The organism is Herbaspirillum sp. GW821-FHT09A12, assembly GCF_059418325.1.
Map to the genome: position 1 here is coordinate 172,129 of NZ_JBWKPR010000001.1, position 230,686 is coordinate 402,814.

The 230,686-nt window shown below is 64.4% G+C and carries 200 protein-coding genes, 1 tRNA gene, 1 other RNA gene, 3 pseudogenes and 1 riboswitch (1 of these 206 cut by a window edge); of the genes and pseudogenes, 124 read left to right on the forward strand and 81 right to left on the reverse strand.

Annotation, left to right across the window (positions count from 1 at the left end; genetic code table 11):
• Positions 1-125: 125 nt before the first annotated feature.
• The gene (locus tag AC07N6_RS00765) at positions 126-1,526 is read right to left on the reverse strand and encodes an aminotransferase-like domain-containing protein (RefSeq protein WP_494780426.1); all 1,401 of its coding nucleotides are present in this window, start codon (positions 1,524-1,526) and stop codon (positions 126-128) included.
• A 265-nt stretch (positions 1,527-1,791) separates the two neighbouring features.
• Here AC07N6_RS00765 and AC07N6_RS00770 point away from each other — a divergent pair, with 265 nt between their 5' ends.
• A complete protein-coding gene (locus AC07N6_RS00770; RefSeq protein ID WP_494780427.1) occupies positions 1,792-3,432 on the forward strand; it encodes a methyl-accepting chemotaxis protein in 1,641 nt (546 codons plus the stop codon).
• Between the two features lie 345 nt (positions 3,433-3,777).
• On the opposite strand, the gene AC07N6_RS00775 is transcribed toward AC07N6_RS00770, so the two are convergent.
• The 4 genes from AC07N6_RS00775 to AC07N6_RS00790 form a co-directional block, all read right to left on the reverse strand.
• Positions 3,778-4,575 (reverse strand): transporter substrate-binding domain-containing protein, encoded by a 798-nt coding sequence (locus tag AC07N6_RS00775; protein ID WP_494780428.1) that lies wholly within the window; start codon positions 4,573-4,575, stop codon positions 3,778-3,780.
• 153 nt (positions 4,576-4,728) lie between these two features.
• A complete protein-coding gene (locus AC07N6_RS00780; protein WP_494780429.1) occupies positions 4,729-5,712 on the reverse strand; it encodes a M14 family metallopeptidase in 984 nt (327 codons plus the stop codon).
• 280 nt (positions 5,713-5,992) lie between these two features.
• A complete protein-coding gene (locus AC07N6_RS00785; RefSeq protein WP_494780430.1) occupies positions 5,993-6,898 on the reverse strand; it encodes a LysR family transcriptional regulator in 906 nt (301 codons plus the stop codon).
• A gap of 141 nt (positions 6,899-7,039) precedes the next feature.
• Positions 7,040-8,248, reverse strand: a complete 1,209-nt coding sequence (locus AC07N6_RS00790; protein ID WP_494780431.1) for an MFS transporter — start codon at positions 8,246-8,248, stop codon at positions 7,040-7,042.
• 326 nt (positions 8,249-8,574) lie between these two features.
• Between AC07N6_RS00790 and AC07N6_RS00795 the strand changes: the two genes are divergently transcribed.
• Together AC07N6_RS00795 and AC07N6_RS00800 are read left to right on the forward strand one after the other, a co-directional pair.
• Positions 8,575-11,424 carry an MHYT domain-containing protein gene (locus AC07N6_RS00795; protein WP_494780432.1) on the forward strand — a complete coding sequence of 950 codons (2,850 nt, stop codon included), beginning with the start codon at positions 8,575-8,577 and terminating at the stop codon, positions 11,422-11,424.
• 118 nt (positions 11,425-11,542) lie between these two features.
• Positions 11,543-12,547, forward strand: coding sequence for an HD domain-containing phosphohydrolase (locus AC07N6_RS00800; RefSeq protein WP_494780433.1), 1,005 nt, complete (start codon positions 11,543-11,545; stop codon positions 12,545-12,547).
• Positions 12,548-12,590: 43 nt separating this feature from the next.
• Here the strand turns inward: AC07N6_RS00800 and AC07N6_RS00805 are convergent, their stop codons facing one another.
• From AC07N6_RS00805 to AC07N6_RS00855, 11 genes and pseudogenes are all read right to left on the reverse strand, one after another.
• Positions 12,591-14,207, reverse strand: coding sequence for a hypothetical protein (locus AC07N6_RS00805; RefSeq protein WP_494780434.1), 1,617 nt, complete (start codon positions 14,205-14,207; stop codon positions 12,591-12,593).
• Between the two features lie 312 nt (positions 14,208-14,519).
• Positions 14,520-15,311 carry a MetQ/NlpA family ABC transporter substrate-binding protein gene (locus AC07N6_RS00810; protein ID WP_494780435.1) on the reverse strand — a complete coding sequence of 264 codons (792 nt, stop codon included), beginning with the start codon at positions 15,309-15,311 and terminating at the stop codon, positions 14,520-14,522.
• Positions 15,312-15,347: 36 nt separating this feature from the next.
• On the reverse strand, positions 15,348-16,034 hold the full coding sequence (locus AC07N6_RS00815) for a methionine ABC transporter permease (RefSeq protein ID WP_494780436.1): 687 nt from the start codon (positions 16,032-16,034) through the stop codon (positions 15,348-15,350).
• Entirely contained in the window at positions 16,031-17,041 is a 1,011-nt protein-coding gene (locus AC07N6_RS00820) for a methionine ABC transporter ATP-binding protein (RefSeq protein WP_494780437.1), read from the reverse strand. Before AC07N6_RS00820 ends, AC07N6_RS00815 begins: the two co-directional genes overlap by 4 nt.
• Positions 17,042-17,279: 238 nt before the next feature.
• Positions 17,280-17,522: pseudogene (locus tag AC07N6_RS00825) on the reverse strand (energy transducer TonB); the annotation flags it as partial.
• Between the two features lie 45 nt (positions 17,523-17,567).
• Entirely contained in the window at positions 17,568-18,548 is a 981-nt protein-coding gene (locus tag AC07N6_RS00830) for a sulfonate ABC transporter substrate-binding protein (protein WP_494780438.1), read from the reverse strand.
• A gap of 67 nt (positions 18,549-18,615) precedes the next feature.
• On the reverse strand, positions 18,616-19,497 hold the full coding sequence (locus AC07N6_RS00835) for a Crp/Fnr family transcriptional regulator (protein WP_494780439.1): 882 nt from the start codon (positions 19,495-19,497) through the stop codon (positions 18,616-18,618).
• Positions 19,498-20,289: an alpha/beta fold hydrolase gene (locus tag AC07N6_RS00840; protein ID WP_494780440.1), complete on the reverse strand. Its 792-nt coding sequence runs from the start codon at positions 20,287-20,289 to the stop codon at positions 19,498-19,500.
• 161 nt (positions 20,290-20,450) lie between these two features.
• Positions 20,451-21,491 (reverse strand): annotated as a pseudogene (gene ssuD, locus AC07N6_RS00845) (FMNH2-dependent alkanesulfonate monooxygenase); the annotation flags it as partial.
• Positions 21,492-21,501: 10 nt separating this feature from the next.
• Complete coding sequence (locus tag AC07N6_RS00850; RefSeq protein ID WP_494780441.1) at positions 21,502-23,934, reverse strand: TonB-dependent receptor; 2,433 nt, start codon at positions 23,932-23,934, stop codon at positions 21,502-21,504.
• A gap of 262 nt (positions 23,935-24,196) precedes the next feature.
• Positions 24,197-25,387 (reverse strand): aminotransferase class V-fold PLP-dependent enzyme, encoded by a 1,191-nt coding sequence (locus AC07N6_RS00855; protein WP_494780442.1) that lies wholly within the window; start codon positions 25,385-25,387, stop codon positions 24,197-24,199.
• A gap of 222 nt (positions 25,388-25,609) precedes the next feature.
• Between AC07N6_RS00855 and AC07N6_RS00860 the strand changes: the two genes are divergently transcribed.
• The 11 genes from AC07N6_RS00860 to gcvH all read left to right on the forward strand — a co-directional run bounded on the left by AC07N6_RS00860 (position 25,610) and on the right by gcvH (position 36,574).
• Entirely contained in the window at positions 25,610-26,545 is a 936-nt protein-coding gene (locus AC07N6_RS00860; RefSeq protein WP_494780443.1) for a LysR substrate-binding domain-containing protein, read from the forward strand.
• 73 nt (positions 26,546-26,618) lie between these two features.
• Complete coding sequence (locus AC07N6_RS00865) at positions 26,619-28,085, forward strand: NAD(P)-binding domain-containing protein (RefSeq protein WP_494780444.1); 1,467 nt, start codon at positions 26,619-26,621, stop codon at positions 28,083-28,085.
• Positions 28,082-29,056, forward strand: coding sequence for an ABC transporter permease (locus tag AC07N6_RS00870; RefSeq protein WP_494780445.1), 975 nt, complete (start codon positions 28,082-28,084; stop codon positions 29,054-29,056). Before AC07N6_RS00865 ends, AC07N6_RS00870 begins: the two co-directional genes overlap by 4 nt.
• Positions 29,057-29,082: 26 nt before the next feature.
• Positions 29,083-30,018 carry an ABC transporter permease gene (locus tag AC07N6_RS00875; RefSeq protein ID WP_494780446.1) on the forward strand — a complete coding sequence of 312 codons (936 nt, stop codon included), beginning with the start codon at positions 29,083-29,085 and terminating at the stop codon, positions 30,016-30,018.
• Positions 30,015-31,025: an ABC transporter ATP-binding protein gene (locus AC07N6_RS00880; RefSeq protein WP_494780447.1), complete on the forward strand. Its 1,011-nt coding sequence runs from the start codon at positions 30,015-30,017 to the stop codon at positions 31,023-31,025. The genes AC07N6_RS00875 and AC07N6_RS00880 overlap by 4 nt, the downstream gene beginning before the upstream one ends.
• Complete coding sequence (locus tag AC07N6_RS00885; RefSeq protein WP_494780448.1) at positions 31,018-32,034, forward strand: ABC transporter ATP-binding protein; 1,017 nt, start codon at positions 31,018-31,020, stop codon at positions 32,032-32,034. Before AC07N6_RS00880 ends, AC07N6_RS00885 begins: the two co-directional genes overlap by 8 nt.
• A gap of 85 nt (positions 32,035-32,119) precedes the next feature.
• On the forward strand, positions 32,120-33,706 hold the full coding sequence (locus AC07N6_RS00890) for an ABC transporter substrate-binding protein (protein WP_494780449.1): 1,587 nt from the start codon (positions 32,120-32,122) through the stop codon (positions 33,704-33,706).
• Between the two features lie 4 nt (positions 33,707-33,710).
• Positions 33,711-35,021, forward strand: coding sequence for an acyl-CoA thioesterase/bile acid-CoA:amino acid N-acyltransferase family protein (locus AC07N6_RS00895; RefSeq protein ID WP_494780450.1), 1,311 nt, complete (start codon positions 33,711-33,713; stop codon positions 35,019-35,021).
• The gene (locus AC07N6_RS00900) at positions 35,018-35,551 is read left to right on the forward strand and encodes a CMD domain protein (protein ID WP_494780451.1); all 534 of its coding nucleotides are present in this window, start codon (positions 35,018-35,020) and stop codon (positions 35,549-35,551) included. The genes AC07N6_RS00895 and AC07N6_RS00900 overlap by 4 nt, the downstream gene beginning before the upstream one ends.
• Positions 35,552-35,562: 11 nt before the next feature.
• The gene (locus AC07N6_RS00905) at positions 35,563-36,168 is read left to right on the forward strand and encodes a peroxidase-related enzyme (RefSeq protein ID WP_494780452.1); all 606 of its coding nucleotides are present in this window, start codon (positions 35,563-35,565) and stop codon (positions 36,166-36,168) included.
• Between the two features lie 28 nt (positions 36,169-36,196).
• Positions 36,197-36,574 carry a glycine cleavage system protein GcvH gene (gene gcvH / locus AC07N6_RS00910; RefSeq protein WP_494780453.1) on the forward strand — a complete coding sequence of 126 codons (378 nt, stop codon included), beginning with the start codon at positions 36,197-36,199 and terminating at the stop codon, positions 36,572-36,574.
• 7 nt (positions 36,575-36,581) lie between these two features.
• On the opposite strand, the gene ssuD (AC07N6_RS00915) is transcribed toward gcvH, so the two are convergent.
• A complete protein-coding gene (gene ssuD, locus AC07N6_RS00915) occupies positions 36,582-37,709 on the reverse strand; it encodes an FMNH2-dependent alkanesulfonate monooxygenase (RefSeq protein ID WP_494780454.1) in 1,128 nt (375 codons plus the stop codon).
• A gap of 1,016 nt (positions 37,710-38,725) precedes the next feature.
• On the opposite strand from ssuD (AC07N6_RS00915), the gene AC07N6_RS00920 reads away from it, so the two are divergent.
• The 5 genes from AC07N6_RS00920 to AC07N6_RS00940 all read left to right on the forward strand — a co-directional run bounded on the left by AC07N6_RS00920 (position 38,726) and on the right by AC07N6_RS00940 (position 44,525).
• Positions 38,726-40,219 carry a SulP family inorganic anion transporter gene (locus AC07N6_RS00920; RefSeq protein ID WP_494781257.1) on the forward strand — a complete coding sequence of 498 codons (1,494 nt, stop codon included), beginning with the start codon at positions 38,726-38,728 and terminating at the stop codon, positions 40,217-40,219.
• Positions 40,220-40,348: 129 nt separating this feature from the next.
• Positions 40,349-41,413 carry a fimbrial protein gene (locus tag AC07N6_RS00925; RefSeq protein WP_494786238.1) on the forward strand — a complete coding sequence of 355 codons (1,065 nt, stop codon included), beginning with the start codon at positions 40,349-40,351 and terminating at the stop codon, positions 41,411-41,413.
• A gap of 310 nt (positions 41,414-41,723) precedes the next feature.
• On the forward strand, positions 41,724-42,701 hold the full coding sequence (locus tag AC07N6_RS00930; protein WP_494780456.1) for a fimbrial protein: 978 nt from the start codon (positions 41,724-41,726) through the stop codon (positions 42,699-42,701).
• 377 nt (positions 42,702-43,078) lie between these two features.
• Positions 43,079-43,750, forward strand: a complete 672-nt coding sequence (locus AC07N6_RS00935) for a DUF1120 domain-containing protein (protein ID WP_494780457.1) — start codon at positions 43,079-43,081, stop codon at positions 43,748-43,750.
• A gap of 112 nt (positions 43,751-43,862) precedes the next feature.
• Positions 43,863-44,525 carry a DUF1120 domain-containing protein gene (locus tag AC07N6_RS00940; protein ID WP_494780458.1) on the forward strand — a complete coding sequence of 221 codons (663 nt, stop codon included), beginning with the start codon at positions 43,863-43,865 and terminating at the stop codon, positions 44,523-44,525.
• Between the two features lie 115 nt (positions 44,526-44,640).
• Here AC07N6_RS00940 and AC07N6_RS00945 read toward each other — a convergent pair whose 3' ends face one another.
• The 5 genes from AC07N6_RS00945 to AC07N6_RS00965 form a co-directional block, all read right to left on the reverse strand.
• On the reverse strand, positions 44,641-45,144 hold the full coding sequence (locus AC07N6_RS00945) for a DUF1993 domain-containing protein (RefSeq protein WP_494780459.1): 504 nt from the start codon (positions 45,142-45,144) through the stop codon (positions 44,641-44,643).
• A 52-nt stretch (positions 45,145-45,196) separates the two neighbouring features.
• Positions 45,197-46,726: an efflux transporter outer membrane subunit gene (locus AC07N6_RS00950; RefSeq protein ID WP_494780460.1), complete on the reverse strand. Its 1,530-nt coding sequence runs from the start codon at positions 46,724-46,726 to the stop codon at positions 45,197-45,199.
• A gap of 18 nt (positions 46,727-46,744) precedes the next feature.
• A complete protein-coding gene (locus AC07N6_RS00955) occupies positions 46,745-49,969 on the reverse strand; it encodes an efflux RND transporter permease subunit (RefSeq protein ID WP_494780461.1) in 3,225 nt (1,074 codons plus the stop codon).
• An 80-nt stretch (positions 49,970-50,049) separates the two neighbouring features.
• Positions 50,050-51,261 carry an efflux RND transporter periplasmic adaptor subunit gene (locus AC07N6_RS00960; protein WP_494780462.1) on the reverse strand — a complete coding sequence of 404 codons (1,212 nt, stop codon included), beginning with the start codon at positions 51,259-51,261 and terminating at the stop codon, positions 50,050-50,052.
• Between the two features lie 10 nt (positions 51,262-51,271).
• Positions 51,272-52,144 carry an alpha/beta hydrolase fold domain-containing protein gene (locus AC07N6_RS00965; protein ID WP_494780463.1) on the reverse strand — a complete coding sequence of 291 codons (873 nt, stop codon included), beginning with the start codon at positions 52,142-52,144 and terminating at the stop codon, positions 51,272-51,274.
• A gap of 306 nt (positions 52,145-52,450) precedes the next feature.
• Between AC07N6_RS00965 and AC07N6_RS00970 the strand changes: the two genes are divergently transcribed.
• From AC07N6_RS00970 to AC07N6_RS00980, 3 genes are all read left to right on the forward strand, one after another.
• Positions 52,451-53,470 (forward strand): LysR family transcriptional regulator, encoded by a 1,020-nt coding sequence (locus AC07N6_RS00970; protein ID WP_494780464.1) that lies wholly within the window; start codon positions 52,451-52,453, stop codon positions 53,468-53,470.
• A 632-nt stretch (positions 53,471-54,102) separates the two neighbouring features.
• On the forward strand, positions 54,103-55,119 hold the full coding sequence (locus tag AC07N6_RS00975) for an AraC family transcriptional regulator (RefSeq protein WP_494780465.1): 1,017 nt from the start codon (positions 54,103-54,105) through the stop codon (positions 55,117-55,119).
• Between the two features lie 99 nt (positions 55,120-55,218).
• Positions 55,219-56,226: an aldo/keto reductase gene (locus tag AC07N6_RS00980; protein ID WP_494780466.1), complete on the forward strand. Its 1,008-nt coding sequence runs from the start codon at positions 55,219-55,221 to the stop codon at positions 56,224-56,226.
• A 153-nt stretch (positions 56,227-56,379) separates the two neighbouring features.
• On the opposite strand, the gene AC07N6_RS00985 is transcribed toward AC07N6_RS00980, so the two are convergent.
• The 3 genes from AC07N6_RS00985 to AC07N6_RS00995 all read right to left on the reverse strand — a co-directional run bounded on the left by AC07N6_RS00985 (position 56,380) and on the right by AC07N6_RS00995 (position 59,115).
• A complete protein-coding gene (locus tag AC07N6_RS00985) occupies positions 56,380-56,790 on the reverse strand; it encodes a hypothetical protein (protein ID WP_494780467.1) in 411 nt (136 codons plus the stop codon).
• A gap of 203 nt (positions 56,791-56,993) precedes the next feature.
• Positions 56,994-57,746: an HpcH/HpaI aldolase family protein gene (locus AC07N6_RS00990; RefSeq protein ID WP_494780468.1), complete on the reverse strand. Its 753-nt coding sequence runs from the start codon at positions 57,744-57,746 to the stop codon at positions 56,994-56,996.
• 103 nt (positions 57,747-57,849) lie between these two features.
• On the reverse strand, positions 57,850-59,115 hold the full coding sequence (locus tag AC07N6_RS00995; RefSeq protein WP_494780469.1) for a D-amino acid dehydrogenase: 1,266 nt from the start codon (positions 59,113-59,115) through the stop codon (positions 57,850-57,852).
• Positions 59,116-59,374: 259 nt separating this feature from the next.
• On the opposite strand from AC07N6_RS00995, the gene rnpB reads away from it, so the two are divergent.
• Positions 59,375-59,708: RNase P RNA component class A (gene rnpB, locus AC07N6_RS01000), an RNA gene on the forward strand.
• 103 nt (positions 59,709-59,811) lie between these two features.
• Complete coding sequence (locus tag AC07N6_RS01005; RefSeq protein ID WP_494780470.1) at positions 59,812-60,963, forward strand: enoyl-CoA hydratase/isomerase family protein; 1,152 nt, start codon at positions 59,812-59,814, stop codon at positions 60,961-60,963.
• Positions 60,964-61,055: 92 nt separating this feature from the next.
• Here the strand turns inward: AC07N6_RS01005 and AC07N6_RS01010 are convergent, their stop codons facing one another.
• Positions 61,056-61,535, reverse strand: a complete 480-nt coding sequence (locus tag AC07N6_RS01010) for a nuclear transport factor 2 family protein (protein WP_494780471.1) — start codon at positions 61,533-61,535, stop codon at positions 61,056-61,058.
• Positions 61,536-61,860: 325 nt separating this feature from the next.
• Positions 61,861-62,145, reverse strand: a complete 285-nt coding sequence (locus AC07N6_RS01015; RefSeq protein ID WP_006465510.1) for an HU family DNA-binding protein — start codon at positions 62,143-62,145, stop codon at positions 61,861-61,863.
• 700 nt (positions 62,146-62,845) lie between these two features.
• Between AC07N6_RS01015 and mraZ the strand changes: the two genes are divergently transcribed.
• From mraZ to lpxC, 17 genes are all read left to right on the forward strand, one after another.
• The gene (gene mraZ / locus AC07N6_RS01020) at positions 62,846-63,274 is read left to right on the forward strand and encodes a division/cell wall cluster transcriptional repressor MraZ (protein WP_494780472.1); all 429 of its coding nucleotides are present in this window, start codon (positions 62,846-62,848) and stop codon (positions 63,272-63,274) included.
• Between the two features lie 11 nt (positions 63,275-63,285).
• Positions 63,286-64,251: a 16S rRNA (cytosine(1402)-N(4))-methyltransferase RsmH gene (gene rsmH, locus AC07N6_RS01025; protein ID WP_494780473.1), complete on the forward strand. Its 966-nt coding sequence runs from the start codon at positions 63,286-63,288 to the stop codon at positions 64,249-64,251.
• Positions 64,248-64,520: a cell division protein FtsL gene (ftsL, locus tag AC07N6_RS01030; RefSeq protein ID WP_494780474.1), complete on the forward strand. Its 273-nt coding sequence runs from the start codon at positions 64,248-64,250 to the stop codon at positions 64,518-64,520. The genes rsmH and ftsL overlap by 4 nt, the downstream gene beginning before the upstream one ends.
• The gene (locus tag AC07N6_RS01035) at positions 64,517-66,295 is read left to right on the forward strand and encodes a peptidoglycan D,D-transpeptidase FtsI family protein (protein ID WP_494780475.1); all 1,779 of its coding nucleotides are present in this window, start codon (positions 64,517-64,519) and stop codon (positions 66,293-66,295) included. The genes ftsL and AC07N6_RS01035 overlap by 4 nt, the downstream gene beginning before the upstream one ends.
• Complete coding sequence (locus AC07N6_RS01040; RefSeq protein ID WP_494780476.1) at positions 66,295-67,830, forward strand: UDP-N-acetylmuramoyl-L-alanyl-D-glutamate--2,6-diaminopimelate ligase; 1,536 nt, start codon at positions 66,295-66,297, stop codon at positions 67,828-67,830. The genes AC07N6_RS01035 and AC07N6_RS01040 overlap by 1 nt, the downstream gene beginning before the upstream one ends.
• Positions 67,827-69,308, forward strand: coding sequence for a UDP-N-acetylmuramoyl-tripeptide--D-alanyl-D-alanine ligase (locus tag AC07N6_RS01045; RefSeq protein ID WP_494780477.1), 1,482 nt, complete (start codon positions 67,827-67,829; stop codon positions 69,306-69,308). Before AC07N6_RS01040 ends, AC07N6_RS01045 begins: the two co-directional genes overlap by 4 nt.
• Before the next feature lies 1 nt (position 69,309).
• Complete coding sequence (gene mraY, locus AC07N6_RS01050) at positions 69,310-70,479, forward strand: phospho-N-acetylmuramoyl-pentapeptide-transferase (RefSeq protein ID WP_494780478.1); 1,170 nt, start codon at positions 69,310-69,312, stop codon at positions 70,477-70,479.
• An 86-nt stretch (positions 70,480-70,565) separates the two neighbouring features.
• Positions 70,566-72,605 (forward strand): UDP-N-acetylmuramoyl-L-alanine--D-glutamate ligase, encoded by a 2,040-nt coding sequence (gene murD, locus AC07N6_RS01055; RefSeq protein WP_494780479.1) that lies wholly within the window; start codon positions 70,566-70,568, stop codon positions 72,603-72,605.
• Positions 72,602-73,876 (forward strand): putative lipid II flippase FtsW, encoded by a 1,275-nt coding sequence (gene ftsW / locus AC07N6_RS01060; protein WP_494780480.1) that lies wholly within the window; start codon positions 72,602-72,604, stop codon positions 73,874-73,876. The genes murD and ftsW overlap by 4 nt, the downstream gene beginning before the upstream one ends.
• The gene (murG, locus tag AC07N6_RS01065; RefSeq protein WP_494780481.1) at positions 73,873-74,955 is read left to right on the forward strand and encodes an undecaprenyldiphospho-muramoylpentapeptide beta-N-acetylglucosaminyltransferase; all 1,083 of its coding nucleotides are present in this window, start codon (positions 73,873-73,875) and stop codon (positions 74,953-74,955) included. Before ftsW ends, murG begins: the two co-directional genes overlap by 4 nt.
• Complete coding sequence (gene murC / locus AC07N6_RS01070; RefSeq protein ID WP_494780482.1) at positions 74,952-76,376, forward strand: UDP-N-acetylmuramate--L-alanine ligase; 1,425 nt, start codon at positions 74,952-74,954, stop codon at positions 76,374-76,376. The genes murG and murC overlap by 4 nt, the downstream gene beginning before the upstream one ends.
• Positions 76,373-77,374: a D-alanine--D-alanine ligase gene (locus AC07N6_RS01075; protein ID WP_494780483.1), complete on the forward strand. Its 1,002-nt coding sequence runs from the start codon at positions 76,373-76,375 to the stop codon at positions 77,372-77,374. Before murC ends, AC07N6_RS01075 begins: the two co-directional genes overlap by 4 nt.
• A gap of 19 nt (positions 77,375-77,393) precedes the next feature.
• On the forward strand, positions 77,394-78,164 hold the full coding sequence (locus AC07N6_RS01080; RefSeq protein WP_494780484.1) for a cell division protein FtsQ/DivIB: 771 nt from the start codon (positions 77,394-77,396) through the stop codon (positions 78,162-78,164).
• Between the two features lie 10 nt (positions 78,165-78,174).
• Positions 78,175-79,407 carry a cell division protein FtsA gene (gene ftsA / locus AC07N6_RS01085; RefSeq protein WP_050468997.1) on the forward strand — a complete coding sequence of 411 codons (1,233 nt, stop codon included), beginning with the start codon at positions 78,175-78,177 and terminating at the stop codon, positions 79,405-79,407.
• A gap of 251 nt (positions 79,408-79,658) precedes the next feature.
• Positions 79,659-80,843 carry a cell division protein FtsZ gene (gene ftsZ / locus AC07N6_RS01090; protein WP_144769434.1) on the forward strand — a complete coding sequence of 395 codons (1,185 nt, stop codon included), beginning with the start codon at positions 79,659-79,661 and terminating at the stop codon, positions 80,841-80,843.
• A gap of 269 nt (positions 80,844-81,112) precedes the next feature.
• The gene (locus AC07N6_RS01095; RefSeq protein WP_494780485.1) at positions 81,113-81,616 is read left to right on the forward strand and encodes a peroxiredoxin; all 504 of its coding nucleotides are present in this window, start codon (positions 81,113-81,115) and stop codon (positions 81,614-81,616) included.
• Positions 81,617-81,751: 135 nt separating this feature from the next.
• Positions 81,752-82,687, forward strand: a complete 936-nt coding sequence (gene lpxC / locus AC07N6_RS01100; RefSeq protein WP_494780486.1) for a UDP-3-O-acyl-N-acetylglucosamine deacetylase — start codon at positions 81,752-81,754, stop codon at positions 82,685-82,687.
• A gap of 128 nt (positions 82,688-82,815) precedes the next feature.
• Here lpxC and AC07N6_RS01105 read toward each other — a convergent pair whose 3' ends face one another.
• Positions 82,816-83,325 (reverse strand): DciA family protein, encoded by a 510-nt coding sequence (locus tag AC07N6_RS01105; RefSeq protein WP_494780487.1) that lies wholly within the window; start codon positions 83,323-83,325, stop codon positions 82,816-82,818.
• Between the two features lie 53 nt (positions 83,326-83,378).
• Here AC07N6_RS01105 and AC07N6_RS01110 point away from each other — a divergent pair, with 53 nt between their 5' ends.
• The 6 genes from AC07N6_RS01110 (at position 83,379) to mutT (ending at position 91,299) form a co-directional block, all read left to right on the forward strand.
• Positions 83,379-84,356, forward strand: coding sequence for a M23 family metallopeptidase (locus tag AC07N6_RS01110; protein ID WP_494780488.1), 978 nt, complete (start codon positions 83,379-83,381; stop codon positions 84,354-84,356).
• 254 nt (positions 84,357-84,610) lie between these two features.
• Positions 84,611-87,367: a preprotein translocase subunit SecA gene (gene secA / locus AC07N6_RS01115; protein ID WP_494780489.1), complete on the forward strand. Its 2,757-nt coding sequence runs from the start codon at positions 84,611-84,613 to the stop codon at positions 87,365-87,367.
• A gap of 101 nt (positions 87,368-87,468) precedes the next feature.
• On the forward strand, positions 87,469-88,284 hold the full coding sequence (locus AC07N6_RS01120) for a DUF2272 domain-containing protein (RefSeq protein WP_494780490.1): 816 nt from the start codon (positions 87,469-87,471) through the stop codon (positions 88,282-88,284).
• 190 nt (positions 88,285-88,474) lie between these two features.
• On the forward strand, positions 88,475-89,710 hold the full coding sequence (gene argJ, locus AC07N6_RS01125; protein WP_494780491.1) for a bifunctional glutamate N-acetyltransferase/amino-acid acetyltransferase ArgJ: 1,236 nt from the start codon (positions 88,475-88,477) through the stop codon (positions 89,708-89,710).
• A 267-nt stretch (positions 89,711-89,977) separates the two neighbouring features.
• The gene (locus AC07N6_RS01130; protein WP_494780492.1) at positions 89,978-90,850 is read left to right on the forward strand and encodes an ATP-binding protein; all 873 of its coding nucleotides are present in this window, start codon (positions 89,978-89,980) and stop codon (positions 90,848-90,850) included.
• The gene (mutT, locus tag AC07N6_RS01135; protein WP_494780493.1) at positions 90,850-91,299 is read left to right on the forward strand and encodes an 8-oxo-dGTP diphosphatase MutT; all 450 of its coding nucleotides are present in this window, start codon (positions 90,850-90,852) and stop codon (positions 91,297-91,299) included. The genes AC07N6_RS01130 and mutT overlap by 1 nt, the downstream gene beginning before the upstream one ends.
• A gap of 93 nt (positions 91,300-91,392) precedes the next feature.
• Here mutT and yacG read toward each other — a convergent pair whose 3' ends face one another.
• From yacG to AC07N6_RS01180, 9 genes are all read right to left on the reverse strand, one after another.
• Entirely contained in the window at positions 91,393-91,578 is a 186-nt protein-coding gene (gene yacG / locus AC07N6_RS01140) for a DNA gyrase inhibitor YacG (RefSeq protein WP_141914656.1), read from the reverse strand.
• Positions 91,579-91,588: 10 nt separating this feature from the next.
• Complete coding sequence (gene zapD, locus AC07N6_RS01145) at positions 91,589-92,344, reverse strand: cell division protein ZapD (protein WP_494780494.1); 756 nt, start codon at positions 92,342-92,344, stop codon at positions 91,589-91,591.
• 220 nt (positions 92,345-92,564) lie between these two features.
• Positions 92,565-93,185, reverse strand: a complete 621-nt coding sequence (gene coaE / locus AC07N6_RS01150) for a dephospho-CoA kinase (protein WP_494780495.1) — start codon at positions 93,183-93,185, stop codon at positions 92,565-92,567.
• Positions 93,186-93,187: 2 nt separating this feature from the next.
• Entirely contained in the window at positions 93,188-94,051 is an 864-nt protein-coding gene (locus AC07N6_RS01155; RefSeq protein ID WP_494780496.1) for a prepilin peptidase, read from the reverse strand.
• 38 nt (positions 94,052-94,089) lie between these two features.
• Positions 94,090-95,367: a type II secretion system F family protein gene (locus tag AC07N6_RS01160; protein WP_494780497.1), complete on the reverse strand. Its 1,278-nt coding sequence runs from the start codon at positions 95,365-95,367 to the stop codon at positions 94,090-94,092.
• Complete coding sequence (locus AC07N6_RS01165; RefSeq protein ID WP_494780498.1) at positions 95,354-96,550, reverse strand: GspE/PulE family protein; 1,197 nt, start codon at positions 96,548-96,550, stop codon at positions 95,354-95,356. Before AC07N6_RS01165 ends, AC07N6_RS01160 begins: the two co-directional genes overlap by 14 nt.
• Before the next feature lie 216 nt (positions 96,551-96,766).
• Entirely contained in the window at positions 96,767-98,056 is a 1,290-nt protein-coding gene (locus AC07N6_RS01170) for an HlyC/CorC family transporter (RefSeq protein ID WP_494780499.1), read from the reverse strand.
• A 147-nt stretch (positions 98,057-98,203) separates the two neighbouring features.
• Entirely contained in the window at positions 98,204-99,247 is a 1,044-nt protein-coding gene (locus tag AC07N6_RS01175) for a 2-hydroxyacid dehydrogenase (RefSeq protein WP_494780500.1), read from the reverse strand.
• A gap of 5 nt (positions 99,248-99,252) precedes the next feature.
• Complete coding sequence (locus tag AC07N6_RS01180) at positions 99,253-100,107, reverse strand: IclR family transcriptional regulator (RefSeq protein ID WP_494780501.1); 855 nt, start codon at positions 100,105-100,107, stop codon at positions 99,253-99,255.
• Between the two features lie 221 nt (positions 100,108-100,328).
• Between AC07N6_RS01180 and AC07N6_RS01185 the strand changes: the two genes are divergently transcribed.
• From AC07N6_RS01185 to AC07N6_RS01215, 7 genes are read left to right on the forward strand one after another with little or no spacing between them, the layout of a single operon-like run.
• Positions 100,329-101,417: an ABC transporter ATP-binding protein gene (locus AC07N6_RS01185; protein WP_494780502.1), complete on the forward strand. Its 1,089-nt coding sequence runs from the start codon at positions 100,329-100,331 to the stop codon at positions 101,415-101,417.
• A gap of 50 nt (positions 101,418-101,467) precedes the next feature.
• A complete protein-coding gene (locus AC07N6_RS01190; RefSeq protein WP_494781258.1) occupies positions 101,468-102,319 on the forward strand; it encodes an ABC transporter permease in 852 nt (283 codons plus the stop codon).
• A gap of 3 nt (positions 102,320-102,322) precedes the next feature.
• Positions 102,323-103,117: an ABC transporter permease gene (locus AC07N6_RS01195; RefSeq protein WP_494780503.1), complete on the forward strand. Its 795-nt coding sequence runs from the start codon at positions 102,323-102,325 to the stop codon at positions 103,115-103,117.
• Positions 103,114-103,413 (forward strand): (2Fe-2S)-binding protein, encoded by a 300-nt coding sequence (locus AC07N6_RS01200; RefSeq protein WP_494780504.1) that lies wholly within the window; start codon positions 103,114-103,116, stop codon positions 103,411-103,413. The genes AC07N6_RS01195 and AC07N6_RS01200 overlap by 4 nt, the downstream gene beginning before the upstream one ends.
• Positions 103,410-104,864: an FAD/NAD(P)-dependent oxidoreductase gene (locus AC07N6_RS01205; RefSeq protein WP_494780505.1), complete on the forward strand. Its 1,455-nt coding sequence runs from the start codon at positions 103,410-103,412 to the stop codon at positions 104,862-104,864. Before AC07N6_RS01200 ends, AC07N6_RS01205 begins: the two co-directional genes overlap by 4 nt.
• Positions 104,861-106,033: an NAD(P)/FAD-dependent oxidoreductase gene (locus AC07N6_RS01210; RefSeq protein WP_494780506.1), complete on the forward strand. Its 1,173-nt coding sequence runs from the start codon at positions 104,861-104,863 to the stop codon at positions 106,031-106,033. Before AC07N6_RS01205 ends, AC07N6_RS01210 begins: the two co-directional genes overlap by 4 nt.
• Positions 106,030-107,082 (forward strand): ABC transporter substrate-binding protein, encoded by a 1,053-nt coding sequence (locus tag AC07N6_RS01215; protein WP_494780507.1) that lies wholly within the window; start codon positions 106,030-106,032, stop codon positions 107,080-107,082. Before AC07N6_RS01210 ends, AC07N6_RS01215 begins: the two co-directional genes overlap by 4 nt.
• Positions 107,083-107,192: 110 nt before the next feature.
• On the opposite strand, the gene AC07N6_RS01220 is transcribed toward AC07N6_RS01215, so the two are convergent.
• The 8 genes from AC07N6_RS01220 to ispB all read right to left on the reverse strand — a co-directional run bounded on the left by AC07N6_RS01220 (position 107,193) and on the right by ispB (position 114,225).
• Positions 107,193-107,996: an alpha/beta fold hydrolase gene (locus AC07N6_RS01220; RefSeq protein WP_494780508.1), complete on the reverse strand. Its 804-nt coding sequence runs from the start codon at positions 107,994-107,996 to the stop codon at positions 107,193-107,195.
• Positions 107,997-108,000: 4 nt separating this feature from the next.
• Complete coding sequence (locus AC07N6_RS01225) at positions 108,001-108,561, reverse strand: nuclear transport factor 2 family protein (RefSeq protein WP_494780509.1); 561 nt, start codon at positions 108,559-108,561, stop codon at positions 108,001-108,003.
• Positions 108,562-108,658: 97 nt separating this feature from the next.
• Entirely contained in the window at positions 108,659-109,495 is an 837-nt protein-coding gene (locus AC07N6_RS01230; protein ID WP_494780510.1) for an ABC transporter permease, read from the reverse strand.
• Positions 109,492-110,298 carry an ABC transporter ATP-binding protein gene (locus tag AC07N6_RS01235; RefSeq protein WP_494780511.1) on the reverse strand — a complete coding sequence of 269 codons (807 nt, stop codon included), beginning with the start codon at positions 110,296-110,298 and terminating at the stop codon, positions 109,492-109,494. Before AC07N6_RS01235 ends, AC07N6_RS01230 begins: the two co-directional genes overlap by 4 nt.
• A 3-nt stretch (positions 110,299-110,301) precedes the next feature.
• Positions 110,302-111,258 carry an ABC transporter substrate-binding protein gene (locus tag AC07N6_RS01240; protein WP_494780512.1) on the reverse strand — a complete coding sequence of 319 codons (957 nt, stop codon included), beginning with the start codon at positions 111,256-111,258 and terminating at the stop codon, positions 110,302-110,304.
• 155 nt (positions 111,259-111,413) lie between these two features.
• A complete protein-coding gene (locus tag AC07N6_RS01245) occupies positions 111,414-112,622 on the reverse strand; it encodes an acyl-CoA dehydrogenase family protein (protein ID WP_494780513.1) in 1,209 nt (402 codons plus the stop codon).
• Positions 112,623-113,143: 521 nt separating this feature from the next.
• Positions 113,144-113,220 (reverse strand) — tRNA-Pro (locus AC07N6_RS01250).
• Positions 113,221-113,235: 15 nt separating this feature from the next.
• Entirely contained in the window at positions 113,236-114,225 is a 990-nt protein-coding gene (gene ispB / locus AC07N6_RS01255) for an octaprenyl diphosphate synthase (protein WP_494780515.1), read from the reverse strand.
• Positions 114,226-114,512: 287 nt separating this feature from the next.
• Here ispB and rplU point away from each other — a divergent pair, with 287 nt between their 5' ends.
• From rplU to proB, 4 genes are all read left to right on the forward strand, one after another.
• Positions 114,513-114,824: a 50S ribosomal protein L21 gene (rplU, locus tag AC07N6_RS01260; protein ID WP_007878066.1), complete on the forward strand. Its 312-nt coding sequence runs from the start codon at positions 114,513-114,515 to the stop codon at positions 114,822-114,824.
• A 58-nt stretch (positions 114,825-114,882) separates the two neighbouring features.
• Positions 114,883-115,140: a 50S ribosomal protein L27 gene (gene rpmA, locus AC07N6_RS01265; RefSeq protein WP_494780516.1), complete on the forward strand. Its 258-nt coding sequence runs from the start codon at positions 114,883-114,885 to the stop codon at positions 115,138-115,140.
• Between the two features lie 160 nt (positions 115,141-115,300).
• The gene (gene obgE / locus AC07N6_RS01270; RefSeq protein ID WP_494780517.1) at positions 115,301-116,410 is read left to right on the forward strand and encodes a GTPase ObgE; all 1,110 of its coding nucleotides are present in this window, start codon (positions 115,301-115,303) and stop codon (positions 116,408-116,410) included.
• A gap of 82 nt (positions 116,411-116,492) precedes the next feature.
• On the forward strand, positions 116,493-117,611 hold the full coding sequence (proB, locus tag AC07N6_RS01275; protein ID WP_494780518.1) for a glutamate 5-kinase: 1,119 nt from the start codon (positions 116,493-116,495) through the stop codon (positions 117,609-117,611).
• Positions 117,612-117,692: 81 nt separating this feature from the next.
• On the opposite strand, the gene AC07N6_RS01280 is transcribed toward proB, so the two are convergent.
• The gene (locus AC07N6_RS01280; protein WP_494780519.1) at positions 117,693-118,253 is read right to left on the reverse strand and encodes a CNP1-like family protein; all 561 of its coding nucleotides are present in this window, start codon (positions 118,251-118,253) and stop codon (positions 117,693-117,695) included.
• Positions 118,254-118,258: 5 nt separating this feature from the next.
• Positions 118,259-118,846, reverse strand: a complete 588-nt coding sequence (locus tag AC07N6_RS01285) for an RNA pyrophosphohydrolase (RefSeq protein ID WP_494780520.1) — start codon at positions 118,844-118,846, stop codon at positions 118,259-118,261.
• Between the two features lie 228 nt (positions 118,847-119,074).
• On the opposite strand from AC07N6_RS01285, the gene AC07N6_RS01290 reads away from it, so the two are divergent.
• Positions 119,075-120,802, forward strand: a complete 1,728-nt coding sequence (locus AC07N6_RS01290) for a proline--tRNA ligase (RefSeq protein WP_494786239.1) — start codon at positions 119,075-119,077, stop codon at positions 120,800-120,802.
• A 121-nt stretch (positions 120,803-120,923) separates the two neighbouring features.
• On the opposite strand, the gene AC07N6_RS01295 is transcribed toward AC07N6_RS01290, so the two are convergent.
• Positions 120,924-121,364 carry a hypothetical protein gene (locus tag AC07N6_RS01295; protein WP_494780522.1) on the reverse strand — a complete coding sequence of 147 codons (441 nt, stop codon included), beginning with the start codon at positions 121,362-121,364 and terminating at the stop codon, positions 120,924-120,926.
• A gap of 307 nt (positions 121,365-121,671) precedes the next feature.
• On the opposite strand from AC07N6_RS01295, the gene AC07N6_RS01300 reads away from it, so the two are divergent.
• The 3 genes from AC07N6_RS01300 to AC07N6_RS01310 all read left to right on the forward strand — a co-directional run bounded on the left by AC07N6_RS01300 (position 121,672) and on the right by AC07N6_RS01310 (position 125,318).
• A complete protein-coding gene (locus tag AC07N6_RS01300) occupies positions 121,672-123,087 on the forward strand; it encodes an alkaline phosphatase (RefSeq protein WP_494780523.1) in 1,416 nt (471 codons plus the stop codon).
• Positions 123,088-123,175: 88 nt separating this feature from the next.
• A complete protein-coding gene (locus AC07N6_RS01305; RefSeq protein ID WP_494781259.1) occupies positions 123,176-124,570 on the forward strand; it encodes an alkaline phosphatase in 1,395 nt (464 codons plus the stop codon).
• Positions 124,554-125,318 carry a hypothetical protein gene (locus tag AC07N6_RS01310; RefSeq protein WP_494780524.1) on the forward strand — a complete coding sequence of 255 codons (765 nt, stop codon included), beginning with the start codon at positions 124,554-124,556 and terminating at the stop codon, positions 125,316-125,318. The genes AC07N6_RS01305 and AC07N6_RS01310 overlap by 17 nt, the downstream gene beginning before the upstream one ends.
• A gap of 93 nt (positions 125,319-125,411) precedes the next feature.
• Here the strand turns inward: AC07N6_RS01310 and AC07N6_RS01315 are convergent, their stop codons facing one another.
• Together AC07N6_RS01315 and ffh are read right to left on the reverse strand one after the other, a co-directional pair.
• Positions 125,412-125,882: an SWIB/MDM2 domain-containing protein gene (locus AC07N6_RS01315; protein ID WP_082221507.1), complete on the reverse strand. Its 471-nt coding sequence runs from the start codon at positions 125,880-125,882 to the stop codon at positions 125,412-125,414.
• A gap of 382 nt (positions 125,883-126,264) precedes the next feature.
• Positions 126,265-127,632 (reverse strand): signal recognition particle protein, encoded by a 1,368-nt coding sequence (gene ffh, locus AC07N6_RS01320; RefSeq protein ID WP_494780525.1) that lies wholly within the window; start codon positions 127,630-127,632, stop codon positions 126,265-126,267.
• A 325-nt stretch (positions 127,633-127,957) separates the two neighbouring features.
• Between ffh and AC07N6_RS01325 the strand changes: the two genes are divergently transcribed.
• The 10 genes from AC07N6_RS01325 (at position 127,958) to AC07N6_RS01370 (ending at position 139,308) form a co-directional block, all read left to right on the forward strand.
• The gene (locus tag AC07N6_RS01325; RefSeq protein WP_494780526.1) at positions 127,958-128,917 is read left to right on the forward strand and encodes an ABC transporter substrate-binding protein; all 960 of its coding nucleotides are present in this window, start codon (positions 127,958-127,960) and stop codon (positions 128,915-128,917) included.
• A 10-nt stretch (positions 128,918-128,927) separates the two neighbouring features.
• A complete protein-coding gene (locus tag AC07N6_RS01330; RefSeq protein WP_494780527.1) occupies positions 128,928-129,749 on the forward strand; it encodes an ABC transporter permease in 822 nt (273 codons plus the stop codon).
• 9 nt (positions 129,750-129,758) lie between these two features.
• Entirely contained in the window at positions 129,759-130,562 is an 804-nt protein-coding gene (locus tag AC07N6_RS01335; protein ID WP_494781260.1) for an ABC transporter ATP-binding protein, read from the forward strand.
• A gap of 190 nt (positions 130,563-130,752) precedes the next feature.
• Positions 130,753-131,565, forward strand: a complete 813-nt coding sequence (locus tag AC07N6_RS01340; protein WP_494780528.1) for a cytochrome C assembly family protein — start codon at positions 130,753-130,755, stop codon at positions 131,563-131,565.
• On the forward strand, positions 131,562-131,846 hold the full coding sequence (locus tag AC07N6_RS01345) for a PP0621 family protein (RefSeq protein ID WP_494780529.1): 285 nt from the start codon (positions 131,562-131,564) through the stop codon (positions 131,844-131,846). The genes AC07N6_RS01340 and AC07N6_RS01345 overlap by 4 nt, the downstream gene beginning before the upstream one ends.
• A gap of 3 nt (positions 131,847-131,849) precedes the next feature.
• A complete protein-coding gene (gene ampD, locus AC07N6_RS01350) occupies positions 131,850-132,497 on the forward strand; it encodes a 1,6-anhydro-N-acetylmuramyl-L-alanine amidase AmpD (protein ID WP_494780530.1) in 648 nt (215 codons plus the stop codon).
• A 364-nt stretch (positions 132,498-132,861) separates the two neighbouring features.
• Entirely contained in the window at positions 132,862-135,864 is a 3,003-nt protein-coding gene (locus AC07N6_RS01355; protein WP_494780531.1) for a ribonucleoside-diphosphate reductase subunit alpha, read from the forward strand.
• A gap of 220 nt (positions 135,865-136,084) precedes the next feature.
• On the forward strand, positions 136,085-137,266 hold the full coding sequence (locus AC07N6_RS01360) for a ribonucleotide-diphosphate reductase subunit beta (RefSeq protein WP_494780532.1): 1,182 nt from the start codon (positions 136,085-136,087) through the stop codon (positions 137,264-137,266).
• 502 nt (positions 137,267-137,768) lie between these two features.
• The gene (locus AC07N6_RS01365; RefSeq protein ID WP_494780533.1) at positions 137,769-138,479 is read left to right on the forward strand and encodes a histone; all 711 of its coding nucleotides are present in this window, start codon (positions 137,769-137,771) and stop codon (positions 138,477-138,479) included.
• A gap of 289 nt (positions 138,480-138,768) precedes the next feature.
• On the forward strand, positions 138,769-139,308 hold the full coding sequence (locus tag AC07N6_RS01370; protein WP_494780534.1) for a YggT family protein: 540 nt from the start codon (positions 138,769-138,771) through the stop codon (positions 139,306-139,308).
• Between the two features lie 101 nt (positions 139,309-139,409).
• Here AC07N6_RS01370 and AC07N6_RS01375 read toward each other — a convergent pair whose 3' ends face one another.
• The 9 genes from AC07N6_RS01375 to AC07N6_RS01415 all read right to left on the reverse strand — a co-directional run bounded on the left by AC07N6_RS01375 (position 139,410) and on the right by AC07N6_RS01415 (position 147,146).
• Positions 139,410-140,000 carry a peroxiredoxin gene (locus AC07N6_RS01375; RefSeq protein WP_494780535.1) on the reverse strand — a complete coding sequence of 197 codons (591 nt, stop codon included), beginning with the start codon at positions 139,998-140,000 and terminating at the stop codon, positions 139,410-139,412.
• 65 nt (positions 140,001-140,065) lie between these two features.
• Positions 140,066-141,001: a carbohydrate kinase family protein gene (locus AC07N6_RS01380; RefSeq protein ID WP_494780536.1), complete on the reverse strand. Its 936-nt coding sequence runs from the start codon at positions 140,999-141,001 to the stop codon at positions 140,066-140,068.
• 105 nt (positions 141,002-141,106) lie between these two features.
• On the reverse strand, positions 141,107-142,378 hold the full coding sequence (locus tag AC07N6_RS01385; RefSeq protein WP_494780537.1) for a DUF3426 domain-containing protein: 1,272 nt from the start codon (positions 142,376-142,378) through the stop codon (positions 141,107-141,109).
• Between the two features lie 4 nt (positions 142,379-142,382).
• Positions 142,383-143,297 carry a 50S ribosomal protein L11 methyltransferase gene (gene prmA, locus AC07N6_RS01390; RefSeq protein ID WP_494780538.1) on the reverse strand — a complete coding sequence of 305 codons (915 nt, stop codon included), beginning with the start codon at positions 143,295-143,297 and terminating at the stop codon, positions 142,383-142,385.
• Between the two features lie 14 nt (positions 143,298-143,311).
• Positions 143,312-144,688 (reverse strand): acetyl-CoA carboxylase biotin carboxylase subunit, encoded by a 1,377-nt coding sequence (gene accC / locus AC07N6_RS01395; protein ID WP_494780539.1) that lies wholly within the window; start codon positions 144,686-144,688, stop codon positions 143,312-143,314.
• Between the two features lie 175 nt (positions 144,689-144,863).
• Positions 144,864-145,325, reverse strand: coding sequence for an acetyl-CoA carboxylase biotin carboxyl carrier protein (gene accB / locus AC07N6_RS01400; protein WP_494780540.1), 462 nt, complete (start codon positions 145,323-145,325; stop codon positions 144,864-144,866).
• A 138-nt stretch (positions 145,326-145,463) separates the two neighbouring features.
• Positions 145,464-145,901, reverse strand: a complete 438-nt coding sequence (gene aroQ, locus AC07N6_RS01405; protein WP_050469764.1) for a type II 3-dehydroquinate dehydratase — start codon at positions 145,899-145,901, stop codon at positions 145,464-145,466.
• 85 nt (positions 145,902-145,986) lie between these two features.
• Positions 145,987-146,508, reverse strand: a complete 522-nt coding sequence (locus AC07N6_RS01410) for a TlpA family protein disulfide reductase (RefSeq protein WP_494780541.1) — start codon at positions 146,506-146,508, stop codon at positions 145,987-145,989.
• Positions 146,505-147,146 (reverse strand): hypothetical protein, encoded by a 642-nt coding sequence (locus tag AC07N6_RS01415; RefSeq protein WP_494780542.1) that lies wholly within the window; start codon positions 147,144-147,146, stop codon positions 146,505-146,507. The genes AC07N6_RS01410 and AC07N6_RS01415 overlap by 4 nt, the downstream gene beginning before the upstream one ends.
• Before the next feature lie 121 nt (positions 147,147-147,267).
• On the opposite strand from AC07N6_RS01415, the gene mpl reads away from it, so the two are divergent.
• The 8 genes from mpl to corA all read left to right on the forward strand — a co-directional run bounded on the left by mpl (position 147,268) and on the right by corA (position 155,659).
• Positions 147,268-148,656 (forward strand): UDP-N-acetylmuramate:L-alanyl-gamma-D-glutamyl-meso-diaminopimelate ligase, encoded by a 1,389-nt coding sequence (gene mpl / locus AC07N6_RS01420; RefSeq protein WP_494780543.1) that lies wholly within the window; start codon positions 147,268-147,270, stop codon positions 148,654-148,656.
• Positions 148,653-149,261: a YqiA/YcfP family alpha/beta fold hydrolase gene (locus AC07N6_RS01425; protein ID WP_494780544.1), complete on the forward strand. Its 609-nt coding sequence runs from the start codon at positions 148,653-148,655 to the stop codon at positions 149,259-149,261. Before mpl ends, AC07N6_RS01425 begins: the two co-directional genes overlap by 4 nt.
• Entirely contained in the window at positions 149,261-149,860 is a 600-nt protein-coding gene (locus AC07N6_RS01430; protein WP_494780545.1) for a chorismate--pyruvate lyase family protein, read from the forward strand. The genes AC07N6_RS01425 and AC07N6_RS01430 overlap by 1 nt, the downstream gene beginning before the upstream one ends.
• An 11-nt stretch (positions 149,861-149,871) precedes the next feature.
• Positions 149,872-151,941, forward strand: coding sequence for a ribonuclease catalytic domain-containing protein (locus tag AC07N6_RS01435; RefSeq protein WP_494780546.1), 2,070 nt, complete (start codon positions 149,872-149,874; stop codon positions 151,939-151,941).
• A gap of 55 nt (positions 151,942-151,996) precedes the next feature.
• Positions 151,997-152,878, forward strand: a complete 882-nt coding sequence (locus AC07N6_RS01440; RefSeq protein ID WP_494780547.1) for a TonB C-terminal domain-containing protein — start codon at positions 151,997-151,999, stop codon at positions 152,876-152,878.
• Between the two features lie 55 nt (positions 152,879-152,933).
• Positions 152,934-153,749: a shikimate dehydrogenase gene (gene aroE, locus AC07N6_RS01445; RefSeq protein WP_494780548.1), complete on the forward strand. Its 816-nt coding sequence runs from the start codon at positions 152,934-152,936 to the stop codon at positions 153,747-153,749.
• Between the two features lie 45 nt (positions 153,750-153,794).
• A complete protein-coding gene (mtgA, locus tag AC07N6_RS01450) occupies positions 153,795-154,505 on the forward strand; it encodes a monofunctional biosynthetic peptidoglycan transglycosylase (RefSeq protein ID WP_494780549.1) in 711 nt (236 codons plus the stop codon).
• Positions 154,506-154,693: 188 nt separating this feature from the next.
• Positions 154,694-155,659, forward strand: a complete 966-nt coding sequence (corA, locus tag AC07N6_RS01455; RefSeq protein WP_494780550.1) for a magnesium/cobalt transporter CorA — start codon at positions 154,694-154,696, stop codon at positions 155,657-155,659.
• Positions 155,660-156,105: 446 nt separating this feature from the next.
• Here the strand turns inward: corA and AC07N6_RS01460 are convergent, their stop codons facing one another.
• From AC07N6_RS01460 to AC07N6_RS01470, 3 genes are all read right to left on the reverse strand, one after another.
• Positions 156,106-157,260: a branched-chain amino acid ABC transporter substrate-binding protein gene (locus tag AC07N6_RS01460; protein ID WP_494780551.1), complete on the reverse strand. Its 1,155-nt coding sequence runs from the start codon at positions 157,258-157,260 to the stop codon at positions 156,106-156,108.
• 50 nt (positions 157,261-157,310) lie between these two features.
• Positions 157,311-158,444, reverse strand: coding sequence for an anhydro-N-acetylmuramic acid kinase (locus AC07N6_RS01465; RefSeq protein ID WP_494780552.1), 1,134 nt, complete (start codon positions 158,442-158,444; stop codon positions 157,311-157,313).
• Between the two features lie 85 nt (positions 158,445-158,529).
• Complete coding sequence (locus AC07N6_RS01470) at positions 158,530-159,924, reverse strand: peptidoglycan DD-metalloendopeptidase family protein (RefSeq protein WP_494780553.1); 1,395 nt, start codon at positions 159,922-159,924, stop codon at positions 158,530-158,532.
• Between the two features lie 248 nt (positions 159,925-160,172).
• Here AC07N6_RS01470 and tyrS point away from each other — a divergent pair, with 248 nt between their 5' ends.
• From tyrS to AC07N6_RS01490, 4 genes are all read left to right on the forward strand, one after another.
• Entirely contained in the window at positions 160,173-161,432 is a 1,260-nt protein-coding gene (gene tyrS, locus AC07N6_RS01475) for a tyrosine--tRNA ligase (RefSeq protein ID WP_494780554.1), read from the forward strand.
• Between the two features lie 22 nt (positions 161,433-161,454).
• Positions 161,455-161,913, forward strand: coding sequence for a D-aminoacyl-tRNA deacylase (gene dtd, locus AC07N6_RS01480; protein ID WP_494780555.1), 459 nt, complete (start codon positions 161,455-161,457; stop codon positions 161,911-161,913).
• A 78-nt stretch (positions 161,914-161,991) separates the two neighbouring features.
• Positions 161,992-162,633: a YbhB/YbcL family Raf kinase inhibitor-like protein gene (locus tag AC07N6_RS01485; RefSeq protein ID WP_494780556.1), complete on the forward strand. Its 642-nt coding sequence runs from the start codon at positions 161,992-161,994 to the stop codon at positions 162,631-162,633.
• Between the two features lie 37 nt (positions 162,634-162,670).
• Complete coding sequence (locus tag AC07N6_RS01490) at positions 162,671-163,315, forward strand: histidine phosphatase family protein (RefSeq protein WP_494780557.1); 645 nt, start codon at positions 162,671-162,673, stop codon at positions 163,313-163,315.
• Here AC07N6_RS01490 and AC07N6_RS01495 read toward each other — a convergent pair.
• Positions 163,281-163,712 carry a hypothetical protein gene (locus tag AC07N6_RS01495; protein ID WP_494781290.1) on the reverse strand — a complete coding sequence of 144 codons (432 nt, stop codon included), beginning with the start codon at positions 163,710-163,712 and terminating at the stop codon, positions 163,281-163,283. The two genes, AC07N6_RS01490 and AC07N6_RS01495, sit on opposite strands and share 35 nt — an antisense overlap.
• On the opposite strand from AC07N6_RS01495, the gene dusB reads away from it, so the two are divergent.
• From dusB to ruvC, 6 genes are all read left to right on the forward strand, one after another.
• Complete coding sequence (dusB, locus tag AC07N6_RS01500; RefSeq protein WP_494780558.1) at positions 163,663-164,679, forward strand: tRNA dihydrouridine synthase DusB; 1,017 nt, start codon at positions 163,663-163,665, stop codon at positions 164,677-164,679. The two genes, AC07N6_RS01495 and dusB, sit on opposite strands and share 50 nt — an antisense overlap.
• Positions 164,680-164,856: 177 nt before the next feature.
• Complete coding sequence (locus AC07N6_RS01505; protein WP_008117471.1) at positions 164,857-165,090, forward strand: Fis family transcriptional regulator; 234 nt, start codon at positions 164,857-164,859, stop codon at positions 165,088-165,090.
• Between the two features lie 100 nt (positions 165,091-165,190).
• A complete protein-coding gene (gene purH, locus AC07N6_RS01510) occupies positions 165,191-166,771 on the forward strand; it encodes a bifunctional phosphoribosylaminoimidazolecarboxamide formyltransferase/IMP cyclohydrolase (protein WP_494780559.1) in 1,581 nt (526 codons plus the stop codon).
• A 113-nt stretch (positions 166,772-166,884) separates the two neighbouring features.
• The gene (gene yfcF / locus AC07N6_RS01515) at positions 166,885-167,535 is read left to right on the forward strand and encodes a glutathione transferase (RefSeq protein WP_494780560.1); all 651 of its coding nucleotides are present in this window, start codon (positions 166,885-166,887) and stop codon (positions 167,533-167,535) included.
• A 52-nt stretch (positions 167,536-167,587) separates the two neighbouring features.
• A complete protein-coding gene (locus AC07N6_RS01520) occupies positions 167,588-168,880 on the forward strand; it encodes a branched-chain amino acid ABC transporter substrate-binding protein (protein WP_494780561.1) in 1,293 nt (430 codons plus the stop codon).
• A 75-nt stretch (positions 168,881-168,955) separates the two neighbouring features.
• A complete protein-coding gene (ruvC, locus tag AC07N6_RS01525; RefSeq protein WP_141914600.1) occupies positions 168,956-169,498 on the forward strand; it encodes a crossover junction endodeoxyribonuclease RuvC in 543 nt (180 codons plus the stop codon).
• A 56-nt stretch (positions 169,499-169,554) separates the two neighbouring features.
• Here the strand turns inward: ruvC and AC07N6_RS01530 are convergent, their stop codons facing one another.
• The gene (locus tag AC07N6_RS01530) at positions 169,555-170,502 is read right to left on the reverse strand and encodes a DUF808 domain-containing protein (protein ID WP_494780562.1); all 948 of its coding nucleotides are present in this window, start codon (positions 170,500-170,502) and stop codon (positions 169,555-169,557) included.
• A gap of 120 nt (positions 170,503-170,622) precedes the next feature.
• On the opposite strand from AC07N6_RS01530, the gene ruvA reads away from it, so the two are divergent.
• From ruvA to AC07N6_RS01550, 4 genes are all read left to right on the forward strand, one after another.
• Positions 170,623-171,201, forward strand: a complete 579-nt coding sequence (gene ruvA / locus AC07N6_RS01535) for a Holliday junction branch migration protein RuvA (RefSeq protein WP_494780563.1) — start codon at positions 170,623-170,625, stop codon at positions 171,199-171,201.
• A 22-nt stretch (positions 171,202-171,223) separates the two neighbouring features.
• On the forward strand, positions 171,224-172,279 hold the full coding sequence (gene ruvB, locus AC07N6_RS01540; protein ID WP_494780564.1) for a Holliday junction branch migration DNA helicase RuvB: 1,056 nt from the start codon (positions 171,224-171,226) through the stop codon (positions 172,277-172,279).
• Between the two features lie 205 nt (positions 172,280-172,484).
• Positions 172,485-173,327, forward strand: coding sequence for a 2-keto-4-pentenoate hydratase (locus tag AC07N6_RS01545; protein ID WP_494780565.1), 843 nt, complete (start codon positions 172,485-172,487; stop codon positions 173,325-173,327).
• Positions 173,328-173,375: 48 nt separating this feature from the next.
• Entirely contained in the window at positions 173,376-173,831 is a 456-nt protein-coding gene (locus tag AC07N6_RS01550; RefSeq protein ID WP_494780566.1) for a YaiI/YqxD family protein, read from the forward strand.
• 99 nt (positions 173,832-173,930) lie between these two features.
• On the opposite strand, the gene AC07N6_RS01555 is transcribed toward AC07N6_RS01550, so the two are convergent.
• The 5 genes from AC07N6_RS01555 to AC07N6_RS01575 all read right to left on the reverse strand — a co-directional run bounded on the left by AC07N6_RS01555 (position 173,931) and on the right by AC07N6_RS01575 (position 184,316).
• Positions 173,931-174,404, reverse strand: a complete 474-nt coding sequence (locus tag AC07N6_RS01555) for a DUF2147 domain-containing protein (RefSeq protein ID WP_494780567.1) — start codon at positions 174,402-174,404, stop codon at positions 173,931-173,933.
• Between the two features lie 146 nt (positions 174,405-174,550).
• Positions 174,551-177,361, reverse strand: a complete 2,811-nt coding sequence (locus AC07N6_RS01560; RefSeq protein ID WP_494780568.1) for a valine--tRNA ligase — start codon at positions 177,359-177,361, stop codon at positions 174,551-174,553.
• 297 nt (positions 177,362-177,658) lie between these two features.
• Positions 177,659-178,129 (reverse strand): DUF4019 domain-containing protein, encoded by a 471-nt coding sequence (locus AC07N6_RS01565; protein ID WP_494780569.1) that lies wholly within the window; start codon positions 178,127-178,129, stop codon positions 177,659-177,661.
• Positions 178,130-178,276: 147 nt separating this feature from the next.
• Positions 178,277-183,004 carry a YadA-like family protein gene (locus AC07N6_RS01570; RefSeq protein ID WP_494780570.1) on the reverse strand — a complete coding sequence of 1,576 codons (4,728 nt, stop codon included), beginning with the start codon at positions 183,002-183,004 and terminating at the stop codon, positions 178,277-178,279.
• A 403-nt stretch (positions 183,005-183,407) separates the two neighbouring features.
• Entirely contained in the window at positions 183,408-184,316 is a 909-nt protein-coding gene (locus AC07N6_RS01575; protein WP_494780571.1) for a LysR substrate-binding domain-containing protein, read from the reverse strand.
• 182 nt (positions 184,317-184,498) lie between these two features.
• On the opposite strand from AC07N6_RS01575, the gene AC07N6_RS01580 reads away from it, so the two are divergent.
• The 11 genes from AC07N6_RS01580 to thiE all read left to right on the forward strand — a co-directional run bounded on the left by AC07N6_RS01580 (position 184,499) and on the right by thiE (position 195,305).
• On the forward strand, positions 184,499-185,248 hold the full coding sequence (locus tag AC07N6_RS01580; protein WP_494780572.1) for an SDR family NAD(P)-dependent oxidoreductase: 750 nt from the start codon (positions 184,499-184,501) through the stop codon (positions 185,246-185,248).
• 9 nt (positions 185,249-185,257) lie between these two features.
• Positions 185,258-186,097, forward strand: a complete 840-nt coding sequence (locus AC07N6_RS01585; protein WP_494780573.1) for a transketolase — start codon at positions 185,258-185,260, stop codon at positions 186,095-186,097.
• Positions 186,094-187,134: a transketolase family protein gene (locus tag AC07N6_RS01590; protein ID WP_494780574.1), complete on the forward strand. Its 1,041-nt coding sequence runs from the start codon at positions 186,094-186,096 to the stop codon at positions 187,132-187,134. The genes AC07N6_RS01585 and AC07N6_RS01590 overlap by 4 nt, the downstream gene beginning before the upstream one ends.
• A gap of 145 nt (positions 187,135-187,279) precedes the next feature.
• Positions 187,280-188,269 carry a TRAP transporter substrate-binding protein gene (locus AC07N6_RS01595; protein ID WP_494780575.1) on the forward strand — a complete coding sequence of 330 codons (990 nt, stop codon included), beginning with the start codon at positions 187,280-187,282 and terminating at the stop codon, positions 188,267-188,269.
• Between the two features lie 84 nt (positions 188,270-188,353).
• Positions 188,354-188,821, forward strand: coding sequence for a TRAP transporter small permease (locus AC07N6_RS01600; protein ID WP_494780576.1), 468 nt, complete (start codon positions 188,354-188,356; stop codon positions 188,819-188,821).
• Complete coding sequence (locus AC07N6_RS01605) at positions 188,818-190,080, forward strand: TRAP transporter large permease (protein WP_494780577.1); 1,263 nt, start codon at positions 188,818-188,820, stop codon at positions 190,078-190,080. Before AC07N6_RS01600 ends, AC07N6_RS01605 begins: the two co-directional genes overlap by 4 nt.
• A gap of 167 nt (positions 190,081-190,247) precedes the next feature.
• A riboswitch (TPP riboswitch) is annotated at positions 190,248-190,352 on the forward strand.
• A gap of 77 nt (positions 190,353-190,429) precedes the next feature.
• On the forward strand, positions 190,430-192,355 hold the full coding sequence (gene thiC / locus AC07N6_RS01610; protein ID WP_494780578.1) for a phosphomethylpyrimidine synthase ThiC: 1,926 nt from the start codon (positions 190,430-190,432) through the stop codon (positions 192,353-192,355).
• Positions 192,356-192,363: 8 nt separating this feature from the next.
• Positions 192,364-192,564, forward strand: a complete 201-nt coding sequence (gene thiS, locus AC07N6_RS01615) for a sulfur carrier protein ThiS (protein WP_494780579.1) — start codon at positions 192,364-192,366, stop codon at positions 192,562-192,564.
• Positions 192,565-192,993: 429 nt separating this feature from the next.
• Positions 192,994-193,803, forward strand: coding sequence for a thiazole synthase (locus AC07N6_RS01620; protein WP_494780580.1), 810 nt, complete (start codon positions 192,994-192,996; stop codon positions 193,801-193,803).
• Positions 193,800-194,645, forward strand: a complete 846-nt coding sequence (gene thiD / locus AC07N6_RS01625; protein WP_494780581.1) for a bifunctional hydroxymethylpyrimidine kinase/phosphomethylpyrimidine kinase — start codon at positions 193,800-193,802, stop codon at positions 194,643-194,645. The genes AC07N6_RS01620 and thiD overlap by 4 nt, the downstream gene beginning before the upstream one ends.
• A 24-nt stretch (positions 194,646-194,669) precedes the next feature.
• The gene (gene thiE / locus AC07N6_RS01630; RefSeq protein WP_494780582.1) at positions 194,670-195,305 is read left to right on the forward strand and encodes a thiamine phosphate synthase; all 636 of its coding nucleotides are present in this window, start codon (positions 194,670-194,672) and stop codon (positions 195,303-195,305) included.
• A 43-nt stretch (positions 195,306-195,348) separates the two neighbouring features.
• Here thiE and AC07N6_RS01635 read toward each other — a convergent pair whose 3' ends face one another.
• From AC07N6_RS01635 to aroQ (AC07N6_RS01650), 4 genes are all read right to left on the reverse strand, one after another.
• On the reverse strand, positions 195,349-195,861 hold the full coding sequence (locus AC07N6_RS01635; RefSeq protein WP_494780583.1) for a DUF4822 domain-containing protein: 513 nt from the start codon (positions 195,859-195,861) through the stop codon (positions 195,349-195,351).
• A gap of 119 nt (positions 195,862-195,980) precedes the next feature.
• A complete protein-coding gene (locus tag AC07N6_RS01640) occupies positions 195,981-196,487 on the reverse strand; it encodes a Dps family protein (RefSeq protein WP_494780584.1) in 507 nt (168 codons plus the stop codon).
• A 242-nt stretch (positions 196,488-196,729) separates the two neighbouring features.
• A complete protein-coding gene (locus AC07N6_RS01645; RefSeq protein WP_494781261.1) occupies positions 196,730-197,950 on the reverse strand; it encodes an MFS transporter in 1,221 nt (406 codons plus the stop codon).
• A 179-nt stretch (positions 197,951-198,129) separates the two neighbouring features.
• Entirely contained in the window at positions 198,130-198,690 is a 561-nt protein-coding gene (gene aroQ, locus AC07N6_RS01650) for a gamma subclass chorismate mutase AroQ (RefSeq protein ID WP_494780585.1), read from the reverse strand.
• A gap of 93 nt (positions 198,691-198,783) precedes the next feature.
• Between aroQ (AC07N6_RS01650) and AC07N6_RS01655 the strand changes: the two genes are divergently transcribed.
• Positions 198,784-201,060 (forward strand): UvrD-helicase domain-containing protein, encoded by a 2,277-nt coding sequence (locus tag AC07N6_RS01655; RefSeq protein ID WP_494780586.1) that lies wholly within the window; start codon positions 198,784-198,786, stop codon positions 201,058-201,060.
• Between the two features lie 27 nt (positions 201,061-201,087).
• Here the strand turns inward: AC07N6_RS01655 and AC07N6_RS01660 are convergent, their stop codons facing one another.
• Together AC07N6_RS01660 and AC07N6_RS01665 are read right to left on the reverse strand one after the other, a co-directional pair.
• Positions 201,088-201,993, reverse strand: a complete 906-nt coding sequence (locus tag AC07N6_RS01660) for a carbohydrate kinase family protein (protein ID WP_494780587.1) — start codon at positions 201,991-201,993, stop codon at positions 201,088-201,090.
• Between the two features lie 36 nt (positions 201,994-202,029).
• Positions 202,030-202,995 carry a sugar-binding transcriptional regulator gene (locus tag AC07N6_RS01665; RefSeq protein WP_494780588.1) on the reverse strand — a complete coding sequence of 322 codons (966 nt, stop codon included), beginning with the start codon at positions 202,993-202,995 and terminating at the stop codon, positions 202,030-202,032.
• Between the two features lie 285 nt (positions 202,996-203,280).
• Here AC07N6_RS01665 and AC07N6_RS01670 point away from each other — a divergent pair, with 285 nt between their 5' ends.
• The 7 genes and pseudogenes from AC07N6_RS01670 (at position 203,281) to xylB (ending at position 211,562) form a co-directional block, all read left to right on the forward strand.
• Complete coding sequence (locus AC07N6_RS01670; RefSeq protein WP_494780589.1) at positions 203,281-204,642, forward strand: ABC transporter substrate-binding protein; 1,362 nt, start codon at positions 203,281-203,283, stop codon at positions 204,640-204,642.
• 171 nt (positions 204,643-204,813) lie between these two features.
• Positions 204,814-205,794: a carbohydrate ABC transporter permease gene (locus AC07N6_RS01675; RefSeq protein ID WP_494780590.1), complete on the forward strand. Its 981-nt coding sequence runs from the start codon at positions 204,814-204,816 to the stop codon at positions 205,792-205,794.
• Positions 205,795-205,823: 29 nt separating this feature from the next.
• Positions 205,824-206,606: pseudogene (locus tag AC07N6_RS01680) on the forward strand (carbohydrate ABC transporter permease); the annotation flags it as partial.
• Positions 206,606-207,337 carry an HAD-IA family hydrolase gene (locus AC07N6_RS01685; RefSeq protein ID WP_494780591.1) on the forward strand — a complete coding sequence of 244 codons (732 nt, stop codon included), beginning with the start codon at positions 206,606-206,608 and terminating at the stop codon, positions 207,335-207,337. The pseudogene AC07N6_RS01680 and the gene AC07N6_RS01685, both read left to right, overlap by 1 nt.
• Positions 207,338-207,438: 101 nt before the next feature.
• Entirely contained in the window at positions 207,439-208,569 is a 1,131-nt protein-coding gene (locus AC07N6_RS01690; RefSeq protein WP_494780592.1) for an ABC transporter ATP-binding protein, read from the forward strand.
• 29 nt (positions 208,570-208,598) lie between these two features.
• Positions 208,599-210,038 (forward strand): D-arabinitol 4-dehydrogenase, encoded by a 1,440-nt coding sequence (dalD, locus tag AC07N6_RS01695; RefSeq protein ID WP_494780593.1) that lies wholly within the window; start codon positions 208,599-208,601, stop codon positions 210,036-210,038.
• Positions 210,039-210,086: 48 nt separating this feature from the next.
• Positions 210,087-211,562 carry a xylulokinase gene (gene xylB / locus AC07N6_RS01700; protein WP_494780594.1) on the forward strand — a complete coding sequence of 492 codons (1,476 nt, stop codon included), beginning with the start codon at positions 210,087-210,089 and terminating at the stop codon, positions 211,560-211,562.
• Positions 211,563-211,599: 37 nt separating this feature from the next.
• Here the strand turns inward: xylB and AC07N6_RS01705 are convergent, their stop codons facing one another.
• The 6 genes from AC07N6_RS01705 to AC07N6_RS01730 all read right to left on the reverse strand — a co-directional run bounded on the left by AC07N6_RS01705 (position 211,600) and on the right by AC07N6_RS01730 (position 216,612).
• Positions 211,600-213,162, reverse strand: a complete 1,563-nt coding sequence (locus AC07N6_RS01705) for a methyl-accepting chemotaxis protein (protein ID WP_494780595.1) — start codon at positions 213,160-213,162, stop codon at positions 211,600-211,602.
• A 130-nt stretch (positions 213,163-213,292) separates the two neighbouring features.
• Positions 213,293-214,096, reverse strand: coding sequence for a BPSS1780 family membrane protein (locus AC07N6_RS01710; RefSeq protein WP_494780596.1), 804 nt, complete (start codon positions 214,094-214,096; stop codon positions 213,293-213,295).
• A 24-nt stretch (positions 214,097-214,120) separates the two neighbouring features.
• Entirely contained in the window at positions 214,121-215,083 is a 963-nt protein-coding gene (locus tag AC07N6_RS01715; RefSeq protein ID WP_494780597.1) for a homoserine kinase, read from the reverse strand.
• Between the two features lie 169 nt (positions 215,084-215,252).
• Positions 215,253-215,696 (reverse strand): hypothetical protein, encoded by a 444-nt coding sequence (locus tag AC07N6_RS01720; RefSeq protein ID WP_494780598.1) that lies wholly within the window; start codon positions 215,694-215,696, stop codon positions 215,253-215,255.
• On the reverse strand, positions 215,693-215,827 hold the full coding sequence (locus AC07N6_RS01725; RefSeq protein WP_494780599.1) for a hypothetical protein: 135 nt from the start codon (positions 215,825-215,827) through the stop codon (positions 215,693-215,695). The genes AC07N6_RS01720 and AC07N6_RS01725 overlap by 4 nt, the downstream gene beginning before the upstream one ends.
• Positions 215,828-215,865: 38 nt before the next feature.
• On the reverse strand, positions 215,866-216,612 hold the full coding sequence (locus AC07N6_RS01730) for an LOG family protein (RefSeq protein WP_494780600.1): 747 nt from the start codon (positions 216,610-216,612) through the stop codon (positions 215,866-215,868).
• On the opposite strand from AC07N6_RS01730, the gene polA reads away from it, so the two are divergent.
• The 11 genes from polA to AC07N6_RS01785 form a co-directional block, all read left to right on the forward strand.
• A complete protein-coding gene (polA, locus tag AC07N6_RS01735; RefSeq protein ID WP_494780601.1) occupies positions 216,613-219,378 on the forward strand; it encodes a DNA polymerase I in 2,766 nt (921 codons plus the stop codon).
• A gap of 364 nt (positions 219,379-219,742) precedes the next feature.
• The gene (locus AC07N6_RS01740; RefSeq protein ID WP_494780602.1) at positions 219,743-221,419 is read left to right on the forward strand and encodes a methyl-accepting chemotaxis protein; all 1,677 of its coding nucleotides are present in this window, start codon (positions 219,743-219,745) and stop codon (positions 221,417-221,419) included.
• Positions 221,420-221,686: 267 nt separating this feature from the next.
• Positions 221,687-222,571, forward strand: a complete 885-nt coding sequence (locus tag AC07N6_RS01745) for a dienelactone hydrolase family protein (protein ID WP_494780603.1) — start codon at positions 221,687-221,689, stop codon at positions 222,569-222,571.
• Between the two features lie 415 nt (positions 222,572-222,986).
• Positions 222,987-224,012, forward strand: a complete 1,026-nt coding sequence (locus tag AC07N6_RS01750) for a PDR/VanB family oxidoreductase (RefSeq protein ID WP_494780604.1) — start codon at positions 222,987-222,989, stop codon at positions 224,010-224,012.
• A 66-nt stretch (positions 224,013-224,078) separates the two neighbouring features.
• Positions 224,079-225,083, forward strand: a complete 1,005-nt coding sequence (locus AC07N6_RS01755; protein ID WP_494780605.1) for an ABC transporter substrate-binding protein — start codon at positions 224,079-224,081, stop codon at positions 225,081-225,083.
• A gap of 56 nt (positions 225,084-225,139) precedes the next feature.
• Positions 225,140-226,129: an isopenicillin N synthase family dioxygenase gene (locus AC07N6_RS01760; RefSeq protein WP_494780606.1), complete on the forward strand. Its 990-nt coding sequence runs from the start codon at positions 225,140-225,142 to the stop codon at positions 226,127-226,129.
• A gap of 106 nt (positions 226,130-226,235) precedes the next feature.
• Positions 226,236-227,261 carry an aromatic ring-hydroxylating dioxygenase subunit alpha gene (locus AC07N6_RS01765; protein WP_494780607.1) on the forward strand — a complete coding sequence of 342 codons (1,026 nt, stop codon included), beginning with the start codon at positions 226,236-226,238 and terminating at the stop codon, positions 227,259-227,261.
• 31 nt (positions 227,262-227,292) lie between these two features.
• Positions 227,293-228,162: an ABC transporter ATP-binding protein gene (locus tag AC07N6_RS01770; protein ID WP_494780608.1), complete on the forward strand. Its 870-nt coding sequence runs from the start codon at positions 227,293-227,295 to the stop codon at positions 228,160-228,162.
• Complete coding sequence (locus AC07N6_RS01775) at positions 228,134-228,949, forward strand: ABC transporter permease (protein ID WP_494780609.1); 816 nt, start codon at positions 228,134-228,136, stop codon at positions 228,947-228,949. The genes AC07N6_RS01770 and AC07N6_RS01775 overlap by 29 nt, the downstream gene beginning before the upstream one ends.
• A gap of 177 nt (positions 228,950-229,126) precedes the next feature.
• On the forward strand, positions 229,127-230,545 hold the full coding sequence (locus AC07N6_RS01780) for an amidohydrolase family protein (protein WP_494780610.1): 1,419 nt from the start codon (positions 229,127-229,129) through the stop codon (positions 230,543-230,545).
• 67 nt (positions 230,546-230,612) lie between these two features.
• Positions 230,613-230,686 carry the 5' portion of a YqgE/AlgH family protein gene (locus tag AC07N6_RS01785; RefSeq protein WP_494780611.1) on the forward strand. It continues 712 nt past the right edge of the window, so only the first 74 of its 786 coding nucleotides appear in the window; the start codon lies at positions 230,613-230,615; the stop codon falls past the right edge of the window.

Sequence of the window (230,686 nt, forward strand, 5' to 3'; positions counted from 1 at the left end):
CGCGTCGGCCTTACTGCGATGCCTGTGGAGTATAGAAGTGGGGAGGCACGTGGAATTGCGTTTTCGGCACAGGCAGGTGCCGATTACATCAAGCGCTTGCCACGGTAGCGGGAATCGCCCATGCTTCAGGCCCGTAGGTCACGCAGGAAATTGAGCAGCGCAGGTTCCGTGCAATAGGCGACATTGAGGCGGAACCAGGGGGTGGCCTGGAGATGGTTGCGGAACACCTTGCCCGGTGCGATCAGGATGCCGGCGGCGGCGGCGCGGCACCAGATTTCTTCCGAATCGGCGATGGCGGGATGGCGCGCCCACACGAACTTGCCGCCCAGCGGCCGGCAGAACAGCTGGTAGCCTTCCGACTCCAGCATCTCGCAAGCCAGTTGCTGGCTGCTGGCCAAGCGGTAGCGCAGGCGCTCCACGCTGCGCCGGTACTGGCCTTCGGTCAATGCGTGGTAGACCAGGCGTTCGTCGATCTGGCTGCCGGTGATGCTGGCCACCATCTTCAGGCTGGACAATTCGCGCACGAGGTCGGCGGCGCCGGCGACGAAGCCCACGCGCGTGGCCGAGGACAGCGTCTTGGAAAAGCTGCCGACGTACAGCACCCGCGTCAGTTGGTCGAGCGTGGCGATGCGCGGCAGCTGCACGCCCAGCATGTCGCAGTAGACATCGTTCTCGACGATGCGGAAATCGAATTGCTCGGCCAGCTTGAGCAGGCGGTGCGCATTGGCGGGAGCGATGCAGGAGCCGGTGGGCGCATGCAGCATCGATTGCGTAAACATCATCACCGGCCGATGCTCGCGTGCCAGCGCCTCCAGGTGATTGAGATCGGGGCCGTCGGGCAGGCGCGGCAACGGCACGGGACGGATGCCGTATTGATGCAGGTTGCTGAACAGGTTGAAGTAGCCGGGATCGTCCACCAGCACGCGGTCGCCGCGCTTGAGGCAGAGCCGCATGATCAGGTCGGCCGCCTGCGAGGCGCCGGTGGTCAGCAGGATCTGGTCGGCTTGCGAATGAATGCCCAGCCCTAGCAGGCGCGCCTGCAGCAGGCCGCGCAGCGGACTGTAGCCATACGGCTCGCCATACTGGCTCAGGTTCGAGTCGGCCCTGGCCGCCAGCGACTTCAGGCCGCTCCTGATCAGTTCGCTGTCGATCCAGTCGGGCGGCATGCGTCCGCTGCTGGCGCATAGCCGGTCTTGCGGCGTGGTGAGGTGCGAGCGCAGTTGCCACAGGTGGTCGGGCTCGCTGCCTTGGTCCTCGTGCGGGGCCGGCGTCGCGCCGAAATGCTGCGGCCGCGAGATGAAGAAGCCGCTGCGCGGGCGCGACTGGAAATAACCCTGCGCCACCAGCCGCTCGTACGCCTCGGCCACGGTATGCGCGCTGATGTGGTGGTCGCGCGCGAAGGTGCGAATCGAGGTGGCGCGGCTGCCCTGGCGCACCACTTCGCTGTCGATCAGTTTTTTCATCTGCTCGACGATCTGTTCTACCAATGAGAGTCCCGAACTCCCTGAAATCCTGACCAGAGCCATGGAATCACCTTATGTGCTTGTTATTGTCGCGCACGGCCAATGCCGGGCTGCAAGGCGACTGTACTGCCGCGACGGGAGTACAGATGGTGGCGCGCCGGATGTATGCCGGGACGCCCGTTCAAGTTGTCAGCTATTTGCAAGCATTGTGCCATGTCTTGCTGCAAGGGCCGTTGCGCGGTGCAACCCGCGGCGAGCGGGTATGGTTCTTGCAGAAATATGCAAGACGGCGACATCTGAGTTGTCGATACAAACAGGGGGAAACAAGATGAAGTTTTTTGGCAACATGAAAATAGGCAGTCGCCTGGCGATCGGTTTTTCCATCGTGCTGGCGCTGTCGGTGCTGGTGATGGCCATCGGCATCTGGCGGCTGCAGGCGGTGTCCGACGTCACCCATGAAATGGTCAGCCAATCGGTGCGCAAGGAGCGGCTGATCTCGGCCTGGTACGGCAACCTGCGTGCGGCCATCCTGCGCACCATCGCCATGTCGCGCAGCACCGACCCGACATTGAATAACTATTTCCTCAACGAGGAACTGGCCTCCAACAAGGAAACCGCCGACCTGCAGAAAGAACTGAACCAGATGCTCGGCAGCGACCAGGAGAAAAGCCTGTACCAGGAGATCGAGGGTTACCAGAAGGATTACAAGCGCATCTACCTGAGCATGATGGACATGAAATCCACCGGCGACCAGGACGGCGCCAACCGCGTGTTGATCCAGGAATTCATGCCGCTGGCGCGCAAGTACCAGGGCGCCATGCAGAAGCTGCAGAAGGCCGAGCAGGAAGAGATCGATGTCGCCTCGGCCAATGTCGACAGCGTCACCCGGCAAAGCCGCATCCTGCTGCTGGCGCTGGAAGGCGTGGCCCTGCTGCTGGGCGTGCTGTGCGCCGGGCTGCTCACGCGCGGCATCGTGCGTCCGCTGAAGCTGGCCGTGGGCTTGTCGAAGCGGGTGGCGGCCGGTGACCTGTCGGCGCGCATCGAGGTTGGATCGCGCGATGAAATCGGCCAGTTGCTGACTTCGCTGCAGGAGATGAACGGCAATCTGCGCAGCATCGTCACCAATGTGCGCCAGGGCACCGACGCCATCGCCACCGCCTCGGGTGAAATCGCCGAGGGCAACCAGGACCTGTCGGCGCGTACCGAGCAGCAGGCCGGCGCGCTGGAAGAGACCGCATCGGCCATGGAGGAACTTATCTCGACCGTGCGCAAGAACGACGACAACGCGCATGAAGCCAGCCGCCTGGCGGCCTCGGCCTCGGACATCGCCACCGAGGGCGGCGCCGTGGTGGATCGCGTGGTGGATACGATGGGATCGATCAATGAGTCGTCCAGGAAGATCGTCGACATCATCAGCGTGATCGACGGCATCGCCTTCCAGACCAATATCCTGGCGTTGAACGCCGCGGTGGAAGCGGCGCGCGCCGGCGAGCAGGGGCGCGGCTTCGCGGTGGTGGCCTCAGAAGTGCGTTCGCTGGCCCAGCGTTCGGCGGCGGCGGCCAAGGAGATCAAGTTGCTGATCGACGATTCTGTCGACAAGGTCAATGCCGGCAGCGCGCTGGTGGGGCAGGCCGGCGCCACCATGGGCCGGGTGGTGGAGAGCGTGCGGCACGTCAGCGCGATCGTCAACGAGATCAGCATCGCCAGCGCCGAGCAGAGCGAAGGTATCCGGCAGGTCAACGAGGCCATTACCCAGCTTGACGATGTGACCCAGCAGAATGCCGCGCTGGTGGAGCAGGCGGCCGCCGCGGCCGCTTCGATGCGCAGCCAGGCCGGGACCTTGACTCAGTTGGTGAGCGTGTTCGCCACCGAGGATCGGGGAACGGATTCGGATATCGTGATGGATGCGCCGGCCGGGAAGCGACGCTTGCCTTTGCCAGGGCGCAGGAGAGCGTTGACGCAGACTTGAGCATCAGTTTTTTGTGGCGAGGAAAAAGGGAACTACGGTTCTAATGCCGTTCAGTTAAGCACTGAACGGCATTTTTGTTTGTGCAGTCCAGACTCCGTTCGCCCTGAGTAGCTGCGCAGCAGCGTATCGAAGGGCAGACAAGAGATCGGTAAGGTCTGACACGCTGGCTTCGATACGGCCCTCTCGGGCCTACTCAGCCCGAACGGCTCTGTGATGAGTACTTCAGAATTAGCCTTAACTGAACGGTATTAGAACCGCGGTTTCTTTTTTGTGTGCCCATGCCGGGCGCATAAAAAAACGGCGGAGTGTTCCGCCGTTCCTGTTGCTGCGAGCAAGCCGCCGGTATTACTGGAACGTGGTCGCCATCTTTTGCGGCAGCGGCACGTTGAGCCACTTCTTGACGATGGCGTTGAGTTCGCCGCTCTTCTTGGCGGCGGTGATGGTCTCGTTGACCTTGGCCAGCAGGGCCTGCTCGCCCTTGTTCAGGCCGACGCTGCAGCTCGACTCGTTGATGATGTACTTCAGCACCGGCTTGTTGTCCGGCGCCTTCTCGCCCAGCGCATAGGCCACGAAGTCGCCGGTGCCCACCAGTTGCACCTGGCCCGAGACGTAGGCCGAGATCATGGCGTTGTTGTCTTCATAGCGCTTGATGGTGGTGCTCTTGGGGGCGCTATCGGTCAACTGGATATCCTGGAAGGTGCCGCGGGCCACGCCCACGGTCTTGCCGGCCAGGTCGGCGGCGTTGGCGACCTGGATGGCGGCCACGCCGAACACGCTGTTGTTATAGGGCGCATAGGCTTGCGAGAAGTCGATCACCTTTTCGCGCTCGGCGTTCTTGCCCAGGGTGGAAATCATCAGGTCGGCTTTATGCGTTTGCAGGTAGGCGATGCGGTTGGCGCTGGCCACCGGCACCAGTTGCACCTTCACCCCCATCTTTTGCGCGATCAGCTTGGCGACGTCGATGTCCAGGCCCTGCAATTGCAGCTCGCTGTTGACCGAGCCGAACGGCGCAAAGTCCTGCGGCACGCCGATGCGCACCACGCCGGATTTCTGGATGTCGGCCAAGGCGTCGGCGCGGGCGTGGATGGAGAGGATCGACAGCAGGCCGAAAGAAGCGGCCAGTACCGGTTTTGCAAACTTCATAGTTATCCCTTGAAATGATGTGGTATCCACGGCGTCGGCGTGCTTGCCGGCGTCGTCCATTGTTGCGGATGCCGACCGGATGCGTCCGGCCCATCCGCGCTGCGGCCGGATGATGAACGGCGCGCAGGATGCAGCGGCGTCTTTGCGCCTGCTTCAACGCATGATTTCTTTCCCGAGCCGCATGACGGTGACGTTCGGTCCGATATGCCGTAATGACGGCATGACCAGCGTGCAGTCGTCGTAGGGCGTGACGATATCGCGTCCGTTTTCATTCGCAATTACCGTGCCAGCCTTGGCGATGACTTCCATGCCGCGGTAGTCGTCCGCAAATTCCAGATCCATCCCTTGCGCCACCACCGGTTCGGTGACGCCGATGAAGCGCTGCTTCGGCAAGGGCCGGTCGATTCGCAGTTGCGCCATGTCTTCCGGCGCTGCCACGCCGGTGGCCACCAGGAAGCGCGCCGCCACGTCTTGCGCCACGCGTTCGCTGGCGGCGGAGAAGTGCTGGCCGCATTCCACCAGCAGTGCGTTCTTGGGGCTGGCCGGATCGCCGAAGCCGGCGTAGTCGCGCATGCGCACGCCGTTGGGGTGGCCTTGGTCGACCACTACGTGCTGCGGCGTGCCCAGTTGCGCGGCAAAGTCCATGCCCTTGTCCAGCGGGCCGCTGACGATCAGCGGCGGCGCCGCTTCATGCATGGAATGCAGGTCCAGCATGTAGTCGACGCTGTCGATGATGGGCCGCAGCTGGCGCGCGCGGCGCAGTTCGGATGAGTCCGCGTCGCTATCCAGGCGCGCCGCGCTCCAGACGCGGTTCATGTCTTCGTCGATGTAGCGTGAGGCGTCGGCGTTGCGCGGGTCGAAGCGCTGGTAGGCCGCGACGTTGGCGAAGCCCAGCGTGACGCGCCCGCGGCGCGGGCGCAGACCTTGCCTGAGCAGGCGATCGACGGCGATGGCGCCGCCCACTTCATTGCCGTGCATGAGCGCCAGGATCATCACATGCGGCCCTTCGACATGGCTGTCGACGGTGTGGATGAAATCGACGCCGGTATTGCCGATGCGCCAGCGCTCGATGTCGGGGAATTCAACTTCTACAGGGTAGTTCGGCAATGCCGCACGAACTTGCTCCAGGGTCTTCATATGCTTGTTTCCAAGAGGGCGAGGCACGTTGGCGGGGAACGTGGCGGAATCGAAAATCGGTGGCGCGGCAGGCAGTCAAGCCACGCTGGCCGCAGCTGTTTCGCGAGCGAGTATAGGCAGGCGCAAGGGAAGATTTGTGCCGATTCGGCACAGGCCTGTGCTTTCTGCCGCGCCTCGTGTGCGGATGGTTGAATGCGGGGCACGCGGGCGCGAACTTGGGGCGCATCTTCACCAATTGCGTGCCTGATCGCAAGCGCTCCCGGCGCATGGGAGCGCGGGGTCAATCGGCGCCGTGGCTGGCGCGCGCGTATTGCCAGATGGTGTTGACCAGTTCATTGCCGCTGCCGCGCACGCGGTACAGCGAGATGTCGAAACGTATGCGCAGCGCGGCGTCGCCCACCACCAGCAGGCGTGCGGCGGCGATGTCCTGCTGCACCAGGCGCTGCGGCAGCCAGGCCAGGCCGATGCCGCGCACGGCCATCTCCTGGATCGCTTCATACGAATCGGCCTGGTACACCATCTTCAGCGCCGGCTTGTGCTCCAGCTCGGCCAAATGTTTGGCCAGCACGCCGCGCAGCGTCAGCGTCTGCGAGAAGGCCAGCCAGGGGATGGCGGCTTCCCTGGCGTCGAGCCGGTACAGCGGCTTGCCGTGCTTGTCCGGCGCCGACACCGGCAGCAGCAGCTCGTGCGCCAGCGTCAGCGATTCATAGCGCCGATGGTCCACCAGCATGCGCGTGGCCGGGCTGGAATAGATCAGCAGCATGTCGGTCTCGCCGGCGGCCAGCTTCATGATCACGTCCTGCGCGCCGCCGGTGCTGATCGATACCGGAAACGCCCCGCAGTGCTGGCGCACTTGTTCATACCAGTCGGGGAAGAAGGTCTGCGACAGCGTGCGCCCGGTGGACAGGCGCAGCAGGTTATCGCTCTCGGCGGGCGACTCCTGCAATTGCGCGCGGGCGGCATACAGCACATCCACCGAGTTGTGCGCGGCGTCGAGGAACAGCTTGCCGGCGCGCGTCAGGCTCACCGGTTGCGTGCGGGTGACCAGTTCGGCGCCGACCCATTGCTCCAGCGCCTTGATGCGGCGCCCGAAGGCAGGATGGGTAACGAAGCGGTTCTCCGCCGCGCGCGAAAAGCTGCGCGTGCGCGCCAGTTCGATGAAGTCTTCCAGCCAGACGAGATGCACTTGCGTTTCCTTTGCCTGATGCCGTGCGCATGCCGGCGCGGCGTGTTGATCTGAAACCCGTGAGCAGGGCGATGCACGGCGAAAAATACGAACCCAATGCCGGCAGGTTCACGAGCGGGCCGGCCCGCTCCGGCCTTCCCATCAGCCGGCGAGGCCTTGCCGAACCTTCCATGACAATGGCAGGGTGAGCAGCAAAATTGCCGCCAGCGCCATGACCGCGGCCGACACGCCCGCCAGGTCGCCGAGCCGTCCGAACAGCAGCGGCGCCAGCGCGCCGCCGCCGATGGTGCCGGTATAGAACAAGGCGAAGGCCCGGTCGCGCTTGCCCGGCGCGGCCAGGTCCGGCACGGCGCCATACAGCACCGAGGAGGTGCCGTTCAGGGCCAGCCCCAGCAGCGGCATCATCGCCATCAGTCCGAACAGCGGCAGCCACACCGCCAGCAGGATGCACAATGAAGTTGCCGATTCGGTTATCCACACCGTTTTCATCATGCCGATGCGGGCGCCAAGATAGCCGCAAAACAGTTTGCCGAATGCGCCGCCGACAAACAATAGCGACAGCGCCATACCGATGCCGGCGGTGCCGGCGCCTTTGCCTTGCAGCAGGAAGGGCAGGAAGGTGAGAAACCCCATCCTGACGGCGCTGTCGATGGCGCCGGTCATCAGCAAGGCCCGCATGCCGCCGGCAGAGCCTGTCCCGGCGCCCGGCTTGACGGATTTCGCCTGTGCCGGAGGGCGGTCGACCTGGGCCGGAATCAGCCACCAGAGCAGGCCGGCGAACCCCAGGCCGATGAGGCCCAGCAGCGTGGCGCCGGTCTGCCAATGGACTGCCGCCAGCAGCAAGCCAATGAGGCCGGGGATCAGGGTCTTGCCGATATCGCCGGCAAAGTTGTATTGGGAGAGCGCCTCCTTGACGCCGCCGCCGGCCTCATGCGTATCGGTGACGATGGACGAGGCCAGCGGATGCTGGGTGCTGGCGCCCAGGCCGCCTATCATCAACGCGACCAGCAGCATGGCGACGCCGCCGGCCTGACCGGCGATCAGGTAGGCGATGCCGGCCAATGCGGTGCCGGCCATCAGCACGCGCTTTCGCCCCCAGCGGGTTGCGAAGCGGCTGGCCAACAGCTGGAGCCCGGCCATCACGCCTGAATAAGACCCGCGCAACAGGCCCACCAACGCATAGCTGATCGAAAACTGCGCCTGCCATATCGGCAGCAGGACATAGATGACGTCGGTCAAGCCATCGTGTAGCGCATGGGCGCCACAGGCGGCCAGCAGGGAACGCCGGCGGATCGGCGTATCGCTTGCGCGCGGGGGCAGGGAGGCGGGAGCGGCGTTGAGTTTGTTCATTGTTTTGGGGGCGCAAGGCCGAAGGCAGCCTGGATTTTAATCCAGGGCCGGAGCGGCGCCATGTTATTGCCAACATCGCCTGGCCGCCGCTGCGCATTAAGGCAAGGAAATGGCCCAGCACGCAAGCGATGCGATATCGATACAGAAACGCGATGTGGGCAATAGATGTCGGCAATTTATGGATAGAATGTCACAAAATATGTGAACTTTTGATGTGTCGGGGAAGATGGCGGATGGGAAATTTCTTTATTAGTGCCTTGGATGGCGGGGATGTTTTGCGAGGCACTTACAGTTCCGGCTTGGTACTGCTGTCATTGTTCGTTTCCATGTTTTCCGCCACCATGGCCTTGCAAACCGCCTATGTGGCAAGGCATAGCACCCAGCGGCTGCACCGGCACGTCGCCATCGCCACGGGCGCCATCGCATTGGGGGGCGGCATCTGGACGATGCATTTCATCGGCATGCTGGCATTCGATCTGTGCCTGTCGGTGGATTACAGCCTGGGGATTACTGCGTTGTCGATCATCCCGGCGCTGGCCGCCTCATGGGTGGCGTTGAGCATGTTGTCGCGGGACAATGTGTCCATGTTGCAACTGTTGGCCGGCGGCGTGCTGATGGGCGCCGGCATCGGCACCATGCATTACACCGGCATGGCGGCCATGCGGATGTCGGCCGTGTTGCGTTACGACCCCCTGTATTTTGCCCTGTCCATCCTGGTCGCCGTGGTCCTGGCGACGATCTCCTTGGGGGTGCGCTTCAAGCTGCAAGGCATCGGGATGCAGCGCATCACGCGCCTGGTCATCAGCGGTTGCATCATGGGCCTGGCGATTTGCGGCATGCATTACACCGGCATGAGCGCAGCCCGTTTCATCGGCTCGCCCGACACCCAGCATGGCGGGATCCTCATCAGCACGACGTTTGCCTCGCTGGCGCTTTCCATGTTCACCATTACCGTGACGGTATTGGTGACGGCGGCCAACGGGATGATGCGCTACAAGCAGACATTCCAGATGGTCAAGGAAAGCGAGTCGCGCATCCGGGCCATCGTCGAGACGGCGGTCGACGGGATCATCACTATCGACAGCAAGGGCACGGTGCAAGCGATGAACCGTTCGGCCGAACGCTTGTTCGGATGGTCGGCCGATGAGGTGCTGGGCAAGAACATCAAGATGCTGATGCCGGAGCCGGACCAGTCGCGCCACGACGGTTACCTGAAGAATTTCCTGGCCACCGGGTTTGCCAAGGTGATCGGCCAGGGGCGCGAGGTGATCGCGCTGAACAAGAGCGGGAAACTGATTCCGGTGCGCCTGGCCGTGGGGCAGGTCGACATGCCGGGAGCGCCCCTGTTCGTCGGTTTCGTGACCGACATCAGCGAACGCCGGGCGCTGGAGGCGTCCTTGCGCGAAGTGGCGGAGAAGGCGGAACAGGCCGCCGCGGCCAAGACCACCTTCCTGGCCAACATGAGCCATGAGATCCGCACGCCGATGAATGCCGTCATCGGTTTTTCGGAGTTGCTTCTCAAGAGCGATTTGAGCGCCACGCAACGCGCCCATTTGACGACGGTGCACCAGTCGGCGCGTTCGTTGCTGGGCCTGCTCAACGATATCCTGGATACGACCAAGCTGGAAAAGGGCAACGTGACGCTGGAGAGCATCGACTTTTCCCTGCAGGAAGTGGCGCAGCAAATCATCACCTCGCTGCGGCTGAGCGCCGAAAAGAAGAGGCTGGAGCTGGTGCTCGATTACGCCAGCGGGATGCCGGAGTATTTCAAGGGAGACCCGCTGCGCATCCAGCAGGTATTGACCAACCTGCTCGGCAACGCCATCAAATTTACCCAGCAAGGCAGCGTGCGCCTGTGCATTTCCCAGGTCGGCGACCGGGTTGGCATCGAAGTGTGGGATACCGGCATCGGGATGACGCCGGAACAGTTGAACCGCATTTTCGATCCCTTCGCCCAAGCCGACGCCTCCATCAGCCGCCGCTTTGGCGGGACCGGCCTGGGCACCACGATCGCACGCCAGCTGATCGAATTGATGGACGGGACAATTTCCGCGGAAAGCCAGTTGGGGGCGGGGAGCGTCTTCAGGGTGGCGCTTCCGTTGCAGCCCGGCGTCAAGCCGGCGTTTCAGGCGAATGCCCTGGGCATCGGCAGGCTGCCGGCCTTGAAGGTGCTGATTGCCGACGACGTTGCGCAGAACGTGGAGCTGCTCACGCTGTTGCTGGAGGAAGCCGGCCATGCGGTAACGGCCGCCAGTGACGGCACGCAGGTGATCGAGCTGTTTTTTGCGGACCGCTACGATCTGGTCCTGATGGATGTCCACATGCCCAATGTGGACGGCCTCGAAGCCACCCGCCGCATTCGCGTGGAAGAAGCCAGGCAGGGGCGCGACAAGACCCCGATCATTGCGCTGACCGCCAGCGTGATGGAGTCGGACCGCAAGGCCGCGCAAGCGGCAGGGATGGATGGCTTCGCCAGCAAGCCTTTCGATATCCCCAAGCTCCGGGCTGAAATTGCACGCGTGTTGAAAGTGGCGCCCGGCGAGTACATCGCGGTCGAGCATCAGGATGGCCAGGACAAGGTCATCGATTGGGTCCGGGGAGAACTGCTGTGGCGCACCAGGGAACGCATGGCCGAGGCCATTTTCCGCTTCCTGGCCGATATGCAGGCGCGTCATCCGCTGCCGGCCCCGGGCGCTGCCGTGGAGTCGGTGGACTGGGCGCTGGCGGCCAAAAGTCTGCATGGCATCCGTGGCGCCGCGGCCAACCTGGGGCTGCTCTCCGTGGCCAGGCTGAGCGGGATTCTCGAACAGGGAACCGCCGCACCGTCGTCGGCGTGGCTCCGGCAATTGCAAGAGTTAAGGATTCAATTGGACCTGGTCAAGACCATGTTGCAAGAAGAGGAGTGGTCTTCTTCGCAGATGACGGCGGCCGCAAGCAGCCCGGTGGATCCGGCCGATATCGTGTCGTCGCTGGAAAAACTGAGCGGACGGCTGCAGCATGGCGAGCTGGATGAAGACAACTTCGACAAGATAAGCAACTGGCTCCTTGAAAATGGCGAAACGCAACTGCGCAATGAGATCCATGACGCCATCGAGTCGTTTGATTTCGAGAGCGCCGGCGAGCAGATCAGGAAATTGATGGAAGCACTCAAGGCGGAACAGAAGTCTTCCGCATAAGACGGACAGGTTGGCGCCGCAGGCGTGGAATCGGCGCCTCCCGGTCCGGTTGATGAATGAGTTCTCCCCTGGCGATTGGAGCGGTTGCAGGGGAGATGATGTCGAAGAGCGCAAGGCGATGAAAAACGAAGAACGCAAATGTATCTTGCTGGTAGATGATGAGCCGACCAACCTGCAGGTATTGAAGCATACGTTGCAGGACGAATATCGGCTCCTGTTTTCCAAGGATGGGGAAAAGGCGCTGCAATTGGCGCAGACCGAAAAGGTCGACCTGATCCTGCTGGACGTGATGATGCCGGGCATGTCCGGATACGACGTTTGCAAGGCGCTCAAGGCGGCGCCGGCGACCCAGCCGATCCCGGTCATCTTTGTGACGGCATTGAGCCAGGTATCCGATGAACAGTTGGGGTTCGACCTCGGCGCGGTGGACTACATCACCAAACCGTTCAGCCCGGTGATCGTCAAGGCGCGCGTCAAGAGCCAACTGTCGCTGGTACAGCTGGATGTATTGCGGGAGACCCGGCTGCAGGTTGTGCAATGCCTGGGGATGGCCGCCGAATACAAGGATAACGAGACCGGCATGCATGTCATCCGCATGAGCCATTATGCGAAAACCCTGGCGCTGCGCGCCGGATATGGCGAGGCCGAAGCGGAGGAACTGCTGCATGCGGCGCCGATGCATGATGTGGGGAAGATCGGCATTCCCGACGCGATCCTGCAGAAACCCGGCAAGCTTGAGCCCGAAGAGTGGTTCATCATGCAGCAGCATGCGCGCATCGGCGCGGACATTATCGGCGAGCATGCCTCCGGCCTGTTGAAGACGGCCAAACTCATCGCCCTGTACCATCATGAAAAATGGGACGGCAGCGGATACCCGCATGGCTTGTCCGGCCACGACATCCCGCAGGCGGCGCGCATCATCGCCATCGCCGATGTGTTCGATGCCCTGACCAGCGCAAGGCCGTACAAATCCGCCTGGTCGGTCGACGATGCGCTGGCCTTGATCCGACGTGAAAGCGGCAAGCACTTCGATCCGGAGCTGGTGCCGCTATTCATCGAATGCTTGCCGGAGGTGCTGGAGATCAAAGCGCGCTGGAGCGATCCGATGGATGTCCCCGTCTGAGCGCGGCTTGCATCTCGCAGATCGCGTATCGAGCCTGTATTTTCTATGGGGCGCTGGGGAAGAACGTGATCTTGCTCAGCAGCGGATCCTTGGCGGTTGCCGCCGCCGAGAAATTTCCATTGAACTCGAACTCCATGGTGGTGGCGCGATCGCCATCGTTTGAATAGAAGCAGAAGCTCCGGAATCGGGAGTTGGGCATTTTGTCGATTGAAAAGCAGGAGTCGTCGATAATGCCGTCCTTGAGCGCCTTGTCCTTGTTGTTGGTCAGCTTTGCGGTACGCAGGGCTTTGGTCAGGTCGGGGGTGGAAAAAGAGGTGGGGACGCCGGCTTTCAATATGATGGAATCGCTCAGTTGGAAGTCGTATTTGACGGAAAGCAAAGTGACCTCGTCTGTCGCGAACGCGTTCATGAATTCCACAGTCGGGGCCGGCAGCCGGGATGGAAGGACTTTTTTCCACAGGCCATTCTCGGCGTTGAATTTATTGACGATCCCTTTGCGTTCATCATCTATCTTGACGACCAGGTCGTTTGGCTGCGCCAGTTTGAATGCCGGATCGTCGATTTTCCCGAGTCCGTCCGCGATCTTCGCGAAGCAGGAATCGTCATCGTCCCGCATGGCCAGATTCTTGTTCCAGGTGGAGTCCTTGAGATACGCATAAAGAATGGCGGCGCTATCGATATAGTTGTAGCCTTTGTTGGCCAGCAGGGTTGCCGCATTTTCGCAAAATTGCGCGTAGCCTTGCGCCGTATTCTTGTTGATCAATTTCATCAGATCGCTCTGATCGTCATTGCCCTGGATTAAGGTCTTCAACATGCTTCCGTCCGGCTGCCGCCAACCTTTGATGGCTTCGGGGCGAGGTGAAATTGCGCTGGCCTTGCCCTCGGGCGATGCGGATAGGAGCGACTCCCGATAATCAAACTCGACGTTGATGGCCGGCGATTTTTCCCCATTGAAATAGACGCCAAAGCCCTTGACCTTGGTTGGGTCGATGGCTTGATTGCCATCGCTGTGGGTATCCGCGTCGCTGAACACCCGGCCGAGCTTGGTGTCGACGTCTTTGATTTTCTGGTGAAGGTCGGTGGTGTTGGCCATGGCCTGGAAGATGACCCCATTGGAGGCATACATGCCGGTGAGCGCCTTGAGCGCAATGACGGCCGCAGAGAATGCATGGGTGTCGACGGATTGGCTCCATGACCTGTCCCACTGCATGACGAGCGCATTCGATGTCCTGAAATAGGGCGTCAGGTAATAGTCTCCGTATGCGGGTTCGTTCTTGTCATGCATGTTGAGCATGACGACGGAGCGCTTCCCGAAGTCTTTGCCATCGATACTGCCGTTCAATGTGACGGCAAGGGTCTGCACATCGTTGTACAGGTACGCCCCGATCTTTTTCTTCAATAACTGGGAGAAGCTTTTTTCCTCGAAACTGACGCTTTCCGGCATGTCGGGCGGCGAAGCCTTGAGACGGATATACAGGTCGTTCAATTGCCTGGAATTTGCGTCGGCGGGGTGCAATACCTGCTTGACGGCGATGGAGAAGTTCTTCTTGTCATCCGGGTTTGCCGATGCCGTGCCGCCCGCGCCGCTCGCGCATCCGGTGAGAAACGTTGCCGAAAACAAGAATGCAACGGCAGATTCATATTTGTAGCTTTTTTTCATGTTACCCCCGCGCTGTTGTAAAAATTCTTATGCAGCCCATTGGAAATAAATAATAGGGAGGGCGCCGGGAGGAGGCAACATCTAAATGAAGTTACCTCTAAATGAAATTGCATCCCAATGAAGCCACATCTCAATGAATGATGTTTTTAGGCAATGTTTTTTGTCGATCCCGGTCACGAAAAAAGGCCACGGATCGCTCCGTGGCCTTGCAGTGAACTCGCCGGCATGGCGCGTCGATGCGCTTCTGCTGTCGCCGTGGCGTCCGGCGCTCTGGCCGGCAGGTTTAGGACGTTGCCGGAATGGGGGGCTTTCTCAGAACGCCGGCACCACCGCACCCTGGTATTTCTCTTCGATGAACTTCTTGACCTCAGGCGAGTTCAGCGCGGCGGCCAGTTTCTTGATGGCGGGGCTGTCCTTGTTGTCTTCGCGCGCCACCAGCAGGTTGGCGTAGGGCGAGTTGGCGTCTTCGATGAACAGCGAATCCTTGACCGGGTTCAGCTTGGCTTCCAGCGCGTAGTTGGTGTTGATCAGCGCCACGTCCACCTGGTTCAGCACGCGCGGCAGCGTGGCCGCTTCCAGCGCGCGGAATTTCAGCTTCTTCGGGTTGTCGACGATGTCCTTCTGGGTGGCCGAGATGTTGGCGCTGTCCTTGAGCTTGATCAGGCCGTTGCGGGCCAGCAGCAACAGGGCGCGGCCCGAGTTGGACGGGTCGTTGGGGATGGCGATGGTGGCGCCGTCGGGGATGTCGGCGATCTTCTTGTACTTTTGCGAATAGGCGGCGAAGGGCTCGACGTGGACCTTGGCGACCGATACTTCGATGTCGTTCTTGTGCGCCTTCTTGAACTGGTCGATATACGGCTGGTGCGCGAAGAAATTGCCGTCGACCTGCTTTTCGTTGGTCTGCGTGGGCGGCTGCACGTAGTCGGTGAATACCTTCACCTGCAGGTCGACGCCTTCCTTGGCCAGCACCGGCTTGATGTGTTCCAGGATCTCGGCATGCGGCACCGGGGTGGCGGCGATCACCAGCTTGTCGGCGGCGTGGGCGCCGATGGAAAGCGCCAATGCGGCGCCGGCGAACAGGTGGGGGATCAGTTTGCGGGACATGTATTCGCTCCAGTCTTGTCGTGAAAGTTCAAAAGGTCATTTACGGGTAAAGCGCAGCACCAGGCGGTCGCCGAAGAATTGCAGCAACTGCACCAGCACCACCAGGATGGCCACGGTCACCACCATCACTTCGGTCTGGAAGCGCTGGTAGCCGTAGCGGATCGCCAGGTCGCCCAGGCCGCCGCCGCCGATCACGCCCGACATCGCGGCATACGACATGAGCGTGATGGCGGTGATCGTGACCGCCGCCAGCAAGCCCGGCAGGGCCTCGGGCAGCAGCGCGCCGAAGATGATCTGGCGGCGCCGCGCGCCCATGGCGGTACAGGCCTCGATCACGCCGCGGTCGATCTCGCGCAGCACGCTTTCGGTCAGCCGTGCGAAGAACGGGGCGGTGCCGATCACCAGGGGCGGAATGGCGCCGGTCACGCCCAGCGAGGTGCCTACCAGCCACAGCGTGAACGGGATCAATACGATCAGCAGGATCAGGAAGGGCACCGAGCGCAGCACGTTGACCAGCAGCGACAGCGCCAGGTACACGCCGCGTTGCGCCAGCAGTTGCCTGCGGTTGGTGAGGAACAGCAGGATCCCCAGCGGCAGGCCCAGCAGTATCGTGAACAATAGCGAGCCGCCGGTCATGGCCAGGGTTTCCAGGGTGGCGTCCCACACCTCGCTCCAGTCGATCTGCGACAGCGAGGCTTGCAGCAAATCGGTCAGCGCGCTCATGCCAGCACCTCATGCTCGATGCCTGAGGTGTTCAGGCGTTCCAGCACCTGGGCCACGGCGTCTTCGCCGCCGGAAAACTCCACCAGCAATTGCCCGTAGGGCGTTTCCTTGATGCGCGACACGGTGCCTTGCACGATGGTGGCCAGCGCCGCGGTGGCCGCGGTCAGTTGCGACAGGATCGGTTGCGCCGCCAGTTCGCCGGCATAGGTCAGGCGCACCAGCTTGCCGTCGGCGCGGCGCGCATACGGCGCCAGCGTTTGGTCGAAGGCGAGGCTTTCCGCCAGCAGCGCGCGCGTGACCGCATGGCGCGGGCGCAGGAAGGTATCGACCACGGCGCCGCGTTCGACCACGATGCCGGCGTCGAGCACCGCCACCCGGTCGCAGATGTTGCGGATCACTTGCATCTCATGCGTGATGAGTACGATGGTCAGGCCCAGCTTGCGGTTGATTTCCAGCAGCAGGCGCAGGATGGACTGGGTGGTTTCCGGATCGAGCGAGGAAGTCGCCTCGTCGCACAGCAGCAGGCGCGGCGAATTGGCCAGCGCGCGGGCAATGCCGACACGCTGCTTTTGCCCGCCCGACAGTTGCGCCGGATACTGGTCGCGGTGCGCCTCCAGGCCGACCAGCTGCAGCAGTTCGCCGACACGGCGGTCGCGCTGCTCGCGGCTGTAGCGTCCGGTGATCTTCAGCGGCCAGTCGATGTTCTGGGCCACGGTCTTGGCGTTCAACAGGTTGAAGTGCTGGAACACCATGCCGATGCGCTGGCGCAGCGCCAGCAAGCCATCGTGGCCGAGTCCGGTGATGTCTTCGCCATCGATCAGGACGCGGCCGCTGTCGGGGCGTTCCAGCAAATTGAGCGTGCGGATCAGCGTGCTTTTGCCGGCGCCGGAGCGGCCGATGATGCCGAAGATTTCTCCTTGGGCGATCTCCAGGTTGATGTCTTGCAGGGCGACGATGTCGCGCTTGCCGGCCTGGTAGTTTTTATGGAGGTGCTCGATGCGAATCACGGTGATCAGTATGGATGGGACTGATCGAGTCTAACTTTGGGTTATTGGGGCGGGAAGTTCTTATTAGTTTTTTGCTTATGAGAAAAAACAATTAAGCGCCTGTTCATGATCTCGCCGATAAGCGCTTGCTCGTCATGCAACTTCTCTCCGTATCGAAGATGGCCAGGTTGCAGGCCATCCCCGACTGTAGTGCTTGCTTCTGCGCTTACTTCTTGTCGGGTTCAGTGACGAAACCGATCTTGGGCGGCGTCGGCTCGGCCTTGGGCGGGGCCGGCTCCGGCGCTTTTTCCGGGACGATGAAGGTGGCGATCACCTCTTTGGGAATGGCGCTGGCGACTTGATGGATCAGGCCGCTTTGCAGGGCCCAGAAAAAGGCGAGGTGCAAAAGGATGATCAGCCCGAGAGGGCCGATTTTGCGTGCCTGGCGCATCAACGCGCCGGGGGAGCTGCTGCTCATGACAGGGGATGATATTGCGTTCATGGAATGAGATGCATGGCCGGCGGCGTCAAGCGCCGCCGGTAAGCCTTATACCGTTAGCCAGGGCGGCGCCGCATCGCGAACATCGATTTTTTTAGGAATCAGTTTCAGCTCGAAAAAGGTATCGGCGATGACTTGCTGCTCGGCCAGAATGGATGTCGTGATGGGGCCGGTGCCGAACGAGGAGCGGGCGACCATGACATCGACGATGGGTTTGGGCAGCCCCATGAGGGAGGAGAATTCCGCCGACAGGTCGTTTGGATTGTTTTTGCCCCAGAGATCGATCCGGTTCACTTCTTCGATTGCGATCTTCAGCACATCGGCATTTTCCCGGGCATATCCCCTGGACGAAAAGTAATACGCGCGGTTTTGGACAACCCCGCTGGCATCGGCCAGGATATGCGCCGACAAGGTTTTTTCGGCGGCGGCCAGGTAGGGTTCCCAGATCGCCCAGGCATCGACCGCGCCTTTTTCAAAGGCGGCGCGGGCGTCGGCCGGCGACAGCCAGACGGGGTTGACGTCGGCATAGCGCAAGCCGGCTTTTTCCAGCAGCTTGACCAGGAAGTAATGCACATTGGAGCCTTTGTTCAAGGCGATCTTTTTCCCTTTGAGGTCGGCCACGGCCTTGATCGGCGATCCGTTGGGCACCAATACGCCTTCGGTTGCGGGGCGCGGCACGGTCGCCGCCACATACACCAGCGGCGAACCTGCCGCCTGCGAAAAGATGGGCGGCGCTTCGCCGACATCGCCGAAGTCGATGGAGCCGACATTGAGCGCTTCAAGCTGCACCGGCCCGGCGGTGAATTCTATCCATTTGATGGAGACGCCCAGCGGCGCCAGGCGCTTTTCCAGCGTGCCGCGGGCTTTGAGCAGGCTCAACGCGCCTTTTTGGTGGCCGATACGCAATTCGCGTTGCGCGGCGAACGTTGCTAGCGGCGACAAGGTTGCCGCTGCGGCCGTGCCCAAGCCAAGCGCCAGGAAACGGCGGCGGCTGGCGGCGCTGGACTTTTTCATTTTCAATATGCTCATGCAGGTGTTCCTCGTTGCTGGTTTGTGTGGTACCCGATGAAAACAGGGCATGCGGGAAAAACGGACATCAAACTTCGCTCAGGCGCTTGAGCGCCGGCAAGTCGAATACGGTGACCTTGCTGTATTCGATCGCCACGATATTTTTTTCGACCAGCCAGCGCAGCTCCCGGTTGATGCTCTGCCGCGAGGTGACCAGCAGCGATGCCAGGTTCTCCTGCGAGAGCTTGATGTCGATCTCGATGCCGTCCTGCGTACTGCGTCCGTACTTGTCGGCGAGATAGAGCAGGCGCGCGGCAAGCTTGCTGCGAAATGTCGCCAGCGCCAGGTAGCCGGCATAATCCTGGAGCTGCCTGTTGCGTTGGCAAAGCATCGCGATGATGCTCGACATCAGCTGCGGCCGGTGTTCCAGTTGCCGCAGGAAAACCGATTTCGGTAGGTAGGCCAGGACCGTCTTGCCATGCGCCCGATAGTCATGCGTGACCAGCCCGCCGTCGAGCACCGGGATGAAATTGCTGATCTCGGCCGGCGAGATGTAATTCATGATCACCCGCTTGCCTTCCGCATTGCCGATCGATAGCTCCAGGGAGCCGGCAATCACCAGCAGCAGATGGTCGCCGATCTCGCCTTCGGCATAAATCGGCGCCGCATCGAAATGCGTTTCGACCCGGGCCGCCTTGCACAGTGTGTCCAGCACGGCATCCGGCCAATCCGGGAAATTCCTTTTCAAGGCCTGCGCGATGAACAGCGGCCATGTCCTGGGATGGGCCTGCTGCCGGGATTTTCCATCCGCCGTTGCTCCCGCATGAACGTGCTGTGTATTGCGTTCCAGTTTCTCTGGCAGTGCCGCGACAAGCGCCATGTTTGCTCCCAACCGACTTGACCGGCCAGTATAGGGATAGCCGTTCGGTTGAAAAAATAAGCATAAGCTGATTGCATATGTGGTTTTCAACTATGCGGCGCCGGCGCCAAGAAAGTCCCTGACCGCGTCGACCTGATCCCGCTGCAACAAGCTGGGCGCATGGCCGGCCCCGGCTACTTCGAGCAGTGTGGCGCGCGGCCCGCGCCGGGTCATTGCCTCGGCGGCATCCCGGCTCAGTAATGCAGACATTTGTCCGCGTATCAGCAAGACCCGCAGCGATTCGCGTTCGGCCAGCCGGTCGTAAAGCTGCGATAAGGCTTGCTCGCCCTGCCGGGCGCTTTGTTCCGTGACGGCCAGCAGGGGGACGGACAGGGCGGGGTCATAGTGGAAGCGCCAGTGTCCGGCCGCCTGTTGGCGCAAGGCGTTGCGCGCCAGCGCGCGCCATTGATCATCGCGATGGGGGCCAAGTCCCGCGGAGCTTTCCTTGACATAGGCAGCGCCTTCTTCGAATGAGGCGAACCGCAAATCCCGGGCGATATGCCGGCCCAATGCCTGCATGCCGCCGGCGTCCAGTTGCAGGCTGACATCGTTGAGGATCAGGCGCGGAACGGCGAGGTCAGGCAACGAGGCCAGCACCATGCCGAGTACGCCGCCCAGCGAGGTGCCCAGTATCGCGACGCGTTTTAATTGCAGATGCTCGAGCAATCCGCGCAGGTCCCTTGCATATTGCTCGACCTGGTAGTGGCGAGGGTCGGCCAGCCGGTCGGAATGCCCCCGTCCGGGGAGGTCGGGGCAGATGACGCGGTAATCCCGGCTCAGTTCCCGCGCCAGGAAATCGAAATCGTCGGCGCAGCGGATCAGGCCGTGAATGCACAACAGCACGCGGGGATTGGATGCATCGCCCCAGTCCTTGTAGCGCAGCGTATGAAAGCCGGCCGGCGAAGACGAACGGAAGGCGTGCAGCTGGGATGGTTTTATCGGCATGGTGAAATGGCGGTGGCGTCGGTCGGCTTGCGCAATCAGGCTTGCAACAGATGCGGCCGCAGCAAGGGGAACACCAGCCTGGCAAAGCGTTCGGCTTCTTCCAGGTGCGGATAGCCGGAAAAAATGAAGCTGTCGATGCCCAGGTCGGCGTATTCATGGATGCGCTCGGCCACCGTTTGCGGATCTCCCACCAGGGCGGTGCCGGCGCCGTTTCTGACCAGGCCGATGCCGGCCCACAGGTTGGGCGACACTTCCAGCCGGTCGCGCTTGCCGCCGTGCAGTGCATTCATGCGCTGCTGCCCGACCGAATCCAGGCGGGCGAAAGCGCGTTGCATGGTGGCGATGGTGTCGTCCGAGAGATGGGCGATCAGCGCATTGGCATCGGCCCAGGCCTGTTCGCCGGTTTCACGCACGATCGTATGCAGGCGGATGCCGAAGCGCAGCGTGCGGCCCTTGCGGGCCGCCTTTTCGCGGACTTGCCGGATTTTTTCACGGACCGCCGCGGGCGGTTCGCCCCAGGTCAGGTAGACATCGACGTGGTCGGCGGCGACATCCTGCGCCGCCGGCGAGGAGCCGCCAAAATACACGGGCGGATGGGGCCGTTGCAGCGGCGGGTAGACCAGCCTGGCATTTTCCACATGCAGATGCTTGCCTTGATGGCTGACCGTCTCGCCACCGAGCGTGTTTTTCCAGATGTGCAGGAATTCGTCGGTGACCTCATAGCGCTGGTCGTGATCGAGGAACACGCCATCGCCATGCGCCTCGTCGGGATCGGCGCCGGTCACGAAATTGATCAGCAGGCGTCCCTCGGAATAACGGTCCAGCGTCGCCGTCATGCGCGCCGCAAACGTCGGCGAAATGACGCCGGGCCGGATCGCGATCAGATAGCGCAGCTTTTCCGTGAACGGCGCCAGCGCCGATGCAACCACCCAGGAGTCTTCGCAGAACCTGCCGGTCGGAACCAGCACGCCGTAATATCCCAGGCGGTCGACGCTTTGGGCGATCTCCTTCATGTAGGCCAGGCTGGCGGGCCGCGCGCCGCCGGCGCCGGCGAGATCGTGCCCGTCGCCGTGGGTCGGCAAGAACCAGAAAATGCTCATGTCCGCGACCTCAGAAGTTGTAGCGCAAGGTGGCGCCGACGGTACGCGACTCGCCCGCCGCGGCGTTGTAATACAGGCCGCTGGCCTGGGTGCCGGCGCCGGCCGAATACACCGACAGGTAATAGCGCTTGTCGAACACGTTGCGGGCCCACAGCGACAGTTCCCAGGACTTGCTGTCGCCTTGGTAGATGCGCAATCCGGTGGCCAGGTTGAGCAGGCCGTAGGCGGGGATTTCCGAATAGACCGAATTGTCCGCCGCGCCGCGCGCCGACGAGCGCCAGGCGTAGCTGCCGGCCACGTAATGGTCGACGTTGTCGCTCACATGGTGCTGGTATTGCGCCGACAGGTTGGCGCTCCAGCGCGGTACGCCGGCCACGCGTTCCCCGCTCAGGTTGCAGCTGGCCGGCGCGCCGGCCACGTTGGCGACTTCGGCCGGGCATGGCGCCTTGTCGTAAGACAGGTAGGTGGCGTCCGTGAACGAGGTATTGAATCCGAGCGTCAAGCCTTTGAGCGGCTGGGCCTGGATGTCCAGTTCCGCGCCGCGGCTGCGTACCTTGCCGACGTTGATCAGCGTCGGCAGGCTGAGGCCGCTCGGGCTGGGCAGGAAGGTCGTGGCCTGGTAATTGTTGATGCCGGTCCAGAACAGGTTGGCGTTGATTCGCAGGCGCTTGTCGAACAGCGTGCTCTTGATGCCCAGCTCGGCGGCATTGGCGCGCTCGGGGCCGATCAGCAGCGAGTCGCTGCCCAGCGTGGGCGCATTGGAAACGCCGACGATGCTCAGGCCGCCGGATTTTTCGCCATGCGACAGCGTGGCGTAGCCCAGGACGTTTTCATCGATCTTGTAAGCCAGGTTCAGCAGGGCGGACGGGCTGAAATTGCTGGTCTTCAGATTGCCGGAATCGTAGGGGCTCAGGCCGAAGGCGCTCCAGAACGGCGCCGTGCCGGGATTGGCATTTTGCGGCGTGTCGCGGCGTACCCAGCCGCGCTTTTCTTCATAGGTGCCGCGCACGCCGGCGGTCACGTCCAGGCGCTGGTTGACATGCCAGGTGCCCTGGCCGAACAAGGCGTAGCTATCGGTGTCGATCTGGCCGGGAGAGGTCGATGTGACATTGTTCAACACGCCGAAATTGGCGCCGACAATGCCCAGGTCGCCCTTGGGCCCGTAGTTGAGGAAGGTCCGGTTGGAGAGGCGCTGGTTGAAGTAATAGGCGCCCGCCACATAATCGAACGCGCCGCCGATGGGCGAGGCCAGCCTGATTTCTTGCGAGAACTGGCTGTCGTTGACCTGGGTGCCGTAATTGTTGAGCGTCGGCGTGAAGACGCCGTTGTCGGGCTTGAAGTCCCAGAAGCGCCAGGCGCTGATCGAGGTCAGCTTGAAACCGCTGTCGAGTTTCCAGTTGGCTTCCGCCGAGGCGCCGCCCTGGCGCACGCTGACATGCTGGTAGGCATCGAAATTGACCTGGTACAGGTTGGGATCGGTGACCGGACGGGTACCCAGCCGCGCGCTGGAAGCCAGGTATTTGTTCACGCCGTTGACGGTCGGTCCGACGCTGTAGAGCAGCGGGACGCCATTGCTGGAATTTTCTTCGCTGTAGTCGCCGATCAGGCGCAGGCTGAAGCGCTCGTCCGGCTGATACAGCAATTGGCCGCGGATGCCGCGGCGCGTGCCGCCGTTGAGTTTTTCGCCATTGGCGAGGTTGTCGACATTGCCGTCCTGATGCGTTTGCGAGACGGTCAGGCGGCCGGCCCAGCTATCGCTGATCGGGCCGGACAAGGTCGCCTTGGTCTGGTAATAGCCGTTCGAGCCGGCCGACGCTTCCACGCTGTTGTCGCGTTCGAACGAGGGCTGCCGCGTATTGATGTTGAGTACGCCGGCGGTGGTGTTCTTGCCGAACAGCGTTCCTTGCGGGCCGCGCAGCAATTCGACCTGGTCGATATCCAGCAGGTCGGTCACCGCCATGCTGGCGCGGCCCAGGTAGACGTTGTCCAGATAGATGCCGACGCTGCTGTCGATGCCGTCGCTGTTGCCGGAGTTGGAGCCGATGCCGCGTACGCTGATGCTGGCCTGGCGCGGCTGCGCCAGCGATATGCTGGTGGAGGGCAGCAGTTGCTGCAAGTCCTGCAATTTGTAGACGCGCTGGTTTTCCAGCGTTTCGCCGTTGAGGACGGTCATCGGCACGGGCACTTTTTGCGGATCCTCATCGCGCCGGCGGGCGTTGACGGTAATCGTTTGCAAGGCGCCCAAATCGACATCGCCCGGGGCCGATGCCTGCGCGGTTCCGGCCGGAGCCTTGGCATCGGCGCTATTGGCGCCCTGATCGTCCGCCGTTTGCGCGCATGCCGGATAGGCGGCTGCGATGGCAGCCAGCACCAGGCTCAGGCGCCAGCCGGGCAGGCCCGCCGAGCGATGTTTGGCCGGCCAGGTATTGTTGGCGATGTTCAATTCTTGTTCCCCTCATGCGATTTGTTTGAGCACCGGCATCAATGGCGGTGGCGCATTTCTTCATATCGGCGCGACCGCACGGTAGAAATGCGGCGCACTGAAGATGGAGAGGATTGTCGTCGAAGGGGAAATTTAAATTTGGAATGGATGCGACATTTCTACATAACCAATCAGCATATTTTTATGTGGAATTGATGCTGATGTATGCGGAATTGATGCCGGTACATCCGGATGGGGAGCGATCAGGGCAAAGGGACGGCGCTCAAGCGCCGTCGCCGACCACATCCAGCGCCATCACCTGGGCAATCGCCGCGACCACATAATCGATCTCGGCTTCGGTGGTGCCGCGGCCGAGCGAAAAGCGGATCGCGTTGCGCGCCGCTTCGGGCGAGCGGCCGATCGCCAGCAGCACGAAGGAGGGCGCGGCGGCGGCCGAGTTGCAGGCCGAGCCGGCCGACACCGCGATGCCGAGCAATTGGCTGGCCAGGGGGCCATAGCGGGTCGGGGGGAAGCTGACATTGAGGTTGTGCGGCACGCGGTTGGCGGCGCAGCCGTTCAATTGCACGCCGGGCAGATGGCCGATGCCGGCCCACAGCCGATCGCGCAGGGCACGGATGCGCGCGCCTTCTTCAGCCAGCAGCCGGCCGGCCAGTTCGAATGCCTCGCCCATGCCGACGATCTGGTGCGTGGCTAGCGTGCCGGAGCGCATGCCGTTCTCATGGCCGCCGCCGTCGATCTGGGCTTCCAGCTTCAAGTCGGGATTGCTGCGCACATACAGCGCGCCGATGCCCTTGGGGCCGTAGACCTTGTGTGCGGAGACCGACATCAGGTCCACTTTCAGCTGCGCCAGGTCGACCGGGATCTTGCCGGCCGCCTGCACCGCGTCGACATGGAACACGATGCCGCGCTCGGCGCAGATCTCGCCCAGTTCGGCGATCGGCTGGATCACGCCGATCTCGTTGTTCACATACATCACCGAGGCCAGGATGGTGTCCGGGCGCAGCGCCGCGCGGAACTGTTGCGGCGTGACCAGGCCATCTTCGCCCGGTTGCAGGAAGGTGACTTCGAAGCCGGCGCGTTCCAGCGTGTGCATGGTGTCCAGCACCGCCTTATGCTCGGTGGCCACGGTGACCAGGTGGCGGCCCCTGCCGGCCAGCGCCTGGGCCGTGCCCTTGATGGCCAGGTTGTTCGATTCGGTCGCACCCGAGGTCCAGACGATCTCGCCGGGCTGTGCGCCCAGCAGGCCGGCCACCTGGGCGCGCGCCTTTTCCACCGCGCGCCTGGCTTCCCAGCCGAAGGGGTGGGAGCTGCTGGCGGCGTTGCCGAATTTGTCGGTGAGGAAGTCGCACATGATCCTGGCGACCTGGGGATCGACCGGCGTGGTGGCGCCGTAGTCCAGGTAAATCGGGAAAGTCAGGCCGGCAGGCGGGCGACAGGGAGCGGAGGCGTTCATGACGGCGGATTCAGGAAGTCCAGGAAAAGCGGCATTGGGATTCGGCATTGGCCATTTATTGCCAAAAAGCAATGTTAAGTGGCGAGCCAGGCAGAAGTATGGTCATTTCTACCCGGCCTTGAGCCTCTTACATTAGCTTATACAAAATTATTATACTGAAATAGAATAAATACAAACCTATAATCCGAAAATCATATGCATGGATCTTGATTTGGGACTTTGATGGATCTCAACCAGTTGGAAGCTTTCGCGGCGGTAATGACGATCGGCAGCGTGACTGGCGCCGGGCGCAGCCTCGGCCGTTCGCAGCCGGCCGTGAGCAAGGCCATCGGCGACCTGGAAGCGGAACTGGGCTATGCGTTGTTCGACCGCAACGGGCCGCGCGTGACGCCGACCGGCAAGGCCTTCCTGCTGTATGAGGAGGTCGAGCGTTCGCTGGTCGGCCTGCGCAGCATCCGCGAGCGCGCCGCCGAGATCGGCCGCGAAGAGGCGCAGCCGGTGCACCTGGTGGCGACCCCGGCGCTGGCTTCGACCATCGCGCCGGCGGCCTTGCAACTGGTGGCGCAGGGCAGTTCGGCGTTTCCGGAGCATATCCACTTGCGCAGCGCCTCGGCCGAGCAGGTGGTGCATTCCGTATTGCACCGTACCGTCAGCCTGGGCCTGACCAGCCTGCCGGTGGCGCACCGCGGGCTCGACCTGCACTGGATCGGCGAGGCGCCCTGCGTGGCGGTGATGCGCGCCGACCATCCGCTGGCCAGGAAAGACAAGATCACGCGCGCCGCCCTGCGCGGTGAACGCGTGATCACCATGTCCAACCGCTACCGCCTGCGCCAGCGCATCGAAACTGCGCTGGGCGAGGACAGTCTGCTGGACGTGGCGATCGACACCAATACCTCCTTCAACGCCATCATGGCTGCGCGCGCCGGCCTGGGGGTGGCGCTGGTGGAGCCGATCACGGCGCTGGGCATGCCCATCGAGGGGTTGGTGGCCAGGCCGCTGGCGGTGGATATCCCGTTTTATTTCGGCGTGGTGACGCCGTTCGGCAAACCGGTCGAAGGCCTCACCCTGGCGCTGATCGGGGCGGTCGAAACCGCCGCGCGAAACATCCTGCACGGCTTCGTCAAGCGCGATGCGGCCGAGCATGACGAATTGTTATAACTGATGCAGACGCTGGCGGGCGGCCCGACGGGTGGGCCCGCCGCGTCCATTTTTCGCTTTTGAAGGGGGCCACATGCCGAATATGGAATCGACCGCCGCTACTGCGCCGCAAGGCCTGGCCGCGCTGGAAGCGCGCTTGCGCCAGGATCTCGAATGGCTGGCATTGCCCGGCAAGGCGTGGACGCCGCAAACCGGGCGCGATGGCGCGGCGGTACTCGACGTGGCCATCATCGGCGGCGGCCAGGCCGGCATGGCCGCTTCGGTGGCCTTGAGCCACCTGGGCATCCCCAATGTCATCTACGACCAGTCGCCAAAAGATTTCGAAGGCCCCTGGGCCACCACCGCGCGCATGGAAACGCTGCGCTCGCCCAAGACCCTGACCGGCCCCGCGCTGGGCTTTCCGGCGCTGACCTTCCGCGCCTGGTTCGAGGCGCAGTTCGGCGCGCAGGCCTGGGAAGAACTGGACAAGATCCCGCGTCTGCAGTGGATGGATTACCTGCGCTGGTTCCGCCGCGTCATGCACCTGGATATCCGCAACGAACACCGCGTGCTGGCCGTGTTGCCGCGCGCCGACGGCGTGGTGGAACTGAAGCTGGCGTCGCCGCAGGGCGAGTCGTCGGTGCTGGCGCGCCGCGTGGTGCTGGCCACCGGCCGCGACGGCCTGGGCGGGGCTTACCTGCCGCCGCTGGTGGACCAGCTGCCGCGCGCGCGCTGGGCGCATTCCTCCGATGTGTTCGATTACGCCACGCTCAAGGGCAAGCGCGTGGGTGTGGTGGGCGGCGGTTCGTCGGCCATGGACAGTGCGGCTACCGCGCTGGAGCAGGGCGCGGCACGGGTGGATCTGCTGATCCGCCGCAAGGAACTGCCGCGCGTCAACAAGGGCAAGGGCTCGGGCAACCCGGGCCTGGTCAACGGCCACCAGCATCTGCCGGACGAGTGGAAATGGCGCATCCGCCACTACGTCAACCTGCAGCAGGTGCCGCCGCCATCGGGCAGCACCCGCCGCGTATCGCGCTTTGGCAATGCCCGCTTCCTGCTCGGCACCTCGATCGAGGATGTGGCCGTCCAGCCGGACGGCACGCTGCGGCTGGACACCAACCGCGGCCCGCTGGAGCTGGACTTCCTGTTCTTCTCCACCGGTTTTCGCGTCGACTGGAGCGCGCGTCCCGAATTCGCCGCCATCGGCCCGCACATCCTGACCTGGCGCGAGCGCTATACGCCGCCGGCCGGCGACGAGGATGCCGAGCTGGCCGATTCGCCTTACCTCGGCCCGGTGTTCCAATTCCAGGAAAAGACCCCCGGCGCGCTGCCCGGGCTGGACCGCGTGCATTGCTTCTGTTATCCGGCCACCGCCAGCCACGGCACCGTTTCCGGCGACATTCCCGCCATCAGCGACGGCGCTTACCGCCTGGCGCAGGGCATCGCTTCCCTGCTGTACGGCGAGGATGTGGAATACCATTACCGCAATATCGAGGCCTACGAAGAACCCGAACTGGTCGGCGACGAGTGGACCCCGTCCGAATGGGAGCTGCCGGGATGACCATGGCCATCGCAAAGAGCGTGTTGCAGGCGCTGATGGTGGTGCTGCTGATGACGGTGATCGTCTTCTTCGGCCTGCACCTGATCGGCAACCCGGTCGATATCCTGATCGGCCAGGACGTCGACCAGGTCGACCGCCTGCGCATCATCCGGGAGCTCGGCCTGGACCAGCCGGTGTGGCGCCAGTACCTGTCCTTCCTGGGCGGCGCGCTGCACGGCAACCTGGGCAACAGCTTCGTGTACAACTCGCCGGCCATCCTGCTGATCTTCCAGCGCCTGCCGGCCACGCTGGAGCTGGCCTTCGCCGCGCTGATCCTGGCCGTGCTGGTGGGCATGCCGCTGGGCCTGCTGGCCGGCATGAAGCCCGACCATCCCTTTTCGAAGCTGGTGATGACCGGCAGCATCTTCGGCTTTTCGTTGCCGACCTTCTGGATCGGCCTGATGCTGATCATGGCCTTTTCGGTCTCGCTGGGCTGGCTGCCCTCCGGCGGGCGCGGCCAGACGGCGGAACTGTTCGGCATCCAGTGGTCATGGCTGACCGCCGATGGCTGGCGCCACATGATCCTGCCGGCGCTCAACCTGTCGCTGTTCAAGATCTCGCTGGTGATCCGCCTGACCCGCGCCAACGTGCGCGAGGTGCTGCCGATGGATTACGTCAAGTTCGCCCGCGCCAAGGGCTTGAGCCCGGCGCGCGTGGTGCTGATGTATGTGCTGCGCAATACGCTGATCCCGCTGGTGACGGTGCTGGGGCTGGAGTTCGGTTCCACCATCGCGTTCGCGGTGGTGACCGAGAGCATCTTCGCCTGGCCCGGCGCCGGCAAGCTGATCCTGGACAGCATCAACGCGCTGGACCGTCCGGTGATCGTGGCCTACCTGATGGTGATCGTGTGCATGTTCGTCACCATCAACCTGGTGGTGGACGTGCTCTACAAGATTCTTGACCCGCGCGTGCGGGTGGAGGCCAAGGCATGAGCGCGCCGGATCAAAATATGCCGATCATGACGCAAGAAGAAGTGCGGGCGCGCATCGCCGAACTGTCCGCCTTCGTCGCGCCGCGCCGCGAGTCGCCCTGGCGCCGCGTGGTGCGCCATTTCATCGCCTCGAAGTCGGCCATGCTGGGCCTGGCCATCGTGCTGCTGCTGATCGCGGCCGCGCTGGTCGCGCCCTGGATCACGCCGCAGAACCCGTACGACCTGATGCAGCTGGACGTGATGGATGCGCGCCTGCATCCCGGCACGCCCAACGGCGCCGGCACGTTCACCTATTGGCTGGGCACCGACGGCCAGGGCCGCGACCTGGTCTCGGCCATCCTGTACGGCCTGCGCATCAGCGTGGGCATCGGCGTCGGCTCGGCGCTGATCGCCGGCATCATCGGCACGCTGGTCGGGCTGCTGGCGGCCTATGCCGGCGGCAAGGTCGATACGCTGCTGATGCGCCTGGCCGACCTGGTGCTGTCGTTCCCGTCGATCCTGGTGGCGATGCTGATCCTGGCCTATGTCGGCAAGGGCATCATGAACGTGATGATCACGCTGGTGGTGCTGGAATGGGCCTACTACGCCCGCACCGCGCGCGGCCAGGCGCTGGTCGAGCGCCAGAAGGAATATGTGGAAGCGGCGCGCGGGCTGAACCTGTCGGCGTGGCGCATCATGGTGCGCCACATCCTGCCCAACTGCCTGCCGCCGCTGATCGTGATCGGCACGCTGCAGGTAGCGCGCGCCATCACGCTGGAGGCGACCCTGTCCTTCCTCGGCCTGGGCGTGCCCATTACCGAACCGTCGCTGGGCCTGCTCATTTCCAACGGCTACCAGTACATGCTCTCGGGCGAATACTGGATCAGCTTCTACCCCGGCATCACGCTGCTGGTGGTGATCGTGGCCATCAACCTGGTGGGCGACCGCCTGCGCGACATCCTGAACCCGAGGTGGCAGAAGTGAGCGCGCCCAACAATATTCCTACATTGGAAGTGCGCAACTTGCGCACCCATTTCTTCACCCCCGACGGCGTGCTGCCGGCGGTGGACGATGTTTCGCTGTCGGTTGCACGCGGCCGCATCCTCGGCCTGGTGGGAGAATCCGGCTCGGGCAAGAGCGTGACCGGCTTCTCCATCCTTGGCATGGTCGACGCGCCGGGCCGCATCGTCGGCGGCGAGATCCTGTTCCAGGGGCGCGACCTGGTGAAGATGAACCGCACCGAATTGCGCGAGCTGCAGGGCAACCGCATCGCCATGATCTTCCAGGATCCGATGATGACGCTCAACCCGGTGTTGAAGGTCGAGGCGCAGATGGTGGATGCCGTGCTGGCGCACAGCAAGCTCAGTCGCCAGGCCGCGCGCGAACTGGCGCGCGACACCTTGGGCATGATGGGCATCGCCAGCCCGGAAGAACGCTTGCAGGCCTATCCGCACCAGCTCTCTGGCGGCATGCGCCAGCGCGTGGCGATCGCCATCGCGCTGTTGCACAAGCCCGACCTGATCATCGCCGACGAGCCGACCACCGCGCTGGACGTGACCATCCAGGCGCAGATCCTGTCGGAAGTGCAGAAGCTGGCGCGCCAGCACGGCACCGCGCTGATCTGGATCACCCACGACCTGTCGGTAGTGGCCGGCCTGGCCGATGAAGTGGCGGTGATGTATGCCGGACGCATCGTCGAGCAGGGCGCGGTCGACGCCGTGCTGGACGCGCCGCTGCACCCCTACACGCAAGGCCTGATCGGCAGCCTGCCCAGCAATAACCGCAAGGGTGGCAGCAGCCGCCTGCGCCAGATTCCCGGCATGACGCCCAACCTGCTGCACTTGCCGCCGACCTGCGCCTTCGCCGCGCGCTGCGAGTGGGTCAGCCAGCAATGCCTCGTAGCGCCCGCCTTGAGCGAGCCGCTGGCCGGCCGCCTGGTGCGCTGCTTCCATCCGGCGCAATATGAATCGAAGGTGCCACACCATGCATGACGTGCAACATCAGGCCGTCCCCATCATCGAAACGCGCGGCGTCAGCAAGCGCTTCGGCGAACGTCGCGCCGGCTGGCTGGCGCGCCAGTTGCAGCAGCGCGGCTGGACGCGCGCGCCGGCCGTCACGCGGGCACTCGACCAGGTCGACCTCAAGGTCATGCCCGGCGAAGTGGTGGGGCTGGTGGGCGAGTCCGGCTGCGGCAAGTCGACGCTGGGCCGCATCGCCTGCGGCCTGCTCGAGCCGTCGGACGGCCAGGCGCTGGTGGGCGGGCGCGACCGCGCCGCGCTCACCGGCGCCGAGCGCGAGGCGGCCCGGCTGGACGTGCAGATGATCTTCCAGAATCCCTACGCCAGCCTCAACCCGCGCCTGCGCATCGACCAGATCGTGGGCGAGGCGGCCCAGGTCAACGGCAAGGTCGAAGGCGACCTGGACGACTACGTTTGCCGCCAGCTGCTGCGCGCCGGGCTCGATCCGGCGCTGCGCGACCGCTATCCGCACCAGTTCTCCGGCGGCCAGCGCCAGCGCATCGGCATCGCTCGCGCGCTGGCGGTGCAGCCGCGCATGCTGGTCTGCGACGAGGCGGTGGCGGCGCTGGACGTGTCGATCCAGGCGCAGATCCTGAACCTGTTCGCCGACCTGCGCGAGCAGCTCGGCCTGACCTACCTGTTCATCAGCCATGACCTGGGCGTGGTGGAGCATGTCTCCGACCGCGTGGTGATCATGTACCTGGGGCGGGTGGTGGAGAGCGCGCCGGTGCAGGAGCTGTTCGGCCACGCCAACCATCCCTACACCCAGGCGCTGCTGGCCGAGGTGCCGCGCCTGTCGGCGCGCAAGAAGGAGTTCACGGCGATCACCGGCGAGATCCCCAGCCCGCTGCACCCGCCTTCCGGCTGCCACTTCAACCCGCGCTGCCCGTACGCCACGCAGCGCTGCCGCGAGGAGGCGCCGGCGCTGAAGGAAATCGCGCCCGGCCACATGAGCGCCTGCCATCTCAACGACGGTGGCTGAAATACATGACACGCTCTAAACGCATGACCGCAGTACCGATGATCCGATTGCTTTCAACCTGACACACAACAGAGGAAACAAGCTCATGAAAAAGACGCTCCTGACCCGCCTGCTGGCAGTCGCCCTGACCGGCGTGGCACTGGCCTCGGCCGCCGATGCGGTTCGCGCGCAGAACCTGAATATCGCCTTCGCCGACCCGTTGTCCTCGCTGGACCCGCAGCTGAACAACCACGCCGGCGACCGCTCGGTGGACCTGCATTTCTGGGACCTGCTGGTGGAGAACAACTACAACAAGCTGCAGCCCGGCCTGGCCGTGTCGTGGAAGAACATCGACCCCAAGACCTGGGAGTTCAAGCTGCGCCCCAACGTCAAGTGGCAGGACGGCAAGCCGTTCACCGCCGACGACGTGATCTTCTCCTACCAGCGCGCGCGTAGCGTGCCGGGCAGCGTGGCGACCTTCGCCGGCTACCTGCGCACGGTGGAGTCCGTCAGCGCCAAGGACCCGCTGACGCTGGTGATCAAGACCAACATCCCCAACCCCGACCTGCCGCTGAACCTGGCCTCGGTGCATATCGTCAGCAAGCATGTGGGTGAGAAGTCCGCCACCGAGAACTACAACAGCGGCGCCGCCGTGGTCGGCACCGGCCCTTACAAGTTCGTTTCCTACACCCCGGGCGACCGCGTGGTGATGCAGCGCAACGACGGCTACTGGGGCGGCAAGGCATTGTGGGACAAGGTCAACTACCGCTACATCAACAACGCCGCCGCGCGCACCGCGGCGCTGCTGTCGGGCGACGTGGACGTGATCGACAAGGTATCGGTGTCCGACATCGCCAAGCTCAAGCAGTCGCCCAACGTCGAGGTCTATCCGTACAACGGCCTGCGCGTGCTGCTGATCCAGCCGAGCTTCCATGAAGGCCCGAGCCCGTACATCACCGACAACGCCGGCAAGCAGCTGGACAAGAATCCGCTCTTGGACGTGCGCGTGCGCCGCGCCATGTCGCTGGCGATCAACCGCAAGGCGGTGATCGACCGCATCCTGCAAGGCGCCGCCACCGAGGCCAACCAGTGGATGCCGTCGGAGACCTTCGGCTACAACCCGGAGATCAAGAACATCCCGTTCGACGCCGCCCAGGCCAAGAAGCTGCTGGCCGAAGCCGGCTTCCCGGACGGCTTCAAGCTGACCATTCACGTGCCTAACGACCGTTACCCGCAAGCGCCGGAAACCATGCAGGCAGTGGCCCAGTTCTGGACCCGCATCGGCATCAAGACCCAGGTCGAGGTGCTGCCGTGGGCGTCCTACTCCTCGCGCGCCAACAAGAACGAGTTCGCAGTGTCGGTACTGGCATGGGGCAACGGCACCGGCGAAGCCAGCTACGCGCTGGTCAACGTGCTGGGCACGGTCGACGCCAAGAAGGGCATCGGCGCTTCCAACTGGAACCACTACAGCAACCCGGCCGTGGACAAGGCGCTGGCCGACTCCACCGCCGAATTCGATCCGGCCAAGCGTGAAGCCATCCTGCGCGCTTCGGCCAAGGTGGTGTCGGACGACGTCGGCGTGATCCCGCTGTACCACTACCAGAACATCTGGGCCGCCAAGAAGGGCCTGAAGGTGACGCCGGTCAGCAGCGACCGCACCACCGCCATGATGGTCACCCAGGAAAAGAAGTAAGGCCATGCCCGACTTCTCGATCGCCGTCACCCCGGCCGACGACCTGATCGACGTGCCGCGCCGCATCGTGGTGCGCGGCGCGGCGCCGGGCGAAACGGTGCGGGTCTCGACCGCGACCGTGCGCAACGGCGCCGAGTGGGCCAGCAGCGCCCGCTTCATCGCCGACGCGCAGGGCGAGGTCGACCTTGCGATGAGCCCAGCCCTAGATGGCGATTACCGCGGCATCGACGCGATGGGTTTGCTGTGGTCGCAACAGCCGCTGCAGGCCGGCAAGCGCGACAACTTCCACGCCGATGTCATGGCGCCACTGGTGACTGTTGTCACGGCCCACGGCGCACAGGGGACGGCCAGCGCCGAGCTGGTGCAGCGCCTGGCATCGGCAGGCGTGACGCGGCGCGAAGTGCGCGAGCAGGGGCTGGTCGGCACGCTGTTTTTACCGGCCACGCCCGGCCCGCATCCGGCGGTGATGATCGTCAACGGTTCCGGCGGCGGCATCAATGAGCCGCGCGCGGCGCTGTATGCCTCGCGCGGTTATGCGGCGTTCGCGCTGGCCTACTTCAAGGCGCCGGGGCTGTCGGACTACATCTCCAACACGCCGTTGGAATATTTCGAGCGCGTCCTCGACTGGTTGCGCGCCGAGGTGCAGCCGCAGGACGATTTCGTCGCCATCAGCGGCCAGTCGCGCGGCGGTGAACTGGTGCTGCTGCTGGGCGCGACCTTCCCGCAGAAGGTGTCGGCGGTGCTGGCCTATGTGCCCAGCGCGCTGGTGCACAGCGGCCAGAACGCGGCCGATCCGGCAGTGGGGCGGGAAGGGCCGACCTGGCTCCTGCGCGGCCAGCCGCTGCCGCACCAGTGGGAAGGCAACCGCCGCGCCAGCTGGAAACCCTTCGACGAAGGCCCGTCGCCGCACCGCCACGAACTGGCCATGCTGACCGCGCTGCAGGATGAGGAAGCGGTGGCACGCGCCCGCATCCCGGTGGAGCGCATCCAGGGGCCGGTGCTGCTGCTGTCGGCCACCGATGACGGCTCCTGGCCTTCCAGCGTGTATTGCCGCATGGTCAGCGACAAGCTGGCCGAGGTGAGGCATGCCTGGCCGGTGGTGTGGCGCGACTATGCCAATGCCGGGCATTCGATCCTGTTCCCGTTCGTGCCGACCACCCAGACGACCTACGCGCACCCGGTCTCGGGCCGCATCAGCACCGGCGGCGGCGAGCCGGCGGCCAATGCCCGCGCCGACCTCGATTCCTGGCAGCATGCGCAGCAGTTCCTGCGCGATGCCGTCTCCCAACACAAGCTCCGAAAGGAAACACCATGAGCACTCCCGTCTACGACATCAACCACGATGTCATCGACCAACTGGCCGGCCTCGAACCCGGCAGCCCGCTGCACGCATTGCGCCATCAGCGCGACAAGGTCGCCGCCGCCACCCAGGGCAGCTATGACACCTTGTTCGATCCCGTATTGGCAGGCATCGGCCTGGACGAGCGCCTGCTGGTGGCGCTGTACGCCTGCCGCCTGGCCGGCGCCGCCGACCTGGCCGCGCACTACCGCGCACGCCTGCAGGCCTTGCCGGCCGACGCGGCGCAACTGGCCGCGGCCGACAGCGGCGCGCCGGAGCAATTGCCGGAAGGCCGCCTGCGCGCCATGCTGGTGTTCACCCGCGCACTGACCCAGCGCCCGGTGGAAGGCGACCAGGCCGCCATCGAGAAACTGCCCGCCGCCGGCATCAGCACGCCGGCCGTGGTGGCGCTGTCGCAACTGATCGCGTTCATCTCCTACCAGCTGCGCGTGATCGCCGGCCTGAAGGCGATGAAGGCCGCTGCTGCCGTAGCGGCAGCCAACTGAAGGAGACTGGCATGAGCAACGTCATCAAATCGAACGGCTTCACCAACGAATCGCTGGAATGGGATGCCTGGCTGGACGTGATCGCATTGGAAAACGCGACCGAAGACCAGATCAAGGTGCTGGAAGAGAGCAACCCCAAGGCCAAGACCTCGGACTACTACCTGTTCCTGGCGCACCAGCCGGATATCCTGCGCCAGCGTTCGGCCGCCTTCAACGCCATCATGTATGCGCCGGGCGGCATGTCGCGCGCCGAGCGCGAGCTGGGTTCGCTGGTGGTGTCGCGCATCAACGGCTGCGTGTACTGCGCCTCGGTGCACGCGCAGCGCTTCGAGCAACTGGCCAAGCGCAACGACACGGTGCAGCAGGTGTTCGACAATCCCTACGGTTCGGGCATCGACGCGCGCGAGCAAGCCATCGCCAAGTTCTCGGCCGAGCTGACCGAACAGCCGGATGCGATCGACCCGGCCAAGATCCAGGCCTTGAAGGATGTCGGCCTGAACGAGCTGGAAGTGCTGGATCTGATCCACTCGATCGCCATCTTCGCCTGGGCCAACCGCCTGATGCTGAACCTGGGCGAGCCGGTGTTCCCGGACGGCAGCAAGGCCGAAGCGCAGTGATCTTTGTCAAACCAGAAAAGGAGACCCCATGCTGATCCCCGACCATCTCGTTTATGCCGAGACCCATGAATGGGTCAAGGTAGAGGAAGACGGCACGCTGGCCGTCGGTATCACCGATTTCGGCCAGGAGCAACTGGGGCCGCTGGTGTATGTGGAGATGCCGGCCGTCGGCGCGCAAGTCAGGCGCAGCGGCGAATGCGGCATCGTGGAGTCGAACAAGACCGCATCCGACCTGCATGCGCCGGTCGATGGTGAGGTGGTTGCCATCAACCAGGCGCTGGTGGAAACGCCGGACGCCGTCAATGGCGCGCCTTACGATCAGTGGATCTTCAAGATCAAGCCGGCGGCGCCGTTCTCGAACGAGGGCTTTCTCGACGCGGCCGGATATCTCAAGCTGATTTCCTGACGCCGTTTCAGGAGGCCGACCGGGCGGCGCGGATGTCGAAAGCGCCGCCGGTCTGCGCGCGGTCGCGCAAGGTGACCGCCTGCTTGCCGAGCAACGGGAACACCAGCTCGGCGAAGCGTATCGATTCTTCCAGGTGCGGATAGCCGGACAGCACGAAGGTGTCCACGCCCAGGTCCGCGTATTCCTGCAGCCGCTCGGCCACCGTGGCGGCATCCCCCACCAACGAAGTGCCGGCGCCGCCGCGCACCAGCCCCACGCCGGCCCACAGGTTGGGCGCTATCTCCAGCTTGTCGCGCCGGCCGCCGTGCAGCGCGGCCATGCGCTGCTGTCCCACCGAATCCATGCGGGTGTAATTTTTCTGGGCGCGGGCGATATCCTCGTCGGTCAGCTTGCTGATCAGGCGTTCGGCATCGGCCCAGGCTTCTTCATTGGTCTCGCGCACGATCACGTGCAGGCGCACGCCGAAGCGCACGGTGCGCCCTTGTGTTGCGGCGCGCGCACGTACGTCGGCGATTTTTTGCGCGACTGCGGCGGGCGGTTCGCCCCAGGTCAGGTAGGCGTCCACATGCTTGGCGGCCAGGTCGTGGGCGGCGTCGGAGGAGCCGCCGAAATACAGCGGCGGATAGGGTTTTTGCAGCGCGGGGTGGAATACCTGGCCCTGGCGGATACGGAAGTGCTTGCCTTCATAGTCCACCGTTTCGCCTTGCAGCAGGCGGCGCCAGATGGTGAGGTATTCATCGGCGGCCTCGTAGCGCTCGTCGTGTTTCAGGAACACGCCATCGGCTTCCAGTTCGGTGGCGTCGCCGCCCGGCACCACGTTCAACAGCAGGCGGCCGTTCAGGGCCTGGTCCAGCGTGGCGGCTTGGCGCGCCGAAGGGCCGGGGCCGCCTAATGACGTGCGTAGCGCCACCAGCAGCTTGATCCTGTGCGTCACCGGCACCAGGCTGGCGGCCACCACCCACGGGTCTAGGCAGGAGGCGCCGGTGGGGATCAGCAGGCCGTCATAGCCGAGGTTTTCGCTGGTGACGGCGATCTGGCGCATGTAGTCGATGGTCGGCGCGCGGCCGAAGTCGGACGTGCCCAGGTAGCGGGTGTCGCCTGAGGTGGGGAGGAACCAGAAGATGTTGAGGGACATGGGGTGTTTCTTTGTTTGTTCGGTTTTGTTATTAGAGCGCTGTGGGTTTTTGGTGGCTAAGAATGTTTTTGCATTTGCTTAGTTGGGAAATGTGTTTTGTTGTTTTGGGGAGTGAGTTTGGGTAGTCTGGTCTTGCTGCTGGTCGATGTACTGGCTTAATGTTTTTCTTTCTCCGGTCGAAGGGGAGCGCCGGGGGCGGCCCGGCAGCCGCTCACTTTCTTTGGCCCGCCAAAGAAAGTAAGCAAAGAAAGGCGGCCCCTAAGTGCCAGCCCCTTCGGGGTACCCGTTGGAGCGCGGTAAAAAATGGGCGAGGCAGAGTCGCTACGCTCCGACTGCCCCGCTGATCCATTTTTTACCGCCCTCCAACGGCTGGCCCACAAGGGGAGGCAAACCTGAACGCCTCGCCTGCGGCATCGGGATTGGTACAGAGAGGCGCTGGCGCCTCCAGAGCAATGGCCGGTTCCCGGTTCCCTCGATTTTCCGCAAGTACCGCGATGCCGAAGGCGAGCCGTTTCCGAAGTCCGCATCTAACCAGCCGGCGGAGTGGGCAAAAAAATGGATCAGCAAGGCAGTCGGAGCGAAGCGACTCTGCATTGCCCATTTTTTTGCCCGCTCCGCCGGGGACCCCGAAGGGGCTGGGTAGTTGCGGTCGCCTTCTTTGGCTTACTTTTCTTGGCGAGACAAGAAAAGTGAGCGGCTGCCGGGCCGCCCCCGGCGCTCCGCTCCGACCGGAGAAAGAAAAGCATAAAGCCAGTACATCGACCAGTAGCAAGACCAGACTACCCAAACAAATAAACAATCCGGCTCCTACACACTAGAGACCCTCTTTCGATGTGCATCAACGGCCATGGCGCATACGCTCCATAGCCGTTGATGCACAATAAAAGCCGCTGGTTCTCTTATTGCGTTGCAGTAAAATGACGCCTTCATCGCATGCCAGCGACCGCTGGCAATGCCTTCCCGCAGACCAGACCTATAATCCGGCCCGCCATCCGCGGCAGGCCTTCGCCGCCGCCATGACCGATGCCGCCGTTTCATCCTCGCCCACTCCCTCACGCCTGCGCGACTTCCGCCAGAACACGCTGGCCGGCCTGACCACCGCCTTCGCCCTGGTGCCCGAATGCATCGCGTTCGCCCTGGTGGCCCAGTTGAATCCATTGATGGGACTGTACGGCGCCTTCTTCATCTGCACCATCACCGCGCTGTTCGGCGGCCGGCCAGGCATGATTTCCGGCGCCGCCGGTTCGATGGCGGTGGTGATCGTGGCGCTGGTGGCGCAGCATGGGGCGCAATACTTCCTGGCCACGGTGCTGCTGTCGGGCCTGGTGATGGTGTTGTTCGGCGCGCTGCGCCTGGGCAAGCTGGTGCGCATGGTGCCGCATCCGGTGATGCTGGGCTTCGTCAACGGCCTGGCCATCGTGATCGCGCTGGCGCAACTCGAACACTTCCGCCATCCCACGCCGTCCGGCCCGGTATGGCTGCAAGGTACGCCGCTGGCCATCATGCTAGGCCTGACCTTGCTCACCATGCTGATCACCTGGCTGTTGCCGCGCGTGACCCGCGCGGTGCCGCCGGCGCTGGCGGCGATCCTTGGCGTCGGCTTGCTGGTGCAGCTGACGGGACTGCACACGCCGACGCTGGGCGACATGGCCAGGATCGCCGGCGGCTTGCCGCTGTGGCATTTCCCCGAGGTGCCGATGAACCTGGAGACCCTGCGCATCATCGCCCCGTATGCGGTGCTGATGGCCATCGTCGGCCTGCTGGAAACCCTGCTCACCTTCAACCTCACCGACGAGATCACCGCCAGCCGCGGCCAGCCCAACCGCGAATGCCTGGCGCTGGGGGCGGCCAATGTGGTGTCGGGCCTGTTCGGCGGCATGGGCGGCTGCGCCATGATCGGCCAGACCATGATCAACCTCGGTTCGGGCGGCCGTTCGCGCCTGTCCGGCGTGGTGGCCGGGGTGATGATCCTGATGTTCATCCTGTTCCTGGCGCCGGCCATCGAACGCATCCCGCTGGCCGCGCTGGCCGGGGTGATGTTCGTGGTGGCGCAGGAAACCTTCGCCTGGGGTTCGCTGCGCGTGCTGGGCAAGGTGCCCAGGAACGACGCCATCGTGATCGTCGCCGTGACCGTCATTACCGTCTTCACCGACCTGGCCGTGGCGGTGCTGTGCGGCATCGTGATCGCCGCGCTCAACTTCGCCTGGGAACATGCGCGCGAGATCCGCGCCGATGTAGCCGACAACGCCGACGGTTCGCGCACCTACCTGCCGCACGGCACGCTGTTCTTCGCTTCGTCGGCCCACTTCCTCGAACTGTTCGACCCGCAGCGCGATCCGCAGCGGGTGGTGCTGGATTGCCGCCATCTGCGGCTGGCGGACCATTCGGCGATCGCGGCGCTGCAAACGCTGAGCGAACGCTATGCCAGGGCCGGCAAGAATTTGCGGCTGGAATCCTTGTCCAGGCGCTGCCAGGCGCTGTTGCAGCGGGCCGGAGTAGAACTGACATAAAAAATGCCGGTGCGAAGTCTGCACGTACCGGCGTTTTATCTTGCAGAGCGCATTGGGTTTGAGACTATTCTCATGGTGGGATGCGCAGGATATTTGGACAATCTAGGCTTTCCCAAGGAGCGAGTCGTGTTGTCCAAACCTAATCGCTTATCGGCCGCCATGCTGCTTCTGTTGACCGCCGGTTCCGCTTACGGCGCTTGCAATGTCGTGCGAGTGCCTGCCGATCAAGAATTTCAAGGCCAGGAAGTGATTTATTCATTTCCGAGTGACCGTGTTTCGATTCCGCGCAATTTACCGGTCGGAAGCATTATTGCGCGTGCGCGGATTCGCAGTATCACTCAAACTGGCCAGGCTTTGCAATGTCAACCGGGAGATCGCGTACGAGAGACTGTTAATGCGGCCACGGATACTCGTAATGATGGAATCAACGGCTATCTGAGAAGGGGAGACGGTTCCATGAGCGATGCCGGAGTCGTTTATCGTATCCTTCAATCCGATGGCAATCCTACGCAGTTGACCAGCGTTTCAGTGCGGACGACACCAAGTAATGGGGGGGCTTGGGGGATACCGTCTGCGCATGTCAGAAGAGATGCTGCGGAAATCGTACTGGTGAAAACTTCGGATGTCGTCCATTCCGGGACGGTATTTTCGGCGGGACTCAAGCGGCGCATCAATGCTGTCGATTTTTACAATGCTCCCGGCGGCCGCTTGATCGCGGCCACGATGACAACTACCAACAGCGTGACAATCGTGCCGCAGACCTGCGAGATGACATCCCCGGCAACGGTGTCGCTGGGCAATCACCGCAGAACGGCATTCACTGGCGTAGGCAGCACCACGCCGACCACTTCCTTCAGGATCAGCATTGACTGCACCGGCGTACAAACCGCCGTTCACATGACCATGAGCGATCCGAGCAATGTCGCCAATCGCAGCAGCACCTTGCCGCTGACGAGCACGTCGACCGCCTCGGGCGTCGGCGTGCAAATATTGCGCGGTTCGACCGATACGCTGGTCAGTTTCGGCCCGGATTCCGCAGCCGCAGGCAACCCGAACCAATTCAAACTGTTTGATGCGACTGCGGCTACTCCTACCCATATCGAGACTTTCAGGGCGCGTTACGTGCAGACTGCGGAGACGGTAGCGCCGGGTACGGCTAATAGCGTGGTCACCATGACCATGTCTTATCAGTAGCATTGGGTGCAACAGCCGGCAGGGTGAATGCCGGTGCCGAGGCCAATTTCCCCTTTTTATTCATCACGCCATTTATTCAATCAATACCGATCTCAGTGATGGTCGGCTTGTATCGGGATGATACAAGCCGGGGTTTATTGTTTTTTTTTGAAAAAAAGACAAATATTATTTGAGATTATTTTGCGTCGTCCGTCGGCGTGACCTTTGTCAGTGCCCGCCGCGCATTTGAGACTATTCCTATCGTGCCGCGCGGGCGTCTGGCCTAGACTGCGATCCTGTTATTGATTTTCGCCGGGATCGGGACTTCGCAATGTTCATTTCATCTTCGGGGCGCCTGTTGCTGGTCGCGGCGGTGCTGTGTCTGTGTTCTTTCACCGCGCGGGCGGAGTGTCGGCAGGCGAATATTAATAATGTGATGGTGAATATTCCAGGCGAGGCCATATCGATACCGCCCAGTACCAAGGCGGGCGATGTCCTTTACGACCGGATCGTGCCGTTCCAGATTGTCTTCGGGCAAGCTCCGCTCTACCTGCAATGCTCCGGTCCCACGCCTAACTACCTGTTTTTATTCAACGATTGCACGACCAGGATATGCAGGACGGGGATTCCCTCGCTGGGGATCACTGTCGATCTGGGCCTGCCCAATTATGAGCCCGTTTTGCAGCGGTACAGGCTGCCGGATGGCGACTTGTCAGAGCCGATCAATGTCAAGGCGCGGGTGCGGGTCCACGCGTTGAGGGATTTCTGGAACATCAACAACGGCCACTTGTTCTACGGTGGTAATGGCCCTACGGCCATATCGGCGTGGCCCTCGACGGGCATGGGAGCGACCGGTTGGTACTTTAGCGCAGGCGGTCTTCGTGCGGTCGGAACGACCTGTGCGATGACGGCGCCCGACGTGGTTGCCCTGCCGACAGTGGCGAGCAAGGAGCTGACGGGAATAGGTTCGACCGCCAAACCACGGGACTTCAATATCACCCTCAATTGCTCCAGGGAGCGGGAAGTATCCCAAATTGGCGTTGCCTTCAGTCCGACATATAGGCATCCTTCCGGCGCGCCGGGGGTGATCGCCACGGATATCGGGAGCGGCAACGCCAACAACGTCGCCTTCCAGATCATCAACAAAACGACGCAAAGGCCGATCGAATTCGGCCAGCTTGAGCGGGGTACCCCAATGGTCAATGGCAGCGCCCAGTACCCCTTCACCGTGCGGTACTACCAGACCGGCGCGACCATCGCGCCAGGGCCGGTACGCGGGCGGGTGGTGGTGACGATCCAGATGCAATAGCGGATCAGCGCGCGGTCGGGCCTCCCGGCCCTTTGGCGAACGGCCCGTATTGCAAGATGCGGGCCGTTTCCTTTGCTGACGCCCCAATGGCGCAGGAAACCTTCGCCGGGGGCTGTTGCAGCGGGCCGGAATGGTTTGTGAAGAGCCGATAGGCACAATCTGCAAGAGGGTTATCCACTAGAAGGCGGAGCCGGTAGACGATCAGGCCAGCATGCCGTCGCGCGGATGGGGGAGAGGTTTGGAGGCGTTTTTAAGACTTTTCTCATATAAGTACGAGGAACGAATTGGCAAACTGACGTCACTGCATCAAGCAAACGAAGTCGGCAAACAGCGCGATGCATATGAATCCCATTCGACACAGAACCGAGGAAACCATCATGCCAAAGATCACCGCCCGCTCCGCCTTCGTCGCCATCGCCGCTGCCCTGGCATCGGCCGCCGCCTTCGCCGGCCCCAGCGCCGAACTCAAGGTCACCGGCGTCATCAAGCCGGTCGCCTGCACGCCCACCATCGGCAGCGCCGGTGTGGTCGACTACGGCACCATCGCCGCCGGCTCGCTGGCCGCAGGCCGCTACACGTTGCTCGAGACCAAGGAAGTGCCCTTCTCGATCACTTGCGAAGCGCCGGTCAGGATGGCCGTGACCGCGCTCGACAACAAGGCGTCCACCAAGGTCACCGGCCTGGCGCCGCAGATCTCGGCAACTGCCGGCGAAGCCAGCATGTTCGGCCTGGGCGCGGCTGCCGGCAAGAACATCGGCGCTTTCCATTTCAACATGAAGCAAGGCTCGTTCACCGGCGACGGCACGACGGTCGATATCATCGGCGCCACCGTTTCCGCTACCCCGAGCTGGACCAGGGCCGCCGCCGGCGGCATGTCGACCAACCGCATGTTGTCCTGGGCGCCGGCCGGCAGCACCGCTCCAGGTTCCTACCAAACCGTCTCCGGCACCTTGTCTGTCACCGCGGTCCTGAACCGGCCCGAAAACCTGGACCTGACCCAGGAGATCAACCTGGACGGTTCGGCCACGATCGAAGTGAAATATTTGTGAGGGATTGGTATCCTCGGCAGGAATGAGGTTGAAGATTTTCTTATCCGGGTATGGCTTGCCGCAGACGGCAGGGTCTTCAACGGACTGCATAATAAAGACAAGGAGGGCAATCATGAACAAGCTGGCAGCATTTCTTGCGGGCGCGGCCATGGCGTGGTCCGGCAGCGCCATGGCCGCGCCGACCACGGAATTGACGGTCAATGGCCAGATCAAGCCGCGCGCATGCACCTTTACCATCGGCAATAACGGCTATGTCGACTATGGCCTGATTTCCAGCAACCAATTGCAAAGCGGGAGATTCACCCCGTTGGATGAGAAAACCGTTTCCTTTTCCATCAATTGCGATCAGCCGACCTATCTGGCGGTCGGGGCGACCGATAACCGGGCTTCTTCAAGGATTTATTCCCGCGAGATGGACGCGGCCTACGGTCCCTTGACCACCGAGACGTATTTCACGACATATGGACTGGGCAGCGTGGCAGGCAAGAACATCGGGGCATTCCGCTTGCGAATGGTGTCGGTCACCGCGGATGGCGCCAATAGCACGGTCTTTTATGGCGTCGAGGCGGGCTACCACGTGGCGTATATGGGGGCAGTACTGCAGTATCAATATAGAACCTATTTTTCCGGCGGAATCAACGGCGGCGGCCGGCCCCACAAGGACATTTCGGGCGAGCTGGCCGTCAAGCCGGTGCTGGCGAAGCGGGAGAATCTGCCGCTGACGGAAGAAATCAACCTGGATGGCAGCGTCACCCTGGAGTTGTATTACCGCTGAGCGCGACTGGCGTTCGCCATAAAAAAGCTCGCCAACGGCGGGCAAGTACCACGGGAAACGCTTGAATCCATCACGGTCCGCATCGCAAGATGCGGGCCGTTTCTTTTTGCGCGGCCTACAGGCCGAGATAATCCTGTTTGCCCAGCTTGACGCCCCGGTGGCGCAGGATGCCGTAGGCGGTGACGACGTGGAACATGAAGTTGGGCAAGCCGAACTGCGTCAGGTAAGCCAGGCCGCTCATGGCGTGTTCTTCGCCGCGCAGCATCATCTTGATCTTGCGTTCTTCCTGGCCGTCGATGGCGTCGGCCGGGATGCCTTCGAGGAACACGATGGTCTTGTTGATGCGCGCCTGCAGTTCGTCGAAACTGGTTTCGTCGTCCGGGAAGTTGGGCGCGGCCAGGCCGGACAGGCGGCTGGCGGTGGCCTTGGCGGTGTCGCTGGCGCGCTGGATCTGGGCCGACAGCGGATACATGTCGTCGAACAGGCGGGCGCCGGTCAGCTCGGCCGGTTCCAGCTTGTGTTCGTCGGCGTGCTGCTCGGCCTTGTCGAGCAGGGTGGACAGGGTTTGCAGGCCGCGGATCAGAGACGGGATGCTGGCTTGATGCAGGGTGATGGGCATGGCGTTTTTCCTTTCTGTGCCGCGATCCCCGTTGTTACGGGGACGGCGGCGTTCATTTTGCGGATGACAACTGGGTGGCCGCGGGCAACTCGCCCCAGCCGCCGCCCAGGGCGCGGATCAGGTTGACGGTCGAACGCGCGCGTTCGCCATCCAGTTGCACCGAGACGCGTTGCTGCTGCAGTACGGTGCGGTCGGCGTCGATCACGTCGAAATAGCTGACCGCGCCTTCCCGGTATTGCGTGTGCGACAGCTTGGCGGCGCGCGACGAGGCGGCCACGGCTTCGTCCTGCGCCCGGTTCTGGTCGCCCAGGATGCGCAGGTTGGCCAGGTTGTCTTCCACTTCGCGGAAGGCGTTCAAGACCGTGCCGCGATAAGTGGCGACTTGCTCCTCATAACTGGCGCGGGCGCGGTCGACCCCGGCCTGGCGGCGGCCGCCGTCGAACAGCGGCACGCTCAACGCGGTGCCCACCAGCGGGCCCAGCAGGAAGGTGCGGCTGGACCAGTTGAACAGGTCGCCCAGCTGCGACGACTCGTAGCCGAGGCCGCCGGTCAGGTTCAGGCTGGGGAAGAAGGCCGACTTGGCCACGCCGACGCGGGCGTTGGCGGCGGCCATCGCGCGTTCGGCGGCGGCGATGTCGGGCCGGCGTTCCAGCAGCGCCGACGGCAGGCCGGCCGGGATGCCGATCGAGATGCGCGCGAGCGGACGGGCCGGCAGCGAGAACTCGGCCGGCGTGCTGCCCAACAGGATCGCCAGCGCGTGTTCGGCGGTGGCGCGCTGGCGCATGATGCCGAGCGCTTCCGATTGCGCCGAGGCCAGTTCCGACCTGGCGCGCGCGACGTCGACCTCGCTGATGTCGCCCTCGTCGAAGCGGCGTTGCACCAGTTTCAGCGACTGGCCGCGCAGCTCCACGGTGCCGCGGTACAGCTCCAGCGCCGCATCCAGTTCGCGCACCTGGAAGTATTGCTGGGCGACGTCGGCCTGCAGCGCCAGCAGCACCGAATGGAACAGCGCTTCGCTGCGCTGGGCATCGGCGGTGGCGGCATCGACGTTGGACGAGACGCGGCCGAACAGGTCGACCTCATACGACACGCCGACCTGGGCGCGGTACAGCGTGAACGGCTGCGTATTGGCGTCGGCCGGCAAGCCTTGCGAGGCCGGCGAGGTGCGCTGGCGGGTGGCGCCGATGCCGGCGTCCACCTGCGGGAAGTAGCCCGAGCGCGCATCGCGGGTCAGGGCGCGCGCCTGGCCCAGGCGGGCGGCGGCCGCCTTGAGGTCCTGGTTGGCTTGCTGGGCGCGCGTTTCCAGCGTGTCCAGGCTGTCGTCGTTGAAGATCTTCCACCATTCGCCGCGGGCGATGTCTTCGGCCGGCTGGGCAGCCTTCCATTGGCTGCCGTTTTCGCCGGCGGCTTCCTTGAAGGCGGTCGGGGTATCGACCGAGGGGCGTTCGTAGGTCGGCGCCACCGAGCAGCCGGCCAGCACCAGCAGTGCGGCCAGCAGCGCGGAGCCGATCCGCGCCGGGCGCAGCAGGCGGCCGGCCAGGCCGAGGCCTGTGGCGGGGGAGTTCATGTTGATTGCATTCATTTTTCTACTCCAGAGAAATCAGCGGTCTTCCTGCGAACCGGGGGCGGCATGCGCGGCCTGCGGCACATGCGAGCCGGCGGTCATCGGCGCCTCATGGTGCGAGGCCGAGTGCAGCTTGCGACGGTTCAGGGTGCGCAGCAGCACGTAGAACACCGGGGTCAGGAACAGCCCGAACAAGGTCACGCCCAGCATCCCGAAGAACACCGCGATACCCATCGCATAGCGCATTTCCGAACCGGCGCCGGTGGAGGTCACCAGCGGCACCACGCCCATGATGAAAGCGATCGAGGTCATCAGGATCGGGCGCAGGCGCAGGCGGCTGGATTCGATCGCGGCTTGCACCGCGGTGCGGCCCTGCATTTCCAGTTCGCGGGCGAACTCGACGATCAGGATCGCGTTCTTGGCCGACAGCCCCACCAGCACCATCAGGCCGATCTGGGTGAAGATGTTGTTGTCGCCACGGGTCAGCCAGACGCCGGTCAGGGCCGCCAGGATGCTCATGGGCACGATCAGGATCACCGCCAGCGGCAGGGTCAGGCTCTCATACAGCGCGGCCAGCACCAGGAACACCAGCAGCACGCTGATCGGGAACACCCACACGCCGGCATTGCCCGCCAGGATCTTCTGGTAAGTCAGGTCGGTCCATTCGAACTTGATGCCGCGCGGCAGGGTCGCCGCCGCTACGCGTTCGGCCGCGGCCTGGGCCTGGTCGCTCGAATAGCCGGGCGCCGGGCCGCCGTTGATGTCGGCGGCGGTATAGCCGTTGTAGCGCACCACCATTTCCGGGCCGAAGGTCTGCTTGACCTTGACTACCGACGACAGCGGCACCATCTCGCCGGCTTCGTTGCGGGTCTTCAGCTGCAGGATGTCGTCGGCCTTGGCGCGGAACGGCGCGTCAGCCTGAGCCCGCACCTGGTAGACGCGGCCGAAGCGGTTGAAGTCGTTCACATACAGCGAGCCGAGGTAGATCTGCATGGTGTTGAACACGTCGGTCACCGGGATGCCCAGTTGCTTGGCCTTGACGCGGTCGAGGTCGACGTCCAGTTGCGGCACGTTGATCTGGTAGCTGGAGAACATCGGGCCCAGCGCCGGTTCCTTGGCGGCGGCCTTCATGAACTCCTGCGCGGCTTTGTCCAGCTCGGCATAGCCCAGCGCATCGCGGTCCTCGATCTGCATCTTGAAACCGCCCAGCGTGCCCAGGCCCATCACCGGCGGCGGCGGGAACACGGCGGTGAAGGCTTCCTTGATGCCGCCGAACTTCTTGTTGAGCGAGGCGGCGATGGCGTTGCCCGACAGTTCCTTGGACTTGCGTTCCTCGAACGGCTTCAGGCCCACGAACACGATGCCGGCCGACGAGCTGTTGGTGAAGCCGTTGATCGACAGGCCGGGGAAGGCGATGGCGCTGTCCACGCCGGGTTCCTTGAGCATGATCTCGCTCATCTTGCGCATCACGTCTTCGCTGCGGTCGATCGAGGCGCCGTTGGGCAATTGCGCGAAGGCCACCAGGTATTGCTTGTCCTGGCCCGGCACGAAGCCGCCCGGCACGATGTTGGCGATGCCCACGGTAGCCGCCAGCAGCACCGCGTACACCACCATGGTGGCGCCCTTGCGCTTGATCACGCCGGTCACGCCGCGGCCGTAGCTGTCCGAGGCGCGGTTGAAGAAGCGGTTGAAGCGGACGAAGAAGCCGCCCAGGAAACGGTCCATCACGCGGGTCAGCCAGTCCGGCTTCTCGCCGTGGCCCTTCAACAGCATGGCGGCCAGCGCTGGCGACAGGGTCAGCGAGTTGAAGGCCGAGATCACCGTCGAGATGGCGATGGTCATGGCGAACTGCTTGTAGAACTGGCCGGTCAGGCCGGTCATGAAGGCCAGCGGCACGAACACCGCCACCAGCGTCAGGGCGATGGCGATGATCGGGCCCGAGACTTCCTGCATGGCGCGATAGGTCGCTTCGCGCGGCGTCAGGCCGGCGCCGATGTTGCGCTCGACGTTTTCCACCACCACGATGGCGTCATCGACCACGATGCCGATGGCCAGCACCATGCCGAACAGCGACAGCGCGTTGATGGTGTAGCCGAAGCCCAGCATCAGCGAGAAGGTGCCGATGATGGAAACCGGCACTGCCAAGAGCGGAATGATCGAGGCGCGCCAGGTTTGCAGGAAGATGATCACCACGATCACCACCAGCAGGATCGCTTCCAAGAGCGTATGCACCACCGCTTCGATCGAGGCGCGCACGAACTGGGTCGGGTCATACACGATGCGGTACTGGACCGAGCTGGGGAAGTCGGCCGAGAGTTCCTTCATCGCCGCGCGCACCTGGGTGGACACGTCCAGCGCATTGGCGCCGGGCGCCTGGAAGATCGGGATGGCCACCGCCGGCTTGTTGTCCAGCAGCGAACGCAGGCCGTATTCGGAGGCGGCCAGTTCCACCCGGGCGACGTCGCCCAGCTTGGTCACGGCGCCGTCGGGCGAGCCCTTGAGGATGATGTCGCGGAACTCGGCTTCGGTCTTCAGGCGGCCTTGCGCGTTCACGGACAGCTGCACCGGCACGTCGGGCGAACTCGGCGAGGCGCCGATCACGCCGGCGGCGACCTGCACGTTCTGCTCGCGGATGGAGCGGATCACGTCGGAGGCGGTCAGGCCGCGCTGCGCCACCTTGTTCGGGTCCAGCCACACGCGCATGGCGTAGTTGCCGGAACCGAACAGGCCTACTTCACCCACGCCCTGGATGCGCGCCAGGCGGTCCTTGACGTTCAGGACCGCGTAGTTGCGCAGGTAAGTGGTGTCGTAGCGGTTGTCGGGCGAGATCAGGTGCACCACCATGGTCAGGGTCGGTGACGACTTGATGGTCGTCACGCCCAGCCGCTGCACGTCTTCCGGCAGGCGCGGCAGCGCTTGCGCGACGCGGTTCTGCACCAGCTGCTGGGCCTTGTCGGGGTCGACGCCCAGGCGGAAGTTGACGGTGATGGTCAGGTTGCCGTCGCTATTGGCCTGCGACTGCATGTACAGCATGTTTTCCACGCCGTTGATCTGCTCTTCCAGCGGCGAGGCCACGGTTTCGGCGATCACCTTGGGGTTGGCGCCGGGGTACTGCGCGCGCACCACCACCGAGGGCGGCACCACTTCGGGATATTCCGAAATGGGCAGCTGGAACATGGCCAGCACGCCGCCCAGCAATAGCAGTACCGACAGCACGCCCGCGAAGATCGGGCGGTCGATAAAGAATTTTGAGATATTCATGTTCAGGTTCCTTCAGCTTTTCTGGATGTCAAAGCTGTTGTTTTTCTTGAAAGCGATGGCACGGATGGTCCGGACTGGCCTCAGGCCTTGCCGCCGGCCGGCTGGGCCTGCGCGTCGGCGCTCTTGGCTTGCGGCTGCATCGGCACCACGGTCGGCGCGATGGCGTCGCCCGGACGGATGCGCTGCAGGCCGTTGACCACGATGCGCTCGCCGCTCTTGAGGCCGTTTTCCACTACCACCAGGCCGTCCTGGCTGGCGCCGACGCGCACCTGGCGATAGATGGCGTGGTTGTCCTTGTCGGCCACCATGACGAAACGCTTGTCCTGGTCGGTGCCGAGCGCCTTTTCATCGACCAGCACGGCCTCGTGCGGGGCGCCGCCGCCCAGGCGTACGCGGGCGTACAGGCCGGGGATCAGCTGACCGTCGCCGTTATCGAACACGGCGCGCACGCGGATGGTGCCGGAGGCGGGGTCGAGGCGGTTGTCCACCGAGCCGACCTTGCCCTGGCGCGAGTAGCCATCCTCATTGGCCAGGCCGAGGTAGACCGGCACCGTGGCGCCGGCGGCGCGCGCCGGGTTGACGTACTTGAGGAAGCTTTGCTCATCGACGTCGAACGAGGCGTAGACCTTGGCGACCGAGACCAGCGTGGTCAGCGGCGCGTTGGCCGAACCGGGGTTGACCACGTTGCCGACCGTGACTTCGGCGCGCGAGATGCGGCCCGAGACCGGCGCGGTGATCTGCGTGTATTCCAGGTTCAGGCGGGCCGCGCGCACGGCGGCCTTGGCGGCTTGCACGTTGGCGGCGGCTTCGCGCGCGGCGTTCTGCTTTTCTTCAAAGTCGCGCTTGGCGATGGCGTTGTCGCCCAGCAGGCGCTGGCCGCGCGCCACGTCCGACGAGGTATAGCCGGCGCGCGCTTCGGCGCCGGCCAGTTGCGCTTCAGTGCGGGCCACTTCGGCGGCGTAGGGGCGCGGGTCGATGGTGAACAGCACATCGCCCTTCTTGACCAGGGCGCCATCCTTGAAGTGCACCTGGGTCAGCGTGCCGCCGACCAATGGCCGCACCTCGACCCGGTCGACCGCCTCGATGCGGCCGGAGTAGGCTTGCCAGTCGATGATCTGCTTGCTGACCACTTCGGCCACATCGACCGGGGCGGCCGGCGGCGCGGCCGGGGCGGTGCTGGCATTGGCCGACAGGCCGACGGCGGAAATGGCGCCGCCGACCGTCAGGGCGATGACGGCCAGCACGGTGGCGGTGAGGGCGAAACGGCGGCGTAGCGTAGTAGGAGTGTTCATGTTCTTGTCCTCAGAGAGTGGGAGATGGTTGAAGGTTGAACGGCGTGTAGTCGGTGTTGTTGTCATCGTCGCGATGCGCGCGGGCAAAGCGGCAGCGCAGGAAATTCACGATTTCTTTGAGCAGCGGGATATGGGTGCGCAGCGCGCCATGCGTGATGCCGGAAAAGCGCGACACCTGCGTATGCACGCCGGCGCGGATCAGGCCGGAGGCGTATTTCTCGGCTTCCGGGCACAGCACGTCGCGCTCGGCGGTGGCGATGAAGGCCGCCGGCAGTCCCGCCAGCCGGCTCACTTCCAGCGGCGCCGCATACGGGTGCAGGCGCTGCATGGTCTGCGGCAGGTATTGGCGGTAGGAGGCGGCGCAGCGCTCGACGGTCAGGTCCGACTGCAGCCGCGCGGCGTCGCCCACCAGGCGCATGCTGGGGTCGAGCATCGGGCTGATCAGCACTTGCGCGGCCAGCGGCTTGGCGCAGCGGTCGCGCACCATCAGTGTCAGGCTGACGGCCAGGCTGCCGCCGGCGTCGTCGCCGGCCACGACCATGCGGTCGACGTCGGCGTTGAGTTCATCGGCATGCTTGCAGGCCCATACCGCGGCGGCGTAGGCGTCTTCCGGCGCGGCCGGGAACGGCTTGGCCGGCGCCAGCGAATAACCTACCGACAGCACCACGCTGCCGCTGTAGCGGGCGATGAAGCTGGCCGGCGCATCGGCGTCGTCGAGCGAACCGCCGACGAAGCCGCCGCCGTGGAAGTACATCACCAGCGGCAAGGGTTGGCGCTGGCCGGCGCCGGCTTTCTGCACCGGCTGGTACAGGCGCACCGGAATGCGCCCGAGCGGGCCGGGAACGAAAAAATTGCGGATGTCGAGGGAATGCGAGCCGTCCATGATGTGCGCCTGGGCCTGAGCCCTTTGTCGGAGAGTGAGGCGGATTGTGCGCCACAGCACGGTCTCAAATAAACTCATATAATCCAACAACACTGTTCGCCAAGTTCGAACAATCGATGCGTCGATGTTCGTTATCATTCGGCCCAGGATGGCGCTGGCGCCAAAGTCGAGCATGCCTGCCAAGGCGCAGGAAAGCCGCATCCGGACTGGGATGCAAGTTGTTGCCTTATCAATTTTTCGGTGAATTTTCTGGTTTTTTAGTCGGTTTTCGCGGCGATCCGGCTGCGTGGCCGAAAGGAGAGAGCGATGGATCGTTTCCAGGCCATGCAGGTATTTACCGCCGTGGTGGATGCCAACAGTTTCACGCGAGCAGCCGATAACCTGAACCTGCCGCGCACCACCGTCACCACCATCATCCAGGGGCTGGAGAGCCTGCTGCAGGTGCGCCTGCTGAACCGCACCACGCGCCGCATCAGCCTGACGCCCGACGGCGCCGCCTACTACGAGCGCTGCGTGCGCATCCTGGGCGATGTCGAGGAAACCGAACAATCCTTCCGCAACGTCACGCGCGGGCCGCAGGGCCGGCTGCGCATCGACGTGCCGGCCTCGGTCGGCCGCCTGTTGCTGCTGCCCAACCTGTGTGACTTCTATACCAAGTACCCGGACATCGAACTGGCCATGGGCATGGGCGACCGCCCGGTGGACATGGTGCAGGAGGCGGTCGACTGCGTGATTCGCATCGGCGAGCTGCAGGACTCGTCGATGGTGGCGCGCCGCATCGGCACTTTCCAGACCGTGACCTGCGCCGCGCCGGACTACCTCGAGCGCCACGGCGTGCCGCACACCATCGAAGACCTGCAGCAGCACAAGTCGGTGCACTACTTTTCCAGCCGCACCGGCCGCACCATCGACTGGGATTTCGTGGTCGACGGCGTCACGCGCGAGGTCAAGATGGATGGCAAGCTTTCCGTCAATGACGGCGACGCTTATGTGGAGTGCGCGCTGCAGGGCTTCGGCATGGTGCAGGCGCCGCTGTACATGGTGATGCCGCACATCGAGAACGGCCGCCTGGTCGAGGTGCTGTCGCAATGGAAGCCCGCGCCGCTGCCGATCTCGGTGGTCTACCTGCACAACCGCCATCTCTCGCCCAAGGTGCGCGCCTTCGTCGACTGGGTCGCCGAACTGTTCTCCACCTGTCCGCTGCACCGCGCCTGCAGCATGGGCATGGAAATGGTCGAGGGCGAATGCCGCTTCGTCAGCAAGGACGAGGCGACCACCGTGCGCAACGTGGTCGAGCAGCACAATATCGCCGAAAGCGTGTTCTGATGCAGGTGCGCACGCCAGCGGCGTGCGGTGAATTTCGCTGGGACTGGTGTTGTTCATCGCTGGCCTTTCTCTGTTTTTTCCATCCTGCAGTTGTTCGCGCCGGCACTGCTCCCCGCAGGCCGCGCGAGGCGGTCCGCGTAAATCGGAAAGCGTCATCCCCGCCGGCGCGATGTCGGTGAGGATCCTGGGAAACGGGGTTGATCAAGAAGGCGCGCTGGTCTGCGCCGGGTTTGCGGGTGCTGCTGGCGGCCTTGGGGCCGGGTCATTACGTGGTTGCGGCGCTCGCCTCGGTGGCGGGCCGGCACGGTTCACATCGTGAATAAAGGTGTTCTTGGCGTCGGGAGGATTATGCTGGATCGCAGCAAATCTTTCGTGCCGAAAGCTGCTGATTTTTTGCCCGATCCTGCAAAGTGAGCGATGATTGGGCAGTTTTCCGGAAAAGCCGCATATTGAGCCTGGCCATGTCCGGTATATCAAATAAAGGCATTGGCAAGCATATTCCCCCTTGCCGCAGATCGCGAGCATACCTAATCCTGCTGATTTTTTGCCTATTCCTGCAATCTATATGCTGGAGAATCAGGCAAATCGCTGAATTGCGCTAAGCTGGATCCTCATCTGACACCGGAGCCGCCATGGACCTGAACGAACACGCAGTCTTCGAACCTGCCGCCGGTGCGGCGAGTGCGGCGGCGAGTACCGAGCATGCCGCCGTGCCGGCGCCGCCGGACGATGGCGCGCGCTTCGAGGCCATGCAGCGCGAACTGCTGCAACTGATCGGGCGCTACACCGAAGGCATCGAAGGCTCCCTGGAAACCGCCATCGATGGCCTGGACATCCACCGCATCACCTGCCCGAGCGGCCCCAAGCACACGGTGCAAAAGCCGGTATTCGCGGTGATCGCGCAGGGTTCCAAGCGCTTGCTCATCGGCGACGAGGTCTATGAATACGACCCCATGCATTACCTGGTGGCTTCGGTCGACCTGCCGGTGGTGGGCAAGGTGATGATCGCCAGCCCTGATGAGCCGTATCTCGGCCTGCGGCTGGAGCTGGATACGCGCGAGATCGGCGCGCTGATCGGCGACGAGGCGCTGCCCCAGGCCATCGCCGTCGATACCGCCGCGCGCGGCATGTACGTCAACCGTCTCGATGCCGCGCTGCTGGACGCGGTGCTGCGTTTGCTGCGGCTGCATGAGACGCCGCGCGACATTCCCATCCTGGCGCCGATGATACGGCGCGAGATCCTGTACCGCCTGCTGATGAACGGCCAGGGCGCGCTGCTGCGCCAGACCGTGCTGCAGGACAGCCAGATGAACCGCATCGCCAAGGCCATCCGCCTGATGCGGGACGGCTACGCGCAGCCGTTGCGGGTGGAAGACATCGCGCGCGACGTGCACATGAGCGTGTCTTCGCTGCACCACCATTTCAAGCTGGTGACGGCGATGAGCCCGCTGCAATACCAGAAGAACCTGCGGCTGCAGGAGGCGCGCAAGCTGATCCTGACCGCCGACATGAGCGTGGCGCTGGCCGCGCATACGGTGGGTTACGAGAGTTCCTCGCAGTTCAGCCGCGAATACAGCCGCCTGTTCGGCGCGCCGCCGCTGCGCGACAAGCGCCGCTGGCAGGAAGAGGAAGCGGCGCTGCCCCAGTAGCCCCTGGCGGCCGCCAGCAGGTTCGGCCGCGCGGCGCTAGAATCGCTCCATGCGCCGGCCCGGCGTTCCTTATTCTTATTCCACCTGATTGGAGACAGTATGCAATATCGGCGACTCGGCAAGAGCAACCTCAAAGTCTCGGCGCTGTGCCTGGGATCGATGATGTTCGGCGACCAGACCGACATCGAAGAATCCGGCCGCATCGTCGCCTCGGCGCGCGAGCATGGCGTCAACTTCATCGACACGGCCGACGTCTACACCAAGGGCCGCTCGGAAGAACTCGTCGGCAAGCTGCTGATGGGGCAGCGCCAGCACTGGGTGCTGGCCAGCAAGCTGGGCAACCCGATGAGCGAGGCGCCCAACGAGTCGCATTATTCGCGCAGCTGGATCGTGCGCGAGACCGACAACATCCTGCGCCGGCTGGATACCGATTACCTCGACATCCTCTATATGCACCGCGATTACCAGGATGAGAACCTGGAAGAGGCGGTGCAGTCGCTGGGCGACCTGATCCGCGCCGGCAAGATCCGCGGTTTCGGCGTGTCCAACTTCCGCGGCTGGCGCATCGCCGAGATCGTGCGCCTGTGCGAGAAGCACAACGTGCCGCAGCCGCTGGTATGCCAGCCCTATTACAACCTGCTGAACCGCCAGCCGGAAGTGGAGATCCTGCCGGCCTGCGCCAACTACGGCCTGGGCGTGGTGCCCTACAGCCCGATCGCGCGCGGCGTGTTGACCGGCAAGTACGCGCCGGGGCAGAAACCGGGCGAAGATACGCGCGCCGGGCGCGGCGACAAGCGCATCCTGGAGACCGAGTTCCGCGAAGAGTCGCTGCTCATCGCGCAGAAGCTGCAGCAGCATTGCGCGGCGCGCGGCGTCAAGCTGGGGCAGTTCGCCACCGCCTGGGTGCTGGCCAATGCGACGGTCAGCAGCGTCATCGCCGGGCCGCGCACGCTGGCGCAGATGGAAGACTATTACGATGCGGTCGACCTGAAGATCAGCGCCGAGGAAGAAGCGCTGGTGGACAGCCTGGTGACGCCGGGCCATGCCTCCACGCATGGCTACAACGATCCCAACTATCCATTTTTCGGGCGTATCGCGCGGGGATAAGGATGCGGGCGTGAGGATGCGGGAGTGAGGATGCCGCGCCTGCGGCGTCCGGATGCGAAAAAGCCGCTGCAAGAAATGCAGCGGCTTTTTTACGCGTGTTTCAGGGGTTTCAGGAGCTGTTTTGAGCTGTTTTGAGCCGTTTTCAGGGCGGCTTCAAGTCATGCGCCGCCGGATGGCGCGTTCCGTCCTTTTGGGGGGCTCCGCCTGCATGTCGTCGCGCTCCGGGCGTTCGACGCTGCACAGGTGCAGCAGCATGAAATGGCTTTGCAGCGCCGTGTCGCGCTGCGGGTTGCAGGATGGCGCTGCGACGGTGTCGGCCAATGGCGGCGCCTCATCGGCGGCGACTTCCAGCTGATAGCTGCGCTCAGGCGCCATGTCGGCGATGGGTTTGTTCTCGACGCGGGCCGTGTTGCCGATGCCGGAGAAGTGCAGGCACAGCACCACGAGCATGATGCAAGCCGCCAGCCAGGTGAAATCCGTGTCCATGGCGTGCGAGATGCGTGCGGCGCGTTGGCGCCAGGCGGCGCTTGAGGCGGTATTGGAATGAGTGTGTGATGTCGGCATGGTTTGTCCCCTGGCGGGAACGGATGCGCATCACCCATCCCCCGCTTCCGAAAAATTATCCGGCGGCGGGGGGAGGTTTCATATAGGACTATTCTCAAATTAAATTTGTGAGGAAGTCGTCATTCCCGTGGATATCGTCTCTCATCGTCGGATGGCCTTGCCTGCCGGCATTGTCCATGTCGAGTCTGAATAAATTCTGGATCTCAGCGCAGCGCCGCGATCCGGCGGGCGGCTTCCGCCTTGAGTTGCTGGATATCGGTGCCCGGCGCCACCAGGTCCATGCCGAACTCCTTCATGCGCTGGGCCATGTCCATGGTGCCGGCGAAGATCCCCACATACTTGCCCAGTCGCCTGGCCAGCGCCACCAGCGAGCGGATGGCGTCGTTGAGTTGCGGGGCATCGTAGGCGTCGGGCGCCAGGCCCATCTCGATGTTGAGGTCGGCCGGGCCGATGAAGATGCCGTCCAGGTCGGGCACGCGCAGGATCGCCTCGGCGTTGGCGAAGCCCTGGTTGGTCTCGATCATGGCCAGCGTGAGAATGGTGCGGTTGGCATGCGTGAAGTAGTCGCTGCCGCCGTACATGAAGCCGCGCGCCGGGCCGTAGCTGCGGCCGCCGCGCGGCGAGTAGTGGCAGGCGCGCACGAAGCGCTCGGCGTCTTCGGCGGTATTGATCAGCGGGCAGATCACGCCGTAGGCGCCGGCGTCGAGCAGCTTGTTGATTTCGCCCAGGCCGTTTTCGGAGCAGCGCACCAGCGGCACGGCAGCGGTGGTGGAGATCGCCTGCAGCATGGGCACCGCCGACTCGACCGAGAACAGGCCGTGCTGCAGGTCCACCGTCACCGCATCGTAGCCGCTGTTGGCCACCACTTCGGCCAGCAGCGAATTGCCCATCGATACCCAGCCGCTCAAGGCCATGGTCTGTTGCGCGAACAGGGTGCGCAGCCGGTTTTCCCGCATCTTCAGTCTCCGTTGGTGATTGGTTCTGCCTATGGTAGACGCAACCGGCGGCGCTTGCGGAGCGGGTGACGGTGAAAGCTTCTCAGGCGGGCGTGAAACTTCTTCAGCCTGCGTAGCGGAACGGCGCGGCGTCGATCGCCGGCTTGCGTCCGGCGATCTGGTCGGCCAGCAGCGCGGCGCTGCCGCAGGCCAGCGTCCAGCCCAGCGCGCCCTGGCCGATGTTGAGATAGAGGTTCTTGACCGGCGAGGGGCCGACCACCGGCACGCCGCTGGGGGTGGCGGGGCGAAAGCCGGTCCACGGCGACAGCGCGGCGTCTTCACCCAGCGCGCAGGCGGGGAACAGTTCGCGCACGCCTTGCTTGAGTTCGTCGATGGCGCGCTGGGGGATGGAACGCTCCATGCCCACCAGCTCGACCCGGCCGGCCACGCGCAGGCGGTCGCCCAGGCGCGCGTAGACGATCTTGCGCGAGATGTCGGTGATCGAGACCTGGGGCGCGGCTGCGCGGCTGGCGGCATCCTGCAGCGGCACGGTGATGCTGTAGCCCTTGAGCGGGTAAAGCGGCAGCGACAGGCCGACGCGGCGCGCGAAGGTCGGGCTTTCGGGGCCGAAGCACAGTACGAAGCTGTCGGCCTCGATCCATTCGTCGCCGGCCTGCACCGCGCGCAAGGCGCCGGCGCTGGTGCGCACATTGGCGACGCTGGCGCTGCCGATGAAGCGGAAATTGGCGTTGGCCTGCATCGAGGCCACCAGGGCGCGGCAAAATTGCGGGCAGTCGCCGGCTTCTTCGCTGGGGGTATAGACGCCGCCGGCCCAGTCGCGCGCGGACTTGCCCAGCGCCGGTTCGATGGCGATGCAGCGCGCCGCGTCCAGCACTTCCTGGCTGCAGCCGAATTCCGACTGGAATTGAACTTGTTTGCGGGCGCTGTCCAGGCCGGCCTGGTCGGTGTACATCACCAGCTTGCCGGAAGTCTGGTAGTCGAATTGCAGATCCAGCTGCGCATTCCATTGCTTGAGCTGGTCGCGGCTGAAGAAGGCCAGTTGCAGCAGTTCGATGGTGGTGCGGCGTACGCGCTCGGCGTTGCAATGGCGCAGGAATTCGAACAGCCAGCGGTACTGGGCCGGATCGAGCGTGGGTTTGAAGGTCAGCGGGGAGTCGCTGCTGAACATGTAGTAGGCCCACTTGGACCAGACCGAGGGATCGGCCAGCGGCGCTACGTAGGAATAGCTCAGTTGCGCGCCGTTGCCCAGGCTGGTGCCGTCGCCGGGGTGTGCGCGGCCATCGATCAGGGTGACCTGGTGGCCATCCTGCAGCAGGCGGTAGGCGGTGGTGACGCCGATTACGCCGGCGCCCAATACGCAGATATGCATGGTGTTTTTATATTGTTCAGGGTTGGTTGCGGGTATCCCCTGCGCAGGGGAGGCGCGTCTGTCGTTACCCGGCATCATAGTGGGCAACTATACGAAGATTCGATGGCAGTGTCATATGCATAATCGGCATGAACGTCATGAGTACCGACGCGGGCGCGGGCGCGGGCCGGCCAGCCGGGCCGATCTTGTGCGCGCGTGCAAAACCGTTTTGCGGGCAGTGCCCGCAGTCCGCGGCCCGTGCTGCGTTACAATAGCGCCCGATGCAGACCAGACAGCCGCTGGCCGCGTCCGCAAGGGCGCGGCGGGAGGAAGGTCCGGACTCCACAGAGCAGGGTGACGGTTAACGGCCGTCCGCCGAACCCCGGTGCAAGCCGGCATAAGGCGAGGAACAGGGCCACAGAGACGAGCGTATTAAGTTACGGTGAAACGCGGTAACCTCCACTCGGAGCAATTTCAAATAGGCACGCGGTGATGCGGCTCGCGGAGCGTGCGGGTAGAAAGCTTGAGCGCCGGAGCAATCCGGCGCCTAGAGGAATGGCTGTCATAGCGGGCAACCGCCGTAACAGAATCCGGCCTACCGGTCTGCTTCATTGATTTTCGGATACTCCCGGCGCCATGCCGGGAGGCATCCCAACGATAACAATACTGCGGCCCGTGAAGAGACTGCGGGTCCCGCGAGACACGTCAGGATCCCTCATGACCCAACCGGTTTTGTTTGAAGAATTGATTGCCAGGAACGGCCGCCGCATCGGCGTGGCTACGCTGGCTTCCGAAAAGACCTTGCACGCCATTTCGCTGGAGATGGTGAACCTGCTCACGCCGCAACTGCGCCAATGGCAGGCCGACCCCGAGGTGGCGCTGGTGATCCTGCAGGCGCAGGGCGAAAAAGCCTTCTGCGCCGGCGGCGACCTGCAGCAGCTGTACCGCACCATGCGCGAGCATCATGCCTCGCCCGAGCGCGGCGACATCCGCGGCAACCGCTATGCCGCCGAATTCTTCGAACATGAATACCGCCTGGATTACCTGATCCACACGTTCGGCAAGCCCATCCTGTGCTGGGGCCACGGTATCGTCATGGGCGGCGGCATTGGCCTGATGGCCGGCTGCAGCCACCGGGTGGCGACCGAGAAGTCGCGCCTGGCGATGCCGGAGATCACCATCGGCCTGTATCCGGACGTGGGCGGAAGCTGGTTCCTGTCGCGCATGCCGGGCAAGATCGGCGTGTTCCTGGCGCTGACCGGCGCCTTGCTCAATGCCAGCGACGCGGTGTTCGCCGGCCTGGCCGATTACCGTATCGCGCAGGCCGGCAAGCAGTCGGTGTTCGATGCGCTGCTGGCGCAGCCGTGGGGCAGCGGCGACGACGCCGAGCTGCTGGAGCGGACGCTGGCCGAGGCGCAGGCCGCCTCATTGCGCGACGCTGCCGTCACCTTCGCGCCGTCCAACCTGCGCAGTCATTTCGACCAGATCGAAGCGCTGTGCCGCAAGCCGGCGTTGCCCGAGATCGTCGATGCCATCCTGGCGATCCAGACCGACGACGCCTGGCTGCAAAAGGCCGTCGCCACCCTGCGCGCCGGCGCGCCCGGTTCGGCCTGGCTGGGCTATGCGCTGCAAAAGCGGGTGCGCCACCTGTCGCTGGCCGAGGTATTCCGGCTGGAGTTCGTGGTCTCGCTGCATTGCGCGGCGCGGCCGGATTTCGTCGAAGGCGTGCGCGCGCTGATCATCGAGAAGGACCAGAAGCCGGCATGGCAGCCGGCCACGCTGGCCGAGGCGACGCCGGCCTGGGTCGAGGGCTTTTTCGACGATCCGTGGAGCAAGGAAGAACATCCGCTGGCCGACCTTGGCGCCTGAGCCGTTCGGGCGGAGAGAGCGGAAAGCAGAACGCCGTTGCGCCGGGTCCGGTGCAACGGCGTTTTTGCTTTGGAAAGGCGCTGCCGCCGCCTTCAGAGACCCAGCTCGGACAGGCCCGGATGGTCGGCCGGGCGCGGGGCGGAGCGATCCCAGTGGAACTTGCGCTCGGCGGCGGCGATCGGCAGGTCGTTGATCGAGGCATGGCGGATGCGCATCAGGCCGTTCTCGTCGAATTCCCAGTTCTCGTTGCCATAGGAGCGGAACCAGTTGCCCGAGTCGTCATGCCATTCGTAGGCGAAGCGCACGGCGATGCGCTTGTCTTCATGGGCCCAGACTTCCTTGATCAGCCGGTATTGCTGTTCACGCGTCCATTTCTTGGTGAGGAAGGCGACGATCTCGGCCCGGCCGGTGACGAACTCGGCGCGGTTGCGCCAGCGGCTGTCTTCGGTATAGGCCAGCGACACCCGTTGCGGGTCGCAGGAATTCCAGGCGTCTTCGGCCGCGCGCGCTTTCTGGATGGCGGTGTCGCGCGTGAAAGGCGGTAGCGGAGGGCGTTGTGCAGGTGTGGTCATGGCTGAACTTCCTGTGGATTTTCCGGCCGCGTCGGCGGATGGCTTGCCTGGATTGGCGGTGCGAATCGATTGTAGGGACGATGGCGGGAGAAAGGCAACCGCAAGATCGGTCTGTTGCCGGATGGATGCGCTGTGCTTGGCGCCGGGAGTGGCGGCTGTGCCTTGTCAGGCAACTGGCACAATGGTTTTTCGGCGCTGGTCGCGCTGCGGGCCGTGCCGGGGAACTTCGGTGATGGAGGGGGATGGCGGGAGGGGTAACGGCGGGGGTGCTGCGGCATGCCATTTGAATGCCATGAACCAGGTTCATGGCATTCAAATTCGGGAATTATTTCTTCTTCTTGTTCACGGCTTCTTTGAAAGCCTTGCCAGCCGAGAACTTGACCGTGGTCGCTGCGGCGATCTTGATCTCTTCGCCGGTTTGCGGGTTACGGCCGGTGCGAGCTGCGCGCTTGCCAGTCGAGAAAGAACCAAAACCAACCAATTGCACTGTATCGCCCTTGGTAACGGCCTTGATGATGTTCTCGATGACGGAGTCCAGCGCGCGCTGGGCAGCAGCCTTGGAGATTTCGGTGTCGGCGGCGATAACGTCAACCAATTCAGATTTGTTCACTTTAAAATTCCTTTCACTGTTAAGGTGCCGAGATTTTAGCACTGTAATACGGCGAATCAGCAAGCCCTATCTGCGTTTGAGCCGATTTGACTTGCGTGGATCGCCCTCGATTGAAAAATATCGATGCATCCAAACCGCTTTGTGAAAAACTGTCTTCGCTCGATATCTCCAAAACCGTGGATAGTAAAAGTAGCGCAGCGCTTTAGTCAAAATAAAAAATGCCGCTGATGAAATTTCGAGAACTAAAGTTGCGGCGCAAAATCAATTCCGATTTCTTTCACCACTCGCAAAATCCATCCCGGCATCCGTTCACCGAAGTGGTGAGGTTCAGGTTGCTCCAACGCGCCGCCGGCGGCCCGGTCATCGCGCGCAAATCCGCGTCGTTACGCAATCTTGTCGATAAACACATGTGTATATCTCAGGTTGCACATTCAATGTAAATCCTAAGTCCTTCATTTTTCTCGGAAAACTTCTTTAAACGGCATTTTAAGGAAGTGCGCTAAGTCTTTGACTTTATTAGCAAAATCCCGGTTTTTTACCTTGTATACCGCTTGACCTGTATTAGTGCATCCTCTAAAGTGGGCGGCAGTGTCAAAAAGTGTTTTTTTGTGGGTGATTTTGCGAATTTATTTGCATTCGACTCCCATCCCAAAACACCCGATCAGCCATTTCACTCGCCGCGGCGAACAGGACCAACACAGTGTTTCAGGGCGCGTCAGCACTCAATCTCGATGCCAAAGGACGGATGACCATTCCGGCCAGGCATCGTGACGCCCTGATGGTGCAGTGCGAAGGGCGCGTCACGCTGACCCGCCACCCGCACGGCTGCCTGCTGTTCTTCCCGCGCCCGACCTGGGAATCGCATCGCGAGCAGATCGCCGCCTGGCCGATGTCGGCCCGCGCATGGCAGCGCATCTTCCTCGGCAACGCTTCCGATGTCGAGTTCGACAGCGCCGGCCGCATCCTGGTCGCGCCGGAGTTGCGCGCCGCGGTCGGCCTGCAGCGCGACGTGATGCTGCTGGGCATGGGCAGCCATTTTGAAATCTGGGATGCCGCCAAGCTGGCCGAGAGCGAATCGGCCGCGGTCGCGGCGGGCATGCCCGATGTGTTGAACGATTTTTCTTTCTGACGGCCGGCGCGATGACATTGCAACCGGTGCCCGAGCTGCAGCACCGCACCGTGCTGTTGGAAGAAGCGGTCGACGCGCTGGCGATCGCAGGCGATCGCGCCGACGGCGTGTATCTGGACGGCACGTTCGGGCGCGGCGGTCATAGCCGCGCCATCCTGGCCAGGCTGGGCGCGCGCGGCAGGCTGATCGCATTTGACAAGGACCCGTTGGCCATCGCCACGGCGCAGCAGATTGCCGATCCGCGGTTCGAGATCGTGCACGACAGCTTCGCCACGCTGGACGAGGCGCTTGCCGCACGCGGCATCGCGCAGGTCGACGGGGTATTGATGGATTTGGGCATTTCGTCGCCGCAGGTGGATGACGCCGCGCGCGGCTTCAGTTTTCGCTTGGATGGCCCGCTGGACATGCGCATGGATACCACGCGCGGCGTGTCGGCAGCGGATTGGCTGGCAACGGCGGACGAACAGACGATTGCAAAGGTGATACGAGATTATGGGGAAGAACGGTTTGCTCTTCAGATTGCAAAGAAGATTGTTGCTCGCCGGGCAGTCGAGCCAATTTCAGGCACACGACAGCTTGCCGCGCTCGTGGCACAAGCCGTCAAAACCCGCGAGAAAGGCAAAGACCCGGCCACTCGTACCTTTCAGGCTGTACGGATTTTCGTCAATCAAGAGCTTGAAGAACTCGAAATAGGGCTGGAAAAGGCATTTCAGCAGATGGCGCAGCACGGGAGATTGGTTGTGATCAGCTTTCACTCGCTGGAAGATCGCATCGTCAAGCAGTTCATGGCATCCAAAGCCCATGCGCCGCAGCCTGACCGACGCCTGCCGATCCGCGCGGTCGACCTGCCGCGCCCGGCCGGACGCCTCCTGGGGCGCGTCAAGCCGAGCGACGCCGAAATCGCCGCCAATCCGCGCGCCCGTTCGGCCGTGATGCGCAGCGTCGAGCGCCTTGAAGCCGCGGGAGCCCAGCCATGACCGGGCGCCTGTGCATCCTCCTGACCATCATGCTGGTGGGGTGCGCCCTGTCGGTGGTCAGCACCCAATACAAGGCGCGCAGCCTGTTCATCGAACTGGAACGCGCGCAAACGGCGTCGCGCCAGCTCGACGTCGATTGGGCGCAACTGCAGCTGGACCAGTCCACGCTGGGCAAGAGCGCCCGCATTGAAGAGCTGGCCCGGCGCGACCTCGGCATGGTGCCGCTGACGGCGGCCCGCACCCAATATCTCACCGTGGGGGGCAAATGACCCGCATGCCCCCGCGCACCACGCTCTCCGGCGGCCGCGTCGCCGCCTCCAAGGGCGTGGCGTTTTCTTCCAACCCGATCCTGCAGGTGAAACTGCCGGCCTGGCGTTCGCGCTTCGTGCTGTTCGTGCTGTTCGTGGCCTTCGTGGCGCTGATCCTGCGCGCGCTGTGGCTGCAGGGCGTATCGACCGATTTCCTGCAGAAGCAGGGCGCGTCGCGCTATGCGCGCACGCTGGAGTTGCCGGCCACGCGCGGCAAGATCACCGACCGCAACGGCCAGGTGCTGGCCTCGTCGGTGCCGGTCAAGGCGATCTGGGCCATCCCTGAAGACGTGCAGGCCGCGCCCAAGGACAAGCTTCGCGAACTGGCCAGGCTGCTGGAGATGAGCGACGCCGACCTGCGCAAGAAGCTCGATTCCGACCGCAGCTTCGTCTACCTCAAACGCCAGGTGGAGCAGGAGGCGTCCGACAAGATCGTCAAGCTCGGCATTCCCGGCATCGAAACCCGCAAGGAATACAAGCGCTTCTACCCCGAGGGCGAGGTGACGGCGCACGTGGTCGGCTTCACCAACATCGAAGACGCCGGCCAGGACGGCATGGAGCTGGCCGCGCAGAAGACGCTGGCCGGCATGACCGGCAGCCGCCGCGTCATCAAGGACCGCCTGGGCCGCATCGTCGAGGACATCGAGTCCATCCGCGATCCGCACGACGGGCGCGACCTGACCTTGTCCATCGACAGCAAGATCCAGTACATCGCCTTCACCCAGTTGAAGGAAGTGGTTGAGAAGTTCAAGGCCAAGGCCGGCGGCATCATCGTGGTCGATGCCAAGACCGGCGAAGTGCTGGCATTGGCCAACATGCCGACCTACAATCCAAATGACCGTTCGGTGCTGACCGGCGCGCAGCTGCGCAACCGCGTCGTCACCGATACCTTCGAACCGGGCTCGACCCTCAAGCCGTTCACCGTGGCGCTGGCGCTGGATACCAAGCGCGTCACGCCCTCCACGGTGTTCCAGACCGCGCCCGGCAAGATGACCATCGGCACTGCGACCATCGGCGACTCGCATGCCCACGGTCCGCTGACGGTGGCGCAGATCATCGAGAAATCGTCCAATATCGGCACCGCCAAGATCGCGCTGGAAATGCCGCCGGAAGAGATGTGGGAAATGTTCACCACGGTCGGTTTCGGCCAGCAGCCCAAGTTCGGCTTCCCCGGCGCGGTGGCCGGCCGCGTGCGTCCTTATAAATCCTGGCGCCCGATCGAGCAGGCCACGATGAGCTACGGCCACGGCATTTCGGTGTCGCTGATCCAGCTGGCGCACGCCTACCTGATCTTCGCCCGCAACGGCGACATCATCCCGCTGTCGTTCACCAAGGTGAACGATTCGCCGATCGGCCAGCGCGTGATCTCCGAAAACACCGCGCTGCAGATGCGCCGCATGCTGGAAACCGTGGTCGCCCCCGGCGGCACCGCGCCGCAGGCCCAGGTGCCCGGTTACCGCGTCGGCGGCAAGACCGGCACCGCCTACAAGATCGAAGGCGGCAAGTACGTGCGCAAGTACGTGGCCTCGTTCACCGGCATCGCGCCCATGTCGGATCCGCGCCTGATCATCTCGGTCATGGTCGACGAACCCCAGGGCCAGCACTACGGCGGCCCGGTGGCCGGCCCGGTGTTCGCCAACGTGGCCGCCAATGCGTTGCGCGCGCTCAATGTGGCGCCGGACTCCAGCGTGACCAACATCATCATCCCCAAAGAACCGCTTGAGGAGAGCATGTAATGGCTCAGCGAGCGCTCAACAGCAAAGACATCGCCAACTGGCTGCGTTCGAACGCGGCCATTGCCGCTGCTGCGCAACTGAGCGCGGACTCGCGCCGGGTGGCGCCGGGCGACGTGTTCTTCGCCTACGTGGGCGACGCCGACGGCCGTTCTTATATAGAAGATGCGGTCGAGCGCGGCGCCGCCGCCGTGGTCTATGAAGCGGCCGGCTTCGCCTGGCCGGAGCATCTCGGCGTGGCGAGCCTGGCGGTCGAGGATCTCAAGACCTTGGCCGGCGACATCGCCGCCGACTGGTACGGCCAGCCGGACCGGGGCATGTTCACCGTGGCCGTCACCGGCACCAACGGCAAGACTTCCTGCGCCTGGTGGCTGGGCTCCGCGTTGTCGCGCCTGCCTGGCGCGGGCCTGGCGGGCGTGGTCGGCACCCTGGGCGTGGGCACCTTCCTCGGCGGCCGCGCCCAGGCGTTCGACGTCACCGGCTACACCACGCCGGACGCGGTGCTGTTGCAACGCAATTTGGCGATCCTGGCCAAGGCCAAGGTCGGCGCCCTGGCCATCGAGGCTTCCTCGATCGGGCTGGCGCAGGGCCGCATGAACGGCATGCATGTGGACGTGGCGCTGTTTACCAATTTCACGCGCGACCATCTCGACTACCACGGCGACATGGCGTCTTATGAAGACGCCAAGCGCAAGCTGTTCGAATGGGATGGCCTCAAGCACGCGGTGATCAACCTCGACGATCCGATGGGCCTGCGCCTGGTGCCGCTGGTGCAGGCGCGCCAGGTTGCGCTGATCGGCTACGCGCTGGAAGACGACATCTCCGGACAAGCCGCCGGCGTTGCCACGCTGCGCGCCAGCGGCATCCGCGGCAGCCATGCCGGCACCGTGTTCCAGGTCGATTCGCCATTCGGCAGCGGCCAGGTCAAGACCCAGTTGGTCGGGCGATTCAATGTCAGCAATGTGCTGGGCATCATGGGCGTGTTGCTGGCCAAGGGCCTGGCCTGGGATGCCGTGGTCGCGGCCGCCGGCGCGCTGAGCGCCGCGCCCGGCCGCATGCAGCAGTTCGGCGGGCCGGATGTGCCGTTGATCGTGATCGATTATGCGCATACCCCCGACGCGCTCGACAAGACCCTGGCCACGTTGCGCCAGGTCGCGGCCCAGCGCGGCGGCCAGCTGTGGTGCGTGTTCGGCTGCGGCGGCGACCGCGATCCGGGCAAGCGCCCGCAGATGGGCCAGATATCCGAGCAGGCCGACCATGTGGTGCTGACCAGCGACAATCCGCGCAGCGAAGATCCCAAGGCCATCATCGCCCAGATCCGCGCCGGCATGAGCCGCATCGAGCCGACGATTCTGGAAGACCGCGCCGGCGCCATCCTGTGGGCGATCCGCCATGCCACCAAGGCCGACGTGGTGCTGCTGGCCGGCAAGGGCCACGAGGCTTACCAGGAAATCGCCGGCAAGAAGCTGCCCTTCCTCGATGCCGATCATGTCGCGCTGGCATTGGCCGCGCGCTCGACCATGATGGGGGGCGCGTGATGCGGTTCGCATTCAATCAGATGCTGGAATGGATCCGCGCCGCCGAGGCGGCCGCTTCCGCGCATCATGTGCCGATCGTGGCCAATGCCCCGGCCGGCGCGCTGGAACTCAACGACGTGGTTACCGACAGCCGCGCGGTCAAGCCCGGCAACGTGTTCGTCGCGCTGCGCGGCGAGCGTTTCGACGCCCATGACTTCCTCGAGGCCGTGGCCGCGCAGGGCGCCGCCGCCGTGGTGGTCGAGCGCGTGCCGCCGGGTTTGTCGGTGCCCGCCATCGTGGTTCCGGATACGCGCGCGGCGCTGGGCCAGATCGCCCACGGCTGGCGTTCCCTATATAAGGTGCCGGTGATCGGCGTGACCGGCAGCAACGGCAAGACCACGGTCAAGGAAATGATCGCCGCCATCCTGGCCGCCGCCTTTGGCGAGGACGGCTACCTGGCCACGCGCGGCAATTTCAACAACGAGGTCGGCGTGCCGCTGACGCTGTTCCGCCTGGCGCCGGCGCATCGCGCGGCCGTCATCGAGATGGGGATGAACCATCCGGGCGAGATCGCCGTCTTGTCGCGCATCGCGCAACCGACGCTGGGCCTGGTCAACAACGCCCAGCGTGAGCACCAGGAATTCATGGCCACGGTCGAGGCCGTGGCGCGCGAGAACGGCGCGGTGATCCGCCACTTGCCGGCCGATGGCGTGGCGGTGTTCCCGGCCGATGACGATTTCACGCCGCTGTGGCGCGAAGAAGCCGGCGCCCGTCGCGTGCTGAGCTTCGGCTTGAGCGAGACCGCCGATGTCGGCGCCACCTACCAGCCCAGCGCCTTCGGCAGCACGCTGCAGGTGACGGTCAAGGGCATTGCGGCGGCGCCGGCGCGCTTCAAGGTGGAACTGGCCGCGGTCGGCCAACACAATGTGCGCAACGCGCTGGCGGCGGCGGCTTGCGCGCTGGGCGCGGGCATCCCGGTGGATGCCGTGGTGCGCGGGCTGGAAAGCTTCGCTCCCGTCAACGGCCGCCTGCAGCGCAAGACCGCCAAAAGCGGCGCGCTGGTGATCGACGACACCTACAACGCCAATCCGGATTCGGTGCGCGCCGCCATCGACGTGCTGGCCGGCATCGACGGGCCGCGCGTGCTGGTGCTGGGCGACATGGGCGAGGTCGGCGACCAGGGGCCGCAATTCCACCGCGAGATCGGCGCCTATGCCCGCCAGCGCGGCATCGCCCGCCTGTTCGGCCTGGGCGAGCTGATGCGCCATGCGGTGCTGGCGTATGAAGAAACGCCGGGCGAAGCGACGGCGCAGGCCGTGCACTACGCCGACATCGATGCGCTCAATGCGGCAGTTGAGGCAGCGGTCGATCAGGCCGCGCTGCAAGGGCTGGGCGCGAGCATTTTGGTAAAAGGTTCACGCTTCATGAAGATGGAGCGAGTTGTACAGCATCTGGTCAACGTTGAATCCAACACGCAACATCAACAGGAGACCCATTAGCATGCTGGTCTGGCTCGCTCAGAATTTTCAACAGGACTTCGGCTTCTTGCGCCTGTTCAGCTTCATCACCTTCCGCGCGGTGTTCGCCACGCTGACCGCCTTGCTGATCGGCATGATCGCCGGTCCGGCGGTGATCCGCATGCTGACGCGCATGAAGGTCGGCCAGGCGGTGCGCACCGACGGCCCGCAGACCCACCTGATCAAGTCCGGCACCCCGACCATGGGCGGCGTGCTGATCCTGATCGGCATCGGCGTCTCGACCTTGCTGTGGGCCGACCTGTCCAACCGTTTCGTCTGGATCGTGCTGATCGTCACGCTCGGCTTCGGCGCCGTCGGCTGGGTCGACGACTACCGCAAGGTGGTGTACCGCGACCCGCAAGGCATGCGCTCGCGCGAAAAGTATTTCTGGCAATCGCTGATCGGCCTGGTGGCCGCGTTCTACCTGGCGTTCTCGGTGTCCGAAGTGAGCAACATGAAGGTGCTCGAACTGTTCGTGGCCTGGGTGCAGTCCGGCTTCAGCCTGGACCTGCCGCCCAAGGCCGACCTGATCGTGCCCTTCTTCAAGAGCGTGAGCTATCCGCTGGGCGTGTGGGGTTTCATCGCGCTGACCTATTTCGTCATCGTCGGCACCAGCAACGCGGTCAACCTGACCGACGGCCTGGACGGCCTGGCCATCATGCCGACCGTGCTGGTGGGCGCCGCGCTGGGCCTGTTCGCCTACCTGACCGGCAGCGCCAACTACGCCAAATACCTGTTCATCCCGCACATCCCCGGGGCCGGCGAACTGCTGATCTTCTGCGGCGCCATGGGCGGCGCCGGCCTGGCTTTCCTCTGGTACAACGCCTATCCGGCGCAGGTGTTCATGGGCGACGTCGGCGCGCTGGCGCTGGGCGGCGCGCTGGGCACCATCGCCGTGATCGTGCGCCAGGAGATCGTGCTGTTCATCATGGGCGGCATCTTCGTGGTGGAGACGCTGTCGGTGATGATCCAGGTGGCCTATTTCAAGTACACCAAGAAACGTTTCGGCGCCGGCCGCCGCGTACTGCTGATGGCGCCGTTGCACCATCACTACGAACAGAAGGGCTGGAAGGAAACCCAGGTGGTGGTGCGGTTCTGGATCATCACCATGATGCTGGTGCTGGTGGGCCTGTCGACGCTGAAGTTGCGTTGAGCGGAGTGCAGACGGGGCGCCCGGCGCCCTTGGCGGTTCAATGAAGTGATCGATGAGATCGAAGTGAAAGAAGTGGGCAGCAAACGATGAATTACTCGGGCAAACACGTACTGGTGCTCGGACTCGGCGAGTCCGGCCTGGCCATGGCGCGGTGGCTGGTCTACTGCGGCGCCGGCGTGCGCGTGGCCGACACGCGCGACGAGGCGGCATTGGCCGAGCGCCTGGCCGCCCTGCGCGCCGACGCGCCGGATGCCCAGGCGATGCTGGGCCGCCCGTTGTCGCCCGAACTGCTGGAGAACGTGGACTTCGTGGCCGTCAGTCCCGGCCTGGCGCCGAACGGCGAGCTGGCGCCGCTGATGCCGGCCATCGCCGAGCGCGGCTTGCCGCTGTGGGGCGAGATCGAACTGTTCGCCCAGGCGCTGGCCGCCTTGCGCGAAGAGACGCTTTACCGGCCCAAGGTGCTGGCCATCACCGGCACCAACGGCAAGACCACCGTGACCAGCCTGACCGGCATGCTGTGCCAGCGCGCCGGCCTGTCGGTGCGGGTGGCGGGCAACATCAGCCCGGCCGCGCTGGACGTGCTGCGCGAAGCGGTGATCAAGGACAAGGTATTCCTGGCCGAACTGGCCGAGCAGGATGCCATCGCGGCCGCCGAGGCGGCTGCTGAAGCCGAGGCCGAAGCGGCACGGCAGGCCGAGTTGGCCGCGCAGGAAGCTGCCGAAGCTGCCCGGCACAAGCAGGCCGAGGCGCGCATCGAAGGCGCTGCCGCCAGCGCAGTCCCGGCCTCGGCAGCGGCGCCGGAAGCGGAATCGCCGGCCGCCAACGATGCGCAAATGGACATGCTGCCGCAGGAGGGGCAGGCGGATGCGCCTGAACCGGCCGCCGCGCAAGCGCTGCACGCGGAACAGGACACGCTCGCCACCGAAATCGGCGCAGGCGTGGAGCATCTGTCGTCGGAAGCCGCCAATGCCGAAAAATCCGCAGACGCCGGCCTGCAAGCCGATGCCGGCGGCAATGCGGCCGAGGCGATGAACCTGGACGATTTCATGGCGGTCTCGCGCACCGCCGAGGAACATGCGTTGGCCGAAGTGCCGCCGCCCCCGCCGCCGGAACCGACCTACCGCGGCTCGATGCCGCAAGCCTGGGTGCTGGAGCTGTCCAGCTTCCAGCTGCATACCACGCACAGCTTGCAGGCCGATGCCGCCACCGTGCTCAACCTCACGCAAGACCACCTCGACTGGCACGGCGGCATGCAAGCCTATGCCGCCGACAAGGCGCGCATCTTCGGCGAACGCACCGTGCGCGTGCTCAACCGCGACGATGCGCTGGTGATGCAGATGGCCGAGGCCGGCGCGCCGGTTTCTTCATTCGGGCTGGATGAGCCGTTAGCGCCGGACAGCTTCGGGCTGATCAACGACAACGGCATGCTGTGGCTGGCCAACGCCTTCGTGCATGAAGACGACGAGCAGCCGGAAGGCAAGCGCCGCCGCAAGCAAAAGGAACTGGCGCCGCCGCCGGTGACGGTGAAGCGCCTGATGCCGGCCGACGCGCTCAAGATCCGCGGTGCGCACAATGCGATGAACGCGCTGGCCGCCCTGGCGCTATGCCGCGCCATCGATTTGCCGATGGCGCCGCTGTTGCACGGCTTGCGCGACTACACGGGCGAACCGCATCGGGTGGAACTGGTGGCGGTGGTGCAGGAGGTCGAGTATTACGACGACAGCAAGGGCACCAACGTTGGCGCCACGGTGGCGGCCTTGAACGGGCTGGGCCTGGGCGGCCGTCCCAACCGTATCCTGCTGATCGCCGGCGGCGACGGCAAGGGGCAGGATTTCTCGCCGCTGGCGTTGCCGGTGGAGAAATACGGACGTGCGGTATTCCTGATCGGGCGCGACGGCCCGGCCGTGCGCGCGGCGCTGGCCGATACCGGCGTCGAACTGGTCGATTGCGCGAGCCTGGAAGAGGCCGTGCAGAAGGCGGGCGACCTGGCGCGCGCGGGCGAGATCGTCCTGCTCTCGCCGGCTTGCGCCAGCCTGGATATGTTCCGCAACTACGCGCACCGGGCCGAAGTCTTCGTGGACTCGGTGCGTGAACTGGCGCTGTCGCGCGGCGAGGTGATCGCATGAAGCTCGGACTGTCGTCACTGCGTGGATTGCTGGGCAGCGTGAAGGAAGCTGCGCCGGCCGCCGCCGGTCGCCTCAAGGGCGGCGCGGGCGGCATCGGCGTACGTGGCGGCAGTATCGGCTTCGAGCAGCGCTCGCGCATGATGGAGTACGACCAGCCGCTGATCTGGGTGGTGCTGCTGCTGATGCTGTTCGGCATGGTGATGGTGTATTCGGCCTCGGTGGCGCTGCCCGATTCGCCCAAGTACGCCGCCTATTCGAATTACCACTTCCTGCTGCGCCAGGCGATCTTCATCGTGATCTCGCTGGTGGCCGGCACGCTGGCGTTTCGCGTGCGCATCGAGACCTGGCAGAAATGGGCGCCGTACCTGTTCGCCGGCACCCTGATCCTGCTGGTGCTGGTGCTGGTCCCGGGCGTGGGCAAGGGCGTCAACGGCGCCAAGCGCTGGCTGTCGTTCAAGGTGTTCAACCTGCAGCCATCCGAACTGATGAAGCTGTTCATCGTGCTGTACGCGGCCGACTACACGGTGCGCAAGCAGGCGGTGATGCACAAGCTGGTCAAGGGTTTCGTGCCGATGGCCGCGGCCGTCGGTTTCGTCGGCCTGCTGCTGCTGCTGGAACCCGACCTGGGCGCCTTCGGCGTGATCGTCTGCATCGCCATGGGCATCCTGTTTTTGGGCGGCATCAACGGCGTCTGGTTCGGCGGCATCAGCGCCATGCTGGGCGGCTTGTTTACCCTGGTGATCGTGATGTCGCCGTGGCGGCGCGAACGCATCTTCGCCTACCTCAATCCGTGGGAAGAAGAAAACGCGCTGGGCAAGGCTTACCAGTTGTCGCACTCGCTGATCGCCTTCGGCCGCGGCGAGCTGTTCGGCGTGGGCCTGGGCAGCAGCGTGGAGAAATTGCATTACCTGCCGGAAGCGCATACCGACTTCCTGCTGGCGGTGATCGGCGAGGAGCTGGGTTTCGCCGGCGTGCTGGTGGTGGTGCTGCTGTTCTACTGGCTGATCAAGCATGCCTTCGAGATCGGCCGCCAGGCCATCGCGCTGGACCTGACTTTCGCCGGCCTGGTGGCCAAGGGCATCGGCATCTGGCTGGGGGTGCAGGCCTTCATCAACATGGGCGTGAACCTGGGCCTCTTGCCGACCAAGGGCCTGACATTGCCGCTGATGAGTTATGGCGGTTCGGGCGTGCTGCTGAATTGCGTGGGCCTGGCGATCCTGCTGCGCATCGATTACGAGAACCGGGTGCTGATGCGGGGAGGGCGCTTATGAGCACGCCCCGCAGATTGCTGATCATGGCGGCCGGCACCGGCGGCCATATCTTCCCGGGACTGGCGATCGCCGACACCATGCGCGCGCGCGGCTGGCAGGTGAGCTGGCTGGGCACCTCGCACGGCATGGAGCGCGACCTGGTGCCGCGCCACGGCGTCGAGATGGACACCATCGTGTTCGCCGGCCTGCGCGGCAAGGGGCTGATGCATACGGTCAAGGGCGTGTGGCGCATGGCGGCCAGCTTCTTCAGCTGCTTCGCCATTCTCGGCCGCCGCCGTCCGGACGTGGTGCTGGGCATGGGCGGTTATGTGACGGTGCCGGGCGGCGCCATGGCGCGCCTGCGCGGCAAGCCGCTGGTGCTGGTCAATGCCGATGCGGCGCTGCTGCTGTCGAACAAGACGCTCACGCCCTTGGCTGACCGCGTGCTGTTCGGCTTCCCGGCCGACTTCGGCCGCGCCGCCGGCAAGGCCGAGGTCACCGGCAACCCGGTGCGCCAGGAAATCATCGCGCTGCCGCGGCCGGCCGAGCGTTACGCCGGCCACAGCGGCCCGCTGAAGATTCTGGTGGTGGGCGGCAGCCTGGGCGCCAAGGTGTTGAACGACAACGTGCCGGCCGCGCTGGCCAAGTTGCCTCTGGAGCAGCGCCCGCAGGTCACGCACCAGTCCGGCAAGCAGCATATCGAGGCCTTGCGCGCCGCCTATGAGCAGGCCGGGGTGCAGGCCGAAGTGGTCGACTTCATCGACGACATGCCGCGCCGCTATGCCGAGGCCGACCTGGTGATCTGCCGCGCCGGCGCCATCACCGTGTCGGAACTGACGGCGGCCGGCGTGGCGAGCGTGCTGGTGCCGCTGGCGGTGTCGACCACCTCGCACCAGATCGACAACGCCAAATGGATGGCACAGAACCGCGCGGCGATACACCTGCCGCAAGGCGAACTCACGGCCGATGCGCTGGCGGGTTTGCTGCAGAAACTGGACCGCGCTGCATGCCATGAAATGGCGCAGGCGGCGTACGAACAAGGCCGGCGCGACGCCAACGAGGCGATCGCGCGCGTGCTGGAAGGGCTGGTAACACCATGAAGCATCGCGTTAAAAACCTCCACTTTGTCGGCATCGGCGGCTCTGGCATGAGCGGCATTGCCGAAGTCATGCTCAACCTCGGCTACGGCGTGTCCGGCTCGGATCTGGGCAGCAATGCCGCGACCCAGCGCCTGGCGCAACTGGGCGCCAGCATCCGCTACGGCCATGCGGCCGAAAACATCGACGGCGCCGACGCCATCGTCACCTCCACCGCCGTCAAGGGCGACAACCCGGAAGTGCTGGCCGCGCGCAAGAAGCACATTCCCATCGTCCCGCGCGCGGTGATGCTGGGCGAACTGATGCGCCTGAAGAAGGGCATCGCCATCGCCGGCACCCACGGCAAGACCACCACCACCAGTCTGGTGGCCAGCGTGCTGGCGCAGGGCGGGCTGGACCCGACCTTCGTCATCGGCGGCCGGCTGACTTCGGCCGGCGCCAACGCCAAGCTGGGCACCGGCGAATTCATCGTGGCCGAGGCCGACGAGTCGGATGCCTCGTTCCTGAACCTGACGCCGGTGATCGAGGTGATCACCAACATCGACGCCGACCACATGGAGACCTACAACCATGACTTCGCGCGCCTGAAACAGGCCTTCGTCGAATTCACCCAGCGCCTGCCGTTCTACGGCGTCGCCGTGCTGTGCCTGGACGATGCGCACGTGCGCGAGATCATGCCGATGGTGTCCAAGCCGATCCTGACTTACGGCTTCCATGAAGACGCCGACGTGCGCGCCATCGATGCCCGCGCGGTCGAAGGCCATATGGAATTCACGGTGATCCAGGACGGCTACGCGCCGATGCAGGTGAGCCTGAACCAGCCCGGCATGCACAACGTGCAGAACGCCTGCGCGGCCATCGCCATCGCGCGCGAGCTGGATGTGGACGACGCCGCCACGCAAAAGGCGCTGATCGAATTCAACGGCGTCGGGCGCCGCTTCACCCGCTACGGCGAGGTGCCGCTGTTCGATGCCGAGGGCAAGCCGGCCGGCCATTTCACCCTGGTCGACGATTACGGCCACCACCCGGTCGAGACTGCCGCCACCATCGCCGCCGCGCGCGGCGCGTATCCCGGCCGCCGGCTGGTGCTGGCGTTCCAGCCGCACCGCTACACCCGCACGCGCGACCTGTTCGAAGATTTCGTCAAGGTGCTGTCGCAGCCCGACGTGCTGGTATTGGCCGAGGTCTATGCGGCCGGCGAAGCGCCCATCGTGGCGGCCGACGGCCGTTCGCTGGCGCATGCCTTGCGCGCGGCCGGCAAGGTCGAGCCGGTATTCGTCGACGACATCGCCGACATGCCCGACACCATCAGGAATGTGGTGCGCGACGGCGACGTGGTGATGACCATGGGCGCCGGTTCGATTTCCGCAGTACCCGGCCGCCTGACGGCAACGGCAACTGAAAAGAGCGAGGCAAGCGCATGATCGACCAGGCCACCATCAAAAGCTTCGGCCGCGTCGGCGTACTGTTCGGCGGCCGTTCAGCCGAACGTGAAGTGTCGAAGATGTCCGGCAGCGGCGTGCTGCAGGCGCTGCGCAGCAAGGGCGTGGACGCCCATCCGTTCGACCCGGCCGAGCGCAGCTTGGGCGCGCTGGAGGCGGAGCAGTTCGACCGCGTCTTCATCGCGCTGCACGGCCGCTATGGCGAGGACGGCACGATCCAGGGCGCGCTGGAGCAGATCGGCCTGCCTTACACCGGCCCCGGCGTGATGGCCTCTTCGATCGCCATGGACAAGGTGATGACCAAGCGCATCTGGCTGGGGCATGGTTTGCCGACGCCGCGCTTCGCCGTGCTGGACAAGGACACGCCGCGTGAAGTGCTGCGCACCGTGCCCGATGAGCTGGGTTTGCCGCTGATGCTGAAGGCGCCGCATGAGGGCTCGACCATCGGCATCGCCAAGGTGAATGGCTATTCCGACATGCAGTCGGGGTTCGAGATGTGCGCCAGATACGATGAGGTAGTGTTGGCCGAGGAATTCATCCGCGGCCGCGAGCTGACGGTGCCGGTGATCGGCACCGGCCGCAATGCGCGCGCCTTGCCGGTGATCGAGATCCGGGCGCCGGACGGCAATTACGACTACCAGCACAAATACTTCACCGACGACACCAAGTACCTGTGCCCGGCGCCGCTGGACGAAGCGCTGACCCGCCGCCTGCAGGAGCTGGCGGTGCAGGCCTTCCACGCGCTGGGTTGCCGCGGCTGGAGCCGGGTCGACTTCATGTTGCGCGAGAAGGACGGCCAGGCCGAACCGTACCTGCTGGAAATCAATACTTCGCCTGGCATGACCGGCCATTCGCTGGTGCCGATGGCGGCCAAGGCGGTCGGCTTGAGCTATGAGGATTTGTGCTGCGAGATCTTGCAGCTGGCGGCGCTCGACATGACGCCTTCGAAAGACTGGACGCCGCAGGCGGACCAGTCCTGATGGCGGAGCGCACGCGGTAATGTGGCAAGACGTCAAGATGCTCAATGCGGTCAGCAGCGCGCTGCTGGCGCTGGTGGTGCTGGCCCTGCTGGCGTCGGGCCTGTGGTGGGTGGCGCAGCGGCCGATGTTTACGCTGCACACCATCCGCATCGAGAGCGCCAGCGAGTTGCCGCTGGAGAAGGTGAATGCGTTGACGGTACGGGCCACGGCGCTGCCGCGGATCCACGGCAACTTCTTCACCACCGACTTGTCGGCGGTGCGCGCGGCGTTCGAGGCGGTGCCCTGGGTGCGCCGCGCGATGGTCCGGCGCGAATGGCCGGACCGGCTGGTGGTGAAGATCGAGGAGCACAAGGTACTGGGCACCTGGGGCGAAGATGGCAAGTTGCTGTCGCAGAAGGGCGATGTCTTTACCGCTAACCTGGCGGAAGCCGAGGATGACGGCGACTTGATGGAATTCGACGGGCCGGACGGCAGCGAGAAGCAAGTGGTGGCGCGGCTGGCGCAGTTCCGCCAGTGGTTCGCGCCGATCAAGCTGGAACCGGAGGCGTTGCGACTGTCCAACCGCTATGCGTGGACGGTGCGGATGGACAACGGCATGACGGTGGAGCTGGGGCGCGACCAGGGCGAGGCCGTGCTGAAGGAACGCATCGACCGGCTGGTGGCGGTGTATCCGCAGTTGATGGACAGGTTGCAGGGCAAGATCGAAAGCGTCGACATGCGTTATCCCAACGGGATGGCGCTCAAGGCGGATGGAATGGTGCTGGCGGCATTGAACGGAAAGAAAAAATAAGCGGAACGATATGACAAAAGACGCAAAGAACTTGATCGTCGGCCTCGACATCGGCACCTCGAAAGTGGTGGCGGTGGTGGCCGAGGTGCTGGCCGACGGCCGGCATGAGGTGATCGGCCTGGGCCAGTCCGAATCCAAGGGGCTGAAGAAGGGCGTGGTCGTCAATATCGAAGCCACGGTCGAGTCGATCCAGCGCGCGCTCGAAGAGGCCGAACTAATGGCCGACTGCAAGATCAGAAATGTTTATACCGGCATTGCCGGCAGCCACATCCGCAGCTTCAATTCGAGCGGCATGGTGGCGATCAAGGACAAGGAGGTGACGGCGGCCGATGTCTCGCGCGTGATCGAAACCGCCAAGGCCGTCAACATCCCGACCGACCAGCAACTGCTGCACACGGTGCCGCAGGAGTTCATCGTCGACAACCAGGAAGACGTGCGCGAGCCGATCGGCATGAGCGGCATCCGCCTGGAGGTGAAGGTGCACATCGTGACCGGCGCGGTCTCGGCGGTGCAAAACATCGTCAAGTGCGTGCGCCGCTGCGGCCTGGAAGTGTCGGACCTGATCCTGCAGCCGATGGCCTCGGCCGACGCCGTGCTGACCACCGACGAGCGCGAACTGGGCGTGGTGCTGGTCGACATCGGCGGCGGCACCACCGACGTGGCGGTGTTTACCGAAGGCGCGATCCGCCATACCGCCGTGATTCCGATCGCCGGCGACCAGATCACCAACGACATCGCGATGGCGCTGCGCACGCCGACGCTGGAAGCCGAGGAAATCAAGCTGCGCTACGGCGTGGCCAAGCAGATCCTGGTCGATCCGACCAATACGCTGGAAGTGCCCGGCCTGGGCGACCGCAATCCGCGCACGCTGTCGCACCAGGCGCTGGCGGCGGTGATCGAACCGCGCGTCGAAGAGTTGTTCGCGCTGGTGCACCAGGTGGTGCGCGAGTCGGGCTACGAGGAAGTGCTGTCCTCGGGCATCGTGCTCACCGGCGGTTCGGCGATGATGCCGGGCATGACCGAGCTGGCCGAAGACATCTTCCTCAAGCCGGCGCGCCTGGGTACGCCGGAATACAGCGGCCAACTGGCCGACGTGGTGCGCAGCCCGCGCTACTCGACCGTGCTGGGCCTGCTGCAGGAAGCCAAGAAGCAATACCTGCGCGGCTACATCGTGACGCGCCAGGAGGGGTCGGTGAAAGCGGTTTGGCAGCGCATGAAGGAATGGTTCCTCGGCAATTTCTGAGGCGGCATTCCCAAGGTGATTCAGGATGTAAAAGGTTTGGCGGCAAATGGGTTTTGACAGCAAAGTCAACGGCAGTACGGTTCAGGGAGTTTAAGTTTTCATCGCAGTAGCAAGGGTCGGAAACAAACATTGCAGTATCGGTATTTTGGTTTTGGATTTTGGACGGACGCGCAGTTTTCAGTTGCTAGTCGTCACACCGCGTGATGCCTATCAACTGCCAGCTGCAGACACATATATTTAAAGGAGTCATCATGGAAATCGATATGGTCGACAATGCGACGCTCGGTACGATCATCAAGGTCGTCGGCGTCGGCGGCGCCGGCGGCAACGCTGTGCAGCATATGATCAACAAGGGGGTGTCGGGCGTGGAGTTCATCGCGGCCAACACCGATGCGCAAGCGCTCAAGCAGTCCAAGGCGCATAACGTGATCCAGATCGGCGAAACCGGCCTGGGCGCCGGCATGCAGCCGGACGTCGGCCGCCGCCTGGCCGAAGACACCCGTTCGCGCATCGAAGATGCGCTGCGCGGTGCGCACATGGTCTTCATCGCCGCCGGCATGGGCGGCGGCACCGGCACCGGCGCCGCTCCCGTAGTGGCGCAGGTGGCCAAGCAGCAGGGCGCGCTGACGGTGGCCGTGGTCTCCAAGCCGTTCTCGTACGAAGGCCAGAAGTGCATGGACATCGCCGATGCCGGTCTGGAAGAGCTGTCCCAGCATGTCGACTCGCTGATCATCATCCTCAATGAAAAGCTGGAAGAGATCTACGAGGACGACAGCATGATCGAATGGCTGTCCCACGCCGACGACGTGTTGAACAACGCGGTGGCCGGGATTGCCGAAATCATCAATGTGCCGGGCCACATCAACGTCGACTTCAACGACGTCAAGACCATCATGGGCGAGCAGGGCAAGGCCATGATGGGCACCGCGACCGCTGCCGGCGTCGACCGTGCGCGCGTGGCGGCCGAGCAGGCGGTGGCGTCGCCGCTGCTGGACGGCATCGACCTGTCGGGCGCACGCGGCGTGCTGGTCAATGTGACCGCAAGCCGTAGCCTGAAGGGCAAGGAAATCAAGGAAGTGATGGCGACCGTGCGCGCTTTCGCCGCTCCTGACGCATCGATCGCCCAGGGCATCGCCTATGACGACACGATGGGCGACGAGATCCGCGTGACCGTGGTGGCGACCGGCCTGGGCCGTGCCCGCAAGACGGTGCAACTGGTGCAGACCCCGGTGATGCGTACCGGTACCCACAATGAGCCGATGATGGCCGCCACCGGCATGATGCAAGGCGCCGCGCAACCCGCGGCGACCTTCGGCGGCCTGAAGGCGCCGGCGGTATGGCGTCGCGAGTCGGCTTCCGACACCGTGCGCGCGCTGGAGAAGAACGGCATGGAAACCTACGACATTCCGGCGTTCCTGCGCAAGCAAGCGGACTGATCGCAGGTTGTCCGGCCGGTAAGAACCTGTTCAAGGTGACGGCGAGAGTTGGGCAGATGTCATTTCAGGATGGCATGCAAGGCGCAAAACGCAGCCGGGCTGGTGTCCCGGCGAGGCTTTGCAACGCCGCAGGCCGCCTGAAAGGGCATTTGGACAAGCTCGTCGCCACCTTGAACAGGTTCTATAGGGCATACTAGCGCCGCGCCCCGAGCGCGGCGTTTTTTTGCCCGTGCGGGCCATCCAGACACACAACCAGACAAGGAAATATCATGACCATCAAGATCGGCGACCGCCTGCCGGAAGGCAACCTGGCTGAATTCATCGAGACCGAAACCGAGGGCTGTTCGCTCGGCCCCAATACCTTCAAGGTGTCGGACCTGGTCAAGGGCAAGAAGATCGCGCTGTTCGCGCTGCCCGGCGCCTTTACCCCGACCTGTTCGGCCAAGCACGTGCCGGGCTATATCGCCCACGCCGCGCAGTTCAAGGCCAAGGGCGTCGACGAAATCTGGTGCCTGTCGGTCAACGACCCGTTCGTCATGGGCGCCTGGGGCCGCGAGCAAAAGGCGACCGGCATCGTGCGCATGCTGGGCGACGGTAGCGCCATCTTCACCAAGGCGCTGGACATGGTGTTCGACCTGACCGAAAAGGGCATGGGCATCCGTTCGCAGCGCTACTCGATGCTGATCGACGATGGCGTGGTCAAGCAACTGAACCTGGAAGCGCCGGGCAAGTTCGAGGTTTCCAACGCCGAAACCCTGCTGGGCCAACTGTAAGCATCAAGGCAACTGGCCGTTCCTGCTTCGCGGGAACGGCCGAATTGGTTGCCTGGAACAACAAGTCACTTCCCGCTGACCCCGATTTGCAACACCCCGCGGCCTCGGCCCCGTCGCCTTGGCTATAATGCAGGGATGTTGAAACAGCGCACAATCAAGAATCTGGTCCAGACCGTCGGCGTCGGACTCCACTCGGGCACCAAGGTCGAGCTGACCCTGCGCCCGGCCGCGCCGGATACCGGCATCATCTTCCGCCGCATCGACCTCGATCCGGTGGTCGAGCTGCCGATGAGCGCAACCGGGGTGGGCGATACGCGCATGGCGTCGACCCTGACCAAGGACGGCGCCAAGGTGTCCACCGTCGAACATCTGCTGTCGGCCTGCGCCGGCCTGGGCATCGACAACCTTTACATCGACCTGACCGCGGAAGAAATCCCGATCATGGACGGCTCGGCCTCTTCCTTCGTGTTCCTGCTGCAGCAGGCCGGCTTGCAGGAGCAGGGCGCGGCCAAGAAATTCATCCGCGTGAAGAAGCCTGTCGAAGTGCGCGAAGGCACGGGCGACAAGGAAAAATGGGCGCGCCTTGAGCCCTACAACGGTTTCCGCCTGAAGTTCTTCATCGAGTTCAACCACCCCGCGGTGGACGGCACCGGCCAGATGGCCGAAGTCGATTTCGGCATCGATTCCTATGTGAAGGAAATCGCCCGCGCGCGCACCTTCGGTTTCATGCAGGATGTCGAAACCTTGCGCGGCATGGGCCTGGCCCGTGGCGGCTCGTTCGAGAACGCGATCGTGATGGACGAATACCGCATCCTCAACGCCGATGGTTTGCGTTATGACAACGAATTCGTGCGCCACAAGATCCTGGACGCCATCGGCGACCTCTACCTCATCGGCCATCCGCTCCTGGCCAGCTACGATGCGCACAAATCGGGCCACGGCCTGAACAACCAGTTGCTGCGCGAGCTGCTCAGGCACCCCGACGCCTATGAAGTGGTGACCTTCGATTCGCTCGACGATGCGCCGCAAACCTATGTGATGCAGGCCCGGCAGGAGTGGGCGCTGAACTGATTGGGCCGGCGCCGCGGAACCGCAGGATGCTCCGCGGCGCCTGCCAAAAGGCGTAAATTTTTTACAAGAAAAAGCGCCAGGCGGGTTTTCTAGCCGGAAACAACCCCGTTTTCCCTTCCTTGTTTCTCTTATGCGCGCGCCTTGCGGCGGCGTACCATGGCGTCGATGGCATCCTTGAGCCCTTGGCTGCGCGGGTCGTTGGACAGCGCATTGCTGAGTTCGGCGAAGGACGACAGCGCGCCGTCAGTCAGTTCGAGTACCCGCTTGGGAGCGGGCGGCGGGGCGATCCTGCCAACTTGCACTTTGATTCGGATTGAATTAACCTGCCATCCGTCTTTTTGCAAGCGGTCTTGCAGCGTGGGGAGCTGTTGTTTGAGCCGGGCCGCCAATGCTGCGTTGGGCGCGCTCATCACCAGCGCGCCTGCTTCGAAATTCAATATCTCGCACGCGGCAAACATCGTGGGCAGGGTAGCGGCGCATGCCTTTTGCAGCGTGTTCATGCGCGAGAGGGCCGGCAACAGTGCCGCCATCGCCGAATTCGACCGCAAGAAATCTGAAGCGTCTTTCGTGCTCTTCGCCATGCGTTGAGCGCTCGAGAGGCTTGGCCGATAAGGGGTGAACGTGGATGGATACTTCATCTTTAAACCTTATCACATCCGGTTGCTAGCCGGCCGGAGTCCAAGGAGCAAAGATGCAAATTATCCTGTTGCACCCCCGTTTCACCAGGGCCCGCTCCGTCACGCTGGGGTCGAAACACCTGTTCATCATGCTGGTCCTGCTGATGGGCGTGATCGCAGGGGGCTCGGTGCTGGTCTCCTACCTCTTGCTGCGCCATGCGGCCGACGCCGATGCCTCGCCCATGTTCCACAATCTGGCCATCTCGATGAACCGCCAGGAAGACGACCGCAAGGAAAAATACCTCAAGGAAAACCTGGCCATGATGGCCGTCAAGGTCGGCGAGATGCAGGCCCAGATGATGCGCCTGGATGCGCTGGGCGAGCGGGTGCAGGGCCTGGCCGGCATCCGCCCCGAGGAATTCAATTTCAAGGAATTGCCCGGTCGCGGCGGCGCCGAGACTTCCAGCATCGCCGGCCCGGGCCGCGACGTCGGCATGGATGAGCTGCTCCGGATGCTCGATTCGCTGGTGGTCGATGCCGGCCACCGCACCGACTACCTCAATGCGGTCGAGTCGACGCTGATGAGCGACAAGATCAAGTCGCGCCTGCTGCCGACCAACCAGCCGGTCAATGTGGCCTACAACTCGTCGAGCTTCGGCTGGCGCCTGGATCCTTTCACCGGCCATAACGCTTTCCATGAAGGCCTGGACTTTCCCGCGCCGGTCGGCACCCGGATCGTGGCGGCGGCGGCCGGGGTGGTGATTGCCTCCGAGTATCATTACCAGTTCGGCAACATGCTGGAAATCGACCACGGCAACAACATCATCACGCGCTATGCCCATGCCTCGCAGCTGTATGTGAAGGTCGGCGACATCGTCAAGCGCGGCCAGCATGTGGCCGATGTCGGTTCGACCGGCCGCTCGACCGGGGCCCACCTGCATTTCGAGGTGCGCATCCGCGGCATCGCCCAGGACCCGCGCAAGTTCCTGGCGCTGGGCGCGGCCGGCGGCACCCAGCCCAAGCCGGCGCCGGTGTTCGTCGCGGGCCGCTGAACCGGCCCGGATTGCCTGCCGATGGCCGGATTGGCGGCCAAAATGCCCGCAAAACCCGCCCGTTGGCGGGTTTTTCTATTGAATCTTTGCAATCGGGCCCGATCTACAGGCGATGCAGCCGGCCGGCGGCCCGGGAAAGCCATCGCCATGGGCCTGCGTGCTAAAATCCACGGTTTATTATTGGGCGTTCTTTCGGCCGGGTGCCAAACGTCTGCCTGCCGGATCTTTCATCGGCGCTTTTATAGAATCCAAGCATGTCATTACTGACCAAGATTTTCGGTAGCCGTAACCAGCGGTTGCTCAAACAATATCAAAAAATCGTCCGCCAGATTAATGCGCTGGAACCGTCGGTCGAGAAGCTGGCGGATGCCGAACTTCAAGCCAAGACGCCCGAATTCAGGCAACGCATCGCCAACGGCGAGACGCTCGACGCGGTCCTGCCGGAAGCCTTCGCGGTGTGCCGCGAGGCCAGCCGCCGGGTACTCAAGATGCGCCACTTCGACGTCCAGCTGATGGGCGGCATGGCGCTGCATTTCGGCAAGATCGCCGAAATGCGCACCGGCGAGGGCAAGACCCTGATGGCGACCCTGCCGGCCTACCTGAATGCGCTGGGCGGCCGCGGCGTGCACGTGGTGACCGTCAACGATTACCTGGCGCAGCGCGACGCCGACGACATGGGCCGCCTGTACGGCTGGCTCGGCCTTTCCACCGGCGTGAACCTGTCGCAGATGGAACACGACGTCAAGCAGCAGGCCTACGCCTCCGACATCACCTACGGCACCAACAACGAGTTCGGTTTCGATTACCTGCGCGACAACATGGTGTTCGACGCCGAAGACCGCGTGCAGCGCAGCCTCAATTTCGCCATCGTCGATGAAGTCGACTCGATCCTGATCGACGAGGCGCGCACCCCGCTGATCATCTCCGGCCAGGCCGAGAACCACACCGAGCTGTACCACAAGATGAACGCGGTGCCGCCGCTCCTGACGCAGCAGATCGGCGAAGAGACGCCGGACGGCAAGGGCAAGGTCGAAGTCCCGGGCGACTACACCAAGGACGAGAAGAGCCACCAGGTGCTGCTGACCGAGGCCGGCCACGACAAGGCCGAAGAGATCCTGACCCAGATGGGCCTGCTGCCGGAAGGCGCCTCGCTGTACGACGCCGCCAACATCACGCTGATCCACCACCTGTACGCCGCCCTGCGCGCGCACACGCTGTACCACAAGGACCAGCACTACGTGGTGCAGAACGGCGAGGTCACCATCGTCGACGAATTCACCGGCCGCCTGATGACCGGCCGTCGCTGGTCCGACGGCCTGCACCAGGCGGTCGAAGCCAAGGAAGGCGTGAAGATCCAGAACGAGAACCAGACCCTGGCCTCGATCACCTTCCAGAACTACTTCCGCATGTACGCCAAGCTGTCCGGCATGACCGGCACGGCCGACACCGAAGCCTACGAATTCCAGGAAATCTACAAGCTGGAAACCGTGGTGATCCCGCCCAACCGCCCGAACGCGCGCAAGGACCGCCAGGACCAGGTCTACAAGACCGCGCAAGAGAAGTACCAGGCGATGCTCAAGGATATCCAGGATTGCTACGAGCGCGGCCAGCCGGTGCTGGTGGGCACCACCTCGATCGAGAATTCCGAGCTGCTGTCGGGCATCCTGAACAAGGCCAAGCTGCCGCACAACGTGTTGAACGCCAAGCAGCACGCGCGTGAAGCGGAGATCGTGGCCCAGGCCGGCCGGCCCAAGATGATCACCATCGCCACCAACATGGCCGGCCGCGGCACCGACATCGTGCTGGGCGGCAATGTGGGCAAGCAGATCCAGCTGATCGAAGCCGACGCCGCGCTGCCGGACGCCGACAAGGCGGCCCGCGCCAAGCAACTGGGCGACGAATGGCAGTCGCTGCACGACCACGTGGTCAACGCCGGCGGCCTGCACATCATCGGCACCGAGCGCCACGAGTCGCGCCGCGTCGACAACCAGTTGCGCGGCCGTTCGGCGCGCCAGGGCGACCCGGGTTCCTCGCGCTTCTACCTTTCCCTGGATGACGCGCTGTTGCGCATCTTCGCCGGCGACCGCGTGCGCGCCATCATGGAGCGCCTGAAGATGCCGGAAGGCGAGCCGATCGAAGCGGGCATCGTTACGCGCTCGATCGAATCGGCCCAGCGCAAGGTCGAAGCGCGCAACTTCGACATCCGCAAGCAACTGCTCGAATACGACGACGTCGCCAACGACCAGCGCAAGGTGATCTACCAGCAACGCAACGAACTGCTGGAGTCGGCCGAGATGGCCGAGATGATCGCCTCGCTGCGCGAAGGCGTGTTCACCGACCTGTTCCGCCAATACGTGCCGGCCGAGTCGATGGAAGAGCAGTGGGACATTCCCGGCCTGCAAGCCGTGCTGAAGAGCGAATGGCAGCTCGACGTGCCGCTCGACGCCATCCTGGAAGCCGAACCCGACCTGTCGGACGAGGACCTGCTGGAGCGCGTGCTCACGATCGCCCGCGAAACCTACGACGCCAAGGTCGCCGTGGTCGGCACCGAATCCTTCGCCGGTTTCGAGCGCAGCGTCATGCTGCAGAGCATCGACAACCACTGGCGCGAACACCTGGCCGCGCTGGACCACCTGCGCCAGGGCATCCACCTGCGCGGTTACGCGCAGAAGAACCCGAAGCAGGAATACAAGCGCGAAGCCTTCGAACTGTTCGCCCAGATGCTGGACCTGATCAAGAACGAAGTGATCAAGGTCGTGATGACGGTGCGCATCCAGAGCCGCGAAGAAATCGAAGCCGCCGAGGAAAGCCTGGCCGAAGGCGTGGCGCTGGAGAACGTGCATTACCAGCACGCCGACTTCGACGCCAACGCCGCGCCGGAAGAGTTGCTGGCGCCGACCGCGGCCAGCGAAGCGCCGGATACGGCGGACCTGCCCAAGGTCGGCCGCAACGACCCTTGCCCTTGCGGCAGCGGCAAGAAGTACAAGCAGTGCCACGGCAAGCTGGCCTGATCCAGCGCGCCAGCCCGCGAATCTGTTCTGAAGAAAGAAGCCGTTCACCATCGATGTGGTGAACGGTTTTTTTTCGACCTCGTTGATGGGAGAACAACAAAATGCAAACCGCCAAGCTTTCCCCGATAGCGTCCGCAATCCTTGCCGCCCTTGCCGCCCTTGCCGCCGGGCTGCTGGCCGGCTGTGCCTCCATCCCGATGCCGGAATGGAAGGGCGCCGCCGATCCCGGCTATGTGCCGGTGCGCCCGGTCCAGGTTGAACCGGTTGTGACCGCGGTGCCCGCCGTGGCCATCAGCACCGCGCCGCCCACCCGCGCGGCGCTGGTGGAGGCGGCCAAGACCGAATGGGACTTCTTCGGCAACCAGCAGATCGACATGCGCCACGAGCCCTTCAGCGCGCCGCGCCTGGGTTTGCTGGAAGATGAGGGCGAGGCGGTGCAGCGCGTCGCCGAATATTGGCATGCGGTCGGCAAGAACCTTACCGGCGCCGATTGCCAGCAAGCCTGGTCGGCCGCCTTCATTTCCTGGCTGATGGTCAGTTCCAACGTGGCGCCGCAGGATTTCGCGCCCAGCGAAACCCATTTCAACTACCTGAGCTTCCTCCGGCAGCGCGAATCGCGTCCGTCGCCGCAGTTCGTGCTGCGCCCGGCCGCCAGCGAGCCCATTGCGCCGGGCGACTTGCTCTGCGCGCCGCGCGGCAGCAACGCGGCCACCACGCTCGACGAGATCCAGCCCGGCCTGGCAGGGCATTGCGACATGGTGGTGGAGGTGCACGCGGACGAAGGCTGGGCCGGGGTGATCGGCGGCAACGTGTTCAACTCGGTGTCCGAATCGCTGATCCCGGTGGATGCGCAGGGCCGCGCGCTCCCGATTTCCCAGCGGCCGTGGCTGGCGGTGGTGAAGAATCTGCTGCCATGAGGAGCGGCGCTTGCTGACCTTGGCGGAAATCCTGCTCGGGCCGGTGTTGCCGGCCCAGGCCAAATGGCTGCGCATGACCGCCGAGATCATCGAGGACGGCCTGGCTGGCGCCTGATTTCACGCCGCTGTCATCGGCCGGCCGGTGAAAGTGTTTAAAATAGGCGCTTTGATTTTTCGCTGAAAGCACGCCATGGCCGTCAATTCCCCGATTCCCGTCTCTTCCGACCTGCAAGCCGTCGCCGGCATCGAACTCGGCCATGCCGAGGCCGGCGTGCGCAAGGCCAACCGCAAGGACTTGCTGGTGCTGAAACTGGCGCCCACGGCGACGGTGGCCGGCGTGTTCACCAAGAACCGCTTCTGCGCGGCGCCGGTGCAGGTCTGCAAGACCCACCTGGAACAAGTGAAGGACGGCGCGCCGATCCGCGCGCTGGTGATCAATACCGGCAATGCCAACGCCGGCACCGGCGCAGAGGGCCTGCAGCGCGCCAACGCCACCTGCGAAGCGCTGGCCGGCCTGCTGGGTTGCGCGCCGTCGCAGATCCTGCCGTTCTCGACCGGCGTGATCCTGGAGCCGCTGCCGGTTGACCGTATCGTGGCCGGCCTGCCGCAGGCTATCGGCAACCTCAAGGCCGACAACTGGTTCAACGCCGCCGAATCCATCATGACCACCGACACCCAGCCCAAGGCGGCGTCGCGCACCGTCACCATCGGCGGCAAGAAAGTGGTGATGACCGGCATCAGCAAGGGGGCCGGCATGATCAAGCCCAACATGGCGACCATGCTGGGCTTCCTGGCCTTCGACGCGAAGCTGCCGCAGGCGCTCTTGAACCAGCTGGTCAAGGACGCCGCCGACCATTCGTTCAACTGCATCACCATCGATGGCGACACCTCGACCAACGACTCCTTCATGCTGATCGCCACCGGCGCCGGCGAGCTGGAGATCGCCAGCGCCGACAGCCCCGAATACCAGCAACTGGCTGCGGCCGTGACCGAACTGTCGCAGAACCTGGCGCACCAGATCGTGCGCGACGGCGAAGGCGCCACCAAGTTCATCGAAGTGGCGGTGGAAGACGGCAAGAGCGTCGAGGAATGCCGCCAGATCGCCTACTCGATCGGCCACTCGCCGCTGGTCAAGACCGCCTTCTTCGCCTCCGACCCGAACCTGGGCCGTATCCTGGCCGCCATCGGCTACGCCGGCGTGGACGACCTGGACGTGTCCAAGATCAACCTGTGGCTGGATGAGGTGTGGGTCGCCAAGGACGGCGGCCGCAACCCCGACTACCGCGAGGAAGACGGCCAGCGCGTCATGAAGAAGGCCGAGATCGTGGTGCGCGTGAAGCTGGCGCGCGGCACGGCCAAGGCCTCGATCTGGACTTGCGACTTGTCGCACGACTACGTCTCGATCAACGCCGATTACCGCTCGTGAACCTCGCGCGGGCGCTATTGGGGCGATCTGCGGCGTTGCAAAGCCTCGCCAGACGCCAGTCTGGCTGCGTTTTGCGCCTTGCATCTCATCCCCAATAGCACCCGCGCGACGTCCACGAGTGTGATGGAAATACCGTGTTTTGTTGTGTTGTCCCGGGATGGTGGCGGCAACATGAATGCCCGGAACCCTCGGAAGAATTTAATTCACTCAGGCGCTGGCCGCTTTGCGTCAAAATGGCGCTAACCATCGTTCCCAGACTTATTCATCATGACCCAGTTAGACCAATTCCTGCAGCGTGCCGAAGCCTTGCTGGCGCGCGTCGAATCGCTGTTGCCGGCCTCGTCCAAGGAACCGGACTGGAATGCCGGCGTCGCCTTCCGCTGGCGCGGCCCCAGCGGCCAGCGGCCGGGCTATCTGCAGCCGGTCGGCCATATTTCGCAGATCGGGTTGTCGGACCTGCATAACATCGGCCCGCAAAAAGAGCAGATCGACCAGAACACCAAACAGTTCGTCGACGGCCGCCCGGCCAACAACGTGCTGTTGACCGGCGCGCGCGGCACCGGCAAGTCCTCGCTGATCAAGGCTTGCCTGAACCAGTACGCCGACCGCGGCCTGCGCCTGATCGAAGTCGACAAGGACGACCTGCACGACCTGCAGGACATCGTCGAGATGGTCTCGGCGCGCCCGGAACGCTTCATCGTGTTCTGCGACGACCTGTCCTTCGAAGAGGGCGAGGGCGGTTACAAGGCGCTCAAGGTGGCGCTGGACGGCAGTATCGCCGCGCAGTCGGACAATGTGCTGATCTACGCCACCTCCAACCGCCGCCACCTGATGCCGGAACGCCTGTCCGACAACAGCACCTATACCCATACCGACGACGGCGACCTGCATCCCGGCGAGACGGTGGAAGAAAAGATCTCGTTGTCCGAGCGTTTCGGCCTGTGGGTGACCTTCTATCCGTTCAAGCAGGACGATTTCCTGGCGATCGTCGCCCACTGGCTGCGCCATTTCGGCTGCAACGATGCCCAGATCGAGGAAGCGCGCGGCGATGCCCTGCGTTGGGCGCTGCAGCGCAGCTCGCGCTCGGGTCGCGTGGCCTGGCAGTTCGCACGCGACTACGCCGGCAAGGCGCAGGGCTGATGAGCGAGGCAGCCAAGCCCATCGATGTCGCCGTCGGCATCCTGATGCAGCCCAATGGCGACGTGCTGCTGGGCCAGCGTCCGGAGGGCAAGCCCTACGCCGGCTATTGGGAATTCCCGGGCGGCAAGGTCGAGCCGGGCGAAACCATCTTCGCCGCCCTGCAGCGCGAGTTCAAGGAAGAGCTGGGGATCGAGGTATTGGACGGCGAGGGCTGGTGCGGGGTCGAGCATGTCTATCCGCACGCGCATGTGCGATTGCATTTCTATATCAGCCGCAGTTGGCGCGGCGAGCCGCAAAGCCTGGAAGGCCAAGCGTTTGCCTGGCAGGGCAGCGTGGGCGTGGACCCCTTGTTGCCGGCGACCATTCCCCTGATCGAATGGCTGGACCTGGTGCGGTATGGCGAGGCGGGCCGCCCGCCATCCGTGCCGGCGCCTGGTCAGGCTTCTTGATGAGGCTGGCGTTGTAGCCGATCTAGCCGATCGCAAGAGCAATAAAAAAGCCGCAATTCGCGGCTTTTTTTGTCGATACGGCAATGATCGCGCTTACTGCAAGGGCTTATCCTGGTCGCTTTCCTGCGGCAGGTTCACTGCCGGGATCGCGTACTTTTCCTCGGCCCAGGCGCCCAGGTCGATCTGTTTGCAGCGTTCCGAACAGAACGGGCGGTATTTGTTCTTCTCCGTCCATTCCACCTTGGCCCCGCAGGTCGGGCAATCGACTATGGTCGCCATGCCGTACTCCTTAAAACCCGCACAGCGCCAGTTCGAACGGCACTTCGCCTTCGAAGGCGCGCGGCTTCTCGTCGCCGTCCTGCTGGGTAAAGCGCACCCACAACATGTACTTGTTGGCGGAGATCTCGGGGATGGCGCCCAGTTCGATGTCCAGCGACAGGCGCAGCATCTGGTAGAGCTTGCCCTGCAGCATCTGCTGGTAGCTGCCGCCGACGGCATTGATCTTCACCGCGTGGCCCGATTCGCGCAGCAGGCGCATCACGATGGCGATGGCGTCGCACAGGGGGATCAGCGGTGCGAACCAGTTCGAAATGTCATTGAAGCGGCGCTCGAAGCTGTGCTGTTGCCAGGCGTAGTACGCGGGCAGGTCGAATTCGCAGGCGCCGCCGGGGATGATGGTGCGGCCGCGGATGCTCATCAGCCATTCGTTGTCGCGGATGTGTTGCCCGGTCTTGCCCTGGGCCGCGGCCAGCGCGCTGCTGGCCTTGTCGACTTCGGACAGGATGGCGTTGAGCATCTCCGGCTCGACGTTGGGGTTGGACTGGTAGGCCAGCAGCATCTGCTTCTGGCGCTCGAGTTCTTGCAGCAGGTCCGACTTGAGGTCGGCGCGTCCGGCTACCTCCAGCATTTCGAAAATGGTGGCAAGGGCGATGTGATGCTGCTGCGGGCTTTCCTGGTGCAGGAAGAAGACGAACTTCTCGTACAGGTCTTCCAGTCGCAACAGCGTGCGAATACGCTCGTTGAAAGGGTATTCGTAGACGATCAAAGCATGATCCCTTTAGTGGTTGAACCGGATTCGATGGTGGGCCGCCGGCAAACTGCTGTTGGCCGCGTTGTGTGTGATTCTGACCCATGCAGAGGAAAATTACAAATGCATGGCGCAATGGGGAAGGACCGCGCGCGTGGCCTGGGCCCGGGCGCGGCCGCAGGCGGCAACAGGGAGCGGGATCGGCTGCCGGATGTAAAGGGTTTTCGCTGCCGCGGCATCAGGCGGCGCGCGCCAGCTCCAGATAGTGCGCATGCAGTTGGCGCACGCGCGGCAGCAGCCCGGCGGCGTCGCCATTGTTCTCGATGATGTCGTCGGCCACCGCCAGGCGGGCCTGGCGGCTGGCTTGCGCGGCCATGATGGCTTCCACCTCGTCGCGCTGCAAGCCGTTGCGCTGCATCACGCGGGCGATTTGCACTTGTTCCTCGCAATCGACCACCAGGATGCGCGAGGTGCGGCCCACCCAGGTGCCGGATTCCACCAGCAGCGGGACCACGAAGATGAGGTAGTCGCCGGTTGCCGCCTCGGCCGCGCGTGCGGTCTCGCTGCGGATGAGCGGGTGCAGGATGGCTTCCAGCGCATGGCGGGCGCTGGCGTTGCCGAACACATGGCTGCGCATGCGCGCGCGATCCATGGCGCCGTGCCGGTCGATGAAGTCGGCGCCGAAGTGGTCGCGGATGCTGGCAATGGCCAGGCCGCCGGGGGCGGTCAGCTGATGGGCGATGGCGTCGGTGTCGACCAGCGCGGCGCCCAGTTCACCGAACAGGTTGGCGACGGTGGTCTTGCCGCTGCCGATGCCGCCGGTGAGGCCGATGGAAAAACGCTGCGCCGTGGATGTCATGTTTAATAATCGTAAATGCCGAAAGACAGCCAGTCGCCGCCATAGAGAAGCGCCAGCATACCCGCAAGCGCCAGGTAGGGGCCGAACGGGATCGCCTGTTCGCGCTCATGGCGCCTGGCCAGCACCAGCGCGATGCCGGCGATGGCGCCCAGCGCCGAAGCCGAGAGCAGCACGAAGGGCAGCGCCTGCCAGCCCAGCCATGCGCCGAGCGCGGCCATCAGCTTGAAGTCGCCATAGCCCAGGCCTTCCTTGCCGGTGGCCAGCTTGAAGATCCAGAAGATCAGCCACAAGGCGAGATAGCCCGCTGCCGCGCCCAGCACCGCGTCTTGCAAGGGCACGATGCGGTGGTTCAGGTTGACCAGCAGGCCCAGCCACAGCAGCGGCAAGGTCAGGTCGTCGGGCAGCAGCATGGTCCTGGCATCGATGAAACCGAGCGCGATGAGGAAGGCGCAGCAGGCCATCGCGGCCAGCCCGGTCAGGCCGGCGCCGAATTTCCAGGCGGCCAGCGCAAACACCGCGGCCGTCAGCAATTCGACCGCCAGGTAGCGCACGCCGATGGGCGCCTTGCACTCCCCGCAACGGCCGCGCAGCAGCAGCCAGCTCAGTACCGGCACATTGTGGTGCGCCGGCAGGGCGGCGCCGCAGTGCGGGCAGGCCGAACGCGGCAGCAGCAGGTCGTAGCGCGCGGCATGCGGCAAGGCCTCGCCGCGCTCATGGGCGACGAAGTTGGCCGTTTCGCGCAGCATCATCTTCGGCAGGCGGTGGATCACCACGTTCAGGAAGCTGCCCACCAGCAGGCCAAGCAGGGCCGCCATCAGGCTGATGGCGGTATGGTGCGGTGCGCTGTAAGCGTCGAGGAAGGGCATCGGAGCGGATTTGCGTGTTTTTGGAGCTATTCGGGATCTTATACGATGGAGCCCATGCGGAAGATCGGCAAGTACATCGCGATCACCAGGCCGCCGATCAGTATGCCCAGGACCACCATGATAATCGGTTCCATCAGGCTGGTCAGCGCGGCGACGGCGTCGTCGACTTCGCGTTCGTTGAGGTCGGCGATCTTGCCCAGCATGGCGTCGAGCGCGCCGGCTTCTTCGCCCACCGCGACCATCTGCACCGCCAGGTCGGGGAAGACGCCGGTTTGCTCCATGGCCGCATGCAGCGGGGCGCCGTTGCGCACGGCGTCGCGGATGGCCAGGCTGGCGTCGGCATAGACCACGTTGCCGGCGGCGCCGGCCACCGTTTCCAGCGCATCGACCAGCGCAATGCCGGCGCCGAACAGGGTGCCGAACGTGCGGCTCCAGCGCGCGATGGCGGCCTTGCGCAGCAATCGGCCGAACACCGGCAGGCGCAGGCTGGCGCGCTGGGCCGCCGCCCGCATGCCGGGCCGGCGGCGCCAGGCATGCAGGCCGGCCGCGCCCAGCATGCCGAGGGCGGCCAGCAGCCAGGGCCACCATTGGGCGAGCAGGCGCGAGACCTGCATCACGCTGCGCGTCAACAGCGGCAGCTCGGCGTCGAAGTTGCGGAACATCTGTTCGAAGGCCGGCACCACCCATAGCATGATCACCAGCGTCACCACCACCGCCACCAGCATCACCGCGCAGGGATAGGCCAGCGCCGAGCGCACCTTGCCCTTCAGGGCCAGCGACTTTTCGCGATAGCCGGCGATGCGCTCCAGCATGGTATCGAGCATGCCGGCTTCCGCGGCGGCGCGCACCAGGTTGCAGAACAGCGCATCGAAATGGCGCGGATGGCGGCCCAGGGCGGCATGCAGGCTTTCGCCCTGCGCCACGTCGTTGCGGATGGCCCGCAGCAGCGCCGCCATGGCCGTGGCGCCGGCGCCGCGAATGGCGATGTCCAGCGCCTGCAGCAGCGGCAGGCCGGCTTGCAGCATGGTCGCCAGTTGCCGCGTGAACAGCACGACCTGTTTCTCCGGGATATGGCCGCGTGCCGCACCGGGGGAAGGCGCTTGCGCAGCGCCGGGCCGGCGCCCGGCGGCGGCGCTATCGGCCGCCCGGAGGCGCGCCACACGGATGCCCTGGCGGCGCAGCAGGGCGCGCGCCAGCGCGGCGTCGGTCGCGGCCAGTACGCCGCTTTGCGCCCGGCCCTGGCGATCCAGGCCTTGCCAGTGGAAGGCGCTGCGGGAGGCGGGAGGGGAAGCGCCGGGGGCGTCAGGTGCAGGCAAGGACTTCCCTCAGGCTGGTTTCGCCGCGCAGGGCTTTCATGAGCCCGGCGCGGCGCAGGTCGGCAATGCCTTCGCTGCGCGCCTGGCGGGCGATGTCCTGGGTGTTGCCGTGGCGCAGGATCAGGCTCTCCATGGCGGCGCTGATGGGCATCACCTGATAGATCCCGGTGCGGCCGCGATACCCGCTCTGGTTGCACTTGTCGCAGCCGCGGGGCTGGAACAGGCTGGCGCAGCGCGCGATGTCGGCCTCGCTGCAGCCGGCGCGTTGCAGGCTGTCGGGCGTGGCGGGCACTTCCTCGCGGCAGCTGCACAGCCGCCGCACCAGGCGCTGCGCCACGATCAGGCTGACCGACGAGGCCACGTTGAAGGCCGGCACGCCCATGTTGAGCAGCCGCATCAGCGTGGCCGGGGCGTCGTTGGTGTGCAGGGTGGAAAAGACCAGGTGGCCGGTCTGCGAGGCCTTGACGGCGATGTCGGCGGTTTCCAGGTCGCGGATCTCGCCCACCATCAGCACGTCGGGATCCTGGCGCAGGAAGGCGCGCAAGGCGACGGCGAAGCTCAGGCCGGCGCGTTCGTTGATGCCGACCTGGTTCACGCCGGGCAGGTTGATCTCGACCGGGTCTTCGGCGGTGGCGATATTGACCCCGGGGCGGTTGAGCAGTTGCAGGCAGGCGTACAGCGACACGGTCTTGCCGGAACCGGTCGGCCCGGTCATCAGCACCATGCCGTGCGGCTTGCCGATGGCGCGCAGCAGCGCCTGCCGTTGCGGCGGCTCATAGCCCAACTGGTCGATGTCCAGGCCGGTGTGGCCGCCATGGAGGATGCGCAGCACGATCTTTTCGCCGAACTGGGTCGGCAGCGTCGACACGCGCACATCCACTTCGCGCCCGCCGCCCAGTTCCAGCCGCATCTTGCCGTCCTGCGGCAGGCGTTTCTCGGCGATGTCCAGGCGCGACAGGATCTTGATGCGGGTCGAGAGCTTGTCCTTGAGCGACAGCGGCGGCTGCGCCGTTTCATGCAGCACGCCGTCGATGCGAAAGCGCACCCGGCAGAAATGCTCGAAGGGTTCGAAATGCAGGTCGGAAGCGCCCATGCCGACGGCATCGGCCAGCATCTTGTGCAGCAGGCGCACGATCGGAGCGTCGTCGATATGGGCGGCGGAGGCCAGCGGGTGTTTTTCCATGATGATCGCCTCTCGCTGAGGGACCGCCGTCAGAGCCTGTTCCCAACGCCGGGCGAGATGGTGAACAGGTCCTGGGGAAAGGCGGCGAATGGGGGAGGAAAAAGTCTCCCACATCCGCCGCGCCGCGCCGGGCAGTCGCCCGCGCTTTGCCTTGAATTTTCGCGCGAGTTCGAAAGACCGGCGAAGACGTGGGGAAGGTGCGGGGAGGGCGCGAGATCAGCGCGCGGCGGCGGCCTGGGTCGGGGCGATCAGCTTGACCATGCGGATCGCCTGGTTCTGTACCTGCACGATCTCGATCACGCAGCCGGCGATCTTCAGGGAGACGTTGGCGTCCGGGATGTCCTGCAGGTATTCCAGCAGCAGGCCGTTGATGGTCTTGGGGCCGTCCAGCGGCAGCTGCAGGCCCAGGCGCTTGTTGATGTCGCGCAGGGTGGTGCTGCCTTCGAGCAGGCAGGCGCCGTCCTTGTCCCAGCCGAAACCTTCGGCCGAAGAGCCGGGCGAGGAGGTAGTGAATTCGCCGATCATCTCTTCGATGATGTCTTCCAGCGTCACCAGGCCCTGCACTTCGCCGTATTCGTCGACCACGATGCCCAGGCGCTCGTGGTTTTCCTGGAAGTACTGCAGCTGGGTGAAGACGTCGGTTTCCACCGGCACGTAATAGGGGGCGGACAGCAGTTCGCGGATGGCCTCGTGGGTGATCTCGTCCTCGCGGTTGAACAGCGACACCGCCTTGCGCACATGCAGGATGCCGGCGATGTGGTTGATCTCGCCCTCGAACACCGGCAGCTTGTTGTGGTAGCAGGTGGCCAGCTGGTTCAGGATGTCTTCGATGGGCGCGGCCAGGTTCAGCGCCTCGACCTGGGCGCGTGGCGTCATCACGTCTTCCACCGAGATCTTTTCCAGGTCGAACAGGTTCAGCAGGATGCTCTTGTGCTTTTGCGGGATGAAGCTGCCGCCCTCCAGCACGATGGAGCGCAATTCCTCGGGCGAGATGCGCTGTTCCCTGGCGCGTGCGCCGGCCTTGATGCGCAGCAGCTTGAGCACGGCCGAGACGAACAGGTTGACGAACCAGACCAGCGGCTTGGCCACCCGCATCAAGGGCTTCAGGATGAAGCTGGTGAACAGCGAAATGCGTTCCGGATAGGTGGCGCCGATCACCTTGGGCACGATCTCGGCGAAGATGATCAAGAGCCCCGCCACGCAGGCGGTGGCGATGGTGATGACGCGCTGGTGGTTGCCGAAGGCGGAAATCGCGATGACGGTCACCAGCGCGGTGGCCAGCGCGTTGATCGCGGTGTTGGCGATCAGCACCAGCGAGAGCAGGCGCTCAGTGCGGTCGAGCAGCCACAGGATGGTGATGGCGCGGCGGTTGCCCTGTTTGGCGAGGTGCCGCAGGCGATGGCGGTTGGCGGCCATCAGCGCCGTCTCGGTCATGGAAAAGAAGGCCGAGAGCAGGATCAGGACGAAGAGTGCAAGCAGTTGCACCCATATGGGTACGGATTCCAAACATCACCGTGAGGTTGGTTGCCCTTGTGGAAGGGAGTCGGCGGGCCTGCGCTGTTGCCTCAAGGGAAACACCGGCAGGGCGGCCAGGAAGCGCCAAAGTCTAGACGATGGGGCCTGTTCCCGCAAGCCGGCGCAGCCTGTGCGGCGTCAGTAGCCGCGCGTGCGGTCATAGACATGCGTCGGTTGCCGGCCTGCGCGCAGGGCCGCGATGCTGGCGGCGGCCTGGCGCGCCCGTTCGCGCCGCGACGGTGTGGCTGCCGCGTGCGGGGTGACGATGATGCGCGGATGGCGCCAGAAGGGGGCTTCGGGCGGCAGCGGCTCGGCGTCGAATACATCCAGCAGCGCGCCATTGAGCTGTCCGCTGTCGAGTGCCGCCAGCAGCGCCGGGGTGTCGACATGGCTGCCGCGCCCGACATTGACCAGCGCGGCGCCGCGCGGCAGTTTCGCCAGCAAGGTGGCGTCGATGATGTGGCGGGTGTCGGGGGTGTCAGGCAAGAGGCACACCAGGATATCGGTGCGCGCCAGGAAATCATCCAGCTGCGCCGGTCCGGCAAAGCATTGCAGGCCGTCTTCATTGCGCGCTGAGCGCGCCCAGCCGGCCACCTCGAAGCCCACGCGCGCGTGCATGCGCGCGCATGCCAGGCCCAGCGCGCCCAGGCCCATGACGCCCACGCGGGTTTCCCGGGCGCTGCGCGGGGTGCTGAATGTATGCCATTGGGCCCGTGCCTGCTGGGCCACGAAGCGCGGCATGTCCTTCAACAGCATCAGGCTGGCCATGAGGGCGAATTCGGCCATGCGCTGCTGGGTCTCGGGCGTGACCATGCGCACGATGGGCAGATGCCCGGGCAACTGCGGATCGGCCAGGATGTGGTCGACCCCGGCGGCGGCGCTGAGGATGGCCTTGAGGTTGGGATAGCGCGCCAGCCGGCCGGCGTCGGGTTGCCAGGTCAGGGCGAACTCCACCGCTTGTTCATCGACGCCGGGGTCGTTCCATTCGCGGATGTCGATGGCGAGATCCGGCGCGCATTCGGCAAAGGCGGCGCGCCACTCCGGCAAGGCGGCGGCGCCGCCGGACTTGATCAGCAGGATGGGCAGGGCCGGGGGACTGACGGGACTGACGGGACTGACGGGACTGACGGGACTGACGGGACTGACGGGACTGACGGGACTGACGGGACTGACGGGGCGCATGGGGCTCACGGGTTGGTGTCGGGGACGCCGGCGGCGGGCGATTGCATGGGCCGGCGCAAGGCCGGGTCGAAGGGATTGATGCGCGCCGACAGGGCGCTGGCTTCGCGTTGCAACATCTGTACCACCACCGGCAGGCGCTCTTCCGATAGCCGGGCCGTAATGGTGCCCACCGACAAGGCGGCGACGATGCCGCCACTGGCGTCGAACAGCGGCACGGCCAGCCCGGCCATGCCATCGAGCAAGCCTTGCTGGCGCGCGGCATAGCCGCTCTGGCGCACGCGGTCGATCTCGGTGCGCAGGTAGACCTCGTCATACACGCCGAATTCGCGCAGGCGCGGCACGTTGTAGCGGATCACCTCGTCGCGCTCGGCCTCGGGCAGGAACGCCAGGATGGCCAGCGCACCCTGGCCCACACCCAGCGCCACGCGCCCGCCGATGTCGCCGGTGAAGGCGCGGATCGGCAGCGGGCCGTCGACGCGATCCACGCACACCGCGTCAAAGCGCGAGCGCACCAGCAAGAACAACGTGTCGCCCAGGCTGCCGCACAGGCGCAGCAGCGCCGGACGGCACAGTGCCCGCAAGTCCGAGGCATTGCCGGCGCGCGCGGCCAGCGAGAACAGGTCGATGCCGAGCCGGTAGAGCTTGCTGCGCTCATCCTGCTCCACTGCGCCTTCGGCGGCCAGCGACTGCAGCAGGCGATGGGTGGTGCCCTGGGTCAGGCCGATGGCCTTGGCCACCTGCGTCACCCGCATGCCCGGCGCTGGTGCGTCGGCCAGTGCGCGCAACACCGCGAAGGTGCGGGCGATGCCGTTGACCGGGGCGGCGCCGGGGGGAGAGTTCTCTTCGCTGTCCTGGCTCATTGGCTGCTCATGGATCTTGTCTGCCTGCTGAATGGAAGTCTTGGACGACTTGTTTATCGAAGTATTTCATTAAGTGGAATAACTTTGAAAAATATCCTGATGTATGAAATACGATAGCAGAATTGGCAGGGAATTTGCATGAGGAATGAATCAAGTTGATTGCCGGGCAGCGTCGCCGGCGGTCTCGCGAAATTGAGCCAAATCGTGCAAAGGGGCTTGCCATGTCATTCCTGACGCTGACCAATGTCAGCAAGTTCTACGGAGATACCCAGGCGGTGTCGTCCTTCAACCTGTCGGTGGAGCAGGGCGAATTCATTTCGCTCCTGGGTCCTTCCGGTTGCGGCAAGACCACCACGCTGCAGATGATCGCCGGCTTCGAGGCCAGCAGTGGCGGGCGCATCGAGCTCGACGGGCGCGACATCACCCACGCCAAGCCCAATTCGCGCGGCCTGGGCATCGTGTTCCAGACCTATGCCTTGTTCCCGCACATGACGGTGGAACAAAACGTCGCCTTCGGCCTGGAGATGCGCAAGTGCCCCGCCGCCGAAAAGCGCGAGCGGGTGGCCCAGGCGCTGGCGCTGGTGCATCTCGAGCAACACGGCGCGCGCTATCCGCGCGAGCTCTCCGGCGGCCAGCGCCAGCGCGTGGCATTGGCGCGCGCCCTGGTGATCAAGCCGCCGGTGCTGCTGCTCGATGAACCGCTGTCGAACCTCGACGCCAAGCTGCGCGAGGAAATGCAATATGAGCTGCGCGATATCCAGCGCAAGGTCGGCACCACCACCATCATGGTCACCCACGACCAGAGCGAAGCCATGTCCATCAGCGACCGCGTGGTGGTGATGGAGGCCGGGCGCATCACCCAGGTCGGGCGTCCGCTGCAGGTCTATGAACATCCGGCCAACCGCTTCATCTCCGGCTTTGTCGGCCGTGCCAACCTGCTCGAAGGCAAGGTGCTGGGCGCCGCCGGCGAGCGCGCCGACATCGCCGTGGGCGGCATGCTGCTGGGCCTGGAAGCGCCCGACACGGGGCTGCGCGGCGGCGCCCAGGTGATGTTGGGCTTGCGCCCGGAAAAGATCCGTTGCGTGGACGCCGGCCAAGGCCGCTGCGACGGCCTGGTGAGGCAGCGCTTCTTCCTCGGCAGCCAGTGGTTGCTGGAAATGGATTCTCCCCTGGGCCCGTTGTCGGTCTTGCTGGCCAATGACGGCGCCTGTATCGCCGAACCAGGCCAGACCGTGGGACTGGCCTGGAATGACCATAGCCTGAGGCTGGTGTCGAGCGCGCGCGCCAGGGCCGGCGAGGTGGCGGCATGAGCGCCGCCGCCGCGACCGCGCGGGCCGAAGCCGCGCCCACGCCCAGGGCGATGTCCGGCCGCGCCCTGCCGTGGTGGATGTCGGCTCCGGCCATCCTGCTGTGCACGGTGCTGCTGCTGGTGCCGCTGCTGCTGACGGTGGTCCTGTCCTTCAATGTGTTCGATACCGATACCGGCCCCAAGGCCGGCACCTTCACGCTGCAACACTATATCGAGGTGCTGGGCGACCCCTATTACTACGCCATCTTCTGGCGCACCTTCTGGATCTCGGCCCTGGTGACCCTGATCTGTGCGCTGGTGGGGGCGCCCGAGGCCTACATCCTCAACCGCATGAAGAAGCCCTGGCGCTCCATCATGCTGCTGGTGGTGCTGGCGCCGCTGATGATCTCGGTGGTGGTGCGCGCTTTCGGCTGGAGCATGCTGCTGGGGCCGGAAGGCATCGTCAACGGCTTGTTCGCCATGCTCGGCCTGGGGCCTTACAAGATGCTCTATACCGATATCGCCGTGGTCATCGCGCTGGTGCATGTGATGCTGCCCTTCATGGTGATCCCGGTGTGGACCTCGCTGCAAAAGCTCGACCCGGCCGTGGTCAATGCGGCCCTGTCGCTCAATGCCTCGCCGGCCACGGCGATTCGCCGCATCGTGCTGCCGCAGGTGATGCCGGGCATCTTGTCGGGCAGCCTGATCGTGTTCGGCTTGTCGGCCAGCTCGTTTGCGATTCCCGGGCTGCTGGGCGGTCGCCGCCTGAAGATGATGGCAACCCTCGTCTATGACGAATACCTGCACGAACTGAACTGGCCGCTGGGCGCCACCATCGCCTTGCTGCTGCTGGTGGCCAACCTGGTGGTGATGCTGGGCTGGAACCGGATGGTCGAGGCCCGTTACAAGAAAGCGCTGGGCTGAACCATGAACAAGAACGGAGCATGGGCGTTGCTCTTCAATGCCGTCGTGATCAGCTTCATGCTGGCCCCCATCGTGGTGGTGTGCGTGATCGCCTTTACCCCCGAGAACACCCTCACCATCCACGGGCCGCAATTGTCGCTGCGCTGGTTCAAGGCGGTGTTCGACTATCCCGATTTCGTCAGCGCCTTCTGGAACAGCCTGTGGCTAGGCCTGGCCTCGGCGACCCTGGCCAGCGCCATTGCGGTACCCGCCGCCATGGCGCTGGTGCGTCATCCGCACCGCTGGTCGGGGCTGTTGCAGGCCTTGTTCCTGTCGCCGCTGATCATCCCGCACCTGGTGCTGGGGGTGGCACTGCTGCGCCTGTTTGCACTGGTGGGCGGGGCTGGCAGCTTCGGCTGGCTGATATTGGCCCATGCGCTGGTGGTGATGCCCTACACCATGCGACTGGTCATGTCGGCCCTGATCGGCTTCGACCGCAGTGCTGAACATGCCGCCCAGTCGCTGGGCGCGACCCGTGCCACGGTGTTCCTGCGCATCACCTTGCCGATGATCTTGCCCGGCATCACCGGCGGCTGGCTGCTGGCCTTCATTACCAGCTTCGATGAAGTGACCATGTCGATCTTCGTTACCTCGCCCTCGACCGTGACCTTGCCGGTGCGCATGTACATGTATGCCACCGAGTCGATCGACCCGATGATGGCAGCGGTGTCGGCCCTGATGGTGGCCATCACGGCAGCGGCCATGTTCATCCTGGACCGCATCTATGGCCTCGATCGCGTGCTGGTGGGGCGCACATGAGCAGCCCCTGCCGGCACCAGTTGGTGCGCCTGGTCGAGAGAGAGCGCGCGCCGGTGGCATTTACCCTCGACGGTCGTGCGGCCACCGCGCTGGAAGGCGATACGGTGCTGACCGCCGTGCTCACTTGCGCCGCACGACTGCGCCGCAATGAATTCAGCGGCCAGCCGCGCGCCGGATTCTGCATGATGGGCGCTTGCCAGGATTGCTGGATCGCCACCGCCGAAGGCGAACGGCTGCGCGCCTGTTCCACCTTCATCCGCCCGGGCATGCGCCTGCTCACCGGAGAGGACGCATGACCCCACGCCCGCCCGTGATCGTCGGCGCCGGCCCGGCCGGTGTACGCGCCGCCCAGACTCTGGTCGCGCATGGCTTGCGCCCGGTGCTGCTGGACGAGGCGCCAATGGCCGGCGGCCAGATCTATCGCCAGCCGCCGGCCGGCTTCACCCGCGCCAAGCAGGCGCTGTATGGTTTCGAAGCCGGTCGCGCGGCGGCCTTGCACGGCACCTTCGATGCCCTGCGCGAGCATCTGGATTATCGTCCCCGCACCCTGGTCTGGAATGCCCAGCCGGGTTTGCTGGACCTGATGGACAGCACCACGCTGGGCGCCGCCAGCCTGGCCTGGGATGCGCTGATCGTGGCCACCGGCGCCACTGACCGCGTGCTGCCTTTTCCCGGCTGGACCCTGCCTGGCGTCTATACCCTCGGCGGCGCCCAGGTGGCGTTGAAGTTCCAGGGCTGCGCCATCGGCGAGCGGGTGGTGCTGGCCGGCAGCGGACCGTTGCTGTACCTGGTGGCCTATCAATATGCCAGGGCCGGCGCCAAGGTCGTGGCGGTGCTCGACAGCAGCAGCTGGTCCGACCGCATGGCTGCCCTGCCCGCCATGCGCGGCCAGGCGGCGCTGCTGGCCAAGGGCATGTTCTATCTCGGCTGGCTGAAGTTGCGCGGCATCCCGGTACACACCCGCGCGCGGGTGTTGCGGGTGGATGGAAGCGAGCGCGTGCAATCCATCGCCTGGCGCCATGAAGACATGATGCAAGCCGCCGCCGTCGGCGCCGAACGGCAGATCGTCTGCGACGCCGTCGGCTTTGGTTACGCCCTGCGCTCGGAAACCCAACTGGCCGACCTGCTCGGCTGCCGCTTCGCCTTCGACGAGATGCAGCGCGCGCAATTGCCGCTGAGCGACGGCGCAGGGCGCAGCAGCGTGCCGGGCGTCTACCTGGCCGGCGACGGCGCCGGCATCATGGGCGCGGACGCGGCTGAGCTGGCGGGCGAGCGCGCCGCGCTGGCGCTGCTGCAGGATCGCGGCATCACGGTGGACGCCGCGCGTGCCGTGGCGATCGAGGCGCAACTGGGCCGTATCGGCCGCTTTCGCCAGGGGCTGGAGCGGGCCTTTCCGTTTCCCGCGCGCTGGGCTGAACTGGCCGGCGACGCGCTGGTGGTCTGCCGCTGCGAAAACATCACCGCCGGCCAATTGCGCGCGGCCGTGACCGAAACAGGGGCGGCCGAGATGAACCGCCTGAAGGCGCTCACCCGCGTGGGCATGGGGCGTTGCCAGGGGCGCATGTGCGGCGCGGCCGCCGCCGAGATCCTGGCGCATGCGGCCCAGGTGCCGCTGGCGCAAGTCGGCCGCCTGCGCGGCCAGGCGCCCATCAAGCCAGTGCCCATCGGCATGCATTGCCCGCCTCAAGCGCGGGCGGTTGCGCCTTGCATCGTCGCTGACGCTGTTGCGGCCGGGGACGAATCGTGAAGCGTATCGACACCGAAGTGCTGATCATCGGCGGCGGCATCGTCGGCGCTTCCGCGGCACTGGCACTGGCGCGCGCGGGGCGTCGCGTCACTTTGCTGGAACGCGACCTGTGCGGCGCCCGCTCCAGCGGCATCAATTACGGCGGCGTGCGGCGCCAGGGCCGGGCGGCGGTGCAGTTGCCGCTGTCGGCACGGGCGCACCAGATCTGGGCCGGGCTGAAAGACTTGATCGGCATCGACGGCGAATATGTGCGCAGCGGCCACTTCAAGCTGGCCCGCAGCGCCGCCGATATGCAGGCATTGGAAGCCTATGCCGGGATGAGCCGGCCCTATGGCCTGGATATCGAATTGATCAGCGGCGAGCAATTGCGCCGGCAATGTCCGTGGCTGGGCGGCAGCGTGGTGGGCGGTTCTCTTTGTCCGGAAGATGGCCAGGCCAATCCGCGCCTGGTGTCGCCGGCCTTTGCGCGCGCGGCAGCGGCCGCCGGTGCCCAGGTCGCCGAGGGCTGTGAAGTCCGGCAAGTGGGCCATGACGGCCGCCATTTCGTGGCTGAGGCTGCGCAGGGTGAACAGGCCCTGCAGGTGCGCGCCGAGGTGCTGATCAATTGCGCCGGCGCCTGGGCCAACAAGATTGCCCAGGCCTTCGGCGAAGACGCGCCCATGACCAGCGGCCATCCCAGCATGGCCGTGACTGAACCGATCGCGCCGCTGCTGCCGTGGAGCCTGGGGGTGGAAGGCGGCGCCATCTATTGCCGCCAGGTCGCGCGCGGCAATGTGGTGCTGGGCGGCGGACGCGGCTATGTCATGGATGACCAGCGCGCCCGCGCCTCGCACGACTCCATCCTCGGCTTGCTGCCGCAGGCGGTGGCCTTGCTGCCGGCGCTGCGCCATGTCCACATTATCCGCACCTGGAGCGGCGTCGAAGGCTATTTGCCGGACCGCCAGCCGGTGTTGGGCGCCAGTGCCACGCAAGCCGGCCTGTTGCACGGCTTCGGCTTTTGCGGCGCCGGTTTCCAGATCGGCCCGGCCGCCGGCGAGGCATTGGCCGAGCTGGTTTTGCAAGGTCGCAGCACAGTGCCGCTGGAGGCTTTCTCGATTTCCCGCTTTGCCACCGTAGAACCAGCAGTCATCCCACTCCCGACACCCCTCACAGAAAGGAAGATTTCATGATCCCGTTCGCACGCCCCCTCGCCTGTGCCGCCGCCCTGGCCATGCTGGCAGCCGTGGCTGGCCCGGCCCAGGCCCAGACCAAGACGCTCTATATCGGCATGAACGGCGGCAACATGGAAAAGACCTTCACGCAATTCGTGTTCGGCCCCTTCGAGCAAAAGCACAATGTGAAGGTGGTGGTGGTGCCGGGCGGATCGGCCGATATCCTGGCCAAGGCCCAGGCCGCCAAGGACAAGCCGCAGATGCATGTGATGTTCCTGGACGACGGCGTGATGTACCGCGCGGTCGGCATGGGCCTGTGCGAAAAGCAAAAGCCCAATCCCAACATGGCCAACCTGTTGCCGGTGGCCCATATCAAGGATGACATGGCCACGGGCGTGACCATCAGCGTTACCGGCCTGGCCTACAACACCAAGGTCTATGCCGAGAAGGGCTGGGCAGCGCCGACTTCGTGGCTGGATCTGGCCGATCCCAAGCTCAAGGGCAAGGTGGTGTTCCAGTCGTTGCCGTCGTCGACCTTTGGCTTGCATGCCTTCCTCGCCTTCAACCGGTTGAAGGGGGGCGCCGACACCAATGTCGAGCCCGGCTTCAAGGCCTGGGCTAGCACCATCGGGCCCAATGTCGTGGAATACATCTCCAATTCCGCCAAGATTTCCGAGATGGCGCAAACCGGTGAAGCGGCCTTGTTCCCCTATACCCCGACGCAATCGACCATCTTGAAGAGCAAGGGCATCCCGGTGGAATATGTCCAGCCCAAGGAAGGGGCGGTGGTGCTGATGGTGGCGCAGTGCGTGATTGCCAACAACAGCGAACCGCAGCTGGCGCAGGAGCTGGCCGCCTATCTGCTGAGCCCGGAGGCACAGGGCAAGGCGCTGGAAAACGGCAATTACAACCCCACCAATACCAAGGTCACGGCCAGCGGTGCGACCGCTGCCGAGCAGCAGCGCATGATGGATTTCGTCAAGAACGCCCGCAATGTCGACTGGGATGAAATCAACAAGAACCGCAGCGTGTGGAATAGCCGCTGGACGCGCACGGTGGAGCGCTGATCACCGTTGTTCTGGAAAGTCTCTCTGGTAGTCTTGGGCGCTGTCTTGCGATGGCGCCCTTTTTTATCGATCGCCTTATTGATTGCCGCACGCAGGAACGACAGGCCGGGTCACGCTATCGCGGTCTCAAGGAAGGCGCGCACCACCCGCGCGAATTCCTCCGGCAACTGATCCGGCAACGGCACCATCCCCGCATCGATTCGCACCAGCCGGCTGCCGGCGATGGCGGCCGCCACCCGCTCGGCGTAGGGGGCGGCATGCGGATCGCTGCCGGCCTTGATCACCAGCGTGGGCGAGCGTACCAGGCCGATGCGGGTTTCCATCGCATAGTTGCGCACCACCACATGGCCGTGGGCCGCCATCTCGCCGGCCTTGATGGCGTCAGCCATGAAGCGCTCCAGCAGGTCGATGTCGCCGGCCGGGTAATAGGGCTGGCGGCGACGCCACAACGCTCCCAGGTGGCTGCCATCGGCATGGCGCTCGACCTCGTCGATGCTGCGCTTGCCCGCATGCGCCTGGCGCCGCGAGGCATCATTGAAAGGGCAGGACGACAGCACCAGCGCCTTGATGCGCCCGGGGTGGGCGGCGGCCATCTCCAGCGCCGTGACCGCGCCGGTGTGATGGCCGATCACCACTGCCTGTTCGGCGCCGAGTGTATCGAGCACCTCGAAGGCGACCTGCGCCCAGCGTTCGATGCTGTGCCCGGCCATGGGCAATTTGACGGAGTCGCCGAAGCCCGGCGTATCCATGGCGATGGCCTGGTATGCGCCGGCCAGCAGCGGCAGCACGTCGCGGAATTCATCCCAGGAGCGTGGCGTCTGGTGCAGCATCAGCACCGGCACACCCTGGCCGGCGACAGCCACGTGAATGGCGCCGGCGCTGGTATCGATGAAGCGGCGCTGGAGGGCGGTCATGGCCTTACTTCATCAGCACCGAATAGGTCGGCACATTGTTGGCCCAGCCGGCGGTCAGCGGCGCCACGAACACGTTCTCGGTGCGGGTGCGGGCGATCTTCCACACGCCGTCGACTTTCTTGAACAGGTTGTTGAGGCGGCTCGAGCGCAGCAGCGAGGAGCCGTCGCCGAAGATCCACGGCTGGCAATGCACCCATTGGCCATCGGCGTGGGTGCACTCGGCGTTGACGTGGATCTGTTCCGAGGTCAGGTAGTGCACGTTCAACAGCAGTTCGGGATCCTTCTTCTGGCCCCAGAACGCCTGGAAGTGCCGGCGGATGGCATCCTTGCCCACCGCCTGGCCGAACTGGCCTTCGTAGTACGAACCCACGCCTTCCCAGATGGCGTCCTCGGCATACAGGTCGAGGATCTTCTCGATGCGTTGGGCATCGTCGGCCACCGGTTCGGGGCAGGGCGTGTCGCACAGGAACATGTAGCGCGCCTGGATGCGGCGGATGTCGGCTTCGGCTTCGAGTACATCGAGGCGGCGTTTGAGCTGGAGGATTTCCTGGCTGAGGTCGGTCATGGGAGTCGCTTTCTTGTTCAATGGGGCATGGATCGGCCGCTGCCCGCCCGAGACGGGCGGACAGCGCCGGATGGCGGTGCGGGAGTGCGCTACAGGCTTACAGGTAGCGCGCCAGCAGCTTTTTGGTGGCCACGCGCAGCACGCGGTCGAACAGGTAGCCCAGCAGGCCCAGCGCGATGATGCCGACGAAGACCCATTCGGTGCGGCTGAAGTTGCGGGCGGTCCAGATCAGCGCGCCCAGGCCTTCGCGGGCCGACACGATTTCAGCCGAGACCACCGTCAGGAACGAGTTGCCCATGGCGATGCGCGCGCCGGTGACCATGAACGGCACGGTCGAGGGCAGGATCACGGTGCTCAGGATCTGCAGCTGGCTGGCGCCCAGCGAGGAGGCCGCGCGCAGGCGCAGCGGGTTGACCGCCTGCACGCCGGCGATGGTGTTCAAGGTGACGATGAAGACCGTGGTGTAGAAGATCAGCGCGATCTTCGACAGCTCGCCCGGGCCGAGCCAGATCACCGCGAGGGTGACGAAGGCGATCGGCGGGATGAAGCGGAAGAACTCGATGTAGGGATCGAGCAACTGGCGCACGATCTCGAAGCGCCCCATGAAAATGCCCAGCGGCACGCCGATCACCACGCCCGCGCCCCAGCCGGCCAGGATGCGGCCGGAAGAGGCCAGCACTGATTGCTGCAGGGTGCCGTCGGCGATCAGCTCCAGCGCCGCGGCCCAGGTCATCGAGACCGAGGGCAGGAACAGCGGCGAGGTAGTCATGGAGACGATTTGCCACAGCACGAGGCCGCCGACGATGGCGACCACGGAGATCAGGAACGGGCGTATCGCTTTCATGCGCTTTCCTTGGCTGGATGGCTTGGCCGGGGCGGCCGGCGCGGCTTGCTGTTGCGCCGCCGGCGTGGCTGTCTGGGTAAGCTGCGTCATTTCACCAACTCCTCTTCAATCAAACCTTGGGCGCGCAGCACGCGCGTGACTTCCGCCCCGATATCGTCGCGGATGCGCGAGTACAGGGCCATGCAGGCCGGGTCGGCGGGGTCGCGCGGATGCGGCAGCTCCACCTTCTCGACGGTCTTGATGCGGGCGCGCGGGCCGGCGGTCATGGTGACCACGCGGTCGGCCAGCAGGATCGCTTCCCAGATGTCGTGGGTCACGAACACGATGGTGCAGCCGGTGCTTTTCCAGATGCGGTCGAGTTCGCTTTGCAGCACCTCGCGGGTCTGGGCGTCGAGCGCGCCGAAGGGCTCGTCCATGAGCACCACCGACGGTTCGTTGACCAGCACGCGGGCGATCTGCGCGCGCTGGCGCATGCCGCCCGAGAGTTCGCCGGGGAACTTGTCGATGGCGTGCTTCAAGCCCACCAGCGAGACATAGCGCTCGGCCGCCGCGCGCCGTTCGGCCGCGGCCACGCCGCGCAGCCTCAGGCCGTACTCGACGTTCTCGCGCACGCTCAGCCACGGGAACAGCGCTTCGGACGACTGGAACACGACACCGCGGTCCAGCCCCGGCTTTTTCACCGGCTTGCCGTCGACCAGGATCTCGCCGGCCACTTCCTGGAAACCGGCGATGGCATTGAGCAAGGTGGACTTGCCGCAACCGCTGGGGCCCAGCAGGCAGACGAACTCGCCGGCGCGGATATCGAGGTCGATGCCGGCCATGATCTCGTTGGCGCCGATGGTCAGGCCAACCCGCTGGATGGATACGGATGAACCGCGTGCCGAGTGTGCCATGTGTTACCCCTTGTAGAAACCGCGCTGCAGGATCTTGCTCATGTCGACCGGCGCCTTGATGGCCTGCTTGGAGAGCAGGAATTCGCCGATGGCGTTGGCGGTGGCCAGGTCGGCGTCGGTGAAGTCGCGCACCACGGGTTCCATGTCCTTGAGCGAGTTGAGCGTTTGCGGCACCGGGATGCGGGTCACCGCCTGCACCGATTGCGCGGCGCGCGGCGGATCCTTGCGGGTGATCTCGGCGGCCTCGGCCAGCGCCTTCAGGATGTTGCCGGCGACTTCCTTGTTCGCGCCCAGCCAGCCGGCGGTGGCCGACAGCCACAGCGTGCTGGTGTAGCCGACGTCGCCGCAGGTCATCAGGATGTGGCCGCCTTGCTGCACGCCCAGCGTCGGCCACGGTTCCCACACGAAGTAGCCGTCGATGTCGCCGCGCGCCAGTAGCGCCGGCAATTCCGGCGGGCCGGAGCGCACCATCTCGACCTTGGCGGCGTCGATGCCCAGTTTCTTGAGCGTCAGGCCGGTGACGTATTCGGAGACCGAGCCGGCGACGATGCCGAATTTCTTGATCTTGTCGGCCGAGGGGATGGCTTTGCGCGCGACCAGCTTGAGATAGGTCTTGGATTGGTAGGTGACCGCCAGCGGACGCAGCTCGGCGCGCGACAGGCGCACGATGTGCGTGGGCTCGCCGGCACAGGCCAGGTTGACCTGGTTGGCCACCAGCGCGTTGAGGGCTTCGCCGCCGTCGGTATAGGACTGCACCGTGACGTTGGCGCCGTGCTTGGCGAACAGCTTTTCGTTGGCGGCCACGAAGAAAGCGGTAAACACCGGGTCGGCGCCGACGCCGATGGTGACGGGCGCGCCTTGCGCCAGCGCCGGCACGGCCGGCAGGGCGCCGGCGGCAAGCATGGATGCTCCCCCCAGGAGCAGGTTACGGCGACGTCTGGAAATGGTGGAGTGGGTCACGAGCTTTATCCTCATAATCGATGGTGATGGAATGCCAGTGGAGATGGCGACGGCGGCCCCGGAGCCGTACAGCATGGTTCCCGCGCGATGAGGCCCTGCGGGATGGAGCGGGCGCCTCCCGGTCGGCGTCCGCGAAGTTGGGTGAACTGCTGCGCTTACTTCATGGACGCCAGCGATGGCATTCCTTTTGCAAATACCGCGCCTGCGCTGTCGTAATTCATTTCGGACAGCGCCGCGTGTTGCGTGACCACCATGGCGTCGCGCACGATGCGCTGCATGCGGTGGGTGCGCTGGATGGCGGCCATGCCGGCGGCCTGGTAGGCGTCGTTGACCACTTCCATCGAGGTGCGCGCGGCGTAGGTGGCGGACAGCTTCAAGAGGGTGTCGAGCTGCTCGGACACCGGATTGCCGGCCAGCACCTGGTCCCATGCCTGGGCGCAGGCGTCGTAGAAGAACATGCGGGCGCTGCGCCACTTTGCTTCGCCCATCCCCAGTTTGATGCGGTAGTAGGCGCGATCACCAAGTCGGGGCGCGCCCGGCATGATCTTGGCGCCGCCGGCCATCTCGGTGACGATATCCAGCGCCGCGCGCGCCAGGCCGATGTTGACGGCGGCATGCACCTCGGCCTGGTAGGCCAGCGCGGGGTAGCGGTACAGCGGTTCGTCGATCAGGCCGGGGGCGCCGCGCGCGCAGGTCCATTCATGGGCGACGAATTTGTCCTTGAGGCGCGTGTCGTGGCTGCCGGTGCCTTGCATGCCGACCACGTTCCAGTTGTGCACGATGTCCACTTCCGCGGCCGGCATGACCGCCATGATCGCCGGCGGCGGCACGCCGTCCACCGGCGGCGCGTCGTTCTTGATGCCGACGCCGATCCAGTCGGCGCCTTTGCAGCCGCTGGCGAAGTGCCACTGGCCGGAAATGTTCCAGCCGCCCGGCGCGGCCTGCGCGCTTTGCAGCGGGTAGAGCCCGCCGGCATAGACCTGGTCGGGGCCGGCGGCATAGATGCGCTGTTGCGTTGCCAGCGGCAGCGGCGCCAGATATGTGTTGGCCGAGCCGAAGGCGGCGACCCAGCCGGCCGAGCCGTCGGCCACCGAGATGCGTTCCACCATCTGCAGGAATTCGGCCGGCGCCAGCGCATCGCCGCCGAAGCAGCGGGGGGTACTGGCACGGAATATGCCTGCACGCTTCATGACGGCGATGGCGTCGCGCGGCACATAGGTCAGTTGGTCGAACTCATCGCGGCGCGCCGTCACTTCACGGATGACATCATCCATTTCGGGGCTCCAGGCCGATGCGCGACGGGCAGAAGAGGCGATGTCGTTCGCGGTGTTCGGGGAAGCGGGTTCCAGAAGGGATGGATTCATGGCGATCAGCGGATGGCGAGTGAAGATGAATCCAGTTTCGCGGCTTGTTATTTATTAGTCAAATTCATAATAGTCATACTTTGAATGAATTATACTAATACTAAGGCGGCGGGGAAAAGCTCGCCCATCCGAGGCGAAATTCGCATTTTGGATAGCGCATTTGCAGCGTGAAAACGCCGTCAAAAAGCGATCTGGCATGAGCGCAGTCGCGTTTTTTCTGAGCGTCGGGGGAAGGGGCGGCGTTCGATATGGCGCCCGCCCATGAATGCGGCGAATCGGTATTGGTCTCCTGTTGCTTGTTGTTGTTGGCGCTCGACGATGCGGGTCATTGCCCTGGCGTCTGGCGTCTATGCTAACGCGGTTTTCTCCAGCCCATGATGAATGGGATGGATGCGGCGCATACATACGGTTGAGGGGGGATTGTGACGGGGATGTCGGCGCGAGGCGTGCCGGAAATGAAAAAGCCCAGCATCTGCTGGGCTTTTGTATCTTGATCAAGTGCCTGACTTGCAAGATGAATCTGGTCGGGGTGAGAGGATTCGAACCTCCGGCCTCTACGTCCCGAACGTAGCGCTCTACCAGGCTAAGCTACACCCCGTCGAGTGGATGCGTATCAGTGATTACGATCTACCGCGAAAGCCGATAATTCTAACAGGGATTTTTTGAATTGGCTATCCGGAAGTAGGGCGATGGCCTGTGCCGCGCGCCGGGCTGCGATTTCCGCCTGCTCGCGGGTATACGCCAGTGCGCCGGAGTGGGTGATGGCGGCCAGCACCTGGTCGAAATGCTGTTCGTCGCCATTCTCGATACAGGTGCGCACCAGTTCCCGTTCTGTCGGCGAGCCATGTTGCATCAGCCAGATCAGCGGCAGGGTGGGCTTGCCTTCGCGCAGGTCGTCGCCGACGTTCTTGCCGATTTCCTCGCTGTTGCCGGAGTAGTCCAGCACGTCGTCGATCAGCTGGAACGCGGTGCCGATGGAGCGGCCGTATTCGCCGGCGGCTTCGATGCCGGCTTCATCGGCGCCGGCGATCAGGGCGCCGATCTGGCTGGCGGCCTCGAACAGCTTGGCGGTTTTGGAGCGGATCACCTGCAGGTAGCCGGTCTCGTCCACGTCCGGATTGTGCATGTTGAGCAACTGCAGCACTTCGCCTTCGGCGATGACGTTGGTGGCGTCGGCCACGATTTCCATCACGCGCGGGTTGCCCACGGCGACCATCATCTGGAAAGCGCGCGAGTACAGGAAGTCGCCCACCAGCACCGAGGCGGCATTGCCGAACAGGGCATTGGCGGTCTGCTTGCCGCGGCGCAGCGACGATTCGTCGACCACGTCGTCATGCAGCAGGGTGGCGGTGTGGATGAATTCGATGACCGCCGCCAGCGAATGGTGGTGTGGGCCCTTGTAGCCGAAGGCGTTGGCCATGAGCAATACCAGCACCGGGCGCAGGCGCTTGCCGCCGGCGCCGATGATGTATTCGGCGACCTGGTTGACCAGCGGCACCTCGGAATACAGTTGCCGGCGGATCACGGCATTGACTGCCTCCATGTCGGCGACGATCGGTTGCAGGATGGTTTGTTGCGAGGCGGTATGTACGGCGGCAGACAAGGGGAAACCTGTGGAAAATGGTTATTCGCAAGATTATACGATGACAAGGGCCCCCGACGCCAAAGCCCGTTGGGTCGCGGCCGGCGCTATTGCGGCCCGGAGGGCGGCGGCGGCATCTTGTCGGAATGGAAATTATCTTGCCGGAAACTGTGTTGCGTGGCGGTCGCGCAAAGCGCCGGTCCTTTTGACCGAGCAGCTAAGTCTATGTATAATTGGAGGTTTTCCTGATTGTCCGGCTATTTTGGCGCAGGGGAAAATCGTTCATTAATCATTCGATGAGGTTTCACATGTACGCGGTCATAAAAACCGGCGGCAAACAATACAAAGTTGCCGCTGGTGAAAAACTTAAAGTAGAACAGATACCGGCAGACATTGGCTCCCAAATCACTTTGGATCAAGTGCTCGCAGTGGGCGCAGGCGATACCGTTAAATTCGGTGCGCCTTTGGTCGAGGGTGCAACGGTGCTGGTTACTGTTATAGCGCAAGGTCGCCACGATAAGGTCAAGATCTTCAAAATGCGTCGTCGTAAGCATTACCAGAAGCGTCAAGGCCATCGTCAGAACTACACCGAACTGCAAATCGTCTCGATCAACGCTTAAGCTCAGTTAAGCGCAGAAATGCGCGCGCAGGGCAAACTTAGATACAAGGAGTCATTAAATGGCACACAAAAAAGGCGGCGGCACTACGCGCAACGGCCGTGATTCAGAGTCGAAACGTCTGGGCGTGAAGGTCTACGGCGGTCAAGCCATCAACGCTGGCGGCATCATCATCCGTCAACGCGGCACCCGCGTCCACGCTGGCGAAAACGTCGGCGTCGGCAAGGACCACACCCTGTTCGCCCTGAAGGACGGCAAGGTGAAGTTCGTTGTGAAGGGCCTGCAACAGCGCCAATACGCTACCGTCGTCACGGCGTAAGCGTAATCAGCCATCCGGCTCTGCCGGAGTCAGGCACAAGAAAGGCTCTGCCGGTGGTGGAGCCTTTTTAGTTTTTTGAGCCGTCAACAAAGCGCCGAGTCTTTCGTGAAAGCGGATGGCATCGACGTTTTGTTCACGGCTCCATAGGGGTTGTAGAACCATGAAATTCATTGACGAAGCCAAAATTGAAGTTGTCGCCGGCGACGGTGGCAACGGCGTGGCCAGTTTCTGCCGCGAAAAATTCCGCCCCTTCGGCGGACCCGACGGCGGCGACGGCGGCAAGGGCGGCAGCATCTGGGCCGTGGCCGACCGCAACGTCAACACGCTGATCGACTATCGCTACGCCAAGCTGCACCGCGCCGGTCGCGGCGAGAACGGCCGCGGCTCGGACTGCTACGGCAAGGGCGCCGACGACGTATTCCTGCGCATGCCGGTGGGCACCTTGATCATCGACAGTAATACCGGCGAGCACATCGCCGACCTGACCTATCACGAGCAGGTCGTGATGCTGGCCAAGGGCGGCGAAGGCGGCTGGGGCAACATCCACTTCAAGACCTCGACCAACCGTGCCCCGCGCCAAAAGACCGAGGGCAAGGAAGGCGAGCGCCGTGAATTGCGCCTGGAGCTGAAGGTGCTGGCCGACGTCGGCCTCTTGGGCATGCCCAATGCCGGCAAGTCGACCTTCATCACCGCGGTGTCCAACGCCCGTCCCAAGATCGCCGACTATCCGTTCACCACGCTGCACCCCAACCTGGGCGTGGTGCGCGTGAGCCACGAGAAGAGCTTCGTGATCGCCGACATTCCCGGCCTGATCGAAGGCGCGGCCGACGGCGCCGGCCTGGGCGTGCAGTTCCTGCGCCACCTGCAGCGCACCGGTTTGCTGCTGCACATCGTCGACCTGGCGCCGTTCAACGACGAGGTCGATCCGGTCAAGGAAGCCAAGGCCATCGTCAAGGAACTCAAGAAATACGACCAGTCGCTGTTCGACAAGCCGCGCTGGCTGGTCCTGAACAAGCTGGACGTGGTGCCCGAGGCCGAACGCGTCAAGCGCGTGAAGGATTTCGTCAAGCGTTTCGGCTGGAAGGGCCCGGTGTTCGAGATATCGGCGCTCAACCGCGACGGCTGCGAAGACCTGGTCAACGAGATCTACAGTTACCTGGAAACCAAGCGCGCCGAGGAGCATCGCGCCGAAGAGACGCAGATGACCGAGGAAGCGCGCGGCATTTCCAGCATCGATCCGGACGACCCGCGCTTCAAGGTCCTGGACTGACCCTGGCCGTTTCACGGGCGGCTGCGCGGCCGGAGCGTTCCGGCTATCATCTTCGCTTTCGGATTTTGCGTCTTAGAAGAATATGCAATCGGTCATTCAGAACGCCAAGCGGCTGATCATCAAGGTAGGCTCATCGCTGGTCACCAACGACGGCAAGGGGCTGGACGCCAACGCCATCGCCCGCTGGGCCGAGCAGATCGCGCAATTGCGCGGCCTCGGCAAGGAAGTGGTGCTGGTCAGTTCGGGCGCGGTGGCCGAAGGCATGCAGCGCCTCGGCTTCGACAAGCGCCCGACCGGCATCCACCACCTGCAGGCCTGCGCCGCCGTCGGCCAGATGGGCCTGGCGCAGATCTATGAAACCAGTTTCCGCAAGCACGACCTGCACACCGCCCAGGTGTTGCTGACGCACGCTGACCTGGCCGACCGCGAGCGCTACCTGAACGCCCGTTCCACCTTGTTCGCCCTGCTGCAACTGGGCGTGGTGCCGGTCATCAACGAGAACGACACGGTGGTCACCGACGAAATCAAGTTCGGCGACAACGACACCCTGGGCGCCCTGGTGGCCAACCTGATCGAAGCCGACGCGCTGATCATCCTGACCGACCAGCCCGGCCTGTTCACCGCCGATCCGCGCAAGGATCCGGCCGCTACCCTGATTTCCGAAGCGCGCGCCGGCGACCCGTCGCTGGAGCTGATTGCCGGCGGCACCGGCACCGGCATCGGCCGCGGCGGCATGCTGACCAAGATCCTGGCCGCCAAGCGCGCGGCGACTTCCGGCGCGCATACCGTGATCGCCTGGGGCCGCGAAGACAAGGTGCTCACGCGCCTGGCTGCCGGCGAAGCCATCGGCACCCAGCTCAATGCCGAGACCGCGCAGCTCACCGCGCGCAAGCAGTGGATGGCCGATCACCTGCAAACCGCCGGCCGCGTGGTGCTGGATGCGGGCGCGGTGCAGAAACTGACCTCGGAAGGCAAGTCGCTGCTGCCGATCGGCGTGGTGGAAGTGTCGGGGGAGTTCGGCCGCGGCGATGTCATCACCTGCGTCGACGAAAACGGCCGGGCCATTGCGCGCGGCATGAGCAATTACGCCAGCTCGGATGCGCGCCGCATCATTCGTCATGCGTCGTCCGAAATCCAGGCTATCCTGGGCTTCGTCGAAGAACCGGAGCTGGTGCACCGGGATAACATGGTGCTGCTGTAAGCGGATTGGCTGTTGATTGTATAAATAATAAAAAAGCGCGGTCATGCCGCGCTTTTTTACGTTCAGGAGCCGGTTGCGCGCTCAGCGGCGCACCGGATCGATATAGCGCTGCGTCTTCAAGCGCTCGATGATGTTCTTTACCTTGCCGTTGTCGGCCACCATCCTGCCTTCGCAGAAGTAATCGCGGAACAAGGCGCCATCCACGCGGTTGGCGCCTACGTCCTTGATCGGTTGCCATTTGTCGCGGCGCGAGCGCGACCATTTGCCGTCCGGGTGGCCGAAGGCATAGCTCTTCTTTTCCCAGGTTTCGCAGCGCATGCCTTCGTAGATGACATTGACGGCTCCGCCCTCGGTCTTGGTCACCACGGTATAGCGCACCACGTTGTCGGTGCCGACGGAGACCGAGTTGAGGTCGACATAGGCTTTCATGGTGGCGTTCGGGCTCAGGTAGAACTCGGCGAGGTTCTGCTCCTGCGGCGTGGGCGGGAGCTGCACGGCGATTTCCTGCCAGGGCTTTTCTTCGTCGTCGAAATCCTCATCGAGGTTCTGGGCCAGCGCGCCGGCGCAGGCCGCCAGCAGGGAGCAGGCCAATACGGCGCGGCGCAGGTAATGGACGGAGGGCGATGCAAGGGGAAATGGCATAGGGGTCATTTGGTATTGGGGGCGGGCGCGGCATCCTGCGGCAACGCTTGTTGGGGCGATTGTTTCTGGGGGTTGGCGGGATGGTTGCCGTTTTGCTCGCCACGGCGCTGGCCGTGCGAAGGGCGCGTCAGGAAACGCGACAGCTCTTGCAGCGCCTGCTGGTAGACCTCGCGCTTGAATTCGATCACCACGTCCAGCGGAACCCAATAGTCATGCCAGCGCCAGGCATCGAATTCGGGATGCGAAGTGCCGCGCAGGTTGACGTCGCAGTCGCGGCCGACCATGCGCAGCAGGAACCAGATCTGTTTCTGGCCGCGGTAATGCCCGCGCACTTCGCGCTTGATGAAATGGTCGGGGACTTCGTAGCGCAGCCAGTCGCGCGTGCGGCCGATGATCTTGACGTGTTCCGCGCGCAGGCCGATTTCTTCTTCCAGCTCGCGGAACATGGCTTGCTCGGGCGTCTCGCCATGCTTGATGCCGCCTTGCGGGAACTGCCACGAATGCTCGCGCACACGCTTGCCCCACCACACTTCGTTCTGGGCGTTAAGCAGAATGATGCCGACGTTCGGGCGGAAGCCTTCTCGATCCAGCATGGTGTACCTCAAAACTTTCTGCGGCTGGACGACCCTCTCAGGCGGACTCGTGCGACTGGGCGCGCGGCCGTAAATACCGACGCGGCCGGCGCGTCAGGAGCAATTCCCTCGGCACGCGGATGTCATCGAAACAAGGACCAATTCTGCAAAGAGTGGGCGCATCAGCCAGCTAATCCTTTAAAATTACATCGATTATAACCCTCCTCTTTTTAAAAAGAACCGACCGTCATGCGCGCCTCACGTTTTTTTATTTCCACCTTGAAAGAAGCCCCTTCCGACGCTGAAATCGTCAGCCACAAGCTGATGATGCGGGCAGGGATGATCAAGCGGCTCGGCGCCGGTATCTACACTTACATGCCGATGGGGTTGCGCGTGATCCGCAAGGTCGAGGCCATCGTGCGCGAGGAAATGAACCGCGCCGGCGGCATCGAACTGCTGATGCCGGTGGTGCAGCCGGCCGAGCTGTGGCAGGAAACCGGGCGCTGGAACAAGATGGGGGCCGAGCTGATGCGCGTGAAGGACCGGCATGGCCGCGACTTCGCGATCCAGCCGACCTCGGAAGAGGTGGTGACCGATGTCGCGCGCACCGAGCTGCGCAGCTACAAGCAGTTGCCGGTCAACTTCTATCACATCCAGACCAAATTCCGCGACGAGCGCCGTCCGCGCTTCGGCCTGATGCGCGGCCGCGAATTCACGATGAAGGATGCCTATTCCTTCGACCGCGACATGGATGGCCTGAAGAAGTCCTACCAGGCCATGTATGACGCCTACGTGCGCATCTTCACCCGTTTCGGCCTGGAGTTCCGCGCGGTGGCGGCCGACAACGGCGCCATCGGCGGCTCCGGCTCGCATGAGTTCCACGTCATCGCCGCCACCGGCGAGGATGCGCTGGTGTATTGCCCGACCTCCGATTACGCCGCCAACATGGAAGCGGCCGAGGCGCTGGCTGTCGACAGCCAGCGCCCCGCCGCGAAGGAAGAACTGACAAAGACCCCGACCCCGGGCAAGTCCAAGTGCGAGGCGGTGGCCGAGCTGCTGGGCCTGCCGCTGCAGCGTACCGTCAAGTCCATCGTGCTGGCGGTGGACAACGAAGATCCGGCCAAGAAGGAAATCTGGCTGTTGCTGCTGCGCGGCGACCATGAGTTGAACGAGGTCAAGGCCAGCAAGATCCCCGGCCTGGGCACCTACCGTTTTGCCAATGAAGGCGAGATCGTCGAATGGTTCGGCACGCCCCCGGGCTATCTGGGCCCGATCGGCGCCAAAAAGCCGCTCAAGGTGGTGGCCGACCGCAGCGTGGCCAACATGGCCGATTTCGTGTGCGGCGCCAACGAGGCGGACTTCCACTACACCGGCGCCAACTGGGGCCGCGACCTGCCGGAGCCGCAGGTGGCCGACATCCGCAACGTGGTCGAAGGCGACGCCTCGCCGGATGGCAAAGGCGTGCTGGCGATCCAGCGCGGCATCGAAGTGGGCCACGTGTTCCAGCTTGGCACCACCTATTCGGAATCGATGAAGGCCACCTACCTGGACGAAGCCGGCAAACCGCAACCGCTGGTGATGGGCTGCTACGGCATCGGCGTGACCCGCATCCTGGGCGCGGCCATCGAACAGAACTTCGATGAGCGCGGCATCATCTGGCCGACGGCCATCGCGCCGTTCCAGGTGGTGCTGTGCCCGATGGGCTACGACCGCAGCGAAGCGGTCAAGGCCGAGATCGACAAGCTCTACGCGCAACTGAGCGAAGCCGGCGTGGACGTGGTGCTGGACGACCGCGGCGAGCGTCCGGGCGCCATGTTCGCGGACTGGGAGCTGATCGGCGTGCCGCACCGCATCGTGGTGGGTGACCGCGGCTTGAAGGATGGCAACGTCGAATACCAGGGCCGTCGCGATACCGCAGCGACCCAGGTGCCGCTGGCCGATGCGCTGGCCTTCATCCAGGGCAAGCTGGCGTCCTGATCCACGTACGCAATGCGGCAATGAAGAAAGGCGGATGCCATTGGCATCCGCCTTTCTTTTTGTGCATGCCGACCAGCCGGGCTGTTTACGCGGCAGGCTGCCGCATGCCGCGCTTTGTCGCTTATTTGCCGGCGTCCGGTTGGCCTGGGGTGATGGTCACGGTCTCGCGGAAGATGCCGCCTTCGCGCACGCTGCCGTCGGCGGTGCCGCCGCCGTTCATGCGCTTTTCACAATCGACGCGGTTGATCTGGGGCAAGCCTTCGCAGCGCTTCATGGCGTTTTCCTTCAGTTGCGCCGGGTCTGGATTGGCGATGCCGCCGCGCGCGGCGGCATCTCTGGCGGCAGCGGCTTCGCGCAGGCATGTCGCCTTGTCCTCACTGGACTTGCCGTTGTTGCAGGCCGCTTTCTCGGCCTGGTACTGCGCATCTGCCTGCGCGCGGCCCTGGCCGGCGGCCAGGCTGCTGCCGGCCAGCAAGAGGCCGCAGGCGGCCAGGCCGATGCAGGCGATGTTGCGCAGGCTGGAAACGGATTGTGCGGATTGTGCGGGTTGTGTGGATGTCATGTGATCGCCCCTAGTGGTGACTGATGTTTGCTAGACCGGAAACAAAATAGCAAAGTTCAGCGCGGATGGGCAAATCGCTTCGCGATGACCATGCGCCGCCAGCGTTTGCGAGCTTCCGGCGCGCCCGTTGTCAGCCCTCGAAGAGATTCGCGGGGAGCCTCGATGAAGCAATGGCAGGCTCTGCGATTTCCTCGGTTTTTGCCGATGAGTTTCCTCCAGTCATGGATGCGTCACAAACCAAAACTAGCTTGGACGCCATGTTTTGTGACGAACGGTGAAACATGCCGACATTGACCTGGAGTGATGAATGACCCTACGCATTTTGACGGCCGCCGCGCTGGTACTGTTATCGGCCGGCTGCAGCACCAACCCTTCCCATCAGCAGGCGCCGCCGGCCAAGAACCTGATCTTCTTTCTGGGCGATGGCATGGGCATCGCCACCATGACGGCGGCGCGCATTTACAAAGTGGGGGAAGAGGGCGACCTGACCATGGACACCCTGCCTGAAACCGGATTTGTCACGACCTATTCCAACGATGCCCAGGTCACCGACAGCGCCGCGTCGATGGCGGCCTACATGACCGGCGTCAAGCCCAACAACCGGGTGATCTCGATGTCGGCCGATACCCGTGCCCTCGATGAGCACGGCAAGGGCTTCGCCAACGGCGCCAACAGCACCTGCGCCGCCGGCAATGGCCGGCCCGTGCCCACGATGCTGGAAATCATGAAGGCGCGCGGCCACCGCACCGGGGTCGTCACCACCACGCGCATCACCCACGCCACCCCCGCGGCCACTTACGCGCATCTCTGCCATCGCAACGGCGAAAACGACATCGCGGCCCAGTTGACGCCGCGCGGCGCCGGCTTCAACCCGCGCCTGGGCGATGGCGTGGATGTCATCTTCGGCGGCGGGCGCCGGCATTTCCTGCCATCCACCCAGGCCGGCAGCAAGCGCAGCGACAGCCGCGATCTGCTGGCTGAATTCCGGGCCGCCGGCTACCGCCATGTCAGCAACGCCGAGGAGTTCGCCAAGCTCGACGCCACGGTCGACAAGACGATCGGCCTGTTCGCCGCCGACCACATGGCCTATGACCTTGACCGCAATCCCGCGCAGGAGCCCAGCCTGGCGCAGATGACCGCCAAGGCGATCGATTTGCTGGACCAGTCCGGCAAGGGCTTCTTCCTGATGGTGGAGGGCGGCCGCATCGACCACGCGTTGCATGCGACCAATGCGCATCGCGCCCTGCAGGATACGGTCGCCTTCGACGATGCCATCAAGGCGGCGCTGGACAAGATGCAGCAGCGCGACCCGGGTTTGAAGAACACCCTGATCGTGGTGACCGCCGATCATGACCACTCGATCCTCCTCAACGGCTACGCCCGGCGCACCGGCAAGACCACGGCCAGCGAGCCGGGCGTGCTCGGCCTGGTCAAGAATGTCCTGACCGGACAGCCTGAACGCGACATGGACGGCCATCCCTATACCGTGATCGGCTTCGGCACCGGTTCCGGTTACCGCGTCACGCGCGGCGCGCTGTCCGATGCCCAGGTGGCCGACAAGGACTACCTGCAGGAATCGGTAGTTCCCACCGCGCCGGGCCGCGAGACGCATGGCGGCGCCAACGTGTTCATCGGGGCGCAGGGGCAGGGTGCAGAGCGGTTTCACGGCGTGATCGACAACACGGAAGTCTTTGGCCTGATGAAAAAGGCGCTCGGCCTGTGACGCCAGGACATCCAGCAAATCCACCAAGTAAAGGTCGAACATGAACATGACAGCAACACAAATCCTGAATGGCCCGGGCAAGCCGGCAATGCGCCGGTGGATCGCCATCCTGGCGGCCGCTTGCGGCGCATCGATGGCGAACGTCGCGGCCGCCGAACCGGCGCCGCAGCGGGCGAAAAACGTGATTTTCTTCCTGGGCGACGGCATGGGGCCGGTCACCGTGGCCGCGGCCCGCCTCTACGGCCATGGCGAAGCCGGACGCCTGACCATGGAAACCCTGCCGCGCACCGCGCGGATCAAGACCTTTTCGCTCGATGCGCAGACCACCGACAGCGCGCCATCGATGGCGGCGTACATGACCGGCGTCAAGATGAAAAACGACGTGATCTCGATGTCGCCCGAGACCAGTGCCTTCGATGCGCAGGGACGGCCGTATCAGCACAAGGCCGATTCGACCTGTGCGGCCGCAAACGGCAAGGCGGTGCCGACGCTGCTCGAAATGTCGAAAAAGGCGGGCAAGGCGGTCGGCGTGGTGACCACCACCCGCGTCAGCCACGCCACGCCTGCGACCACCTACGCCCATGTGTGCAACCGCGATGCCTATAACACCATCAGCGAGCAGGCCACGCCCGGCGCGCCGGGTTACAACCCGGCCTTGATGGATGGCATCGACGTCATGCTGGGCGGCGGCTTGCGGCATTTCCTGCCGCAGTCCAATCCGCTGAGCAAGCGCAACGACCAGCGCGACCTGCTGGGCAACTTCAAGGCGGCGGGTTATCGCTACGTATCCTCGGGCGCCGAGCTGCGCCGTGTTGACCCGGCCGCGGGCGGCAAATTGCTCGGCCTGTTCGCCGCCTCCGACATGGAGTTCGAGCTGGACCGCGTCAAGAAGAAAAGCGACCAGCCCAGCCTGGCCGAAATGACGGCTGCGGCCATCGGCGTGCTCAAGCACAATGCGCAAGGCTATTTCCTGATGGTCGAGGGCGGACGCATCGACCATGCGCTGCATGGCACCAATGCCAAGCGCGCCCTGGAAGATACGCTGGCCTTCGACGCTGCGATCAAGGCCGCGCTGGAGCTGGTCGACTTGCGCGACACCCTGATCGTGGTCACCGCCGACCATGATCACGCGATTGCCTTCAATGGCTATCCCAAGCGCGGCAATCCGGTCCTGGGCAAGGTGGTCAACTTCCATGACGGCAAACTGGCGCTGGCCGCCGACGGCAAGCCCTACACTACGCTGGTGTTCGGCAACGGCAGCGCACCGCGCCGCGCGGAGGTGGGCGACCTGACGCAGGTCGACACCGAGGCCGACGACTACCTGCAACAGGTCGGCGTGCGCTTTGCCGGCGCACCGGGGGCGGAAACGCATGGCGGCGGCGATGTGATGCTGTTTGCCGCGGGCGCCGGCAGTGCCGGCTTCAAAGGCACGCTGGAAAACATCAAGGTATTCGGAAAGATCAGAGATGCGCTTGGCTTCTGATGCCGGCCGCGCGTTGCTGAACTGCCGCCGCGTGCTGGGGATTTGGTGCGCGCAAGGCCTGGCCGCGTCCTGCCTGCTGGGGCTGCAACTGCCGGTTGCAGCCGCGCCGGCAGGCCAGGCAGCGCCCGCGCAATACCTGAAGGTCACGCACTACAACATGAGCCTCGGGCGCGACGGCATCAAACGCGAGAGCACGCTGGCCGAACACATCTATCGGCGTGGCAACCAGGTGTGGATAGAGCGCCTGCTGCCCGGGCATGCAAGCCACGGGCATGCCGATGATGACCATGATGGCGACGCGCATGCGCATGCAGGACACCGCCATCCGGATCTGGCGAGCGCCCCGCTCTGGTTCAAGCGTGGCGCCGATGGCGCCGTCGATGCCAGGCTGGTCGAGCGCGGCGAGCGCCGTATCATCAAGGTCGAGCCGCAGTATTACGCCAACATCGGCATCGATGGCGACTGGAACAGCGCCTTTTACCTGATCGACCCGGCCAGCCTGACGGGCATGACGCTCATCGGCCCGGTCCGCGACGGCGTGCAGGAGTATGAACGGCGGCATGCCGACATGACGGTGCGGGTGTGGTGGGACATCAAGGGCGCGTATCCGCGCAAGATCGAAAGCAGCGACAGCCATGGGCTGATGCGGCGCGAAACCAAGGCCGGCCAGATTGCCGCGCCGGCGGCGTTGCCGTGGAACACCCTGGCCGGGTATGCGGAAATCGACTATGGAGACTTGCTGGACTGATTGGCGGACTGGCGGCAGAAACAAAAACACCCGCGAGATGCGGGTGTTTTTGTTTGCAATTGCCTTGCAAACTGGTGCTGCCGGGCCGGGGGATCAGCTCAGGTGCGCCGAAATCAGCTTGGTCATCTCGAACATGGTGACTTGCTTCTTGCCGCCGAAGATGGCCTTGAGCTTGTCATCGGCATCGATGTTGCGCTTGTTTTCGGGGTTCTGCAGCTTGTGCTTCTTGATGTATTCCCACACCTTCTTGGTGACTTCGGTGCGCGGCAGCGGCTTGGCGCCGACCACTTCGCCCAGTGCCGCCGACGGGGTCAGCGGCTTCATGAAGGCGGCGTTGGGAGTGCGCTTTGCTGCGGGTTTCTTGGCTGCCGGCTTGGCTGCAGGTTTGGCAGCGGCCTTCTTGGGTGCGGCTTTCGGTGCTGCCTTGGCTGCCGGTTTGGCGGCTGCCTTGGGTGCCGCCTTAGGAGCTGCAGCCTTGGCGGCTGGCTTCTTGGCGGCCGGTTTGGCTGCGGCTTTTGCTGCTGGCTTCTTTACTGCGGCTGCTGGTTTTTTTGCTGTGGCCATCTGAAAGACTCCTCGACAAGGAATGAGTTGGATGCGTCAATTACGCACCGCTAATAGTGGTGCGGTTTGAACGGCCATGCAAGTATTTTTTACGGGTTTTCCCCGTAAAACTGCGGGGAAACAACGGGCGCGCACGATTCGCCTTCAAGCCGCTCCGGTAAAGGGCTGGCGGCGGATCGCCGCCAGCCGGGAAAGGCCGATCTTTGGATCAGGGGCAAGCATCATGAAGCGATGTAAAAACCGCGTATTTTGTCTCGCTTTACGATAGGGAGGGAGCTGTTTTCGACCGGCTGCAGAGGTTGCGCGGGTTCCAGAGCGCAGGCGGGAGAGGGCCAGACGGCCCGGAGGCCCGGCGGCGCTGCAAGCCGCCGGAGCGGCGAACTCAGCGCATGCCGGGCAGCATGCCCTTCATGTTGCGCATCATCTTCATCATGCCGCCGCCCTTGAGCTTTTTCATCATCGATTGCATCTGCTCGAATTGCGACAGCATGCGGTTGACTTCTTGCACCTGGACGCCGGCGCCGGTGGCGATGCGGCGTTTGCGCGCGGCCTTGATCAGCTCGGGCTTGGCGCGCTCGGCCGGCGTCATCGAGTTGATGATGCCTTCCATGCGACGCACGTTCTTTTCCGCCTGGTCCATGTTGGCGTTGCCGGCGGCCTGTTGCATCTGGGCCGGCAGCTTGTCGAGCAGGCCGGACAGGCCGCCCATCTTTTTCATCTGGGAGAGTTGCGCCTTGAAGTCGTTGAGGTCGAACTTGCCGCCGCCCTTGATCTTGTTGGCCAGGCCTTCGGCCGCGGCCACGTCCACGCCTTTGCGTGCTTCTTCGACCAGCGCCAGGATGTCGCCCATGCCGAGGATGCGGTTGGCCATGCGCGAGGGATCGAAGGCTTCCAGGCCGTCCAGCTTCTCGGCCACGCCGGCGAACTTGATCGGTTTGCCCGTGATGTGGCGCACCGACAGCGCGGCGCCGCCGCGTGAATCGCCGTCCAGCTTGGTCAGCACGATGCCGGTCAGCGGCAGGGCGTCGCTGAAGGCCTTGGCGGTGTTGATGGCGTCCTGGCCGAGCATGGCGTCGACCACGAACAGGGTTTCGATCGGATTGATGGCGGCGTGCACGGCGCGGATCTCGTCCATCATGGCCTGGTCGATGCCCAGGCGGCCGGCGGTGTCGACGATCAGCACTTCATGGTGGTGCTTCTTGGCGTAGTCCAGCGCGGCCAGGGCGATGTCGACCGGCTTGTCGCTGGTCTGGGTCGGGAAGAAGTCGGCGCCGGCCTGGCCGGTCACGGTTTCCAGCTGGCCGATGGCGGCCGGACGATAGACGTCGGCGGAGACGGTCAGGACTTTTTTCTTCTTGTTCTCGCGCAGGTACTTGGCCAGCTTGCCGACGGTGGTGGTCTTGCCGGCGCCTTGCAGGCCGGCCATCAGGATGATCGCCGGCGGCTGGGTGGCGAAGTTGAGCTGCGAGGCTTCCGGGCCGAGGTCGGCTCCCATCAGGCTGGCCAGTTCGCGCTGCACCACGCCGACCAGGGCCTGGCCGGGGGTGAGCGAGCCGATCACTTCCTCGCCCAGCGCCTTTTCCTTCACCTTGGCGATGAATTCGCGCACGGCAGGCAGGGCGACGTCGGCCTCCAGCAGGGCCAGGCGCACTTCGCGCAGCATCTCGGTGGTGTTCGATTCGGTCAGGCGCGCCTCGCCGCGCATGGTTTTGACGACTTTGGCGAGGCGTTGGGTCAGGTTGTCTAGCATGGTGGTATCTGCAAAAAGAAGTGGGGCCGCCGAGGTTGGCGGGGACGGGCGGCGGGAGGCAATCGGGCATGGCGCGGCGCCCGGTCCGGGCAATCTTGCATTTTAACCGATTGGCCCCACTGCGCGCCCCGACGCCTGTGTCGCGGCGGAGTCGCTTGGCGGGAGGCGCAAGTAAGGGAAATTAACAACTTGTACTAGGAGCGGACTTTGTGTATACATTTCCACGCGCAATAAAAATCAAGTCGCTAAACAGCGACAACGCATCGAGACCGCCGGAGCGCGCCGGCCAACGGAACAATAAGCAAACATAACGAGGAGAGTGGAAATGCAAAAGAAACTGATCGCAATGGGGGTGTTGGCAACTGCCGGTTTTGCCGCCTCCAGCCAGGCCGCCGACGATGTGGTTCGCCTGGGCAACCTGAAGTTCGCCCACTACGGCGCGGTGTCCTATATCAAGGAAATTGCCCCAAAATGTGGCATCAAGGTCGATGAAAAAGTCTTCGCCAAGGGCCCGGACGTGATGCAGGGCATCCTGGCCGGCGAGCTGGATGTGGGCACGACCGCCTCGGAAGCCGCCATTTCGGGCCGCGCCAACGGCGCCTCGATCTATGTGGTGGCCGGTTTCGCCAAGGGCGGCGCGCGCCTGGTGGCAGGCAAGGATTCCGGCATCAAGTCGGTCAAGGATTTGAAGGGCAAGAAAGTCGGCGTGACCCGCGGCGGCATCCATGAAGTGCTGCTGGACGCCGAACTGGGCCAGAACGGCCTGACCGCCAAGGATGTGACCATCGTCTACCTGGCCTTCGCCGACCTCAACCAGGCGCTGCTGGGCAAGAACATCGACGCCATGATGCAGAGCGAGCCGCAATCGTCGCAGGCGATCAACAAGGGCTTCGGCGTGGAAGTCATGAAGCCCTACGACACGCCGATCGGCGAACCGTACCGCACCATGGTGATGACCGAGAAGTTCTACAAGGAAAAGCGCCCGCTGGCCGAGAAGTTCATGCGCTGTTTCCTGGAAGCGACCAAGACCTTCATCGACAAGCCCGAGGTGGCCGAGAAATACGTGCGTGAAGTGATCTTCAAGAACCAGATCAGCAAGGAAGATTTCTACGACGCCATCGGCAACTCGCCTTACGCCTACGACATCACTGTCGAGCACATCCAGATCACCACCGACACCATGGCCAAGTACGGCACTGGCAAGATGGCCAAGCCGCCGGTAGCCACGGATTGGGTGAAGACCGATCTGCTGGAGCAGGCCAAGAAGAGCATGAACCTCAAGTAAGGAAGGCGTGATGGCAAAACAGAAGAATGGGGGCGTCCTGCAGGGTTTGCTGGTGCCGCTGATTGTGGTGGCGATCTGGGAGGGGGCGTCCCGGGCAGGATGGATCAATCCGCAGATCCTGCCTTCGCCCTGGGCGGTGCTGCATAAGTGGTACGAGTATGCGACGCCGGCCAAGCCGTATGACCCGGCCGACGGCAGTTGGCTGGCCTGGGCGTTCTCCGGCGAACTGATCATGGACGCCATCGGCAGCCTGTACCGCGTGGTGGCCGGCTTCCTGATCGGGGCCGGGCTGGCGTTGCCGCTGGGCCTGCTGATGGGCGCCAGCCAGCGCATTTACGGCCTGATGAACCTGACCGTGCAGGTGATCCGCCCGATTCCGCCGATTGCCTACATCCCGCTGGCGATCCTGTGGTTCGGGCTGGGCAATCCGCCGGCGCTGTTCCTGATCTCGCTGGGGGCGTTCTTCCCGGTGCTGATGAACACCATCGCCGGCGTGCGCCAGGTCGACGGCATCTACCTGCGCGCGGCGCGCAACCTCGGCGCCAGCCAGACCACGATGTTCCTGCGGGTGATGCTGCCGGCGGCCGTGCCCTACATCCTGTCGGGCGTGCGCATCGGCATCGGCACCGCCTTCATCGTGGTGATCGTGGCCGAGATGATCGCGGTCAGCAATGGCCTGGGTTTCCGCATCATGGAAGCGCGCGAGTATTTCTGGTCCGACAAGATCATCGCCGGCATGATCACCATCGGCCTCCTGGGCCTGGCGATCGACCTTGGCATGAGCCGCCTGAACAACTACATGCTGCGCTGGCACCGCGGACTGGAGAACTGAACCATGAGCATGAACCCTTCTTCGCCCCAGATCAGGATCTCCGGCGTGCACAAGGTATTCAAGAGCGACGACCGCGAAGTCGTGGCCTTGAAGGATATCAACCTCGACATCCCCGACGGCCAGTTCGTCTGCCTGCTGGGGCCCTCGGGCTGCGGCAAGTCGACGTTGTTGAACGCCATCGCCGGCTTTGCGCTGCCGTCTTCCGGCGCCATCACCGCCGGCGACCAGCTGGTGACCGAACCCGGCCCGGAGCGTGGCATGGTGTTCCAGGAATACGCGCTGTTCCCGTGGATGACGGTGGAGCAGAACGTCGCTTTCGGCCTGGAGATCAAAGGCACGCCCAAGGCCGAGATCACCGCGCGCGTGACCCAGTTGCTGGACAAGCTGGGCCTGATCGATTTCCGCAGCCGTTTTCCCAAGGACTTGTCCGGCGGCATGCGCCAGCGGGTGGCGATCGCCCGCGTGCTGGCGCTGGATTCGCCCATCATGCTGATGGATGAGCCGTTCGGCGCGCTGGATGCGCTGACCCGCCGCAATCTGCAGGACGAACTGCTGCGGATCTGGGACGAGTTCAAGAAGACCATTGTGTTCGTCACCCACAGCATCGAGGAGGCGATCTACCTGGCCGACCGCATCGTGGTCATGACCTATCGCCCCGGCACCATCAAGCGCGACCTGGTGGTCACGCTGCCGCGCCTGCGCGATCCGGCCGATCCCGAGTTCAACGCCCTGAAGCGCGAACTCGGCCAATTGGTCATGGAGGAGCAGCAGCGCCACCACAATGCGGAGATGAAGGCGGCGGCGGTCGACTGATTCTTGCGCAACGGCATCCGGACACGGCAGGTTTTCCTGCCGTGTTTCGTTTGGGCGTGTAAAATGCGCGCCCCGCCCGCTATCCGGGGCGGGATTTGGATTCCGGGAATTCGCCCCTATATATAGAGGGTATGTTTTTCACGCCCGGCCGCAGGCAGGGGCGCGGCCTGACATGGTGTAAACTTAGCCGATGCAAACTTATTTTTTCATCCTGGCCGCGGTGCTGTACCTGGCATGCGCTTTCCTGCCTTCGGAGCGGCGCCTGCCGATTTCGCTGGGGATCGTGGTCGGCTGGATCCTGCATGGCGGCGCGTTGCTGTCGGACATGTTCGCGGCCGAGGCCATCCGGGTCGGGTTTGCCGTGATGCTGTCGGCCACGCTATGGATTTCCGTGGCTGCCTACTGGCTGGAAAACCGCAACTTCTCGCTCGACAGCATGCGGGTGCTGGTATTGCCGGTGGCCGCGGTATCGGTGGTGCTGCCCAGCATTTTCCCGGGCAACATGATCGTATTGGCCGGCAAGTCGGAATGGTTCCTGGCGCATATCGCCATCTCCATCCTGGCCTACAGCACGCTGACCATCGCCGCCTTCCATGCGGTGCTGATGGTGCTGCAGGAGTCGCGCCTGCATACGCGGCCCGGCCCGGCCGCCAAGAACGGCTGGTTCGCGATAGCGCTGGACCGCCTGCCGGCGCTGTTGACCATGGAAAGATTGCTGTTTCGCCTGATCGGCTTCGGTTTCGTGCTGCTGACGCTGACCGTGCTGTCGGGCGTGGTATTTTCCGAGCAGTTGTTCGGGGCGCCGTTCCGTTGGGATCACAAGACCGTTTTCACCATGCTGTCCTGGCTGCTGTTCGGTTTGCTGCTGGCCGGCCGCCGCTGGCAGGGGTGGCGCGGGCGCACCGCGCTGTCCTTCACGCTGGCCGGTTTCGCCATCCTTTTATTGGCTTATGTGGGCAGCCGATTCGTACTTGAAGTCGTGCTGCATCGGGTACTGACATGAAATATCTGATCTGGTTGGTGGTCTTGCTGGCCGTGGTGGTGTGGTTCCAGCGCGCCAAGAAGTCGATGCTGGCCGGCAGCGATGTCGCCGGCGAAGCCGCGGGCGAATCCGAAGCGCCGTCCCCCAAGGCCAGGCGTTTTCGCCGCGGCGCCGACAGCGGCGCCGAAACCATGGTGCAGTGCGCGCACTGCGGCATCCATTTCCCCATTTCCGAAGCGGTCACGCATGCCTCCGGCGCGCATTACTGCTCCGAAGAACACCGCCGCCTGGCCTCGTTCTGATCCATGGCGACTTCCCCTTCCGACGCCGGCGCATGGTTCATCGACGGCGACGGCTGGTGCAATATGGCCCGCCGCGAGGCTTCCCCGAACTGCGATGAGCGGCCCGACGGCTGCGTCGCCGACCTGCTGGTGGTCCATAACATCAGCTTGCCGCCCGGGGAATTCGGCGGGCCTTGCATCGCCGACCTGTTCTGCAACCGGCTCGACTATGAGGCCGATCCCTATTTCGACCAGTTGCGGTCGCTGCGGGTCTCGGCGCACTTCCTGATCCGGCGCGACGGCGAGGTAGTCCAGTTCGTGTCCGCCAATCGCCGGGCCTGGCATGCCGGGGTCTCGGCGTTCGACGGGCGCGAGCGCTGCAACGACTTTTCGATCGGCATCGAGCTCGAAGGCACCGATGCCGAGCCCTTTGCCGAGGCCCAGTATTCGGCATTGGCCAAGCTCACTGCTGCGCTGCAGGAGCGTTATGCGCTCACCGATGTGGCCGGGCACGAACATATCGCCCCGGTGCGCAAGACCGACCCCGGTCCGTTTTTCGATTGGGGACGCTACCGGAAGGAACTGGCGGAAATAATTAACGGCGCGCAATTGCGCTTCCCTGCTGGCCTTGTCAAAAGTCAAGCTGCCGGGCCAGAAAAATTCGAGAAATAGCGGTTGCAACATCGAGATGCCGCCACTAGAATTAGTCTCAATCGTTCTTTTGGTACTAGATGTAGTGTTTCGGTAATCCCCAGTTGTATCCGGATTTGTCATTCGAAAATGGCCGTGCTTCAGAAGGTGAAAGGTTCGTGAGGCAGTAATAAAGTCCTACAACGTCTTGCGGTTCCTTCCTTTCCAACATCGGTCTACTCTATTGGTTTCAAGCAGGTTTTGCGTCAGCATGAATGTCCACGCAAAGGGATAGTCATTGTGGGCGCTTCTGTCGTTCGCGAACCCCCGGGCAGGTAGGGGTTCTAATTTAGCAACTCGGGGCAATCTCCACGTGGTTGTCTGTCTTAAGTATCTAGGAGGCTAAGTGCGCTCAACTCAAGAAATTTCCGTCAAATCTCCTGCCGCGTTCGGCGTCACCGCCGCTGACCTGGAGGTGTCTTCCGACGCTTCCCAGGCGTCCGCCGTGAAAGCCGGCGCCGGCCTGGGCGAATACCGCATCATCCGCCGCAACGGCGCCGTGGTCGGTTTCGAACCGTCCAAGATCTCCATCGCCGTGACCAAGGCCTTCCTGGCCGTCAACGGCGGCCAGGGCGCGGCGTCGGCCCGTGTGCGCGAGATGGTCGAGCAATTGACCACCAACGTGGTTTCGGCGCTGGTGCGTCGCCAGCCCACCGGCGGCACGTTCCATATCGAAGATATCCAGGATCAGGTCGAACTGGCCCTGATGCGCTCGGGCGAACACGATGTCGCCCGCGCCTACGTGCTGTACCGCGCCAAGCGCATGGAAGAGCGCGCCCAGCAGGGCAGCGCCGCCAAGGCCGATGTCGCCGCGCCGCAACTGCATGTGGTGGAAGACGGCCAGAGCCGTCCGCTGGACATCGCCGAAGTGCGCGCGCTGATCGGCGCCGCCTGCGAAGGCCTGGAAAAGCATGTCGACGCCCAGGCGATCCTGGCCGAGACGATGAAGAACCTGTACGACGGCGTGCCCGTCGAAGAGCTGTACAAGTCCGCCATCCTGGCTGCCCGCGCGCTGATGGAAAAGGACCCGGCCTACAGCCAGGTGACATCGCGCCTGCTGATGCACACCATCCGCAAGGAAGTGTTCGGCAAGGAAGTGGCGCAAGCCGACGCGCCGGCCGAGTACCTCGACTACTTCATCAAGTACGTCAAGAAGGGCATCGCCGCCGAGTTGCTCGACACCAAGCTGGCCCAGTTCGACCTGGAAAAGCTGGCTGCCGCGATCAAGCCGGAGCGCGACCTGCAATTCGGCTACATCGGCCTGCAGACCCTGTACGACCGTTATTTCCTGCACATCCAGGGCACCCGCATCGAAATGCCGCAGGCGTTCTACATGCGGGTGGCGATGGGCCTGGCCCTGAACGAGATCGACCGCGAAGCGCGCGCCATCGAGTTCTACGACCTGCTGTCGTCGTTCGACTTCATGAGCTCGACCCCGACCCTGTTCAACTCGGGCACTTTGCGCTCGCAGTTGTCCTCGTGCTACCTGACCACGGTGGCCGACGACCTCGACGGCATCTACGAAGCCATCAAGGAAAACGCCCTGCTGGCCAAGTTCGCCGGCGGCCTGGGCAATGACTGGACCCCGGTGCGCGCCCTGGGCGCCCACATCAAGGGCACCAACGGCAAGTCGCAAGGCGTGGTGCCGTTCCTGAAGGTGGTCAACGACACCGCGGTGGCGGTCAACCAGGGCGGCAAGCGCAAGGGCGCGGTGTGCGCCTACCTGGAAACCTGGCACATGGACATCGAGGAATTCCTCGAACTGCGCAAGAATACCGGCGACGACCGCCGCCGCACCCACGACATGAACACCGCGAACTGGATTCCCGACCTGTTCATGAAGCGCGTGATGGAAAAGGGCGAATGGACCCTGTTCTCGCCTTCCGACGCGCCGGACCTGCACGACAAGTTCGGCAAAGCCTTCGAAGAAGCCTATACCGGCTACGAAGCCAAGGCCGCCCGCGGCGAGCTGAAGCTGTTCAAGAAGGTGCAAGCCAACGACCTGTGGCGCAAGATGCTGTCGATGCTGTTCGAAACCGGCCACCCATGGATCACCTTCAAGGATCCGTGCAACATCCGTTCGCCGCAGCAGCACGTGGGCGTGGTGCACAGCTCCAACCTGTGCACCGAGATCACCCTCAACACCAACGATTCCGAAATCGCGGTGTGCAACCTGGGTTCGGTCAACCTGCCGGCGCACCTGGTCAATGGCGAGCTGGACCACGCCAAGCTGCAAAAGACCGTGCGCACCGCCATGCGCATGCTGGACAACGTCATCGACATCAACTACTACGCGGTCAAGAAGGCGCGCGACTCCAACCTGCGCCACCGTCCGGTGGGCATGGGCATCATGGGCTTCCAGGACTGCCTGCACATGAAGCGCATCCCGTACGCGTCGATGGACGCCGTCGAGTTCGCCGACCGTTCGATGGAAGCCGTCTGCTACTACGCTTACTGGGCGTCGACCGAACTGGCGCAAGAGCGTGGCCGTTACAACTCCTACCGCGGTTCGCTGTGGGACCGCGGCATCCTGCCGCAGGACTCCCTGAAGCTGCTGGCGCAAGAGCGCGGCGGCTACCTGGAAGCCGATACCACCGAAAGCATGGACTGGAGCGCCCTGCGCGCACGCATCAGCGAGCACGGCATGCGCAATTCGAACTGCGTGGCGATCGCCCCGACCGCCACCATTTCGAACATCATCGGCGTGTCGGCTTGCATCGAGCCGACCTACCAGAACCTGTACGTGAAGTCGAACCTGTCGGGCGAATTCACCGAAATCAACGAGTACCTGGTGCGCGACCTGAAGGCGCGCGGCCTGTGGGACGAAGTGATGATCGCCGACCTGAAGTACTTCGACGGCAGCCTGGCCAAGATTGACCGCATCCCGCAAGACCTGCGCGACATCTACGCCACCGCTTTCGAAGTGGATCCGTCGTGGCTGGTGGAAGCCGCCTCGCGTCGCCAGAAATGGATCGACCAGGCGCAGTCGCTCAACATCTACATGGCCGGCGCCTCGGGCAAGCGCCTGGATGAGACCTACAAGCTGGCATGGCTGCGCGGCTTGAAGACCACTTATTACCTGCGCACCATCGGCGCCACCCACACCGAGAAGTCGACTTCCCGCACCGGCGCCCTGAACGCCGTGTCGGTGGATGGCGGCATGAGCAGCTCGGCAGCCGCGGCTGCAGCAGCGGCTCCGGCAGTCGCCGCGGCATCGATCGCCTCGGCTAGCGCCGCCTCGAGCGCCTACGTGATGCCCAATCCGGGCGCCGCCATCGACGCCGACGGTCCGGTTTGCACCATGCGTCCGGGCGACGCCGGCTTCGAAGAGTGCGAGGCCTGCCAGTAATACCAGCAAGAAGCCAGAATGCCGGCCGGGATCGCCAAGCGCATGAGGATGGTCAACGCCATCCCCGATAGCAGCCAGACAGATTTCCGCGCCGGTTTTCACAGCCGGCGCATCTCGGTGAACTTCACCGGATGCGCCGTTGTCACCTTAAATAGATGCATGGATGAATGGCCAGCCCGTTCCCGGCATCACCGCAACACACAGTTAAAGAGGAATAACCATGCTTTCTTGGGATGACGAAGCAAGCGCAAAGTCGGCACAGCCGCAACGTGGCCAACCGGCGGCTCAGCCCCAACTGCAACCGGCCGTGGGCGGCCACCCGCAATTCAACGACTCGGCGCTGAACCCGGCGCTGGTCACCCGCGACGCGCCGGTGGACGTGACCAGCCGCGTCAATGCCGCCGACAAGCGCATCATCAACGGTCACACCGACGTCAACCAGCTGGTGCCGTTCAAGTACAAATGGGCCTGGGACAAGTACCTGGCCGGTTGCGCCAACCACTGGATGCCGCAGGAAATCAACATGCAGCGCGACATCGAGCTGTGGAAGAACCCGAACGGCCTGACCGAAGACGAACGCCGACTGGTCAAGCGCAACCTCGGTTTCTTCGTGACCGCCGACTCGCTGGCCGCCAACAATATCGTGCTGGGCACCTACCGCCACATCACCGCGCCGGAATGCCGCCAGTACCTGCTGCGCCAGGCTTTCGAAGAGGCGATCCACACCCACGCCTACCAGTACATCGTCGAATCGCTGGGCCTGGACGAAGCCGAGATCTTCAACGCGTACCACGAAGTGAAGTCGATCCGCGACAAGGACGAGTTCCTGATTCCCTTCATCAACACGCTGACCGATCCCGAGTTCAAGACCGGCACGACGGAGAACGACCAGAAACTGCTGAAGTCGCTAATCGTTTTCGCCTGCATCATGGAAGGCCTGTTCTTCTATGTCGGCTTCACGCAGATCCTCGCGCTGGGCCGCCAGAACAAGATGATGGGCGCCGCCGAGCAGTACCAATACATTCTGCGCGACGAGTCGATGCACTGCAATTTCGGGATCGATCTGATCAACACGGTGAAGATGGAGAACCCGCATCTGTGGACGCCGGAATTCCGCGAAGAGATCAAATCGTTGTTTTTAAGCGCGGTGGAGTTGGAATATCGTTACGCAGAGGATACAATGCCGCGAGGCGTGCTCGGGTTGAACGCTACCATGTTCAAGGGCTACCTCCGATTCATCGCTAATCGTCGCGCACAGCAAATCGGATTGGACCCGCTGTTCGCACAAGAAGAAAATCCGTTCCCCTGGATGAGCGAGATGATCGACTTGAAGAAGGAGCGCAACTTCTTTGAGACCCGTGTCATCGAATACCAAACCGGGGGCGCGTTGAGTTGGGAATGATGTGCAGTCTCGTCAGTGCTCTTCAGCGAGACACATTGCACAGCGGCAGTCGGGTAGCTTGCAAGATACCCGGCTGTTGAAACTGAAAGGCAATCGCCAAATTAATGAACAGTCAGAGACCGAACCGTTCTTCTCTGTTATCGCCGCTTAACCCCATCGTGTCGGGTAAGGCGGCTTTTCCTTTGAAAAACCTGGTGGTTTTTCAAATGTGCTATTCCGACGCTGGCGTTTGAACACGCTGGCGTTTTTTTTGGCCTCGCGCCTGCTCCCGTAGTCGATCGTGGCCCGCCTGATGTGCGGGACTGCCGGAGAGGTCCAGCCAAGATAGCTGAAGCGCTGCATAGGTGAGGGGATGCAGCAGTTCAGCTGGTGCCGAATTCATTAGCGCAAGCAGAGGCATGCTTGTGCCGATGAATAATCCGCCTGCGTACATCGCGATGTCGCAGGAGGGTTTCTTATATCAAGCTTGATTTTTTCCATCACGTGAAGAAGGAGAAACAAAATGGCAACAGCAGCAAAGAAGCCAGCAGCCAAGAAGCCTGCTGCAAAGAAGCCGGCAGCCGCCAAGGCAGCCGCAGCACCGAAGAAGGTCGTCGCAGCCAAGAAGCCAGTCGCTAAGGCAGCGGCCAAGCCGGCAGTGAAGAAGGCAGTCGCCGCCAAGAAGCCGGTAGCAGCCAAGAAGGCAGCAGCGCCGAAGAAGGCGGTCGCCGCCAAGAAGCCGGTAGCAGCCAAGAAGGCAGCAGCACCGAAGAAGGCAGTCGCCGCCAAGAAGCCGGTAGCAGCCAAGAAGGCAGCGCCGAAGAAGGCAGTCGCCGCCAAGAAGCCGGTAGCAGCAGCCAAGAAGGCAGCACCGAAGAAGGCAGTCGCCGCCAAGAAGCCGGTAGCGGCCAAGAAGGCAGCACCGAAGAAGGCAGTCGCTGCCAAGAAGCCGGTAGCCGCCAAGAAGGCAGCAGCACCGAAGAAGGCAGTCGCCGCCAAGAAGCCGGTAGCAGCTAAGAAGCCGGTAGCAGCCAAGGCAGCAGCGCCGAAGAAGGCGGTTGTCGCCAAGAAGCCGGTAGCAGCCAAGAAGCCGGTGGCAGCCAAGGCAGCAGCACCGAAGAAGGCGGTTGCAGCAAAAAAGCCGGCAGCTAAGCCGGCCGCAGCTCCGGCTGTGAAGACCGTGCTGAACCCGGCAGCGGCTTGGCCGTTCCCGACCGGCACCAGCCGTCCGTAATACGGGCGTCTCTGCCGCCTGATCTTTTCAGGCAAAATCCCGCTGTATGGCTTCGCGCCATACAGCGGTTTTTTTTGTCCGTCCGTTCTTGGACGCTGTCGGGGATCGCGCCGGGAGTTGGGCCAGTGGCTAACTCGGGGCACTAGCAATGCGCAGGAATGGCACAATATAGAGGCGAAGAGTTTTGCGTCCCGGGCCAGGGATGCTTGGCGATTGCGCCAATGCGCTCCAGGGCCTGTTAATATTCAGGCCGTTCCGGCCGCCAGATTTGTCATTGATGGAGACCTCCGTGCTGCATAGTATTTTCATGTTGATCGTCGATGCCGTCGCCAGCATTCTGGCCGGCGTCATGCTGCTGCGCTTCTGGATGCAGGTGGTGCGTGTGCGTCCGCCGCAATCGGTCGGGCAGTTCGTCTATCAGCTGTCGGACTGGCTGGTCAAGCCGTTGCGCCGCGTGATGCCGGGCGGCGCTTATGACTGGGCCAGCTTGCTGGGGGCGTTCCTGATCGTGCTGCTGTCGATTGTCGCCGCCGTCGGCATCGCTTCCGGTTTCGACTTCAAGACCATCTTGCTGTTGTCGCTGGTGCGCTTTTTCCAGTGGATCTGCTACGGCTTCATGGCGACGCTGATCATCGAAGCGGTCTTCAGCTGGGTCAACCCCTACGCTCCCCTGGCGCCTTTCGTGCGCGCGCTCAACGAACCGTTGTTGCGTCCGGTGCGCCGCATCATTCCGCTGATCGGCGGCGTCGACCTTTCCCCGTTGGCGGTGCTGATCCTGCTGCAGATTGCCGTGCGCGTGATCAGTACGCTGCTGCTGTCGCTGGCGTGAGGCGCATTTCCGGGCGAGCGCCCAACTTCTTCGGGTAGGCAGAAACAAGAAAGCCGGACATATGTCCGGCTTTTTCATGGGTGCAGGGAAGCGTGCTGCGCTTACTGTTTTTTCCTGGCCGACCATTGCTCCAGCGCATGCATGGTGTTCTCCACATGCTTTTCCGGATTCATGTCGGTGTATTCATAGATGATGGAGTGGTCCGGTGCGATCACGTAAGAGGTGCGGCTGGCGCGCTCGGCGTTCTTGTTCATCACGGCGTCGTAGGATTTCATGATCTGCTGGTCGACGTCGGCGGCCACCGCGAACTTGCTGCGGCACGCGCTGACCGAGAACTTGTTGAGCGTATCGATGTTGTCGGCCGAGACCCCGATTACCGTCGCGCCCAGCGCCTTGTAGCGGTCGGTCGCTTCGGCGAACAGGTGGGCTTCGATGGTGCAGCCGGTGGTAAAGGCGGCCGGATAGAAATACAGCACCACCGGTCCCTTCTTAAGGGCAGCATCCAGCGAGAACGTCGAGACCTGGCCGCCCAGCGAGGAGGGCGCGGAAAAGTCCGGCGCCTTGTCGCCGGGTTTGAGTACGGCGAAGGCCGGCTGGGCCAGCAGGGCCAGCAGGGAGGTAGCCAGCAACAGCGGGCTGGCGGCCCGTCGCAGGCGGCGGAGGGCGGATCGTTCGGACGAAGTCTTCAACATGGTGCATCTCCTTAACGTGATTCGTCGCCCGCGCCCGCGGCGCCGACGCTATTGCCGTGCAAGCATCAACCGAAGCGGTAGCCGAAGGCCTGCTGGAAGCGCTCTTCGATCTCGGCCTTGGATGGCGCGTGGTTTTGCGGGCCTTGCGAAGCGATCTTGATCGACCCCATCAGGCTGGCCAGGCGACCGGTAGTTTCCCAGTCGAAGCCTTCGGTCAGGCCGTGCAGTATGCCGGCGCGGAAAGCGTCGCCGCAGCCGGTCGGGTCTTCGATCTTCTCGGCCGGTACGCAGGGGATGTCGATCTTCTTGCCGCCGGTGAAGATTTCGGCGCCCAGTTCGCCGCGAGTGACGACCAGGGCCGACACCCGCTCGGCGATCTGCGCCAGCGACAGGCCGGTGCGCGCGGTCAGCATCTCGGCTTCGTAGTCGTTGACGGCGACGTAGGTCGCCAGGTCGATGAAGCGCTTGAGGTCGTCGCCGTCGAACATGGGCATGCCCTGGCCCGGATCGAAGATCAGCGGGATCTTCAGTTCGGCCGCCTGTTGCGCGTGCTGCAGCATGCCGTCGCGGCCGTCGGGAGCGACGATGGCGAACTTCACCGGGCCGGCGTCGCTGACCCGGTTCTCGTGCGAGAAGGTCATGGCGCCCGGGTGGAAGGCGTTGATCTGGTTATTGTCGGCATCGGTGGTGACGAAGCATTGCGCGGTGAACGAGGAGTCGATCACGCGCACGCATTGGGTGGACATCCCCAGCGCGGCGAAGCGTTCCATATAGGGCGCGCTGTCCTGGCCGACGGTGGCCATCACCACCGGCACGCCGCCCAGGAGCTTGAGGTTGTAGGCGATATTGCCGGCGCAGCCGCCGAACTCGCGGCGCATGGTCGGCACCAGGAAGGACACGCTGATCTTGTGCAACTGGTCGGCCAGCAAGGCGTCGGCGAAGCGGCCCGGGTATTGCATGAGGTTGTCGTAAGCAAGGGAACCGCAGATCAGTGAGCTCATGGGGAATGGAAAAGTAGTGGTGAATGCCGCATTGTAGAAGAAAGCGGCCGGAAGTTCAGCGTTGTCTTCCGGAGCAGGCCTGGGCCGGCCGGATGGCAGCCGGGTTCAGGGATAGAACAGGTAGATGCGATAGCCGGATACCAGCGCATCGTTGAGCTCGAAGGTCAGCTTGATCTGCTGTTCGCTTTCGCCGGCGATGCCGTTGTCCTGCTGCTGCGGCCTGGCCAGGTATTCGCGCGGCCGGAACACCCGGCGCACCACCGGCTTTTCATCATCGTTGTTGAGCGTGAGCTCGATATGCGGCCATGCCTGCGGCGTGTCGCCGCGGTTGCGCAGCACCAGCGACAGGGCGTAGATGTTCTGGTTGGGCGGCACCACCTGCAGCTCGTTCGATTCCAGCGACAGGCGGTCGATCTCGGCCGGCAGGCCGAGCGTGCAATGGAAGGCGGCGCACATGCCGTCGAGCATGGGGCGCAGCGGCGGCGCCGCAACCGCCAGCTGGTTGCGCCAGTAATAGGTGGATTGCAGCAGCAGGATGGGCACCATGGCGCCGGCCAGCACCATCATCACTATCTTCATGACGTGGCTGAGCCGTTCCTTGCGTTCGGCCTTTTTGACGAAAGCCGGTTGGTCGGCGTCATCATCATCGGCCTCTTCCTGCTCTTGCCGGGTGTCCGTGCCGTCTTGATCTGAATGAATTTCCGCGCTGGCGGCTGCCCGCTCGTAAGCGGCGAACGGATTCTCGTCGGAAGCCTTTGCCTGCGGCCCGGCGCCGGGAAGCGCTTCCGCTTCAGCCCAGGTGTTAGCCAATGCATCGGTCAATGGGGCGGCCAATGGGGCGGTCTGCGCCGGCGTGCCATCGGGAAACGGGGCATGCCCTCCATGCAGGTCATCGATATGGCTGGTATCGGATGGCGTCAGCGGCAACGGGAAGCGATCCGCTTGCTCCGATGCGCGCAGCGGCATGCTCAGGTCGGGGATATAACCCGGACTGTCAGGCGAGCGGAACACGTTGGGTTCGGCGATGGCGGGAACAGGTTCCGGCGCGGTCATCGCAGGAGCCGGCGGTGGCGTTGCCGCCGGAACCGGCGTATTGACCTCGGGAACCGGGCTGTGTGTGGCAGGCAGGGCGTTGGCAACGGTTGCGGGCGCAGTCGCCGCCGGGGCGACCGGCATGGCCGTAGGGGCCGCCTGCGCCTTGCTGCCCGGCGCGGGCTGGTAATGGCCGTCGCTGACGCTGGCTTCCACCAGGTATTCGTTGCCGTTGAAGACTTGCTTGCAGTTACCGCAGCGGACCAGGCCGCCGCGCAGTTTGAGTTGGTCGCCGGCGACCCGGAAGATGGTGAAACAATGCGGACATTGGGTCGCCAACGCCATGCGCTTACTCCGGCAAGCGGCCTGCCAGCGCCACCCAGCCTTCGTGTTCGGCCCACACCGCCAGCGGGAGGTAGGGCGCGTAGGCGGCAATGACTTCCTGCGCCTGCCGGTCCAGCACGCCCGAGAGCACCAGCGCGCCGCCGGGGGCAACCCGGCCGGCCAGCATCGGCGCCATCAGTTGCAGCGGGCCGGCCAGGATGTTGGCCACCACCACGTCGAAGCGTTCGCCTTCCGGATGCGCCTGGGCGAATTCTTCCGGCAGGAAATAAGCGACTTCACAGCGGTTGCGCGCCGAATTGTAGTTGGCCGCTTCCAGCGCCTGCGGATCGATATCCACGCCGATCACCTGCGGCACGCCGAGCTTGGCCGCCACCAGCGCCAGGATGCCCGAACCGCAGCCGTAGTCCAGCAGGGTCCGGGTTTGCGTGGCATTGGTTTCCAGCCACTCCATGCACAACCGGGTGGTGGGATGGCTGCCGGTGCCGAAGGCCAGGCCAGGGTCCAGTTCCAGCACCAGCGCGTCGCTGTCTTGCGGCGCGTCGTGCCAGCTCGGCACCACCCAGATGCGCTGGCCGATATGGATGGGCTCGAACTGCGATTGCGTCAGGCGCACCCAGTCCTGTTCTTCCACCTCGCGGGTGGCGAAGGGCAGGGCATAGCCCAGGCCGATGGCCGCGGTGGCGTCGGCCACGATGGTCGCCAGGTCGGCATCCTTGCCGGCCAGCGCGACCACGCGGCTGCGGTCCCAGGCCGCCTCGTCGGGCTCCATGCCGGGCTCGCCGAACAGCGGGCGCTCGGCAGCGGTGCCTTCATCCGCATCTTCCACCGACACCGACAAAGCGCCAGCCTCCATCAGGGCGTCGGACAAAGCCTCCGCCTGCTCACGCGCCACTTCGATGACGATTTCAACCCAGCCCATGGATCACTTCACTTTCACTTCTTGGATTTGTCGGCGTCCGACGATGCCGGGCGTTCCGACAGCTTGTGTTCCAGATAATGGATGTTGGTTCCGCCTTCGAAGAAACGCGCATCCACCATCAGCTCGCGGTGCAGCGGGATGTTGGTCGAAATGCCTTCGACCACCATTTCCGACAGCGCGATCTGCATGCGGCGGATGGCTTGCTCGCGGGTGGTGCCGTAGGCGATCACCTTGCCGACCATGGAGTCGTAGTTGGGCGGGACGAAATAGCCGGAATAGGCATGCGAATCGACCCGGATGCCGGGGCCGCCCGGCACGTGCCATGCCGTGATGCGGCCTGGCGACGGGATGAACTTGAACGGATCCTCGGCGTTGATGCGGCACTCGATGGCGTGGCCCTTCAACTCGATGTCGCGCTGGCGGTAGCGCAGCTTCTCGCCGGCGGCGATGCGGATCTGTTCCTGCACGATGTCCACGCCGGTGATCATTTCGGTCACCGGGTGTTCCACCTGCACGCGGGTGTTCATTTCGATGAAGTAGAACTCTTCGTTCTCATACAGGAACTCGAAGGTGCCGGCGCCGCGGTAATTCATCTTGCGGCAGGCCTCGGCGCAGCGTTCGCCGATCTTCTCGATGATCTTGCGCGGGATGCCCGGCGCCGGCGCTTCCTCGATCACCTTCTGGTGGCGGCGCTGCATCGAGCAGTCGCGCTCGCCCAGCCAGATGGCTTGCTTGTGCTCGTCGGCCAGGATCTGGATTTCCACGTGGCGCGGATTTTCCAGATACTTCTCCATATAGACTTCCGGATTGCCGAACGCGGCGCCGGCTTCGGTCTTGGTCATGGTCACGGCGTTGATCAGCGCGGCCTCGGTATGCACCACGCGCATGCCGCGCCCGCCGCCGCCGCCGGCGGCCTTGATGATGACCGGATAGCCGATCTTGCGGGCGATCTGGACGATTTCCTTCGGGTTGTCAGGCAGCGCGCCTTCCGAACCCGGCACGCAGGGCACGCCGGCGCGGATCATCGCCTGCTTGGCCGACACCTTGTCGCCCATCATGCGGATGTTCTCGGCGCGCGGGCCGATGAAGACGAAGCCCGACTTTTCCACGCGCTCGGCGAAATCGGCGTTTTCCGACAGGAAACCGTAGCCGGGATGGATCGCCTGGGCATCGGTCACTTCGGCGGCGCTGATGATGGCCGGCATGTTCAGGTAGGACAGCGCCGACGGTGCCGGGCCGATACATACCGATTCATCCGCCAGCTTAACGTACTTGGCTTCGCGGTCGGCTTCGGAGTGCACGACCACGGTCTTGATGCCCAATTCGCGGCAGGCGCGCTGGATACGCAGGGCAATTTCGCCACGATTGGCGATCAGGATTTTTTCAAACATAACTGGAATGGGGCGTCGCTAAGGTCAAGCGTTATAGGTTCCGGATGTCGGCGCCGCGGCGCGCCATCTTGGCGCAAGCAGCCCGCATCGACAGTACAGCATTTCCGCTTCGGTTGCCGCCCGCAGGCGGCGCCATCCGGCCAGGTCGGAAATGCCATCGGGTCCGGTGCGTCGATCAGCCCAGCACGAACAGGGGTTGGCCGAATTCGACCGGTTGGCCGTTTTCCACCAGGATCTGCTTGACCACGCCACCCTTGTCGGCGTCGATTTCGTTCAACAGCTTCATGGCTTCGATGATGCACAGGGTATCGCCTTCCTTGACTTCCTTGCCGATGTCGACGAACGCCGGCGCGCCCGGAGCGGAGGAGCGGTAGAAGGTGCCGACCATGGGCGACTTCACGATATAGCCTTCAGGGACAGCGGCCACCGGGGCGGCTGGAGCAGCCGCGGGAGCGGCGGCCAGCGGCGCGGCGACGGGCGCATACGCTTGCTGCTGCGGCATCATCACGACCTGGTTTTGTGTATTCGGGGACGATTTGACGATCCTGACCTTGCTTTCGCCTTCAGTGACTTCAAGCTCTTCGATGGCCGATTCGGCAACCAGGTCGATCAGCGTCTTGAGTTTTCGTAAATCCATTTGAATCCCTCGGAATGTAGATGAGAAGTTAAATAATCGCCGGCGGTCGAGCGCGGCCGGCAGTATCGGTGTATTGCTTGTTGCTGGTTTCTTGATGTGTCCGTTCAGGCGCGGATAAGCAAGCAGCTAAGCCTGCCGTCAGGACTGACGCAGCCAGTAGTCGACCGCCAGGCGGTAGCCGTCGACTCCAAAACCGCATATGACTGCCCGGGCAATGCCGGACAGGTATGAAAAATGACGAAATTCCTCGCGTTGATGAATATTGGAGATATGCACTTCCACGAACGGGATGGCCACGCCGGCCAGCGCATCGCGCAGGGCCACGCTGGTGTGGGTCAGGCCGCCGGGGTTGATGACGATGGCATCCACGCCCTCTTCGCGGGCCTGGTGGATGCGGTCGATCAGCGCGCCTTCGTGGTTGCTTTGGAACGCCTGCAAAGCGGCGCCGGCGGCGCGGGCTTGTTCCTGGGCCAGCCGTTCAACATCGGCCAGCCTGGTCGATCCATAGACTTCCGGCTCTCTGGTCCCGAGCAGATTCAGGTTCGGGCCATTGAGGAGAAGAAGTTGTTTTGCCATGGAGGTTAAGCCCCGTTTGACGACGATGGGCGCATTTTGCCGTCAAATGACATTATTTGGCAAGAAAAACTTTCTTTTCACGGATTTACAGCTGGGAGAGGTCTTGGCGCAGCTCGTCGAACTTCAAGCGGCCCAGATAGATCTTTTTGACTTTGCCGTCCTTGCCCACCAGAGCGGTGAAAGGAAGACCGCCCGCCTGATTGCCGAATTGCCTGAGCAAATCGGTGGCGCCGGTTCCAGCAACGTAGAGAGGATAGCGGATTTGATATTTTTGTGCAAATTTGGCGATATTGTCCTGACTATCGACGCCAATTCCCAGAATTTGCACGGGGGCGATCTCTTTCTGCAAGGCCACCAGTTCGGGCATTTCTTCCACGCAGGGGCCGCACCAGGTGGCCCAGAAGTTGACGATGAGCGGTTTGCCTTGCCATTGCGCCAGCGACTGCTGCTGGCCCGACGCATCCGGCATTGATTGCGACAGCAGGCGGTTCAGGGCCTGGGTTTCGGGCGAGTCGGGCGGCGTGCTGCGGTGGCTGGCGTACATGCCTACGCCCACGCAAATGACGGCAACGATAATCAACAGGATGGCATTGCGCAGCTTCTTCATTGATTTTCTTTCTCGAAGGTTGTTAGCAGACGCTCCAGCGCAGCCGCGTCGCCGCGTTCCGGGCGCTTGCCCGCAGCGGTGCGCACGCTGCCGCGCAGGTCGTCTTCTTCATATAGGGCCAGGTGGGCCAGTTCCGGCGCCGCGCCTTTTTGCGGCAACAGGAAGCTCAGCGTTTCCACCGGCTGGCCAGTACGAAAGTGCGGCAGCTCGCCGACTTCGAAATTCACGTTCTTGTTGAGCAGGAAAATTTCCACGTCCTTGGCGCTGGGCGTGAACAGCTGCAAGTGGATGTCCGAATGCTCGCCGGCGGTGCCGTTGAACACCGCGCCGGTGATATACGGGTTGAAGGCTTGCAGGTCCTGCATCAGTTTCAGCGCCACCCGGCGCAGGTGCTGCAGGCGCGCCGGCTGGGTATCGGCGAAGAAAAGTTCGTTGTACAGGCGGACTTCTTCTTCGATCTGCTCATTATCGGGCATGATCTCGCCGCGCACTTTCTGGTTGCCCAGGATCTGCCGGGCCGCCTTGCGCTTGGCGCTGCCATAGTCGGCGCCGTCTTCGGCGATCATGCGCGCGGCCGCCGCGGCGATTTCGGCGCGCAGTTGTTCGGTCGGGGAGATGAAATCTGGCATGGGCGACATCATACCCGCTCGCGACCGGTGTCGTCCGGCCCCGGCCGTCTTGGCCGGTTTTGTGCGGCCGGGACTGGGGGCGGGGGCCTTGCCTCAGGTAAAATCCCGGGATTACACCCGAAGACTTGTTATGCATATCCACATTCTCGGCATTTGCGGCACCTTCATGGGCGGCCTGGCCGTCCTCGCCAAGGAAGCCGGCCACAAGGTGACCGGCTGCGACGCCAATGTCTACCCGCCGATGAGCACCCAGCTGGAGGCCCAGGGCATCGAGCTGATGCAAGGCTTCGATCCGTCCCAGGTGGCGCTGGCGCCTGACCTGTTCGTGATCGGCAATGTCGTCTCGCGCGGCAATGCGCTGATGGAAGAGATCCTCAACCGCGGCCTGCCGTATGTCTCCGGCCCGGAATGGATCGGCCGCCATATCCTGCAAGACAAATGGGTGCTGGCGGTGGCCGGTACGCACGGCAAGACCACCACCTCGGCCATGCTGGCCTGGATCCTGGAGCATGCCGGCTACAACCCGGGCTTCCTGATCGGCGGCGTGCCGATGAATTTTGGCATTTCCGCGCGCCTGGGCAGCGACGGCCAGGGCGGCAAGGGTGCTCCCTCGCCGTTCTTCGTGATCGAAGCCGACGAATACGACACCGCCTTCTTCGACAAGCGCAGCAAGTTCGTGCACTACCGCGCGCGCACCGCGATCCTGAACAACCTCGAATACGACCACGCCGACATCTTCCCCGACCTGGCCGCCATCGAGACCCAATTCCATCACCTGGTGCGCACCGTGCCCGGCATCGGCCGGCTGGTCGTCAATGGCCGCGAACCGGCGCTGCAGCGCGTGATCGCGCGCGGTTGCTGGAGCGAACGCGAAGACTTCGGCGTGGCCCAGGGCGCCGGCTGGGCGCTGGCCAACCATGACGACGGCCGTTTCGATGTGTTGTTCAATGGCGAGCTGCAAGGCACGGTAGCCTGGGCGCTGAGCGGCGAGCACAACCGCATGAACGCGCTGGCTGCGATCGCCGCCGCGCGCCACGTCGGCGTGCCGCCGGCCCAGGCCATCGAGGCGCTGGGCGCGTTCCAGAGCGTCAAGCGCCGCATGGAGCTGCGCGGCACCGCCCATGGCGTGGCCGTGTACGACGATTTCGCACACCACCCGACCGCGATCGCCACCACCGTGGCCGGCCTGCGCAAGAAGGTCGGCGCGGCGCGTATCCTGGCTGTACTGGAACCGCGTTCCAACACCATGAAGCTGGGCACCATGAAGGACGCATTGCCGGCCAGCCTGGCCGACGCCGACCTGGTGTTCGGTTACGGCGCCGGCGCCGGCAAGGATGCGCTCGGCTGGAACCTGGCCGAGGCGCTGGCCCCGCTGGGCGCCAAAGGCGCCGCCTTCGACGACCTCGATGCATTGGTGCAGGCGGTCCAGGGCGCGGCCAGGCCGGGCGACCATGTGCTGGTGATGAGCAACGGCGGCTTCGGCGGCGTGCACCAGAAAATCCTGGACGCGCTGGCATGATCCTCTACCTGCATGGCTTCCGTTCCTCGCCGCAGTCCTTCAAGGCGCGCCTGATGGGGCAGCGCATGCGCGAACTGGGCTTGCAGGACCGGTACGCCTGCCCGCAATTGCCGGCTTCTCCGGCGGGCGCCATCGCGCTGGCCCGGTCCATCGTGGACGGCGCCGACCTCGGTCGGCTCACCATCGTCGGTTCCTCGCTGGGCGGCTTTTATGCCACCTGGCTGGCCGAGCAATACGGTTGCCGCGCGGTGCTGCTCAACCCCGCAGTCAAGCCGCCGCGCGAACTGGAATCCTATGTCGGCGTGACCACCCACTACCATTCCGACGAACCCTTCGAGTTCAAGCGCGAATATGTCGATGAATTGCGCGCGCTGACGGTGGGCAAGGTCAGCCGGCCCGAGCGCTATTTCCTGATCGCCGCCACCGGCGACGAAGTGCTGGACTGGCGCGAAATGGTCGCGCACTATCCGGGCGCGCGCCAGATCGTGATCGAAGGCAGCGACCACGGCATCGCCGAATTCGCCGACTATATCGACGACGTGCTGGCCTTTTGCGGCGTGGATGGCTCGGCTGAAGCCGGCGCCTCGGGCAAGGCGGTGTCCTGATGCCGCATTCGTTGCGCAAGGCGGCATGGATGCCGCACCCGCAGGCGTTGGCGTCGCTGCTGGCGGCCGATGGCGAGTTGATGCGCCGCACCCGTGCGTGGCTGGCCGACCCCGGTTCGATGACCTTGAAGCTCAAGGCGCGCACCCGCGATTTCTCGGTGCGCCTGCTGCGCCAGCGGCCGGGCCCGATCCTGGCCGACGAATATGCGGCCCTCGGCGTGCCGGCGCGCAGCCGGGTGGTCGAGCGCGACGTGATCCTGCATTGCGACGGCCGGCCGGTGGTGTTCGGCCACACCGTGTTGTCGACCTCGTCGGTGAAGTCCGACTGGCCGTTTTTCAGCAGGCTGGGCAACACGCCGCTGGGCGCCAACCTGTTTTTCGATCCATTGGTGGGGCGCAGCCCGATCGAGTACGCGCGGCTGCAATCCGGCCACCCGCTGATGCGTCGCATCGCGGCGGCGCTACCCGGCGAGGCCATTCCCGCCGCCTTGTATGCCCGCCGCTCGCTGTTTTCGCGCCGCGGCGGCGTGCTGATGGTCACCGACGTTTTTCTCCCGGCATTGGGTGCTTTGATGCGCACTGATGCCCGTTCCATGTAAAGAAGCAAACGATGAATTTATTGTTCGAAGAATCCGGCGACTTCAAGGCCGGCTCCATCATGACCCAGCAGGGCGAGTCCTATCAGGTCGAGATGGCCTCCGGCAAGCGGACCAAGGTCAAGTCCAAGGACGCGCTGCTGCAGTTCGCCGCGCCTTCGCCGCAGGAGTTGCTGCAGCAGGCCCAGGCCATCGCCGACGAAGTCGACCTCGACTTCCTGTGGGAAGTGGCCGGCGAAGAGGAGTTCGGCTTCGCCGAGCTGGCCGCCGAATACTTCGGCCACGCGCCGCTGCCGCCGGAAGCGGCCGGCTTGCTGTTGCGTTTGCATACCGCGCCGGTCTATTTCTACAAGAAGGGCCGCGGCCGCTACAAGGCGGCGCCGCAGGCATCGCTGCAAGCCGCGCTGGCCGGCCTGGAAAAGAAGAAGCAGCAACTGGCGGTGCAAGCCGCGTATGTCGAGGAGCTCAAGGCCAACCGCCTGCCCGAGGCGTTCAAGCCGATCGCGCTGCAATTGCTGTTCAAGCCCGACAAGAACGGCATCGAATTCAAGGCGCTCGACGCCGCCAGCAAGGAATTGCAGACCACGCCGCAGCGCCTGATGCTGGCCACCGGCGGCATCGCCTCGCCCAAGGACCTGCATTACGCCAAGTTCCTGTATGAATACTTCCCGCGCGGCACCGGCTTTGCCGCCATCGCCATCCCGCAGCCGCCGACCGCTCTGCCGACCGCCGAGGTGCAGGCTTTCTCGATCGACGACGTCACCACCACCGAGATCGACGATGCCTTGTCGGTCACCCGCCTGCCTGACGGCAAGCTGCGCGTGGGCATCCACATCGCCGCGCCCGGCCTGGCCATCAAGCGCAACGACGCCATCGACGACATCGCCCGCGCGCGCATGTCGACCGTCTACATGCCCGGCGAAAAGATCACCATGCTGCCGGACGACCTGGTCGCGGCCTACACGCTGGACGCCGGCGCCGCCCGCCCGGCGCTGTCGCTGTACGCCACGCTGGACGCCCAGACCTGGGAAGTGCTGGCCACCGAGACCCGCGCCGAGCTGGTGCCGATCGCCGCCAACCTGCGCCACAACGACCTCGATGAACTGGTGACCGAAGAGGCGCTGGCCGCGAACCTGGGCGACTACCCGCACAAGGACGAGATCGCGCTGCTGTGGCAGTGGGTGCAGTTGCTGGAGCAGGGACGCATGGCCAAGCGCGAGAGCTTCGGCCTGCGGCCGGAGCAGAACAACCGCGTCGACTTCAATTTCTACGTCGAGGACGACGTGGTGTCGATCGTGCGCCGCAAGCGCGGCGCGCCGCTGGACAAGATCGTGGCCGAGCTGATGATCTTCGCCAACAGCACCTGGGGCAAGCTGATGTCCGAGCACGGCGTGCCGGGCATCTACCGCGCCCAGGGCGGCGGCGCCGGCGGCTGGGCGGCCAAGATGCAGGTGCGCATGGTGACCCACGCCGCGCCGCACCAGGGCCTGGGCGTGGACCAATACGCCTGGAGCACCTCGCCGCTGCGCCGCTATACCGACCTGGTCAACCAGTGGCAGATCCTGGCCTGTATCGAACACGGCGTGACCGCGCCGCTGGTGGCGCCGTTCAAGCCGCGCGACGCCGACCTGTTCGCCATCGTTTCGGGCTTTGACGCCGCTTATTCCGGCTACGCCGATTTCCAGTCGACCATGGAGCGTTACTGGTGCCTGCGCTGGCTGGCGCAGGAAAACGCGCGCACGGTCGAGGCCGTGGTGCTCAAGGAAGAGATCCTGCGCCTGGCCGAGATCCCGCTGGTGCTGCGCATGCCGGGCTTACCCGTATTGGCGCGCGGCCTGCAGGTCAAGCTCGACCTGTTGCGCTGGGACGAGGTCGACCTCACGGTCGAGGCGCGCCTGCTGGAGGTGCCGGCGGCTGCCGGCCAAGCGCTGGCCGACCTGGGCGATGAAGAGGATGAATTGCTCGAAGGCATGGGCGGCGGCGAGGCTGGCGAGGCCGCGGACGGCGCCGGCGAGCAGGCGCTTGCGGATGCAGCGGACGCTGCGAACGGCGCGGAAAACAAGCCGGCCGATGCCGCGCAATGAGCCGGTGCTGGCGTAGAATTGCTGCTTTGACCATCCTCGGCCATCCGTTCCTGCTGTGAACCTGTTTTCCCAACACCGTCTGCTGAGCCTGGCGCTCGGCATCTCGCTGCTGGTGCATGGCGTGCTGCTCGCCGTGCATTTCGTCGCGCCCGATGCCTTCCGCCTGAAGCCGTCCGACCCGGAACTGGAAGTGATCCTGGTCAACGCCAGGCACGACAAGAAGCCGCTCAACGCCGACGCGCTGGCGCAGGCCAACCTGGACGGCGGCGGCAACGTGGACCATGGGCGCGCCAAGTCGCCGTTGCCGGACATGAAGCGGCAGGAAAGCGGCGACAGCGTGAAAGCCGCCCAGCGCCGCGTCGCCGAGCTGGAAGAACAACAGCGCAAGATGCTGGCGCAGATGCAGCCCACGACGCCGCATGTGGCCAGCGCGGAAGAGCCCAAGCCCAAGGAAGAGCCGAAACTCAACGCGCGCGACATGCTGGAGACGGTGCGTGCGATGGCGCGCATGGAAGCCGAGGTGGCCAAGAACATCGAGGAATACAACAAGCGGCCCAAGAAGACCCAGATCACGCCCAGCACGCGCGAGGTCGGCTACGCCCAGTACTACAAGACGCTGCAGGACAAGATCGAAAAGGTCGGCACGCTGAATTTCCCGACCAAGGATGGCAACAAGCTGTATGGTGAGCTGCTGGTGATCATCCCGGTGTACCAGGACGGCACCATCTACGAGCGCGATGGCGGGGTAGTGGTCAAGACCAGTTCCGGCAATGCGGCGCTGGACCAGGCGGCGGTGGCGATCGTGCGGCGTTCGGCGCCGTTCGGCCGCTTCCCGGAAAACATGCGCACCACCGGCCGGGACGACGTCTGGGAAATCGTGACGCGTTTCCGTTTCACGCGCGACCAGGGATTGCAGGCGCAATTCGGCGCCGGCTGATAGGCGCCGGGACAGCGCACAACAAGACAGGCAAACACGGAACAGGTGGATCAACATGGATGCATACGTCGTCATCGGCAATCCGATTGCCCATAGCAAGTCGCCCGAGATCCACGCGCAGTTCGCCGCCCAGACCGGGCAGGCGCTGCACTATGAGCGCTTGCTGGCGCCGTTGCATGGCTTCAAGGCCAGTGTGCAGGTATTCCAGCGCAACGGCGGACGCGGCGCCAACGTCACGGTGCCATTCAAGCTGGAGGCGCATGCGCTGGCCGACAGCCTGTCGGAACGCGCGCGGCTGGCCGGCGCCGTCAACACGCTCAAGTTCGACGGCGACAACATCCATGGCGACAACACCGACGGCGCCGGCCTGGTGACCGACATTACGGTCAATGCCGGCCAGGCGCTGGCGGGCCGCCGCATCCTCTTGCTGGGCGCCGGCGGCGCCGCGCGCGGCGCGCTGCTGCCGCTGCTGCAGCAGCGGCCGGCCGAGCTGGTGGTGGTCAACCGGACCCCGGCCAAGGCCGCTGAGCTGGCCGCGCAGTTCGCCCAATACGGGCCGGTCAGGAGTGCCGCCTATGTCGACCTCGATGGCGCGTTCGACCTGATCGTCAATGCCACCTCGGCCAGCCTGAACGCCGACCTGCCGCCGTTGCCGGCGAGCGTGTACGGGTCCGAGACGCTGGCCTACGACATGATGTACGGGCGCCAGCCCACGGTGTTCATGCACAGCGCGCAGGAGCACGGCGCCGTCGCCCGCGACGGCCTGGGCATGCTGGTCGAGCAGGCCGCCGAAGCCTTCCTGCTGTGGCGCGGCGTGCGTCCCGATACGTCGGAGGTCTTCGCCAGCTTGCGCCGCCAGCTGGCCGAATAAAGCCGGGGCAGCGACGCCAGCAGGCATTCCAACAAGAACAGGCACATGAAATCCGTACGCAAGCTGCTACTCTGGATCATCCTTTTACCCATCGCCTGCGTGCTGTTGCTGCAGGCGTATTTCTTCGTGCAGATATGGTGGTGGAGCAACGGCCATAACCCCGGCTCCACCAGTTTCATGCGCCAGCAATTATCGATCCTGCGCGAGAAGAATCCCGACGCCCAGCTGCAGTTCAAATGGGTGCCGTACAACCGCATTTCCAACAACCTCAAGCGCGCCATCATCGCTTCCGAAGACTCCAATTTCTCGGAGCACGACGGCATCGACTGGGATGCCCTGCAAAAGGCCTACGAGAAAAACGAGAAGAAGGGCAAGGTAGTGGCCGGCGGCTCCACCATCACCCAGCAACTGGCCAAGAACCTGTTCCTCTCGGGCGAACGCAGCTACTTGCGCAAGGGCCAGGAATTCATCATCACCTACATGCTCGAATTCCTGATGGACAAGCAGCGTATTTTCGAGATTTACCTGAACGTGGTCGAATGGGGCAATGGCGTATTCGGCGCCGAAGCCGCGGCCCAGCACTATTACCGCACCTCGGCCGCCGGGCTCGGCCCCGAGCAGGCCGCGCGCCTGGCGGTGATGCTGCCGCGCCCGCGCTTCTACGACAAGAACCGCGGCTCGGGCTACCTGGCCGCCCGCACCGGATTGATCCTGCGGCGCATGAACGCGGCTACCTTGCCCGCGGCCCATCCTTAGGCGCCATCGATTGTCCCCGGGCCGGCGGGATGACAAGCGCGTGACATCGTCACATCGCCATGTGCCGCGCTTGCCTGGCGCAATCGTTGAACGTACACTTGCGCACGTTCCGGGCGTCGCCGCCGGCGCGCCTTGCGGGGGCGGCGCATCTCGCAAATTTAATGTCAACTAGGCTCTGGTGAGACCCCATGATTAATGTATTCGTGTTGCAAAACGGACGACTCAACCAGGTCAACATCGACAGCCGTTCCGACCTGGAACAGGTCGCGCCGGTCTGGGTCGACCTGACGGAGCCGAGCGACGAGGAGCGCGCCTGGATCAAAAGCATCTACGGCGTGACCCTGCCGGACGAAGACGAGTTCAGCGACATCGAAGCCTCGGCCCGCTATTTCGAAGCCGAGAACGGCGACCTGCACCTGCGCACCGACTTCCTGTTCGAAGGCGACGACGACGCCTCCTCGGCCATGACGGTGGCATTCATCCTGGCGCGCAACATCCTGTTCTCGGTGCATTCGGAAGACTTGCCGGTGTTCCGCCTGGTGCGCATGCGCGCGCGCTCCCGCCCCGGCTCCATCGGCGACTATCGGGATGTGCTGCTGGAACTGTACGAGACCGATGCCGAATACTCCGCCGATGCGCTCGAGGGCATCTACCAGAAGCTGGAAGCGGTCAGCACCAGCGTGCTCAAAAAGAGCCTGTCCGACCAGGATGCCGCCGCGGTGCTCAACACCATCGCGCACGAAGAAGACTTGAACGGCCGCATCCGCCGCAACATGATGGATACCCGGCGCGCGGTCAGCTTCCTGATGCGCGGCCGGCTGCTGAGTTCCGAACAGTTCGAGGACGCGCGCCAGATCCTGCGCGACATCGAATCGCTGGACGGCCACACCGCCTTCCTGTTCGACAAGATCAACTTCCTGATGGACGCCACCGTCGGCTTCATCAACATCAACCAGAACAAGATCATCAAGATCTTCTCGGTGGCCTCGGTGGCGTTCCTGCCGCCCACGCTGATTGCCAGCATCTACGGCATGAACTTCAAGCTGATGCCGGAGCTGGACTGGGACGTGGGTTATCCGCTGGCGATCCTGATGATGGTCGGCTCGGCGATCGCGCCGTTCTGGTATTTCCGCCGGCGCGGCTGGCTCAATTGAGCGCAGGCGCGTCGTCTGCCGATGGCGGCGTTGCTGTTTTCTGACGCCCATTTGCGCCATTTTCCGATGCGATGCGTCATCCGGATGGCGCATACTCCTTCCATCGATTGGGACTGGCAGGAGGACTTCATGCGCCACATGCGACATCATTATTGATCGCTCGCCATCGTCGGCTTGAGTTTTGCCGCAATGTAAAAAATCCCCGCCTGCAGGCAATGCCGTTCAGTTAAGCGCTGAACGGCATTTGTGCTGGTGGAGTGCAGACCCCGTTCGCCCTGAGTAGCTGCGCAGCAGCGTATCGAAGGGCAGGCAAGACTGCTGACGTTGGCGCGCTGGCTTCGATACGGCCCTGACGAACCTACTCAGCCCGAACGGACTCTGATGATTGAGCGAGAGTTAGCCTTAACTGAACGGCATTGCCTGCTGGCGGGGGACATTGAAGCTGGTCACGGAAAGGTTTGTACAGCGCTCCAATGACCTTGTTCCACCCGGTACAGGCTGTAATTGGGTTCCCTCAGGCTGCCTTCGTCGTCGAACGATACCGGGCCGGACACGCCGGTGTAGTGCAGGCGATGCAAGGCGGTGATGAGCTTTTCCGGATCCAGCGAATTGCTCTGGCGTACCGCCTCGGCCAGTACGCCCACGCAGTCATAGGTGAACAGCGACTGCGGGATCAGGTTGGTCTTGAACTTGGCGGAGTATGCCGTTTTCAGCGCTTTGAACCCGCGCAGTTTTTCCTCGGGCAGCCCATGTACGACAATCCATGTGTTGTTGCCATACTCGTCGGAGCTGCCCGGGAAATTGTAATTGACCGCGCCGCCGGCCAGTAACAGCGTGATGGCCGGATCCCGTTGCTGTAGCCGCTGCGCGAACGCCATGGCCTGCGGCACGATGGCGGCCAGGAAAATCATGTCGGCGCCGGCCTGGTGCGCTTGCGACAGCACGCCGTTGAAATCGGAAGTCTTCTGGTTGACCGACGCGCGGGCGACCACTTGCTGTCCCTTCTCGCGCAGTTTCCTGGTGAAACTGTTGGCCAGGGAGTAGCCCAGTTCAGTGTCATTGTCGACGACCATGATGCGTTTGGCGCCGATGGTCTGCGTGGCGACGCGGACCAGGTGGTCGGTCGTGATCTCGGTATGCCCCAGAAGCTGGAAGACGTTGGCGTATCCCTGCTGGGTGAATGTGCGGGCGGTAGCGGTTGGCGAGACCAATGGTATCCCCGCCTTGTTGTAGATCTTGGCCCCGATCAGGCTGGCATCGGTGGACAAGTGGCCTACCACGCCGATCACCTGTGCGTTGACCATGGTTTGGGCGCCCAGCGCGGCATGATTGTTGTCGTTCTTGTCATCGACCTCGAACAGCTTGAAGATAATTTTCTTGCCGTTGACAACGATGTTGCGTTGGTTGACGTCATCTATGCCTTGCTGCGCGGCGTCGCGCAGGGCTTGCCCGCGCGGTGTGGACAAGGGCATCGCCAATCCGATCAGCGCGACTTGCGTATCGGCCTGTGCTTGCGCCTTCGGTGCGATCGCTGCCGACAGGCATGCGAACAGCAGGATGGCGTTCCTGCAATGCGACTTGATGCTGAAGTCCCATGTCATCTTTTCTCCCTCCCCCGAAGGTCAGTGATGCCGGTTGCTATTGTCGTCGATCAGTGTGCCGGATACAGGGCGCCCAGCACGCGCAGCCCGCGCGCGCCGGTGACGGCCGGCAGGTTGCCCGGCAGGCGCAGGTCGAAGCGGCAGGCCAGCCAGGCGAAGGCCAGCGCTTCCACCTGATTGGGGGCGATGCCCAGCGCCGCCGTGGATTGCACGCTGGCGCGTTCTTGCAGCGCCAGCTGCAGCAGGCGCATCAGGAAGCCGTTTTCGGCGCCGCCGCCGCAGACGTACACCTTGCGCGCATCCGGCGCATAGGCCGCGATGGCGTCGGCGATAGTGCCGGCGGTGAGCATCGCCAGCGTGGCTTGTATGTCGGCCGGCGCCACCGCTGCGCCGGTTTTCAGCATGGCCGCCTGCAGCCAGTCCAGGTGGAACAGGTCGCGCCCCGAACTCTTGGGCGGGGCCAGGCGGAAGAAATTCTCATCGCGCAAATGCCGCAGCAATCCGTCATGTACTTTTCCCGCTGCGCCCCAGTCGCCGTTGGCGTCGTAGTTTTGTCCCTTGTGCAGCTTGATCCAGGCATCCATCAGGGCGTTGCCGGGGCCGGTGTCGAAGCCGGAGGTGGCCTGGTCGGCGCCTGCCGGCAGGATGCTGAGGTTGGCGATGCCGCCGATGTTGACCACCACGCGCGACTCCAGATCGTGGCCGAACACGGCGCGGTGGAAGGCCGGCACCAGCGGTGCGCCCTGGCCGCCGGCGGCGACGTCGCGGCTGCGGAAGTCGGCCGCCACATCGATGCCGGACAGCTCCGCCAGCAGCGCCGGATTGTTGGTCTGGCGCGTGAAGCCCAGTTCCGGGCGGTGGCGTATGGTCTGGCCGTGCACGCCGACCATGCGGATGTCGGCGGCGCCGTTGCCGGTTTGTTGCAGCAATTGCGCCACGCAATCGGCGTAGTGCACGGCCAGCGCGTTGGCGGCCAGCGCCTCGCGCTCGATCTCGTTGGGCCCGGCCGCCTGCAGCGCCATGAGGTCGGCGCGCAGGTGTTCGGGGAAAGGCACGTAGGCCGCGGCCAGCGTGGCGGAGATGGTATCGCTGCCGGGAGCGAAGGCCGCCAGCACGCCGTCGACGCCGTCGAGGCTGGTGCCGGACATCAGGCCGATGTAGAGCGTGGGAGCGGAGGCTGGCATGGGCGGTAAGAACCTATTGGGTTCCAAGAAAAAGGGCGATCGCTGATTCTACAGCGACCGCCCTTGCAGAGGGGAGACGGCAGGCTTACTTCGCGGCCAGTTTCACGTCCGGCGCGCCGGGCACGCGCAGCATCGCCATGCGGTGCTGCATCTCGGCGGCGACGGTGCGGAAGTTCTTCAACTGCGGGCCGGTCAGCGCCTGGTTGTTGGGCACGTCCACCGACAGCGGATTGCGCGGCTGGTTGTTGACGCGGAACTCATAGTGCAGGTGCGGGCCGGTGGCCCAGCCGGTCATGCCGACAAAACCGATCACATCGCTCTGGCCGACCTTCATGCCCTTCCTGAGGCCGGAGGCGAAGCGGCTCATGTGGGCATAGGCGGTGGAGTAGCCGCTCCAATGCTTGATCACCACGATGTTGCCGTAGCCGTTCTGCTGGCCGACGAAGTCAACCACGCCATCGGCCGCCGCATGGATGGGGGTGCCGCTGGGGGCGGCGAAATCGACGCCGGTGTGCTGCTTCCATTTGCCCAGGATAGGGTGCAGGCGCATCGAGAAGCCCGAGGAGATACGGGTGAAGGCCAGCGGCGACTTCAGGAAGGCTTTCTTGAGCGATTTGCCGTCGAAGGCGTAGTAACCGCCGCCACCGCCCTTGTTGCCCGGGTCGTTGAACCAGACCGCCTGGTAGCGGTTGCCGGCATTGTCGAATTCGCCGGCCAGCACGCGTCCGGTGCGCACCGGTTCGCCGTTTTGCCAGAAGGTCTCGTAGACCACGTTGAAACGGTCGCCGCGGCGCAGGTCGGCGGCGAAGTTGATGTTGGTGGCGAACATGTCGACCAGTTGCAGGGCCACGGCGTCGGGGATCTGGGCGGTATCGGTGGCGGCGAACAGGGACGAGAAGATGACCCCGGAGCGCATTTCGACGCGGCGCTCCAGCGTGGCCGGCACGGCATCGGCCTTGAAGTGGTCGCCCTCGCGCGAAATCACCAGGTTGCGCAGGGTATCGCCGCCGTCGTCGAGCATGGCGGAGAGCTTGACCAGTTCGCCGTTCTCGTCGGTCTGGGCCACCACGCGCTTGCCCGCGCGCAACTGCATGACCGAGCGCGCCAGGGTGTCGGACTTGATGAAGTTGGCGGCGTCCTGGTCGTCCACGCCCAGGCGGTTCAGGAGGGCGGCCAGCGTATCGCCGGAGCGCACCTTCTCTTCATTGACGTAGTACTGTGCGTTTTCTTCCAGTGTGCTGATCTGCTGTTGCAAATCAGGCAAGGCCAGTTCCTTGGTGATCGGGTTGACCGGCGCGTCCTTCAGGTCCGGCTCGGCCGGGGCGAAACCGGCGGCGCCGATGGTGAAGGCGGCCAGGAACAACGCGCTGGCGCCGACGATACGGGCCTTAGGCGAGGAGCCTGAAATTTTGTGGTGGCAGGACTGGAGGGCGGAGGTGCATCGGGACGTGACGCGCTTGAATTTATCTTGTGGGAACATGCAATACGTTAAAATCTGATGTTCTGTTCCGGATAACCGCGTCCAGTGGCTTGCGCAGCGTTACTGTCCCCCCGCCGCTTGAGCCGCCGTATTGTGCCCGCGAAACATCCCGAACAGATGTGAATGCACTTTCTGCTGACTTGAGCTCTGAAGGCCGCGTCGAGGCGCTCAGCAGAAAAACGAAAACCGGATTATAGCAATACGATTTCGCAGCACTGTCCTACAAAGCCTATTTTTTAGTTATATCGATGAACGCAGACCAGTCTATCCCCGCCGCCCAAGCCGCTTCCAGCTCATCCTTGCCGCTCTCCGATCAAGTCCGCGAGGCGATGGCGATCGCCAGGCGCGGCGTGGACGAGTTGCTGATCGAAAGCGAGTTCGCGCAGAAGCTGGCGCGTTCCGAACAAAGCGGCCAGCCGCTGCGCATCAAGCTGGGCCTGGACCCGACCGCGCCCGACCTGCACCTGGGCCACACGGTGGTGCTCAACAAGATGCGCCAGTTGCAGAACCTGGGGCACCAGGTGATCTTCCTGATCGGCGACTTCACTTCGATGATCGGCGACCCGTCCGGCCGCAACGCGACCCGCCCGCCGCTCACGCGCGAGCAGATCGAAGTCAATGCCAAGACCTATTTCGCCCAGGCCAGCCTGGTGCTGGACCCGGCCAAAACCGAGATCCGCTACAACTCCGAATGGTGCGACCCGCTGGGCAGCCGCGGCATGATCCAGCTGGCTTCGCGCTACACCGTGGCGCGCATGATGGAGCGCGACGACTTCACCAAGCGCTTCAAGGACGGCACGCCGATCTCGGTGCACGAGTTCCTCTACCCGCTGATGCAGGGCTACGACTCGGTGGCGCTCAAGTCCGATCTCGAGCTGGGCGGCACCGACCAGAAGTTCAACCTGCTGGTCGGCCGCGAGCTGCAGAAGGACTACGGGCAGGAACCCCAGTGCATCCTCACCATGCCGCTGCTGGAAGGCCTGGACGGCGTGGAAAAGATGTCCAAGTCCAAGGGCAACTACATCGGCATCACCGAACCGGCCAACACCATGTTCGCCAAGGTGATGAGCATTTCCGACGTGATGATGTGGCGCTACTACGACCTGCTGTCGTTCCGCTCGATTGCGGAAGTCGCCGCCTTCAAGGCCGAGGTCGAGGCCGGCAAGAACCCGCGCGACATCAAGGTTGCGCTGGCGCAAGAGATCGTGGCCCGTTTCCATTCGCAGCAGGCCGCCGTCGACGCGCTGGCCGATTTCGTCAACCGTTCCAAGGGCGGCATCCCGGACGATATCCCGGAAGTGGCCCTGACGGGCGCGCCGCTGGGCATCGGGCAACTGCTCAAGCAAGCCAACCTGTGCGCCTCCACCTCGGAAGCCTTGCGCATGGTGGAGCAGGGCGGCGTGCGCATCGACGGCGCGGCAGTCAGCGACAAGGGCCTCAAAGTCGATGCCGGGCAGTTCGTGGTGCAGGTCGGCAAGCGCAAGTTCGCGCGCGTCACACTGGCGTAAGCGCGGCACAGTACAACAGCGCATGATCGCTTTGTTGCAACGAGTCAGCCAGGCGGCTGTCGTAGTGGATGGGGAAACCATCGGTGCCATCGATGCCGGCCTGATGGTGCTGGTGTGCGCCGAGCGCAACGATACCGTGGCCGAAGCCGATGCCTTGTTGGGCAAGCTGCTGGCCTACCGGGTATTCGCCGATGAGGCCGGCAAGATGAATCGCAGCGTTGCCGACGTGCAAGGCGGCCTCTTGCTGGTGCCGCAGTTCACGCTGGCGGCCGATACCAATTCCGGCACGCGGCCGTCCTTCACGCCGGCCGCGGTGCCCGATGTCGGGCGGCAATTGTTCGCGCATTTCGTCGGGCAGGCGCGCACCCGGCATGGCGCCGACCGCGTGGGTACAGGCCGTTTCGGCGCCGACATGAAGGTGTCGCTGACCAATGACGGCCCGGTGACGTTCTGGTTGCAGGTCAGGCCCAAGGGGGCTTAGGGATTGTAGCTGCCGTGTTCATCCCCATCTCAGCAAGGTATGGCGTTTGAAACCCGGCCATTTTTCTCAGGAGGTCACATGAAATTCTGGAGCGATTCTTTCAAGGACGGCGCAACCATCCCCGGCGAATTCGCATTCGCCGTGGCCGATCCCAAGACCCATGTCGCGCTGTCTTCCAACCGCAACCCGCACTTCGCCTGGAGCGAGCTGCCGGCCGGCACCAAGTCGCTGGCGCTGGTGATGCATGACCCCGACGTGCCTTCGCGCGGCGATGACGTCAACCAGGAAGGCAAGACCGTGCCGCTGGATCTGCCGCGGGTCGATTTTTACCATTGGACCCTGGTCGATATCCCGCCTGCCGTCACGCAGATCAAGGCCGGACAGTTCAGCAATGGCGTGACCGCGCGCGGCAAGCCGGGGCCGGCGGTGCTGGGCGATACCATGCCCGGCGCACGCCAGGGCATCAACGACTACACCGGCTGGTTCGCCGGCGATGGCGACATGCGCGGCGACTACTTCGGTTACGACGGCCCCTGCCCGCCGTGGAACGACGCACTGGTGCATCGCTATATCTTCACGCTGTACGCGCTGGATGTGGCGCAACTGCCGCTGACCGGCAACCTGGAGGGGGCGGTGGTGCTGACAGCGCTGCGCGACCATGTGCTGGAACAGGCATCGGTCCAGGGCCTGTATTGGCTCAACCCATCCGCGGCCAGGTGAAGGCCGTTTCTTCAACAAACAAAGAGCGCACCGCTGCATGACTGAGATACTGCTGATTCGCCACGGAGAAACCGACTGGAACGTCGACACGCGCCTGCAAGGCCATATCGACATCCCCCTGAACGAAGCCGGCCAACGCCAGGTGCTGGCGCTGGGGGCGGCGCTGGCCGGCGAAGATATCGATGCCGTTTTCGCCAGCGACCTCCAGCGGGCGCGCGCCACCGCCCAGGCGGTGGCCGAGGCGGCAGGATTGCCGGTGGTCATCGATGCCGGCCTGCGCGAGCGTTGCTACGGCGCCTTCGAGGGCCTGCGTCATCCGGACATCGAGGAAAAATATCCGGAGGCCTATCGCGTCTGGAAGGCGCGCGAACCCGACGCCCGTTATCCGGCCGGCGAACGCCGGGCCGAAACCATGCGCGAGTTCTACCAGCGTTCGGTCGATGCCGTGCAGCGCGTCATCGGCGGCGGCAAGTATCGCAAGGTCGCCATCGTCACCCACGGCGGCGTGCTGGAATGTATCCACCACTGGGCCAGCGGCACCGAATTCGCGCAGCCGCGCACCTTCGACATCTTCAACGCCAGCGTCAACCGGCTGCATTGGGATGGCGAGCGCGCCCGCATCCGTTCCTGGGGCGAGATCGATCACCTCAATCGTGAGACGCTGGACGAAGTCGATCGCTGAGTCTGGCGCCGGCAGCCATCAAATCCGCGACTGCAAGGCCGCCGTGTCCGCGCAAGCGGCACGGCGGCTTTTTGTTCAGGTCGGGAAGCGCGGCATGGCTTGCCGCTTTTTTAGGCACTGTTCGCATCCATTTGCATGCTGAAAAACGCTGTTGCAGGAAGCTTTGGCGATATTCGCAAAAGATTCCCAATGGCGCGAATTGGCGTTTGAGCAATAAGTTGATGTTGCCTAATAATTGAACAGCTGCAAATCGCGCGCAGAGATGTAACGATGGCCGAATGTAGTTGGGCATGGCCTGCAATCGCGCTAAAATAGCGCCCTTCCCCGCTTTTCCCCCAATCCGATTCGTGAACATTGGACCGTATTCCTTGCGAAACAACGTGTTCGTCGCTCCCATGGCGGGTGTGACCGACCGTCCTTTCCGCCAGCTGTGCAAGCAGCTGGGCGCGGGATATGCCGTGTCCGAGATGGCCGCTTCCGACCCGCGGCTGTGGCAAAGCGAGAAAACTTCGCGTCGCATCAACCACGATGGCGAGATGGAGCCCAAGGCGGTGCAGATTGCCGGCGCCGATCCCGCCATGCTGGCCGGCTGCGCGAAGTACAACGTCGAGCGCGGCGCCCAGATCATCGACATCAACATGGGTTGCCCGGTCAAGAAGGTTTGCAACAGCTGGTGCGGTTCGGCCCTGTTGCAGGACGAAGAACTGGTGGCTCGCATCCTCGATGCGGTGGTGGGCGCGGTCGACGTGCCGGTGACGCTAAAGTTCCGCACCGGCTGGGACCGCGCCAACAAGAACGCGCTGAAGATCGCCGCGCGGGCTGAGCAGAGTGGCATCGCCATGCTGACGCTGCACGGCCGCACCCGCGCCGACGGCTACAGCGGCGACGCCGAATACGACACCATCGCGGCAGTCAAGGCGGCGGTGCGGATCCCGGTGGTGGCCAACGGCGACATCACATCGCCGGAAAAGGCGCGCGAGGTATTGCGCGTCACCGGCGCCGACGCCGTCATGGTCGGCCGCGCCGCCCAGGGGCGGCCGTGGATCTTCCGCGAGATCGCGCATTTCCTGGAAACCGGCACTTACCTGCCGGCGCCGCTGGTGACCGAAGTCGAGCAATTGATGGACGAGCATTTGCAGGCGCATTACGCGTTCTACGGCGACTACCTCGGCGTGCGCACGGCGCGCAAGCATATCGGATGGTATGTGCGCGACTTGCCCGGCGGCGAGGATTTCCGGCGCGGCATGAACCGCATCGAGAATTGCGCCGAACAGCTCAGGGCGGTACGCAATTTCTTCGCGGGGCAGGCGGCCTACGGCGAGCGGTTACAATACGGCTTCTCCGAAGAAGCGCTTGCCGCCTGATTTTCCGGGTGTCGTGGGAATTTTTTCTCGCGAAACAGTAAGTGAAACGAATCGGATGCGCAGGACGCGCAAATTGATCAACAGCACGGCATTGCTGCAACAAACCAGTCCACGGGGGACGCAACGTCAGATTGCGTGCGGCCGCGGCGGTGCCGATAAAAACAGAAGCACAAAGCAATGAGCAAAGAAAGCATTGAGGATGTCGTCAAGAAGAGCCTGGAAAAATATTTCCGGGACCTGGGCGAACAACTGCCCACCAACGTCTACGACATGGTCCTGTCGACGGTCGAGAAGCCGGTCTTCGAAACCGTGATGGCGCGCGCCGAAGGCAACCAGTCGCAGGCCGCCGAAATCCTTGGCATCAACCGCAATACGCTGCGCAAGAAATTGCAGCAGCACGGTCTGCTCTGACCGCAGGCCGGCGCCGCGTGCGCCGGCCTGGCCCAACTGATTCAACTTATTTCTTCAACGGTTTTCAGGTTCCCATCTTCCTTTTCCAGTCTTGCCTACCATGATCAAACAAGCACTCATTTCCGTATCCGACAAGGCAGGCGTGCTCGAATTCGCGCGCGCGCTGTCCGCCATGGGCGTCAATATCCTGTCCACCGGCGGCACCGCCAAGCTGCTGGCCGACAACGGCCTGAAGGTCACCGAAGTGGCCGACTACACCGGTTTCCCGGAAATGCTGGATGGCCGCGTCAAGACGCTGCATCCCAAGGTGCACGGCGGCATCCTGGCGCGCCGCGATTTCCCCGAGCATATGGCCGCGCTGGAACAGCACGCCATCCCGACCATCGACATGGTGGTGGTGAACCTGTACCCGTTCCAGCAGACCGTGGCCAAGGAAGAGTGCTCGCTGGAAGACGCGATCGAGAACATCGACATCGGCGGCCCGGCCATGCTGCGTTCCTCGGCCAAGAACCACAAGGACGTGGTGGTGATCTGCGACCCGAGCGACTACGACGGCGTGCTGGCCGACCTGCAGGCCAGCGGCGATCTGCCATACGAGAAACGTTTCGCGCTGGCCAAGAAGGTGTTCGCCCACACCGCGCAATACGACGGCGCCATCACCAACTATTTCACCTCGCTGGGCCAGGACAAGCAGCACGCCACCCGCAGCGCCTATCCGGACACCCTGAACCTGCACTTTGAAAAAGTGCAGGACATGCGTTACGGCGAGAATCCGCACCAGAGCGCGGCGTTCTACCGCGACGTCAAGAAGATCGACGGCGCGCTGGCCAACTACACCCAGCTGCAAGGCAAGGAACTGTCGTTCAACAACATCGCCGACGCCGACGCCGCCTGGGAATGCGTGAAGACCTTCGACGCCGCTGAAACGGCCGCCTGCGTCATCATCAAGCACGCCAACCCCTGCGGCGTGGCGGTCGGCGCCAACCCGCTGGAGTCGTACAGCAAGGCCCTGCAGACCGACCCGACCTCGGCCTTCGGCGGCATCATCGCCTTCAACCGTGCGCTGGACGGCGCGGCGGCCGAAGCGGTGGCCAAGCAGTTCGTCGAAGTGCTGATCGCGCCGACGTTCTCGGATGAGGCCAGGAAGGTCTTCGCCGCCAAGCAGAATGTGCGCTTGCTGGAAATCCCGTTGGATAAAGGAACAAGCGGCTTGAATGCCTACGACTTCAAGCGCGTCGGCGGCGGCCTGCTGGTGCAGTCGCCCGACGCCAAGAACGTGCTGCCGTCGGAAGTGAAGGTAGTCAGCAAGCTGCAGCCGACCCCGCAGCAATTGCAGGACCTGATGTTCGCCTGGCGCGTGGCCAAGTTCGTCAAGTCCAACGCCATCGTATTCTGCGGCAACGGCATGACCCTGGGCGTAGGCGCCGGCCAGATGAGCCGCATCGACTCCGCGCGCATCGCCTCGATCAAGGCGCAAAATGCCGGCCTGAGCCTGGCCGGTTCGGCCGTGGCCTCGGACGCCTTCTTCCCGTTCCGCGATGGCCTGGACGTGGTGGTGGATGCCGGCGCGACCTGCGTGATCCACCCGGGCGGCTCCATGCGCGACCAGGAAGTGATCGACGCCGCCAATGAGCGCGGCGTGGTGATGCTGCTGACCGGCACGCGCCACTTCCGCCACTGATCAGCCGGCGGCAATGACATCAAAAACGCCCGGCGCTGCCGGGCGTTTTGTTTTAATGTGTCGATGGATCCGGACTACATCCGAGCAAGGCCGGACAATCAGGGAGAAACCGCTTGAACACACCGCAATTGCAGCTTTACGTCGACGCCCAGTTCATCAGCCCTTACGCCATGTCGGCCTTCGTCACCCTGACCGAGAAGGGCTTGCCGTTCGAGTTGCTGGCGATCGACCTGGCCGCGCGCCAGAACCAGGGCGCCGGCTACGCCAGCGTGTCGCTGACGCGGCGTGTGCCGACCTTGTCGGACGGTGAGTTTCACTTAGCCGAGTCGACCGCGATTGCCGAATACCTGGAAGAACGCTTTCCCGCGCCGGCGCACCGCGCGGTGTATCCGGCCGATGTCCGCCAGCGGGCCAAGGCGCGCGAAGTGCAGGCCTGGCTGCGCAGCGACCTGATGCCGATACGCCAGGAGCGGCCGACCGAAGTGCTGTTCTATGGCGAGGGTTTCGCGCCCTTGTCGGCGGCGGCCAAGGCGGCGGCCGACAAGCTCGCGGCGGCCGCGCAAACGCTGTTGGCCGGCAAGGACAACCTGTTTGGCGAATGGTGCATCGCCGACACCGACCTGGCGCTGATGCTCAACCGCCTGGCGCTGCATGGCGACCCGTTGCCGCCGGCGTTGCAGCAGTACGCCAAGCGTCAATGGCAACGTCCCTCGGTGCAGCAATGGGTGCGCCAGGCGCAGGCGCTGAAGGCGGCCACGCCGTGAGGATGCGTGAGGATGTCCGCGTGTGCGATGCCGCAAATTGCCGGCAGGATGTTTGCGCGGCCCGAGCGGAGGAGCGGACGCTGTTGTTTTGCGTACGTTGAGGTGCCGCCAGCGCGTCATCTTGTTCTTTTCGATGGATAATGACCTGCGATTTTTTATCCTTGGGAGGAGTTTGATGGCCTGGTCATTTCGCCTCATGCGCGCCGGATTCTGGCGCGCGTTCCTGCTGTTGTTTGCTTTCGGAACCGGCATTGCCCCCGTCCCGGGCCATGCGGAAGAAATCACGGTGTCCATCGGATTTTTGGCGCCGCAAAGCGGTTCCAACCAGGAGCGCGGCGTCAGCATGGTCAATGGCGCACAGCTGGCAATCGACGAGCTGAACCAGAAAGGCATCAAGGTCAACAACGTCAAGGTCAATTTCCAGCTGCTGGTGCAAGATGACCGTTTCAACGCCAATACCGGCAGATTGGCCGCGCAATATTTGTTGAAGAGGAAAATCGTGGCCGCGATCTGCCACAGTTCGACGGTATGCATTGCGACCGCCGATATTTTCCAGGCGGAGCATATTCCCCAGCTGTCGGTCGGGGCGACCAATCGCCAATTCACGCAGCTCGGGTATGACAACGTATTTCGCATGTTCGGTCACAGCGAGCAGGGCGGCATCCTCTTCGGAAAATACGCCTACCGCGATTTGAAGCTGCGCCGCATTGCCGTCATCGATGACAAAACGCCGTCCGGCATGGCCATGGCAAGCCAGTTCAGCGATGGCTTCAAAACCGCCGGCGGCATGATTGCCGGCCATTATTCCGTGAGCGACAAGACTTCCGACTTCAACCAGGCGCTGACGGAGATCAAGGAGCGCAAAGCCGATGCGATTTTCTGGGGCGGCACGCATTTGCAGGCCGCCAACATGATCGTCAGCGCCAAGCGCCTGGGGTTGACCACCCGCTTCCTGAATGCGATGAATGGAATGAACAACCAGAATGTGCTGAGCCGGGTCAATGACGTCGGCAATATCCTGTCGCTGGAGTCGGACCAGCCCAGGGACAAGATTGCCAAGTGGAAGTCCTTTGAAAAAGCCTATCTCGCGAATTTCCAGGGATCCTACATCGATGTCAGCGCGTTGCGCGCTTACGATGCGGTGCAGATACTGGGCGAGGCCATCAAGTCCGCTAATTCCCTCGATCCGCAGAAGCTGGCGGAGACCTTGCACAAGGAAAAGTTCAAGGGACTGACCGGCCCCATTGAGTTCGATCGGGAGGGGAATTTGAATAATCCGGTGTTTACCGTGTATGAGTCACAAGGCACCGAGTGGAAGGTAGTCGAGGTAGTGAAGGCCGATTAGGGCCGCTCAGGGCCGCTCAGGATCGATTATCATCAGGCCTTGTCTGCCCCGGCAGTCATCTCAACGTTCGGGTTCATGAAAATTCTCGGTATCGACCCTGGTTTGCGCACCACCGGTTTCGGCGTGATCCGCAAGCAGGGCAACAAGCTTTCCTATATCGCCTCGGGCACCATCAAGACGCCCGACGGCGACCTGCCGCAGCGGCTCAAGGTGATCCTCAACAGCGTTTCCGAAGTGGTGCGCGCTTATGCGCCCGACTGCGCGGCGATCGAAAAGGTGTTCGTCAACGTCAACCCGCAATCCACCTTGCTGCTGGGGCAGGCGCGCGGGGCGGCGATCTGCGCGCTGGTCGGCGCCGACCTGGCGGTGGCCGAATACACCGCGTTGCAGGTCAAGCAAGCCGTGGCCGGCCATGGCCGGGCGCAAAAGGCGCAGGTGCAGGAAATGGTGGCGCGGCTGCTGCAGTTGCCGGGCCTGCCCGGCACCGACGCCGCCGATGCGCTGGGCGTGGCGATCTGCCATGCGCACGGCGGCGATGTGCTGGCCAGCCTGGGTACGCTGGCGCCGGGGCTGGCGAAGAAGGGCTTGCGCATGCGCGGCGGACGGCTGGTGGGCTGAGGCTCCCGCTGCTGTCGCCACCGCCATGCGGATAGGATGACGACGGTGCGCCGGCCTTATTGCTGCGATTTTCTTGCCAGGGCGAGCATGCGCTTGACCGCCTCTACCGCCAGCAACACCACGCCGCCCGCGACGACGCCGAACACGGCATCGAGTACCGACGGCGCCAGCGCCGCCAGCACGCCACCAACGACCGGTACGCCGGCGATGGCCGCGGCTGCCGCTGCGATGCCGTGGTGGGCGAACGGCAAGCCGTGCGTCAGGATGCCGCCGCCCACCATGAACATGGCCACGGTGCCGATCACCGACAGGCTGCGCATCATGGCCGGGGCCGCCGCCAGGATGGCGCGCCCCAGTTTTTGCTTGATGCGGCCGAGCGTGCCGGCGCCGGCCGTGCGCAGCAGGTAGAGCCCGCCATCGTCGAGTTTCACGATAGCGGCGACGATGCCGTACACCCCCACCGTCATGATCAGCGCGATGCCGACCAGCACCGTCACCTGCTGCTGCAACGGCGCGCCGGCGACGGTGCCCAGGGTGATGGCGATGATTTCGGCCGAGAGGATGAAGTCGGTGCGTACGGCGCCCTTGATCTTGTCCTGTTCATAGGCCGCGGGATCGATCTCGGCGGGAGCGCCGGCGCTCTCATGGTGTTGTTCGCCGGCTCCGTGCGGCAGGTATTTGTGCGCCAGCTTTTCGAAACCTTCGAAGCACAGGAAGGCGCCGCCCAGCATCAGCAGCGGCGTTACCGCCCACGGGATGAAGGCGCTGATGGCCAGCGCCGCCGGCACCAGGATCGCCTTGTTCTTGAGCGAACCCAGGGCCACCGCCCACACCACCGGCAGTTCGCGCTCGGCCTTGACCCCCGCCACCTGCTGGGCGTTCAGGGCGAGGTCGTCGCCCAGCACGCCGGCGGTTTTCCTGGCCGCGACCTTGGTCATTGCGGAAACGTCATCCAATACCGAGGCGATATCGTCGATCAGTGCGAAGAAGCTGCTGCCTGCCATGCTTGTCCTTTTTATATGTAATGCGGCGGGTGTCGCCGGGTGATGCGGGATACTGTTTATCCAAACAGTACTGTATCATTCCGGCTTATCGTTGATACCAACGCCCAACACATCCATGCCATGATCGGTCGCCTCTCCGGAACCCTGTTCGAAAAAAATCCCCCGAATCTGCTGGTCGACTGCAATGGCGTCGGCTATGAGGTCGCGGTGCCGATGAGCACCTTCTACAACCTGCCCGGACTGGGCGACAAGGTGGTGTTGCTGACCCACCTCGCCATCCGCGAGGATGCGCACATCCTGTTCGGGTTCGGCACCGCCGAGGAGCGCAACACCTTCAAGGAGCTGATCAAGATTTCAGGCGTCGGCGCGCGTACCGCGCTGGCGATCCTGTCGGGCATGTCGGTAGCCGACCTGGCGCAGGCGGTGACGCTGCAGGAAGCGGGGCGCCTGACCCGGGTGCCCGGCATCGGCAAGAAGACCGCCGAGCGCCTGCTGCTCGAGTTGAAGGGCAAGCTCGGCGCCGATCTCGGCGCGGCCGGCGGCGCCGCGCATTCCGATGCCTCGGCCGATATCCTCAACGCGCTCCTGGCGCTGGGCTATTCCGACAAGGAAGCGACGCTGGCGCTGAAGCAGGTACCCAAGGACGCCAGCGTGTCCGACGGCATCAAGCACGCGCTCAAGGCCTTGTCCAAGGCCTGATGGAGAGGGATAGGATTACCGCATGAGCATCCAGACCGACGATTTTTCCGAACAGCGCATCATCGCCGCCACCCCGGCTTCGGCCAACGAGGAGGCTATCGAGCGCGCCTTGCGCCCCAAGCAGCTCGACGAATACGTCGGCCAGGAAAAGGTGCGCGGCCAGCTGGAGATTTTCATCGCGGCCGCGCGCGGGCGCGGCGAGGCGCTCGACCACACCTTGCTGTTCGGCCCGCCGGGTTTGGGCAAGACCACCATGGCGCACATCATCGCGCGCGAGATGGGCGTGAACCTGCGCCAGACTTCCGGCCCGGTGCTGGAACGCGCTGGCGACCTGGCGGCGCTCCTGACCAACCTCGAAGCCAACGATGTCCTGTTCATCGATGAGATCCACCGCCTGTCGCCGGTGGTGGAGGAAATCCTCTACCCGGCGCTGGAGGATTACCAGATCGACATCATGATCGGCGAAGGCCCGGCGGCGCGCTCGGTGCGCCTCGACCTGCAGCCGTTCACATTGGTCGGCGCCACCACCCGCGCCGGCATGCTGACCAATCCGCTGCGCGACCGCTTCGGCATCGTCGCCCGGCTGGAGTTCTATACCCCGCCCGAACTGGCGCGCATCGTCACGCGCAGCGCCGGATTGTTGAACGCCCCCATCGTCGAGGACGGCGCGCTGGAAATCGCCAAGCGCAGCCGCGGCACCCCGCGCATCGCCAACCGTCTGTTGCGCCGCGTGCGCGACTACGCCGAGGTCAAGGGCCGCGGCGAGATCACGCGCGCGATGGCCGATGCGGCGCTGGTGATGCTGGACGTCGACCCGGTCGGTTTCGACCTGATGGACCGCAAGCTGCTCGAAGCGGTGCTGTTCAAGTTCAGCGGCGGCCCGGTCGGGCTGGACAACCTGGCGGCCGCCATCGGCGAAGAGCGCGACACCATCGAGGACGTGCTGGAACCCTACCTGATCCAGCAGGGCTACCTGCAGCGCACCCCGCGCGGACGCATCGCCACCCCGGCGGCCTACCAGCATTTCGGCGTGGCCGCGCCGCGCACCAGCCCCAACGGCGACCTGTGGGGCGGCTGAGCCGGTGCAGGCATGCCGCCGGTTTGCGTCCGAGACAAGCCATGACGATGGATTGTTGCACTGGCGGAAAGAACGCCTTACGTGAAATATTCCAATCGTGTGAAATTTTTGCCTGAAAGACTGCAAAGGCGAGTTTTTACTTGTGCAAAAACTAATCGTCATTGACAATGGATAGCTATTCACTATCTTTCGATGTGAGCCTGTCATGCTAATGTCGAGCCAAGCAAGCCGCTATGCGCATCAACTGCTCGATGCGCGGGCCAACTCGAAGCAAATCCCCCTGATCTCCAAGAACGAGCCGCTCTCGCTCGAGGACGCCTACGACATCGCCTACAGCATCCGCAACATCCGCGTGGCGCAAGGCGAGCAGCCGGTCGGGCGCAAGATCGGGTTTTCGGTGCGCAAGTCCTGGTCGCGCTACGGCGTCACCGACGACACCCGCACGCCGATCTGGGCGCCGGTGTTCGACACCACCGTGCGCTTCGCCGAAGACAACCACGGCACGCAATCGCTGGCCGGCGCGGTGCAGCCGCGCATCGAACCCGAGATCGTGTTCAAGCTGGGCAAGACGCCGGCGCCCGACGCCACGCTGGACGAGCTGGCCGACTGCCTGGAATGGATGGCGCACGGTTTCGAGATCGTGGTGTGCCCCTACGCCAACTGGGAGTTCACGGTGGCCGACTCGATCGCCGCCTTCGGCCTGCACGGCACGCTGATCATCGGCGAGCCGCATGTGCTGTCGTTCGGCACGCGCCACCACCTGCCGCAGATCCTGGCCGGCGCCACCGTCTCGCTGTCGTGCAACACCGAGTCCGCCAGCGTGCTGCGCGCTGCGGGCTTTTGCAACGACGAGATGGACAGCCCCTTGCACGCCCTGTGGCACCTGCACCAGCTGCTGCAGAAGCAGTCGCAGTTCCGCCAATTGCAGGCCGGCGAGATCATCACCACCGGCACCTGGACCGATGCCCTGCCGATCGAACCGGGCCAGACCTGGGTCACGGCGTTTTCCGGTGTTACCCTGCCGGGGTTGACCGTCTCCTTCGTTTGAATACAGCGCCAAGGCCTCACACCGCCGCTTTCGCAGCAGGGTTTCTCCATGCAGATCTGGGTTGATGCCGACGCCTGTCCGGGCGTCATCAAGGACATGCTGTTTCGCGTGGCGGAGCGCACCGGCATCGTGGTGACCCTGGTGGCCAACCGGGGGCTGCGCACGCCGCCCTCGCGCTTCATCAAATCCATCGTGGTGCCGGCCGGCTTCGACGTGGCCGACCGCGAGATCGTCAAGCTGGCGCAGGCCGGCGACCTGGTCATCACCGCCGATATCCCGCTGGCGGCCGATGTCGTCGCCAAGGGCGGCGTCGCGCTCAATCCGCGCGGCGAACTCTATACCGCCGACAATATCCGCCAGCACCTGAGCATGCGCAATTTCATGGAAGAACTGCGCAGCAGCGGCATGGAAACCGGCGGCCCGGCCGCCTTCAGCCAGGGCGACAGCCGTGCCTTCGCGCGCGAGCTTGACCGCTACGTGCAAAAATCCCAGGCGGGGCGTTAAGCAACGAACGCTCCCCCCTCCACACACACACAAAGCAAAACGGCAACGAATCTTTCGTTGCCGTTTGCATTGGTATTGCCGTGGAAGACAGCGCGGCGCTTATTCCTCGCGCACCCAGGTCTGCGTGCGTCCCAGCATCGGCACGCCGATATAGCCGCGCACGTTGAGTTTCTTGCCGTCTTCAATCACCGTCAGCTTGCTCTTGTAGAGCTTGCCGTTGGCCGGATCGAGGATCTGGCCGCCGCTGTACTCGTCGCCATCCTTCTTCAAGCCGGAGAGGATGGTCATGCCGACGATGGGCTGGTCCTTCAGTTCGCCCTCGCACTTGGCGCAGACCGGGTTCTGGTCTTCTTCCGGCGTGCGGAACAGCTTCTCTATCTTGCCCGACAGTTCGCCATTGCTTTCGGTGATGCGGATCAATGCCTTGGGTTTGCCGGTGGCGTCATCGATGTTCTTCCACAAGCCGACCGGGGAGCCGTCGGCAAAGGCGCAGGCCGATGCCAACAGGCCGGCCAGCAGCACGCCGGCTGCGGCAAGACGGGGCAGGGCGGAAGGGGAAGCCTTGGTATTCATGTTGTCTCCAATTTTGATTAAAAGCACGGTTGTTCTAATTTTATCGACTCAGTGTAGTCAAGCCGGGCGCGCAGGGCAAGCGATAAAAACAAAAGCCGCCGTCCCTTGCGGAACGGCGGCTTGGCGCTGGCCGGATGCGGCGAAACTTACTTCAGTTTCGCCAACTGCTCCTGCAGCTTCCCGACCGTGGCGGTGAAGGTCGCCAGGCGTTCCTTCTCCTGCGCCACCACCGCTTCCGGCGCGCGCGCCACGAAGCTTTCGTTGGACAGCTTGCCGTTGGCCTTGGCGATCTCGCCGCTCAGGCGGGCGATTTCCTTGCCCAGGCGTTCGCGCTCGGCGGCCACGTCGATTTCCACCTTCAGCATCAGCTTGACGTCGCCGACGATGGCCACCGGCGCCGGCGACTCCGGCAGTTGCGCCACCACCTGCGTTTCCGACAGGCGCACCAGGCCCTGCAGGTAAGGCAGGAAGGACTGCACCGCCGAGGCGTCGGCCGCTTCCACGACCAGCGGCACGCGCAGCGACGGCGCCAGCTGCATCTCGCCGCGCAGGTTGCGGCAGGCATCGGTCAGCGCGCGGAACTGCGCCATCCAGGCCTCGGCTTCGGCGTCGACCTTGTCCAGGTCGGCTTGCGGATACGGCTGGCGCATGATCGAGTCGCCGGCCGGATCGAGCTGCTTGTCGGTCAGCGGCGCCACGGTTTGCCACAACTGTTCGGTGATGAACGGCAGCACCGGGTGCGCCAGGCGCAGGATCACTTCCAGCACGCGCAGCAGGGTGCGGCGGGTGGCGCGTTGCTGCGCCTCGTTGCCGGTCTGGATCTGGGCCTTGGCCATTTCCAGGTACCAGTCGCAGTACTCGTCCCACACGAACTTGTAGATGGCGGTGGCGATGTTGTCGAAGCGGTAGTCGGCGAAACCCTTCGCCACTTCGGCTTCGGTACGCTGCAGCAGCGACACGATCCAGCGGTCGGCCTGCGAGAACTGCAGGTAGCTCTTGTCGCACACGCCCTTCTCATGGCCGTCGAAACCGCAGTCCTGGCCTTCGGTGTTCATCAGCACGAAGCGGGTGGCGTTCCACAGCTTGTTGCAGAAGTTGCGGTAGCCTTCGCAGCGGTTCAGGTCGAAGTTGATGTTGCGGCCCAGGGTCGCCAGCGAGGCGAAGGTGAAGCGCAGCGCATCGGTGCCGAAGGCCGGGATGCCGTCGGCGAATTCCTTGCGGGTGGCCTTCTCGATGCTGGCCGCCTGCTTCGGGTTCATCAGGCCGGCAGTGCGCTTGGCCACCAGTTCATCCACGCCGATGCCGTCGATCAGGTCGATCGGGTCCAGCGTGTTGCCCTTGGACTTGGACATCTTCTGGCCGCTGCCGTCGCGCACCAGGCCGTGCACGTAGACGGTGTCGAACGGCACCTTGCCGGTGAAGTGCGTGGTCATCATGACCATGCGCGCCACCCAGAAGAAGATGATGTCGAAGCCGGTCACCAGCACCGACGACGGCAGGAACAGCTTGTAGTCCGGGGTCTCTTCCGGCCAGCCCAGGGTCGAGAACGGCACCAGCGCCGAGGAGAACCAGGTGTCCAGCACGTCCTCGTCGCGCCTGACGGCGCGGCCGCCGGCTTGCGCGCGGGCTTCTTCCTCGCTGCGGGCGACGTAGATGTTGCCTTCGTCGTCGTACCAGGCCGGGATCTGGTGGCCCCACCACAGCTGGCGCGAGATGCACCAGTCCTGGATGTTGTTCAACCACTGGTTGTAGGTATTGGTCCAGTTCTCCGGCACGAACTTGATCTCACCGGAGGCAACCTTCTCCAGCGCGGTCTCGGCGATCGACTTGCCGGGGAAGTAGGTGCCTTCCGGCGCCGGCTTGCTCATCGCCACGAACCACTGGTCGGTCAGCATCGGCTCGATCACCACGCCGGTGCGGTCGCCGCGCGGCACCATCAGCTTGTGCGGCTTGACCAGTTCCAGCAGGCCCAGCGCCTCGAGGTCGGCCACGATCTGCTTGCGCGCTTCGAAGCGGTCCAGGCCGCGGTATTTCTCGGGCGAGTTTTCGTTGATCTTGGCGTCCAGCGTGAACACGCTGATCTTGTCCAGGTTGTGGCGAGCGCCGACCTGGTAGTCGTTGAAGTCGTGCGCCGGCGTGATCTTCACGCAGCCGGTGCCGAATTCCTTGTCGACGTATTCATCCTTGATGATGGGGATCTCGCGGCCGACCAGCGGCAGCTTGAGCATCTTGCCCACCAGCGCGGCATAGCGCTCGTCGGTCGGGTCGACCGCCACGGCGACGTCGCCCAGCATGGTTTCCGGACGGGTGGTGGCGACCGTGATGTGGCCGCTGCCATCGGCCAGCGGGTACTGGATGTGCCACATCGAGCCGTCTTCTTCTTCCGACACCACTTCCAGGTCGGACACCGCGGTGCCCAGCACCGGATCCCAGTTGACCAGGCGCTTGCCGCGGTAGATCAGGCCCTGCTCGTACAGGCGCACGAACACTTCGGTGACCGCCTTGGACATCTTCGGGTCCATCGTGAAGTATTCGCGCTTCCAGTCGGTCGAGGCGCCCATGCGGCGCATCTGGCCGGTGATGGTGGAGCCGGACTTTTCCTTCCATTCCCATACCTTCTCGACGAACTTCTCGCGGCCGAGGTCATGGCGCGACACCTTCTGCGCGTCGAGCTGGCGCTCCACCACGATCTGGGTGGCGATGCCGGCGTGGTCGGTGCCCGGGATCCAGGCGGTGTTGTAGCCGCGCATGCGGTGGTAGCGCGTCAGGCCGTCCATGATGGTCTGGTTGAACGCGTGGCCCATGTGCAGGGTGCCGGTCACGTTCGGCGGCGGCAGCTGGATGGAAAACGACGGTTTTTCGGCGTCGGTGGTGGCGGCGAAGTAACCGCGCTTTTCCCACTCCTCGCGCCAGAATTTTTCAATCTCGGCAGGCTCGAAAGACTTGGCTAATTCCATGATTTGACGTGTGTTTTTGCGAAACCGCCTATTATAAATGACGCTACGCCGCCACGGACGATGCCGTGCGGCGATGGTGCGGCAAGCATGGCGTCGGCGGCCGCTCGCAATGGCGGGCCCGGGCCATCGGATCGAGCCGATCCGGCCGGGCAGGCAAATTCATGGGCCGGCAGTTGGGGAGGAGTGACGGCAGGCAACGCGTGACCGGCTTGCCGCCACCCTGCGCAGTCATGTCATGGGGCCGCGCGGCAGGCGCATGTTCGGGCAATGATGTCGCGATGTCATCGCATCATCGCATCATTGCGCCGGACGGGCGGTGGCCGCGGTGGGCGGCACGGCTGGCGTGATGACGTAGCCGACCGGCATCCACTTGCCGCCGGTCGGCGCCAGCGACACTTTTTCCACCGTCGGAATACGGGCGAAATTGGTATTGAACATCACGTTCATGTACTCGCCCGGCGGCAGGCCCGGCGGATTGACCACGCGCGTGACCTGGCTCCACTCGCGCGCCTGGGTGGAACCCAGCTCCCCGCGCAGGGTGCCGAGGTATTGCGCCCATTCCGGTTTTTGCATGCGCTTTTGCATGATCGGGCTGCTGCTGTCCCACATGCGGTCGGCTTGATTGGCGTCGGCCAGGGCAGCCCATTGGGAGGCGGTCTTGATCAGGTCGTTGAGCGGCGCAGTCTGCGCCAGCGCAAGGCTGCTCTGCAATAACAGCGCGGCGCCCGCAGCCAGGGCGACTTTCTTGAACGGCGTCGATGACATCATATTGGTCTCCTTGGAAAAGAGGGCTTCGAATGGGTGGGCTCATTCGTAGCGCCCCCGATGTTGCTTGCATGGTATCCAGCGGCCGCGTATTTCAATCGGATGAACAAGCCGCCAATCCCGACGGAACAATTGCATTTGCCAGTCGGCTTACCAGGCGAATCCGGCGCCCATGGCCGCGCCGGTCCGGCCGCGGCTATTGGTGGTGAACGCGCCTTTGACCACCCAGCGGCCGCTTTGGCGCGACAAGCCCACGGCCATCGCGCTCTCGCCTTCATACGTGCTGCTGCCGAAGGTCATCAGGTTCTGGCCCGGCTGGGTCGCTTGCGGCAGCGTCGCCAAGGCCATGGCCGATGCGGCCGCGGCAAACGATTCCCGGTTCAATTGCTGGAACTTCTGATCCGTATATTGCTTGGCTTGTCCCACCGCGCCATTGAGCTGCGACACATTCACCGCATCGGTATCGGCCACGCCGGCCGCCACGTTGTGGATCGCCACCGGCGCGCTGCCGGCGCCGCCCAGCGTGACGCTGTTGTTGCTGGCGCTGTCGTAGGACAGGACATCGCCGCAACTGCCGCCGCCGCAGACCTTGTTGCCGCTGATGGTGTTGCCGCCGCCGCTGTTGCCGCTGCCACTGCCGCCGCTGGTCGCGATACGGCTATTCAAATCGGTGTAGACGGCGCGCAGCTGGCTGACGTTGACGCCATCGGTGTCGGCGCTGCCGGCGGCCAGCCCGGTGAGCTGGCGGTTGCCGATATTGATTTCCCCCGCCGAGCTTTGCAGCGCCGCCAGCATGTAGGCATTGTAGTTGGTGAGCGGGCCCACGGTGGTGGCCGAGCCGGCCCCGAGCGCCACGCTGTTGGCCAGGCTGGCGCTCGCATTGAGGCCGATGGCCAGCGAGTTCGCGGCCGAGACCCGGGCGCCGTTGCCCATGGCGATGGCATTGTCGGCGGCACTGGTGGTGGAAGCGCCTTGGCCGAGCGCGATGCTGTATGCGCCATCGGCGATGCTGATCGGGCCGACGGCAATCGCCTGGTCGCCGGCGGCTACCGAATCCAGGTTGCCAGGGCTGTTGGCATGGAAGTACAAGGAGCCGGTGGCGGCAACCGCGCCGATCGCCGCGCTCAACTGGCGTACCGTGGCCACCGATTGCGGGCTGGAGCCGTCGGCCACGTTGACGATCTCGTTGTTGGCCCCGCCGCGGAAGGCGCTGTAGGCGCCGGCGCCGCTCAGCGCGGCCGGATCCCATTGCAGCGCATTGCCGTTGATGGTCGACGTCATGGCCTGCAACTGGCTGACATTGACCGCATCGGAAGCGCTCCTGCCGGCCGCCACGCCGCTGATGGTGCGGTTGCCTACGTTGACTTCGCCGGCCGATGTCTGCGGCGCGCTCAAGGCATAGGCGGTGTAATTGACCTGGGCGCCGGTACTGGCCGCCGAGCCCGCGCCCAGCGCCACGCTGTTGGCGGCGGTGGCGCTGCTGTTGCGGCCAAGGGCAAGCGTATCGACGGTGCTGGCCGATGCATTGGTGCCGATGGCGATGGCGCCGGTGGCCAGGGCATTGGCATGGTCGCCCGCCGCCAGCGCGCCGGCGGCGGCGGCATTGGACAGGTTGCCCAGCGCGATCGCTCCCTGGCCGTTGGCCGTATTGGTGTTGCCTTGCGCCATCGAACCATCGCCGCTGGCGGTATTGTCCTGGCCGATGGCCAGCGCGCCATCGCCGGTGGCATTGTTGGGATCGCCCAGCGCGACCGCGCCGTTACCGCTGGCGATGTTGAAGTTGCCGATCGATACCGACTTGCCGGACACGGTGGTCGAGCCCTGGCCGATGGCGACACTGCCATCGCTTTGTGCCAGGGCCTGGGCGCCGATCGACACGGCATTGGCGCCGGTGGCCGAGGCACTGTATCCGACCGCGGTCGAACCCTGGCCGATCGCCGATACGTCGGTCGGCGTCAGGCCGGTGTCATTGGTGCGCACATACTTGATGCCCTGGCCATTGAGGTTGGTGTAGCTGGGATTGCTGAAGCTGCCGAGGGAGGCGAACAGTTGCGCGCCGTTGACGGCGTCGGTGCTGGTTGCGCTGATATCGCCGGCGGCGATATTGGTGATCTTGCTGTTCACGCCGCCGCGGGCGGCATTGTAGGTCGTGCCGTCCCATTGCAGCGCATTGCCGGACAAGGCCGAGAGCTGGCCGAAGTTGACGGCGTCGTTGGCGGCGGTGCCGTTGGCGACATTGATGATCTTGCTGTTGACGCCGGAGCGCGCGACGTTGAAGGCGCCGGCGCCGCCGTTGGCGGCCGCGTCCCAGTGCAGGCTGTCGCCGATGGCGGCGCTTAAGGCATTGTTGACGCTGGTCAACTGGTTGACGTTGACCGCATCGGTGCCGCCGACGCCGGCGGCGACGTTGGTGATGGTGCGTTCGGCGCCGGCGCGGCCGACTGAGACTTCGCCGGCCGAGACCTGCGCGGCGACCAGGCCATAAGCGGTGTAGGACGCCTGGGCGCCGATGGTGGTGGCCGAATTGGCGCCCAGCGCCACGCTGTTGGCCTGGTCGGCGGTGGCGCCGTTGCCGATGCCGACGGCGTTGGCGCCATTGGCGACCGCGCGCGGGCCGACGGCGACCGATTCCGTGCCGCTGGCAAGCGAGTCGGCCTGGGTCGAGTTGGCGTGGAAATATTTCGTCGCCGAATTGGATACCGAGGAAATGGCCGCGGTCAGCTGTCCCAGGTTGACCGCATCGCCGGCGGCGGTGCCATCGGCGACGTTGATGATCTTGCTGCTGGCGCCGCCGCGCGCCACATCGTAGGCCGCGCCATTCCATTGCAGCGCATTGCCCGACAAGGCGGAGAGCTGGCCGAAGTTGACCGCATCGTTGGTGGCCGTGCCGTTGGCGACGTTGGTGATCTTGTTGGTGGCGGCGGCGCCATGGGTCGCGCTGAAAGCGCCGGCGGCGCCATCCCATTGCAGGCTGTTGTTGATGGCGGTGTTGAGTTGCCCGCCGGTCACCGCATCCGAGCTGCCGGCGGCGATGGCGCCATCGGCGATGTTGGTGATCTTGTTGGCGGGGGTGGCGCCGTGGCTGGCGACAAAGGCGCCGGCGCCGCTATTCCATTGCAGGCTGTTGTTGATGGCGGTGTTGAGCTGTCCGCCGGTCACCGCATCCGAGCTGCCGGCGGCGATGGCGCCATCGGCGATGTTGGTGATCTTGTTGAGCGCGACGATGCCGCGCGTGGCGCTGAAAGCGCCGGCGGCCGAGCTCCATTGCAGGCTGTCGGTCCTGAGCGTGGTCGCCACGTTCGACAACTGGCTGACGTTGACGGCATCCGTGCCGGCGACGCCGGCGGCGACGTTGGTGATGGTGCGTTCGTTGCCGGCGCTGCCGACCGAGACTTCGCCGACCGAGTTTTGCGGGGCGGTGAGGCCGTAGGCGGTATACGCCGTCTGCGCGCCGACGGCGGTGCTCGAGTTGGCGCCCAACGCCACGCTGTTGGCCGTGCCGGAGACGGCGCCGGGGCCGATGGCGACCGATTCGGCGCCGCTGGCAAGCGAATCGGCCTGGGTCGAGTTGGCGTGGAAATATTTCGTCGCGGAACTGGACACCGATGTGATGGCGGCAGTCAGTTGCCCCAGGTTGACCGCATCGTTGGCGGCCGTGCCATTGGCGACATTGACGATCTTGTTGAACGTCGCAGCCCCATGCGTCGCGCTGAAGGCGCCGCTGCCGCCGTTGGCGGCGGCATCCCAGCGCAGGCTGTCATTGATGGACGCGGTCAGGGCATTGTTGATGCCGGTCAACTGGTTGACGTTGACCGCATCGGTGCCGCCGATGCCGGCGGCGACATTGGTGATGGTGCGCTCGGCGCCGCTCTTGCCGACCGAGACTTCGCCCACCGAGCTTTGCGTGCCGGAAAGGCCATAGGGCGTGTAGTTGGTGCGCGCGCCGACCGCGGTCGTTGCGTTGGCGCCGATGGCGACGCTGTTGTTCTGGTTGGCCACGCTGTTGGCGCCGATGGCAACGGACGAGGCGCCGCTGGCGGCGGCCGAAGTCGCGGCGCTGGCATTGCCGCCGATGGCGATGGCGTTGGCCCCCGAGGCCGTACTGAACGCGCCAAGCGCGGTGGCATGGATGCCGGTGGCCGATGCGCTGTTGCCAAGCGCGGCGCCATTGATATTGGTGCCGTTGCCGGAGATGCCTGCTATCGCGCCCAGGCCGAGCGCAATGCCGCCGCTGGCATACGCGCGCGCCGAAGCGCCCAGCGCGGTGGCGTTGGGCGCCTGGGATTGCGCCGAGGCCCCGATGGCGATGGCATTGGCGCCGTTGCTGACAGAGCGGTCGCCGAGCGCCACCGAACTCGCGCTGTTGGCTTTCGCGCTGAAACCCAGTGCGGTGGCGAAGACGTCGCCGGCCACCGTATCGGTGCCGATGGTGACGCTGTTGCTGGCGCCGGCGCTGGAAGATGCATTGGTGCCGATGGCAACGCTGTTGGACGCGCCCGAGCCGGTCTTGGCCTGGTAACCCAGTGCCACGTTGCCGTTGCCGCCGCCGCTTCCCGATGAGGCCTGGCCACCGATGGCGACGTTATTGCTGCTGCCGGTGCTGCCCGCTGTCGTATTGTTGCCGATGGCGATATCGCCGCCGCCGATGGCGGTAGGGGCGGAGGCTGAGCCGTTGCCGGAGCCGATCGCGATGCTGAATGCATTACTGGTATTGCCGTCGCCGATCGCGGTTGCCGCCATGGCGGTCTGGATCGGAAAAGCCAGGGCCAGCATGGCGGCACAGCTTGTCAGGCGCAGCATGCGGCAAGAATGGGGAACGCTCTTTTCCCCCCAGGGCATGGCCGTCCGGCATGCATCGGTTGCTTCGGTACGATTCATTCACCCCTCCGAATAAAGCAATGGCTGATTGCCATGTCTTTCGGGGAGATGTATGTACCGAAACGATCAAGACGGTAATGCAGAGGGCTCTACCCGCAGGCGTTGCGGCGTCCGATCCCTCCCCCCCGGCGAGTTTCCCCTTGACTTTTTTTGTCCATGTCTGCGCATGCATGAAGGAAACAATTTTTTAGATATTCTGCAGAATTTTTGTGAAGATTTGTGAAGATGTGAAGTAATAAACAACAATTTATTTTTAGTCACGCACGAATATTGACGACTGAAATGAACGGGGACGCTCCCGCTGGCCATGCCGGCCGCGCGGTAGCAGGGTGTCTTGCGGGTGTTCGCCCCATGTGCCGTATGTTTCAATAAGGCAATGTCTCTGCGGCTCCGGTCGCGGCGCTCAGGAGCGGCCGCCGGGCTCTTGCCGCTCGGCATCGACCTGTTGCCCCATCCATTCGGTAAACCGCTTCACCTTCGGCCACTTGCCATGCGTGGCCGGGTACACCAGGTGGTGCGCATGTACCCGGATGCTCTTGCGGTCGGCGAACAGCGGCACCAGCCGCCCTTGATCCAGCAGGCCCTTGGCCAGCCAGGCGCTGTCCAGCGCGATCCCCAGCCCTTGCACCGCAGCCTCGATGGCGAGGTAGGCGCGGTCGAAGGACAGCGCGTAGTGGCTGGGGCTGACATCGATGCCGTGCGCGGCGAACCATTGCGGCCATTGCACCAGGTTCACTTCCGAGAAGATCAGGCTTTCCTGCAGCAATTGCTGCGGGTTGCGCAGTTGCAGCCGTTCGGCCATGGCCGGGCTGACCATGGGCATGATTTCCTCGGTGAAGATGGTTTCCACATGCAGGTCGGCCCAGCGCACCGCGCCGTAGCGGATGTCGAGATCGATCTCGCCGCGCGAAAAGTCGGAATGCATGTGCGAGGCCGACAGTCGGATACGGATGTCGGGATGCTCGCGCATGAACTGCGGCAGGCGCGGCATCAGCCACAGGCTGGCGAAGCTGGGCGAAGCGTGCACCCGCAGCACCTCGATGCCGTCGTCGGCGCGCGCGCTCTGGGCGGCGCTGGCGATCAGCGCCAATGCGCCCGCCAGCGTCTGCTGGTAGCGCTCGCCGGCGGGCGTGAGCACCACGCCGCGCGAAGTGCGCTCGAACAGCTTCAGGCCGACGAAATGTTCCAGGTTGCTGATCTGGTGGCTGACCGCCGACGGCGTCAGGTTCAGCTCTTCCGCGGCCTTGCTGATGTTGGCGTGCCGGGCCACGACTTCGAAGGCGATCACGGCCTTCAACGGGGGCAGGTGCATGGTGTCTCCCTGTGCGGCTTTGTTGTCTTGTTATGAAAATAATTCAAAGCGGTTTGAGGAATTCTAGCTTGCTGGTGGTTTGGGCGGATGAAATACTGCCTCCGCTACTCCAGCCATCGAAGAAATCTAAGGCAGTGCTGCCTAACTGGAGAGGCCGAATAAAACAACACCAGGAGACAACCGTGTTACTCAAAGACAAGATCGCCGTGATCACCGGCGCGGCTTCCGCGCGCGGCATCGGCAAAGCGGTGGCGCGCCTGTTCGCGCAGCAGGGCGGCCGCGTCGCCATCCTCGACCTCGATGAAGGCGCCGCCGCGGCGGCGGCCGCCGACATCGGTCCCGGCCATATCGGCCTGGCTTGCGACGTCACCGCCCGCGGCGACTGCGAGCGCGCGGCGCAGGAAGTCATCAAGCGCCTCGGCCACGTCGACATCCTCGTCAACAACGCCGGCATCACCCAGCCGTTGAAGATCATGGATATCGGACCGGAACACTACGAGGCGGTCACCGATGTCTCGCTGCGCGGCACGCTGTACATGAGCCAGGCGCTGATCCCGCATATGCGCTCGCGCAGGAGCGGTTCCATCGTTTGCCTGTCGTCGGTGTCGGCGCAGCGCGGCGGCGGCATCTTCGGCGGCCCGCACTATTCGGCGGCCAAGGCCGGCGTGCTGGGGCTGGCGCGCGCCATGGCGCGCGAGCTGGGGCCGGACAACATCCGCGTCAACTCGCTCACGCCCGGCCTGATCCTGACCGACATCACCGGCGGCAAGCTGACCGAGCAGATGAAGACCGAGATCCTCAAGGGCATTCCGTTGAACCGCCTCGGCGAGGCGCAGGACGTGGCCAACAGCTGCCTGTTCCTGGCCAGCGACCTGTCGTCGTATCTCACCGGCGTGACGCTGGATGTGAACGGCGGCATGCTGATCCACTAGGAGCCCATCATGAGCACAACTGAAAAAAACCTGACCCTGGCCGAACGCGCCTACCGCATCCGCAAGAAGGCGCTGCGCATGGGCGAGGTGCAAGGCCAGGGCTACATCGCGCAAGCGCTCGGCATTGCCGACGTCCTCGCGGTCGCTTATTTTCGCGCGCTGCGCTACAAGCCGGACCACCCGCATTGGGAAGAGCGCGACCGTTTCCTGCTCTCGATCGGGCATTACGCCATTGCCTTGTACGCAGTGCTGATCGAAGCCGGCGTGTTGCCGGAGGACGAACTGGAAACCTACGGCGGCGACGACAGCCGCCTGCCGATGTCAGGCATGGCGGCCTATACGCCCGGCATGGAAATCACCGGCGGTTCGCTGGGGCAGGGCTTGACGGTCGCCGTCGGCATGTCGCTCGGATTGAAACGCAAGAAGTCGTCTTCCTTCGTCTACAACCTGCTGTCGGACGGCGAGCTGGATGAAGGCGCGACCTGGGAAGCCGCCATGTCGGCCGCGCACTGGAAGCTGGGCAACCTGATCGCCATCGTCGACGTCAACAACCAGCAGGCCGACGGCCCGTCCCGGAGCGTGCTCAACTTCGAACCGCTGGCGGATAAATGGGAAGCCTTCGGCTGGTACGTGCAGCGCGTCGACGGCAACAATCTCAAGGAAGTGGTGGCGGCATTCGACCGCGCCCGCGTGCTGGCCGAGGACAAGCCGCGCGTGATCATTTGCGACACCAAGATGTGCAAGGGCGTGCCTTTCCTCGAAGGGCGCGAGAAGAATCACTTTATCCGTGTCGACCCCGATGAGTGGCAACTGGCGCTCGATACGCTGTATGTCGGGAGCGAAGCATGAATCAAGCCGTGAAAAAATCCAGTGCAGCCGTCGAGGCGAAAACCAATGCGCCGGCCAAGCCGCGCCTGACCACCTCGGCCATGATCGCCTCGCTGGCGGCCGAAGGGCAGGCCACGCGCCCGGCGCCGTTCGGCCATGCGCTGGCCGAACTGGCCAAGGTGCGCGCCGACATCGTCGGCATGACCGCCGACCTGGCCAAATACACCGACCTGCACATCTTTGCCAAGGAACATCCCGAGCGCTTCTACGAAATGGGCATGGCGGAGCAATTGCTGATGGGCGCGGCCGCCGGCATGGCGCGCGAGGGCATGGTGCCGTTTGCCACCACCTATGCGGTGTTCGCCTCGCGCCGCGCCTATGACTTCATCTGCATGGCGATTGCCGAAGAAAGCCTCAACGTCAAGATCGTCGCCGCCTTGCCGGGGCTGACCACCGGTTACGGCCCCAGCCATCAGGCCACCGACGACCTGGCGATCTTCCGCGCCATGCCCAACCTGACCGTCGTCGATCCCTGCGATGCGCTCGACATCGAACAGGCGGTGCCGCAGATCGCCGCGCATCAGGGGCCGGTCTACATGCGCCTGCTGCGCGGCAACGTGCCGGCGGTGCTGGATGAATACAACTACCAGTTCGAACTGGGCCGCGCCAAGATGATTCGCGACGGCCGCGACGTGCTGATCATCTCCACCGGCCTGATGACCATGCGCGCGCTGGAAGCGGCCAAGCTGCTGCAAAAGGACAGCGTCGATGTCGGCGTGCTGCACGTGCCGACCATCAAGCCGCTCGATGAGGAAACCATCCGCAGGGAAGCGGCCAAAAGCGGCCGCATGGTGGTGGTGGCGGAAAACCATTCGGTCGTCGGCGGCCTGGGCGAGGCCGTGGCCGGCGTGCTGATGCGCGCCGACGTGCGGCCGCCGGCCTTCCGCCAGATCGGCTTGCCGGACGCCTTCCTCGACGCCGGCGCCTTGCCGACGCTGCATGACCGCTATCGCATTTCGGCGGCGGTGATGGCGGGCGATATCAAATCCTGGTTGTGAGTCCAATGACGATGACATCGACAAGAAAGGAGTGCGGCAGAGAATCGCCGGCGTGACAGCGCGGCGTTGATTTCAAAAAGCGGCAAGCCGGCCAGGGCCATCGCGTCGTCCGGTGCAAAGCCGCATACACCCAGAGGAGACAGACATGAAAAAATTATTCCCATGCATTTCGGTGATGCTGGCCGCGCTGAGTTTCGGCCTGGCCGTGCAGGCAGTCGCGCAAACGCCAATCAAGCTCACGCTCGGCCACAATGCCGCGCCCGGCAATCCCAAGGCCGAAGGCACGCTCAAATTCGCCGAGCTGGTGAAAGCCAAAAGCAACGGCCGCATCACGGTGCAAGTTGCCGGCGCCGCGCAACTGGGCGAAGACCTGACCATGATTTCCGCGCTGCGGACCGGAACGCTGGACATGAGCGCCAATTCCCAGGGGCCGATGTCGTCGGTGGTGCCGGAGCTGGCGGCGTTGGGCATGCCGTTCCTGTTTGCCAATCTGCAGCAGGCATGGGCATTGCTGGACGGGCCGGTCGGACAAGACCTGGCCAAGCGGTTCGAGGCCAAGAACATGGTGCTGATCGCCTGGTTCGACAACGGCATCCGCCAGACCACCAACAGCAAGCATCCTGTGGCCAGGCCGGATGACCTCAAGGGCCTGAAGATACGTACCCCCGCCGACCCGGTGACGGTCGATATGTTCCAGGCCATGGGCGCGAGCACGCAGCAGATCAATTTTTCCGAGCTGTATATCGCCCTGCAGCAGGGCGTGGTCGACGGGCAGGAAAATCCGCTGGCCAATATCCACTCGTCCAAGCTGCATGAGGTGCAGAAATATATTTCGATGACCAACCACAAGTACGAGTCGACGCCGGTGCTGATGAGCGCGATCACCTGGAAGCGATTGTCCGATGCCGACCGCAAGCTGGTGCGCGAGGCGGCGGCGGAAGCGACCGTGTTCCAGCGCAAGCTGGTGGCCGATTCTGACGAGAAGTTGCTGGCCGAATACAAGAGCAACCCCGCGGTGCAGGTCAACAGCCCCGATCTGGCGCCGTTCAAGGCCGCCACCAAGGTAGTCTGGGACAACTGGGAGAAAAAGCCATTCGGCGATTTCGTCCGGACGTTGCGCAGCACCGTCCGGTAAGGGGGATCGATCATGAGCTGGAAAGAACTCTGCATATCCGCCGCCAATGCGACGGAAAAAAATATCGAAAGGCTCTGCCGCTTCATGTTGCTGAGCACCGGCCTGTGCCTGCTGGCGATCCTGACCCTCACGGTAATTTTGCGCTACGGCATGGAAACCAGCGTCAATGCCTCTTCCGAGCTGGTGGCGCTGCTGTTCCCGGTTTTCGTGATGGCCGGTATCGCACAGGCGGCCTTGCAGGGCGCGCACGTCGCCACGCAGTTGCTGCTCAATTCGCTCAATGCCGAATGGCGCATCCGCCTGACCTTGCTGATCCATGCCGTGACCGCAGGCACGTATCTCTGGCTGGCGTGGTATGCGTTTCAGAGCGCCGTCATCGCCCACGATGAGTTGAGCACCATCCTGCATGTGCCGGGCAGCGTCGGTTACGGCGCGCTGGCGGTGGGCCTGGGGCTGGTCGGGGTATGCAGCGTGGCGGCCATTGTGCGCCATCTGCTGGCCGGTGAAGCGGTGCACGTCAATCTGGCCGAAGCTGGCCCGGGGGTGGTATGAGCCTGATCATGGCCTTGATTTTCGCCCTGCTGCTGGCATTGTCGTTTCCGGTGGCGCATGCGCTGGTGGTCGGCTCCACGCTGGGCATCATGTCGTCCGATCATTTGCCGCTGTTTGCCATCATCCAGCAATTGTTCGCGCCGACGCAGAGCTTTCCGCTGATCGCGATTCCGTTCTTCGTGATGGCCGGGGACCTGATGATGAACGGCAGGCTCGGGCAATACCTGATCGACTTCGCCACCGACCTGGTCGGGCGTTTTCGCGGCGGGCATGCGCAGGTCAGCGTGCTCGGTTCGACGCTGTTCGGCGGCGTATCCGGCTCGGCCGTGGCCGATGCCACGGCGCTGGGTTCGGTGCTGGTGCCCTGGCAAAAGAAGATGGGCTATCCTCCCGCGTTCTGCGGCGCCACGATCGCCGCGGCATCGACCATCGACATTTTGATACCGCCGTCGATTCCGCTGATCCTGTACGCCCTGATGTCGAACGCCTCGATCGGCGGCTTGTTCTTCGCCGGCATCTTGCCGGGCCTGCTGCTGGCGGTGGGTTTCCTGATGGTCTGCAACATCAGCGCCAGGCTGCGCGGGTTTCCGTATGAAAAAAAGCCGGTGGCATGGGGCATGATGGCCAAGCGCGGAATTTATGCCGCGCCGGCCCTGATGCTGCCGGTGTTCATCCTGATCGCCTTGCGTTTCGGCGTGGCCACGCCGACCGAAATCAGCACCATCGCGGTGACCTATTCGCTGCTGGCGTCGGCCTTCATCTATCGCGACCTGACCTGGGACCGGGTCAAGCGCGCGATGATTTTTGCCGGCGTTGCAACCGGGGTGGTGATGCTGCTGATCATGGCGTCCACGGCGGCCGGCTGGGTGCTGACGCTGGAACAGATACCGGAGCGTTTCATCGATTGGGCCAAGGGCAATTTCCACACGGCGACAACGGTGCTGCTGTTGATGAATGGCGTGATGCTGGTGGTCGGCATGTTCATCGACCTGCCGGCGGCGATCCTGTTGCTGGCGCCGCTGTTCGTGCCGCTGGCGCAAACTTACGGCATCGACCTGACGCAGCTGGGCATCATCATGGTGGTCAACCTGGCCATCGGTTTATATACGCCGCCGGTCGGCACCACGCTGTTCATCGGCAGCATGCTGGCCAAATCCAGCATCGGCGGCACCGTGCGCGAATTGTTGCCGTTCTATGCGGTGGCATTGATCGTGCTCGGCCTGATGAGCTATGTCCCGGCATTGACCTTGAGACTGTAGGCGGCAACCGCATGCAAAGGCCGGTGCTTGCCGGCCTTTTTTGTCCGTGTTGCCGATACGGAATGGCGCGATGCAACGCATAATTTTGATGCTGGATGATGCGTTCACGCGCCGATTATGGGTGTAGAATCCGGCCCACGACGTTTGAAACCGAACGAAGTAAGAGCAACAAATGCTAGGGGTCCTGAATGCCGCTGAATGGCAAACGGGTGAGAAATACCCTTGAACCTGATCTGGGTAATGCCAGCGAAGGGAAGCGCCGGAACACCCCGTATTGCACCTCACCACGCAATGCGTCCTTTTCCGAATCCTCCTTTGCTGGCTCCAAGCCAACCGCAAAGGAGCCAAAATGAATGCCAACCCGAAGTTCCTGTCCGCCACCGCCACGGTGGATGAGGCAGCGATCCAACCCCTCCCGAATTCCCGCAAGATCTATGTGACCGGCTCGCGTCCGGACATCCGCGTGCCGATGCGCGAGATCAGCCAGTCCGATACCCCGGCCATGTTCGGTTCCGAAAAGAACCCGCCGATCTACGTCTACGACACCTCCGGCCCCTACACCGATCCGGAGGTGAAGATCGACATCCGCGCCGGCCTTCCCACGCCGCGCCTGCCCTGGATCCTGGAGCGCGACGACACCGAGGAGCTGGACGGCCCGACCTCCGAATACGGCCAGCAGCGCCTGAACGACCCGGCGCTGGCCGAGCTGCGCTTCAACCTGCACCGCAAGCCGCGCCGCGCCAAGGCTGGCGGCAACCTCAGTGGCAATGTTACGCAAATGCACTACGCCCGGCGCGGCATCGTCACGCCCGAGATGGAGTTCATCGCCATCCGCGAAAACCTGCGCCGCCAGGAATACCTGGAGCAGTTGAAAGCCTCCGGCCCGATGGGCGCCAAGCTGTCCGACCTGATGGGCCGCCAGCATCCCGGCCAGTCCTTCGGCGCCTCGATCCCGGCCGAGATCACGCCCGAGTTCGTGCGCGACGAAGTGGCGCGCGGGCGCGCCATCATCCCCGCCAACATCAACCACCCGGAAGTTGAGCCGATGATCATCGGCCGCAACTTCCTGGTCAAGATCAACGCCAACATCGGCAACTCGGCCGTGACCTCGTCCATCGGCGAGGAAGTCGAGAAGATGACCTGGGCCATCCGCTGGGGCGGCGACAACGTGATGGACCTGTCCACCGGCAAGAACATCCACGAGACGCGCGAGTGGATCATCCGCAATTCGCCGGTGCCGATCGGCACCGTGCCGATCTACCAGGCGCTGGAAAAGGTCAACGGCAAGGCCGAAGACCTGACCTGGGAAATCTTCCGCGACACCCTGATCGAGCAGGCCGAGCAGGGCGTGGACTATTTCACCATCCACGCCGGCGTGCGCCTGCAATACGTGCCGCTGACCGCCAAGCGCATGACCGGCATCGTCTCGCGCGGCGGCTCCATCATGGCCAAGTGGTGCCTGGCGCACCACCGCGAATCTTTCCTCTACGAGCACTTCGAAGACATCTGCGAGATCATGAAGGCCTACGACGTCAGCTTCAGCCTGGGCGACGGCTTGCGTCCGGGCTCGATCTACGACGCCAACGACGAGGCGCAACTGGGCGAACTGAAGACCCTGGGCGAGCTGACCCAGATCGCCTGGAAGCACGACGTGCAGGTGATGATCGAAGGCCCCGGCCACGTGCCGATGCACCTGATCAAGGAAAACATGGACCTGCAGCTGGAACAGTGCCACGAAGCGCCGTTCTACACGCTGGGGCCCCTGACCACCGACATCGCGCCCGGCTACGACCACATCACTTCCGGCATCGGCGCCGCCCAGATCGGCTGGTACGGCACCGCCATGCTGTGCTACGTCACCCCGAAGGAACACCTGGGCTTGCCCAACAAGGTGGATGTGAAGGACGGCATCATCACCTACAAGATCGCCGCGCATGCGGCCGACCTGGCCAAGGGCCATCCGGGCGCGCAGATCCGCGACAACGCGCTGTCCAAGGCGCGTTTCGAGTTCCGCTGGGAAGACCAGTTCAACATCGGCCTGGACCCGGACAAGGCGCGCGAATTCCACGACGAGACCCTGCCCAAGGACTCGGCCAAGGTGGCGCACTTCTGTTCGATGTGCGGTCCGCATTTCTGCTCGATGAAGATCACCCAGGAAGTGCGCGATTACGCGGCCAAGGAAGGTATCTCGGAAATCGCCGCGCTCAAGCAGGGCATGGAGGTGAAGTCGGTCGAGTTCGTGAAGATGGGCGCCGAGATCTATTCGAAGCAATGAGCCTTGCCATGCAGATCGAACTGAATGGCAAGCCGCATCCCTTGCCGGATGGCTTTACGCTGGAGCAGCTGGTCGCTTCGCTGGCGCTTTCCGGGAAGGCGGTGGCGGTGGCGGTCAACCGGCAGGTGGTGCCTGCGCAGCAGTGGGGCGGATTGGCGCTGGTTGAGACCGACAAGGTGGATGTGGTGCGGGCGATCGGTGGCGGGTGAGTTTTTAATTAGGTAGTCTGGTCTTGCTGCGTTCTGATGCTCTGGCTTTATTGCTTGGTCTCTCCGGTCGGAGGGGAGCGCCGGGAGCGGCCCGGCAGCCGCTCACTTTCTTTGCTCCGCCAAAGAAAGTAAGCAAAGAAAGGCGGCCCCTAAGTGCCAGCCCCTGCGGGGTTCCCGCCGAAGCGCAGGGAAAAATGGGAAAGGCAGAGTCGCTGCGCTCCGACTGCCTTTCTGATCCATTTTTCCCCGCGCTCCGGCGGCTGGCCCACAAGGGGAAAGCATGACCGGCTCGCCTGCGGCATCGCGGTGCTTGTTACTCGCCTGCGGCTTCGGGGTGCAGGTTCGCTATCACCTGCGCGTATCGAAGTCCGCACACCAGCCGTATGCATTCCTCTTCGCACAATTGCAAGAGACATGAAAGGATTTGAAATGAACATGAACGACACACCCGCGCTGGCACAGGACGCAGACCTGACCATCGCCGGAAAAACCTACCGCTCGCGCCTCCTGGTGGGCAGCGGCAAGTACAAGGACTTGAACGAAACCCGTGAGGCGACTATCGCCAGCGGCGCCGAGATCATCACCGTGGCGATCCGCCGCGTGAACATCGGCCAGGACCCCAACGCCCCCAGCCTGCTGGACGTGGTGCCGCCCTCGGAATTCACCATCCTGCCCAATACCGCCGGCTGCTACAACGCGGCCGATGCGGTCTACACGCTGCAACTGGCGCGCGAACTGCTGGGCGGGCACAAGCTGGTGAAGCTGGAGGTGCTGGGCGACGAGAAGACGCTGTTTCCCAACATGCCGGAGACCTTGAAAGCCGCCGAGACGCTGGTCAAGGATGGCTTCGACGTGATGGTGTATTGCAGCGACGACCCGATCCAGGCGCGCATGCTGGAAGACCTGGGCGTGGCGGCGGTGATGCCGCTGGCTTCGCTGATCGGTTCCGGCATGGGCATCTTGAATCCGTGGAACCTGTCGCTGATCATCGAGCAGGCCAAGGTGCCGGTGCTGGTCGATGCCGGCGTGGGCACGGCGTCGGACGCGGCCATCGCGATGGAACTGGGTTGCGACGGCGTGCTGATGAACAGCGCCATTGCCGGCGCGCGCGATCCCATCCGCATGGCGGGCGCGATGAAGCTGGCGGTGGAGGCGGGGCGCGAGGCTTTCCTCGCGGGCCGCATCCCGCGCAAGTTCCACGCCTCGCCATCCTCGCCGATGGCCGGGCGCGTAGTGTGAACGCCGGCTATCGTCCCGCGCCGCCTTGCGTGCTGGTGTTTTCCGGCTCCGACCCCAGCGGTGGCGCCGGCATGCAGGCCGATATCCCCGCCATCAGCGCGCTCGGCTGCCATCCGCTGTCGGTGCCGACCGCGTTGACGGTGCAGGACAACGTCAGCGTGTTCGCGGTGCATGCGCTGGATCCGGAACTGGTGCGCCACCAGGCCCAGGTGTTGATCGACCGCTTCGACATCGCCGCCGTCAAGCTCGGCATCGCCGGCAGCCGCGACAACGCCGAGGCGATCGCAGCGCTGATCGGCCAGCTGCGCGCACGCAATCCGGCGCTGCCGGTGGTGCTGGATCCGGTGCTGGCCAATGGCAAGGGGGACAACCTCTCGCAGGACGATGCCGCGCGCGTGATCGAGCCCCTGTATGCGCTGGCCACCGTGATCACGCCCAACCTCAACGAGGCGCGGCGCCTGTGCGGCGACGTGTCGCCGGGGCGGCAGGCGGCGGCGCTGATGCGGCGCGGCTGCGAACATGTGCTGCTCAAGGGCGGGCATGGCCCGCAGGAGTCCGACGTGGTCAACCGCTGGTACGGCCAGCCGCCCGGCGCCGGGCAGGGCGAGGATGCCGACGCTGCCGAGGAAAGTGCGCACTGGCGCTGGCCGCGCCTGCCCGACGAATTCCACGGCAGCGGCTGCACGCTGGCGGCGGCCTTGTCGGCCTTATTGGCGCGCGGGTTGGAAATGCGCGATGCCATCGCAGATGCGCAAGACTATTGCCAGCATGCGCTGGCGACGTCATATGCGATTGCGGCCGGGCAGCGCATTCCCAATCGCGTGCCGCCGTATCGGAAATAGAAACGCATTGAAGGGAGAGCAGGAATGGACCACACAGACAAGCAATGGCATGTGCGCGGTTTGTATATCGTCACGCCCGACTGGGATGACACCGAACAACTGGCGAGCGCAACGGAGCAGGCGATCCGGGGCGGCGCGGCCTTGGTGCAATACCGCCACAAGAACGCGGACGAGGCTTTGCGCAAGGAGCAGGCGAGCGCGCTGCTGCATGTGTGCCGCCGCCACAATACGCCGTTCATCGTCAACGACCATGTCGAGTTGTGCATCGCGCTGGATGCGGATGGCATCCATGTCGGCGGCACCGATGCTGCGGTCGCCGAGGTGCGCGCCAGGGTCGGCCGGGACAAGATCGTCGGCGCTTCGTGCTACGGCACGCTGCAACTGGCGCGCGACGCCCATGCCGCCGGAGCGAGCTATGTGGCTTTCGGCGGCTTCTATCCGTCGCGCGTGAAGAAATATGCATTCAAGACCGCGCCGGAAATCGTGGCCGAGTCGAAGCGGGAAATTCCGTTGCCGGTGGTGGTCATCGGCGGCATGACGCAAGAGAACTGCCTGCCGCTGATTGCGCAGGGCGCCGACATGGTGGCGGCGATCAGCAGCGTCTATATGGCGCCGCAGGATGCGCAGGCCGCCGCGCGCGGCTTTGCCGAGCTGTTCTGAGCGCGCATGATGGCAGGGCCGGCGCGGTTATCGGCGCCGTCGTTCAAGGCTGGGACAGTGGCGGGTTGAACGGCCCGGCGTAAGGCGTATGCACCACATAGATCCGCACCGGGGGATTGCCCTGCACCATGTTGCGAGGCACTTCGCGCGAATAAGTGAACTCGGCCGTCGTCAGCTTCTCCAGCCGCCGGGGGAGCGCCCTGACAGCGCCCGCGTCAGGCACCAGAACGTGCTGTTTGCCGTCGCCGGTGATGAAGAAGTAGCCGCCGCCGCCCGCTTTCAGGCGCGATGCGCCGGTGGCCGGATCGAAAAATTCATAACGGTTGCGCGCGCTATCCCACCTCGACAGGCCGACGACGCCCATGTAGTCGGCTTGCACGTCCTGCTCCGGCGCGCCTTCAAGATAGACCTTGGTGGTCAGCCAGAGCGTGGAGGAGAGGGCCTTGGCGGCGGAAACGGAGTCAGGCGTTTGCGCCCGGGAGGGGCTGGCGGCGAGCAAGCCGATGGCAAGGCACAGGCCGCCAACAAGTTTTGCCGTGGATCGCATGCGGGGCATGGGGGATGGCCTTTCACTTTCATGATGAACAGAGGTCATTCGTCATCGCAAGGGCGTGGCCGCCGCATGCCGGCGGTCACGCCCTTGCCAATCGGCAGTCGCTGATCAGTGATCAGCGATCAGCCTTCCAGCAGGCTGCGCAGCATCCACGCATTCTTTTCGTGCAGCTGCATGCGCTGGGTCAGCAGGTCGGCGGTCGGTTCGTCGGCGGCGGCATCGACCGCCGGGAAGATCGAGCGCGCGGTGCGGGTCACGGCTTCCTGGCCGGCTACCAGCTGGGCGATCATCTCTTGCGCCGACGGCACGCCTTCGGCTTCCGGGATGGACGACAGCTTGGCGAAGTCCTTGTACGAACCCGGGGCCGGATAGCCCAGCGCGCGGATGCGTTCGGCGATCAGGTCGACCGCGGTGGCCAGTTCGGTGTACTGCCCTTCGAACATCAGGTGCAGGGTGTTGAACATCGGGCCGGTGACGTTCCAGTGGAAGTTGTGGGTCTTCAGGTAGAGCGTGTAGCTGTCGGCCAGCAGCTTGGACAGGCCGTCGGCGATCTTCTTGCGGTCCTTGTCGCTGATGCCGATGTTGATCGCAATGTTGGCCGATGCCGCAGCAATATTCTTCTTTGCCATGTTTTGCTCCTTCTGGTGTGGGTTTGTCGTTGGCGGGTGAAAACAACATGGCGATTCTATTGCAAATCACGCATGCGGATAGTGTTCGATGCGACTGTATTGATGGAAGAGATGGGGCAAGCGTTCCGCATTTCAATAAAAATAGTGGATCAAAATGACGATGGGGCCGATAGCAATCTCGCTATCGGCCCCATCGTTTTGCCGGCTTGCATCCGTGCGGCTTGCGGCGGATCAGGTTGGGATCATTGCCCGTTGTTCTGCTGCGCGCTGCGGTACAGCGACAGCGACAAGGCGACCGCGCCGATGGCGGCAATGGCGGCGAACAGGAACACTTGCGGATAGCCGAGCTGGCCCACGATCAGGCCGGCCAGCGGCCCGGTGAAGCCCAGCGCCAGGTCGAGAAATACCGAGTAGGCCGCCAGCGCCGCGCCGCGGTTGGCGGCCGGCACCAGCTTGACCGCCTCCACGCCCAGCGAAGGGAACACCAGCGCGAAGCCGAAGCCGGTCAGCGCCGCGCCCAGCATCGCCACCTCCGGCGCGCCGGCGACCCACAGCAGCAACAGGCCGACCGCTTCGGTGAGGAAGCAGACGATGGCCACGCGGTAGCCGCCGAAACGGTTGATGGCATTGGCGAACAGCAGGCGCGCGCCGACGAAGGCGGCGGAGAAGGCGGTCAAGGCGAAGGCCGCGTTGCCCCATTGGTGGTCGGCGTAGTACAGCGTGATGAAGGTGGCGATCGAGCCGAAGCCGATGGTGCCGAACGCCAGGCCGAGGCCATAGGCGAACACGCGGCGCAGCACCAGCTTGAACGACAGCCTTTCGCCGGGCACCACCGGCACGTTCGGGCCGCCGCGCGCCAGCAGGTAGCCGGCCGCGGTCAGCGCCGCGCCCGCCAGGCCGATCACGGCGAAGCCCAGCGAGCGGTCCAGCACCACGCCCAGCGGCGCGCCGATGGCCAGCGCGGCGTAAGTGGCAATGCCGTTCCAGGAAATCATCTTGGCAGTGTTGTCGGCGCCGACGCGGCCGATGCCCCACATGATGGCGCCGGTGCCGACCAGGCTCTCGCCCAGGCCCAGCACGGCACGGCTGGCGAACAGCAGCATCAGGCTGAGAAAGGGCAGCGATTGCGCCAGCGCCGCCAGGAGCAGCAGGCCGCCGCTGGCGGTACACAGCAGCATGCCGCGCATCACGGTCTGCTTGGCGCCGACGGTGTCGATCATGCGGCCGGCGTTGGCGCGGCTGATGAAGGTGGCGAAATACTGGACGCTGATGCCCAGCCCGGCGATCACCGAGCTGTAGCCGAGGTCGAGGTGGATGTAGCCCGGCAGCACCGCCATCGGGATGCCGATGGCCAGGTAGACCAGGAACGTGAAGAAGGCGGTGGAAAGGATCTGCGAAGTGACCTTGGCCGGCGTCAGCGGACGCGCCGGCGCAGGACTGGGACTACATGAATCGTCGGACATGATGGGGGAGTTCGGAATGTGGACGCTGCAGGCGCGGATGTGCGCGTGAACAGCTGCCACGAATTTTACTCCTCCGAGGAAAATGCTGCAGGACAGCAAAGGTTTTTCAAGGTTTTAGTCGCTTTTGCGCGACGATGGCAATCTGGCAAGGTGCGATGCGGGCGGCTTACTACCTGCAGCTACCTGCAGCGCAGCGCTTGCGTCGCCTTTTCCTGCACCGCCGGCGCATAGTCGGCGCCCAGGATTTGCGGCGCCAGCTCATCCAGCGCGCCCGCCACATCGGGCTCGCACCAGCGCTCGTTGAGGCGCGCCAGTACCGCCAGCAGCTCCGGCGTGAGCCGGTCCAGCACCGGCCTTACTTCACGGGCGAGGTCGGGCGGATTGGCGAAGGGCGGGCGCTGCTCCAGCTTCCATTGCCGATGCAGGTCGCGCTGCACGATCTTGCCGGCGTCGAACTGGTCCTGGAAGAAGCTGCGCGCCCATTGCGCATCGATCCCGAGTTGTTGCGCCCGTGCGCCGACATCGTCGAGAATCGCCTGCTCGCGCGCCGGATCGTCGATCGGCGCGTGCGAATTCCACTTGCTGCGCGCCACCGGCGCGGCGACATCGAGGCGGGTCTTTTGCAGCGACAGCAGCTGGCTGACGTCGGTGCGGGTCGAGAACGCCGGCGCGCTGGGGGCGGAGCCGCAGGCCATCAGCAAGGTTGCAGCCAGGGCGGAAATCAGTCGCGAACGGAGCATGGGACACCATGATGCAGGGCTGGTTGGGAGGGATTCGCCGGCCTGGCCGGCGAACGAGCCCGGAAGTATAGCGCGCCGCCTTATAATCGCGGGATGCAAAATCTTCTCCACAACCTCAACGAAGAACAACTGGCCGCCGTGACCCTGCCGGCGCAGTCGGCGCTGATCCTGGCCGGCGCCGGTTCCGGCAAGACCCGCGTGCTGACTACCCGCATCGCCTGGCTGGTCCAGACCGGGCAGGTGTCGCCGGCCGGCATCCTGGCGGTGACCTTCACCAACAAGGCCGCCAAGGAAATGACCGCGCGCCTGTCGGCCATGCTGCCCATCAATACCCGCGGCATGTGGATCGGCACCTTCCACGGCCTGTGCAACCGCTTGCTGCGCGCGCACCACAAGGACGCCGGGCTGCCGCAGACGTTCCAGATCCTCGATTCGCAGGACCAGCTTTCGGCCATCAAGCGCCTGCTCAAGCAGATGAACGTGGATGACGAGAAGTACCCGCCGCGCAACCTGATGTACTTCATCAACAGCGCCAAGGACCAGGGCCTGCGCGCCAAGGACGTGGAAGCGCATGACGACTACAACCGCAAGTTCGTCGAACTCTACGAGCTGTACGACCAGCAGTGCCAGCGCGAAGGCGTGGTCGATTTCGCCGAGCTGCTGCTGCGCACCTATGAGCTGCTCGTGCGCAACCAGCCGCTGCGCGAGCATTACCAGGCGCGTTTCCGCCACATCCTGGTGGACGAGTTCCAGGACACCAACGATCTGCAATACAAGTGGTTGAAGCTGATGGCCGGCCCGCATGGGGCGGTGTTCGCGGTGGGCGACGACGACCAGAGCATCTATGCCTTCCGCGGCGCCAATGTGGGCAACATGTCGGCCTTCGAGCGCGAGTTCCGGGTGGAGAACCTGATCAAGCTGGAGCAGAACTACCGCTCGCACGGCCACATCCTGGATACCGCCAATGAGCTGATCTCCAACAACAGCCGCCGCCTGGGAAAGAACCTGCGCACCGATGCCGGGCACGGCGAGCAGGTGCGCGTCTACGAGGCCAGCAGCGACCTGCAGGAAGCGCAATGGATCATCGAGCAGGTCAAGGACCTGATCGCCGAAGGCTGGGGCCGCAGCGAGATTGCGATCCTCTATCGCTCCAACGCGCAGTCGCGCGTGCTGGAACATGCGCTGTTTTCCTCGGCGATTCCCTATCGCGTCTACGGCGGCCAGCGCTTCTTCGAGCGCGCCGAAATCAAGCACGCGATCGCCTACCTGCAATTGATGGACAACCTGCACAACGACTCGGCGTTCTTGCGCGTGGTGAATTTCCCTACCCGCGGCATCGGCGCCAAGGCGATGGAGTCGCTGCAGGATGCGGCGCGCCAGTACAACTGCTCGTTGTACGCGGCCGTACCGTACGTGGCCGGCAAGGCCGGCTCGTCGTTGAACGCCTTCGTCAAGCTGATCGAAAGCGCGCGCTTCGAAACCCAGCACCTGCCCCTGCCGGAAACGGTCAAGGTGGTGCTGGAGCTGTCGGGCCTGATCACGCATTACCGTAACGAGAAGGAAGGCGCCGACCGCATCGAAAACCTGGAGCAACTGGTCAGCGCCGCCACCCTGTTCGTCTCGGAAGAAGGATATGGCCTGGACGCCCCGGCTTTCCTCGGCCCGCAGGCGCAGGCTACTGCCGGCGCCGCGATCACTATCGCCGACGGCGTCGAAGTGATCGATGCCGACGCGCCGCTGGTGACCATCATGTCGCCGCTGTCGGCTTTCCTGTCGCATGCTTCGCTGGAAGCCGGCGACAACCAGGCGCAAGCCGGCCAGGATGCGCTGCAACTGATGACGGTGCACTCGGCCAAGGGTTTGGAATTCGACGCGGTGTTCATCACCGGGCTGGAAGAGGGCTTGTTCCCGCACGAGAACAGCGCCAAGGAAGAGGGCGGCGTCGAGGAAGAGCGCCGCCTGATGTACGTGGCCATCACGCGCGCGCGCAAGCGCTTGTTCATGACCTTCTCGCAGACCCGCATGCTGCACGGCCAGACGCGCTACAACACACGCTCGCGCTTCTTCGACGAGTTGCCCGAGGATGCCATCAAATGGCTCTCGCCCAAGGTGCAGAAGAACAACTGGTTCGCACATCCGAAGTCGGCTTGGGATGATGCGCCCGAGTCCGGCAACAACCGGATCGCGCAGAATTTTTCACGTTCCGATTCGGGCTGGCGCATCGGCCAGAACGTGGCGCACGCCAAGTTCGGCGAGGGCGTGATCGTCAACATCGAAGGCGGCGGCGGGGCCACCCGCGCGCACATCAACTTCGGCAAGTTCGGGATGAAGCTGCTGGATCTGTCGGTGGCGAAGCTGGAGAAGGTTTAAGTCGGAGCCGGCTGGGCGCTATGCCGCTCAGCCGCGCCCGATCATCGCCTGCACCTCATCCCAGGTCGCGGCATAGGCGCCTGGCTTGGCGGCCGCGATAGCCGCGCCGGCCGCCGCGCATTGCAGGTGGACTTGCGCCGGCGCGTCCGGCTGGCGCAACTGGCTGGCGATCCAGCCGCCCATGGAGGCGTCGCCGCAGCCGACGGTGTCGACCACTTCCACTTTATAGGCCGGCTGTTCGACCGCCTGTTCCCCCTTGATCCAGCGCATGCCCTGCGCGCCCAGCGTGAGCAGGATCTCGGCCTTTGGCGCCATGCCTTGCAGCGTGGCCAGTGCGTTGCCGTCGCCGGGAAACAGCCGTTCCAGATCTTCGTCCGAAACCTTGACGTAATCCGACAGCGCCAGCAACTCGCGCAGCAGGATGCGGTAGGACGGGCTATCCATCAGCTTGCGCCAGTTGGGGTCGAAGGCGATCTTCTTGCCGCGCATGGCGCCGGCCTTGGCCACTTGCAGCAGGCGCGAGGCCAGCGGTTCGCGGGTCAGGCTGATGCAGCCGAAGTGCAGCACGCGCGCCTGATCCATCCAGCCGGGCGGCAGGCGTTCGGGGTCGAAGTGCAGGTCGGCGCTGTCGTCGCCGATGAAGAAATAATCGGGCGGGGTGGTGGAGGTGACCATCGCCAGCAGCGGCGCCTTGGCGTACTGCTGGGTGAAGCGCATGTCGAGCCCGGCCTCGCGCGTGAGCGCGTGCAGTTCCTGGCCGAACACATCGGCGCTGACGCTGCCGGCATAGCCGGTCGGCACGCCCAGGCGCGCCGCCGCGCGCGCCACATTCCAGCAGGCGCCGCCGGGCATGGCGCGCCATTGGCCGTCGCTCTGGCGGATGAAGTCGGTCAGGGCTTCGCCGAATACGACGAATTGTGCGGGCTGGGTCATGCGGTGTCTCCGGAATGTAATGTGCGCGGGCGGGGGTCAGCCATCCTGCAAGGCATGGCGCGCGCACACCTCATCGGTCACCAGCCCGGTCAGCCAGCCGCCGCGCAGCGCCGCCCGTACCGCTTCGATTTTCTTGCTGCCGCCGGCGAAGGCGATCACCGGACGCTGCGGGCGCGCCGCCAGCGGCGGCGTGGTGATGCGCGCGGCCAGCGCCGAGGCCAGCATGCGGCCTTCGGCATCGAACGCATGGCAGATCATTTCGCCCACCGCGCCTTGCTGCTGCAACTGCACGACCTCGGCGTCGTCGATGAAGCCGTCCTCGTGCATCGCTCCCTGCAGGGCGATGGTGCCGATGCCGAGGAAGGTGACGTCGGCGCGTTCGGCCAGGCCGGTGACGATCTTGTAGGCACGGTGGTTGCACCATTGCTTGCGGTCGCTTTCGCTCTCGGCCACGCGCGGCGCCGGCAGCAGGTAGAAGCGCGCCTGCAATTTCTCGGCCGCCTGCAGCGCCACGTCATAGCGGTTGGCCGAGCCGTCCGCGGCGAAGGCGCCGATCATGGACACGATCTGGTGCTGCGGGCGGTCGATCTCGGCGATCTTCTCGATGGCGGCCTTGAGCGTGCGGCCGGAACCGACGTTGACCACCAGCGGCGTGGCCGAGCTGAGGTATTGGTCCATCAGCTCGGCCCCGGCCACGGCCAGCATCTGCTGCACTTCCTGCGATTCGTTGGGATTGTCGCCGCCGCCCGCGCCCGGCACCACGCGGCACACCTGCAAGCCGTAACGCTCCTGCAGGCCCAGCGCCAGTTCCAGGCAGGACGAGACCGGATGGGTGATCTGCACCTTCACCAGGTTGGCGGCGCCGGCATAGGCCACCATGCGCTGCGCCATCTGGCGCGAGATGCCCAGCCGTTCCGCGATTTCATTCTGGGTGTTGCCCGCCACGTAATACATCCAGGCGGCGCGTGCCGCCAGGTCAAGTTTGGATGCGCCAGATGACATGTTCTCCTCGTGTGCCGCGGCATGGGCGGCAGCTGTGCTGGTGATGGGGGTATTGCATGGGGCCATTTTACGGCGAGTCTTGCCATCCCATTATTCACAAGTTTGGGCATTTGCTCAATTGAATTGCAAATGCTTGACAAGTTTTATTGAATGTCTGATTATTTGCTCATAAAAATATAAAAAGCTCAAAACCAGCCGTTCGGCATACGTACGACAGCCAGGCGCGCAACTTTGCCCGGCGCCGGGGGAAGTGAGCCGGCGGCCCATAAAACCATGGAGACAAGCATGCACAGCATCGCCCGCTGTATTACCCGCTGTATTACCTGTTACGGCGTCCGCCTGAGCGCGTCCGCCGCCGTCATTTCCGCCCTGTTCCTGTCCGCCGCGGCCCAGGCCGCACCGGTCACCCTGAACATCGCGTCGATCAACAACCCTGACATGATCGAGCTGCAAAAGCTGGCGCCGCAGTTCGAAAAAGCCAACCCCGACATCAAGCTGCGCTGGGTCACGATGGAAGAAAGCGTGCTGCGCCAGCGCCTGACCACCGACATCGCCACCAACAGCGGCCAGTTCGACCTGATGACCATCGGCGCATATGAAGCGCCGATCTGGGCCAAGAAGGGCTGGCTGGCGCCGATGACCGGCTTGCCGGCCGACTACGACGAGGCCGACCTGATCAAGCCGGTGCGCGAGGGCCTGACGGTGGACGGCAAGCTGTACGCGCTGCCGTTCTATGCCGAAAGCTCGATGACCTACTACCGCAAGGACCTGTTCGAGCAAAAGAAGCTGAGCATGCCGAAGCAGCCGACCTGGGATGACGTCGCCAAGCTGGCCGCGCAACTGCACGATCCGGCCAAGGGCGTCTATGGCATCTGCCTGCGCGGCCGCGCCGGCTGGGGCGAGAACATGGCGATCCTCACCACCATGGCCAACGCCTGGGGCGGCCGCTGGTTCGACGAGAAATGGCAGCCGCAGCTGTCGTCGCCGGAGTGGAAGCAGGCGGTCGCCTTCTATGTCGACCTGATGCGCAAGTACGGCCCGCCGGGCGCCAGCTCCAACGGCTTCAATGAAAACCTGGTGCTGTTCTCCAGCGGCAAGTGCGGCATGTGGGTGGACGCCACGGTGGCGGCCGGCATGCTGTACCACGGCAAGGATTCCAAGGTGTCCGACAAGACCGCTTTCGCGCCGGCGCCGATCGCCGCGACCGACAAGGGCTCGCACTGGTTGTGGATCTGGTCGCTGGCGGTGCCGAAGTCTTCCAAGTCGCAGGATGCCGCCAGGAAGTTCGCCGCCTGGGCCACCTCCAGGGAATACATCAACCTGGTCGCCAGGGACAGCGGTTGGGCACTGGTGCCGCCGGGCACTCGCAGCTCGACCTATGCATCGGCCGAGTACAAGAAAGTGTCGCCGTTCTCCGATTTCGTGCTCGATGCGATCCAGACTGCCGACGCCAACAGCCCGACCGTCAAGCCGGTGCCCTATACCGGCGTGCAGTTCGCGACCATTCCCGAGTTCCAGTCGATCGGCACCGTGACCGGCCAGGCCATCGCCGGCGCGCTGGCCGGCAAGACCACCCCGGATGCCGCGCTGGACGCTGCGCAAGCCCAGGCTGTGCGCATGATGCGCCAGGGCCGCTACATCAAGTAATGCAGGTAACGCAAGCAATTCAACATCGTCATCAACGCAGTTCCTCGCAACGCGGCCCGTTCCTTCCGCACGCCTGAATGTCGAAGGAGCGGCCGCGCCGCCTTCCCGGCCGGTCTGGCGCACATGCGTCGCGCCAGACTGTCCTGATTGCTCCGATTCGCCGAGGCCGCCATGCCATCGATCCACCCCATCCATCCTCCCGCCATGCAGAGCCCTCCGACCTCCACGCCCCGCACGCCGCCGCGCGCCATCAAGGCCGCCGGCCGCGCAAGCGCGCCGCAGCGCTTCAATCCCGTGCGCCTGCTGCAAACGCCGTCGGTGTTGATCCTGCTGGCCTGGATGATCGTGCCGCTGGCCATGACCATCTGGTTCTCGGTCAACCGCTACAACCTGATGGCGCCCGACCAGACCGGTTTCGTCGGCCTGGAGAACTACCAGTTCCTGCTGGAAGACCCGGCGTTCTGGCCCTCGATCGGCAATACCGCGCTGCTGATCGGTTCGGTGCTGGCCATCAGCGTGATCGGCGGCACCCTGCTGGCGGTGCTGTTCGACCAACCCTTCCGCGGCCGCGGCATCGCGCGCCTGCTGGTGATCGGCCCGTTCTTCGTGATGCCCACCGTGGCCGCGCTGATCTGGAAGAACATGATCATGCACCCGGTCTACGGCATGCTGGCGTTCGTCATGCGCCACCTCGGGCTGGAGCCGGTCGACTGGCTGGCCCAATACCCGATGCTGTCGGTGATCGTCATCGTCGCCTGGCAGTGGATCCCGTTCGCCTTCCTGATTTTGCTGACCGCGCTGCAGTCGCTCGACAACGACCAGAAGGAAGCCGCCCAGCTTGACGGCGCCGGGCCGGTGCGCATCTTCTTCTACATCGTGCTGCCGCACCTGAAGCGCGCCATCACGGTGGTGATCATGATCGAGACCATCTTCCTGCTGTCGGTCTTCGCCGAGATTTTCACCACCACCGCCGGCGGCCCCGGCACCGCCACCACCAACCTGACCTACCTGGTCTATTCCATCGGCCTGCAGCAGTTCGACATCGGCATCGCTTCGGCCGGCGGCATCATCGCCGTGGTGCTGGCCAATATCGTGTCTTTCTTCCTGGTGCGCATGCTGGCCCGGAACCTCAAAGGAGCGAACGAGAAATGAGCCAACAAAAGAAAAGCCCCTGGTGGGTCGGCGTCCTGGCGTGGAGCTGCGCCATCGTCCTGTTCTTCCCGATCTTCTGGGTGGCGATCACCGCCTTCAAGACCGAGCACCAGGCCTATAGCCCCACATTGTTCTTCCTGCCCACGCTGGACACGTTCCGCGAGGTCTTCAGCCGCAGCCATTACCTCGGCTTCGTGCAGAACTCGCTGATCGTCTCGCTGGGCTCGACCATGCTGAGCTTGCTGCTGGCGGTGCCGGCCGCGTACTCGATGGCCTTCTTCCCGACCGGGCGCACGCAGAAACTCTTGCTGTGGATGCTGTCGACCAAGATGATGCCGGCGGTGGGTGTGCTGATCCCGATCTACCTGCTGGCCAAGAACAGCGGCATGCTCGACACCGTCACCGGCCTGACCCTGATCTACACGCTGATCAACTTGCCCATCGCGGTGTGGATGGCCTTCACCTACTTCAACGACGTGCCCAAGGAGATCCTGGAAGCGGCGCGCATCGACGGCGCCAACGCCTGGCAGGAGATGGTCTACCTGCTGCTGCCGACCGCCATGCCGGGCCTGGCTTCGACGGCGCTGCTGCTGGTTATCCTGTCCTGGAACGAGGCCTTCTGGAGCCTCAACCTGACCAGCGTCAATGCCGCGCCGCTGACGGTGTTCATCGCCTCCTATTCCAATCCGGAAGGGCTGTTCTGGGCCAAATTGTCGGCCGCTTCGCTGCTGGCGATCGCGCCCATCATGGCGCTCGGCTGGCTGGCGCAGAAACAGCTGGTGCGCGGCCTCACCTTCGGCGCGGTGAAGTGATGATGACGCGGCAAGCCATCACCCACCTGGTGTGCGACTGCGACGGCGTGCTGCTCGATAGCGAAAGCATCGCGCTGCGCGTACTGCACCGAGAACTGCTGCCGCTGTTGCCGCTGCTGCCGGCGCCGGCAGCCGGCGCCCAGGCCGATGAGGACAGCCGCAGTGCCGCCTTGCATGCGGCCATCGCCAACCGCCTCGGCATGTATACCGACCTGCTGCTGGCTGAGGTCGATGCCGAATTCGCACTGGGCTTGAGCGCGCGGCAGGTCGAGCGCCTGCATGAAAGCGTCGGTCGCGCCTGCGGCGAGGAAGCGCAGCCGGTGCCGGGCATCGCCGAAGCCCTGCAGGCGATCCGCCTGCCTCGCGCGGTGGCCAGCAACAGCGATGCCCCGCGCATCGAGAGCGGGCTGCGCCGCTGCGGCCTGTACGCGCAGTTCGAGGGACGCATCTACAGCGCGCACGATGTTGGCCAGCCCAAGCCGGCGCCTGACGTCTACCTGGCGGCCGCGGCCGGCTTCGGCATCGAGCCGGCGCGCTGCGTGGCGGTCGACGACAGCGTCACCGGCGTGCGTGCGGCGGCGGCGGCCGGCATGCATGTGCTGGGGTTCACCGGCGTGGCGCACGACCGCAAGGCGATGGCGCACCGGTTGCAGGAGGCCGGCGCCAGCAAGGTGTTCGACGACATGAAGCAATTTCCGCAGCTGATCTGCGAACTGGTCTGGCTGCGCTGAGAGTCGCTAAAAAACGCCGCTGGCGGCGTTGCGCCTCCTTGCCGGCGGCGTTTTGTTAGCAACTCTCATATGAAGTAAATATAGAAATAAAGGAGAACGACATGGCAGCAGTAAGCATCAGAAACCTGGCCAAGCGCTACGAAGACAACGAAGTCATGCGCGACATCAACCTGGAGATCGAGGACGGCGAGTTCGTGGTCTTTGTCGGCCCTTCGGGCTGCGGCAAGTCGACCCTGCTGCGCATGATCGCCGGCCTGGAAGACATCAGCGACGGCGACCTCGATATCGGCGCGCGCCGCATGAACGATGTGCCTGCCGCCAAGCGCGGGGTGGCGATGGTGTTCCAGTCGTATGCGCTGTACCCGCACATGAACCTGTACGACAACATGGCCTTCGGCCTGAAGATCGCGGGCAAGTCCAGGGCCGAGATCGACGCCGCCGTGCAGCATGCCGCCAAGATCCTGCACATCGACCACCTGCTCGACCGCAAGCCGCGCGCGCTGTCCGGCGGCCAGCGCCAGCGCGTGGCGATCGGCCGCGCCATCACGCGCCAGCCCAGCGTGTTCCTGTTCGACGAGCCGCTGTCCAACCTCGATGCCGCGCTGCGCGTGAAGATGCGCCTGGAGTTCGCCAAGCTGCACGACGATCTCAAGACCACCATGATCTACGTTACCCATGACCAGATCGAGGCGATGACGCTGGCCGACAAGATCGTGGTGCTGTCCGAGGGACGCATCGAACAGGTCGGTTCGCCCCAGCAGCTGTACCACCATCCGGCCAACCGTTTCGTGGCCGGCTTCATCGGTTCGCCCAAGATGAACTTCATCGACGGCACGGTCGTGTCGGTGCAGGCCGGCGGCGTGCTGCTGCAGTTGACCGGCGGCGGACAGCAACTGGCGATGGTCGACGGCGCCGGCTTGCAGCCCGGCGAAAAGGTCACGTTGGGCGTGCGCCCCGAACACCTCAATATCGCCGAGGGGCAGGCGGCGTTGCAGGCACGCTTCACGGCGCTGGAGCTGCTGGGCGACTTCTCCTACCTGTACGCGGCCTATGAAGGCGCCGACGAAGCGCTGATCCTGCGCGTGCCCGACAGCCTCAACCCGGCGCATGGCAGCATGCTCGGCCTGGCCGCCGATCCGGCGCGCTGCCACCTGTTTCGCCAGGATGGCCGCGCGCTGCCGCGCCTGGTCGCGGCATCTGCGGCATCTGCGACATCCGCAGTGCAGCACTGAACCATCGCAGCAACGAACGAGGAAACGGCATGACAAGCACCGCCACCCCAATCCAGAACAAGGAAGCCGAGGACAGCCTGACCTGGCTGCACATCGGCGCCGGTTCCTTCCACCGCGCCCACCAGGCGGTTTACCTCAACGCCCTGCGCGAGAGCGGCGCCGACCGCCGCTGGCAGCTGGCGCTGGCCAACATCCGGGCCGACATGGGGCCGCTGCTGGAGGCGCTGGCGCGCCAGCACGGGCGCTACACGCTGGAAACCGTCACCCCGCAGGGCGAGCGCAGCTACCAGCGCATCGACGCCATCGGCCGCATCATTCCCTGGGATGAGCAGCTCACGCAACTGATCGCGGCTGGCGCCGAGGAGCGCACCGGCATCATCTCCTTCACCGTGACCGAGGGCGGCTACTACCTCGACCACCAGCACCAGCTCGATACCGCCAACATCGACCTGGCCGACGACCTGCGCTGCGCGCTCGACGGCAGCGGCCGCCCGCGCACCATCTATGGCGCCATCGCCGCGATCCTGCAGGCGCGCCGTGCCGCGCATCCGCAGGCCGGACTGACGCTGCTCAACTGCGACAACCTGCGCCACAACGGCGAGCGCTTCCGCGACGGCCTGCTGCAGTTCCTGGCGCTGCGCGGCGAGGCGCAACTGGCCGATTGGGTGGCGCGCTGCACCACCAGCCCCAACGCCATGGTCGACCGCATCACGCCGCGCCCGACCCCGGCCGTGGCCGAGCGCGTCAAGGCCGTCATCGGCATGGACGATCCTTGCGCGCTGATGGGCGAATCCTTCATCCAGTGGGTGATCGAGGACGACTTCAAGGCCGGCCGCCCGCGCCTGGAGCGGGCCGGCGTCGAGATGGTGGCATCGGTGCTGCCTTATGAGGAGGCCAAGATCCGCATCCTCAACGCCAGCCATAGCTGCATCGCCTGGGCCGGCACGCTGGCCGGATTGCAATACATCCACGAGGGCATGCAGCGCGACGACATCCGCCAGATGGCCTACGATTACGTGACGCAGGACGTGATCCCGTGCCTGACGCCCAGCCCGCTCGACCTGGCCGCCTATCGCGACACCACGCTGGCGCGCTTCGGCAACCCGGCCATCCAGGACACCAACCAGCGCGTCGCGGCCGACGGCTATTCCAAGATCCCAGGCTTCATCCGGCCGACGTTGCAGGAGAGCCTGGCGGCCGGCCGCGCGCCGCGCGCCACGGCCATGCTGCCGGCGCTGTTCTTCGTGTTCCTGCAGCGCTGGAACGCAGGGAAGTTGCCCTACGCATACCAGGACGGCATCTTCGATCCGGCGGCCGTGCGCGCCATGCTGTCGGCGGCCGATCCGGTCAAGGCCTTTTGCGACGACCAGGTGCTATGGGGCGAGCTGGCCGGCGACGAGCGCCTGCTGGCCCTGGTGCGCGAGGGCGTGGAGCGCGTCGGGCAATGGCTGGCGCGTGGCAACAAATAGGCCGTAATATGGCCCATTGCCATCTAACAACGAAAAAAGAGGAGCGCCATGTATCTCGGTATCGACCTGGGTACGTCGGAAGTCAAGGCGGTAGTGATCGGCGGCGACGGCGCATTGCTGGCGCTGGCCGGCAGCGCGCTGAACGTGTCGCGCCCGCACCCGCGCTGGTCGGAGCAGGCGCCGGCCGACTGGTGGCAGGCCGCCTGCGATACCGTGGCCAAGCTGCGTGCGCAGCTGGGGGAGGAAGGTTTTGCCGGCGTGCGCGCCATCGGCCTGTCGGGCCAGATGCACGGCGCCGTGCTGCTGGATGAAGACAACCATGTGCTGCGCCCGGCCATCCTGTGGAGCGATTCGCGCAGCGCGCCGGAATGCGCCGAGCTGACCCGGCGCGCGCCGCGCCTGCACGGCATCGCCGGCAACCTGGCCATGCCCGGTTTTACCGCGCCCAAGCTGATGTGGGTGGCGCGCCACGAGCCGGCGCTGTTTGCCCGCATCGCCACCGTGCTGCTGCCCAAGGACTGGCTGCGGCTGCAGATGACCGGGCGCAAGGTGTCCGACCCGTCGGATGCGGCCGGCACCTTGTGGCTGGATGTGGAAGGGCGCAATTGGTCCGATGAACTGCTGGCCGCCAGCGGCATGCGGCGCGACCAGATGCCGGCGCTGGTCGATGGCAGCGCCGCGTCCGGCACGCTGCTGCCGGCAGTGGCGCGGGCCTGGGGACTGAAGGAAGGCGTGATCGTGGCCGGCGGCGCCGGCGACGGCGCCGCCAGCGCGGTGGGCATCGGCGCGGTCAATCCGGGTGACGGCTTCCTCTCGCTGGGCACTTCGGGGGTGCTGTTCGTGGTCAACGACCGCTTCCGTCCCAACCCCGCGCGCGCCATCCATGCCTTTTGCCACACGCTGCCGCAACGCTGGCACCAGATGAGCGTGATGCTGTCGGCGGCCAGTTGCCTGCGCTGGTTCTGCCGCTTGTGTTCGGTCGACGAGAAAAACCTGCTGGCCGAAATCGAGCAGCTCGATGCGGAACAACTGGCCAATGCGCCCTTGTTCCTGCCGTACTTGTCGGGCGAGCGCACGCCGCACAACGATCCTTATGCGCTGGGCGTATTCCACGGCCTGTCGCCGGACCACCAGCGCGCCGCGCTGGGCTACGCGGTGCTGGAAGGCGTGGCCTTCGGCATGGTCGATGGCCTGGATGCGCTGCGCGCGGCCGGCACCGATGTCAGCCAGCTCTCGCTGGTGGGCGGCGGCGCGCGCAGCGCCTACTGGGCGCAACTGATTGCCGACGCGCTCAACGTGCGCATCGTCACCCATGTCGGCAGCGAAGCCGGCGGGGCATTGGGGGCGGCGCGCCTGGCCTGGCTGGCCGATGGCGGCGCAGAGGCGCAGGTCTGCCGCAAGCCGGAACAGCTGGCATCGTTTGAGCCGGATGCGCACCGGCATGCCGCGTTGCTGGTGAGGCTGCAACGCTATCGCGACATCTACGCGCCGTATCCGCCCTTGCAGGGGGAAGCGGGCGGCTGAAATCCGTCGGTGGCGTTGGTCTTGATGCCGTAGCGGTTTACTTCTTGCTGAACTTGAATACCGACACTGCTTGCAACAGTCGCATGGTCTGCTCTTCCAGGCTGGCCGCCGCCGCTGCCGCCTGTTCCACCAGCGCCGCGTTTTGCTGGGTGCCGGCATCCATCTGCGTCACCGCTTCGTGCACCTGGCCGATGCCTGCGCTTTGCTGCAGCGTGGCGGCGCTGATTTCGCCCATGATGCCGCACACGCGCTGCACCGAGTTGACGATCTCGCGCATGGTGTTGCCCGCGTCCTCGACCTGGCGGTTGCCCACCGCGACCTTTTTTACGGAATCGTCGATCAGTTGCTTGATTTCCTTGGCGGCGCCCGCCGAACGTTGCGCAAGGCTGCGCACTTCCGAGGCCACCACCGCAAAGCCGCGCCCTTGTTCCCCGGCGCGCGCCGCTTCCACCGCAGCGTTCAGGGCCAGGATGTTGGTCTGGAAGGCGATGCTGTCGATCAGGCTGATGATGTCGACGATCTTGTTGGAAGAGTCGCTGATCTCGTTCATCGTGGCGCCGGTGCCGGCCACCACGTCGCCGCCCTTGGTCGCGATCGATGAGGCCGAGCCGGCCAGCTGGTTGGCCTGCAGCGCGTGTTCGGCGTTTTGCTTCACGGTCGATGCCAGTTGCTGCATGCTCGATGCGGTTTCCTCGATGTTGGCCGCTTGCGCTTCGGTGCGGCGCGACAGGTCATGGTTGCCGGAGGCGATTTCATGCGTGGCGACATTGATGCTTTCCACGTTGGCGCGCACGTCGCCGATGATGGCCGTGAGGTTGACGTTCATCTGGCGCAGCGCGCCCAGCAACTGGCCCAGCTCATCATGCCGGCCGGTGTCGATGCGCGAAGACAGGTCGCCGCCGGTAATCGCATGGGTGACGTCGAGCGCCTGGTGCAGCGGCTTGATCAGCGCGCCGCGCAGGGCCAGCCACAGCGCTATGCTGATCAGGCCGGACGCCGCGGCCAGGCCGCCGATCCACCATTGGTGCAAGGTGGCGAAGCTGACGGCCATCACCGCCAGCTGGATGGCCAGCATGGAACCCATGCACAGGTTGATGCGGGTGCCGAGCCGGATGCGCGCCAGTTTGCCGATCCAGCCGGCCAGGCCCGTGCGCACCACTTCCCCGCGATGCAAGGCAATGCCCTTGGCCTGGCCGCGGCGGATCGATGCATAGAGTTTTTCGGCGGCAGCCACCGCGGCGCGCTCGGGCTTGGTGCGGACCGACATGTAGCCGACCGCCTGCCCGTTTTCGCGGATGGGGGTGACGTTGGCGCATACCCAATAGTGGTCGCCGTTCTTGCTGCGGTTCTTCACCAGGCCGGTCCAGGGCGTGCCGCCCTTGATGGTGGCCCACATGTCGGCAAAGGCTGCGCCGGGCATATCGGGATGGCGGATGAGGTTTTGCGGCGCGCCCAGCAATTCGCCTTCCTCGAAACCGCTGATCTCGATGAAGTAAGGATTGACGTAGGTGATATTGCCCTTGAGGTCGGTCTTTGAAACGATCGCCTTGCCATCGACCAGCAGGCGTTCCACGCCGCTGACCGGCATGTTCATGCGCATCTGTTGCTCCCGTACAGAGTTTTTGGATGAAAACCGCCAGGCAGCCGGCAAGCGCGCGTTGCGCATGCGGACGGCGGCGTTCACATTTCCCGGTGTGAACGCCCGAGGCCCAGGCGGCTTGCCGCCAATCTCAGTAGGGCTGGTCTGCTGCCTGGGCCGGGCTGTTGGGCCCGTTCTGGGGTTTTCCGAAGATGGCAGTGTATGTCGGGTAGAAAGAGCAGTACATGACTACCGTCAATATTATCGAGATTGGCAGCAGGATAAAGATGACGGCGTTGATGCTGCCGGTCAGCAGGCTGATGACCAGGCTGATGAGCGTGGGCACCATGATCGCGATCACGATCCAGGCCAGCGCATACAGCAGGAAGGCGGCGCCGGCGCGGCGCACGGTGAAGAAGCTGTAGAACAGCGCTTTCCCCAGCGGCATCTTTTGCCACATGATCAGCGGCGCAGCGTACCAGAAGGCCATGGCGGCCGGCACGTACAGCGCGGCGGCGACCAGCATGGCCGTGCGCATGCTGCCGGCGGCGTTCTCCAGGTCCTTGGCTTCCAGGCCGCCGCCCATCATGGCTTTCCAGAAGATGCCGCCGTCGGCCAGCGCGGAAAGGGCGACCACCAGCGCGGCGGCCAGCAGGTACAGCAGGCCCAGCTTGAGCAGGGAGTTGCGGGCCGGGTCGCGAAAAGCGATGAGCAGCAGGTTGGGATAGACGCGCTGGCCCTTCTCGATCTGCGTGCAGGCTTGCATGAATGACATCGTAAACAGCGGGATCAGGAGCAGCGGCAGTATCTGGCCGAGCACCGGGATGAGCCCCAGCGCCAGCATCAGGAACATGTAGGTCAGGAACAGCGTGGACATCTCGGCCGGCTGCTTGCGGAACAGCGCAAAGCCTTGCTTGACCCAGAGCCAGCCGTCTTTTGCGGGAATTTTTTCCATATCGCTTGCTTAATCGCTCACTTGTCAGGGGAGTTGCAGGGGAGGCGGCGCCTCCCCGATGCGCAGCCGCAGGATGCGTTCGAAATGCGTCGGGTCGTGCGGCGTGAGCATTTCGGCTGCTCGCGGCATGTAGTAGTCGAACAGGCGCGACAGCCAGAAGCGCAGCGCGGCCGCGCGCAGCATCGGTTGCCAGGCCTGGCGCTCGGCCTCGGAAAACGGCCGCACCGCGCGGTAGGCCGCCAGCATGGCCTCGGTGCGCCCGATATCGAGCGCGCCGCTGTCCAGGTCCACGCACCAGTCGTTGACCGTTACCGCCAGGTCGAACAGCCAGGTGTCGCAGCCGGCGAAGTAAAAGTCGAAGATGCCGGAGAGCCGGTCGCCGGTGAACATCGCGTTGTTGCGGAACAGGTCGGCGTGTACCGGCCCGTGCGGCAGGGCGCGGTAGGTCGCGGTGGCGGCGAAATCCTGTTGGTATTGCACTTCGTCGGCCAGCAGGCGCCCCAGTTCAGCCGGCAGGAAGGGCAGCACCGCCGGCGTGGTCTCCAGCCACCATGCCAGTCCGCGCAGGTTGGGCTGCACAATCTTGAAATCCCGGGCCGCCATGTGCATGCGCGCCAGCATGTCGCCCAGCGAGGCGCAGTGCACCGGCTGCGGATCGAGTTGCGATTCGCCCGCCAGTTTGCCGACGATGGCCGCCGGTTTGCCGTTGAGCAGGTTGACGATGGCGCCGCGGTCGTTGAGAACCGGCGCCGGCACCGGGATGCCGCGCTGCGCCAGATGGCGCATCAGTTCCAGGTAGAACGGCAATTGCTCGATCTGCAGTTTTTCAAACAGGGTCAGCACGTACTCGCCGCGCTCTGTGCCGATGAAGAAATTGCTGTTCTCGATGCCGGAAGAAATGCCCTTGATCGAGGTGGCTTTGCCGAGCGGGAATTGCTTGATCCAGTCGGAGAGCTGTTCAAGACTGACCGGTGTAAAGACTGCCATGACGAAAGTGAATGAAGGGGTGCTTAAGTGGTGCTTTAAAGTCGTCGGCGCGCCTGCGATACGCGGCGTTGCCGCTACTCAGCCCGAACGGCCGAATAAAAGCCGTTCGGACTGAGCAGCCGCTTTGGCGGCGTATCGAAGGCGCACCGGCTATCGATACAGGAGGTGCTTACTTTGTTGCGTTGGCGTCGCCGCTGTCGCTGCCGTCCGGCTTCTTCTTGACGCCCCAGTCGAACTCGCCGACCTTCCATTGCGCATTGGTCGGCGGGCCGCTCTGGGCATCGCCCGGGGTCGAACTGCCGAGGTTCTGGTTGGGACGCAGGTAGTAGGTGCTGGGGCCGGATTTGACTTCGATTTCCTTGGTCTGGCCGTGGTCGCGGCGTTCCTTGATGCTGTTGCCGCTGCTGCTGCCGTCATCGCCCGGCTTGCGGATGGTCACGGCTGGCGGTTCGCCTTCTTCCAGTTTTTCCAGCTCGGGCGGCGGCGGCGCCGGCTGGGCAGACGGCGCCGGCTGGGGCTGCTGCGCCACGGCCAGCGGGGCAGCCAGGCCGGCGGCGGCGCACAGCAAGGCGGCAGCCAGGGACTCTTTGGACCAGACGTTGGTTGGTTTCATGATCTTTTAGGAAAGGAGTGGTGTTGTTTTAGGCCATTGTAGCAAACCATCGTTCCGGCCTTGCCGCGTTTCAACGCGGAAAAGACCTTTGTTGCAACACCCGGCATGAAAAAGCCCATGCTTGCTGGCATGGGCTTTTCCTGTTCCTGGCGGCCGGATTGTTCCGGGATTACAGGAACATGCCGCTTTGCCGTTCGATCTCGACGTGGCTGTCGGCCGGTTTTTCCTTCTCTTCGTGGAATTTCTGGATGGCCTTGACGACCTCGGCCGGCTCGTCGATGACCTGCAGCAGGTTCAGGTCCTTGGGCGAGATCATGCCGTCGTCCACCAGGCGGGTATTGATCCAGTCGACCAGGCCGGCCCAGAACTGGCTGCCCACCAGGATCACCGGCATCAGGCGCGACTTGCCGGTCTGCATCAGGGTCAGCGCCTCGGTCAGTTCATCCAGCGTGCCGAAGCCGCCGGGCAGCACCACATAGGCGTCGGCGTACTTGACGAAGGCCACCTTGCGCGCGAAGAAGTGGCGAAACGACAGCGAGATGTCCTGCCAGCCGTTGCCGTGCTGCTCATGCGGCAGTTCGATGTTCAGGCCCACCGAAGGCGAGGCGCCGTCGAAGGCGCCTTTGTTGGCCGCTTCCATGATGCCGGGGCCGCCGCCGGAGATCACCGCGTAACCGGCGTCGGACAGGCGGCGCGCGATGTCGATGCACAGCGCGTAGTGCGGATCGTCGGGTTTGGTGCGGGCGGAACCGAAGATGGAAACGGCGGGACGCAGCTCGGACAGGCGTTCGGTCGATTCAATGAATTCTGCCATAATCGTGAGTACATGCCACGACTCGCGCGCCTTCTTGGCCGTGGCGCGTTCAATGTCGTTCACTTCCCGCAGTCGCGGTACTTTTTTTCCTCTTTGTTCCATATGCAAAAAACCTTGTTGTTAGTTGATGGTTCCAGTTACCTGTATCGCGCGTTTCATGCCCTGCCCGATATGCGTAACGCGGAAGGCGCGCCCACCGGTGCGTTGTACGGCATCATCAATATGCTGCGCCGACTGCGCAACGATTATCCCGCAAGTTACGTCGCCTGTGTGTTCGATGCCAAGGGGAAGACCTTCCGCGACGATCTCTACGCCGACTACAAGGCCACCCGCAAGTCGATGCCGGAAGACCTGGCGCTGCAGATCGAACCCATCCATGCCGCGGTGCGCGCGCTGGGCTGGCCGATCCTGATGGTCGAAGGCATCGAGGCCGACGACGTCATCGGCACGCTGTCGGTGCAGGCCACCGCCGCCGGGCTCGACACCATCGTCTCCACCGGCGACAAGGACATGGCGCAGCTGGTCAACGAGCATGTCACGCTGGTCAACACCATGAGCAACGAGATACTGGATATCCAAGGCGTGACCGAGAAATTCGGCGTGCCGCCGGATCGTATCGTGGATTACCTCAGCCTCATCGGCGACACCGTCGATAACGTGCCCGGCGTCGAAAAATGTGGGCCCAAGACCGCGGTGAAATGGCTGACCGCCTATGGCTCGCTGGACGGCGTGATGGCCAATGCCGACAAGATCGGCGGCGTGGTGGGCGACAACCTGCGCCGTGCCCTGGACTGGCTGCCGCAGGGCAGGGTCCTGGTGACCGTGAAGACCGACTGCGACCTGTCGGCGCATATGGTGTCCATCCTGGAGTCGCTGACCATGGCGCCGCAGGACAAGGCCGTGCTCAAGGACCTTTTCACCCGCAACAACTTCCGTACCTGGTTGCGCGAGATCAGCGAAGACGCTGCTTCATCGGCCGCCGCGCCGATGGCCGCGCCGGCCGCCGGCGCTCCCGCCGCGGCCGATGGCCCGGCCCAAAGCGGCCTGTTCGCGCCGGCCGCGCCCGTCGAGTACGAGACCGTGCTGACCGATGGGCAGCTGGACCAATGGATCGCCGCCATCGACGCCGCCGCGCTGACCGCGGTCGATACCGAAACCACCTCGCTGGAAGCGATGCGGGCCGAGCTGGTCGGCATTTCGCTGTGCTGCGAGGCGGGCCGCGCGGCCTACATCCCGGTCGGCCACAATTACCAGGACGCGCCGCCGCAGCTGGCGCGCGACCACGTTCTCGCAAAACTCAAGCCCTGGCTGGAAGACGCCGCCAAGCCCAAGCTTGGCCAGAACCTGAAATACGACAGCCATATCTTCGCCAACTACGGCATCCAGGTCGCCGGCATCCGGCACGACACGCTGCTGGAGTCCTATGTGTTCGAGTCGCACCGCACGCACGACATGGACAGCCTGGCCGCGCGCCACCTCGACCGCAAGACCATCACCTATGCCGAGGTATGCGGCAAGGGCGCCTCGCAGATCGGCTTCAATGAAGTGGCGCTCGAGCGCGCCACCGAATACGCGGCCGAAGATGCCGATGTCACGCTGGCGCTGCATCAGGCCATGTGGCCGCAGATCGAGCATGACGACAAGCTGCGCTTCATCTACGAGAAGATCGAAGTGCCGACCTCGGTGGTGCTGCAGAAGATCGAACGCAACGGCGTGCTGATCGACAGCGAACGCCTGGCGCAGCAGTCGCACGACCTCGGCCGCCGCATGCTGGAGATCGAGCAGCAGGCCTACGACCTGGCCGGCCAGCCGTTCAACCTGAATTCGCCCAAGCAACTGGGCGAGATCCTGTTCGGCAAGCTGGAGCTGCCGGTGGTGAAGAAGACCGCTTCCGGCGCGCCGTCGACCGACGAGGAAGTGCTGCAGAAGCTGGCCGAGGATTACCCGTTGCCCAAGGTGCTGCTCGACTATCGCGGCCTGGCCAAGCTGAAGTCGACCTATACCGACAAGCTGCCCAAGATGGTCAACCCGGACACCGGCCGCGTGCACACCAACTACGCGCAGGCGGTGGCGGTGACCGGCCGCCTGGCGTCCAACGATCCCAACCTGCAGAATATTCCGATCCGCACCGCCGAAGGCCGTCGCATCCGCGAAGCCTTCGTGGCGCCGGAGGGCAGCGTGATCGTCTCGGCCGACTATTCGCAGATCGAGCTGCGCATCATGGCGCACATCTCGGAAGACGAAAACATGTTGAAGGCCTTCGCCGACGGCGAAGACATCCACCGCGCCACCGCCGCCGAGATCTTCGGCATCCCGCCGGCCGAGGTCGGGGCCGAGCAGCGCCGTTACGCCAAGGTGATCAACTTCGGCCTGATCTACGGCATGAGCGCCTTCGGCCTGGCCGGCAATCTCGGCATCGAGCGCTCCGCCGCGCAGATGTACATCGATAAATACTTCCAGCGTTTCTCGGGCGTGAAGCGCTACATGGACGAGACGCGCATGCAGGCCAAGGCGCGCGGTTACGTCGAAACCGTGTTCGGCCGCCGCCTGTGGCTGCCCGAGATCAATTCGCCCAACGGCCCGCGCCGCCAGGGCGCCGAACGGGCGGCGATCAACGCGCCGATGCAGGGCACCGCCGCCGATCTGATCAAATTGGCAATGATCGCCGTGCAGGGCTGGCTGGAGTCGGAGCGGCTGGCCACCCGCATGATCATGCAGGTGCACGACGAACTGGTGTTGGAAGTCCCGCAACAAGAGTTGGATCTGGTGCGCGAAAAGCTGCCGGAACTGATGAAAAATGTTGCGGAGCTGAAAGTTCCCTTGCTAGCAGAGGTCGGAATCGGTAAGAATTGGGACGAGGCGCATTAATTGCCATCAGGCATAAGTTGTACGACAAAACAATCATGCCATTCGAATAAGCGGACCCTGCAAGTGGGCATGGCATACCGACAAGAGCAAACGGCAAGACACCGCAGGGCCGTAGTACCGCAACATCAATAACAATAAATCAAGAAGCATCCGCCGCGACCGCCCCAACAACCACAAGACGGCGCGCGCGGATGGAGGGAAGGCCGGAGCGTGTCCGGCACAGGAAGGAGGCTGCGGCGAAAGCGCCGGCAGGGGATAGGGACGCATCAAGGCAGGCAGGCGCGCAGGGATAGCGCGCGGCGCGTGCCGCTTCTCCCCGGCTTTTCGTTCAATGCTTCCGGTGATGACACTAGGAGGAGACGTGATGAAGTCAGGGATCAAAGTGGGTACGCGCCTGGGACTCGGGTTTGCGTGGGTGGTGTTGCTGCTGGCGCTGGTGACCGCTTTCGGCATCTACAACATGCACCAGATGCAGGCGCGCTTCAATAACGTGGTGGAGGTCAAGAACCCCGAAAGCGCGCTGGTCAAGGACATGATGGACACCGTAGCCGAGCGTTCCATCTCGCTGCGCAACCTGATGCTGCCGGCCGCGCCCGAGGATGTCGACATCGAGGCGCAATACATCGATGCCCAGACCCTCAAGTACAAGATGTCGGCGCAAAAGCTGCAGCAACTGTTCGAGCAATCGCACGGCACCACCGACGAGGAAATGGCCGCCCTGCCCAAAATCAAGGCCCAGGCCGACAATGCCGAAAAACTGATCGTCCAGGCGGTGGAGTTCGGCCAGCGCCGCGAAGCCTATGAGCTGGCGCAGTTCCTGAAGGAGCAATACCTGCCGGTGCAGAAGTCCTGGCAAGTCGAGCTGAAGTCGCTCGCCGTGCTGGAAGACCGGCTCAACAAGGAGGCCGCCGCCGCCAGTGCCGCCGCCTATGCCCAGGCGCGCCTGCTGATGCTCATCACCAGCGCCATCGGCGTGGTGACCGCCATCCTGGCCGCCATTTGGCTGACCCGCCACCTGCTGCGCAAGCTGGGCGGCGAACCCGACTATGCGGTGACGATCGCCGGCCAGATCGCCGAGGGCGACCTGGCGGTGCAGATCAATACCCGTCCCGGCGACACCGACAGCCTGATGGTGGCCATGCGCGCCATGCGCGACAAGCTGGCGGCCATCGTGGCCGAGGTGCGCAACGGTTCCGAAACCATCACCACCGCTTCCTCGGAAATCGCGCGCGGCAACCTCGACTTGTCTTCGCGCACCGAGCAGCAGGCCGGCGCCCTGGAAGAGACCGCCTCTTCGATGGAGCAGCTCAATTCCACCGTCAAGCAGAATGCCGAGAACGCGCACCAGGCCAACGGCCTGGCCCTGGCGGCGTCCGACGTGGCGGTGCAGGGCGGCTCGATCGTGTCGCAGGTGGTGGAGACCATGCAATCGATCAATGCCTCTTCGCAAAAAGTGGCCGACATCGTCAGCGTGATCGACGGCATCGCCTTCCAGACCAATATCCTGGCGCTGAACGCCGCGGTGGAAGCCGCGCGCGCCGGCGAGCAGGGCCGCGGCTTCGCGGTGGTGGCGTCGGAGGTGCGTTCGCTGGCGCAGCGTTCGGCGGCTGCCGCCAAGGAGATCAAGGTATTGATCGGCGACTCGGTCGGCAAGGTCGAAAACGGCAGCAAGCTGGTCGAACAGGCCGGCAGCACCATGAATGACATCGTCGCCAGCATCAAGCGCGTGACCGAGGTGATGACCGAGATCACCCATGCCAACAGCGAACAGAGCAGCGGCATCGAGCAGGTCAATGAAGCCATCATCCAGATCGACGACATGACCCAGCAGAACGCGGCGCTGGTGGAGCAGGCCGCGGCCGCCGCGCGCTCGCTGCAGGAGCAGGCTTCCGGCCTGCAGCAACTGGTCAGCGTGTTCCGCCTGGACGCCAATCAGGGCCTGGCGACGCAAGCCTATGCCAGCGACGAGCGCACCATCGACATCACGCCGGCGGCGCCGGAATTGACGATCGGCGGCAAGGTATTGGCGGTGCAGGGTTGAGGTTGACATCGCGCACCGGTTTGCGGGTAGTATCCGGCTTGGGATGCAAGCCGGTCTGCCAGGAATGTGAGACGCTGTAGCAACTGAAGTCTCTATTCCATCCAAAGCGGCCTGCATGCGGGCCGCTTTTTCATTGGAGCAGCCGATATGCGCCGCCAGCCAGCATTTCCGCCCTTGCCGGTTTTCAGCAGGCTTCCGGAACCGCTGCCATCACCGCCACCACAACCGACCCAACTCAGGACTTCGGTCCGAACAATGGAGAACCCGATGAATGACTTTCGCAAAGATCTCGACAGTTTACTAGGTCAGAGCAGCCTGTCCGGCACCCCCGATCGCCGTACTTTCCTCAAAACCGCGCTGGGCACGGGATTTGCCGCCGCGGTGCTGCCGGTGTGCGCGCAGACCATGATCAAGACCGACACCGCCGGCCTGACCGCAGGCGAGGTGGCGATCACCGTCAACGGCCAGCGCGTCCCGGCCTACCGCGCCCAGCCGGAAGGCAAGACCAATTTGCCGGTGGTGATCGTGGTGTCGGAGATCTTCGGCGTGCATGAGCACATTGCCGATATCGCCCGCCGTTTCGCCAAGCTCGGCTACCTGGCCATCGCCCCGGACTTCTTCATTCGCCAGGGCAACCCGCTGGCCTACACCTCGATCGCCGAACTGCAGAAGGACATCATCTCCAAGGTGCCCGACGAGCAAGTCATGGGCGATATCGACGCCTTTGTCGCCTGGGCCGGCGAAAACGGCGGCGACACCAGCCGCTTGGGCATCAACGGCTTTTGCTGGGGCGGGCGCATCGTCTGGCTGTACAGCGCCCACAATCCCAAGGTCAAGGCCGGCGCGGCCTGGTATGGCCGCATTGTCGGCGACAAGAGCGCGCTGTTCCCGCAGCAGCCGATCGACATCGCCCCTTCGCTGAAGGTGCCGGTGATCGGCCTGTACGGCGCCAAGGACCAGGGCATCCCGGTGTCCACCGTCGAGCAGATGAAGGAAGCGCTGCACAAGGCCGGCAACAAGTCGGAATTCCACGTCTACCCGAATTCCGGCCACGCCTTCAACGCCGACTATCGGCCGAGTTATGTCGAGGCCGATGCCAAGGATGCCTGGGCCCATGTGGTGGCCTGGTTCAAGAGCCATGGCGTGATTTGACGACGCACCGGCGCGCCGTTGCCGGCATCGCATTGGTGCGCATCTGATTCGGATCAATGCGGCGCGCACCAATTTATGCCGGCGGCATGCGCAGGGGACGGAAATTTTCGTCCCCTTTTTTATTTCCCGGGCAGTAAACACATGTGTTTGCGCCGTCAAGCAGCGGCGCCGAAGCTGGCACGCGGTTTGCATGATCGTTGCCTGAGTAGAAGCGGCTAGCAGTCGGTTTCACCAGACTTGCGGGGCATTGCTCGTGATGCCATCGGATCCCTCCGATGGTCCTGTGCAATTCGATAGGACACGAGACCATGATCAGCGCCCGCGCCCATCATTCCTTGATTTTTTCCATGCAGCGGCAACGCCCGCCTGCCATGCACTCCCTTCTTTTAGTGTTGCGTTTCCGGCGAGGCGCGCGATGAATGCCGTCGCCGATGCCTTCGCCGATGTTTTTGTTTCCGCCGGGGTGGCGCCGGCACTGTTGCCTTTGCGCGTAGCCGCCGTGCGTGAGATCGCAGCCGATGTCCGGCTGTTCGAGCTGCATGCCGCCGATGGCGCGCCGCTGCCGCCATGGACGCCGGGTGCGCATCTCCGGCTGCACCTGGCCGATGGCCTGACGCGCAGCTATTCGCTGTGCAATACGCCGCATGAGCGCGGCTGCTATCGCATCGCCGTCAAACGCGAAGCGGCTTCGCGCGGCGGTTCTGCCTATTTGCATGAGCAGGTCGGCGCCGGCGACGTCATCGTCGCGGCGCCGCCGGCCAATGCCTTCGTGCTGGCCGATGACGGGCGCGCGCCGGTGCTGCTGGCCGCAGGCATCGGCATCACGCCGATCTATGCGATGGCCGCCGCGCTGGTCCATGCCGGGCGCAGCCACCGCCTGCACTATTTCGCGCGCAGCCTGCGGCACGCGGCCTTCTTCGATGAGCTGGCGGTGGCGCAGGCGGGCCTGAGCCTGCACCTGGGGCTGGATGCGGCCGAGACGCAGCTTGCCATCCGCGCCGCGCTGGCGGCTTTGCCGGCGCCCGCGCCGTTGTATGTGTGCGGGCCGCCGCCCTTCATCGATGCCGCGCGCGACGCCGCCCGGCAGGGCGGCTGGCGCGATGCCGATGTGCATGCCGAACTGTTCGCCGCGCCGGCCGGCGTTGCGCCCACGGTTGCCGGTCCTGCCGGGCAGGACAGCTTCGAGCTGGTGCTGCAGCGCTCCGGCGTGCGCTGCACCGTGCCGCCCGGACAGAGCATCGTGGCCGCCGCGGCCGAGGCCGGCGTGCGCATCGCCACGTCCTGCGGCGAAGGATTTTGCGGCAGTTGCGAGAGCATCGTCCTCGAGGGCCGGCCGATACACCGCGACAGCGTGCTGTCGGCCGCCGAGCGCGCGGCGGGGCGCAGCATCATGCCCTGCGTATCGCGTTGCGGCGGGCCGCGGCTGGTGCTGGACCTCTGACTCCATCTTCGATCAACCCACCAAAAGAGGAAGGCTATGAAAAAGCAAGCGCAAGGCAGGCAAGCGATGGATAAGCGGACATTCATGATGCGTACCCTGCGCGCAGCCGGCGCCCTGTTGGGCGCGGCGGCGCTGCAGTTTGCGGCGGCGGCCGGCGCGCATGCCGAGGACAAGGTCACGCTGCTGTCCAACTGGTATGCGCAGGCCGAGCACGGCGGCTTTTACCAGGCCGTGGCCAAGGGCATCTACAAGAAGTACGGCATGGATGTCACCATCAAGATGGGCGGCCCCCAGGTCAATAACATGCAGATCCTGGTGGCCGGGCAGGCCGACTTCAGCATGGGCTACGACTTCACCGTGATGAAGGGCATCGAGCAGGGCTTGCCGCTGGTGACGGTCGGCACTTCGTTCCAGTCCGACCTGCAGGGCATGATGACGCATGACGATGTCAGCAGCCTGGGCGGCCTGAAGAACAAGACGATCCTGGTCGCCGGTTCCGGCCAGTCCAGCTGGTGGCCGTGGCTCAAGTCCAAGTACGGCTACACCGACGCGCAATCCAAGGCCTATACCTTCAACCTGCAGCCGTTCTTCGCCGACCCCAACATCGCGCAGCAAGCCTATCCTTCATCGGAACTGTTCCAGGCCGACAAGGCCGGCGCCAAGAGCAAGTTCTTCCTGTTCGCCAATGACGGCTATCCGCCCTACGGCACCACCATCATCACGCTGCAGAAGACGGTCGCCGCCAGGCCCGACCTGGTGCAGCGTTTCGTCAAGGCCACCGCCGAGGGCTGGAAGAGCTACCTGGAAGATCCGGCGCCGGCCAATGCGCTGATCAAGCAGGACAACAAGAACATGAGCGACGAACAGCTGGCCTATGCGGTGGCCAAGCTCAAGGAATTGAAGGTGGTGACCGGCGGCGACGCCGCCAGGTACGGCATCGGCATCATGACCGACGAGCGCTGGAAGCAGACCTATGAAGTCATGGTCGCCACCGGCCTGCTCAAGCCCGGCACCGACTACCGCAAGGCCTACACCACCCAGTTCGTCAAGGACATGAAGGTCATGCCTTGATGTGAGAGGGGGGGCGGCGCCGCCGCCCCCCGTTTCCCTGCCAGCGTGAGGACGCCATGATCCCCTATACCCCGCCCGGCACCGCGCGCACGATTCCGGTGATCGACTTTGCCGACGCCTTCTCGGCCGAGAAAGCCAGGCGCGAAGCGGTCGCCTGGGAAATCCACAAGATCTCGCGCGATGTCGGCTTCTTCTACATCGTCAACCACGGCGTGCCGCAGCCGCTCATCGACGGCCAGTTCGACTGGGCGCGGCGCTTCTTCGCGCTGCCGCAGGCCGGCAAGTCGGCCATCGACATGCGGCATTCGCCCTCGGGATATGGCTACGAACGCATGGGCGCGCAGGCGCTGGACGATGGCGCGCCGGCCGACCTGAAGGAAGGTTTCCAGTTCGGCTTCGACATCGATTCGGCGCACCCCTATGTGCAGCGCGGCCTGCTGCGCTATGGCCACAACCTGTGGCCGGCCGGACTGCCGGGATTCGAGGCGCATTCGCGCCGCTACTACGACGCCGTGCGCGCGCTGTCGCACCGCCTGCTGTCGGTGATCGCGCTGTCGCTGCAGATGCCGGAGGATTTTTTCGAGCCGGTGCTGCAAACGCCGATCGCCACCCAGCGCATGCTGCATTACCCGCCGCAACCGGTGGACGCGCAGGCCAACCAGATCGGCGCCGGCGCGCATACCGACTGGGGCCTGGTCACCATCCTGGCGCAGGACGAGACCGGCGGCCTGGAAGTGCGCAACGCGCAAGGAGAGTGGGTGTGCGCCACGCCGATCCGCGGCAGCTTCGTGGTCAACATCGGCGACCTGCTGCAGCGCTGGAGCAACGACCTCTATCACAGCAATGCGCACCGCGTACTCAACGGCGGTTCGGCGCCGCGCTATTCGCTGCCGTTCTTCCAGGACGGCGACCAGGCCGCCACCGTGGCCTGCCTGCCGAGCTGCTGTTCGGCGCAACGGCCGGCGCGTTATGCGCCGTGCACCATCGGCGACTATCTGGACATGAAGGTGCGCGAGACCTTCGGCGCCGCCGCGGTACAGGCCTAACATGCTCTAGATTTTTGCATCACCCGGCGAAGGCGACCGTATTGGCGCGCCGGCCGCAGCGCCACGGAAGCATGACATCCGCGGCCAATGAAGAAGGAGCAACACCATGCTGGTCACCCAACAAAAAGTCTTGCGCAGGTTCTGGTATGCGCTGATGCCCATCTCGCAATTGAAGGACGGCCCGCAGCCGTTCACGCTGCTGGGCGAGAAGCTGGTCGTCTGGTTGAAGGAAGACGGCGCGCCGGCCGCGCTGCAGGACCGCTGCTGCCACCGCACCGCCAGGTTGTCCAAGGGTTTCGTCGAGAATGGCAACATCGTTTGCGGCTACCACGGCTGGACCTTCAATGGCGCCGGCGCCTGCGTGCGCGTGCCGCAAAGCGTGGACGGCAGCGTGCCCTCGGGCGCCTGCGTCAAGTCCTACCGCTGCAAGGAACGCTACGGCTACGTGTGGGTGGCGTTGGAAGACCCGCTGCGCGACATTCCCGACTTTCCCGAGGACGGCGCCCCCGGATACCGCCGCATCTTCCAGTTCTACGAGCGCTGGGAGACCAGCCCGCTGCGCATGATGGAAAACTCTTTCGACAACTCGCACTTCAGCTATGTGCATCGCGCCACCTTCGGCCTGTACGACCAGCCCAAGCCGGAGAAGTACGAGATCAACGAGACCGATTACGGCTTCGAGGCCGAGACGCGGGTGCCGATCAAGAACGTGCCGGCCAGCTACCGCGTCACCGGCAGCCAGGCCGACACCACCGTGCGCCACATGTTCAACCGCTGGTACCTGCCGTTCGTGCGGCGTTTCGGCTGCGAGTATCCGGAAAGCGGCCGCCACCACATCATCTACAACTGCGCCACGCCGATCGACGATGGTTCCATCATGCTGGCGCAATGGCTGTATCGCAACGACACCGAGGAGGATTGCCCGGAAGCCGAGCTGGTGGCCTGGGATGCGCCCATCCTGGTGGAGGACCGCGACATCCTGGAAGCCACCGATCCGGACGCCTGCGTCGACGTGCGGCGGCGCCAGGAATTCCACATGGCCTCCGACCGCCCCGGCCTGATCATGCGCCGCATGCTGCTGCAGCTGCTGGAGGAGCATGGCGAGCAGGAAGTCTTCCGCAGCAACGTCTGACACCATCCACTTGACCGGGCAGGGAGCAATGATGCACAGAGACGATCACGCGATGTCGCAGGCCGCGGCATTGGACGACACGGGGAGCGGCGGCGAAGATGCGCCGGTGCTGTCGGCGCAGCGGGTGGAGAAAACCTACCGCAACGGCACGCGCGCGCTGGACGAGGTGAGGCTGGATATCCGGCGCGGCGAGTTCGTCTCGCTGCTCGGGCCTTCCGGCTGCGGCAAGAGCACCTTGCTGAAGATGTTCGCCGGGCTGGAAGAGCCTTCGCACGGGCATATCCGCTGGTGGGGCAAGAACCTGGCCACGGTCGGCACGCCCGGGCATACGCTGGCCATGGTGTTCCAGGAGGCTACGCTGATGCCTTGGGCCAGCGTCGAGCAGAACGCGCGCCTGCCGCTGGATTTGCGCCACATGCCGCGCGCGCAGAGCGAGCCGCGCGTGCGCGAGGCATTGCAGCGGGTGGGGCTGGAGAATTTCCGCAAGGTGCTGCCGCGCGAACTCTCGGGCGGCATGCAGATGCGCGCCTCGATCGCGCGGGCGCTGGCCACGCAACCCAACCTGCTGCTGATGGACGAGCCCTTCGGCGCGCTCGACGAATTCACCCGCAACAAGCTTGACGCCGACCTGCGCGACATCTGGAGCAAGCAGGACCTGACCGTGGTGTTCGTCACCCACAGCATCTACGAGGCGGTGTTCCTGTCTTCGCGCGTGGTGGTGATGGCGGCGCGCCCGGGACGGGTGATCGCGGACGTGGCGATCGACGCGCCCGGCCCGCGCGACGAGGCCTTCCGCATCTCGGCGCCGTTCATGCAGTACTGCAAGACCCTTTCCGATTACCTGACGCTGGCCAACCAGCAAGGAGGCGGCCATGAAGCCGAGCACAACGCCCAACATTAATCCCTGGGCCAGCCGGCCGGGCTTCTGGAACGTGGCCGCGCCGCTGGCCATCGGCGTGTTCCTGCTGCTGGCCTGGCAACTGGTATGCACGCTGCTGGAAGTGCCGCCCTACCTGGTGCCGACGCCGGCGGTGATCGCCAGGACGCTGGCGGCGGACTGGGGCATGCTGCTGGAGTCGCTGCTGGTGACGCTGAAGATCACCTTCCTGGCCTTCGCGTTCGCGGTGCTGCTGGGCGTGGCGATCGCTTTCCTGTTCGTGCAGAGCCGCTTCATCGAGATCAGCTTTTTTCCCTACGCGATCATCCTGCAGGTCACGCCCATCGTCGCCATCGCGCCGCTGATCATCATCTGGGTCAAGGACACCACGGCGGCGCTGACCGTGTGCGCCACCATCATGGCGCTGTTCCCGATCATCTCCAACACCACGCTGGGGCTGCGCAGCGTCAACACCGGCCTGCTCAACCTGTTCAGGCTGAACAAGGCCACGCGCTGGCAGACCCTGAAGCGCCTGCGCATCCCCAGCGCCTTGCCGTACTTCTTCGGCGGCTTGCGCATCTCCAGCGGCTTGGCGCTGATCGGCGCGGTGGTGGCCGAGTTCGTGGCCGGCACCGGCGGCACCGGTTCGGGGCTGGCCTACCAGATCCTGCAGGCGGGCTTCCAGCTCAATATTCCGCGGCTGTTCGCGGCCTTGTTCCTGATCACGCTGACCGGCATCCTGCTGTTCTGGATGATGAGCGCCTTGTCGCGCGCCGTGCTGGCGGGATGGCATGAGAGCGAAATGGGGTAGTGCGTGTTGCGCGACAACTTTAGCGCGACAACTTTACGCCGTCGTCCCGGCGAAGGCCGGGACCCAGCGTCGTGCGCGGCGTCCGATGTAAAAGCGAACCGCGTTAACGCCGCTGGATAACGCCGCTGGATCCTGACTTTCGTCAGGACGACGAAGCATCCATCTGGAGTGTCTTGAATGAGTGAATCCATCCTTATCCGCAACCTGCAAGCCATCATGACCGGCTTGCCCGGCGCCGCCGCGCGTCACGCCGGCCCGGATATCCGCATCGACGGCGGCACGGTGGCCGCCATCGGCAAGCTGGCGCCGCAGCCCGGCGAGCGCATCATCGATGCGACCGACTGCGTGGCCTACCCGGCCTGGGTCAACACCCACCACCACCTGTTCCAGTCGCTGTTGAAGGGCGACCCGCTGGGCATCAACGCCAGCTTGACGCCGTGGCTGGCGGCCACGCCTTACCGCTACCGCGCGAAATTCGACGCCGAACTGTTCCGCCTGGCGGCGCGCATCGGCATGGTCGAGCTGATGCGCTCAGGCTGCGGCACCATCGCCGACCACAATTACCTGTACTACCCCGGCATGCCTTTCGACACCTCGGAAATCCTGTTCGAAGAAGCCGAAAAACTTGGCCTGCGCTTCGTCCTGTGCCGTGGCACCGCCACCCGCACGCGCCAACTGGAGGCCGAGCTGCCGAGCGCGCTGCGGCCGGAGACGCTGGACGGTTTCCTGCAGGACATGGCGCGGCTGGCCAAGCGTTTCCACGATCCTTCGCCGGCGGCGCTGCGGCGCGTAGTGATGGCGCCGACCACGCCGCTGTATTCGGCATCTCCCGAGGAATTGCGCGAGATGGCGCAAGCCGGGCGCGCACTCGGCCTGCGCCTGCACAGCCATTTGTCGGAAACGGTCGGCTACCAGGACAGCGCGCACACCATGCACGGCTGCTCGCCGGTGGCGTTCTGCGAGCGCATCGGCTGGCTGGGCCAAGACGTGTGGTTCGCCCACCTGGTGCAACTGGATGAGGAGGAAATCCGCCTCTTGGGCGCGACCGGCACCGGCATCGCCCATTGCCCGCAGAGCAACGGCCGGTTGGGCAGCGGCATTGCGCCGATCCGGGCGCTGGAGGCGGCCGGGGTGCCGGTGTCGATCGGGGTCGACGGCGCGGCTTCCAACGAAGCGGCCGACATGATCTCGGAAACCCACGCGGCCTGGCTGATGCAGCGCGCGCGGCGCGGCCAGCAGGCCATCCCGGCCTTTCGCGGCGGCGCCTACGAAGGCGGGGCGGACGAGGCTACGGTGGAAGACGTGGTGCGCTGGGGCAGCAGCGGCGGCGCCAGGGTGCTGGGATTGGGCGCACTGGATGGTTTGCGCGTCGGGCAGCAGGCCGATATCGCGCTCTATCGGCTGGACGATCCGCGCTACTTCGGCTTGCACGACCCGGCGATCGGGCCGGTGGTTGCGGGAGGCCGGCCCGGGCTCAAGTCCCTGCTGGTCGCCGGCAAGGAAGTGGTGCGCGACGACGCCATCCCCGGCGTCGAGCTGGCGGCGCTGGGACGCCAGGCGCGCGATGCTGTGCGGAAACTGCTGAGCAGTCATTGACGTTTTGCTATTGCCGCTGCCCGGCCCGGTTACATGGGGCGGCAGCCAAAACTGCTAAAATGCGGGGATGATCAAGAGACGTAACGTTCCCTTCAGTTTCTCTGCCGAGGATTTCGACGAATCCGCGGATTCCTTTGGCGG

Coding starts and splice junctions, on each gene's coding strand:
- ftsL (WP_494780474.1), top strand. CDS start 64,248: ATGACCGGGCGCCTGTGCATCCTCCTGACCATCATGCTGGTGGGGTGC.
- AC07N6_RS00885 (WP_494780448.1), top strand. CDS start 31,018: ATGCATGACGTGCAACATCAGGCCGTCCCCATCATCGAAACGCGCGGC.
- AC07N6_RS01290 (WP_494786239.1), top strand. CDS start 119,075: ATGCGCGCCTCACGTTTTTTTATTTCCACCTTGAAAGAAGCCCCTTCC.
- AC07N6_RS01300 (WP_494780523.1), top strand. CDS start 121,672: ATGACCCTACGCATTTTGACGGCCGCCGCGCTGGTACTGTTATCGGCC.
- AC07N6_RS00890 (WP_494780449.1), top strand. CDS start 32,120: ATGAAAAAGACGCTCCTGACCCGCCTGCTGGCAGTCGCCCTGACCGGC.
- AC07N6_RS01385 (WP_494780537.1), bottom strand. CDS start 142,378: ATGGCGTTGGCGACCCAATGTCCGCATTGTTTCACCATCTTCCGGGTC.
- AC07N6_RS01775 (WP_494780609.1), top strand. CDS start 228,134: ATGAAGCCGAGCACAACGCCCAACATTAATCCCTGGGCCAGCCGGCCG.
- mutT (WP_494780493.1), top strand. CDS start 90,850: ATGAGCGAGGCAGCCAAGCCCATCGATGTCGCCGTCGGCATCCTGATG.
- AC07N6_RS01555 (WP_494780567.1), bottom strand. CDS start 174,404: ATGAATACCAAGGCTTCCCCTTCCGCCCTGCCCCGTCTTGCCGCAGCC.
- AC07N6_RS00865 (WP_494780444.1), top strand. CDS start 26,619: ATGCCGAATATGGAATCGACCGCCGCTACTGCGCCGCAAGGCCTGGCC.
- AC07N6_RS01465 (WP_494780552.1), bottom strand. CDS start 158,444: ATGCCAGCCTCCGCTCCCACGCTCTACATCGGCCTGATGTCCGGCACC.
- AC07N6_RS01080 (WP_494780484.1), top strand. CDS start 77,394: ATGTGGCAAGACGTCAAGATGCTCAATGCGGTCAGCAGCGCGCTGCTG.
- AC07N6_RS01745 (WP_494780603.1), top strand. CDS start 221,687: ATGAATGACTTTCGCAAAGATCTCGACAGTTTACTAGGTCAGAGCAGC.
- AC07N6_RS00795 (WP_494780432.1), top strand. CDS start 8,575: ATGTTTTCCGCCACCATGGCCTTGCAAACCGCCTATGTGGCAAGGCAT.
- AC07N6_RS01040 (WP_494780476.1), top strand. CDS start 66,295: ATGGCTCAGCGAGCGCTCAACAGCAAAGACATCGCCAACTGGCTGCGT.
- ruvA (WP_494780563.1), top strand. CDS start 170,623: ATGATCGGTCGCCTCTCCGGAACCCTGTTCGAAAAAAATCCCCCGAAT.
- ftsZ (WP_144769434.1), top strand. CDS start 79,659: ATGGAAATCGATATGGTCGACAATGCGACGCTCGGTACGATCATCAAG.
- AC07N6_RS01685 (WP_494780591.1), top strand. CDS start 206,606: ATGATGACGCGGCAAGCCATCACCCACCTGGTGTGCGACTGCGACGGC.
- AC07N6_RS01180 (WP_494780501.1), bottom strand. CDS start 100,107: ATGAGCCAGGACAGCGAAGAGAACTCTCCCCCCGGCGCCGCCCCGGTC.
- AC07N6_RS01595 (WP_494780575.1), top strand. CDS start 187,280: ATGAAAAAATTATTCCCATGCATTTCGGTGATGCTGGCCGCGCTGAGT.
- AC07N6_RS01505 (WP_008117471.1), top strand. CDS start 164,857: ATGAGCAAAGAAAGCATTGAGGATGTCGTCAAGAAGAGCCTGGAAAAA.
- thiE (WP_494780582.1), top strand. CDS start 194,670: ATGGACCACACAGACAAGCAATGGCATGTGCGCGGTTTGTATATCGTC.
- AC07N6_RS01550 (WP_494780566.1), top strand. CDS start 173,376: ATGCAGATCTGGGTTGATGCCGACGCCTGTCCGGGCGTCATCAAGGAC.
- AC07N6_RS01340 (WP_494780528.1), top strand. CDS start 130,753: ATGCAAACTTATTTTTTCATCCTGGCCGCGGTGCTGTACCTGGCATGC.
- AC07N6_RS00870 (WP_494780445.1), top strand. CDS start 28,082: ATGACCATGGCCATCGCAAAGAGCGTGTTGCAGGCGCTGATGGTGGTG.
- AC07N6_RS01130 (WP_494780492.1), top strand. CDS start 89,978: ATGACCCAGTTAGACCAATTCCTGCAGCGTGCCGAAGCCTTGCTGGCG.
- AC07N6_RS01460 (WP_494780551.1), bottom strand. CDS start 157,260: ATGACATGGGACTTCAGCATCAAGTCGCATTGCAGGAACGCCATCCTG.
- AC07N6_RS01165 (WP_494780498.1), bottom strand. CDS start 96,550: ATGGAAAAACACCCGCTGGCCTCCGCCGCCCATATCGACGACGCTCCG.
- AC07N6_RS01640 (WP_494780584.1), bottom strand. CDS start 196,487: ATGGCAAAGAAGAATATTGCTGCGGCATCGGCCAACATTGCGATCAAC.
- AC07N6_RS01075 (WP_494780483.1), top strand. CDS start 76,373: ATGATCGACCAGGCCACCATCAAAAGCTTCGGCCGCGTCGGCGTACTG.
- ampD (WP_494780530.1), top strand. CDS start 131,850: ATGGCGACTTCCCCTTCCGACGCCGGCGCATGGTTCATCGACGGCGAC.
- thiC (WP_494780578.1), top strand. CDS start 190,430: ATGAATGCCAACCCGAAGTTCCTGTCCGCCACCGCCACGGTGGATGAG.
- AC07N6_RS01035 (WP_494780475.1), top strand. CDS start 64,517: ATGACCCGCATGCCCCCGCGCACCACGCTCTCCGGCGGCCGCGTCGCC.
- AC07N6_RS01620 (WP_494780580.1), top strand. CDS start 192,994: ATGAACATGAACGACACACCCGCGCTGGCACAGGACGCAGACCTGACC.
- yacG (WP_141914656.1), bottom strand. CDS start 91,578: ATGGCGACCATAGTCGATTGCCCGACCTGCGGGGCCAAGGTGGAATGG.
- murG (WP_494780481.1), top strand. CDS start 73,873: ATGAGCACGCCCCGCAGATTGCTGATCATGGCGGCCGGCACCGGCGGC.
- gcvH (WP_494780453.1), top strand. CDS start 36,197: ATGCTGATCCCCGACCATCTCGTTTATGCCGAGACCCATGAATGGGTC.
- accB (WP_494780540.1), bottom strand. CDS start 145,325: ATGGATTTACGAAAACTCAAGACGCTGATCGACCTGGTTGCCGAATCG.
- AC07N6_RS00935 (WP_494780457.1), top strand. CDS start 43,079: ATGCCAAAGATCACCGCCCGCTCCGCCTTCGTCGCCATCGCCGCTGCC.
- AC07N6_RS01760 (WP_494780606.1), top strand. CDS start 225,140: ATGATCCCCTATACCCCGCCCGGCACCGCGCGCACGATTCCGGTGATC.
- accC (WP_494780539.1), bottom strand. CDS start 144,688: ATGTTTGAAAAAATCCTGATCGCCAATCGTGGCGAAATTGCCCTGCGT.
- argJ (WP_494780491.1), top strand. CDS start 88,475: ATGGCCGTCAATTCCCCGATTCCCGTCTCTTCCGACCTGCAAGCCGTC.
- AC07N6_RS01195 (WP_494780503.1), top strand. CDS start 102,323: ATGAACAAGAACGGAGCATGGGCGTTGCTCTTCAATGCCGTCGTGATC.
- AC07N6_RS01770 (WP_494780608.1), top strand. CDS start 227,293: ATGCACAGAGACGATCACGCGATGTCGCAGGCCGCGGCATTGGACGAC.
- AC07N6_RS01725 (WP_494780599.1), bottom strand. CDS start 215,827: ATGCCAGCAAGCATGGGCTTTTTCATGCCGGGTGTTGCAACAAAGGTC.
- tyrS (WP_494780554.1), top strand. CDS start 160,173: ATGAACGCAGACCAGTCTATCCCCGCCGCCCAAGCCGCTTCCAGCTCA.
- AC07N6_RS01730 (WP_494780600.1), bottom strand. CDS start 216,612: ATGGAACAAAGAGGAAAAAAAGTACCGCGACTGCGGGAAGTGAACGAC.
- AC07N6_RS01755 (WP_494780605.1), top strand. CDS start 224,079: ATGGATAAGCGGACATTCATGATGCGTACCCTGCGCGCAGCCGGCGCC.
- AC07N6_RS01285 (WP_494780520.1), bottom strand. CDS start 118,846: ATGCTGGATCGAGAAGGCTTCCGCCCGAACGTCGGCATCATTCTGCTT.
- AC07N6_RS00855 (WP_494780442.1), bottom strand. CDS start 25,387: ATGAACGCCTCCGCTCCCTGTCGCCCGCCTGCCGGCCTGACTTTCCCG.
- AC07N6_RS00965 (WP_494780463.1), bottom strand. CDS start 52,144: ATGGACGGCTCGCATTCCCTCGACATCCGCAATTTTTTCGTTCCCGGC.
- AC07N6_RS00780 (WP_494780429.1), bottom strand. CDS start 5,712: ATGAAGACCCTGGAGCAAGTTCGTGCGGCATTGCCGAACTACCCTGTA.
- AC07N6_RS00970 (WP_494780464.1), top strand. CDS start 52,451: ATGGATCGTTTCCAGGCCATGCAGGTATTTACCGCCGTGGTGGATGCC.
- AC07N6_RS01345 (WP_494780529.1), top strand. CDS start 131,562: ATGAAATATCTGATCTGGTTGGTGGTCTTGCTGGCCGTGGTGGTGTGG.
- AC07N6_RS00930 (WP_494780456.1), top strand. CDS start 41,724: ATGTTCATTTCATCTTCGGGGCGCCTGTTGCTGGTCGCGGCGGTGCTG.
- AC07N6_RS00960 (WP_494780462.1), bottom strand. CDS start 51,261: ATGAACACTCCTACTACGCTACGCCGCCGTTTCGCCCTCACCGCCACC.
- aroQ (WP_050469764.1), bottom strand. CDS start 145,901: ATGGCAAAACAACTTCTTCTCCTCAATGGCCCGAACCTGAATCTGCTC.
- AC07N6_RS01120 (WP_494780490.1), top strand. CDS start 87,469: ATGCAAACCGCCAAGCTTTCCCCGATAGCGTCCGCAATCCTTGCCGCC.
- AC07N6_RS00875 (WP_494780446.1), top strand. CDS start 29,083: ATGACGCAAGAAGAAGTGCGGGCGCGCATCGCCGAACTGTCCGCCTTC.
- corA (WP_494780550.1), top strand. CDS start 154,694: ATGATTAATGTATTCGTGTTGCAAAACGGACGACTCAACCAGGTCAAC.
- AC07N6_RS01010 (WP_494780471.1), bottom strand. CDS start 61,535: ATGACCACACCTGCACAACGCCCTCCGCTACCGCCTTTCACGCGCGAC.
- thiS (WP_494780579.1), top strand. CDS start 192,364: ATGCAGATCGAACTGAATGGCAAGCCGCATCCCTTGCCGGATGGCTTT.
- AC07N6_RS01230 (WP_494780510.1), bottom strand. CDS start 109,495: ATGACGCAGCTTACCCAGACAGCCACGCCGGCGGCGCAACAGCAAGCC.
- AC07N6_RS01780 (WP_494780610.1), top strand. CDS start 229,127: ATGAGTGAATCCATCCTTATCCGCAACCTGCAAGCCATCATGACCGGC.
- AC07N6_RS01365 (WP_494780533.1), top strand. CDS start 137,769: ATGGCAACAGCAGCAAAGAAGCCAGCAGCCAAGAAGCCTGCTGCAAAG.
- obgE (WP_494780517.1), top strand. CDS start 115,301: ATGAAATTCATTGACGAAGCCAAAATTGAAGTTGTCGCCGGCGACGGT.
- proB (WP_494780518.1), top strand. CDS start 116,493: ATGCAATCGGTCATTCAGAACGCCAAGCGGCTGATCATCAAGGTAGGC.
- xylB (WP_494780594.1), top strand. CDS start 210,087: ATGTATCTCGGTATCGACCTGGGTACGTCGGAAGTCAAGGCGGTAGTG.
- AC07N6_RS01570 (WP_494780570.1), bottom strand. CDS start 183,004: ATGAATCGTACCGAAGCAACCGATGCATGCCGGACGGCCATGCCCTGG.
- AC07N6_RS01705 (WP_494780595.1), bottom strand. CDS start 213,162: ATGCGCATGAACATGCCGGTCAGCGGCGTGGAACGCCTGCTGGTCGAT.
- ftsW (WP_494780480.1), top strand. CDS start 72,602: ATGAAGCTCGGACTGTCGTCACTGCGTGGATTGCTGGGCAGCGTGAAG.
- coaE (WP_494780495.1), bottom strand. CDS start 93,185: ATGACATCCACGGCGCAGCGTTTTTCCATCGGCCTCACCGGCGGCATC.
- AC07N6_RS01375 (WP_494780535.1), bottom strand. CDS start 140,000: ATGTTGAAGACTTCGTCCGAACGATCCGCCCTCCGCCGCCTGCGACGG.
- aroQ (WP_494780585.1), bottom strand. CDS start 198,690: ATGCTCCGTTCGCGACTGATTTCCGCCCTGGCTGCAACCTTGCTGATG.
- AC07N6_RS01670 (WP_494780589.1), top strand. CDS start 203,281: ATGCACAGCATCGCCCGCTGTATTACCCGCTGTATTACCTGTTACGGC.
- AC07N6_RS01215 (WP_494780507.1), top strand. CDS start 106,030: ATGATCCCGTTCGCACGCCCCCTCGCCTGTGCCGCCGCCCTGGCCATG.
- rsmH (WP_494780473.1), top strand. CDS start 63,286: ATGACATTGCAACCGGTGCCCGAGCTGCAGCACCGCACCGTGCTGTTG.
- AC07N6_RS00895 (WP_494780450.1), top strand. CDS start 33,711: ATGCCCGACTTCTCGATCGCCGTCACCCCGGCCGACGACCTGATCGAC.
- AC07N6_RS01425 (WP_494780544.1), top strand. CDS start 148,653: ATGATCCTCTACCTGCATGGCTTCCGTTCCTCGCCGCAGTCCTTCAAG.
- AC07N6_RS00905 (WP_494780452.1), top strand. CDS start 35,563: ATGAGCAACGTCATCAAATCGAACGGCTTCACCAACGAATCGCTGGAA.
- AC07N6_RS01750 (WP_494780604.1), top strand. CDS start 222,987: ATGAATGCCGTCGCCGATGCCTTCGCCGATGTTTTTGTTTCCGCCGGG.
- AC07N6_RS01005 (WP_494780470.1), top strand. CDS start 59,812: ATGACCCAACCGGTTTTGTTTGAAGAATTGATTGCCAGGAACGGCCGC.
- rpmA (WP_494780516.1), top strand. CDS start 114,883: ATGGCACACAAAAAAGGCGGCGGCACTACGCGCAACGGCCGTGATTCA.
- AC07N6_RS00770 (WP_494780427.1), top strand. CDS start 1,792: ATGAAGTTTTTTGGCAACATGAAAATAGGCAGTCGCCTGGCGATCGGT.
- AC07N6_RS01605 (WP_494780577.1), top strand. CDS start 188,818: ATGAGCCTGATCATGGCCTTGATTTTCGCCCTGCTGCTGGCATTGTCG.
- AC07N6_RS01205 (WP_494780505.1), top strand. CDS start 103,410: ATGACCCCACGCCCGCCCGTGATCGTCGGCGCCGGCCCGGCCGGTGTA.
- AC07N6_RS00985 (WP_494780467.1), bottom strand. CDS start 56,790: ATGCCGACATCACACACTCATTCCAATACCGCCTCAAGCGCCGCCTGG.
- AC07N6_RS00765 (WP_494780426.1), bottom strand. CDS start 1,526: ATGGCTCTGGTCAGGATTTCAGGGAGTTCGGGACTCTCATTGGTAGAA.
- AC07N6_RS00815 (WP_494780436.1), bottom strand. CDS start 16,034: ATGAGCGCGCTGACCGATTTGCTGCAAGCCTCGCTGTCGCAGATCGAC.
- AC07N6_RS01105 (WP_494780487.1), bottom strand. CDS start 83,325: ATGAAGTATCCATCCACGTTCACCCCTTATCGGCCAAGCCTCTCGAGC.
- rplU (WP_007878066.1), top strand. CDS start 114,513: ATGTACGCGGTCATAAAAACCGGCGGCAAACAATACAAAGTTGCCGCT.
- AC07N6_RS01175 (WP_494780500.1), bottom strand. CDS start 99,247: ATGCGCCCCGTCAGTCCCGTCAGTCCCGTCAGTCCCGTCAGTCCCGTC.
- AC07N6_RS01585 (WP_494780573.1), top strand. CDS start 185,258: ATGAGCACAACTGAAAAAAACCTGACCCTGGCCGAACGCGCCTACCGC.
- AC07N6_RS01225 (WP_494780509.1), bottom strand. CDS start 108,561: ATGACCGACCTCAGCCAGGAAATCCTCCAGCTCAAACGCCGCCTCGAT.
- ruvC (WP_141914600.1), top strand. CDS start 168,956: ATGAAAATTCTCGGTATCGACCCTGGTTTGCGCACCACCGGTTTCGGC.
- AC07N6_RS00980 (WP_494780466.1), top strand. CDS start 55,219: ATGCAATATCGGCGACTCGGCAAGAGCAACCTCAAAGTCTCGGCGCTG.
- AC07N6_RS01470 (WP_494780553.1), bottom strand. CDS start 159,924: ATGTTCCCACAAGATAAATTCAAGCGCGTCACGTCCCGATGCACCTCC.
- AC07N6_RS01220 (WP_494780508.1), bottom strand. CDS start 107,996: ATGACCGCCCTCCAGCGCCGCTTCATCGATACCAGCGCCGGCGCCATT.
- AC07N6_RS01765 (WP_494780607.1), top strand. CDS start 226,236: ATGCTGGTCACCCAACAAAAAGTCTTGCGCAGGTTCTGGTATGCGCTG.
- AC07N6_RS01485 (WP_494780556.1), top strand. CDS start 161,992: ATGAAATTCTGGAGCGATTCTTTCAAGGACGGCGCAACCATCCCCGGC.
- AC07N6_RS01190 (WP_494781258.1), top strand. CDS start 101,468: ATGTCCGGCCGCGCCCTGCCGTGGTGGATGTCGGCTCCGGCCATCCTG.
- AC07N6_RS01710 (WP_494780596.1), bottom strand. CDS start 214,096: ATGGAAAAAATTCCCGCAAAAGACGGCTGGCTCTGGGTCAAGCAAGGC.
- AC07N6_RS01415 (WP_494780542.1), bottom strand. CDS start 147,146: ATGTCGCCCATGCCAGATTTCATCTCCCCGACCGAACAACTGCGCGCC.
- AC07N6_RS01530 (WP_494780562.1), bottom strand. CDS start 170,502: ATGGCAGGCAGCAGCTTCTTCGCACTGATCGACGATATCGCCTCGGTA.
- AC07N6_RS01330 (WP_494780527.1), top strand. CDS start 128,928: ATGGCAAAACAGAAGAATGGGGGCGTCCTGCAGGGTTTGCTGGTGCCG.
- AC07N6_RS01690 (WP_494780592.1), top strand. CDS start 207,439: ATGGCAGCAGTAAGCATCAGAAACCTGGCCAAGCGCTACGAAGACAAC.
- AC07N6_RS00800 (WP_494780433.1), top strand. CDS start 11,543: ATGAAAAACGAAGAACGCAAATGTATCTTGCTGGTAGATGATGAGCCG.
- mraY (WP_494780478.1), top strand. CDS start 69,310: ATGCTGGTCTGGCTCGCTCAGAATTTTCAACAGGACTTCGGCTTCTTG.
- AC07N6_RS01565 (WP_494780569.1), bottom strand. CDS start 178,129: ATGATGTCATCGACGCCGTTCAAGAAAGTCGCCCTGGCTGCGGGCGCC.
- AC07N6_RS01545 (WP_494780565.1), top strand. CDS start 172,485: ATGCTAATGTCGAGCCAAGCAAGCCGCTATGCGCATCAACTGCTCGAT.
- AC07N6_RS01590 (WP_494780574.1), top strand. CDS start 186,094: ATGAATCAAGCCGTGAAAAAATCCAGTGCAGCCGTCGAGGCGAAAACC.
- AC07N6_RS01325 (WP_494780526.1), top strand. CDS start 127,958: ATGCAAAAGAAACTGATCGCAATGGGGGTGTTGGCAACTGCCGGTTTT.
- AC07N6_RS00940 (WP_494780458.1), top strand. CDS start 43,863: ATGAACAAGCTGGCAGCATTTCTTGCGGGCGCGGCCATGGCGTGGTCC.
- AC07N6_RS00790 (WP_494780431.1), bottom strand. CDS start 8,248: ATGAACAAACTCAACGCCGCTCCCGCCTCCCTGCCCCCGCGCGCAAGC.
- AC07N6_RS00920 (WP_494781257.1), top strand. CDS start 38,726: ATGACCGATGCCGCCGTTTCATCCTCGCCCACTCCCTCACGCCTGCGC.
- AC07N6_RS01430 (WP_494780545.1), top strand. CDS start 149,261: ATGCCGCATTCGTTGCGCAAGGCGGCATGGATGCCGCACCCGCAGGCG.
- AC07N6_RS00830 (WP_494780438.1), bottom strand. CDS start 18,548: ATGAGCATATTGAAAATGAAAAAGTCCAGCGCCGCCAGCCGCCGCCGT.
- AC07N6_RS01155 (WP_494780496.1), bottom strand. CDS start 94,051: ATGCCCTTCCTCGACGCTTACAGCGCACCGCACCATACCGCCATCAGC.
- AC07N6_RS00775 (WP_494780428.1), bottom strand. CDS start 4,575: ATGAAGTTTGCAAAACCGGTACTGGCCGCTTCTTTCGGCCTGCTGTCG.
- ftsA (WP_050468997.1), top strand. CDS start 78,175: ATGACAAAAGACGCAAAGAACTTGATCGTCGGCCTCGACATCGGCACC.
- AC07N6_RS01665 (WP_494780588.1), bottom strand. CDS start 202,995: ATGTCATCTGGCGCATCCAAACTTGACCTGGCGGCACGCGCCGCCTGG.
- AC07N6_RS01575 (WP_494780571.1), bottom strand. CDS start 184,316: ATGCACCTGCCCCCGTTGAAGGCCGTGATCGCCTTCGAAGTCGTGGCC.
- AC07N6_RS00995 (WP_494780469.1), bottom strand. CDS start 59,115: ATGCATATCTGCGTATTGGGCGCCGGCGTAATCGGCGTCACCACCGCC.
- AC07N6_RS01185 (WP_494780502.1), top strand. CDS start 100,329: ATGTCATTCCTGACGCTGACCAATGTCAGCAAGTTCTACGGAGATACC.
- AC07N6_RS01410 (WP_494780541.1), bottom strand. CDS start 146,508: ATGAAGAAGCTGCGCAATGCCATCCTGTTGATTATCGTTGCCGTCATT.
- AC07N6_RS01095 (WP_494780485.1), top strand. CDS start 81,113: ATGACCATCAAGATCGGCGACCGCCTGCCGGAAGGCAACCTGGCTGAA.
- AC07N6_RS01495 (WP_494781290.1), bottom strand. CDS start 163,712: ATGGGAGCGACGAACACGTTGTTTCGCAAGGAATACGGTCCAATGTTC.
- AC07N6_RS01315 (WP_082221507.1), bottom strand. CDS start 125,882: ATGGCCACAGCAAAAAAACCAGCAGCCGCAGTAAAGAAGCCAGCAGCA.
- AC07N6_RS01645 (WP_494781261.1), bottom strand. CDS start 197,950: ATGTCCGACGATTCATGTAGTCCCAGTCCTGCGCCGGCGCGTCCGCTG.
- AC07N6_RS01740 (WP_494780602.1), top strand. CDS start 219,743: ATGAAGTCAGGGATCAAAGTGGGTACGCGCCTGGGACTCGGGTTTGCG.
- AC07N6_RS00955 (WP_494780461.1), bottom strand. CDS start 49,969: ATGAATATCTCAAAATTCTTTATCGACCGCCCGATCTTCGCGGGCGTG.
- AC07N6_RS00950 (WP_494780460.1), bottom strand. CDS start 46,726: ATGAATGCAATCAACATGAACTCCCCCGCCACAGGCCTCGGCCTGGCC.
- AC07N6_RS01235 (WP_494780511.1), bottom strand. CDS start 110,298: ATGGCACACTCGGCACGCGGTTCATCCGTATCCATCCAGCGGGTTGGC.
- ssuD (WP_494780454.1), bottom strand. CDS start 37,709: ATGTCCCTCAACATCTTCTGGTTCCTCCCCACCTCAGGCGACACCCGC.
- dtd (WP_494780555.1), top strand. CDS start 161,455: ATGATCGCTTTGTTGCAACGAGTCAGCCAGGCGGCTGTCGTAGTGGAT.
- secA (WP_494780489.1), top strand. CDS start 84,611: ATGTCATTACTGACCAAGATTTTCGGTAGCCGTAACCAGCGGTTGCTC.
- AC07N6_RS01435 (WP_494780546.1), top strand. CDS start 149,872: ATGAATTTATTGTTCGAAGAATCCGGCGACTTCAAGGCCGGCTCCATC.
- AC07N6_RS01635 (WP_494780583.1), bottom strand. CDS start 195,861: ATGCCCCGCATGCGATCCACGGCAAAACTTGTTGGCGGCCTGTGCCTT.
- AC07N6_RS01715 (WP_494780597.1), bottom strand. CDS start 215,083: ATGGCAGTCTTTACACCGGTCAGTCTTGAACAGCTCTCCGACTGGATC.
- AC07N6_RS00900 (WP_494780451.1), top strand. CDS start 35,018: ATGAGCACTCCCGTCTACGACATCAACCACGATGTCATCGACCAACTG.
- AC07N6_RS01245 (WP_494780513.1), bottom strand. CDS start 112,622: ATGAATCCATCCCTTCTGGAACCCGCTTCCCCGAACACCGCGAACGAC.
- purH (WP_494780559.1), top strand. CDS start 165,191: ATGATCAAACAAGCACTCATTTCCGTATCCGACAAGGCAGGCGTGCTC.
- AC07N6_RS01200 (WP_494780504.1), top strand. CDS start 103,114: ATGAGCAGCCCCTGCCGGCACCAGTTGGTGCGCCTGGTCGAGAGAGAG.
- AC07N6_RS01360 (WP_494780532.1), top strand. CDS start 136,085: ATGCTTTCTTGGGATGACGAAGCAAGCGCAAAGTCGGCACAGCCGCAA.
- AC07N6_RS00975 (WP_494780465.1), top strand. CDS start 54,103: ATGGACCTGAACGAACACGCAGTCTTCGAACCTGCCGCCGGTGCGGCG.
- murC (WP_494780482.1), top strand. CDS start 74,952: ATGAAGCATCGCGTTAAAAACCTCCACTTTGTCGGCATCGGCGGCTCT.
- AC07N6_RS00945 (WP_494780459.1), bottom strand. CDS start 45,144: ATGCCCATCACCCTGCATCAAGCCAGCATCCCGTCTCTGATCCGCGGC.
- AC07N6_RS01295 (WP_494780522.1), bottom strand. CDS start 121,364: ATGACATCCACACAACCCGCACAATCCGCACAATCCGTTTCCAGCCTG.
- dalD (WP_494780593.1), top strand. CDS start 208,599: ATGACAAGCACCGCCACCCCAATCCAGAACAAGGAAGCCGAGGACAGC.
- AC07N6_RS01655 (WP_494780586.1), top strand. CDS start 198,784: ATGCAAAATCTTCTCCACAACCTCAACGAAGAACAACTGGCCGCCGTG.
- AC07N6_RS01280 (WP_494780519.1), bottom strand. CDS start 118,253: ATGCCATTTCCCCTTGCATCGCCCTCCGTCCATTACCTGCGCCGCGCC.
- murD (WP_494780479.1), top strand. CDS start 70,566: ATGAATTACTCGGGCAAACACGTACTGGTGCTCGGACTCGGCGAGTCC.
- AC07N6_RS01335 (WP_494781260.1), top strand. CDS start 129,759: ATGAACCCTTCTTCGCCCCAGATCAGGATCTCCGGCGTGCACAAGGTA.
- AC07N6_RS00805 (WP_494780434.1), bottom strand. CDS start 14,207: ATGAAAAAAAGCTACAAATATGAATCTGCCGTTGCATTCTTGTTTTCG.
- ruvB (WP_494780564.1), top strand. CDS start 171,224: ATGAGCATCCAGACCGACGATTTTTCCGAACAGCGCATCATCGCCGCC.
- AC07N6_RS01720 (WP_494780598.1), bottom strand. CDS start 215,696: ATGAAACCAACCAACGTCTGGTCCAAAGAGTCCCTGGCTGCCGCCTTG.
- AC07N6_RS00810 (WP_494780435.1), bottom strand. CDS start 15,311: ATGTCCCGCAAACTGATCCCCCACCTGTTCGCCGGCGCCGCATTGGCG.
- AC07N6_RS01305 (WP_494781259.1), top strand. CDS start 123,176: ATGCGCCGGTGGATCGCCATCCTGGCGGCCGCTTGCGGCGCATCGATG.
- AC07N6_RS01600 (WP_494780576.1), top strand. CDS start 188,354: ATGTTGCTGAGCACCGGCCTGTGCCTGCTGGCGATCCTGACCCTCACG.
- AC07N6_RS01560 (WP_494780568.1), bottom strand. CDS start 177,361: ATGGAATTAGCCAAGTCTTTCGAGCCTGCCGAGATTGAAAAATTCTGG.
- AC07N6_RS01310 (WP_494780524.1), top strand. CDS start 124,554: ATGCGCTTGGCTTCTGATGCCGGCCGCGCGTTGCTGAACTGCCGCCGC.
- AC07N6_RS01675 (WP_494780590.1), top strand. CDS start 204,814: ATGCCATCGATCCACCCCATCCATCCTCCCGCCATGCAGAGCCCTCCG.
- AC07N6_RS00990 (WP_494780468.1), bottom strand. CDS start 57,746: ATGCGGGAAAACCGGCTGCGCACCCTGTTCGCGCAACAGACCATGGCC.
- aroE (WP_494780548.1), top strand. CDS start 152,934: ATGGATGCATACGTCGTCATCGGCAATCCGATTGCCCATAGCAAGTCG.
- mpl (WP_494780543.1), top strand. CDS start 147,268: ATGCATATCCACATTCTCGGCATTTGCGGCACCTTCATGGGCGGCCTG.
- AC07N6_RS01490 (WP_494780557.1), top strand. CDS start 162,671: ATGACTGAGATACTGCTGATTCGCCACGGAGAAACCGACTGGAACGTC.
- AC07N6_RS01660 (WP_494780587.1), bottom strand. CDS start 201,993: ATGACCCAGCCCGCACAATTCGTCGTATTCGGCGAAGCCCTGACCGAC.
- mtgA (WP_494780549.1), top strand. CDS start 153,795: ATGAAATCCGTACGCAAGCTGCTACTCTGGATCATCCTTTTACCCATC.
- polA (WP_494780601.1), top strand. CDS start 216,613: ATGCAAAAAACCTTGTTGTTAGTTGATGGTTCCAGTTACCTGTATCGC.
- AC07N6_RS01380 (WP_494780536.1), bottom strand. CDS start 141,001: ATGAGCTCACTGATCTGCGGTTCCCTTGCTTACGACAACCTCATGCAA.
- AC07N6_RS01110 (WP_494780488.1), top strand. CDS start 83,379: ATGCAAATTATCCTGTTGCACCCCCGTTTCACCAGGGCCCGCTCCGTC.
- ffh (WP_494780525.1), bottom strand. CDS start 127,632: ATGCTAGACAACCTGACCCAACGCCTCGCCAAAGTCGTCAAAACCATG.
- prmA (WP_494780538.1), bottom strand. CDS start 143,297: ATGGGCTGGGTTGAAATCGTCATCGAAGTGGCGCGTGAGCAGGCGGAG.
- lpxC (WP_494780486.1), top strand. CDS start 81,752: ATGTTGAAACAGCGCACAATCAAGAATCTGGTCCAGACCGTCGGCGTC.
- AC07N6_RS00860 (WP_494780443.1), top strand. CDS start 25,610: ATGGATCTCAACCAGTTGGAAGCTTTCGCGGCGGTAATGACGATCGGC.